A 226,350-nucleotide genomic window follows, 5' to 3' on the forward strand; every position below is an offset into this window, starting at 1 on the left:
AAGGGTGCGCTTCATAAGAATCTCCCTGGTCTGTCGTGAGGCGTCACTCGCGCCCCAACCGTCAGTAAAGGAACGGTTCGTAAGTTATCTGAGGATTGGCTGGGAAGGGTGGTAATCATGCGGTGCTCTTGATCCACCTGTCCGACCGCACATCCGGAGCGTTCTAGACGAGAGCTAGATAACCGATGCATAACTGCTGATGGGTCGCCCTTTACCGGTGATCCTGACTTCTGGTCGCGTGGATCGTTCCGGCCCACCAATGTGACGCAAATCACATCAGCCGGACGAAACCAGATCGGCCCCGCGACCCGTCGAAGATGCCTCTCCGATGGACCTGCCGGCCGGCCCGTACCGCCTCCGGGCCGGATCGTGCGGCGGCGGAAGTTCCAGGGAAAAGGAGAAGGCCCGGCCAGGGGGCCGGGCCTTTCCGTCGTGCTGGGGGCCGGATCAGACCCGTAGGGGCCGGATCAGGCCGGGATAGCCGGATCGGACTGTGCCGTCAGATCAGACGATCTTGCCGGACCACAGCGAGGCGGCCGACTTGTAGACGCCGTACAGCTCACCGTCGAAGTACGGCGAGATGCTGGTGTCGATGCGGTTGTTCTTGTCGGTGTCGGAGACGCCGATGGTCACACCGTTCAGGTAGCCGAGGCGGCGCGAGCTCTTGTACTGCAGCAGCCACGACGACCCGATCGAGCCCTCACCGGTGAAGGAGGACTTGACGCCGACGAGCTCCTCGCCCTTGATCGCGGAGGCCTGGGCGGCGAAGGTCTTGCCGTAGCTCCACTTGAGGGTCTGGCCGCTGAAGCTGTGGTTGCCGTCCGGGTGCGACCCGCTCGGGTAGCCGAAGACGAAGACGTTCTTGCCGAGCTTCTGGTTGTAGGCCAGGCCCTGCCCGCCGACGTTGTCGCCGAGGCGGCCGACGTCCTTGAGGCCGACGCCGAAGACCTTGGCGGTGACCTTGTAGTCCAGGTCGTAGCTGCCCCAGAAGGTCCGCTTGAAGTACTTGTACGTCGCGGTGGGGGTGGCCGTGGGGGTGGGGGTCGCCGACGGCGACGGGCTCGGCGACGGGGTCTCCGAGACGAGAGCCTCGGGGGCCTCGACCTTCGTCCGGAAGAAGAGGGCCTTCTTGTCCGGGCTGTAGTAGAAGTCCTGGTTGCTGTTGTACTGCCCGGCGGTCAGCTCGTCCGTCTTCACACCGGTGCGCGGGTCCCACGGCCCGTCGCCCTTCAGGTCCTTGCCCTTGTTGGCGGCCTGGAAGGCGTCCGCGGTGATCGAGAACACGTCGGACTCGGGGGTGCCGACCGGGACCAGGTGGTCCGGGTCGCCGACCGAGTTGACCTCGATCTTCGACCAGGCCGTGGTCTTGTCGTTCTCGATGCGGGCCTTGTCCTTGTAGGCCTGCCACTTGTGCTCCCACACCTTGGAGTAGGAGCCGAAGCCGGCGCCGGTGGGCAGCACGCCGTTGTACACGGTGACGAACGCGTAGTCGCGGTCGCCGTCCTCGTAGACGTCGAAGTCGTAGTGGGTGAAGGCCTGCTTGCCCACGTAGATGCCCCAGGGCGTCTTGCCCTGGTAGTAACCGGGCACGAAGACCCACTTGTCGAGGGTCTCGCGGTTGCTCTCGGTGTCGTAGACGCAGTGACCCGCGGTCGCCACCAGGTTGTGGTACGAGGACTGCACGGAGGTGGCGGTGCACCAGTGCGGCCGGTGGTCGGCGCCGATGAAGAACACCTTGCCCAGCGTCTTGGGCAGGTTCACGTTCTTCGACTTGGCGGTGCTCTTCTTCTCGTCGCCGATCGCGGGCACGACGCCCGGCTTGGTGTCGGCCGACGGGCCGCCGGTCGAGACGTGCTTGGCGACGACCTTGGTCTCCACGTCGTACGGCGTGGCGTTGACGAGGTTCGCGTAGTGCTCCGCGAACCAGAACGTCGCGATCTCCTTGGCCGCGAACGGCGTGTTGGCCAGGATGACGGACGGAACGGTGTCGGAGGCGTGAGCCGGGGCGGCGACGGCCGCGGAGGCCAGGAGGCCGGCCGCGACGCCACCCAGAGCGAGCGAGCGCTTCAAGAGGATCTCCCTGGTCTGTCGTGAGGCGTCACTTGCGCCCCAAGCGTCAGTAAAGGAACGGGAGCAAGTTATCTGAGAAAAAGCTGGGAAAGTGGGCGATTCGGGCTGCCTGTCCGGGATCGTGGAACCCGCCGCTTGACTGGCGTGACGCAGGTCAGTGCTGTATGCGGCACGTTTACGCTGATCATGAACCTGAAGGCGAGCTTGACAGGCACGTGGCAGGTGGATCGGTCTATCCGCGACTGTGAGCGAAATCACATATCGCCCACGAAACCGGAGGTCGCCGCCGTCACGTCCGAGAATGCCGCGTTAGGACCCGGTCTCCCAGGGAACGGGCTACTGCACTCCGCTGTCGGAGGCGTCAAAGGGAACGAGAAGCGTGCGCAGCAGGCCCGCGAGGGCCTGCTGTTCATGCTGTTCCAGGCCGCCGAGCAGCTCCCGCTCACGCCGCAGCAGGTCGGCGAAGGCGGCGTCCACCCGGTGCAGCCCCGCCGGAGTGAGCCGCACGAGGACGCCGCGGCGGTCCTCCGGATCGGGACGGCGGGTGACCAGCCCGGACGCGGCGAGGCGGTCGATGCGGTTCGTCATCGTCCCGGACGTAACCAGCGTGGCGCGCAGCAGCGCCCCCGGGCTCAGCTCGTACGGGTCGCCGGCCCGGCGCAGCGCGGTCAGCACGTCGAACTCCCACGACTCGACGCCGTGGTCGGCGAAGGCGGCGCGGCGCTCGCGTTCCAGATGCCGGCTCAGGCGGGACACCCGGCTCAGCACCTCGAGGGGCGTCACGTCCAGGTCGGGACGCTCCTGCCGCCATGCCGCGACCAGCCGGTCCACCTCGTCCTCGACGGGCCGTGAGAAGGTCATGCGCCCGAGTGTAGCTCTCTTGACATCGAGATATCCGGGGCGATATCGATATCTCGACATCAAGATAAATCGGAGGCAGTGGATGACCCGCGACATCTGGGACCCGGACGTCTACGAGCGGTACGCCGGGGAGCGCGCCCGCCCCTTCTTCGAGTTGCTCGCCAGGGTCGACGCCCGCGACCCCGCGTACGTCGTCGACCTCGGCTGCGGCACCGGCGAGCTCACCGCGGCGCTGTGCCGCCGCTGGCCCGGCGCGACCGTGCACGGCGTCGACTCCTCGCCCGCCATGATCGCGAAGGCGCCGCCCGGTCCGACCTTCGAGGTGGCGGACGTGCGCGACTGGCGACCGTCGGCGACGGTCGACGTCCTCGTCTCCAACGCCCTTCTCCAGTGGGTGCCCGAGCACCGGGACCTGCTCGCCCGCTGGGTCGCCGGGCTGGCCGAGGGCGGCTGGCTGGCCTTCCAGGTGCCGGGGAACTTCGACGCCCCCAGCCACGCCGCCGTCCGGGAGCTGTGCCGGACGACCTGGCGCGAGGAGCTGGGCGACGTGCCGAGGGAGGCCCCGGTGGGGGACCCGGAGGAGTACCTCGATCTGCTCGCCGGGCTCGGCTGCTCGGTCGACGCCTGGGAGACCACGTACGTCCACGTGCTGCCGGGCGAGGACGCGGTGCTGAACTGGGTGCGCGGAACGGCGCTGCGGCCGCTGCTCGACCGCCTGCCGCCCGGGCGCCGAGACGACTTCCTCGCCGACTGCGCCCGCGTGCTGGGCGAGGCCTATCCCCGCCGGCCGTACGGCACGCCGTTCCCGTTCCGGAGGATCTTCGTCGTGGCCCACCGCTGACCCCGCATCCCAATCTGGACAAAAGGGACGATCGGTACCGGTATTTGTTTACCTTCGAGTGGCACTATGGCCATGAATAGGTACATAACCGTTCAGATTGGGGTGCTCGTGCCGATCGAAATCGAGGACAAGTTCGACGTGCCGGCCGAGTTCGCGGTGCCCGACATGAGCGGCGTCCGGGGCTGCGCCTCGGTGTCCCGCACGCTCAGCCACCAGCTGGTCGCCACCTACTTCGACACTCCCGACCTGCGGCTCGCCGCCCGGGGTGTCACGCTGCGCAGGCGCCGCGGCGGGGACGACGCGGGATGGCACCTGAAGCTGCCGAAGGCCAAGGGCGCCCGCCAGGAGATCCACCACCCGCTGACCCGCAGCGCGAAGGTCGTGCCGCCCGAGCTCGCCCAGCTCGTGCTCGCCTACACGCGCGGCGCGCCGCTGGGGCCGGTGGCGCAGCTGGAGACCCGCCGCGGCCTGGTCCGGCTGTTCGGCCCGGAGGAGGCGGTCCTCGCGGAGATCGCCGACGACCGGGTCAAGGGCACGGTGTTCGGCGCCGAGCCCGTGGTGCGGCGCTGGAGGGAGGTGGAGGCCGAGCTCAAGGAGGGCGACCAGGAGCTGCTCAAGCGGGTCGCCAAGCGGCTGCGCAAGGCCGGCGCGACGCCGGCGGGCGCGAGCAGCAAGCTCGCGCGCCTGCTCGGGGACATCCCGGTCCGGCCCCTGGCGCGGCCCGAGCCCGGCTCGGCCGGCGAGGTCGTGGTCGCCTACCTGCGGGACCAGGTGAACGCGCTGACGGCCCGTGACCCGCGGGTGCGCCTGGCCGAGGAGGACGCCGTCCACCAGGCCCGCGTCGCCTCCCGCCGCCTCCGCAGCGCGCTCAAGGCGTTCAAGAAGATCGTCCCTGACACCGATCAGGTGCAGGGCGAGCTCAAGTGGCTGGGCGAGGTGCTGGGGGAGGCGCGCGACCTGGAGGTGATCCGGGACCGCTTCGCCCGCCGCCTCGACGCGCTCGACCCGTCGCTCGTCGTCGGCGAGGTGCGCCGACGGCTCGGCGAGGACCTCCTGGCCCGGGAGCAGGAGGCGTACGGCCGGATCCGGGAGGCGCTCAGCGGCGAGCGCTACTTCGCGCTGCTGGACGCCCTCGACGCGCTCGTGGCCGACCCGCCGCTGACCCCGCTGGCGGCCAAGGACGCCGCCAAGACGCTCGGCACGATCACCGACAAGGGGTGGGCGCGCGTCGTGCGGTTCTACGAGGAGGCGCAGCGCGTCGAGGACCCCGCGGAGCGCGAGACCGCGATGCACGAGGTGCGCAAGGCCGCCAAGCGGGCCCGCTACACGGCGGAGGTCGTCGGCGCCTCCGAGGCCGCGAAGCGGGCCGAGACGGTCCAGGAGGTCCTCGGGCGGCACCAGGACGGGGTCGTGGCGCAGGGCATCCTGCTGGAGGAGGCCGCGGCCGCCCGGCGGGCCGGGGAGGACACCTTCACCTACGGCGTCCTCGCCGGCATCGAGCGGTGCGAGGCCGACCGCGCCCACGCCGAGTTCCCCGGCGTCTGGGCCCGCGTCGCCCCGTGACGACCCCGCCGCTCGGGAGCCGCCGGGTCCGGCCTCGCGCCGTGACGATCCGCCGCGCGAAGGCGCCGGGTCCGGCCTCGCACCGTGACGACCCCGCCGCTCGGGAGCCGCCGGGGTCCGGGCCCCCGCCGGCCGGTCAGGTCACGTGGCGTTCGAACGTGACGACCCGGCCGGCGGCCCGGTTCAGGACGGCGAAGCCGCCCTTGGCCAGGGTGGGGTCGCCCAGGCGTCCGCCGTACACGGGTGGGATGAGCGCGGGCAGGACCTTGCCGTGGCTGCACACGACGGCCGCCTCGCCGGAGTCGAACAGCTCGCGGAGCAGCCGGTCGGCCTCGGCCGGGTCGTAGCCGCTCTCCGACAGCGTCTTCTCCTTGCGGATCTCCAGTCCGCTCTCGGCGGCGTACGGCTTGAGCGTCTGCACGCAGCGCTTGCTGTGCGAGCTCACGAGCAGGGCAGGGCGGTAGCCGTCCAGGATCCGCGCCAGCGTCCGCGCCTGGTCCCGCCCGTCCGGGTCGAGGGGGCGGCGGTCGTCGTCGCCCGTCCACTCCTGCCGCGACCCGGCCAGGCCGTGCCGCACGAAGATCAGTGGTGAGGTGGCGAGCGGCAGGGCGGTGAGCGCCCCCAGGACGGCCCTGTCCCACTCGTAGGTCAGCCGCCGCCCGGCCTCCGGCAGGGGGAGCCAGACCAGCTCGTCCACCTCGTCGTTCCCGTCGAGGGCGCCGGGCGCGCCGCCGGCGTGCGCCTCCCCGCAGACGCGGGCGGCCCAGTAGTCGACCCGCTTGATCCGGCCGTCCTTCATGTAGTGGACGGGCGGCAGCGCGCGGCCCAGAACGACCTCCAGGCCCGTCTCCTCGGCCACCTCCCGCAGGGCGGCGGCGATGACGTGCTCGCCCGGCTTGAGCTTGCCCTTCGGGAAGCTCCAGTCGTCGTACCTGGGGCGGTGGACGAGGGCGACCTCGGGCGCGCTCTCGTCGCCCCGCCACACCACGGCCCCGGCGGCCCGGATCATCCCGGCCCCACCGTCGTCGCTCATCGGCATTCCCTCGGGTCGCCCGCTCAGTCCATCGACGACTGGTCGTCCACCGTGCGCCACCGCCGGCTCGCGATCAGGTGGTGCTGCAGGTCCACGTCGCCCCGGTGGCGCAGCCACTTGCCGTCGGAGTTCAGCGTCCACGCGGTGGTGCCCTCTCTCATGGCCAGGTCGAGCAGGTCGGACAGATACTTGCGCTGCTGGGGGCTGGCGACCTTCACCAGCGCCTCCACCCGGCGGTCGAGGTTGCGGCGCATGAGGTCGGCGCTGCCGATCCAGATCTCCGGCCGCCGTCCCCCGCCGAACTCGAACACCCGCGAGTGCTCAAGGAACCGGCCGAGGATGCTGCGCACCCGGATCGTCTCCGACAGGCCGGGGACGCCGGGGCGGAGCGTGCAGATCCCGCGCACCCACAGGTCGATCGGCACACCGGCCTGGGACGCCCGGTAGAGCGCGTCGATGATCGGCTCGTCCACCATCGAGTTCGTCTTGATGCGGATCCGCGCGGGCCGCCCGGCCTTGCGGTGGGCGATCTCCTGCTCGATCCGGGCGAGCAGGCCCGGCCGCAGCGACTCGGGGGCGACCAGCAGCCTGCGGTACTCCGACTGGCGGGAGTAGCCGGTCAGGTGGATGAACAGGTCGGTGACGTCCTCGCCGACCTGCGGGTCGGCCGTGAGCAGGCCGAAGTCCTCGTACTGCCGGGCCGTCTTGGGGTTGTAGTTGCCGGTGCCGATGTGGCAGTAGCGGCGCAGCTCGCCGCCCGCCTCCTGGCGGACCACCATCGCCAGCTTGCAGTGCGTCTTCAGCCCGACCACGCCGTAGACGACGTGGCAGCCGGCCGTCTCCAGCTTGCGCGCCCAGGAGATGTTGGCGTGCTCGTCGAACCTGGCCTTGATCTCGACGACCACCACGACCTGCTTGCCCGCCTCCGCCGCGTCGATCAGGGCGTCCACGATGGGCGAGTCGCCGCTCGTCCGGTAGAGCGTCTGCTTGATCGCCAGCACGTCGGGATCGGCCGCCGCCTCCTCCACGAACCGCTGCACGCTCGTGGAGAACGAGTCGTACGGGTGGTGGACGAGGATGTCCCGCTCACGCAGCACCGCGAACAGGTCGTCCTCCGCGCCGACGGCCTCCGCCGGGACGAACGGCCGGTAGCTGAGCTCGGGCCGGTCGAGGTCGGCGATGGCGTGCAGCCCGGTCAGGTCGAGCGGGCCGGGCAGGCGGTAGATCTCGTTGTCCGCCACCCCCAGCTCCTCCACGAGCAGGTCGAGCACCTGCGGGGTGATGGTGTCCTCGACCTCCAGCCGTACGGGAGGGCCGAAGCGCCGGCGCAGCAGCTCGCGCTCCAGCGCCTTCATGAGGTTCTCGGTGACGTCCTCGTCGATCTCCAGGTCCTCGTTCCTGGTGACCCGGAAGACGTGGTGCTGGACGACCTCCATGCCCTTGAACAGCTCACCCAGATGGGCGGCGATGACGTCCTCCAGCGGGACGAACCGGTCCTTCGACGCGGTGACGAACCGGGGCAGCTGGGAGGGCACCTTCACCCGGGCGAAGACCGTGTGGCGCGTCTCCGGGTTGCGGACCATGACGGCGAGGTTGAGCGACAGGCCCGAGATGTACGGGAAGGGGTGGGCCGGGTCGACCGCCAGCGGGGTCAGGACGGGCCGGATGCGCTCCCGGAACAGCTTGCGCAGCGCGGTGCGCTCGTCGCGCGCGAGGTCGTCCCAGCGGACGATCTCGATGCCGGCCTCGGCCAGCTGCGGGCGGACGTGGTCGTGGAACACGGTCGAGTGGCGAACGGCCAGATCGTCCGCGACCGCGGCGATCCGCGTCAGCGCCTCGCTCGGCTTGAGCCCGCCCGTGGTCCGCAGCAGCAGGCCCGTCGCCATCCGCCTCTTGAGCCCGGCCACGCGCACCCGGAAGAACTCGTCGAGGTTGCTCGCGAAGATGGCCAGGAACCGCACGCGCTCCAGCAGGGGGATCGCGGGGTCCTCGGCCAATTCGAGGACGCGCTCGTTGAAGTGGAGCCAGCTCTCCTCCCGGTTGAGGTAACGGTCCGGGGGAAGAGGGGCCTGCTCGGGGAGAGTGACCTCCTCCGGTTCAGGAGATGGGGAGCTTTGGGCGGACATATAACGAAATATGCCCCAAGTTGTTGAACAGAACGTTAATTTCGCCGCAACGAAATCGTTAGGTGCCTGCGGCGGCGCCGGGTTCGGGCTGGTCAGGGCCCATCCTGTCGGCCGTGCGGGCGAGCCGTGCCTCCTGGGTGCGGAGCCTGTCCCGTTCGCGCTCCTCGCGCTCGCGTAGCTTGGCCTGCTCCTTCTGCTCGCGCTCCCTGGCCTTCTCCTGCTCGCGCCGCAGCTTCTCCTGCTCCCTGAGCTCGCGCTCGCGGGCCTTCTCCTGCTCGCGCTGCTCGCGCTCCCTGGCCTTCTCCTGCTCGCGCCGCAGCTTCTCCTGCTCCCTGAGCTCGCGCTCGCGGGCCTTCTCCAGCTCCTTGAGCTCCCGCTCGGTCGGGCGGGCCGTACGGACCTCTGAGGTGGGGGCGAGGATGCGGCCGCGGGTGGCGGCGGTGAGCGTGGGGTTCGGGTTGAGGCCGGTGAGACCGTTCCAGGACAGGTTGACCAGGTGGGCGGCGACCTCCTCCCGGCGCGGGCGGCGCACGTCGAGCCACCACTGCCCGGTGAGCGCGGTCATCCCGACGAGCATCTGGGCGTACATGGGGGCCAGCTTGGGGTCGTAGCCCCGCTCCTTGAACTCGTCGGCCAGCACGTCCTCGACCTGGCTCGCGATGTCGCTGATGAGGCTGGCGAACGTGCCGGTCCCGGAGGCGGCGTGGGAGTCGCGCACGAGGATGCGGAAGCCCTCGCTGCTCTCCTCGATGTACTGCAGCAGGGCCAGCGCCGCCCGCTCCAGCTTCACGAGGGCGTGCGACGCGGACAGGGCCTGGGTGACGAGGCTCAGCAGGCGCTGCATCTCCCGGTCGATCACGACGGCGTAGATGCCCTCCTTGCCCCCGAAGTGCTCGTACACGACGGGCTTGGACACCTTGGCGCTGGCCGCGATCTCCTCGACCGACGTGCCGTCGAAGCCCTTCTCCGCGAAAAGGGTCCGGCCGATCTGGATCAGCTGCTCGCGGCGCTCCGCGCCGGTCATGCGTCTTCGGGATCGAGAGGACTCGCTCACGGATTCCATCATGACGCGTCCGGGGCCGCCGCCCTGGCTCGGGACGGCGCCGCCGGTGACGGCGCTCATGCGCGCCGGCGCCGGCACGGCGAGGGCGGCGCGCGGCGGGGGAGGGGCGGGCGGGGACGCGGTCAGGGCCGCCGGCGAATGCGCGGCGGCCCAGCCGTCCCCCTCGACGGGGGTGGCGCCGGCGGGATCAGCCAAGTCGCTTCGCCGCCAGCCGCTCGGGGGTGGGCCAGCGCACGTCGGTCGCCCAGCCGGCCTTCTCGAACCAGCGGATCATGCCCGCGCTCAGGTCGATCTGGCCCTTGAGCGCGCCGTGCCGGGCGCAGGTGGGGTCGGAGTGGTGCAGGTTGTGCCAGGACTCGCCGAACGACGGGATGGCGAGCCACCACACGTTGCGGGACTTGTCACGCGACTCGAACACCTCCTCGCCGAAGACGTGGCAGATGGAGTTGATCGACCAGGTGACGTGGTGCAGCAGCCCGATCCGGACCACGGTGCCCCAGAAGAACGCGGTCAGCGCGCCCTGCCACGACCAGGTGATCAGGCCGCCCAGGGCCGCCGGGAGCAGCAGGGAGGTGATCGCCAGCGGCGGGAACCACCGGTGGAGCTTCATGATGTCCGGGTCCTTCAGCAGGTCCGGGGCGTACTTGGACCGGTTGACGCGCTCGACCTCGAAGAGCCAGCCCACGTGCGCGTACAGCAGGCCCTTGCACATCGACTTGAAGCCGGGCCCGAACCGCCACGGGGAGTGCGGGTCGCCCTCCTTGTCGGAGAACTTGTGGTGCTTGCGGTGGGCGGCCACCCAGTCGAGCACCGACATCTCCAGCGAGAGGCTGCCGGCGATGCCGAGGGCGATCTTCAGGGAGCGGTTGGCCTTGAACGACCCGTGGGTGAAGTAGCGGTGGAACCCGACCGTGACGCCCAGGCCGGAGACGACGTAGAACGCGAGGGCGATCGCGACGTCCGTCCAGCCCAGGCCCCATCCCCAGGCGAACGGCACGGCGACGACCAGCGCGAGGATCGGAGTGCCGACGACGATCGCGAAGATGATCAGATCGGCCGTTGACTTGTTCTCCGGCTCGAACTCCGGCTTCGGCTGCGGCGAGGGCCGCTCGGTCAGGACGGTCATGGGCTACCTCACGGTGTGGCGAGATTGTCTGGCTACGCAACCGTAACCTACGCCATCGTAAGTTAGGAATACCTAAGAGCGAATGTGTGGAAGGTGACGCTCCCGGGTGCATCTGGTGGCGAGTCCACGCCTTGCCTTGGGCGCTCGCGATCTGGTATGCGGGCACCGCCCGATGCGGTCCGGTCCCCTGTGGCGTGCCCGTGCCGGCCTCGTCCTAACACGGGCAGGCCCGAAGATCGGGGAATGTGGTGTCCGACCTGATTGGATGAGCGGAACGGGGGGTGGATCTGTATCCTGAGGTCGGAATCCGGCCCCGCCGGAATCCGACAGTTGGCACTAAAAGTTCATCCCGGGTCGTCTAGGGGCAAGACTACAGATTTTGGTTCTGTCAACGGAGGTTCGAATCCTCCCCCGGGAGCGCGTTGAACGGGCTCGGAGCACACCCTCTCCGGTGGTGGGGGCTGGATGGCTCCGGGAGTACGCCGGGTAAGCTCACCTTGTCGAGCGGGTGGACGTGCGGTGCCCGGGTAGTTGCCGTACGGAAACCGAATGTCGACCCGTGTCAGCCGCGACGCCGAGGGAGCCTCAGTCCGTGAGTGTGCCGCGCCCGGCAGCCGTGATCGTCCTCGCCGCCGGCGAGGGCACCCGGATGAAGTCGAAGACCCCCAAAGTCCTCCACGAGATCTGCGGTCTCGCGCTCGTGGACCACATGCTCGCAGCCGCGCGCGGCCTCGACCCCGAGTCGCTGATCGTGGTCGTCGGCCACGCGCGCGAACGGGTCGAGGCGCACCTCGCGGCGTCCGCGCCCGACGCGCGCCCGGTCGTGCAGGAGAAGCAGAACGGCACCGGCCACGCCGTCCGCACGGTCCTGGAGGCCGTCGGCCCGATCGAGGGCACCGTCCTCGTGACGTACGGCGACACGCCGCTGCTGCGCACCGAGACGCTGGCCGCGCTGCTGGCCCGCCACGCCGGCGACGGCAACGCGGTGACGGTCCTGACCGCCCGCGTGCCCGACCCGACCGGGTACGGCCGGATCGTGCGCGACGCCGGCGGCGCGGTGCTGGAGATCGTCGAGGAAAAGGACGCCACGCCCGAGCAGCGGGCGATCACCGAGATGAACTCGGGCGTCTACGCGTTCGACGGCGGCCTGCTGGCCGAGGCCCTCAAGCGGGTCGGCGCGGCCAACGCGCAGGGCGAGCAGTACCTCACCGACGTCCTGGCCATCCTCCGCGAGGACGGCCACCGGGTCGGGGCCCACGTCGCGGCCGACCACGTCGAGGTCGAGGGCGTCAACGACCGCGTCCAGCTCTCCTTCGCCCGCCGGGTCCTCAACCAGCGGATCCTCGAGGCGCACATGCGCGCCGGGGTCACGATCGTCGACCCGGGCAGCACGTGGATCGACGCCGGGGTCGTCCTGGAGCCCGACGCGGTCGTCCACCCCGGCACCCAGCTCAAGGGCGCCACCAGGATCGGCGAGGGGGCCGAGGTCGGCCCGGGCGCCACGCTCACCGACACGGTCGTGGGCGAGGAGGCCGTGGTCCGCAACACGGTGAGCGACGGCGCCGAGATCGGCGCCCGCGCCTCCGTCGGCCCGTTCGCCTACCTGCGCCCCGGCACGGTCCTCGGGGCCGCCGGCAAGATCGGCACCTTCGTCGAGACGAAGAACGCCCGCATCGGCGAGGGGTCGAAGGTGCCCCACCTCACGTACGTCGGGGACGCGACGATCGGGACCGGCTCGAACATCGGGGCCGCCTGCGTCTTCGTGAACTACGACGGCGTCGCCAAGCACCACACGGTCGTGGGCGACCACGTCCGCGTGGGCAGCGACAACATGCTCGTCGCGCCGATCACGATCGGGGACGGCGCGTACACCGCCGCCGGCTCGGTGATCACGTCCGACGTGCCGCCCGGGGCGATGGCGGTCGCCCGGGGCAAGCAGCGCAACATCGAGGGGTGGGTCGTCCGGCGCCGGCCGGGCACCGCCTCCGCCGCGGCCGCCGAGCGGGCGGCCGCCCCACAGCCCGACGGCGCGGACGAGGGTGACCGCGCCGCCGCGGACGAGTAGGACACGCCCCCCATCCCCGAACGGCCCGCGAGGCGGGCCGGGCGAGCAGACAGGAACGAGAACGAGGCGCGGTCCCCGACCGCGTAGCGCCCGAGGGCCAGGCCAGGAGGACACCGTGAGCGACCAGAAGGACCGAGCGAGGGGACACGGGGTGCCGTCCCTCCTCCGGGACGAGGCGACCCGGGACGGAGCGGCCTCGACGGCCCCATACGCCCGACACGCGAGGAGCGCGGCATGAGCGAGCGAGGCGAGCGGACCGGCAGGCACGGCGTGATTCGCGGATGCGACTCCGAGCGGCCGGGCGGGAGGGAGTCATGAGCGGGAAGAAGACCGCGGGCGAGCGGAACCTCATGTTCTTCTCCGGGCGCGCCCACCCGGAGCTGGCCGACGAGGTGGCGGCCAACCTGGCCGTCGAGATCACCCCGACGGCGCTGCGCGACTTCGCCAACGGCGAGATCTACGTGCGCTACCTGGAGTCGGTGCGCGGCTGCGACGCCTTCGTGATGCAGAGCCACACCGCCCCCATCAACAAGTGGATCATGGAGCAGCTCATCATGGTGGACGCCCTCAAGCGGGCCTCCGCCAAGCGGATCACCGTGATCATGCCGTTCTTCGGGTACGCCCGGCAGGACAAGAAGGGCCGCGGGCGCGAGCCGATAACGGCCCGGTTGATGGCGGACATGTTCAAGCAGGCGGGCGCCGACCGGCTCATGTCGATCGACCTGCACACCTCCCAGATCCAGGGCTTCTTCGACGGCCCGGTGGACCACCTGTTCGCGATGCCCGTGCTGATCAACTATCTGCGCGGCAAGCTCGACCCGGCGACGACGACGATCGTCTCCCCCGACACCGGCCGCGTGCGGCTGGCCGAGCGGTGGTCCGACTCGCTCGGCACCCCGGTCGCGTTCATCCACAAGCGGCGCGACCTCGACGTGGCCAACCAGGTGAAGGTGCACGAGGTGGTCGGCAAGGTCAGCGGCCGGACCTGCGTCCTGATCGACGACATGATCGACACCGGCGGCTCGATCTGCAAGGCGGCGGACGCCCTGTACGAGCACGGCGCGACCGACGTGATCGTGGCGGCGACGCACGCGGTCTTCTCCGACCCGGCCGTCGACCGGCTGAAGAACTCCCGCATCTCCGAGGTCGTGGTGACCAACACGCTCCCCATCCCGGAGGAGAAGAGGTTCGACAGCCTCACGGTGATGTCGATCGCCCCGCTGATCGCGCGGGCCATCACTGAGGTCTTCACCGACGGCTCCGTGACCAGCCTCTTCGAGGGCGACAGCTGACGGCCGGCCCCGGGGCGTCCCGCCGCGGCGCCCCGGGCCCGTCCCGGCCTGCCGGGTCCCGTGGGCACGGTAAGGTGGTCAAGTTGCGCTCGTAACGCCTTCCGCTAGGGCGGGTGAGGGGGAGCGCGCCATCCGCAGACGAGTCATCCCTAGGAGATGTGCCGTGTCCGAAGTACGCATCGCCGCCGAGCCCCGCGACCAGTTCGGCAAGGGCGCCGCGCGCAAGATCCGCCGCGCCGACAAGGTCCCCGCCGTCCTGTACGGCCACGGCACCGAGCCCAAGCACCTGACCCTGCCGGGCCACGACCTGCTGCTCGCGCTGCGCACGCCGAACGTGCTCATCCGCCTGCAGGGCGAGGGCATCGACGAGATCGCGCTGCCCAAGGGCGTCCAGCGCGACCCCATCAAGGGCTTCCTCGAGCACGTCGACCTGCTGCTGGTCAAGCGCGGCGAGAAGGTCACGGTCGAGATCCCGGTCACGGTCGCCGGCGACCCGATCGGCAGCGCGATCGTCGAGCAGCAGCTCGTGACGATCGGCGTCGAGACCGAGGCCACCCACATCCCGACCGGCGTCGAGGTGGACGTCGACGGCAAGGACGCCGGTTTCGCGGTGCACGCGAGCGACCTGAAGCTGCCGTCGGGCACGACGCTGTCGGGCGACCCCGAGGCGCTGGTGCTGCAGGTGATCTCCGCCCCGACGGCCGAGCTGCCCGAGGAGGGCGAGGCCGCCGAGGCCGCCCCCGCCGAGGGCGCCGAGGCCGCCGAGTAGGACCCGTTCGTGAGAGAGTCCTCCACAGGACGTCCTGTGGAGGGCTTCTCCATGTGAGGAGACGGTGATGTTTTCCCGCGACGCGTCGTCGCCGGCGGCGGAGCGCTGGCTGGTGGTCGGCCTGGGCAACCCCGGGCCGGAGTACGCCGGGAACCGGCACAACGCCGGGTTCATGGTCGTGGACGAGCTCGCGGCGAGGGCCGGCGGGCGGTTCAAGGCCCACAAGTCCAGGGCTGAGATCGTCGAGGGCCGGCTGGCCGGGGTCCCGGCCGTCCTGGCCAAGCCGTTGTCGTACATGAACCTCTCGGGCGGCCCGGTCAAGGCGCTGGCCGACTTCTACAAGGTCGCCCCCGACCACGTCGTCGTGGTGCACGACGAGCTGGACATCCCGTACGGCGCGCTGCGGGCCAAGGTGGGCGGCGGGGACAACGGCCACAACGGGCTGAAGTCGATCACGAAGTCGCTGGCGACCCGGGACTACCCGCGCATCAGGTTCGGCATCGGCCGGCCGCCCGGGCGGATGGACCCCGCCGCGTTCGTGCTGCGCGACTTCGCCACGGCCGAGCGCAAGGACCTGCCCTTCCTGGTCGACCGGGCCGCCGACATGGTCGAGTCGCTGATGACGGCCGGCCTGGAGGCCACCCAGAACCGCTTCCACGCGGGCGACCTCAACCCGGCGAAGCCGCCCCGCTGACCCCCGCCGTCCCGTCCGCGGGGACGGCCCGGCCGAGGCGGCCGGCGCCGGGCCAGAGCATGAGGTTCTGCAACAGCTCGGCCTGCTCCACGGCGTCGTCCAGCGCGTTGTGCGTGTGCAGGCGGGCCGACCGCACCTCCCGGGGCATCTGCCGCTTGGTCGCCCACGCGACCGGCACCGCGGCCTTCGCGGCGTACAGCGTCTTGATGTCGATGCACCGGGAGTGCCCGAACGGGGACTCCCCGGTGAAGCGCAGGAAGTACCAGTAGATCCACATCCAGTCGTACGCCAGGGGGAACGCCGCCAGCACCGGCAGCGTCTCGCCGCACACCTCCGCCACCCAGGCGGCGGCCGCCGCCATCGCCTCGGCCGGGTCGCGCCCCTCGCGCAGCAGCAGGTCGCGGTCGAGGCCGCTGACCGCGAGCGACTCCGGCACGTACGCGTCGCTGATCGGCCGCAACTCGGCGTAGAAGGTCGCCGACTCGGGATCGACGCGCTCGAACCGCCGTCCCGCCATCCGCCCGGCCACCGTCATCCCGAAGCTGATCATCGAGTACGGCCCCGGGATCGGCCCGTCGGCTTCGATGTCGACGGAAATGTACGTTTCGGCTTTCATGAATCCCCCTGATGCCCCGGGTGGGCGGCCGCTAGCATTCTCTGACGGTCCGTGTTCACACGGTCACGTAAACGGCCATCGGGGGAGGCGTGCGTGCTGGACGGCGAGCTGTCCGCGGTCGTCCCCGGTGAGTCCGGCACCCCGCGGCCGCGCCCCCGGGCGGGCCCGCCCGCCTGGGCGGTCCGGTACCGCCGCCACGCCGTCGTGTCCGACATGCTGTGCGCCCTCCTCGCCGGAGCCGCCGCCGTTGTGGCGCGGCTCGGCGAGGGTACTGCGTCCGCGGCCCCCCGGGTGATCGGGACCGTCGCGCCGCCGCTGGTGTGGGTGGCGTGGCTGGCTCTCGGCGGGGCGTACGCGACAGGGCTCTTCGGGTCGGGTCCGGAGGAGTTCCGGCGGATCGCGCGGTGCTGGGGGGCGCTGTGCGCCGCCGTGGCCCTCGCGGCGTACGCGGCCGGGACGGCGCCGGCCCGCGCCCACGTTCTCGTCGCCCTCCCGCTCGCCGGCGCGATGACCCTCACCGGGCGGCACGTCCTGAGACGGCGGCTGCGCGGCCGGTGGGCGCGCGGAGACGGCTGGCGATGCCGCGTGGTGGCGGTGGGACGGCCGGCCCAGGTGGCCCGGTTGCGCGAGGTGTTACGGCGCGATCCGGGCCAGGGCGTGCGTCTGGTCGCGGCCTGCCTGTCGTCCGGCGGCGACGCCGATCCGGGAGTCGTCCGCGCCGCCCGGGTGGCCGGGGTCCCGGTGCTCGGCGACCTCACCGACGTGCCGCTCGTGGTCGAGCAGACGGGCGCGGACGCGGTCGCCGCGCTCGCCTGCCCCGAGCTGGACGGCCCCGCCCTGCGGCGGCTGGCCTGGCGCCTGGAACGCGGGCGCGCCGGTCTGCTGGTGGCCCCTGCGCTGCTCGACGCGGCCGGGCCGCGAACCGCGCTCAGGCCGGTGGCGGGGCTCTCGCTGCTCCGCGCCGAGCACCCTGAGCTGACTGGGGCCGGACGGCTGCTGAAGGGCGCCGTCGACCGGGTGGCCGCCGGGCTCGCGCTGGCCGTGCTGGCGCCGCTGCTGGCCGCCCTCGCCCTCGCCGTACGGGCGACCAGCCCCGGGCCCGCGCTGGAGCGCCGGCGGCGGGTCGGCAGGGACGGCGCGGAGTTCACGCTCCTCCGGTTCCGGACCACGTGGCGGGAGGCCGACCGGCGCCGCGTCGAGCTGTCGGGCGGGCGCGGCGATCCCGTCTCGATCCGGCGCGACCCCCGGGTCACCCCGCTCGGCGCGCGGCTGCGGCGGCGCTCGCTCGACGAGCTTCCCCAGCTGGTCAACGTCCTGCGGGGCGACCTGTCCCTGGTCGGGCCGCGCCCGCCGCTCCCGGCCGAGGTCGAGCAGTACGGCGACGACGTGCGCAGGCGGCTGGTGGTACGGCCCGGGATGACGGGCCTGTGGCAGCTTGACCGCCGACCCGACCTGTCATGGGAGGAATCGGTACGGTTAGACCTGCGTTATGTCGAGAACTGGTCTCTCATGCTGGATCTGCAGATCCTGTGGAAGACATGGGCTGCGGTGGCACGCGGGACGGGAGCTTACCGAGGATGACGATACGGGACGACCACTCCCTCGCCGGTGACCTGGCGACGGAGGCGGGGGAGCGGCTCCTGGAGCTCCGCGCACGGCACGGCTTCGACGACCAGCGGGCCCTCAAAGACGCCGGCGACCGGTCGTCGCACCGCTTCCTCATGGACGCGCTCGAGCGCCTCCGGCCCAGCGACAGCGTGCTGTCCGAGGAGGCGACCCGCGAGGAGCGGATGGACCCCCGGCGCCTGACGGCCTCCCGGGTCTGGATCGTCGACCCGCTCGACGGCACGCGGGAGTACTCCGAGCCCGGCCGGTCCGACTGGGCCGTGCACGTCGCCCTGTGGCAGGAGGGAGCGCTCATGGCGGGAGCCGTGGCCCTCCCGGCCCAGGGGCGCACGCTCACCACCGCCGAGCCGCCCGTGCTGCCGAAGGCGCCCGCGGCCGGCGAGCCCTTCCGCATCGCGGTCAGCCGCACCCGGCCGCCCGAGTTCGTCCGCGAGCTGGCCGCCCGCCTGGGCGCGGAGCTCGTCCCGATCGGGTCCGCCGGCGCCAAGATCTCCGCCGTGCTCACCGGCCAGGTCGAGGCGTACGTGCACGCGGGGGGCCAGTACGAGTGGGACTCGGCCGCGCCGGTCGCCGTGGCGCTCGCCGCCGGGGCCCACGTCAGCAGGATCGACGGCTCGCCGCCGGCCTACAACCAGGCCGACCCCTCGCTGCCGGATATCCTGGTCTCCCTACCGGATCTGGCGCCAACGATGCTCGCCTGCATCCGTGACCTGCACCGCCAGTCTCCCTAAGAGGAAGCCCAATGCTTCAGCGTGACTACACCACGTCACAGCTCGACGTGCTCGAAGCCGAGGCGATCCACATCATGCGTGAGGTCGCGGCCGAGTTCGAGCGCCCCTGTCTGCTCTTCTCCGGCGGCAAGGACTCCATCGTCATGCTGCGGGTCGCCGAGAAGGCCTTCTGGCCCGCGCCGATCCCGTTCCCGCTCATGCACGTGGACACCGGCCACAACTTCCCCGAAGTCATCGACTTCCGGGACCGCCGCGTCGCCGAGCTGAACGTCCGGCTCGTGGTGGCCTCGGTGCAGGCGTCCATCGACGCCGGCCGGGTGGTGGAGGAGACCGGGCGGCGTGCCTCCCGCAACCGGCTGCAGACCACCACCCTGCTGGACGCGATCGAGGAGCACGAGTTCGACGCGGTGTTCGGCGGCGCCCGCCGCGACGAGGAGAAGGCCCGGGCCAAGGAGCGGGTGTTCTCCTTCCGCGACGACTTCGGCCAGTGGGACCCGAAGAACCAGCGCCCCGAGCTGTGGAACCTGTACAACACCCGCATCCGCAGGGGCGAGCACATCCGGGTCTTCCCGCTGTCCAACTGGACCGAGCTGGACGTGTGGCACTACATCCAGCGGGAGGGCATCGAGATCCCCTCGATCTACTTCGCGCACACGCGGAAGGTCTTCGAACGCGACGGCATGCTGCTGGCCGACTCCGACGTGGTCCAGCGGGGCGACGACGAGCCGACGTACGAGAGCGTCGTCCGCTACCGCACGGTCGGCGACATGACCTGCACGGGCGCGGTCGCCTCCACGGCCAGGACGGTCGAGGAGATCATCGAGGAGATCGCGGTGACCCGCATCACCGAGCGCGGCGCGACCCGCGCCGACGACCGGGCCAGCGAGGCCGCCATGGAGGACCGCAAGAAAGAGGGGTACTTCTGATGCGCGCCTGCCGCGATCAGTCCGGCACGGAAGACCGGCCGCGTCAGATTCAAGGAGTGCTTCTGACGCGCGCCCACCACGATCGGCCCGGCACGGAAGGCCGGCTGCGTGAGGTCCGAGGGCAACTTCTGAGGCGGGGGCGTTGATGGACATCCTTCGTTTCGCCACGGCGGGAAGCGTCGACGACGGCAAGTCCACGCTCATCGGGCGGCTGCTGTTCGACTCCAAGGCGATCTTCGAGGACCAGCTCGAGGCGGTCGAGCGGACCTCGCGCGACCGGGGCACCGAGTACACCGATCTGTCGCTGCTGACCGACGGCCTGCGGGCCGAGCGCGAGCAGGGCATCACGATCGACGTGGCGTACCGCTACTTCGCGACGCCCAAGCGGAAGTTCATCATCGCCGACACCCCCGGGCACATCCAGTACACCCGGAACATGGTGACCGGCGCCTCCACCGCCGACCTCGCCATCATCCTGATCGACGCCCGCAAGGGCGTGCTGGAGCAGTCGCGCCGGCACGCGTTCCTGACGACGCTCCTGCGGGTGCCGCACCTCGTCCTCGCGGTCAACAAGATGGACCTGGTCGACTACTCCGAGGCCCGGTTCGACGAGATCCGCGAGGAGTTCACCGCGTTCGCCTCCAAGCTGAACGCGTCCGACCTCACGTTCATCCCCATCTCGGCCCTGCACGGGGACAACGTGGTCTCCCGGTCGGAGAACATGCCCTGGTATGAGGGCTCGTCGCTGCTCCATCACCTGGAGCACGTGCACATCGCGTCCGACCGCAACCTGGTCGACGTGCGGTTCCCGGTGCAGTACGTGATCCGCCCGCACAGCGCGACCAGCCCCGACCTGCACGACTACCGGGGGTACGCCGGGCAGGTCGCGGGCGGCGTGCTCAAGCCGGGCGACGAGGTCCTCCACCTGCCCTCGGGGCTCACCACCACGATCACCGGAATCGACACCTTCGACGGGCCGGTCGAGGAGGCGTTCCCGCCCATGTCGGTCACGCTCCGGCTGGGCGACGACATCGACATCTCCCGCGGCGACCTGATCTGCCGGCCGCACAACCAGCCGCAGGTGGCCCAGGAGATCGACGCGATGGTGTGCTGGATGGCCGACGGCCTCAAGCTGCAGCCGCGCTCCAAGCTGCTGATCAAGCACACGACGCGTACGGCCCGGGTCCTGGTGCGCGACCTGCACTACCGCCTCGACGTCAACACCCTGCACCGCGACGAGACGGCGACCGCGCTGACCCTCAACGAGATCGGCCGGGTGTCGCTGCGCACGACCCAGCCGCTGTTCGTGGACGACTACGCCAGGAACCGCATGACCGGCGGCTTCATCCTGATCGACGAGGCCACGAACGGCACGGTCGGCGCCGGCATGATCGTCGACGCCCGCTGACGCCCGCCCGCTGACGCCCGTCCCGGGGACCTGCCCGGCCGTCTCGTCGACGGCCGGGTAGATCAGCGGGACGGAGGCGGTCCTCACCCGGCAATGCCTTGGAAGATCACCAGCGTGCCCGCGACCGGCGGCGATAGGTTCCTCGCGTTCGTGCTCGGAACGTCTCGCACTCGGACGGGGAGGGCCTCATGGCCGACCAGCCGGTGATCTTCGTGGGTGGCCTGGGCCGCAGCGGCGCCGTGCTGCTGGAGCGCCTGCTCGGCGAACTGCCCGAGGTGGCGGCGCTCGGCGGGACCGCGCACCTGTGGACCCGCGGGGTGCGGGCCGACGAGCCGTGCGGATGCGGCCGGCCGTTCTCGGCGTGCCCGTTCTGGAGCAGGGTGGGCACGCGGGCGTTCGGGCAGTGGCGGCTCGACCAGGCGGGCTGGGTGCCGCGGCTGCGGGCCCGGGTCGACCGCGTCCGGCGCGTCCCCGCCCTCGCGCTCGGGCTCGTGTTCCGTGAGGCGGAGCTGTCCGAGTACGTGCTGGCCTACTCACGCGTCTACGCGGCGGCGGCCGAGGTGGCCGGCGCCCGCGTCGTCGTCGACTCCAGCCGCCGCGTCTCCCTGGCCTACTGCCTCGCCGCGATCATGGACCTGCGGGTCGTCCACGTGGTGCGCGACCCGCGCGCCCTGGCCGCCGCCCACCGGGCGAGACAAGTGCGGTCGCCCGCCCCCGTTCGCTGGACCCCGGCAAGGACCGCCGTCCACTGGCTGGCGCAGAACCTCGCCTTCGCGGTGCTGCGGCGCAAGGGGGTCCAGGTCGTCCGGGTCCGGTACGAGGACCTGCTCGCCGACCCGGGACGCACGCTCACGCGCCTGGCCCGGCGCCTCGATCTGGGCGACCCCGGGACCGGCGCGGGGCTCGGGGCCGCCCACACCGTCCCGGGCACGCCGCCGCGTCCCGCCGCGCACCGCCGTCCGGGCGCCCTCCCGTTCCACCAGCGGTGGCTGGTGACCGCGCTCACCCTTCCGTTGCTCCGTCCGTACGGCTATCGCCTCCGGTACCGCCCGCCGGCTCCGCCCGCCGAGCCCGAGCCCGTCCTGGCCCCGCTGGCCGTCGCGGCCCACTGAGGCCTGCCGAGGCCCCCGCTGTCGATGTCGCCCGGTCCCCTTCGTCGTCCAGGTGGGGCGTCCACGAGGGACGCCGTACGACGAGGAGGTGCGGGGGATGGCCGAATCGGCCCCTACGGGGCGGGTCGTCCTGCCCGAAGGCCGCGCGCCGGCCGGGACGGGGGTCCTGGCGGCGGCCCGCCGGGCCCGCTGGGCGGTCGTCGCGATCTTCGCGGGCAACGGGTTCGCCATCGCGAGCCTTGCCGTGCGCACGCCGTCGCTCAAGCTCGACATCGGGCTGAGCGAGGGGGGCCTCGGTCTCGCCACGACCCTGTTCGGCGTGGCGGCCGTGGCGTCCATGCAGCTGACCGGAGGTCTGGCCGCCCGGTGGGGGAGCGCGTGGATCGTCCGGGCGGCGGCGGTGGCGCTTCCCGCGGCGCTGGCCGGGGTGGGGCTCGCCGGGGACCTGCCGCACCTGTTCGCGGCCATGGTCGTCCTGGGCGTGGTGCACGGCGTGCTCGACGTCACGATGAACGCCCACGCGGTGACGGTCGAGCGGGCGCTGGGCCGTTCCATCCTGAACGGCTGTCACGCGGCCTGGAGCCTCGGCGCCGTGGCGGGTTCGCTGGCCGGCGGCGCGGCGGCGCAGGCCGGCGTCTCCCGCGCGGCGCACTATCTCTGGCTGGCCGCAGCCTTGGTGCTCATGGCGCTGGCCGTGGGCCGGCGCCTCCTCCCGCCGTCCGCCGACCGCCGGAGCGGGGGCGCGGACGCGGAGCCGGCCGCCGGGACGGCGAGCGCGTCCGATCCCGGAACGGCCTCGCGGCGAGGGCGGCCGGCCCCGGTCCCCGGCGGGCGGAGCGCGCGGAGGGCGGGGGCGTGGCGGACCGGGTGGACCCGCCGCCTGCTCGTGCTCGGCGGCATGGGCGCCGCGGTGCTGACCTGTGAGGCGGCCGTCGCCACCTGGAGCGGGGTGTTCCTGCACGACCGGCTCGGCGCGACGCTGGGCGTGGCCTCTCTGGCCTACATCGCCTTCACGGCCTGCCAGACGTGCGGACGCCTCGTCGGGGACCGGATGGTCGCCCGCCACCCCGCCCCGCGCCTCGTCCGGGCCGGGACGGCGGTCGCGGCCGCGGGCCTCGCGCTCGGGGTCGCCGCCCCGTGGCCCGCTCTCGCAGTCGCCGGGTTCGCCCTCATGGGCCTCGGCCTCGCGACCCCGCTGCCGGTCATCGTCGGTGTCGTGGGCCACATGGGTGCGGAGGGTCCGGGGGCTGCCCTCGTGATGTCCCGGTTCACCACGATGACCTACTCGGGCATCCTGCTCGGCCCGGCGGTCATCGGCTGGGTCGCCCAGGCGGCCGGCCTCACCCGGACGCTGGCCGCCCTGGTCGTCGTCCTCGCCGTGGTGGCCCGCCTGGCCCCCGCCGCCGTCGGGCGGACGCCGGTCAGATGAGGGATTCGAGGTGGTCGACGAGGGGACTGAGCCACTCGGACGGGGGGCCGAGCGGCTCGTGGCCGTCCCGGTAGTGCCGGTCGGCGAGCGTGACCAGGTAGTGGACGGCGGTGCGGCGGGCCTCGGCGGTCGACAGGGCGAAGGGTTCGAGGACCCTCCCTGACTGGGCGAGGCACGCCCTGGCGGCCTGCGGGGGCCGCATCCGCCGCAGGGCGCGGTGGAAGAAGTGGTGCAGGGCGTCGAAGCCGAGCGGCACGCCGCAGCCGAACCGCTCCCAGTCCCACACCAGCAGGCGCCCGTCGGGGGCGGGCGCGATGTTCCACGGCGACAGGTCGCCGTGCCAGTGCCACCCGCGCGGATGGGCCGTCGCCTCCGCTGCCGGGTCGATCGCCGCGTGAAGGCCGATGGCCGCGATCTCCCGTACGGCGGCGTCGAACAGGTCGGCCGGGACCCGCCGGGAGGTCACGGGCAGCGGGGACAGCAGCAGCACGTCGAGGCCGCGCCACACGCCGTGATGCCGGACGACCGGCGGCGTCACGACCTTCAGCGGCAGGCCCGCGAGCATCTCCAGGACCGCGGCCTCGTGCCTGACGAGGGCGCGAGCGCGCTCGGTGTCCCCGACCTTCACGAAACCCAGCAGCGTCGCGTCGCCGTACGCCTCCAGCACCGGCTTGCGGTTGTCCCGGAGGGGGGCGCGCACCCGGACGACGGTCGTGACGGGCCGGCCGAGAACGCCGCTGAGGTAGGTCTCGATGGTGTCGGGGCCGTCGGACACCAGGACCGGGCGGCCGAGGGCGGCGTGCCAGCGGGTACGCGGCACGAGCCGCCGCGGGGCGAGCCGGTGCGGCAGCACGGTCCGGGGGCTGCGCCCGCCGGGCGACGGGTACAGCAGGCGCAGGACGTCGTCCAGGTAGCGCATACGGAGGCGGGCGTCGCTCACGGGGACGCCGTCTTTCCGCCCCGGCGAGGCGCGATCTCCCGCACGGCGACCTCCCGCACGGCCCGCACGTCGATCTTCCGCACGTCGATCTTCCGCACGTCGATCTTCTGCACGTCGATCTTCCGGACGTCGAATGTCCGGGCACCGGTCTCCGGGGCACGGCATTTCCCGGCATCGCCGCGTATTCCGGGAATTCCGTAAAGGGTGCGACCGGGAATGGTCCGTGCGGACGACACGCCTGTGTGCCGATATTTCGGAGATTTCGCGACCGGCCGTGTGAGACGTACAGGCCGGCGCCGTCGCCGTTTCACGCGCGCCACCGAGCACGCGACTCCGATGGCGTACGTCGTCCCACCGCAAGCGGGCGGCTGCCCGGACGGGTGACGGTTGTCTCCCAGGTCCCGGAGGTCGGGCGGCATGCTCATGGAGACGCTCCGCGGGCGTGTGACGGCGGGAAGCGCTGCGCCGGGCGACCCCGCCGGCTCAGCCAGGTAACGAACTATAGGCCCGGCCCGCCTTTCGTCCCCGTGCTATTCGTGATTTTCTCCAGACAATGACACGCCCATAATCTTCTTTCGCCCGACATTTCGGTATAGGTGACATGGGGAAAGCACCCACGATCGTGCCCGCATTGATGGCAAGGTGTGTGCTCATCCATTTCGACGGGCCGATGTAAGGGGGCGCGATGAGGATCATCGCGGGCTTGGCCGTACTGGCGGCGGGGGCCTGCCTGGCGGCGTGCGCGGGGGTTGACGGGGCCGGCCCGACGCCGGGCCCGCCGACCGCCGCGGGGACGACAGGACCCTGTGTGGTGACCGAGAAGCTGATCCCCACGTGCGGGGCGTGGTGGGGGATCGCGCCCGACGTGTTCTCGGGCCGCGCGCCGCTGCGGTCGGTCGAGATGGCCGAACGGCGGATGGGACGCCGGGCCGACATCGTGCACGTGTACCACCACGGCGCGGATCTGTTCCCGACGCCGGAGGAGCGCCTGATCGCGCAGGGACCCCGGCTGCTGCTGGTGAACTGGAAGGTCGCCGTCGACCACACGTGGGCGCAGGTCGCCAAGGGCGCCGTGGACGACCGGATCGACCGGCTGGCCGCCTACATCGCCGGCACGTTCCCCGGCCGCTTCTTCCTTTCGGTCGAGCAGGAGCCGGAGAACGACGTGCGGCCGGGGCGGGGCTACTCCGCGGCCGACTACGCGGCCATGTTCCGCCACGTCGTCACCCGGCTGCGCCAGCAGGGCGTGACGAACGCGGTGACCGTCATGACCTACACGGGCGCGCCCGACTACACGGCCAAGCCGTGGTTCGACAAGCTCTACCCGGGCGACGACGTGGTCGACTGGGTGGCCGTCGACCCGTACGCGGACGGCCGGGGCGGCGACTTCGCCGCGCTGGTGAACCGGACCCGGCCGGGCCGCCCGTCGTGGCCGGGGTTCTACCGCTGGATCCAGAACAGGTTCCCCGCCAAACCGATCATGCTGGCGGAATGGGGCGCCTACGAGCGGCCGGACCGGCCCCGTCTCAAGCGGGACCTGTTCGTCTCCGCCGCCCGGCAGATCGGCGAATTCCCGCAGATCAAGGCCCTCGTGTACTTCGACTCCGCGGTGGCAGGCGGTGGCGACACCCGTTTCGACACCACTCCCGGCGCCACCCGGGCGTTCGGCGCCCTCGGCCGGCTCCACCGCTTCAACGCGACGGCCGTGCCCCCGTCCTGACCCCGGCGGGCGGCCGGGTCAGCGGACCCAGCCGCCGGAGGTGACCAGGGTCAGCACGGCGCCGACCGCGCGCTCGACGCTCATGCCGGTCGTGTCGAGCACGAGGTCGGCGTCGTCCGGCTCCTCGTACGGGTCGGACACCCCGGTGAACTCGGGGATCAGGCCGGCGCGGGCCTTGGCGTACAGGCCCTTGCGGTCGCGGCGCTCGCACTCCTCCAGCGGCGTGGCGACGTGGACCAGCAGGAAGTCCGCGCCGACGTCCTCGACCATGGCGCGCACCTCCTCCCGTGTCGCCGCGTACGGCGCGATGGGGGCGCAGATGGCGAGGCCGCCGTGCCGGGCGACCTCGGCGGCGACGAACCCGATCCGCCGGATGTTGAGGTCGCGGTCCTCGCGGGAGAACGTGAGCCCGGCCGACAGCAGGCGCCGGACCACGTCGCCGTCGAGGTAGGTGACGGTCCGGCCGCCCCGCTCCAGCAGGGCGTCGCGCAGGCCCCGGGCGACGGTCGACTTGCCGGACCCGGACAGGCCGGTGAAGAACACGACGAGGCCGCGGCGATGCGGAGGCCCGGGGATCGTGACCGGCGCGGGCCCCGCGAAGTGCTCGGTCGCGCCGTAGTTGCGCGCGACGTGCTCGCGCAGTTCGAGGTCGATCTCGACGTCCTCGCGGGGCGCGAGCGGCACGGCGACCACGGTCGAGCCGGGCAGCCGGCCGGCCGCCGTGAGCGCGGCCCGCACCACGGACGGCCCGCTCTCCCCGAAGACCAGGGGCATCAGCAGCACGGACGCGTCCAGCTCCTCGGCCGTCGCCGCCACGTCCTCCAGGGCGGCCGAGTCGAGCGGACCCCGCATCGTGACCGCGAGCACCTCGCCGTCCGGCAGCTCCTTGCGAACGTCCTCGGGCGTGCGCCGCAGCCGGGCGAACGGCCCGTACGCCGGGGCGTCGAGCGGCTCCACCGGCCCGGCCGCGTGGTGCCCGTCCCGCTCCACGACGGTCATCACGGCCACGGCGGCGCCCTCGGGGTCCTTCAGGGTGACCTGGTCGCCGGGCTGGATCCCGTCCGGCAGCGCGATCGTGATCGGGTCGGGCCAGGGCGTGCCGTCGGGCAGCCGGCCCTGCTCGACGACGCCGTCCGCCTCCGCCGCGGTGAGGAAGCCGGTGAGCGGCGCGTACGCCCCGGAGAGCAGCAGTTCGAGGTCGGCCAGCTCCCGCGCGTCGGGAGTCCACTCGGTCATGATGTCCGTTCTCGCTCGATTGGTGGTTACGCACCCTACCCGGGCACGGACGCATGCCGCGTGGGCCCGCGGGCGTCTCAAAGCAGACAGTAACCCCGCTCCCGGCCTGCCAGGGGAACACGCGGAAGCCGGGAGCGCGGGTTCCTCCTCACGCCCCGCCGTCAGATCAGGCGGGCGAAGTGGTTCTGGGGGCGGCGGATCACCATGGTGATCTCGTCCTCGACCCCGTTCAGCCGGCCGCGGGACAGGGCGGCGACCGCCCGGCACACGGCGGTCACGAGCCCCGCGTGCGGCCCCCGCCGCGCCGGGCCGCTCACCGCGGAGTAGTCCTCGGCGATCATGAGGCCGCGCATGAGGCAGTACGCCTGGACGCCCTCACGGGAGGCCAGCGGCTCGTAGACGGCGGGCAGCGGGCCGACGGAGCCCGCAGGGGCGAGGCTCCGCCACAGCGCCCGCCGCAGCCAGCCCGGCGTCGCCCGGTCGCAGAAGCCGTACGCCGACCTGCCGTCGCGCATCTTCAGCAGGAGCAGCCCGCCCGGCCGGAGCCCGGCCACGAGCCGGTCGAGCACGAGCTCGGCGTGGTGGACGCGTTCGAGCAGGAACGACACGTAGACCACGTCGAACGAGCGGGGCGGGATCGGCACCAGGCGCAGGTCGCCGAGGTAGGTCGCCTCCAGGTCCTGCCGGGCGCTCGCATGGGCGCGCAGCGGCGGGAGGTCCTCGTCCACCCCTGTGATCCGCGGCTCGTACCGCCCGACGTCCAGGACGCCGCCCCGCCCGCACCCCGCGATCAGGATGTCGAGCCGCCGCCCCAGCTGGTCGGTCCACTGCTCACGGATCCGCTGGCTGAACACGTCGTCCTGGTCAACTGACGACCACCGAACCTCAGACATGCCACCGAGCGTAATGACAACGGGCCGGAGAGTAAGGGATTTGCGGTTCGACATTCCCCCAGGCGCCCGACGGGCGCTCCGGCAGTCCGGCCCGGGGCGGACTCGGAGGGCGGCGCACCGGTGTTCGGGCGTAGCCTTGATACCCCGGCCCGGCTCGGCTCGGGGGTTTTCGCTTGCCGTCGTGGGGCTCTGAAGGCATCAATGTCTCTTTCCGGACTGCTCGACCTTGTCGCCGCCGAACCGCAGCTGTCCGCCGCGCTGGACGCGGCCCGTCAACCGGCCGATCCCGGCGTGGAGCTGGTCGCGCCGCCCGCGCTGCGGCCGTTCGCCGTGGCCGCGCTCGCGCGGGTCAGGCCCGTGCTCGCGATCACCGCGACCGGGCGCGAGGCCGAGGACCTGGCCGCCGCGCTGACCAGCCTGCTGGACGAGAGCTCCGTGGCCGTGTTCCCCGCGTGGGAGACGCTGCCGCACGAGCGGCTCTCGCCGCGCAGCGACACCGTGGGCCAGCGCCTCGCCGTGCTCCGGCGGCTGGCGCACCCGATCGCGGGCGACCTGGCGGCCGGCCCGCTCAAGGTCGTCGTGGCGCCGGTCCGCTCGCTGCTGCAGCCGATCGTGTCCGGCCTCGGCGACCTGGAGCCTGTACGGCTGCGCGCCGGCGACGAGGCGGACCTCGAGGACGTGGTCACCCGGCTGGTCGAGAACGGCTACCACCGGGTCGACATGGTGGAGAAGCGCGGCGAGGTCGCCCTCCGGGGCGGGCTGCTCGACGTGTTCCCCCCGACCGAGGAGCACCCGCTGCGGCTGGAGTTCTGGGGCGACACGATCGAGGAGATCCGCTGGTTCAAGGTCGCCGACCAGCGGTCGCTGGAGGTGGCCCAGGACGGCCTGTTCGCCGCGCCCTGCCGCGAGCTCCTGCTGACCGAGGACGTCCGGCGGCGGGCCCGCGAGCTGGGGGAGGAGCACCCGGCGCTCATGGACGTGCTCGACCAGCTGGCCGAGGGCGTGCCGGTCGAGGGCATGGAGGCGTTCGCCCCGGTGCTCGCCGGGTCGATGGACCTGCTCCTCGACCACCTGCCGGTGCGGTCGGCCGTGTTCGTCTGCGATCCCGAGCGCATCCGCGGGCGGGCCGTCGAGCTCGTCCGCACCAGCCAGGAGTTCATGGAGGCGTCCTGGATCGCCGCCGCTGCGGGCGGGGAGGCGCCGATCGACCTGGAGGCGGCCGCCTTCCGGACGCTGGAGGAGGTCCGCGACCACGCCCGCGAGCTGGGCCAGCCGTGGTGGAGCATCGCCCCCTTCGGCGAGGGCGTAGAGCTGGACGCCCAGGACGTCGAGGCGTACCGGGGGGACACGCAGCGGGCCCTGGCCGACATCAAGGGCTGGCTGGGCTCCGGCCGGTCGGTCGTGCTGCTCAGCGAGGGCCACGGCCCGGCCGAGCGGATGGTCGAGCTGCTCAAGGGGGTCGACGTCGCCGCCAGGCTCGTGCCCTCCCTGGACAAGCCGCCCGGCCGCGACGTCGTGCAGGTCACCACCGGACGCGTCGACCACGGCTTCGTCACCCCCGACGTGGCCGTCCTGACCCATCTCGACCTCGTGGGCCAGAAGGCCTCGACAAAGGACATGCGCCGCCTGCCGTCGCGGCGGCGCAACATGGTCGACCCGCTGCAGCTCAAGGTCGGCGACCACGTGGTGCACGAGCAGCACGGCGTCGGCCGGTACGTCGAGATGGTCCAGCGCACCGTGCAGGGCGCCACCCGGGAGTACCTCGTCATCGAGTACGCCAAGGGTGACCGGCTCTATGTGCCCACCGACCAGCTCGACGAGGTCACCCGGTACGTCGGCGGCGAGGCCCCGACGCTCAACCGGATGGGCGGCGCCGACTGGGCCAAGGCCAAGACCAAGGCCCGCAAGGCCGTACGGGAGATCGCGGGCGAGCTGATCCGGCTCTACTCGGCCCGGATGGCCTCGCCCGGCCACTCCTTCGCCCCCGACAGCCCCTGGCAGCGGGAGATGGAGGACGCCTTCCCGTACGCCGAGACCGGCGACCAGCTGGAGGCGATCGACGAGGTCAAACGCGACATGGAGCGGCCGGTGCCGATGGACCGGCTGATCTGCGGCGACGTCGGCTACGGCAAGACCGAGATCGCCGTGCGGGCCGCCTTCAAGGCCGTCCAGGACGGCAAGCAGGTCGCGGTGCTCGTGCCGACCACGCTGCTCGTGCAGCAGCACCTGTCGACGTTCGGAGAGCGGTTCGCGAGCTTCCCGGTGACGGTCCGGCCGATCTCCCGCTTCCAGACGGACGGCGAGGTCAAGGAGACGCTGGAGGGCCTGCACGGAGGGGCGGTCGACGTGGTCATCGGCACCCACCGGCTGCTGTCGCCGGAGGTCAAGTTCAAGGACCTCGGCCTGATCATCGTGGACGAGGAGCAGCGGTTCGGCGTCGAGCACAAGGAGGCCATGAAGCACCTGCGCACGCAGGTCGACGTGCTGGCCATGTCGGCGACCCCGATCCCCCGCACGCTGGAGATGGGCCTCACCGGCATCCGGGAGATGTCGACGATCCTCACGCCGCCGGAGGAGCGGCACCCGATCCTCACGTTCGTCGGCCCGTACGACGAGAAGCAGATCGCGGCGGCGATCCGGCGCGAGCTGATGCGCGACGGGCAGACGTTCTTCGTGCACAACCGGGTGCGCACGATCGACCGGGTGGCGTCGCGGCTCCACGAGCTGGTCCCCGAGGCGCGGATCGCGGTGGCCCACGGCCAGATGAACGAGACCCAGCTCGAGAAGATCATGGTGGACTTCTGGGAGCGCAACTTCGACGTGCTCGTCTGCACCACGATCGTGGAGTCGGGCCTCGACGTGCCGAACGCGAACACGCTGATCGTGGACCGGGCCGACAACTACGGCCTGTCGCAGCTCCACCAGCTCCGCGGCCGGGTCGGCCGGGGCCGCGAGCGCGGGTACGCCTACTTCCTCTACCCGCCGGAGTCGCCGCTGACGGAGACGGCCCACGAGAGGCTGGCCACGATCGCCCAGCACACCGAGATGGGCGCCGGCATGTACGTCGCCATGAAGGACCTGGAGATCCGCGGCGCCGGCAACATCCTCGGGGCCGAGCAGTCCGGCCACATCGCGGGCGTCGGCTTCGACCTGTACGTCCGGATGATGGCCGAGGCCGTGCAGGAGCAGAAGGCGAAGCTGTCCGGCGAGCCCCGCAGCGAGGAGCGGCCCGACGTCAAGGTGGAGCTGCCGATCAACGCGCACGTGCCGCACGACTACGTGACCTCGGAGCGGCTGCGCCTGGAGGCGTACAAGCGGATCGCCGCGATCGGCGGCGAGGACGACATCGCCGCCGTGCGCGAGGAGCTCGAGGACCGGTACGGCAGGCCCCCGCAGGAGGTGGACAACCTGCTGGAGGTGGCCCGGTTCCGCATCACGGCCAGGAAAGCCGGGCTCACCGACGTCACCCTGCAGGGGCAGCAGGTCAGGTTCGCGCCGGTCTCGCTCAGGGAGTCCCAGCAGGTGCGCCTGCAGCGGCTGTACCCCCGGTCGATCTGGAAGCAGGCCACCGAGGTCCTCCTCGTGCCGGTGCCCAAGACCAAGCCCATCGGCGGGCAGCCGCTGCGCGACCTCGACCTGCTGAAATGGTGCGGGGACCTGGTCGAGGCCATGTTCCTCGAGCCGGTGCGGGTACAGTGACCCGCGAATCGAGATTGCGGGAACGCGGGATTTCGGCACAATTGCCTGGCCGGTGTCGTCGGGAGGATCGTTCGTGAAGTCGTATCGAGTGCGCGTCGCCGTGGCGCTGGCGGCGGCGGGTGTCGCGCTGTGCGCCTGCGGCCCGGTGCAGGCCGGCGCCGCGGCCATCGTGGGCAAGGAGCGCATCACCTCCAGCGATCTCGACAGCGAGATCCGCGCCTTCCGCCAGGAGCTGGCCGCGCACAAGATGTCCGAGGAGCAGCTCGGCCTGTCGTTCCCGCTGCCGCAGATGATCCTGCTGAACATGAGCAACAGCAGGCAGTTCATCCAGCTCGGGGAGCAGAAGGGCATCGCGGTCACCGACCGGGAGATCGACGACGTGGTGGCCGCCCAGGGCGGGCAGGCCCGGTTCGACCAGGTCCTGCTGGCCAACGGCATCCCGCTGTCGGAGGGGCGCAACGCCGTCCGCGCCGTCATCATCCGGCAGAAGCTGGCGCAGCAGGCCGGCGCCGGCACCGACCAGCAGAGCCAGCAGGCGGCCGAGCAGAAGGTCATGCAGGAGGTCGACGCCGCCGTCCCGGTGAAGTTCAGCCCCCGGTACGGCAAGTTCGACCCGCAGCAGGGCTTCGTCGCCGACGACCGGTTCGGAGCCGTCGCCGCACCCGCCCCCGCGGCCCCCGCCGGCTCCTGACCCCCGCGAGGGGCGCGGCAGTGTCATAGGCGGGGCAGGCAGGCAGCGAGGGGCGCGGCCGTGTCTGGACTGAGGAGTGAGGAAGCGAGGGACGAGCTTCCGAACGACGAGGGAAGACGCGGCCTGAAGGGCGCCCCGAGCCGCCGCGCCGGAGGCGCGGCAAGTAAGCACGGTTAGGGTGGGGTCATGCCGCTGATCGTGGTCACCACCTCGCCCCGGGTGGCCCCCGGCCTGCTGGCTCCCGCCGCGTGGCGGGCGCTGTCCGCCGGCCGGGTGCTGACGGGCTCCGTCGGCCACCCCTGCCTGCCGTACCTGGACGAGGCCGGCATCGCGGTCGAGGTCGTCACGCCGGACCCTGCGGCGCTGGCCGCGGAGGCGCGCACGGCCGCCGTGGTGTGGCTGGCCGCGCAGGACGGCGACGAGGACCTCATGCGGGCTTTCGGCCGGGCGGCCCTGGCCCTCGACGAGCCGCCGGTCGTGGAGCTCGTCCCCGGGTCGTACGACCTGCCGGGGGCGCGGCTGCTCGATCTCGTGCAGGTGATGGACCGGCTGCGCCGCGAGTGCCCCTGGGACCGGTCGCAGACCCACGAGTCCCTCGTGCCGTACCTCGTCGAGGAGGCGTACGAGGTGCTTGAGACCATCCACGAGGGCGACTACTCCGCACTCCGGGAGGAGCTGGGCGACCTGCTGCTGCAGGTCATGTTCCACTCGCGGCTCGCGCAGGAGCGCGTCGTCCCCCCGGGGGAGGAGACGGACGGCGAGGACGAGGCCGCAGGTTTCGACATCGACGACGTGGCCGCCGGGATCGTCGACAAGCTGGTGCGCCGCCACCCCCACGTCTTCTCCGACGTGGCCGTCTCCGGCGCGGGCGAGGTCAGCGACAACTGGGAGACGATCAAGGCCGCCGAGCAGGCGGCCAAGGGCGAGACGCGCACCGCGCTCAGCGGGGTGCCGATGGGCCAGCCGGCGCTCTCGCTCGCCGCGCAGCTGCTGCGCCGCGCCGGCCGCGCCGGCGCCCCCGCCGCGCTCGCCGACGACCTCCCGGCCGGCTTCGGCGCGCGTCTGTTCGCGCTCGTACGGCAGGCCCAGGACGAGGGACTGGATCCCGAGGCCGAGCTCCGGTCGGCCGCCCGGGAGTACCGCCGCAGGGTCGAGGAGTGGGAGTCCGCGGCCGTCGAGGGGCTGGGCACGCCGACCACTTCGTGAACCCACGTCCAACACGCCGTGAATCGGCGCCCCCTTCGCCGTACCAGGCAGTAGGGACCGATAGGCTCGGGAGGCAAACCGCCCGCGATTTTGCTAGGAGCGTTCGTGGCTGCCATCGAGGCCGTTACCGCCCGCGAGATCCTCGACTCCCGGGGGAACCCCACGGTCGAGGTCGAGGTCCTGCTGGACGACTACAGCACCGGCCGTGCCGCCGTTCCCAGCGGCGCGTCCACCGGCCAGTTCGAGGCCGTGGAGCTGCGTGACGGCGACAAGAGCCGTTACCTCGGCAAGGGCGTCGAGAAGGCCGTCCTCGGCGTGACCGACGAGATCGCCGACGAGATCATCGGCTTCGACGCCGAGGAGCAGCGGCTCATCGACCAGACGATGATCGACCTGGACGGCACGCCGAACAAGGCCCGTCTCGGCGCCAACGCCATCCTCGGCATCTCCCTGGCCGTCGCCAAGGCCGCCGCCGACAGCGCCGACCTGCCCCTGTTCCGCTACGTCGGCGGGCCGAACGCGCACATCCTGCCCGTGCCGATGATGAACATCCTGAACGGCGGCGCCCACGCCGACACCAACGTGGACATCCAGGAGTTCATGATCGCGCCGATCGGCGCCGAGACGTTCTCCGAGGCCGTGCGCATGGGCGCGGAGACCTACCACACGCTGAAGAGCGTGCTGAAGGAGAAGGGCTACGCCACCGGCCTGGGCGACGAGGGCGGCTTCGCGCCCAACCTGCCGTCGAACCGCGACGCGCTCGACCTGATCCTGGTCGCCATCGAGAAGGCGGGCTACACCCCCGGCCAGGACATCGCGCTCGCGCTCGACGTCGCGGCCAGCGAGTTCCACAACGACGGCGTCTACACGATCGACGGCAAGGGCCTGTCGTCCGCCGAGCTGATCTCCTTCTACGAGGACCTGGTCCGGTCCTACCCGCTCGTCTCGATCGAGGACCCGCTGAACGAGGAGGACTGGGAGGGCTGGAAGGCCATCACCACCTCCCTCGGCGCCAAGGTCCAGCTCGTCGGCGACGACCTGTTCGTGACCAACCCCGAGCGGCTCGGCCGCGGCATCCGGGAGGGCGCGGCCAACGCCCTGCTGGTCAAGGTCAACCAGATCGGCACGCTCTCGGAGACGCTCGACGCGGTCGACCTGGCCCACCGCAGCGGCTACCGCAGCATGATGAGCCACCGCTCCGGCGAGACCGAGGACACCACGATCGCCGACCTCGCCGTGGCGACCAACTGCGGCCAGATCAAGACCGGCGCCCCGGCGCGCTCGGACCGGGTGGCCAAGTACAACCAGCTGCTGCGCATCGAGGAGCTGCTCGACGACGCCGCCCGCTACGCCGGGCGCGCGGCGTTCCCCCGCTTCCAGGGGTAGTACCGAGACGGAACCGCGCAGGGGTGGTGCGAGGCGCTCAGGCGTCGAGCCGTACGAGACCGGGAGGGGTGGGTGTCGTTGGCGAAACGGCCGCAGCTGACCGGGCGGGCGGCGATCCTCGCGGTCGTCGTGTGCGCGATCGCCATGAGCCTCGCCTACCCCGTGCGGGAGTACGTCGCCCAGCGGCGGCAGATCGCCCAGCTGGAGGAGCAGCAGGCCAGAGCCCTGCAGAAGCTCCAGACGCTGGAGGAGCGCCGCCGCCGCCTCGAGGACCCGGAGTACATCAAGCGCCTGGCGAAGGAGCGGCTCCACTACTGCGAGCCGGGCGCCAAGTGCTACGTCGTCCTCGACGAGGGCTCCGGCGCGACCACCGCGCGCGCCGGGGCCGAGCAGCCGGACAAGCCCGCCTGGTACGTCACGCTGTGGAAGTCGGTGGAGGCCGCCGACCAGGGCCGGGGCACCGTGCAGGCCGCCCGTTGACGGCCCCGGTCTCCCGGGCGGTGAGGATGTCGAGGGCGAGGAGTTCGACGGTGGTGGATCAGGCGGACCTGGCGGCCGCGCAGGCACAGCTCGGCCGGCCGCCGCGGGGCGTGCGCGCGGTCGCGCACCGCTGCCCCTGCGGCCTGCCCGACGTGCTGGAGACCGCGCCCCGGCTGCCCGACGGCTCGCCGTTCCCCACGTTGTTCTACCTGACCTGCCCGAAGGCGGCGTCGGCGATCGGGACGCTGGAGTCGTCCGGGCTGATGCGGCGGATGCAGGCCCGCCTGGCGGAGGAGCCGGAGCTGGCCGTGGCGTACCGCGCGGCCCACGCCGACTACGTCGCCCGGCGTGACCGCGCGGCCGACGAGGAGGGGCTGGAGCCGCTGCCCCGCGGCATGCAGACCGCGGGCGGCATGCCCGACCGCGTGAAGTGCCTGCACGCGCTGGTGGCCCACGAGCTCGCCGTGCCGGGCGCCAACCCCCTCGGCAGGGAGGCGCTCGACGCGCTGCCCGACTGGTGGGCCGACGGGCCGTGCGTGCCCGTCGGGGAGACGCCCGTCGACGCGCCCGTCGGCAAGTCCGGCGACGCGTCCGGGGAGGAGCCGGAGGGGAAGCGGGTGGAGGAGCGGTGACGAAGCGCGTCGCGGCCGTCGACTGCGGGACCAACTCGGTCCGCCTGCTCGTCGCGGACGTCTCCGGCGAGAGCCTGTCCGACGTCGAGCGGCGGATGGAGATCGTCCGCCTCGGCCAGGGCGTCGACCGGACCGGCCGGCTCGCCCCCGAGGCCCTGGAGCGCACGTTCACGGCGATGCGCGGCTACGCCAAGCTGATCGAGCAGCACGCCACGGAGGGACGGGTGCCCGTCCGCGTCGTCGCGACCTCCGCCACCAGGGACGCGGCCAACCGCGACGACTTCACGGCCGGCGTCCGTGAGATCTTCGGCGTCGACCCCGAGGTGGCGACCGGCGACGAGGAGGCGCGGCTGTCGTTCACCGGCGCCACCCGCGGCCTCGAGGGCGGGCCGGTCAGCGACGGCGCGCCCTACCTGGTCGTGGACATCGGCGGCGGCTCGACCGAGTTCGTCGTCGGCTCGCGGTCCGTCGAGGGGGCGCTGTCGGTCGACATCGGCTGTGTCCGGCTGACCGAGCGCCACCTGCGCGACGACCCGCCGGGGGAGCGCGCGGTGGAGGCGGCGACCGCCGACATCGAGGCGGCGATGGACCGGGTCGAGGAGACCGTGCCGGTCCGCCGCGCCCGGACGCTCGTGGGCCTGGCCGGCTCGGTCACCACGGTCGCCGGGATCGCGCTCGGCCTGCCGGCGTACGACCCGGCCCGCATCCACCACTCCCGGATCCCGGCCGGACGGGTTCACGAGGTGACGGAGCGGCTGTTGCGGATGACGCACGACGAGCGGGCGGCGATCCCCGTCATGCATCCCGGACGCGTCGACGTCATCGGCGCCGGCGCGCTCATCCTCGACCGCATCGTCCGCCGGTACGGCTTCTCCGACGTCGTGGTCAGCGAACACGACATCCTCGACGGCATCGCCTGGTCACTGGCCTGACCCCCGCGCCGTGTCGGGTGCGGGCCCGATCTTGCCGCTATTGCGCTATGCGTAGTACTGTGCGATGCCGTGGACAGCAGTCAGCTCCTCAAGGGCGTTCTCGACCTCGCCGTCCTCGCGGTGCTCGCCGATCGCGACAGCTACGGCTACGACGTCGTCCGGCGGCTGCGCGAGGCCGGGCTGGAGGACGTCGGAGACGCCTCCGTGTACGGCACGCTCCGGCGGCTCTTCAAGGCCGGGGCCCTCACCTCCTACGTGGTCGCCTCCGACGAGGGGCCGCACCGGAAGTACTACGGCCTGAACGACGTGGGGCGGGCGCAGCTGGCCTCGTCCGCGACGACGTGGGCCGCCTTCGCCGCCACCATGGACGACCTGCTCAAGGAGCTGAGCACGTGACGAACTCCCCGATGACCCCCCGCGAGTACGCCGGCGCCGTCCGGGAGGCGCTCGCCGACCTGCCCGACAGGGAGCGGGAGGAACTGCTGGAGGACCTCGACGACCACCTGTCCGAGGTCGCCGCCGAGCCGGGCCAGTCGCTGGAGGAGCGGCTCGGCTCGCCCGAGGCGTACGCCGCCGAACTGCGGGCCGCCTACGGGGGCAGGCCCGCAGGACACCCGCGCAGGCGGACCGCCCGCGCCCGCGCGAGGACGGCCGCCGCCCTGCGCGCGGCGCACGCGCGGCTGCTCGCGCTGCCGCCGTACCGGCAGGCGGTGGCGTTCGCGCCGGAGCTGCGGCCCGCCTGGTGGGTGCTGCGCGGCTACGCGCTCGCCCTCGCCGTGCTCGGCGTCATCGGCGAGGGCTCGCTGGTGCCGCGCGACCTCGCGGGCTGGGTGTTCACGCTCGTCCTCGTCTGGGCGTCGGTCTGGCTGGCGCGGCGGTCGCGACCGGCCGCGACCCGCTGGGGGAGGGCGGCGGCGGCCGCGGCCAACGTGGTCGCCGCGATCGTCGTGATCGGCGCGCTCGCCGACGTCCCCGGCCGGCCCAGCGAGGCCGACGTGGCGCTCGACGGGGGCGGGCCGCGGTACGCGGTGCGGGTGCAGGACGTCTCGGCCTTCGCGGGGGGAGAGGTGACCAACATCTTCCCCTACGCCGAGGACGGCACCCCGCTCCACGGCGTCCGCCTGTACGACCAGGACGGCAGGCCGATCACGGTCGACCCGGAGCTGTCCGGGCAGTCGCTGGTCGTCCCGTGCGGGGGCGAGCCGCCGCTGCGCAACGCGTTCCCGCTGGACCTGCGGCCGATGGAGATGCCGCCGGGTGACGACGGGCCCGGGGAAGCGGCCTGCGCGACCCCGAGCCCGTCGCCCTCGGTCTCCCCTTCCGCCTCCGCCTCTCCCTCCGCGTCCGGGTCCCCGTCGCCCTCCCCGGGCCGCTGAGCCTCAGCGCGGCCGTACGGGTCAGCGCAGCCGTACGGGAAGGGAGAACAGGCCGCGCATGATGGCGCTCGGCCACCATGGGAGCCCGGCGGCGTCCGACGCGAGCGCCAGGTCCGGGTAGCGCCGCAGCACGGTCCCGATGGCGACCTCGGCCTCGATCTTCGCCAGCGCGGCCCCGATGCAGTAGTGCGGGCCGCGTCCGAAGGCCAGGTGCGGCTCGCCGACGCGGCCCGGGGAGAACGCGTCGGGGTCGGAGAAGGCCGCCGGGTCGCGGTTGGCGGACAGCAGCGACACGAGGACGGGCTCCCCGGGCGCCATCTCCTGGCCGCCGATCACGACCGGCGCGGTGGGGAAGCGCCACGTCGCGTTGCGCACCGGGCCGTCGTACCGCAGCATCTCGTCGATCGCGTCGGGCAGCAGGGCCGGGTCGGCGCGCAGGGCCGCGGCCTGGCCCGGGTGCCGCAGCAGCGCGAGCAGGCCGTTGCCGATCAGTGCGACGGTCGTCTCGTGCCCGGCCGTGAGCAGGAGGAACGCGGTCGAGATCAGCTCGTCGCCGTCGATCTCACCCCCGTTGGACCGGCGGACGAGGTCGGTCAGCAGGTCGTCGCCCGGCCGTGTGCGCTTGAGCGCGACGAGGTCGGCGAGGAACCGCTCCAGGGCGTCCGTCGCCTCAGTGACCTTGTCGATGTCCGAGACGGCCGCCGAGTCGATGACCGAGGCGTGGCGGTGGAACTCCTCCCGGTCCTCCTCGGGGACTCCCAGGAGGTCGCAGATGATCGTGATGGGAAGCGGGTAGGCGAGGGCCGCGATCAGGTCGGCCTCCGGCCCCTCGAGCCGGTCGAGCAGCTCGTCGGTCACCTCCTGGGCCCGCGCCCGCAGCCCCCGCATCCGCCGTGGCGTGAAGGCCGCGCTCGCCAGCCTGCGGAGGCGGGCGTGCTCGGCCCCGTCGGCGTTCAGCATGTGGCTGGCCATCGTCGGGCGATGGTCGAGCGGCAGGCCGAGCCGGGCGGCACGCCACTCGGGGGATCCGGCGGCCGGGTCCTTCGACAGGGCGGGGTGCGTGAGCGCGGCGACGGCGTCCTCGTACCGGGTGACCAGCCAGGCCGAGCAGCCCGGCAGGGGCAGGCGGACGACGGGGGCGTTGCGCCGCAGCCAGTCGTACGCCGGGTAGGGGTCGGCGTCGAAGGAGGGACCGGACAACGGGGGGCAGGAGTCGGTGGACACGGGCCGTACGTACCCACCCCCGGGCCGCCGGAAAGATCTCCCTTCCGGACGGCCGGGGGGCCTGGACCGGGCGCAGGGTGCCCGTGCCCGGGATGCACGTCACGGCGCGGGCACGGCGACGGAGCTGGCACGATCGAGTCATGAGTTCCGTTCCTCCCGGCTCGGGCTGGCCCGAGGACCCGGCCGACCCCGGCACCCCGGTCGCCCACGACGCGCAGGAGGTCGCCAAGCTCGCGGCCGAAAGCCGTACGCCGGCCGAGCTCGCGGCACGGCAGTCGGTGTGCCGGGCCTGCCCGCGCCTGGTCGAGTGGCGGGAGGACGTGGCCGACGTCAAGCGCAGGGCCTTCGCCGCCGAGACCTACTGGGGCCGTCCGATCGCGGGCTGGGGCGACGAGAACCCGCGCACCCTCATCGTCGGGCTCGCCCCGGCCGCCCACGGCGGGAACCGCACCGGCCGGATCTTCACCGGCGACCGCAGCGGCGACTGGTTGTTCGCCTCCCTCCACCGGACCGGGCTCGCGGCCCAGGAGACGAGCGTCCACGCCGGGGACGGGCAGCGGCTCATCGGTGCCCGGATGATGGCCGCCGTCCGGTGCGCGCCGCCCGCCAACAAGCCCACGCCGGAGGAGCGGGACACCTGCTTCCCCTGGCTCGCCCGCGAACTCGCCCTGGTCGCCCACTCGGCCCGCGTCGTCGTGGCCCTGGGCGGCTTCGCCTGGCAGGCGGTGTGGCCGGCGCTGCGGGAGGCGGGCTACGTCCTGCCGCCCCGCCGGCCGCCCTTCGGCCACGGCGTCGAGGTTCCCCTCTCGTACGGCACGGCACGGGTCACCCTGCTCGGCTGCTACCACCCGAGCCAGCAGAACACGTTCACCGGGCGCGTCACGGCCGAGATGCTCGACGCCGTGTTCGCCAGGGCCGTCCAGCTCGCCGGTGAGGACGCGTCCTAGCGGGTCAGGGACGCCGCCGCACAGCCGGCGCGGGGAGCTTGTGAAAGCTTTCACGAGTGTGAAGTGCGTCACGAAGGAAAATCGAGCGAAGTTTCCGGCGCGAAGACCAGGCAAAACCGGCTAAAGGAGAAATTTCCACGAAGTTGCCCCCGAGGGCGATTGGCCCGGATGCCGTCTCGTGACGTAGGCTTGTGAATGCTTTCACAAGCGTCGAGTGAAGGGCATCGTAGTGAACCGCAAGTCGAAGCACATCGTCATCGTCGGCGGTGGATACGTGGGCCTGTACACCGGCCTGCGGCTCCAGCGCACGCTCCGGAGGGAGCTCCGTGACGGGAGCGTGCGGATCACGCTCATCGACCCGCAGTCGTACATGACCTACCAGCCGTTCCTCCCCGAGGCGGCCGCCGGCAACATCTCCCCGCGCCACGTCGTGGCTCCGCTGCGGCGGGTGCTGCCCAAGGTCCGCATCCTCAACGGCAGGGTCGCGAAGGTGCACCACGAGGCCAGGACCCTGACGTTCGAGCCGGCCGTCGGCCACTCCCGCGAGATCGAGTACGACGTCATCGTGATGGCGGCGGGATCGATCTCCCGGACGCTGCCGATCCCGGGCCTCGAGGACGCCGCCATCGGCTTCAAGACGGTCGGCGAGGCCATCGCGCTGCGCAACCGGGTCCTCGCCCTCCTCGACCGCGCCGAGTCGGCCGACGACGAGGAGATCCGCCGCAGGGCGCTCACCTTCGTCGTGGTCGGCGGCGGCTTCGCCGGCATCGAGGCGCTGGCCGAGCTCGAGGACATGACCGAGGACGCGATCAAGTACTACCCGAGCATCGAGAGCAAGGACCTGCGCTGGGTCCTCATCGAGGCCAGCAACCGCATCCTCCCCGAGGTCGGCCCCGAGATGGGCGAATGGACGGCCGAGCAGCTGCGCGAGCGGGGCATCGAGGTCAAGATGGAGACCTTCCTGCAGTCCTGCGAGGGCGGGCAGGTCGTGACCTCCGACGGCGACCGGTTCGAGGCGGCCACGATCGTCTGGACCGCCGGCGTCAAGCCGAGCCCGGTCGTGAACTCGACCGACCTGCCGCTCGACGAGCGTGGCCGGATCAAGACGACGACCCGGCTGACCGTCGCCGGGACCAAGGGCGCGTTCGCCGCCGGCGACATCGCCGGGGTGCCCGACGTGACCAACCCGGGCCAGTACTGCGCGCCCAACGCCCAGCACGCCGTACGGCAGGCCAAGGTGCTGGCCGACAACATCACCGCGTACCTGCGGGGCGAGAAGCTACAGGACTACCGGCACAAGTACGCCGGATCGGTCGCCGGGCTCGGCCTCTACCGCGGCGTCGCGAACGTCTACGGGGTCAAGCTCCGCGGGTTCCCGGCGTGGTTCATGCACAGGACGTATCATCTGTCGCGGGTGCCCACGGTCAACCGCAAGGTCCGGGTGGTGGCCGACTGGACGCTGTCGCTGTTCTTCAAGCGGGAGACGATCTCGCTGGGCGAGATCGAGAACCCGCGCGACGAGTTCCGGGCCGCCGCGGAGAGCGGTCGCAAGCGCTAGTCGTGACCGTGCGGCAGGCGTCCCGCCCTGGGGCGTCCGCCGTGCGGGCGCCCACAGCGCGATGCCGGCTCCCCTTCCGTCGGCGGTGCGGTCCTGTGCGACTGCGACGGAGGGGGACGACATTGGGGCTCTACGCGGTGACGGTGGTCGGCCGGGACCGCCCCGGCGTGGTGGCCGAGGTGACCAGGGCGCTGGCGGACCGCGGCGCCATCGGTGACTCGTCGATGATGCTGCTCAGCGGCTACCTGGCCATGACGCTCGTGATCTCCGCCGGGCTCGCCGCCGACCGTCTGGGGGAGGGGCTGGCGCGTCGCTTCCCCGGCCTCGCCATCGCCGTCGCCGACCTCGTGCGCGCCTCCTCCGCCCTGCCTCGGGCCCCGGAGGAGGCGCCGTCCTCCGCGGAGCGCCTGCCGTACGTCCTCACCCTGCACGGCCCCTCCCGCGGCGACGTCCTGCCCGTGGTGACCGGGCTCCTCTCCGAGGCCGGCTGCGCGATCACATCGATGACCAGCCGGACGAGCGGGGGCCTGCTGGCCGTCGTGGCCGACGTCGACCTGCCCGGCCACGCCGACGTCGCCTCGCTCATGCGCCGCACGGCGGACGCCCTCGACGACTGGCGGATCGCCTTCCGCCCCTCTGAGCCGGCGGTCCTGTGATGGCGGGCGACGGCCGTACCGGCCCGCTGGGGGTGGTCACCGCGCCGCACCCCGCGCTGGTGCGCTCCGCCACCCCCGTCGACCCCCTGGACGACGCGGTCACCGCGGTCGCCGCATGCCTGCTGGCCACCATGCGCGGGCTATCGGGATGCCACGGTCTCGCCGCGCCGCAGCTCGGACTGGGCTGGCGGCTCATGTGCCTGGACGTTTCCGGGAATCCTTCCAGCAGGTCGTGCGCCGGAGAAGTGGTCATCGCCAACCCCGAGGTCGTGGAGGCGGCCCGTTGGGAGGCGGCACGGGAGGGCTGCCTGTCGGTGCCCGGCCTGGTGGCGGAGGTACCCCGCGCGACCCGGGTCACGCTGCGAGGAGTACGGCCCGGTACGGGGGAGCCGCTCACCGTCCACGCCGACGCCTTCGAAGCCCGCTGCGTCCAGCATCTGATCGACCATCTCGACGGCCTTCTGTTCCTCGACCGCGTCGCCGGCGCCCGTGCCGTTCACCCTGCCAGAAAGGGGGGACAAGCCGCTTAAGACGTAACTTGCTTACACCTGAGTGATCCTTGACATATGATCGCGGCGCCCCCGTAGCCCAATGGCAGAGGCAAGCCCCTTAAAAGGGCTGTGATGCGGGTTCGAGTCCCGCCGGGGGCACTGACTCTGTTCTTGTCGAATCGGCCCGTGACCAGGCACTCCCATCGGGCTCACCTGGTGGCGTTCATGGGGTTATATCTTTATAACCCCTTGGGGGTTATAAAGGCCTCATGCCGAAAATCAACGTGTACCTGCCCGACGAGCTGGCCGAGGCCGTGAAGGACGCCGGTCTGCCCGTCTCCGCCATCTGCCAGCGGGCGTTGGAGCAGGCCGTACGCCGGGTCACGGCCATCAGGGAGACGGTGGTGGGGGGTATGGACGTCGACGTCTCGTCCGGGCGGCTCGCCCACTTCACCGCGCGGTCCCGGACGGCCCTTCGCCTGGCCGTCGAACACGCCCGGGCGCGGGACGCGGCGGCCGTCGGCACCGAGCACCTGCTGGCGGGGATCCTGGCCGAGGGCCAGAACCTGGCCCTGCAGGTTCTGCGGGCCATCGACATCGACCCCACCCAGCTGGAGCACGACCTGGGCGGCCCCGCGTCCTCCTCCGGGAGCGGGCAGCCGATCCAGTTCGACAGGCACGCCGCGAACGCGCTCGAGCTGGCGGTCACCGAGGCCCAGGCGTTCGGCCACAACTACATCGGCTGTGAGCACCTGCTGCTCGGCCTGGCCTCCGAGCCGGAGGGGGCGGCCGGGCACCTGCTGCGCTCCCGGGGCGCGGAGCCGAAACTGACCCGCCGGGCGGTCGCGGCCGCGCTCGCCGGCTACGTCCACATGAAGGCGCAGGGCCAGGCCCAGGCCCAGGATCCGGCCGCGCTGGTGGCGGCTGTCGTCCGCAAGGAGGTCCGGCCGCTCGTGGAGCGCATCGAACGGCTGGAGCACCAGCTGGGGGTGGCATCGGAGGCCGAAGGCGGGCCCACGCCGTGAGGCGCGTGCTGCTGCTGGCGACCGGCGACGTGATGGCGTACCCGAGCGGACCCGGCTGCACGGGCCTCGCGACGGGCGCCGACCTGCTGGCCGCGCTCCCGCGGAGGCCGGACGCGGACGTGGTCGTCGAGGACGTACCGGCCGAGCCGTCCTGGGACACCTCGCCCTCGACCATGCTCCGGCTGGCCCGCAGCGCCCGCTCGGCCCTCCTCGACGAGGGGTTCGACGGCGTCGTCGTCACGCACGGCCTGGACACCCTTGAGGAGACGGCGTTCCTGGCCGACCTGCTCGCCGGGCCAGCCGCCCACCTGGGCGGTCTCGTGTTCACGGGGGCCCTGCGCCCGCTCGACGGCCCGGGCGCCCTCGCCGACGCCCTCGCCGCGGCCGCGGACCCCGCCCTGCGCGGCGTGGGCGCCGTCGCCTGCCTGGACGGCGTCCTGCACGCGGCCCGCTGGGTGACGCTGGCCGACGCCGCCGGGGACGGGCCGGCGTTCTCCTCGGCGCCCTTCCCCGAGCTGGGCCGGGTGGCGGACGGCCGGGTGACGACGGCCGCCGCCCCGCCTCCGCGCCCGCCCGACCCACGGGGCGACCCGGAGTCCCAGGTCGCGCTGATCAAGACGTACCCGGAGATGGAGCCCGGGCTCCTGTCCGCCGTCGTCGACGCCGGGGCCCGCGGGATCGTCCTGGAGGGCACCGGCATGGGCAACGTCCCCGTCGGGCTGCTGTCCACGATCGCGGAGCTGACCGAGTGGGACATCCCGGTGGTCGTGGCGTCCCGGGCGCGGACCGGTCCTGCGGGGCTCGGCGACCTCCCGTACGGGCACGGCATGGCCGCGAAGGTCGGCGCGGTCGGGGCGCGCGGGCTGGCGCCGGTGAAGGCTCGGGGCGCCCTGATGGCGGCGCTGGGCGGCGGCGGACGCGAGGCGGTCCGCGACTACTTCGCCCGCCTTTGACCTCAGGCGGTCTTCAGCGGCTGCCTCATGGCCGGCGCCTCGTCCTGCGGCGGGCACCCCTCGAAGGGCAGCCGCAGGACGAACCGTGCGCCGCCGGACGGCGACTCTTCCACCTCGAGCGTCCCGCTGTGCGCGTCCGCGATGTCGCGAGCGATGGCCAGGCCGAGGCCGCTGCCGCCCTGGTCGCGGCTGCGGGCGGCGTCGAGACGCGTGAAGCGTTCGAAGATGCGCTCCCGGTCGGCCTCGGGCACGCCCGCGCCGTCGTCGCTGACGGACAGCTCCGCCATGGAGTCCGAGCGGCGGACGGCGACCTCGACCCCGCGCCGGCCGTGCCGCTGCGCGTTGTCCAGCAGGTTGGTCAGCAGCCTGGCCAGGTGGCCCCGGTAGGCGTTGACCGTGACGCCGTCCTCCAGGCGCAGCCGAACCGGAAGCCGGTCGCAGCGCCGGCGGGTCTCCTGCCTGACGAGGTCGCCGAGGTCGAGCGGCGTCCAGGATTCGGGCTGCAGCGCCCCCACGCGGGCGAGCAGCAGGAGGTCGCCGATGATCCCCTCCAGCCGGTCGACGTCGGACAGGGCGTGTTCGAGCAGGTCGCCGAGGTCGGTCTCCTGCGGGTGAAGCTGGGCCTCCTCCAGCTGGGCGCGCAGACCCGCCAGCGGGGTGCGCAGCTCGTGGGAGGCGTCCGCGGCGAACTGACGCTGCTGGCGCAGCGCGCGCTCGGTGACGCTCTTGGCCTTCTCGATGCGGCCGAGCGTGCCGTTCACCGTACGGGCGAGTTCGGCGACCTCGTCGTGGCCGGACGGCTCCGGCACGCGCTCGCTGAGGTCGTGCACGTTGATGGCGGCGAGCTGGGAGCGGATGCCCTCGACCGGGCGGAGCGTACGCCCGGCGATCTTCCAAGTCCCCCAGGCGGTCAGGACCAGCAGCACGGCGACCTCCGCGATGAAGAAGGAATCGAACACACCTACCGGGTTCAGGCCCGAGACGGGCCGCCCCGCGTACACGACGGGGGAGGACGGTGAGGGCGACAGGCGCACGGCGGCGAGGTGGAGGCACCCGAGTCCGGGAATCCGGCAGGTGCGGACCTCCTTGATCGGGTCCAGGGCGGTCGGCAGGGCGTCGCTCAGGACCGGCAGCCCCCGGGCGGCCGGCGAGGACGCCAGGACCTCCCTGTGGGCGCCGACGACCTGGACGAGGTCGACGCCCGCCACCCGCGGCCGGACGGCGTCGTGGAGCTGACCGGCCCGTACGGCGGCGCCCGTGAGGACCGCCTGCCTCCGGGCGTCCAGCCACAGGGTGCTGGAGAACGTCTGACGGGCGGTCAGCGCCCCGACCAGGCCGGTCGGCGCCAGGAGGATCGCCGCGAGGAGCGTCACGAGCACCGTGAGCCGTCCCTTGATCGACCGCGGTCCCAGCCGGGCCGGGGTCCTGCGTAGCCGCTCGATGAGCGGGCCTTTCACGTGACTCAAGGCCGTCCTCCTCGGGAGGCGGGCGATCGTCCAGGCACATGCGGAGAGTGAGTGACGGCCCTGTCGCTCCCGGGCGCGTGCCGCGCCGCCGATTGACCGCTGTGGATGCGACTGCGATGGCGAGTTCCCGTGACCCGCCTTCATGCTTTCCAGTGGTGCCGCGTGAGGCCACAGCGTCTGAGATGGACGCCTTCTGCCAGGTCACGGCACATGTTTGCGCGTACAGGCCTTACGCTAGCACTAACTGGAATTTCTCAAGTAAAAGAACCATCCCAGTTTGTGCCGCTTTCGGGGACGGTCGCGGGGGCCGCGGCCTGGGGGAACTCGGCACAGGGCCGGGTCGTTGGACGAGACGGCGAGGTGGCGGGCCCCACTTGTGGGAGCGCCGCTCCGCGGGCACCATCCCCACTGAGCCGTGCAAGGGCTGATCGCAAGGTCGCGTCGTGGAGGCAGCGATGGAGAGCAAGAACCCGATATTCAGCCGGCGTGGGCCGGCCGGTCAGCGGGCGTGGACGGGGCCGGAGCCGACGGTGCAGCAGTTGGACGCGATGTACGCCGCCCCGTCGTACGCGCCGCCGACGGCCCGGGCGATGACGATGGACGACGTCGTCGTGCGCGGTTTCCTCACCTTGGGCACGCTCGTGCTCTCGGCCGCCCTGGCGTGGTACTTCAACGTCGGCTGGGGGCTCGCCGCCCCGGCGATGCTGGTGGGCCTGGTCCTCGGGCTGATCGTCTCGTTCCGGCAGAGCACCAACCCGGCGCTCATCCTCGGATACTCGGTCTGCTACGGCGTGGCCATCGGCGTGCTGAGCCACATGTACGAGAACTTCTACAGCGGGATCGTCCTGCAGGCCGTCCTCGGCACGATGGTCGCCTTCGGCGGCACGCTGGCCGTCTACGCGCTCAAGATCTTCCGGCCCACGCCGAAGTTCGCCAAGTTCGTGGTCGCCGCCGGGTTCGCCGCCGTCGGCCTGATGCTGATCAACTGGATCGCGAGCATCTTCGTGAGCGGCGGCCTCGGCCTGCGGGCCGACAGCCCCGTCGGCTGGATCTTCAGCGCCGCCATGATCCTGCTCGGCTGCTTCTTCCTGCTCCTCGACTTCGACGAGATCGAGCGCGGGGTGCGGAGCGGCGTGCCCGAGCGGTACTCCTGGCTGATGGCCTTCGGCCTGACGCTCAGCCTCGTCTGGCTCTACCTGGAGATCCTTCGGTTCATCAGCTACTTCACGAACAACGATTGACCCGAGCCGGCCGGGGGAGCGCTCTTCGTCCTGAAGGGCGCTCTTTTCGGCGTATAGCAGGACAGGACCGCGCACGGCGTAATCTTCGATCAACATCTCGTAACGAATCGATGTCCGCCAGGGGCTTGTCAAGCGCCGACCGGTGATGCACTGTGACACAAAGCAGCCTTTTCCGTGGAGGTGCCCATGTCGTTGAACCACTCACCGGAGACCCAGAACAAGCTGATCGCCCGCGTCCCGTCCATAACCGGGCGCGACCTCCCCGAGTGGTTCGAAGCCATCGACAACGGCCCGTCGTTCCTGCGCTGTGATGAGCGGGCCAACTGGCTCGCCGACGAGCACGGGCTGAGCCACGGCTACGCCGCCGCCATCGTTCTCGAGCACGAGCGGCGCCGCCGCTGGTAGAACGACGGGACGGACGCCGTCCACACGTACGGCCGCGCCCGCACCGGATCGGTGCGGGCGCCTTCTTGTCTGCATGATGGTCACATGGATCTCGACAAGGCGCGTGCGTTCGTCAAGGACAACCACCGCGCGATCATGCTGACCTGGCACCCCGACGGGCGGCCGCAGACCTCTCCGGTGACCGTCGGCCTCGACGCCGAGGGCCACCTGGTGGTGAGCAGCCGCGAAACCGCCGTGAAGACCCGCAACCTCCGTGAGAACCCGCAGGTCGTCCTCACCGTGACGACCGACGCCTTCTTCGGCCCGTGGATCCAGGTCGAGGGGACCGCTCACATCGTCTCGCTCCCCGACGCCATGGAGCACCTGGTCCAGTACTACCGCGACATCAGCGGCGAGCACCCGGACTGGGACGACTACCGGGCCGCCATGGAGAGGGACAAGCGGGTGATCATCCGAATCGAGCCGACCCGGGCCGGCCCCGACCACCACGGCTGACGCGGAGACGACCGCGGGCGGCGAGGGTCCTCCCCGCCCGCGGCCGGCCTCGGGTCAGGACAGCCGCTCCAGGACCATCGCCATGCCCTGGCCGCCGCCCACGCACATGGTCTCCAGCCCGATCGACTTGTCGTGGAAGCGCAGGCCGTTGATCAGCGTGGAGGTGATCCGGGCGCCGGTCATGCCGAACGGGTGCCCGACCGCGATCGCCCCGCCGTTCACGTTGAGGCGGTCGAGGTCGATGCCGAGCTCCTGGTACGACGGGATCACCTGGGCGGCGAACGCCTCGTTGATCTCCACGAGGTCCACGTCGCCGATCGCCATGCCGGCCCGGGACAGCGCCTGGCGGGACGCCTCGACGGGCCCGAGGCCCATGATCTCCGGGGACAGGCCGGTCACGCCGGTCGAGACGATCCTGGCCAGCGGGGTGATCCCCAGCTCGGCCGCCTTGGTGTCGCTCATCACCACGACCGCGGCCGCGCCGTCGTTCAGCGGGCAGCAGTTGCCCGCCGTGACCGTGCCGTCGGGACGGAAGACCGGCTTGAGCTGCGACACGGCCTCGTACGTCGTCCCCGCGCGGGGGCCGTCGTCCTTCGCCACCACCGAGCCGTCGGGCAGCGTCACCGGGGTGATGTCGCTCTCCCAGAAGCCGTTCGCGACGGCCTTCTCCGCGAGGTTCTGCGACCGCACGCCGAACTCGTCCTGCTCGCGGCGCGACACGCCCCTGAGCCCGGCCACGTTCTCGGCCGTCTGGCCCATCGCGATGTAGACGTCGGGCAGCGCGCCGTCCTCGCGCGGGTCGTGCCAGGCCGCCGCCCCGCCCTCGGCCGCCCTGTCGGTGCGCGCCTTGGCGTCGAGGAACAGCGGGTTGGTCGTGTCGGGGAGGGAGTCGGAGTTGCCCTTCACGAACCGGGAGACCGCCTCCACACCGGCCGAGATGAACACGTCGCCCTCGCCCGCCTTGATCGCGTGGAAGGCCATCCGGGTGGTCTGGAGCGACGACGAGCAGTACCGCGTGACGGTCGTCCCCGGCACGCCGTCGAGCCCGAGCAGCACGGACACCACGCGGGCCATGTTGAAGCCCTGCTCGCCCCCGGGCAGGCCGCAGCCGAGCATCAGGTCGTCCACGTCGTTCGGGTCGAGTTGAGGGACCTTCGCCAGCGCGGCCCGGATCATCTGAACGGTCATGTCGTCCGGACGGATCCCGGTGAGCGACCCCTTGAACGCGCGGCCGATGGGCGACCGCGCGGTCGCCACGATGACTGCCTCGGGCATGTGCGTCTCCTGCCTGCTCGTGCCACCCCGCTCAGGGTTTCGGGCGGCCCTCCTCCCGGAGGTTACCCTTCGGTACGCCGCCCGCCACGCCTGGGGGCCGCCGGAACAGAACTTTGTACCACTGCACAGCTCTTCCCGCTCACCATCGGGGCGCTCGCGATCCGCCGTCTTCCTTCGTCGCTCGGGGTCGATCGTTCCTCGCTCCCCGCTCGCTTCTCCGTCCAGACGGCGGCGCGCCCCTCCGGATCGCTCGGGCGTTTCCCGCTCACCGTCGGGACGGCCGGGATCCGCCGTCTTCCTTAGTCCAGACGGCGGCGCGCCCCTCCGGATCGCCCGGGCGAGGAAGGTCAGCCGTACATGCCGGGGGTGGTGGCGGTGCCGTCGTTGAGGGCGTGCAGGGCGCCGCGCTCGTCGCGCCAGATGCGCCAGCCGTTCTGGCTGCCCGTGAACCACGAGGGAGGCGGCGTGGACGAGGTGACCCGCCTGCCCGTGGCCAGGTCGAACTCGCACAGGGCGGCGATCGAGTAGAAGCCGGGGGTCATGCCGCGCAGCGCCAGCGGCTTGGGGTCGGTGACGCAGAAGGACCATCCGCTGGCGCCCTTGACCGGGGTGGGCTCGCCGGTGCTCAGGTCGTAGACCGTGCCGGGGGCGTCGCGCTTGAGGAAGCCGAGCTTGTCCATCCCGGGCGGGAACGCCAGCCACCAGCCCGTGCCGGGCACCTGCGTCGGGGTGATCTGCCCGAGGACCCGCCCGGTCTCGGCGTCGAGCCGGGCGAAGCCGCCGTACTGGCCCTGCTCGTCGACGGGCCGTACGACGGGGGCGAAGGCCGGGTTGCCGCTGGGGTAGACGCGCACGACCGAGGGCCGCATCCAGTCCACCGCTCCATCGGACAGCCGGGCGGAGAACAGCCCGAACGTCGAGGTCTGCTTGGTCTGGGGGTTGGTGTAGGGGGCGACGTACCCGACGAGCTTGTCCCTGGTCGCCCCGAACGCCCAGCCGCCCGACATGTCGACGCCCTCGCCGAGCGCCTGCTCGATGGGGAGCTGCCAGACGACCTTGCCGGTCTTCACGTCGTGGGACTCCAGCACGGGGTGGGAGGCGAGCCGCAGCAGCACGACCCGCGCCGGGTCGGACCACTCGACCTCGGCGATGCCCTGCAGCCGCCACTGGACCTTGCCGTCCTTCGGCCCGAGGACGACGACCCGGGCGCTGGACAGGGCGGTGTTCTCCGACAGGCAGACGTACGGCCCGCAGCGCTGCGGGCCGAACGTCGAGTGGACGGGCCGGGTCCAGATCTGCCGGCCGGTGCGCGCGTCCCGCGCGACCAGCGTGACCTTGTCCTTGCCCTGCGGGGTGGGGTCGAGCGCGACCACCACGGCCTGGCCGCCGCCGGTCTCGACCGTGGCCGGCGCCTGCACGCCCATGCCGGGCAGCCGTCCCGCCATGGTCGCGGCATGGGTCCACAGGGTGCGCCCGGAGGCGAGGTCGAGGGCGACGGTCTCCAGCGTGCCGTCGGCCTTCATCGAAGTGGCGGCCGCGACGCCCGCTCCGACGGTGGCGCGGCTGACGGCGTTCACGTGCGTGTTCTGCCAGGACGGGACGTCCCGGGCGGCGTCGTCGCCGCCACCGGAGCAGCCTGCCAGCGCGCCGGCCGACAGGAAGGCGGTCGCGGCGAACGTCAGGGCGGGTTTCGCGTGAGGCCGGATCATTTCACTCCTACAGGGGGTGATGGCCCGGCCGCGTAAGGTGACCGACTCTAGGCGCTCGGAAGCGGCCCGGGTCTCCGGCGGAGCAGCGCCGCCCATCGTCCATGAGGGCCGACCGCCCGGCCGGCGACGCGGGTCGCGGTGACCTCGGTGCCGGGTTCCTCTACGGCCATGGCCGCCAAAAGGTATTGCGATCCTTCGACGCGCACGGGTTCGGGTTCTGGCCACAACCCCAACGCGGCGCATACAGACGGTAGCACTGCGTACGCGGCTTGTAGGTAACCTCGTGCAGATGGATGAAAACGATCGGGTCCGAACATCTCGGCCGGGTTGGCGTCGAACTCGGGGCCCAGGAGGTCGGCGAACGCCACCGTCCGGCCGCCGGCCTCGACCACCGCGACGGTCTGGGCGGCGGCGAGCTGGCGCGACCACCGCCGGGTGACCCACCGCAGCGGCTGGGCGATCGGGCGGACCGTGCCGAGGTCGGGGCAGGTGCCGACGACCACCTCGGCCCCGGTGTCGCGCAGCCGGCGGACCGCCTTCTGGAGGTGGTGGACGGCGCGGGCGGGCGGGGTGGCCGTGGTGACGTCGTTGGCGCCCACGAAGATCACCGCGATCTCCGGCCGCTCCTCCAGCACCCGCTCGACCTGGTCTCCCAGGTGAACGGACTCCGCGCCGGACCGGCCCACGACGGTCAGCCGTACGGGCCGCTCGGCGACCGCGGCCAGGCCGAGCGCGATGACGACGGCCGGGGTGTCCTGCGGGCGGGTCATGCCCAGGCCGACGGAGGTGGAGTCGCCGAGCACGACCATGCGGAGGGGCTCGCCGGGGTAGGCGCCGTAGACGCCGTCGGACGGGGGGCCGTCGAGTCCGTGGGGCTGGCCGACGATCCTGCGGGCCAGCATCGCCTCCGCCATCAGCAGGCCGTACGTCACCGCGCCGAGCGCGGTCAGCCCGCCGCCGCCCAGAGCGGCGGCGGTGGCGATGCGACGGGCGGCGCGCGCCGCGCCGGTCGTCCAGAACACCCACCCTCCTCGCGTCACGGTACGGTTTGAGAGAAGAAACTAGCCGAGTCCCGGCCACCCCCTCGGGACGGGGCTGTGAGCAGGCTGACAAGCTTCGGCAAACCAAGGTGGTCTTCGCGGTGCGCGTACACGACTCGCTGATCGAGCTGATGGGCAACACCCCGCTCGTGCGGCTGCGCAAGGTGGCGGCGGGCGCGCCCGCCCAGGTGCTGGCCAAGGTGGAGTACTTCAACCCCGGCGGATCGGTGAAGGACCGGATCGCGGTGCGGATGGTCGAGGCCGCGGAGCGGAGCGGGGCGCTCAAGCCCGGCGGGACGATCGTGGAGCCGACGTCCGGCAACACCGGCGTGGGGCTGGCGATCGTCGCCCAGGAGAAGGGCTACCGCTGCCTGTTCGTCTGCCCGGACAAGGTCGCCCAGGACAAGATCTCGGTCCTGCGGGCGTACGGCGCCGAGGTGGTGGTCTGCCCGACCGCCGTGTCCCCCGACCACCCGGACTCGTACTACTCGGTCTCCGACCGGCTGGCCCGGGAGACCCCGAACGCCTGGAAGCCCGACCAGTACTCCAACCCGGAGAACCCGAACAGCCACTACCACTCGACCGGCCCGGAGATCTGGGAGCAGACCGAGGGCCGGGTCACCCACTTCGTGGCCGGCATCGGCACCGGCGGCACGATCAGCGGCACGGGGCGGTACCTCAAGGAGATCTCCGGCAGCCGCGTCAAGATCATCGGCGCCGACCCCGAGGGGTCGGTCTACTCGGGCGGCACCGGCCGTCCGTACCTGGTCGAGGGCGTGGGCGAGGACATCTGGCCGGTCACGTACGACACGGAAATCTGCGACGAGATCATCGCGGTGTCCGACAAGGACTCGTTCGGCATGACCCGCCGGCTGGCTCGCGAGGAGGCGCTGCTGGTCGGCGGCTCGTGCGGCCTGGCCGTCGTCGCGGCCGTCAGGGTGGCCCAGGCCGCCGGGCCGGACGACGTCGTGGTGGTGCTGCTGCCCGACGGCGGCCGCGGCTACCTGTCGAAGATCTTCAACGACGAGTGGATGGCCGACTACGGCTTCCTGACCACCTCAAGCGAGGAGGGCCTGGTCGGGGACGTGCTGCGGCGCAAGACGTCCGGGCTGCCGGAGTTCGTCCACGTGCACCCGCACGAGTCGGTCGGCACCGCCATCTCCATCATGCGGGAGTACAACGTCTCGCAGCTTCCCGTGATGAAGGAGGAGCCGCCGGTCATGGCGGCCGAGGTCGTCGGCTCGATCGTCGAGCGCGACCTGCTGGAGGGCCTTTACCACGGCCGGGTCCGCTCCGACGACCAGATCGGCGGCCACATGTCCGCCCTCCTGCCCATGATCGGGTCGGGCGAGCCGGTGGCCCGCGCCGTCGAGGCGCTGGAGAAGGCCGACGCCGCCGTGGTCCTCGACGACGGCAAGCCGGTCGGCATGGTCACCCGCCAGGACCTCCTCGCGTTCCTGGCGAACCATTAGGGCAATCAGGGCTCTTTGGACATGTCCTGAAAAATCAGGTGATCTTGGGTCGGACGATCTACAACAAATAGGACGCTAGGGGTGCTCGGGCCGCCAGGAGCAGGGGGGACGGGCGACTACGCTCGACCCCATGAACCATGGCTTCGAGACCCTGGCCGTGCACGCCGGCCAGGAGGCAGATCCGCATACGGGCGCGGTCGTGCCCCCCATCTACGCCGTGTCCACGTACAAGCAGGACGGCGTGGGCGGGTTGCGCGCGGGATATGAGTACAGCCGGTCCGCCAACCCCACCAGGACCGCGCTCGAGGAGGCCGTCGCGGCCGTCGAGGGCGGCGCGCGGGGCCTGGCGTTCGCGTCGGGGCTGGCCGCCGAGGACACCCTGCTGCGCGCGGTGTGCCGGCCCGGCGACCACGTGCTGATCCCGGACGACGCGTACGGCGGCACCTACCGGCTGTTCTCCCGCGTCCTGGAGCCGTGGGGCGTGTCGTTCGACCCGGTGCCGCTGGGCGACCTGTCCGCCGTGCGGGCCGCGGTGCGGTCCGGCAGCACCCGGGTGATCTGGGTCGAGACGCCCACCAACCCCCTGCTCAACGTCGCCGACATCGCGGGGCTCGCCCAGATCGCCCACGACGCCGGGGCCCTGCTGGTCGTGGACAACACCTTCGCCTCGCCGTACCTGCAGCAGCCGCTCGCGCTCGGCGCCGACGTGGTGGTCCACTCGACCACCAAGTACGTCGGCGGCCACTCGGACGTAATCGGGGGCGCCCTGGTGGCCCGCTCCGCCGACCTGGGGGAGCGTCTCGCCTACCACCAGAACGCGATCGGGGCCGTCGCCGGGCCGTTCGACGCCTGGCTCACGCTGCGCGGGCTGAAGACGCTGGGCGTCCGCATGGAGCGGCACTGCGACAACGCCGAGCGGGTCGTCGACCTGCTGCTGTCGCACAAGCGGGTGACGCAGGTGCTCTACCCCGGGCTTCCCGACCACCCCGGCCACGAGGTGGCGGCCAAGCAGATGCGGCGCTTCGGCGGCATGGTGTCCTTCCGGGTCGCCGGCGGCGAGGAGGCCGCGGTCGAGGTCTGCAACCGCACCCGGCTCTTCACGCTGGGCGAGTCGCTGGGCGGCGTCGAGTCGCTGATCGAGCACCCGGGCCGCATGACGCACGCCTCGGCCGCCGGGTCCCCGCTGGAGGTCCCCGCCGACCTCGTGCGGCTGTCGGTCGGCATCGAGACGATCGACGACCTGCTGACCGACCTGTCCGAGGCCCTGGGCTGACACCTCGCCGGCCGGCGTACCCGGTCAGCGGCAGGGGCCGGCGACCGGGGTCCCCGCCGCGGCCGCCGGCTCGGGCACGGCCCGCCGGCCGGCCGGCGCCAGCCACCGCTCGCTGAGCAGCACGATGAGCGCCGCGGCGGTCAGCATCGCTCCCGTCGCGGTCAGGTCCCGGGCTCCGGCGCCGTCGAGGACGGCGCCGCCGAGGAGCGAGCCGGTCGCGATGCCGACGTTGAACCCCGAACTGATCCCGGCCGAGGCGAGGTCGGTGCTGCCCGGCGCCACGTGCAGCGTGCGGTTCTGCAGCGAGGTCACCATGGCGCTGAAGCCGATCGACATGACGCACAGCCCCACGACCGCGGCCGGCTTCACCCCGCCCAGGGCGTACAGCGCGGCCAGCGCGCAGGTCACCATGCCCAGCGGGACGAGCAGCGTCCCCCGGGGGTGCCGGTCGAGGAAGGGCCCGACGGCCAGGGTGCCGATCACGCCGGAGATCCCCCCGGCGAGCAGCAGCGGGCTCAGCGCCGCCGGGGCGAACCCGCCGACCTCCAGCAGGAACGGCGTGATGTACGTGTAGGCGGTCAGGAAACCGGTCACCGCGATCAGGGTGGCGACGAGGAGGATCGCGTACCGGCGGCCGTCGGGCTCGGTGCCCCGGCCGGCCTCGTGGCTCCTCACGCGGTCCGCCGGCAGCAGCAGGGCGACGGTGAGGCAGACGGCGAGCCCCACGGCGGCCATGACGGCGAACGAGGTCCGCCAGCCGGCCTGCTGGCCCAGCCACGTGCCGGCGGGGACGCCGACGACGGGCGCGAGCGAGTTGCCGATCGCCAGCCGGGCCACCACCCGTCCCCGCAGGGCCGGGGGGAACAGGTCGGTCGCCGTGGTCGCCACGACCGACCAGAAGAGGGCCTGGGTCAGCGCGATCAGCAGCCGCCCGCCGAGCAGGACGGGGTAGCTCGGCGCGACGGCGCTGAGCAGCGCTCCCGCGGAGAAGACCGCGAGCGTCACGGTGAGCAGCCTGCGGCGCGGCACCCGCCGGGTCAGCCGGGTGAGCGGGAGCGACGCCAGCACCACCACCACGGCGTACCCGGTGACCAGCAGGCCCGTCTCGGACGGCGACCTGTCCAGGTCGGCCGCCATCACCGTGAGCAGCCCGACGGGCAGGAGCTCGGCCGTGACGTACGCGAAGGCCGCCGTGGCGAGGGTGACCAGGGCCCACGTCGCCCGGCGATCCGATCCGAGGCGGTCCATTACAACTCCTTTGCTACCAGTAAAAGTCTCTTAGGTGGTAGCATGGCAAACATGGATGAGACGCACAACTCCGATTTGCGGATCGTCGGCGGTCATCTCGTGCTCGACCTGGTGAACACGGTGGCCCCGCGGACGCCGGACGGGTCCGGCCACCACGAGTACCTGCCCGGGCCGGAGGAGCTGCTGGCCTGGGCGCGGCGGGTGGACGTGCTCGACGAGCGGGAGGCGGGGGAGGTGGCCGCCGCCTGGCGGGCCGCGCCTGACTCGGCCGCTCAGGCGTGGCGGGCCGCCCTGGAGATCCGGGAGGCCGTCTACGCCGTCCTGTCGGCCCGCCTGCCGGCCGCGGCGGACAGCACGCCGTCCGAGGGGGCCGGGACGCCGACTGGAGGGGATGGAACGCTGTCGGCGGCGGGGGACGCGCCGTCCGAGGGAGCCGGGACGTCGCCGGTGGCGGGGCGGGCGCCGGACCCGGGGCCGGCGCTGGAGCGTCTCGCCCTGCGGTGGGCCACGGCCGCCGCGCGGTCGGCGCTCGTCCTGGACGGCCGTCCCGGCCGGGCGGCCCGCCTGGTCGTCGGCACCGCGCCCGCGCTGCTGGTCCCGGACCGTCTCGCGAGCGCGGCCGTGGAGTTCCTGTCCACCGTGGACCTGGATCGCCTCAAGGTATGCCCCGTGGCCGAGGGGGGCTGCGGCTGGCTGTTCCTCGACATCACGCGTAACGGCTCCCGCCGCTGGTGCGCGATGGCGGACTGCGGCGCGCAGGCCAAGTCCCGCCGTCTCACCGAACGGCGCCGGGCGCGGCGTGCTACCGGCGTAACGGCGAACACCGGTAGCTGACCATCTACGAGTTGAAGAAGACCATCAGGAAGAGGATCACCAGCCAGATGAGGGCCGTGATGCCGGCGAGCGCGGCGATCCGGCCCGTCTGCACCTTGGCGTCGTCCTCCCGCGACTCGCTCGACAGGGCGAGGATGGCCGAGCGCTGGTCCCGATCGATGATGACCAGCATGACCGCCGCCACGATGAACAGCGTCATCGAGGCCGACAGGTACGGCTGGGCCAGCGCGCTGCGGCCCAGCAGCAGCCCGAACAGGAACACCCCGAGCGTGAGCAGCCCGAACAGCCGGGTCGAGCGGTTCAGGTAGCGCAGGACGCTGACCTCACCCGCCCGGATGTATCGGGGCGTGACGCTCGTGACCGCGGTCAGCGGCCCGATCGCGAAGATCGCGAAGCCTATGTGCAGCCACAGCAGCAGCTTGTCGGGAAACGACATGCGCCTGAGGCTATCGCCTGAGTGATCGGAACGGCAGCTCCACTCCGTACAGGGCGGGTCACGGACGTGCGTCCCGCCGCGGGAGATCGGCCCGACGGAGACGGCCCGGGGCGCCGTACGCCGCGACGCCGGTCCGTCGTCGCCTCATCGCCTTTCGTGCTCGTTCACCCCGGACTGGCGGCAGACGGGGCACCGGTACTGGGGATTGGTCACGTACCGGCAGGCCGTGTGGTCCACGGACAGTCCGAGCACGCGTCTGGTGGTCCTGCTGAAAGGCCCGGGCGGCTCCCCCGTCACCGACTTCCTGCTCTCCTCATAATGGATGCCGAATACCAGGACGCCGAGAACTCCGATGGCGGCACCTGAGATCACGAACGCAGCGATGAAAACCGCATCGGACATGGCCGGACTCCGTGTGGACGCTCGGGAGCGACTCTCCCGAGGGAAATCTGATGGGAGACGGCGCGCCACACGTGAACCTCTTCGTCCGACCGGGCTGCGGGCGCCGAAATCAATCCTTGTCGCGAAGGGCGCCGTCGTCCGGCGGCCGGACCGCGACGTCCGAGGTGGAGAAGACGCGCAGGACGCTTCGCGTGCCGGCGGTGATGAGGCCGGAGGGTTCGTCGGCGAGCGAACCCCGGCCGTCTTCCAGATGGATTCCCAGCACCACGGCGAAGAACGCCAGGACGACGTTGATTACCAATACAAGTGCCGCGATCACGACGGCGTCATACACGTCACACCCGCCCTCTGTACGGTCCGATTCGGTGTCGAATGTATTCCGCTGTTAATTTGCGCTTTAACGATCAGCGATACTAACCAGTCCTCGAAGTGATCATGGTTGGAATGGTTCTTGTCGTCGTTCTTGTAGTGCAGATACGTCTCCTGATGCTCATGGGTACCAGTGGGCCTTATGCCAGTCATTGGCATGGTTGGAACGGTATGGCAATCTATGTGTACTCGCGTGGGGGTCGCTCGATCCTGCCGAGCGGAAGGGAGTCAGGTGGGATGCCCGAGACGCTCTACCGGCAGGTGGCGGCCGCTCTGCGCGCGCAAATCACCGGCGGAATCCTGCGGCCCGGGGCTCAGCTTCCATCGGAACCCGAACTCGAGAAGACCTTCCGGGTCTCGCGTAACACGGTCCGGCTGGCGCTCGCCTCGCTCGCCAACGAGGGACTCGTCGAAGCGCGTCAAGGCCGCGGGACGTTCGTCCGGGAGCGCACTCCCTTCCTGGTCCTCGCGTCGGCGGAGGAAGGAGCCGCGGACAAGAGCGACAGGGACGCCTTCAACGCCGCCGTGCTGACCGCCGGTCGCAATCCCGATCAGAGCGGCTTCCGGATGGAGGTGCGCACCGCCTCCTCCGAGGTGGCGGCCCGTCTTCAGCTGGACGAGGGCACCTTGGTGGTGGTCCGCAGCCTGCTGCGCCTGATCGACGGTCGTCCGTGGTCGATCCAGGAGTCCTTCTATCCCATGGACATCGCCGAGGGCACGGCTTTGATGTCGCCGGTGGACATCCCGTACGGGACGATTTCGGAGATGGCGCGACGCGGTCACGTCCAGGCCGGCTACCGCGACGAGGTGCTGAGCCGGATGCCGACGCAGACGGAGGCCGTCCAACTGAGCCTGGGGCCCGGAGTCCCGGTGCTGGAGATGTTTCGCATCGCGTACTCGGTGGAGCGCCCGATCCGCCTCACGATGAACGTGTACGCGGGAGACAGCACCCAGTTGGCCTACGAGATCGGTGACGTGTCCGCCTTCCACGTCGACCCCTGAAACCGGGGATGGAGCCTCTGAATGCCGTTCCATGTGCGCCTTGCGGTCGACGAGGACCTCGACACCCTGCTGGCGATGAGACAGGAAATCGCGAACTGGCTGGCGTCACGGGGGAGCGATCAGTGGCAGAATCCGTGGCCCGACGAACGACGACAACGAGGCCGAATTCTCTCCGGAATCGTCAGGCGTGAAACCTGGCTTTTATGTGAGGGCGGCCGGGCGGTCGCGACGATATCTCTGCTCGATTACGACGCGGGAAATCTCTGGACGGGCACCGAGGGGGGCCGGGAGCCGGCGCTGTACGTCCAGCGCCTGATGGTCCGGCCTGGATACATGGGCCTGCGGATCGGGGTCAGGCTGCTGGGCATGGCCTGCGTTCACGCGGTGCAGCGCGATCTCCCCTGGATCCGGTTGGACGCCTGGACGACCAACGTCGAGCTTCACCATTACTATCTGCGACAGCAGTTCCACTTTAAAGGGTACATACCGGACAAAGTTCTTGAAAGGCCGGATCTGGCCGGATATCCCTCCGCGGCCCTCTTCGAGCGAGGAGTCGACACCGGTCGAGCAGGCGGAGGGGAAGCCGTGAGATGCGCCCGGCATGAGGCGAAGAATTTTTCTACCTTGCCGCAAAATGGTTCTACTACTCGGGCCGCCGAGGGTAGCGTAAAAACACCGGCGCTTCAGAGGTAAGTGGTCTGAGGGCGTGGCTCGTATCCCGTACGATGCCGCTGTCTGTTCCTTAAGCGGGGAAACCGCCCCGCTCGGCGCAAGGATGACCATAGATGATTGTCACGCCCGCACCGTACAGCCATGCGTGGCTGCGCCTCCCTGTCGCCTATGTCGCGCAGGTCGCGGAAGCCCTCGGCGCCCGCGTTCTCCAGTGGTGGGACGACCCGTACGACCCTCGCGACGCCACGGTGAGACTGGTGGACGGCGACGCTCTCGTCTGGGACGAGGAGACCGGCTGGCGGCACGGCCGGTTCGTCAGCGGTGAGAAGGGCGTGCGGACCCGGCTCGAAGGCATCCGCTACCTCGGCGGCGGCGTCCTGCCCCGCCCCGCCGACGTCGTCGGGCTCCTCGACGACGCGCGGTACGGCAGCGGCACGCGACTCGTCTACAGGTCCTTCACGGACCTGCACGACGGGTTCGACGCGGACCTCGCCTCGTACGCCGCACTGCCGGTCTGACCTCCAGCGTTCGTCCCCGTCCCCTCGGCGCGGGCCGAGGGGACGCGGACGGTCAGCGGGAGCGGCGGGTGCGCAGGAAGTCGCTGACGACGTACTCGCCGAGACGGTCGGCGCTGGGGGCGAAGACCCGCCCCCCGTTCCGCCGGGCGAGCTCGTCGACGAAGTCCCGCAGGCGGTCGTCGGCGGCCAGCATGAAGACGTTGATCGTCGCCCGCCGCCGGGTCATCTTGTCGACCTCGGCGAGGGTCAGCGCCAGCGTCTCGGCCGACGGCGGCCACTCGAAGCGCGGCACGCCGTTGCGCATCAGGTGCGCGGTCGGCTCGCCGTCGGTCACGACCAGCACGACCGGCTCGAAGTCGGGGTGCCGGTCGAGGTGGCGGCCCGCGATCAGCAGCGCGTGGTGCAGGTTGGTGCCCTGGACCATGTCCCATTCGAGCCCGGCCAGCTCGTCGGCCCGCAGCACCCGGGCGTAGTTCGAGAAGCCGATGATCTGCACCGCGTCCTGGGGGAACTTCGAGGCCACCAGCGCCTGCAGCGCCAGCGCCGTCTGCTTGGCCGCGGCCCACGTGCCGCGCAGGGCCATCGAGTACGACAGGTCGACCAGCAGGCAGACCGCGGCGGCGGACCTGCGCTCGGTCTCCGCCACCTCGAAGTCGTCCACGGTCAGCGTGACGGCGCCGCCGGGCGGCCGCCCGGCCCGCCGGACGCCGTTGACCACCGTCCTGACGACCTCGATCGGCTGCTCGTCGCCGAACCGCCAGGGCCGGCTCGTGCCGGTCAGCTCGCCGGCCGTCCCGGCGTCCCGCTGGTCGTGGTCGCCCCGCCGTCCGGAGTCGAGCGAGGCGAACACCCGCCGAAGAGCGGTCTCCCCGAGACGCCGTACGGCCTTGGGGGTGAGCTCCAGCTTGCCGCGGTTGCGGCGCAGGTACCCCTGGGCCTCCAGCTCCCGCTCGACCTGCCGCAGGGCCTCCAGGTCGTCGACCGCGGAACGGCCGAGGGCGCGCCGGATGGCGTCCTCGTCGATGTCGTCGAGCCGGGCGCCGGGGTAGTCCTGCCGGAGGGCGGTCTCCAGGTCGCTCAGGTCGGCGAGCTCCTGAAGGGCCGAGACGGCGTCGCCCATGCCCATGGGGTCGTCGCCGGACACCCGTTCCGGCGCCCCCCAGGACAGGTCGGGACGGCGGGAGTAGAGCGCGTCGCCGAGGCGGCGCATCTGCTCCGCCAGCCCGGCCTGCTGGAGGGTCTGCTCCATGAGCCCGGCCAGCTCCTCGCGCTGCTCGGGCGTGAGGGACGCCAGCAGCCGCTGGGCCGCGGCGGCGCGCCGCGCGAGCTGGTCGACCAGCTCCTCCAGGTTCTGCGGATTCTCGGGGAACATGTCCCCGTACTTCTGCATGAACTGGTCGAAGTCGTCTTGGGTGTGCTCGCCCCGCGCGTCCCGGTCGAGCATGTCGTTCAGGTCCGTCATCATCTGGCGGACGCGTTCCATGGCGGCCGGGTCGGGGTTGGCCAGCGCGTCCCGCATGCCGCGGAACTGGCTGTCGAGCACCTCCCGGCGTAGCAGGTCCCGCAGCTCCTCGAACGTCTGCCGGGCCGCGGGCGAGCGCCAGTCGTACTCGGACAGCTCCTGGATCGCGCGGGAGGTGTCCGAGGGCAGCGCGTCGAGCGCCGCCTCCCGGAACCGGGCGTCGTCGGAGGGGTCGGGGAACAGCTCGGCCCGCTCCTGACCGATGGCCGTGTCGAGCAGGGCCCGCGCCCGCTCCAGCGTCCCGTCGAGCCGCGTGTTGTCCCGCAGCTCGCGGCGGCGCTGCCGCACCTGGCGCAGCAGGTCCTCCAGGCCGCGCCGCCCGGGGGCGTCCGGCAGCCCCCGCCGCAGCAGGTCGCGCAGCGCGTCGAGCGGGGTCGATCCGGACAGGATCGCGTCGCCCATCTCGTCGAGGGCCGAGCGCACGTCGTACGGCGGGGCCAGCGGATCCGGCCCGTCGTGGTACTCCCGATAGAAGTAGGACACCTCGGTCACCGCTCCCTTCGTGCCCTGCGGACGGGGCGGCCGGCGGTGGTCGGGGGGATCACGTGCGGTACACCGCTCCGCCGGCGACCTCGTCCTTCGACAGCCGGCGCATCAGGTAGAGCCCTTCGAGGGCGAACTCCAGGGCCGCCGCGGCGTGGCCGGGGGACTCGTCGCCCTCGCCCATGCCCAGGCGGGCCATGACCTTGGACAGGCCCTCGACCCGGCCGATCCGGCGCAGCAGCTCGTGGGCCGCGACGAGCTCGCCCGACTCGACCTGGGCGCCCTTGCCGAACCTGTCGAGCAGCGGCGCGAGGTCGGTGCCGCCGAGCGTGCCGCGGAAGGTCTCGGCCGTCGCGCGGCGCAGCAGGTGGGCGAGCACCTCGATCTCCCGGCCCTCCTCGCTGACCTCGAACTCGACCTTGCCGCGCAGCGTGTGGACCACGCCGGGCAGGTCGCACACGCGGGTGACGGGCCGTTCCTCCCCGGTCAGCGCGGCCCGCCGTACGGCGGAGGCGGCGGCCGTCTCGGCGGCGGCGATCGAGAACCGGGCGGACACCCCGGAGCGGGCGTCCACCGCGGTCGACTCCCGGACCAGCCGGGTGAAGCGGGCGATGACCTCCACCAGGTGGTCGGGCAGGTCGGCGCCGAGATCGTCGAGGTCCGCCTCCTGGCGGATCAGGACGAGCTCGTCCTCGATCGACTGGGGGTAGTGGGTGCGGATCTCCGCCCCGAACCGGTCCTTCAGGGGGGTGATGATCCGCCCGCGGTTGGTGTAGTCCTCGGGGTTGGCGCTGGCGATCAGCAGGATGTCGAGCGGGAGCCGCAGGTTGTAGCCGCGGACCTGGATGTCGCGCTCCTCGAGGACGTTCAGCAGCGCGACCTGGATGCGCTCGGCCAGGTCGGGCAGCTCGTTGACGGAGAAGACGCCGCGGTTGGTGCGGGGCACCAGGCCGTAGTGGACCGTCTCGGGGTCGCCGAGCGTCCGGCCTTCCGCGATCTTGATGGGGTCGACGTCGCCGATCAGGTCGCCGACGGAGGTGTCGGGGGTGGCGAGCTTCTCGCCGTACCGGTCGTCGCGGTGCTTCCACGCGATCGGCAGGTCGTCGCCGAACTCGGCGGCGACGCGGCGGCAGCGCACGCAGACCGGCTCGTAGGGGTGGTCGTTGATCTCGCATCCGGCGACGACGGGCGTCCACTCGTCGAGCAGCCCGGTGATCGTGCGGATCAGCCGGGTCTTGCCCTGGCCGCGCTCGCCCAGGAGCACCAGGTCGTGCCCCGCGATGAGGGCCCTTTCCAGGTGGGGCAGCACGGTCTCGTCGAAGCCGACGATGCCGGGGAATCGGGATTCGCCGTCCCGCAGCCGGGAAAGGAGGTTCTCCCGGATCTCGGCCTTGACCGTGCGGTAACGGTGTCCACTCTCGCGCAGTTCACGCAGAGTGCTGGAGGCAGGCGTGGGCGATTTGTGCACGGTGTCGAGACTACGTCCCCGCCGGGGCGTGCGGCATCCCGGTTCCCGCATCCGCGCGGATCCGCCGATTGCGTGCGGGGTCCGTGCGTTGAAGTCCTCCCAGTGGGGAGAATCCGGCAAGGACGATTACTGGTGGCGACAAGAGGAGGCGAGACGATGGCGGTGATCACAAGCCGCTTCGCCGACGGTCTCGCCGTGGGCGCCGACCTGGTGGACGCGGCCGAGGGCGCGATCCGGCGGGCCCTGGCCGGCCTGTCGGGGCCGCCCGACCTGGTGTGCTTCTTCATCTGCGGGGACGACCCCGAGGACGTGAGCCGTGCGGGACGCCGCGCGATGGAGACCGTGCCCGGCGCCCACGTGATCGGCTGCAGCGCGACCGGGGTCATCGGGGACGGCCAGGGCGTCGAGCTCAAGCCCGCCGTCAGCGCCTGGGCGGCCTCGCTCGGCGGCGCCAGGGTGACCACGTTCGCCCTGGAGACGCTGCGGACCGAGGACCGGTTCGTGGTCGTCGGCCTCCCGGAGCGGGAGCCGGACGACCAGGTCGCGATCATGCTGGCCGACCCCTACAGCTTCCCCACCGACGCCTTCATCGAGCACTCCAGCGAGGTGCTCGACAGCCTGCCGATCGTCGGCGGGCTCGCCAACGGCCTGCAGGGGCGCGGGTCGGTCCGGCTGTTCGCGGACGGCGAGGTCCACGAGGGCGGCGCGATCGGCGCGATCATCGGCGGCCCGGTGCGGGTCGACACGGTCGTGAGCCAGGGATGCCGTCCCATCGGGCCGTCCATGGTGGTCACGGGGGCCGAGGACAACGTGCTGCTGGAGCTCGCCGGTCAGCCGGCGCTGGCCCGGCTGGAGGACATCGTCAGCGCGCTCGACGAGTCCGACCGCGAGCTGGTGGCCTCCGGTTTACAGATCGGCATCGCGATGGACGAGTACGCCGAGCGCCACGAGCGCGGCGACTTCCTGATCCGCGGCGTCGTCGGCATCGACCCCGAGCGCGAGGCGGTGGCGATCGGCGACGTGGTCGAGATCGGCAGGACGGTCCGGTTCCAGGTCAGGGACGCCGAGGCGGCCGACGAGGACCTCTACGAGCTGCTCGACGCCCACATGGAGCGCATCGGGCGGGCCGACGGGGCGCTGCTGTTCTCCTGCAACGGCCGGGGCTCGGCGATGTTCGGCTCGGCCGACCACGACGCGCTCGCCGTGCGCGACACGCTCGGGCCGATCGGCGTGGCCGGGTTCTTCGCGGCCGGCGAGATGGGCCCGGTCGGCGGGCACAACCATGTCCACGGCTTCACGGCGTCCCTCCTCGTCTTCTCCTCCGGCGCCGGCGACCGGCGGGTGGCCGGGTGACGGCGGACGGCCTGACGCTGGCCGTCGACATCGGCGGGACGAAGTTCGCGGTGGGCCTGGTGGGCCCGGACGGGCGGCTGGAGACCTCGGAACGGGCGGCCACCCCGTCCGGCGGCGAGGCGGAGACGCTCTGGAAGACGCTGACGGACCTGCTCGACGGCCTCGGCATGCCGGGGCGCCCCGCGGGGGTGGGCATCGGCTGCGGCGGCCCGATGACCTGGCCCGACGGGGAGGTGTCCCCGCTCAACATGGCGGGCTGGCGCGGCTTCCCGCTGCGGGCGCGGCTGGCCGCGCGCTTCCCCGGCGTGCCGGTCCGCATCCACAACGACGCCGTCTGCCTGGCGGTCGCCGAGCACTGGCGGGGCGCGGGGCGCGGCAGCGCCAACATGCTCGGCATGGTGGTCTCGACCGGGGTCGGCGGCGGCCTGATCCTCGGCGGGCGCCTGATCGACGGCGGCACCGGGAACGCCGGGCACATCGGCCACGTGGTCGTCGACCCCGGCGGCCCCCCGTGCCGGTGCGGCGGCTGCGGCTGCCTGGAGGCGATCGCCCGCGGCCCAGGCCTCGCCGCCTGGGCCGTCGAGCAGGGCTGGTCGCCGGGCCCGGGCCCAGAGGACGACGACGGGCTCTACCAGGAGGCGGGCACCGCCACCGCCCGCAGGCTCGCCGCGGACGCCGCGGCGGGGGACCCGGTCGCCGTCGCGGCGATGAACCGGGCGGGACGGGCGCTCGGGACGGCGATCGCCTCGGCGGTCAACCTGTGCGACCTCGACGTCGTGACGATCGGCGGCGGGCTCTCCCAGGCCGGGCCGCTGCTGTTCGGCCCCCTGGAGGAGGCGCTGCGCGAGCACACGCGGATGGCGTTCGCGAGCCGGGTGAGGGTCGTGCCCGCGTCCCTAGGGCAGGACGCCGGCCTGATCGGCGCGGCCGCGCTCGTCCTCGCCGGCGAGAGCTACTGGTCCGCCCCCTGACGCCCCGGTGATCGCCCACCCCGGCCTGGCCGCCCGTACGGGGGCGATCTAGGGTGAGGGTGACGAAGGGGGATCTTCTGTGAGCATCGGGGCACTCGCCGGGATCGCGCTGGTCGCGCTGGGCATGGTCCTCACGCCCGGGCCGAACATGATCTACCTGGTCTCGCGGTCGATCAGCCAGGGCCGCCGGGCCGGCCTGGTGTCGCTCGGCGGGGTGGCGGCCGGCTTCCTCGTGTACCTGGCGGCCTCCTGCCTCGGGCTGACGGCCGTGTTCGCCCTGGTCCCGGAGGCGTACCTGGCGATCAAGCTCGCCGGCGCGGCGTACCTCCTCCACCTCGCGTGGAAGACCGTGCGCCCGGGCGGGGTGTCGGTCTTCCAGCCGAGGGACCTGCGCCCCGACTCGACCCGCAGGCTGTTCACGATGGGGCTGGTCACCAACGTGCTGAACCCCAAGGCCGCCGTGCTGTACCTGTCGCTGCTGCCGCAGTTCGTCGACCCCGCCGAGGGGCACGTGATGACTCAGAGCTTCGCCCTCGGGACCGTGCAGATCGCGGTCAGCATGCTCGTCAACACGGTGATCGTGCTGACGGCGGCGAGCCTGGCCGCCTTCCTCGGGACCCGGCCGAGCTGGCTGCGGCTCCAGCGGTACGTCATGGGCACGATGCTCGGCGCCTTCGCCGTCAAGCTGGCGGTCGACCGGCCGCCCGCGGTCGTCACGGCCTCGTAGGGCCCGCGCGACGCGCCGGAGGGCCCGCACGGCGCGGCCCCGTGAGGTGGGAGACTGCGGACATGGCTGTCCCACAGGTGACGTACGACGACGTCGTCGCCGCACGCGAGCTGCTGAAGGGTGTGGCGGCGCAGACGCCCGTCGTCCACTCCCGGGTGCTGTCCGAGACCGTCGGCGGCTCGGTCCACCTCAAGTGCGAGAACCTCCAGCGCGCCGGGTCGTTCAAGGTCAGGGGCGCGTACGTGCGTATCGCCCGGCTGAGCGAGGAGGAGCGGTCGCGGGGCGTCGTGGCCGCGAGCGCGGGCAACCACGCCCAGGGCGTGGCGCTGGGCTCGGCGCTGGTCGGCGCCAAGGCCACGGTCTACATGCCGCACGGCGCGCCGCTGCCCAAGGTCGAGGCCACCCGCGCGTACGGCGCGGACGTGGTGTTCGCCGGGCACACGGTCGACGTGGCGCTCCAGGCCGCGCGGGAGCACGCGGACAAGACCGGGGCCGTGTTCATCCACCCCTTCGACCACCCGGACGTGGTGGCCGGGCAGGGGACGGTCGGGCTGGAGATCGTGGAGCAGCTCCCCGACGCGGCCACGATCGTGCTGCCGATCGGCGGCGGCGGGCTGGCGGCGGGCGTCGCCCTGGCGGTGAAGTCCCTGCGGCCCGGCATCCGGGTGGTCGGCGTGCAGGCCGAGCGGGCCGCGGCGTATCCGGAGTCGCTGGCCGCGGGCCACCCCGTGATGGTCGAGCCCGCCTCGACCATGGCCGACGGCATCGCGGTCGGACGGCCGGGGGAGCTGCCGTTCGAGCTGATCCACTACCTGGTGGACAGCGTGGTCACGGTCTCGGAGGAGTCGCTGTCGCGGGCGCTGCTGCTCTGCCTCGAACGGTCGAAGCTGGTCGTGGAGCCCGCGGGGGTGGCCGGCGTGGCCGCGTTGCTGGACCAGCCGCACGCGTTCGAGCCGCCGGTCGTGGCGGTGCTGTCGGGCGGCAACATCGACCCGCTGCTGCTGGCCCGCGTGCTGCGGCACGGGCTCGCCGCGGCCGGCCGCTACCTCGCCTTCCGCATCCGGTTGACCGACCGGCCGGGCGCGCTGGCGGCGCTCCTCGGCCGGCTGGCCGAACTGGGGGCCAACGTCCTCGACGTGGTCCACGAAAGGGTCGGCGCCCGCCTGCAGGTGGAGGAGGCGGAGGTGCTGCTGCAGTTGGAGACCCGCGGCCCGGCGCACTGCGACGAGGTGCTCGGCGCGCTGCGCCGGGACGGCTACAAGCTCTTCTTCTCCTGACCTTCCAGATCAGGGGACGTCGGCCGGGCGGCGCGGCTGGGACAGCCAGGCGTCGAACAGGCCGCCGAGCTTCTTGCCCGACATCTGCTCGGCCAGCGCCACGAACTCGGGCGTGGTGGCGTTGCCGTACTGGTGGTCGGCCGTCCACTTCTTCAGCAGCGCGAAGAACGTGGCGTCCCCGATCGACTTGCGCAGGGCGTGCAGCGTCATGGCGCCGCGGTTGTAGACCGAGGCGTTGAACAGGTCGCCGGGGCGGGCCGTCCCGGGCGGATACGCCCACATGGGGTCGGCGGCGTTCGCGTAGTAGCGGCGGAACTCCGCGTCGGCCGTGTCGCCGCCCTTGTGCTCGGCCCAGAGCCACTCGGCGTACGTGGCGAAGCCCTCGTTCAGCCACAGGTCGCGCCAGCGGGTGATGCTCACGCTGTCGCCGAACCACTGGTGGGCCAGCTCGTGGGCGACGATCCCGGACTCCGGCGGGAACCCTCCGTAGATCGGCTTGGTCTGGTTCTCCAGCGCGTACCCCGCGGCGAAGTCGTCGATCACGCCGCCCGTCGAGGAGAAGGGGTACGGCCCGAAGACGGTGGACCAGTAGTCGGTGATCTCCGCGCTCCGGGTGTACAGGTCGTTCAGCGAGGAGTGGAAGGCCGGGTCGACGGCGGCGTACACCGGCACGCCGGCCGCCGTCTTGCCCGTCCGCACCTCGAACTTCCCGGTCGTCATCGTGGCCAGGTAGGAGGCCATCGGGTGCCGCTCGTGCCACACGAAGGTGGTGCGGCCGCCGTTCGTCACCGGGGCGCCGTCGAGCTCGCCGTTGGCGATGGCCGTCACGCCCTGGGGCACCGTGAGCCGGAAGTCGTAGGTGGCCTTGTCGGCCGGGTGGTCGTTGGACGGGAACCACGTCTTGGCCCCGTTGGGCTCACAGGTGACGAACGACCCGTCCTTGGTGGCGATGAAGCCGTACGTCCCGAGGTCGCGGTCGCCGTGCACGGGGTCGGGCACGCCGGAGTAGTCGACGACGACCTCGAAGGAGGCGCCCTTGCCGATCGCTCGGGACGGGGTGAGGGTCAGCTCGTCGCCCCGGCGGGCGAAGGCGGCCGCCGCGCCGTCGACCGTCACCTTGCCGACCGTGAGGCCGTGCAGGTCGAGGTCGAACGACGACAGCTCCTGCGTGGCGGTCGCCGTGATCGCGGCGCTGCCCGCCAGCCGCTTCGTGGCCGGGTCGTACGACAGGGTGAGCCCGTAGTGCCCGACGTCGTACCCGCCGTTGCCGTCGGTCGGGAAGTCGGGGTCGCCGATCCCCGGCGCGCCGGCGGTCCCGCTCGCGGCGCGCGCGGCGCCCCCCGAGGCGAGGGCGCCGTCAGGCGTGGGCGTCGGCGCGGCGGCCGCGCCCTCGGACGCGGCGCAGGCCGCGCCGGCTCCGAGGAGTACGGCGGAGATCGCGGCGGTCAGGGAAAGCGTGATGGGGTAACGGTTCGCAGACATAGGTCCGTCCACCATACGCGAACAATCTCGCAGGTCAGGGACGTGACAGGGCCGAATGTGTCAGGTGTCGACCACGAGCGTCCCGGCCGCCTTGTCGTGCAGCGCCTGCTTGCGCCGGTCGAACAGGATCCAGGCCAGATTGACCAGGCCGAGACAGCACAGCCAGCCCAGGACGACCTCCACGAGCTGGCGGACCGCGATCCGCCCCGGCCCGGCCGGCTCGCCGTCGTCCCGGGCGACCCGCATGCCGAACAGCGCCTTGCCGAGGGTCCGTCCCCGCCAGAACGACTGGAGCGCCCAGTAGTAGAGGAAGGCGATCACCCCCGCCAGGGCGGCGTGGGTCACCCGGACGCTCGTGAACGACCCCGTGGCGGGGCTCCAGGCCATCCGCCAGCTGCTCCAGGTGAACGGCGCCGAGACGAGCGAGACGATCACACCGTCGGCGATGCCGGCGAACAGGCGGCGCCAGCGGCCGGCCAGCGGCGGGGCCGTCTTCCCCAGCGGGAGGGGAGACCACGGGACCTGCGGCTCGTACGGCCCGCCCGGAGGCGGCGGCGGTGCTCCCATGGCTGGTTGGTCACCACGCCGCCGCCCGGGCAAAGCCGCCGAAGGGCAAAGCCTGTGTGCGGTGTCACAGGGTGCCGCGGCGGGCCTGTTCGCGCTCGATGGCCTCGAACAGGGCCTTGAAGTTGCCCTTGCCGAAGCCGAGGGACCCGTGCCGCTCGATGAGCTCGAAGAACACGGTCGGGCGGTCCACCACGGGCTTGGTGAAGATCTGCAGGAGGTAGCCGTCCTCGTCCCGGTCGACGAGGATGCGCCGGCTCTTGAGCTCCTCGACCGGCACCCGCACCTCGCCGATCCGGGCGCGCAGCGCCGGGTCGTCGTAGTACGAGTCGGGCGTGTCGAGGAACTCGACGCCCGCCTTCCTCATGTGGTCGACGGTGGCGAGGATGTCGTTGGTGGCCAGCGCGATGTGCTGCACGCCCGGGCCGCCGTAGAACTCGAGGTACTCCTCGATCTGCGACTTCTTCTTGCCGACCGCGGGCTCGTTGAGCGGGAACTTCACCTTGCGGGTGCCGTCCGCGACGACCTTGGACATCAGCGCCGAGTACTCGGTCGCGATGTCGTCGCCGATGAACTCCGCCATCTTGGTGAAGCCCATGACCCGCTCGTAGAACTCCACCCACTCGTCCATCTGCTCCACGTTGCCCACGCAGTGGTCGACGGCCTGGAAGAACCGGCCGTTCCGCACGTCGGGGGCCGCGACGATGGGCTCGGCCGCGACGTATCCGGGCAGATAGGGGCCGTTGTAGTTCGACCGGTCGATCAGGGTGTGCCGGGTCTCGCCGTAGGCGGCGATGGCCGCGACCACGATCTTGCCGTGCTCGTCCTCCATGACGTGGGGCTCGGCGAGGCCGCGGGCGCCCTGCTCCAGCGCGTGCCGGTAGGCCGCCTCCACGTCGGGCACGTCGAGTGCCAGGTCGATGACGCCGTCCCCGTGGTCGGCCACGTGCCGGGCGAGCCACGTGCCCGGGCGCACCGAGCCTCTCAGCTCGAACCGGGCCGCGCCCGACGTCAGCACGTACGCCACCTCGTCGGGGCTGCCGGTCTCCGGGCCCCGGTAGGCCGCGAGCCGCATCCCGAAAGCGGTCGAGTAGTAGTGGGCGGCCTGCTTGGCGTTACCCACGGCGAAGACCACCGCATCCATGCCGTGCACCGGAAAGACATCGTTCATATGACAACTCTCAGCCGAGGTGCCCAATTTGTGCAACAGTGAGCTGAATCAGTGGACAATCTGCACAGAGCCTGGTCCGGATGGAAGGAGGACGGTGTGACGATTGATCAGCTCGACGCCCGGCTCATCGCGTTGCTGGCCGCCGAGCCGCGCATCGGGGTCCTCGAGAGCTCGCGGCGGCTGAACGTCGCCAGGGGGACGGTCCAGGCGCGGCTCGACCGGCTGGCCGCCCGCGGCGTGATCACCGGGTACGGCCCGGACGTCGACCCGGGCGCCCTCGGCTTCGACGTCACCGCGTTCGTGACCCTGCAGATCCGGCAGGTGTCCGGGCACGTGCCGGTGGCCGACCAGCTCGCGCTGATCCCCGAGGTCCTGGAGGTCCACACGATCACCGGAGGCGGCGACATGCTCTGCCGGGTGGTCGCCGGCAGCAACGCCGACCTGCAGCGCGTCATCGACCGCATCGTCGACGTCCAGGGCGTCGTGCGCACCTCGTCGGTGATCGCCCTGGACACCCCGGTGCCGTACCGGACGCTGCCGCTCGTCGCCGCCGCGGGCGGCCGGACCGGCGCCTGAGGTTGCCCACCATCGTGGTCCATCGTTTACCGTGGTTGCATCCGCCCAGCTCACGGGCGCAAGCGGACGTATCGGGGGGAAACGGGTGGACAGCGGCGACGAACGCCCCACGGAGCCGGTCATCCCGGCCGTCGAGGAGGGCGCCGCCGGGAAGCCGCGGCGGCGCCGGCGGCTGCCACGGGTCCTGCTTGTCGTCCTCGGCGCGATGATTCTCGGGCTCACCGCGTTCCTCGGCCTCGTGTGGGTGCTCACGCCGATCCCCGACAGCGCCCAGCAGCTCGCCACCGCGCAGGGCTCGGTCATCTACTACCGGGACGGCAGGACCGTCCTCGCCACCGAGGGCGTCAACCGCAAGAACGTGCCGATCTCCGAGGTGCCCAAGAGCGTCCGCGACGCCGTGATCGCCGCCGAGAACCGGACGTTCTACCAGGACCAGGGCGTGTCGCTGTCCGGCACGGCCCGGGCCATGTGGTCCACCATCACCGGGCGGCAGCTCCAGGGCGGGTCCACGATCACCCAGCAGATGGTCCGCAACTACTACAGCGGCCTCGGCCAGGAACGCTCCATTTCGCGCAAGCTCAAAGAGATCATGATCGCGCTGAAGGTGGACGGGTCGAAGCCCAAGGACTGGGTCCTGGAGCGGTACCTCAACACGATCTACTTCGGCCGCGGCGCGTACGGCGTCCAGGCCGCGGCCAAGGCCTACTTCGGCGTGAACGTCGAGGACCTCTCGACGGCCCAGGGCGCCTACCTGGCCGCGGTGATCCAGCAGCCCACCCGGTTCGCCGACCCGAAGGGGGACGACCTGGTGGCCGTCCAGGCCAGGTGGAGGTCGGTCGTCGACGGCATGGTCCAGATCCGGGCGCTCAGCCGGGACGACGCCGAGCGGCTGGCCTTCCCCACGCTCGCCAGACAGAAGGCGCCGCTGTCGCTCGGCGGCCAGAACGGCTACATGCTCGCCCAGGTCCGGGCCGAGCTCAACCGGCTCGGGTACACCGACGAGGACATCAACCAGGGCGGCCTGAAGGTCACCACCACCTTCGACAAGAAGCTGATGGGCCTGGCCCAGCAGGCCGTGAAGTCGGTCCTGCCGGACGGCACGCCCAAGAAGGTGCGCACCGGCCTGGCCGCGGTCGACCCGGCGACCGGCGAGGTCGTGGCCTTCTACGGCGGCCGCTACGAGACCAACCAGTACGACAACGCGTTCTCGGCCAAGGTCCAGGCCGGCTCCACGTTCAAGCCGTACACGCTCGCGGCCGCGCTGGAGGCGGGCTTCGGCCTCGACACCCTGGTGTACGGCAACTCGCCCATCCGCATCGGCAACGCCGACATCCCCAACTCGGGCGGGACGTCGTACGGGCCGGAGATCAACCTCGTCGACGCGACCCGCAACTCGGTGAACACGGCCTTCGTCGACCTGGGGCAGAAGGTCGGGCTCGGCAAGGTGGCCGCCATGGCGGAGGCGGCCGGAATCCCCGCCGATCAGCTCACGCCGCACGAGTCGGCCGCCACCTTCCCGCTCGGCGTCGCCTCCGTCAGCGCGGTCCAGCAGGCCTCGGGCTTCGCGACGTTCGCCGCCCTGGGCGTCCACCACGACGCCCACGTGATCAGGTCGGTGACCGACGCCCGCGGCGTCACCCGGAAGATCACCGCGCCCGCCAGGCGGGCCTTCCGCGAGGAGACGGCGGCCGACGCGACGTACGCCATGGAGCAGGTGGTGCGCGGCGGGACGGGCACCGCGGCCCGCCTGTGGGACCGTCCGGTCGCCGGCAAGACCGGCACCACCGACAAGTCGTCCGCCGTCTGGTTCTCGGGCTTCGTGCCGCAGATGGCCGTCGCCGTGAACATGTTCCGCGACGACAACAAGCCGGTGAGCGTCCCCGGCTACGGCGAGCTGTTCGGCGGGTCGCTGCCCGCGCAGATCTGGAAGGCGTTCATGACCGAGGCCATGGACGGCAAGCCGGTCAAGCAGTTCCCCGACCCGGTCACCTGGGACCCCTACAACTACTGGGACGGCTACTCGGCGGCCCGGCCCGACCAGGTGGGCGGCCAGACGACGTTCCCCGGCCAGGGCGACCCCTCGGCGCCGTACCCCTCGCAGGGCCCCGGCGCCGGGCCCGGCGGCGGCCCGGGCGGCGGGCCGGGTGGCGGCCCGGGTGGCGGGCCGGCGCAGGAGACGCCGCCGGGGAACCCGCCCGGCGACATCGGTCCACCCGACGGCAACGGCCGTACGGGCGACGGCACCGGCCTCGGCGGAGACGGCCGCGGAGACGGTGGTGGAGAGGGCGCCGGCTCCGACGGCGAGCCCCCGCCCACGACCGTCACCCCCGCAGGTTGACCCCCGCCGGACGAGCCGGTCAGCCGGCGAGCTCGGCGCGGAGGGCGGAGACGGTGGTGACCGGGGCCCGGCAGGTGAAGCGGCGGCACACGTAGGCCGCGGGCTCGCCGCCGACTGGCCCGCGCCCCTCCAGCAGCGGCACCACGGCGTCCGATCCGTCGCCGAGCGCGACGACGAGGCCGGGCGCGCCCGACATCAGGGCGGCGCGGTGCAGGGCCGCCGTCCGCGGGTCGTCCTGCGGGCCCACGATCGCGACCTCGGCCGGGCCGCGCAGCGCCGCCGCGGCCACCGCCAGCCCCCACCCGGCGAAGCGGGCGTACTGGCGGGCCAGCGTCGAGACGGCGCCCAGCGCCGCCTCGGCCGCCTCCCGGTGCCGTTCCGACCCGGTCAGGGCCGCGTACGACAGCAGGGCCCCGGCCGCGGCGAACTGGCCGGACGGCGTGGCGTTGTCGGTCGGGTCCTGGGGCCGCTGGAAGAGCCGCTCGCCGTCGTCGGGGACGTCGAAGAACCCGCCCGAGCCGTCGGGGAACCTGGTGAGCACGGTCTCCAGCAGGTCGCCCGCGCGCTCGAACCAGCGGGTCTCGCCGGTCACGCCGTACAGGGCGAGGAACCCCTCGGCGACGTCGGCGTAGTCCTCCAGCACACCGGCGTTGGCGCCCGCCCGGCCGTCCCTGGAGGTGCGCAGCAGCCTGGCCGGTCCGCGGCTCGCGGTGTGCAGGTCGTCGAGCAGCACGGCGGCCGCCCGGGCGGCGTCGACGAGGTCGGGACGCTCGAACAGCGCGCCCGCCTCGGCCAGCGCGGCGACGGCCAGGCCGTTCCAGGCCGCCACGACCTTGTCGTCCCGGCCCGGCCGGGGCCGCCGTTCGCGCGCCTCGGACAACGCCGCCCGCACCCGCGCGAACCGGCCGGGGTCGTCGGGGTCGCGTGGAAGCTGGAGCACCGAGGTGCCGTGCTCGAACGTGCCGGTCACCTCGAACAGCGCCGCCGCCCAGTCGCCGTCCTCCTGGCCGAGGACCTCCCGCAGCTGGTCGGGCGTCCAGACGTAGTAGAGCCCCTCGCCGTGGGAGCCGTCCGGCCCCTCGCTGTCGGCGTCGAGCGCGGAGGCGAAGCCGCCCTCGGGGGTGCGCATCTCGCGGAGCAGCCAGTCGGCCGTCTCCAGCGCCACGCGGCGGGCGAGGACGGACCCGGTCGACCTCCACCAGTGCGCGTAGACCCGCAGCAGCAGCGCGTTGTCGTAGAGCATCTTCTCGAAGTGGGGCACCACCCAGGAGGCGTCCACCGAGTAGCGGGCGAAGCCGCCGCCGAGCTGGTCGTAGATCCCGCCTCTGGCCATGGCCTCCATCGTCGCCTCGGCCAAGGAGAGCGCCTCGGGTGTGCCGTGCCGCAGCAGGAACTCCAGGACCATCGACGGGGGGAACTTCGGCGCCCCGCCGAACCCGCCGCGCCGCCGGTCGAAGGCGCCGGCCAGGTCCCGTACGGCGTGCTCCAGGTCCTCCGCCGACGGCAGGGGACCGGAGGGGACGCCGGTCCGCTCGGTGAGTGCCTCGACCACCTTCGCGCCCTGCCCGACGACGGCGGTCCGCTCGTTCCGCCACGCCTCGGCGACCCCCAGCAGCAGGCGCTGGAAGTGCGCGCGCGGGAAGTAGGTGCCCGTGTAGAACGGGTGGCCGTCGGGGGTGGCGAAGACCGTCATGGGCCAGCCGCCCTGCCCGGTCATCGCCTGGGTGGCGCTCATGTAGACGGCGTCGACGTCCGGCCGCTCCTCGCGGTCGACCTTGACGTTGACGAACAGGTCGTTCATGAGCCGGGCCGTCGCCTCGTCCTCGAACGACTCGTGCGCCATCACGTGACACCAGTGGCAGGCGGAGTAGCCGACGCTGATCAGGAGGGGGACGTCGCGGCGGCGGGCCTCCGCGAACGCCTCATCCCCCCACTGGTGCCAGTCCACCGGGTTGGCGGCGTGCTGCAGGAGATACGGGCTCGTGGCGTCCTTCAGGCGGTTCATCGAGATCCTCTCCCCAGCCGGTGCGATCCCTACCCCGCCCAGTCTGCTCGGGGGATCCCCGCCGGGCGAAATCCGGGGCTGGGGGTTCCGTTACGGCGGCCAGGCACGCAGGTGGGAACCGTGGGGGTGTGTTCGCGCGCGGCCCGGCGTAGGCTCACAGGACGTGGGCGTGGATCTGGACTTCGCGATCAGGCACTCGGGCCGGCCGGCCGTGGCGCTGACCCGGCGTGACGTGGCGCGTGCCCTGCTCGCGGTGCCCACGGGGCAGGCCCTGGTGGCCCTGCCGGACCTGCGCCGCCAGCTTCTGGCGGCCGGAAACCCGCTGTCCGTGACGTTCTGGGAGTCGGCCAAGGCCATCCTGACGAGGATCGAGTCGGGGGTGGCGACGGTCGGCGACGTGCAGCGCTGGCTGGAGTCGAGCGGCACCGAGCCGATCATGCTGACCCGCAGCTACTTCCTGTGGCCGGAGGAGACCGAGCGCGGCCCGGTGGCCACCGAGATGTACGAGCGCCTGGTCGAGTTCCTCGAGGAGCGGCTGGCCGAAGGGGAGATCGACGCGGACGCCCTGGCCGCGGGCGACCCCGACGCCCGGCACGCCTACGAGGACCTCCAGGAGCGCTGGCTCGGCACCCCGCTGCCGGACGGCCGGGTGCCGAACGTGGTGGTCAACGACGAGCAGGACCAGGAGCTCTACGCCGCCTGGGACGAGGAGGAGGCCTTCGCGCTCAGCGAGCTGCGCCGGCTGCTCGACGACCTGCCCGAGCCGCCGTTCCCCGCGGGGGACCTGCGCTCGGCGGCCACCCGGCTGCGCGTCACGCTGACCAGGCCCGGCTACCCGGGGAACGTGCTGCGGGCCTGCGCCGGGCTGGACGAGAACGCGCTGCCCGAGCGCGACGAGGACCTGTGGCTGGCCGTCGCGGCCGGCATCGTGGCGCCGATATCCGACCTCCCCGACGAGGAGGACGCGGCCCGCTTCTTCGACATGGAGGGCGAGCTCTCCCACGAGGACTCGATCCTGGCCTCGCTGTGCGCCATCCACCACGCCGACTGGCTCGCCGCCGTGACGACCCTGGTCCGGTACGGCCCGGGGGTGCTCGCCTCGCCCGAGCGGATCGCCCGGTTCATCGCCGACTCCGAGGACGTGGACGTCGAGCCCGACGAGCCGGAGGACCTCGAGGCGACGGAGATGCTCTTCACCGCCGTCACCCCGCTGTGGGCGCACCTCGGCATCGTCAACCGGGCCGAGGTGCTCACCCCGCTCGGCTGGTGGGGCCTGCCCAAGGCCCTGGAGCGCGCCTGGTCGGGCTCGATCCCGCCGGAGTGACCGGGCGGGAGGGTCAGTCGGTGACCTCGGAGCGGTAGTCGTCGCCGACCAGGTCGGCGTACTCCTGGTGCCGCTTGATGTAGGCGGAGACGAACGGGCACAGCGGCGCCACCGTCAGCCCGGCGTCCCGCGCCCCGTCGAGGGCGGTCCGGACCAGCGCGCTGCCCAGCCCCTTGCCCTCGAACTCCTCGCCGATCTCGGTGTGGGTGAACACGATCGTGTCGCCGCGCAGCTTGTACTGCGCGAAGCCGGCGAGCCGGCCGTCGACCGTGATCTCGTACCGCGACCTGCCCGGGTTGTCGGCGACCTCGCTCACGTGTCGGATCCGTTCTCGCTCGGGCGGTCGTCACGCCGGTCGTCGGGCGTCTGGATCTTGGCGAACTGCCTGTTCATCGACTTGAGGAGGAAGAACAGGGCCAGCCCGATCGCCGCGACGATGGCGAACGCGATGACTCCCGGACCATAGCTGGTGTAGTCCACGCCTCCAGCTTATAGCTCGGGTTTCCCGCCCCGTCGTCCCGCTGCGCGCGGCCGGGACGGCGCCTCGCCGTGGGCGCCGTGGCCGCGCTCAGCTCCAGGACTCCCTACGGGCAGGCGGGGGTGACCTCGACGTGGATCCCGGCGAACAGGTCGTCCTCGGGGAGCGTCGTGTCCACGAGCGAGCGCGCGAGGTGGTAGTCCTCGGTCGGCCAGACCTCCTCCTGCACCTCCCGGGGGCAGACGAACCAGAACCCGTCCGGGTCGACCTGGGTGGCGTGGGCGAGCAGCGCCAGGTCGCGGACCTCGAAGTACTCCGCGCACGGGACCCGGGTCGTGACCTCCCACTTCTCCGGGCGGTCCTCCCAGCGCGAGATCCAGTCGGCGTACGGCGAGCCCATGCCGCGCTCGTTCATGGCCTCGTGGAGCGCCTCGAACCGCTCGCGGGTGAAGCCCATGTGGTAGTAGAGCTTGAGCGGCTGCCACGGCTCGCCCGTCCCCGGATAGCGGTCCGGGTCGCCCGCCGCCTCGAAGGCCTCCACCGACACCCGGTTGGTCATGATGTGGTCGGGGTGCGGGTAGCCGCCGTTGTCGTCGTACGTGAGGATCACGTGGGGCCGGAACTCGCGGACGGCGGCCACGAGCGGGGCCGACGCGACCTCGATCGGCTGCAGCGCGAAGCAGCCCTCGGGCAGCGGCTCGTTCTCGTCCTCCGGGAGCCCGGAGTCGACGAACCCGAGGAAGCGCTGATCGACGCCGAGGATCTCCCGCGCCTTCTCCATCTCCTGGCGGCGCACCTCGGCGATGTTCTCCAGGATGTCGGGACGGTCCATCTTGGGGTTGAGGATCGAGCCCCGCTCGCCGCCGGTACAGGTCACCACGAGGACCTCCGCCCCCTCGGCGACGTAACGGGCCATCGTCGCCGCGCCCTTGCTCGACTCGTCGTCAGGGTGCGCGTGCACGGCCATCAGCCTCAACGATGCACTCACGGCTCTCCTCATGTGACTTCCGGCTACCAGAAGAGGTTAGCTTCTAATTGGCCGTGTGCTCCGGAAGCGCCTCGACGGCGACGGGGCCACGACCACGCCCAATCGTCTCGCACAACACCGACAATTCCCGAGGTGATTCCACCATGGCCAGCGACGAGGCCGAACGACGGCCCGGATCTCCCGGCGCGGGCCCCATCCTCGGCACCCCGGACGACTTCGCCGAACGTCCGCCCGGCCGGGGCCGGTTCGTGGCCTACGTCCTCATCGGCCTGGTCGTCGCGCTCATGGCCGGCGGCTGGGGCTACGTCATGCTCGCCGCCCACGGCAACCCGGTGGTCGACGCGGAGGTGGTGGCGTTCGACGCGAGCGCGCCCGGCTCCGCGCAGGTGACCTTCACCGTGCACAAGCCCGCCGACCGCGCGGCGACGTGCCGCGTGCGCGCGGTGGATGACCAGCACATGGAGGTCGGGGGCCGCGACGTCGACATCCCCAAGGGGAGGTCCGACCTCCAGTTCACCGAAAAGCTGAGGACGAGCGCCCAGGCCACGACGGTTCAGGTCGACTACTGCGATCTCGTATAGTGGAATCTTTGGGGAAGCGTTCGAAGGCGTTAACTTGGCAGCCCTTCGAGTCACTTACGGAAACAAGGAGAGCCCGTGGCCGTCTCCCAGAACGACAACGTCACCTGGCTGACGCAAGAGGCGTACGACCGCCTCAAGGAGGAGTACGAGTACCTTTCGGGCCCGGGTCGCACGGACATCGCCAAGAAGATCGAAGCCGCCCGGGAAGAGGGTGACCTGCGGGAGAACGGCGGCTACCACGCCGCCAAGGACGAGCAGGGCAAGATGGAGGCCAGGATCTTCCACCTCCGTCAGATCCTCGACAGCGCGCGCGTGGGCGAGGCCCCCCGCGCCGAGGGCGTCGTCGGTCCCGGCATGACCGTGACGGTCCGCTTCGACGGCGACGACGAGGAGGTCACCTTCCTGCTGGCCTCCCGTGAGGAGAGCGGCGCGCCGATCGACGTGTACTCGCCCAATTCCCCGCTCGGATCCGCCATCAACGGCAAGAAGGTCGGCGAGAAGGCCAGCTACACGCTGCCGAACGGCCGGCAGAACACGGTCGAGATCCTCGAGGCCGTGCCGTACATCGGCAACTGATTCGGCGACACACCCGCGGCCGGAATTCCCGCAATCGATTGCGGGAATTCCGGCCGTGCGGCAATCTCGTCGTGGAACGGACCATTGCCGCGGAAAGGGGTGAGATCGTGCTCGATCGCCGAGCGCGCTTCTCCACCCGTGTCCGCAGGAACCTCGCCAGGGCGCTCTCGGAGACCCGGCAGGACCTCGCCTACCGGCCACGACTGCCTCGCAGGGACCCGGTCCGCAGGGCCGCGGGCCTGCGCCGCGCCGTCCCCCTCATCACCGTGCTGCTGGTCTCCGTGCTCTCGGCCGACGTCCTGATCCTCACCGGGATGGACGAGGCGGCCGGGTCCGACACGGCGGCCGTGCAGATCGGGCGTCGTCCCGGGCACGGGTACGTCGCCGCCGCGCAGCGCGGGGACGCCTCCGGCCGGGGCGGGCCGCGGCCCACGGCGGCGCCGGCCGCGGTCGCGCCGCTGACGCGGCTGATCCGCCCGCACCTGTTCGTCGTGGCCGACCACCCGCTGCCGCCGGACGTGGTCGACAGGGTGAGGCACCAGAAGGGCGTGGCCTCCGCCGAGGTCACCGACGCCGCCGGCGTGCTGGTGGACGGCAAACGGGTGCAGACGATGGGCGTCGACCCCTCGACGTTCCGTGCCTACACCCCCTCGATCACCGCGGCGTCCGACGCCCTGTGGCGCAACATCGCCGACGGCGACATGGCCGTGTCGTTCGAGCTCGGCCACGACGGCGGCGTGAAGCTCGGCTCCACGGTGGACGGCGGCGGGCGCAGGCTGCGCATCGGGGCGTACGCCACAGTGGGCATGGGGTCGATCGCGGCGGTCGTGTCGCATCGGACGGCCATGGCGCTCGGCGTCCCGCAGGGCAACGCGCTCGTCGTCAGCGCGCCCGAGGTCGACTCCGGCAAGCTGCGGTCCGCGCTCCTGTCGATCCTGCCGAAGGGCAGCCAGGTCGCCACGATCAACCCGGTCGTGGTCGCGCCGAAGGGCCGCACGGCCTGGCCCGCGTCGGCGTTCATGGCGCCCCAGCAGCTCCAGACCGCCCTCCAGGCCGCGGTGAGCAAGCTCGGCCGCCCGTACGTGTGGGGCGCCGAGGGCCCGGACAGCTTCGACTGCTCGGGCCTGGTCCAGTGGGCGTACGGGCAGGCGGGGGTGCGGATGCCGCGGGTGGCGGCGCAGCAGTGGGCGGCCGGGCCGCAGATCCCGCTGTCCCAGGCCCAGCCGGGCGACCTGCTGTTCTGGCGCAACGACCCGACCAACCCCGGATACATCTCCCACGTGGCGATCTACTGGGGCAACGGGAAGATGCTGCACGCGCCGCACACCGGCGACGTGGTCCGCATCGCCGACGTCTACACGAAGAACCTCGCGGGCGTGGTCCGGGTGAGCCCCGCCGTCGCCGCCCGCGTCCGCTGACCCGCCGGCGGGTCAGATCGGCAGCCCGGCCTCCAGGTAGCCGAGCGCCTCGTCGAGCAGGTCCGGCAGCGAGATCCTGCCGTCCTGCTCGACCCACGTGAACAGGGCCGGGAGCATGATCCCCATGACCGCCCCGACGAGGGTGCGGACGGCGGGGCTGCGCGGGTCCTTGCCCGAACGCTCGGCGACCGCGCCGGCGAGCATGTCGATCGTGGCGAGCAGGTTCTCCACGGTGCGGGCCCGCAGCGCGGGGACGCTCATAGACAGCTTCATCCGGGTGAGCACCTGGTCGGTCTCGTCCTGCGGAATCAGGCCGAACGCCGAGCGGAACGCGGCGCGGATGGCGGTCAGCGGGGGGAGGTCGGCCGGCTGGGCCTTGATGGCCGCCATCAGCAGGGGGTCGTAGTCGTCCTGGATGACCACGTCCTCCTTGGTCGGGAAGTAGCGGAAGAACGTGCTGGGGGACACCTCGGCGGCGTCGGCGATCTGCTCGATGGTCGTCGCGTCGTACCCCTGCTGGGCGAACAGCCGCAGGGCCTCCTCCTGGATCGTCCGCCGCGTCTTCGCCTTCTTGCGCTCGCGCAGGCTCGTGACAGCGCAGTCGGGTGCGGGGGATGTGCGGTCAGCGCGCTGTGGAGAGCTCATGCCCCGATTCTGCCGCCTTCCGGAGCTGTGCCGTACTCCCCGGTAGGAACGCGGCGACCAGGACGGCGGCGAGCAGCGACACGCCGCCGCACACGAGCAGGACCTGGTCCATCGCGCTCACGAACGCCTCCCGGGCCGTCCGCAGCAGGGCGCCGTCCCCGGTCCGCGCCGCGACGCCGACCGCGGCCGTGATCGAGTCTGCGGCCGCCGCGGGGGCGCCGGACGGGAGCCCGGCCACGTAGACGGCCGACAGCAGGCTGCCCAGCACCGCCACGCCGAGCGTGCCGCCGACCTGCCGCACCGTCTGCAGCGTCGCCGAGCCCGACCCGGTCCGCTCCTCGGGGAGCGCGGCGAGCACGCCGTCCATGGCCGGGACCATGGCGAGGCCGACGCCCGCGCCCAGGACCGCCAGCCATGACGCCGTCAGGCCGTACCCGGATCCCGCGCCCGTGGTCGCGCCCAGGCCGAACCCGGCGGCGAGGACGACCAGCCCGGCGGTCATCACCGCGCGCAGGCCGAGCCGGGCCGTGAGCCGCTCGCCCACGAGCCCTCCGGCCATGAGCCCGGCGACCATGGGGATCACCCGCACTCCGGTGCCGAGCGCGTCGTGGCCGAGGACGGCCTGCAGGTACTGCGGGACGACGAACAGCACGCCCGTCATGCCGAGGCTGACGAACGTCGCCCCGACGGCGCCCCAGGCGAACACCCGGCTGCGGAACAGGCCGAGGTCCGTCATCGCCGGCGACCGCCGGGTCTCCACCACGACGAACGCGATCAGGAGCACCAGGCCCGCGCCGAGCCCGGCCAGCACGGCCGGGTCGCCCCACCCCTGCGACGGGGCCTCGATGATCCCGTACACCAGGGCGGCGAGGCCGCTCACCGACAGCAGGGCGCCGATCAGGTCCAGCCGGGGCGCCGACGGGTCGCGGGACTCGGGCACGGACACGGCCGTGACCAGCATCGCGGCCGCCACGACGGGGATGTTGACGAGGAAGATCGAGCCCCACCAGAAGTGGTCGAGCAGGTAGCCGCCGACGATCGGGCCGAGCGGCAGGCCGAGGGCCATCGCCGCCGTCCAGGCCGCGATCGCCCGGCCCCGCTCCGCAGGCCCGAAGATCACCGGCAGGATCGACGTCGACAGCGGCATGATCAGCGCGCCGCCGGCTCCCATGAGCGCCCGCGCGGCGATCAGCGGGCCGGTGCCGGAGGCGACCATGGCGATCACGGACGCCACGGCGAAGGCCGCGAGCCCGGCCAGCAGCAGCCGCTTCCTGCCGAAGCGGTCGCCGAACGCGCCGGCCGGGAGCATGAGCGCCGCGAACGGGACCATGTACGCGTCCACGATCCACTGCAGGTCGCCGGTTGTCGCGTGGAGGTCCGTCGCGAGCGTGGGGAGGGCGACGTTGAGCACGGTCGCGTCCATGCCGATGACCAGGACGCTGAGCACGAGGGCGCCGAGCGCCCACCATCGAGAAGTGGAAGTAACCATGTTTTGAAAGTAACTCTCAAAACATAGTGACTGTCAATCCTCCCGCCCGTTGCCCGCTGGCCGAAGCGGTGTAATCTTGATTACATGGATGCAGAAGAACAGCTGCGGGGATGGTTCGCCGGCCGCCTCCCCGAGGGCTGGTTCGCCGACCGGCCCGAGATCGTCCTGGACCGCGAGGAGATCACGGTCATCGGCACGCTTCCGCCGCTCACGGTGGCCGAGGGCCTGCCGGACCTGGAACGCGAGGCTGCCGTCGAGGGCTACGTCGAGCGGTTCCGTGAGGAGACCCGCGAGCGCCGGGTGGAGATCGCCAGGGAGGCCGAGCACCGGTTCCGCCGGAAGGTGTCCTGGGGGGTCGTCGCGGGCGGGGAGACAGTGATGTTCACCACTCTCTCCGTCCCGGTGATGACCCGCCTGCGGCAGCCGGAGCGGCAGGTGCTGGACACCCTGGTCGCGGCGGGCGTGGCCCGCAGCCGCAGCGACGCGCTGGCCTGGTGCGTCCGGCTCGTCGGCAAGCACACCGATTCGTGGCTCGCTGACCTGCGCGATGCCCTCCAGCACGTCGACCGCGTACGGGCGGAGGGGCCCGGCCTGGTGGACTGAACCATTCTTGTGAATGGTCTGGACCATTCGCATTGGCCTATACCAATGTGTAAGCCACGGGAGGCGGGTAAGGGAAAGGGGATGTTTCTTCAGAACGGGCCGATGTGGGTAAGCTCCCACGCACTTGACGGTCCCTGCCTGGGCTGATGTCCACCAGGAGGCCGTGAGCGACGAATGTCGCCGAATTAACGGAGTGGAAACTCGGTGGTCTACGCCAATTGGATTCGGCGGCTATTCATCGCTGATGATGACCTGGCCCTGAGAGATTAAGGAGCCGCCCCCGTGTCCGTTTCCGTAGAGGTACCGCTTCCCACCGCACACCGCGATCTGGGCGCCTGGGTGGCGCAGATCGCGGAGCTCACGCAGCCCGACCGGGTCGAATGGTGCGACGGTTCCGAGGCCGAATGGACTCGGCTGACCAACCTGCTCGTCGAGCAGGGCACGTTCAGACGCCTGGTCAAGCGACCCAACAGCTTCTACGCGGCGTCCGACCCGAGCGACGTCGCCCGCGTGGAGGACCGCACGTTCATCTGCTCGGAGCGGGAGGAGGACGCCGGTCCGACCAACAACTGGATCGCGCCCGGCGAGATGCGCCGGACGTTCTCCACCCTGTTCCGGGGGTGCATGCGCGGCCGCACGATGTACGTCGTGCCCTTCTGCATGGGCCCCCTCGGCGGCACGATCTCCCAGCTCGGGGTGGAGATCACCGACTCGCCGTACGTCGTCGTGTCGATGCGGATCATGACGCGGATGGGCGAGGAGGCGCTGCGCCTGATCGAGGAGCGGGGCGACTTCGTCAGGGCCGTCCACTCCGTGGGCGCGCCGCTCGAGCCCGGCCAGGCGGACGTCCCCTGGCCGTGCAGCCGGACGAAGTACATCAGCCACTTCCCCGAGACCCGCGAGATCTGGTCGTACGGGTCGGGGTACGGCGGCAACGCGCTGCTGGGGAAGAAGTGCTACGCCCTGCGGATCGCCAGCGTCATGGCGCGCGACGAGGGCTGGCTGGCCGAGCACATGCTGATCCTGAAGCTCACGCCTCCCCAGGGGGAGCCGCGGTACGTGGCGGCGGCCTTCCCGTCGGCGTGCGGCAAGACCAACCTCGCCATGCTCCGGCCCACGATCCCCGGCTGGAAGGTGGAGACGATCGGCGACGACATCGCCTGGATGCGGTTCGGCCAGGACGGCCGCCTGTACGCGATCAACCCGGAGGCCGGGTTCTTCGGCGTCGCCCCCGGGACGGGCGCCTCGACCAACGCCAACGCGATCGAGACGCTCTGGGGCAACAGCATCTTCACGAACGTCGCGCTGACGGACGACGGCGACGTGTGGTGGGAGGGCCTCACCGACGAGCCGCCCGCCCACCTGACCGACTGGAAGGGCCGCTCGTGGACGCCGGAGTCCGGTGAGCCCGCCGCCCACCCGAACGCCCGGTTCACCACGCCGGCCGAGCAGTGCCCGACGATCGCGCCGGAGTGGCAGGACCCGGCGGGCGTGCCGATCTCGGCCATCCTGTTCGGCGGCCGCAGGGCCACCGCCGTGCCCCTCGTCACCGAGTCGCTGAGCTGGCAGCACGGCGTCTTCCTGGGGGCCAATGTGGCGTCCGAGAAGACGGCCGCCGCCGAGGGCAGGGTCGGCGAGCTGCGCCGCGACCCGTTCGCCATGCTGCCGTTCTGCGGCTACAACATGGGCGACTACTTCGCCCACTGGATCGAGGTCGGCAGGTCGGCCGATCCGGAGAAGCTGCCGCGGATCTACTACGTCAACTGGTTCCGCAAGGGCGCGGACGGCCGCTTCCTGTGGCCCGGGTTCGGCGAGAACAGCCGCGTGCTCAAGTGGATCGTCGAGCGGCTCAACGGGACGGCGGAGGCCGTGCCGTCGCCGATCGGCAACCTGCCCGCGTCGATCGACACCGAGGGCCTCGACATCGCGCCCGAGGACATGGAGCTCCTGCTCGGCGTCGACCCCGAGGTGTGGCGCGAGGAGGCCGCGCTGATCCCGCCCCACTTCGAGGCCTTCGGGGACCACATGCCGAAGGAGCTGTGGGACGAGTACCACGCCCTCGTGAACCGCCTCGGCTGACGCGCCTCGCCCACGGCCCGCGCGTCCCACCGAGGCGCGCGGGCCGTTGCGGTCCTATCCGGGTTCCGGTTGGAATCAGGTCGTAACGCTCGCGCGCGACCGGTCATGTGGTGAGTCGGAAGCCCCCAAGCGAAAGGGAACGCATGGGCCCGCCCGACGACCCCCGGAAGCGGTTCGAAGAGATCTACATGGCCTACTACCCGGCGCTGATGGCCTACGTACGGCGGCGCGTGGACGCGCCCGACGACGCCGCCGACGCCCTGGCGGAGACCTTCCTCACGGCCTGGCGCCGGATCGACCAGATGCCCCCCGGGCAGGAGGCCCGCCTGTGGCTGTACGGCGTCGCCCGCAAGGTGCTCGCGGGCGGCCGCCGGAACGCCAGACGCCAGGAAGGTCTCGCCGTACGGCTCCGCGCCGAGCTGGCGACCTGGACCGCGCCGCCCCCCGATCCGGAGCTCGACGCCGTACGGCAGGCGTTCGGGCGGTTGAAGGACGACGACAGGGAGCTGCTGTCGCTCGTGGGCTGGGAGGGCCTGAGCGCCTCCCAGGCCGCGACGGTGCTCGGGTGCTCCCCGGGAACCGCCCGGATCCGCCTGCACCGCGCCAGGAAGCGCCTCGCGAGGGAACTCGGCGCCGGCGGCCTCGACCTGTCCCGATACGGATCACGCGCCGCGGCGCTGGGAGGAGGACGATCGTGAAGGCTGACATCGACGGGCTGGTGGCGCGGATCGCCCCCGACCCCGGGCCGGGGATGACCCCCGGAGGGCGTGAGCTGCTCGACGAGATCACGGCGGTCCGGCCGGAGCCCGTCGCCGGGACGTCCCCCTGGCGGCGACTGCGGGTGGCCCTGCCGGTCACGGCGGTGCTCGCGGCCGTCGTCCTGGCCGTGACCTGGGCGCTCCCCGGCGACTCCCGCTCCCTCGGCCTCGGCGCCGGCCCGGCCGCGGCCCTGGACGTCACGACGAAGGGCGGCTACTACCTGGTCACGGTCGAGGACATGTACGCCGACCCGGCGCGGTACCAGGCCCAGCTCCGCCACCTCGGACTCGACATCACGCTCGAGCTCGTGCCGGCGACGCCGGCCATGTGGGGCACGGCCGTGGGTCCCGGCCCGATCGGCGGGGGAATCACGACCATCGAGGGAACCGGGGACTGCCTGCGGCGTGACCCGTGCACGATCGGGCTGAAGGTCCCCAGGGACTTCCGTGGACAGGCCACCATCAGGCTCGCGCGCAAGGCGCGTCCCGGGGAGAAGTACGTGCTCATCGCTCCCATCGACGCCCCCGGCGAGCCGCTGCACTGCACGGGGTACGCCGGGAGGACCGTCGACGAGGTGCGGGCACTGCTCCGGGTGCGTGGTGTGACGAACGTCCGATTCGCCACGGCGGAGGGCGCCCGGGAGCAGGTGCCGGGCTCGTGGATCGCGCACGACGGCGTCATGTCGGCGCCCGACGCGGCGCTCCTGCTGGTCGGCCCCACACAGGACCGTCCGGACGCCCCGGGCCCCGTCTCGTCGCCCGACCCCTGCCGGCCTTCCTGACCCCCGCCGCGCCGCGAGCACGGCCATCGCGGGAGGGGGCTGCGGCACGGGCACCGGGGCCTCGTGAACCGCTTCGGCCGACGCGCCTCGCGCACCGCCCGCGCCCCCTTCAGGGCGCGGGCCGTGGGCGCGCGGAGGCCGCCGTGGGAACGTGCCACCCGCGAGGAACCTTCGCCGCGGGGGCTTCGTCTACCGAGTAGACGGGGCGCGAGCCGTACGAGACCGGCCGGCAGCGGGGCGCCCCCCTCCTTCCCCCCAGGAGGGCGGACATGGAGTTCGTGCTTCTCCTCGCCGCGCTGGCCGCGGCCGCGCTCGTCGGATCGGCCGCGTCGGCGCTGCGCCGCGAGCACCGCAGGATCCGTTCGGTGACGGCCGTCGGCCGGGGCGATCTCGACCACTACGAGCTGGCGTACCTCGCGGGCGGCCCGCGCCGGACCGTCAACACGGCCATCGCCGCCCTGGCCGCCCGGGACTGGATCCGCGTCTCGCGCGGCGGGCGGGTCACCGCCGTCGCCGGGGCGTCCCCGGTCACGCCCCACCCCGTCGAGCAGGCCGTCCTCGACCTGGCCGCCGTCCCAGGAGGACGTACGGCCGGGGAGATCCGTCACGAGATCGGAGACGGGGTCGCGGTGGCCGGGCTGAAGAACCGCCTCATCGGGCAGGGTTTCCTGCTCCCCGACGGCTCCCTGCAGGGACCCCGGCGGCTCGTCGCGCGGCTGGGCGCCCTCGTGGCGCTCTGCTTCGCCGTCGAGGCCGCCCTGCTCGTGGTCCCGGCCACCGGCGTCGTCCCGTGGAGCCCGGTGTCCGTGGGGGCGGTGCTGGTCGCCGCCGTCGCCGGGGTGTACGGCCTGCGCACCCGGGCGCGCCACCTCAGGTCGCTGCGCAGCCCGCTGACCGGGCCCGGCGCGGACGTGCTCCAGCGGGCCCGGATCCGGCAGCCGCGGGCCGCCGTCGCCGCGACCGGCGGGGACGACGCCGCCTTCGCCGGCTTGACCGGAGCCGTGGCGCTGTACGGCCTCGGCGAGTATGGCGACCAGGGCGTGGCCGCCGAGATCGCCAGGGAGGAGATCCGGCGGCACGGCGAGCAGGTGGCGTGCGCCTCCGGCTCCTGCGGCGGCGGACCGCCGGCCGGAAACGGCTCGGGGGACTCCGCCTCGCATTCGGGAGACTGGGGCTGGGACTCCGGCGGGCACTCGGGAGGCCACTCCGGCGGGCACTCGGGTGGGCACTCCTGCGGCTCGGGCGGGCACTCCGGCGGCCACTCGTGCGGGTCGAGCGGCTGCGGGTCGAGCGGATGTGGTTCGAGCGGGTGCGGCGGCGGAGGTTGCGGAGGCGGCGGTGGGTGATCTCGGTGTGGGGATCGGATGGCGGCCGGAGATCGACCTCACGGTTGAGCGGCTCGACGGGATCGGCTTCGTCGAGGTGATCGCAGAGAACGTCGAGCCGGCGCGGCTGCCGGAGTCGCTGGCCGTGCTGCGCGGGCGCGGCGTCCCCGTGGTCCCGCACGGCGTGGGTCTCGGGGTCGGCGGCGCCGACCGGCCGGACCCTGACCGGCTCGGGCACCTCGCGGCCTGCGCCGGGGCGCTCGGGTCGACGATCGTGAGCGAGCACCTGGCGTTCGTGCGGGGCGGCGGCATGGAGGCGGGCCACCTGCTGCCCGTGCCCCGCACCCGCGACGCGCTGTCGGTGATCGTGGAGAACGTCCGGATCGCGCAGGAGTCGCTCCCGGTGCCGCTCGCGCTGGAGAACGTCGCGGCGCTGTTCGGCTGGCCGGACGACGAGCTGACCGAGGCCCAGTTCCTGGGGGAGCTGGTCGAGCGCACCGGCGTGAAGCTGCTGGTCGACGTGGCCAACCTGTACACCAACGAGGTCAACCTCGGCCTGGACGCGCGGGCCGCCCTCGACGCGCTCCCGGTCGACGAGGTGGCGTACGTGCACGTGGCGGGCGGCCACGGCCACGGCGGGATCTGGCACGACACCCACACGGCCTCGCCGCCGCGGGAGGTGCTCGACCTGCTGACCGAGCTGTGCGGGCGGACGTCGCCGCCGGGGGTGCTGCTCGAGTGGGACGACGCGTACCCGAGCGACGCGGTCCTCGCGGGCGAGCTGGGCCGGATCCGGGGAGCGATGTCGCGTGCCTGAGCGAACCGGAGACGACGCCCGCGCCTCGCTCGCGGCGGGCCAGGCGCAGCTGCTGGCCGCCCTCGTCGCCGGCGGCCCGGTGCCCGAGGGCTTCGACGCCGAGCGGGTGCGCGTGCAGGCGCGGAGCCTGGTGGCCAAGCGGAGCGGCTCGGTGGCCCGGGTCGCGCCCGCCCTGGCCAGGCGGCTCGGCGCCGAGTTCGGGCGCCTGTTCGCCGAGTACGCCGCCACCCGCCCCAAACCGGGGGAAGGCTCCCGCGCCGACGCCGCAGCGTTCGCCGACTGGCTGGCCGCGCGCGACGCGGGCGGCATCTAGAGGGCTTCCTGCAAGGCCCGGGGGGCGTTCCGCGAGGCCGGCCGGGCGCCCATTTCGGGCCGGCCGCAACCGGCGGCTCTCCGTGAGCCGGGGAAGGGGCGAATCCACCCGCGATCAACCGTGGCTTTTCCCTCCGGACGCCTCCGCGAGGGCCGGGCACGCCGTCAGGACCGCGATAATTGGCTGATCGAGCTCAACCGGTCGCGAGGAAGAGGACTGCATGGGCGTGCGCGATCTCGTGTACAAGCTGTACGAGCGCCGGCTCGAGCGGACGATGTCCTCCGACCAGATCCCCCGGCACGTCGGGGTCATCGTCGACGGCAACCGCCGTTGGGCGCGCGCGATGGGCCTGCGCGACGTGAGCCGCGGCCACCAGAAGGGCGCCGACAAGATCTCCGAGCTGCTCGTGTGGTGCCGCGAGGCCGGGGTCGAATACGTGACGCTGTGGCTGCTCTCCACCGACAACCTGGCCAGGGACAAGGCCGAGCTGGAGCCGTTGCTGCAGGTCATCGAGGGGCTCGTGCAGGACCTGGTCGACCAGGGCTGGCATGTGAAACCAATGGGATCGCTCGATCTCCTGCCCGATCACACGGCTCGTGTCCTCAAACACGCCAAAGAAACCACATCGCATCGTCCCGGCCTGATTGTGAACGTTGCGGTTGGGTATGGAGGAAGGCGTGAGATCGCTGATGCGGTGCGCTCCCTCCTCCAGGAGCACGCCAGCAAGGGCGCGAGCATCGAGGACCTCGTGGAGGTCCTCGACGTGGAGCACATCGCGGAGCATCTCTACACGCGCGGCCTGCCCGATCCGGACCTCGTCATCCGGACCTCGGGAGAGCAGCGGCTCTCCGGCTTCCTGCTCTGGCAGAGCGCCCACTCCGAGTTCTACTTCTGCGAGGCCTACTGGCCTGACTTCCGCAGGGTGGACTTCTTGCGGGCGCTCCGCTCGTACGCCGCGCGTCACCGCCGGTACGGCTCCTGACACGGTTCGCGAACAGCCCCTTTCGGTCATCGTTCACCTATTGGGCCTGAGGGATTCGTTACGTACCGTGGTAAGTGAGCGGCCATCGAGCCGATCGATGGCTCTTACCTCGGGAGAGGGCCCGCCCTTGCGTCACCGTCGTGCGAGGAGGGCCGGAACCCCGGCCCGCTTCGGCAGGTCACGGGCCCGGTCCGTTCACCACCAGTCAAGGCAGGGCGCCGTCCTCAGGCGCCCGGGGGAGAACGCGTGGCAGTGTCCTCGAGCAACCCGTCCGCATCCCGCACCTACGTTCTGGACACCTCGGTCCTGCTTGCCGACCCGGCGGCGATGAGCCGCTTCGACGAGCACGAGGTCGTCATCCCGATCGTGGTCGTCACCGAGTTGGAGGCCAAGCGCCACCACCCCGAGCTGGGGTACTTCGCGCGCGAGGCCCTGCGATTCCTCGACGACCTGCGGGTGCGGTACGGACGGCTGGACGACCCGATGCCGATCGGCGACGGGACCGTCCGGGTCGAGCTCAACCATAGTGATCCGTCGGTCCTCCCAGCGGGCTTCCGGCTGGGCGACAACGACACCCGCATCCTGACCGTCGCGCAGAACCTCGCCGCCGAGGGCCGTGACGTGGTGCTGGTGTCGAAGGACCTCCCGATGCGCGTCAAGGCCGCCGCGATCGGGCTGAGCGCGGAGGAGTACCGCGCCGGCATGGTCGTCGAGTCCGGCTGGACCGGCATGGCGGAGCTTCAGGTGACCACAGAGGACATGGAGGCGCTCTTCGAGGGCGGCACGGCCGAGCTGGACGAGGCCCGCGACCTGCCCTGCCACACGGGCCTGCGGCTGCTGTCGGCCCGCGGCTCCGCGCTGGGCCGCGTCATGCCGGACAAGTCCGTACGGCTGGTCCGCGGCGACCGCGAGGTCTTCGGCCTGCACGGCCGGTCGGCCGAGCAGCGGATCGCCCTCGACCTGCTGATGGACCCCGACGTCGGCATCGTCTCGATGGGCGGCCGCGCCGGCACCGGCAAGTCGGCCCTCGCGCTGTGCGCCGGCCTCGAGGCCGTCCTGGAGCGCCGCCAGCACCGCAAGATCATCGTCTTCCGGCCCCTGTACGCCGTGGGCGGCCAGGAGCTCGGCTACCTGCCGGGCACGGAGAACGACAAGATGGGCCCGTGGGCCCAGGCGGTCTACGACACGCTGGGCGCGGTGACCACTCCCGAGGTCATCGAGGAGGTCATCGACCGCGGCATGCTGGAGGTGCTCCCGCTGACGCACATCCGGGGCCGCTCGCTCCACGACGCGTTCGTGATCGTGGACGAGGCGCAGTCGCTGGAGCGCGGGGTGCTGCTCACCGTGCTGTCCCGGATCGGGGCCAACTCCCGGGTCGTCCTCACACACGACATCGCCCAGCGCGACAACCTGCGGGTGGGCCGCCATGACGGCGTGGTCGCCGTGGTGGAGAAGCTCAAGGGCCACCCGCTGTTCGCGCACATCACGCTGACCAGGTCCGAGCGGTCGCCGATCGCCGCCCTGGTGACCGAGATGCTGGAGGACATCACCATCTGATCCCTCACGGGGGCAGATGGCCGTCCTTGGGAGCCAGATCCCAGTACTCCCGGCAGGTGTGGATCTTCAGGGGTCCCGTCCTGTCGGGAGTCAACTGGGCGATCTCGACGGCCCACACCTCGGGGCGCAGCCGCGCCGTGCAGGTGACCTGGGCCATCGCCAGCCGGGAGACCCGCCAGCCGCTCACGAACAGCCGCATGCGTAGGCTGAGCGTGTTGTCGGGGTCGTTGCGGCTGCCCGCGTCGGGGGCGTACCTGACGAGCTGGATCTGCGCCGGGGTGAGCCCGGCCAGGGCCGTGGTGAGCCCGCTGCCGGGCCGGGCCCTCGCCTTGAACAGCGCCGACATGATGTCGTTGACGTGCGGCGAGCGGGCCGCCACCGTGATCGGCTCCAGCCGGCCGTCCCGCACGAGGTAGATCCGCACCAGCGCCGGCGTGCCGGTGATGACCGGCGCCGGGCCCATGTCCACCACTCCGGTCGGCTCGACCCCGCAGGCCGCGGCCACGACCACCAGCAGCGCCGCCACCGCCGCCCGCAGCCGCGTCCTCAGAAGGGCCGCCCGCCGAGCCCCCGCGACCTTCCGCCGTCCGGCGGCAGGGGCCGTCCGGCGAGCCCCCGCGTCCTTCGGCCGTCCGGCGGCGGGGGCCGTCCCCCGCGAGCCCCCCGCCACGGGCACCCGTCCTCCTCGCGGGCCCCCCGCGCCGCCGCCGGTCACGGGCGGGGGATCCAGAGGCGGAAGAGCGTGCCCGGGTCGCATCGCTCGACGGTGATGCCGCCGCCGTGCAGTTCGGCGTTGGCCTTGGCGATGGCCAGGCCGAGCCCGCTGCCGACGCTCCGCGCGCGGTCCGAGCCTGCCTTGAAGAAGCGGTCGAAGACGTGGGGGAGCGCGTGGTCGGGGATGCCGGTCCCGTGGTCGCGGACGATCACCTCCAGGCCCGTACGGTCCTGCCGGGCGCCCACCAGGACGGGCGGGGCGCCGTGGTTGAGGGCGTTGCCGACCAGGTTGGCCACGATGACGTCGAACCGCCGCGCGTCCAGGGAGAACGTGAGCCCGACGGGCACGGTGAGCTTGACCCGGTCGGCCCAGCCCCGCACCTCCAGGCAGTCGGCCAGGGTGTCTCCCACGTCCACCGTCTCGCGGCGCAGCACGGCGGCCCCGGCGTCGAACCGGCTGATCTCGATGAGGTGCTCGACCAGCACCCTGAGCCGGTCGATCTCGCGGACCACGATGCGCACGGCCTCGCCCGCGTCGTCCGGCAGGTCCTTCGCGTCCTCGGAGAGCATGTCGGTGACCGCCGTCATCGCGGTCAGCGGCGTGCGCAGCTCGTGGGAGACGTCCGCCACGAACCGGCGCGACATCGACTCCAGCGTGCGCAGCTCGGAGACCGTGTTCTCCAGCGCCGCCGCCGTCTCGTTGAAGGTCGCCGTGAGCGCGGCCAGCTCGTCGCGTCCCCGTACGGGCAGCCGGACGTGCAGGTCGCCGGTGCCGAGCGCGCGGGCGGCCGCGCCGAGGCGGCGCACGGGAAGCAGCACGCTGCGGGCCGACAGCAGGGCCACGGTCAGCGCGATCGTGAGCGTGATCCCCCCGGCCTGGGCGAGGGCGGTCAGCAGCCGCAGCAGCACGCCCTCCTCCTCGTGCAGCGGGAGGAACACGTACGCCGTGAGGCCGGTGGGCCGGGCGACGCCGTCCTGGTTGGCCCGCTGGATTTGGGTGGCCACGAGCAGCCAGGGCTCGTCCCGCAGCCGGAGCCGCTGGTAGACGAGCCGCCGGGCCGACTGCCACCGGAGCTGGTCGGGGACGTCCGACATCGTGAAGCGGGCGCCGGGACTGCTGCGCCGGTGGTCGCCGTACGTGACGATGATCACCCGCTCGGGGGCCTCCAGCGCGCTCACGAGGCTGCCCAGGTCCTCGTCGGTGACGGTCGAGTCGCTCGGCCACACGACGTCGCTGACCCCGACGGGCAGCGTGATCTTCGACAGCGTGTCGCGGACGTCGGCGACCTCGCTGCGCTCGGTGCGGTCGAGCAGCTCGCGGCGGACGAGCTGGTATCCCAGCCCGGCCACCATGGCCGAGGCGGTCACCGCCACCAGCGTGAAGGTGATCACCAGCCGGGCGCGGAGCCCGGTGGGCAGCCCCCTCATCATGGCGGGCTGAAGCGGTACCCGAAGCCGCGCACGGTGTGAATGTAGACGGGGTCGGCCGGCACCGGCTCGATCTTGGCCCGGATCCGCTGGACGCAGGCGTCCACGAGGCGGGAGTCTGCCACGTGGGTGTGGTCCCAGACGGCCCGCAGGAGGTAGCGCCGGTTGAGCACCTGGCCGGGGTGGCGGACCAGCTCCAGCAGCAGCCGCAGCTCGGTCGGGGTCAGGTGGATCTCCCGGCCGGCCAGGCTCACCTTCAGCGCGCCGCGGTCGATGACCAGGTCGCCGAAGGTCACCCGGTCGGCCGAGGCAGACTCCAGGCGGCGCAGGACGGCCCGGATGCGGGCGTCGAGGACGCGCGGCTCGACCGGCTTGACCACGTAGTCGTCCGCGCCGGCCTCCAGCCCCACGACCACGTCGAGGTCGTCGCCGCGGGCGGTCAGCAGGATGATCGGCAGTGAGTCGAGCTTGCGGATGCGGCGGCAGACCTCCACGCCGTCGATGCCGGGGAGCATGACGTCGAGGATCACGATCTCCGGGCGGCGCGCCCGGATGTGGTCGAGGGCCTCCTCGCCCGTGCCGTAGGCGGTCACCGAGTGCCCCTGCCGGGTGAGCGCGAGCTCGAGCCCGGTGCGGACCGAGGGGTCGTCTTCGACCAGGAGGATGCCTGCCACCCGGTCATTATGGGTCGTACATGTCCATTTCCCCTATTGGTCACAAGACCGTGACACCACGAACACGCCATTCGGACGAACGTGGAGCACGATGGATGGACCCCCTATGGCCGCCTCTCATAGGTCAGGTGTGAGCAAAGTCACAATGTCGGATAAGTCCAAGTGACCGGCCGGTTGGTCAAGAAATCCCCAACCGTCTCCCTCGTTTGGGTTGCGCACCACCCCCCAACTCAGGGCAAGCTCATAGGCCGTGAGCCCTGGTCAGCAGCTGAAGGATCGTACGTCCTCGTCCCGTTCGCGTAACCGTCGCGGTAACGACCGGCGGTCGTCGAGCCCGGGCTGGCTGACCCCCAAGCGCGTCGCCGTCATCGGACTGACCGTGGCCGTCCTCGCCGGAGGCACCGCCTACGTGGTGCGGACCGCGATCGACAACGCCAACGCGCCGCGGACGCCGATCGAGCTGCCGAGCCTGCTGGCGCTCGACCCCAACGCGCCGAACCCCGACGAGGACGCGCTGAAGGAGCACGCCGTGCAGGCGCTCCGGGAGGCCAGGCTCAAGGCCGTGCGCGACCACCGCAAGGTCCTCGACCCGGTGAAGATCGCGCCCAAGGCGCCCGGAGGCGCCGGGTTCAGCCCGGCCGCCTTCCCGCCCGGCTCCACCCCCGACCCGGGCAGCAACAAGGCGGTCGGCAAGGAGATGGCCGAGTCCCGCGGGTGGGGCGGCGAGTGGGGCTGCCTGGAGAAGCTCTGGGACCGGGAAAGCCACTGGAACGAGCGGGCCATGAACCGCTACAGCGGCGCCTACGGCATCCCGCAGGCCCTTCCCGGCAGCAAGATGGCCAGCGCCGGCTCCGACTGGCAGACCAACCCGGCGACGCAGATCAAGTGGGGTCTCGGCTACATCGCCGGGCGGTACAAGACGCCGTGCGGCGCCTGGGCGCACTCGCAGGCCACCGGCTGGTACTGATCGGGCGGGCGGCCGGGTCGAAAGTCTGGTCAGCTTTGTTCGACCTTTCGGCAAGTGCGGCCGGTCGCCGGGGGTCCTCAATGCACCCTTGGCCGCATGGGTGTGAAGGTCAGCGTGGTTATGCCCGTGTCCAACCCCGGGCTCACCAACGAGGCGTTCGGCGCGTGCGTGCGCTCGGTGCTGGAGCAGTCGCTGCCGCAGGAGGAGTACGAGGTCGTCTTCGCCGACGACGGCTCCACTGACGGGACCCGCAGGAGGCTGGACGCCATCGCCGGGCACCGGCGGAACGTCCGCGTCCTGCATCTGGACCACACCGGGTCGGCGGCCCGCGGCCGCAACGTCGGCGTGTCGGTCGCCCGGGGCGAGTACGTCTACCTGCTCAACCAGTACGACAGGCTGGAGCCGTGGGCCCTGGAGCGGATGTACGCGATGGCCGTGGACGCCGACGCGGACGTGCTGGTCGGGCGGCTGGCCGACGGGGGCCCGCCCCAGGCGGCCTTCGCGGAGAACCGCGACCGCGCCGACATCGTGCGCGACCACCTCCTCGGCGTGGCGACGCCCCACCAGCTGTACAGCCGGGAGTTCCTGGAGGCACACCAGCTCAGGTTCGCCGACCGGCCGCTGTCGGAGGCGGCCTTCGTGACCAAGGCGTACCTCGCCGCGAAGGTCGTCGCCGTGCTCGGGGACGAGATCTGCTGCCACCTCGGACCGGCCGAGGAGGAGTGGCCCGACGGGGAGGCGCTGTTCGACGGCCTCAGCGCCGTCTTCGACGTGGTGGAGGCCTACACCGAGCCCGGCGGCCAGCGCGACCGCGTGCTGGCCCACTGGTACCGCGTCCTCGGCCTGCGCCGCCTCGGGGGCGCGCGGTTCCTCGCGGCCTCGCCCGAGGACCGGGCCGTGCTGTTCTCGTTCCTGCGGAGGCTGACGCTCGACCGCTTCCCCGAGGACCTGGACGTCCACCTGCCGGTGCACCTGCGGGCCCGGGCGGCGCTGCTGCGCCAGGACCGCCCCGAGACGCTCGTGGGGCTCGCCCAGGCCTCGCACGGCACGCGCGTGAGCGCGGAGCTGCGGGACGTGCGCTGGGACCAGGGGGTGCTCGCCCTCGACCTCGGCGTGGAGGTCCTGGCGGGCGACGGGAGCCCCCTGTGGCTCACGGCCGAGGGCGACCGCCTGCTGTGGAACCCGCCCGCCCCGATGTCCCTGCCGCGTGAGTCGGCCGACGTGACGGACGCCGTGGCGAGGTCCAGGATCGACGTGTACGTCCGCGAGACGGAGACGGGCGTCATGTACGCGCTGCCGGTGACCACGACCGTGGACCGGGCCGTGGTGGGCGGGCAGGTGCGCGTCTGGGCGACCGGGCGGGCCCGCCTCGACGCGTCCACGGCGGCGCTGGGCCGCCCGCTGCCCTCCGGCCTGTGGGAAATCCATGTGCGGATGCGGGGCGTCCATCCCGGACGCACCCGTCTCGCGCGGCCCGGCGTGCCGACGAACTGCGCGGGCGCGCTGTCGGACGCCCCCCGCCGCCTCGTCGTGCCCTGCTGGTCGGAGCGCGGCGAGTTCGGGGTGTGCGTCGAGCCGAGGTCGTTCTCGGAGTCGGTGGCGCTGGTCTCGTCGCAGGCCACCGTGGCCCACCAGGAAGGGCACGTCTTCGTGGTCGTGCCCGTGCCGTACGTGCCGCCGAGCGGCGGGCCGGCGGCCGAGCTGGTGCTGCGCGAGGAGGAGGGCCGCGGCCGGACCATGGTGGTGCCGGCGCTGATCGAGCCGGGCGTCCCCGGCCGGGTGGCGGGCCAGCTCGTCGCCCGCGTGCCGGTCAGCAGGATCGGCGGGGAGGAGTGCCTCGGCCCGGGCTCCTGGCGGCCGGGCCTGCGGGTCGACCAGAAGGACGTGGACCTGCTGTTCGGCCTCGTCGTGGGCCGGGGCGGGCAGGCCAGGGTCATGCCGGCCGGCGCCCGGCCCGCGCCGTCCAGGCTCAGGAGGCTCGCCGTCCGCGTGCTCGGCGACCGCCGATCCGCGCGGGCCGCCCGGGTCGTGCGCGCCCGCCGCCGGGTCTGAGAGACGTCGCCCGCCGTGCGGCCGCCACCGGGTGCCGGCGGCGGCCGCACGGAGACGTCAGGAGGCGGCGTCCGCCAGGTGGGCGAGCAGGGCCTCGCGGAACTCGGCCGGCTTCTCCACGTGGGGGCTGTGGCCGCAGCCGGAGACGACCACCTCCCGGTAGGCGCCGTACCGCTCCAGCGCCGCCCGGGTCTGGGTGACCATGGGCTGGGCGGGGGTGCCGTCCCAGCCGGGGACGGCGCCGATGGCGCCCAGGTGGGCGAGGTCGAACAGCGACGTGTCCGACACGATCACGTCGTCGGCGCCCCTGATCCACAGGATCGGCGGGCGGGAGGCGATCTCGTGCAGGTCGTCGATGCGGAAGTTGGTCGGCGCGAGCGTGTTCAGCACGCCCCGCTTGCCCGGCGCCAGCCCCGGCCAGGCGTCGGACGGCGCCGAGTCGCCGGGGTAGTGGTCGTCCCCGATCCGCGTGGTCAGCATCGACTCGACGAACGCGTCCTCCTCGTCGCCGAAGCCGGCGCCCGGGACGACGTACGCGGTCCGTAGCACGGTGCGCGGCGAGACGGGGGAGTCGGCCGACCGGTCGCCGGCCCGCAGCGCCGCGACGAAGTCGGGGCTGGCCGCGCCGCCGCCGGACCCCGTGCCGTCGGCGTGGGTGAGCGTGCCGTCCGCGCCCTGCGTGCCGCCGAAGCCGTACGGCGAGACGGGGTTGACCAGCGTGAGGCTCCTCACCCGCTCGGGACGGTCGCGCAGGGCCTGCATGACCACGCCGCCGCCGAGGCTCCAGCCGACCAGGTGGGCCGGCCCGATCACGTCGAGCAGGCCGAGGACGTCGTCGGAGTAGTCGCGCACCCCGCGGCTCGCGTCGACGGGCGCGGGGTCGGAGTCGCCGAACCCGCGCAGGTCGACCGCGTACGGCCGGTACCGGTCGGCGACGGCGAGCATGGTCGAGCGCCAGAACGCGCTGGACGAGACGTTGCCGTGGACGAACAGCACCGGGTCGCCCGACGAGCCGGGGACCGACAGGACGTTGAGGGTCAGGCGGGGCGTTCCGACACGTTCCGCGGAGATGGACGGGGTCATGGTGCGGCTCCAAGCGAGCAGGTGTTGTCGAGGTCGCCCGAGGCCGGGCGGGGCACGGTCGTGCTGGAGGGCGGGGGCGTCCCCGTCCCGATCCACGCCTCCAGGGCCGTGAAGGCGCTCCGGAAGCAGGGCAGCAGCGGCCGCAGCTTGTCAGGGTACGACGGGTAGAGCCCGTCGACGTGGTTGCCGCCCTCGATCCGGTAGTAGCGGAACAGCGGGCTCCGGTGCCGGTCGGCGATCATCTTGGCGTAGACGTCGGAGTCCTGGCCGATGGGCAGCAGGGTGTCGAGCGTGCCGTGGACGGTGATCAGCGGGCGCTTGATCTTCCCGGTGAGCGACACCCGCGCCACCGCCTGCCGTACGGCCTTCGGCCGGGAGGCGTAGTCGTAGTCGGTGTCGCAGGCGGGGGTGCCGGAGGCGCAGAACGGCGTGCCGGCCTGGGCGTCCCCGTCGAAGGACGGGTCGAACTCCTCGCGGTAGATCCGCTGGGTGAGGTCCCAGTAGTACTGGTAGTGGAACGGCCACAGGAACGACGTCTCAGGGGCGAAGCCGGCGGCCGCCATGCCCGCGGCGTCGCCCTTGGGGTAGGCCCGCAGCGCGGGCGGCAGGAACGTCAGCAGGTTGGGGCCGGTGGCCGTCCACAGCACGCCCTCCCAGTCGACGCCGCCGTCGAACAGGTCGGGCCGGTTCTCCAGCTGCCACCGGACCAGGTAGCCGCCGTTGGACTGGCCGGCCGCGACGGTCCGCTTGGGCGCCCGTCCGTAGCGCTGCCGCACCACGGACTTCGCGGCCGCGGCGAGCTCGCTGACCCGCCGGTTCCACTCGGCCACGGCGTCGCCCGGGCGGGTCCCGTCCGTGTAGAACGTCGTGCCGCTGTTGCCCTTGTCGGTCGCGGCGTACGCGTAGCCCTTGGCCAGCGCCCAGTCGGAGATCGTGAAGTCGTTGGCGTAGGTCTCCCGGTTGCCGGGGGACCCGGCCACCACCAGGCCGCCGTTCCACTTCTCGGGCAGGCGGATCACGAACTGCGAGTCGTGGTTCCAGCCGTGGTTGGTGTCGCCGGTCGAGGTGTCGGGGAAGTAGCCGTCGATCTGCACGCCCGGCACGCCGCTCGGGTTCACCGCGCCGGGGGCGTTGAGCCCCGACCAGTCGGCCTGGTCGGTGTGGCCGGAGACCAGTGTGCCCTTGGTGGTGAGGTCGTCGAGGCAGGCGACCACCTGCCGCTCCGCGCCGGGGACCGTGATCGAGGGGCAGGACGCCGCCGCGGCCGCGGTGGTCGTCACGGCCGGGAGGCCGGCGGCCGCGATCAGGACGGCCGCGGCCAGGCCGCGCAGGCGCGGGGAGGCGCCCCCGGGACGCGGCGCCATCAGGCCTCCTTCGGGGTGCGGGCGGCGGCCACCTGGACCTCGCCGGACGTGGGCGCGATGGCGGTCAGGTCGCGATCGCGGGTCTCCCTCGCCACGAACACCGCGATCAGCGTGAGCACGGCGGCCGCGGCCACGTACACGGAGATCGGCAGGCCCGAGTCGTACGAGCCGAGCAGGGCGACCGCGATGATCGGGGCGAGCGCGCCGGCGACGATCGAGGCGAGCTGGTAGCCGATCGACACGCCGGAGTAGCGCATCCGGGTGGCGAACAGCTCGGAGAAGAACGCCGCCTGCGGGCCGTACATGGCGCCGTGGAACAGCAGGCCGACGGTGACGGCCAGCACCACGAGCCCGAACGACTTGGTGTCGATCAGCGGGAAGAACGCGAACGCCCACAGGCCGGTGCCGGCGGCGCCGATGAGGTACACCGGACGGCGGCCGAGCCGGTCGGACAGCGCGCCCCACAGCGGGATCGTGACGAAGTGGACGGCCGAGGCGATGAGCACCGCGTTGAGCACGGTGCCCTTGGGCAGGCCCGCCGCCTCGGTGCCGTACACCAGGACGAACGCGGTGATGACGTAGTAGGAGATGTTCTCCGCGAGGCGGGCGCCGATCGCGATGAGCACGTCCTGCCAGTGGTGGCGCAGCACGCCGAGGATGGGGGCCTTCGGCGCGGCCTCCTGCTTGGTCAGGGCCTCCTGGAACACCGGCGACTCGGTCACGGTGAGCCGGATCCACAGGCCGATCAGCACGAGCACGCCGGACAGCAGGAACGCGACCCGCCAGCCCCAGGAGAGGAAGGCGTCGTCCGACTGGACGGCGGCCAGCAGCGCCAGCACGCCGGTGGCGATCAGGTTGCCGCCGGGGGCGCCGGCCTGCGGCCACGACGCCCAGAAGCCGCGGTTGCGGGGGTCGCCGTGCTCCGAGACCAGCAGCACGGCGCCGCCCCACTCGCCGCCGAGCGCGAAGCCCTGCACCAGCCGCAGCAGGGTCAGCAGCAGGGGCGCGCTCACGCCGAGCGAGGCGTACGTCGGGAGGCAGCCGATGAGGAAGGTCGCGCCGCCCATCATCAGCAGGCTGACCACGAGCAGCCGCTTGCGGCCGAGCCGGTCGCCGTAGTGGCCGAAGACCAGCCCCCCGAGCGGCCGGGCCACGAAGCCGATGGCGTAGGTGAGGAAGGCGAGGAGCGTGCCGGTGAGCGCGTCCTCGGTGGGGAAGAAGAGCTTGTTGAAGACGAGGGCGGCGGCGGAGCCGTACAGGAAGAAGTCGTACCACTCGATGGTGGTGCCGACGAGGCTGGCCCCGACGACCTTGCCGATACGGGCGGGTGGGGTGTTTGCCATGGGAACTCCTCGCATGGGGGGTTCCGCCACGGTACGCAGTGACGCGGATCACTCCTATGGGGTGTCCACACACACCTCAGGCCTGTGGCATGTGGGTCCGCAGGCGGTGCAGCCGCAGGGCGAGCTGGATCTCCAGGGCCCGTTCGGGCTCCTGCCAGTCGCCGCCGAGGAGCTGCCCCACCCGGTCGAGCCGCTGGGTGACCGTGTTCACGTGGATGTGGAGCGCCTCGGCCGTCCGGGACAGCGACCCGCCGCATCCGAAGTAGGCGGCCAGCGTCTTGACCAGGGCCGTCCCGCGGCGGGCGTCGTAGTCGAGCACCGGGCCGAGCGCCGCGTCGAGGAATCCGGAGACCTCGCGCCGCTCGCCGATCAGCAGGCCGACGAAGCCCAGCTCCTCGGCGCTCGCCCCGTCGCCCGTACGGCCGAGGGCGGCCAGCGCGTCGGCGCAGCGGTGGGCCTCCCGGTAGGCGGCGGCCACCGACGGGCCTGGCCCGCCCGAGACGGCGGCCCCGGCGGTCGCGGGACGGCCCAGCGAGGCGCTCAGCTCGGCGGCGACCCGGCGGGCCGCCATCCCCGGCTTGTCACCGGGCAGCAGCAGCACGACCTCGTCGCCCCGCGCCGCGGCCAGGCCGTGGGCCAGCGTGGCCTGCGACGACGCCCAGAACGCGGCCCGCTCCCGCTGCCCCTCGTGCCGGGCGACGACGAGCACATGGGGGGCGTGCAGGTCGATGCCGAGCCGGCGGGCCCGGTCGTGCAGGCCGTCGAGCTCCGGCCGGGAGATGAGGTCGTCGAGCAGCTCGCCGCGCACCCGGCCCTCGGCCTCGGCCACGCTCCTGCGGAACAGCAGCAGCAGCGCGGTGACAAGGGCGGCCCGCTCCAGGATGCGCTGGTCGGTGTCGGAGACGGTGTGGTCGGTCCGCAGGACCAGCGTGCACAGGGGCGCGGCCCCCACGTCGACCGAGGCGACGTACGCGTCCCCCCGCTTGACCGTGCGGCCGAGGGCCCGGGACGACTGGGCGGCGTCGAACACCCCGGCGTCCAGGTCGCCGCTCTGGCCCACCAGCGGGGCGCCCTCGTCGTCGAGGACCGTCAGGCTGCCGCCGAGCACCTCGGTCACGACCGCGGCCACGTCCTCCACGCCGCCGCCGCGCAGCACGAGCCCGGTCATCCGGTCGTGGGCGTCCGCGGCCCGCTCGATCGCCTCGCTGTGCGCGCTGATGACCGTGTTCGCCTCGCTGAGCTCGGCCAGCGCGGCCCGGGTCTCCTGGAGCAGGCGGGCCGTGTCGATGGCCACCGCGGCGTGCGCGGCGAGCGAGCACAGCAGCGCGACCTCCTCCTGCGCGAACGGCCGGGCGCTGCGGTTGGCCGCGAACAGCACGCCGATCACCTGGGTGCCCAGGCGCAGCGGCACGCCGAGGATCGCGACGAGGCCCTCCTCGGCGACGGCCTCGTCGATCGTGGTGGTGTGGCGGAAGCGGGGGTCGGCGAAGTAGTCGGCCGTGTTGTACGGCGTGCCCGTCTGGGCCACCAGGCCGCCGAGGCCGGCTCCCATGGCCAGCCGCAGCCGCCGGAAGTGCGCCGATATCGAACCGTCGGTCACCCGCATGAACGTGTCCCCGCGCTCGGGGTCGTTCAGCGTCATGTACGCGATGTCGGTGGCGAGCAGCTGCCGGGCCCGCCGGACGATGGCCTCAAGGACCGCGTCGAGGTCGCGCAGCCCGGCCAGGTCGCTCGCGGTGTCGAACAGCGCCGACAGCTCGGCCTCGCGCCGGGCCCGGCGGCGCAGCATGCCCCTCACCCGGAGCGCGGCGACCTTCGCCTGCTCCAGCTCCTCCAGCGTCGCGGCGTCCGCCCCGGCGGCCCTGGCCTGCAGGATCGGGCCCTCGAACTCCACGGCCGAGGCCTCCCGCGCCAGGAGTTCGAGGTACACGTTCATGTCAGCGGGCGCTCCAGCCTCCGTCGATCGGGATCGACACCCCGGTGATGAACGAGCCCTGCGGGCCGCACAGGTACGCCACCACCTCGGCGACCTCGGCGGGCTCGATGAGCCGCTTGATGGCCGCGCGGGCCAGCATGATCTGCTCCACGACCTCGTCGGGGCCGATGTCGTGGGCCTGGGCCTGGTCGGCGATCTGGTTCTCGACCAGGGGCGTGCGCACGTACGCCGGGTTGACGCAGGTGGAGGTCACGCCGTGGGGCGCCCCCTCCAGCGCGATGACCTTGGACAGGCCCTCCAGCGCGTGCTTGGCCGTCACGTACGCCGCCTTGTACGGCGAGGCCCGCAGGCCGTGCACCGACGAGATGTTGACGATCCGGCCCCACCCCCGCTCGTACATGCCCGGCAGGACGGCCCTGGCCAGCAGGAACGGCGCCTCGACCATCACCCGCAGGATCTTCGCGAAGATCTCCGGGGGGAACTCCTCGATCGGCGCGACGTGCTGGAAGCCGGCGTTGTTCACCACGATGTCGGCGGTCAGCCGGGTGTCGGGCGACGGCGGGAGCTGCCCCCGCCAGGCCACCAGGAACTCCGGATCGGACAGGTCGACGGCCACGGGGGTACCGCCGATCTCCGCGGCCACCGCGGCGGCGGCCTCGGCGTTGATGTCGGCGACCACGACGTGCGCGCCGTCGGCGGCCAGGCGGCGGGCGCACGCCCGTCCGATGCCGCTGCCCGCGCCCGTCACCACGGCCGTCCGCCCTTCAAGGCTCATGACGCCTCACCATAGGAACCGCGACCCGTCCGGCACATGGCGGCGGCCGACATAGATCTCCGCACGGCTATGTGGGGCGGGTCATGGACAGGACGTCGAGGATCTCGTCGAGTTGCTCCTCGGTCAGCGTGCCGTCGGCCACGTGGCCCCTCTCGATGACGACCTGCCGGATCGTCTTGCGCTCCCGGAGCGCCTGCTTCGCGATCGTGGCGGCCTCCTCGTAGCCGACGTACCGGTTGAGCGGCGTCACGATCGACGGGGACGACTCCGCGTACTCCCGCAGCCGTTCGACGTTGGCGGTGATCCCGCGGACGCACCGGTCGGCCAGCAGCCGCGAGACGCCGGCCAGCAGCCGGATCGACTCCAGCAGGTTGCGGGCGATCACCGGCAGCATGACGTTGAGCTCGAACGTCCCCGACGCCCCGGCCATCGTGATCGTCGCGTCGTTGCCGACCACCTGGGCGGCCACCATCGTCACGGCCTCCGGGATCACCGGGTTGACCTTGCCCGGCATGATCGACGATCCCGGCTGCAGGTCCGGCAGGTTGATCTCGCCCAGCCCGGTCCGCGGGCCCGACCCCATCCAGCGGAGATCGTTGGCGATCTTGTTGAGCGACACCGCGACGACCTTCAGCACGCCCGACAGCTCGACCAGCGCGTCCCGCGCGCCCTGCGCCTCGAAGTGGTCGCGGGCCTCGGTGAACGGCAGGCCGGTCAGGCGGCTCAGCTCGGCGATGACGTCGCCCGCCCAGGCGAGGTCGGGGACGTTGACCCCGGTGCCCACGGCCGTGCCGCCCAGCGGCAGCTCGGCCACCCGGGGGAGCGCCGCCTGCAGCCGCTCGATCCCCAGCTCGATCTGCGTGGAGTAGCCGCCGAACTCCTGGCCCAGCGTGACCGGGGTGGCGTCCATGAGGTGGGTCCTGCCCGACTTGACCACGTCGGCGAACTCGGTCGCCTTCTCCTCGAGCGCGGTGGCCAGGTGCTCCAGCGCGGGGGTCAGGTCGTGCGCCACGGCGTGCGTCGCGGCCACGTGGATCGAGGACGGGAACACGTCGTTGGAGGACTGGGCCGCGTTGACGTGGTCGTTCGGGTGCACCGGCCGTCCCAGCCGCTCCTGCGCGAGCGTCGCGACGACCTCGTTCATGTTCATGTTGGAGGAGGTGCCGGAGCCGGTCTGGAACACGTCGACGGGGAACTCGCCGTTCCACCGTCCCTCGGCCACCTCGGCCGCCGCGTCCTGCACGGCGTCGGCCAGGTCCTTGTCGATGACGCCCCGATCGGCGTTGACCTTCGCGCAGGCCGCCTTGATCCGGGCGAGCGCGGCGATGTGCGCGGGTTCGAGGCCGCGGCCCGACACGGGGAAGTTCTCCACCGCCCGCTGGGTCTGCGCACGCCACTTGGCGCGGGCCGGCACCCGCACCTCGCCCATGGAGTCGTGCTCGATGCGGAAATCGTCCATGGACCCAGTCCTATCAAGAACTCCCGGCGAGATCGCGCCTGCCCGGCGTGAACGACGCCAGCACGGCGTCCCGCTGGCCCGCCCTCGCCGTCCAGTCGGCGTCCGGGACCACCCAGTAGATCGCGTACGGCGCGCCGCCCGGCGCCGCCACCCAGCGCGAGACGGCGTGCATCGGGGTGCCGCCCGAGACGTAGGTGAACTCCCAGTCCACGGCCTCCGCCCCCGCGTACGGCGAGGGCTGCACCCGGCCGAGCGCGACGAGCGTGTACGACGCGTACGTGGCGCGGTCCGCCGCGCTCCGGACCGCCGCCAGGAGGTCCTTGGCGGGGCGGGTGCCCACCGTCACCCGGACGTAGCGGGGGTCGCCGGACGCCCGGAACACGATGTCCTGACCGCGGAGCGAGGCCTTGAGCGGGCTCGGCACGTCGATCGTGAAGCCCTTGGCGTCCTGGTGGCGGCGCAGGCCCGCGGCCGGGGTGGCGCCGGCGCCGGCGGCCGCCCTCGCCGACGGGATGCCGGGCAGGCTGACGCTGACGACGGGCTCGGTCCGGTTCGCGGCGGAGGTCCCGGCCGCGCCGAAGGCCGCCATCGCGAGGACGACGAGCACGAGGAAGCCAGCGAGCGCGATCCCCATCAGCACCAGCACCCGCACGCGGCCGGCCGTGTCGGGCGGCGCCGGGGTCTGCATGGCGAACAGGTCGGTGCCGAGACCGCCCGGGCTGCCCGCCTCCTGACGGGGGGACGGCCGGAGGGAGCCGCCGGCCGGCATCGGGGCCGCGACCACCTCGCCACCGGGGCCGGGGAGCGGTTCGGGGCCGGCAAGCGCGGCGGCCCGGACGTCGGCCTCGGCCCGCAGGCCCGGGATCAGGTCCACGGAGGAGTCGGCCGACCCGTCCTCGAAGCCGGGGACGGCCTCGGCCGCCGTGCTCGTGAGCGGCGCACGTACGGGACGGTCCCATGGCTCCGCGTCGAGGTCGGCGTCGTGGGGGTGGTCGTGGACGGCGTCGCCGGGCTCGTCGGGGTCCTCCGGAGCGTTCCGCCCGTCGCGTTGGGCGGCGGCCCCTGCTCCGGCGTCGTGATCGCCGCCGGTCGGACCGTCCCCGGCCTCGTCCTCGATCTCCGGGGCGCCGCGGTCGGCGGCCTCGTGCTCGGCCTCGCCTGCGGCCCCGGTCTGGAGGGCGGTCCGGCCGGGGGCCGCGGCGGCGGGGTCGGCTGCTGTCGCGGGGGCCGGTCGGGCGTCCGTGTCCGGCGGGGCCGCGGCGAAGGCGCCGGCACCGCGCACGGCGGCGTCGGGACGGGAGGACGACGGGACGTCCCCGAACGCGCCGAGGGAGCGCCTGCGCGGCCCGGCCTCCGGCTTCGCCCCGGGTTCTGCGGCCGGAGACGACCCCGCGTCGTCACCGGCATCCCCCTGCTCGCCGGCCTGCCCGGGCTCCCGTTCGGCCGTCGGCGCGGGCCGGTCGGCGAGCGGGAGGGCGGCGGGCAGGTCGGTCACCCGCCGGGTCTCGCCCGCCGCGTCGTTGGTCGTGTCGCCGGTCATGTCGCCGTTCGCGGGCCTCGACGGCAGCCGGCCCGGCACGGTCGTCGTCCCCTCGGACTCGGCGTCGGCTTCCGGCACCCCGGGGGCGGTCTCCGGGGCGGCGCCGTTCCGCCCGGCGCCGGTCGCCCCGGACGCGGGAGGGGACGGGGTCCTGCCGCCGGGGGCGGGACGGCCGGGAGCGGCTTTCCCGCCGGGAACGCCGGGACGGGCAGACGGAGGCGGGATCCGCAGGCCGCCCTTCGGGCGGATGATGACCATGGTGCGGTCGGCGTCCTCCTCTCGCCAGGCGTCGCCGTCCTCGTCGAGGTCGGCCACCGGCAGCGCGGAGCCCCCGCCGTCGTCCCCGCGGTCGTCGCCGTCCTCCCGTGCCGTACGGGCCGGGGCCGCGGCCGCGTCCACGGCCGGGACGGCAGTGGGGACCGCGCCCGCAGGGGTGTCGGCGACGATCCGCAGCATGGCGGCCGCCTTCTCCGGCGTGAGCCGGGTCCGGTGGTCCTTGTCCAGCAGCCGTTCGAGCACGGGCCGCAGCGGACCGGCCTGGGTGGGCGGGTCGGCCGTCTCGGTCATGAGCGCCGCGAGGGTCTCCCCGACCGTGGCGCGCTCGTACGCGGGACGCCCCTCGACCGCGAAGTACAGCGTCGCGCCGAGCGACCACAGGTCGGACTCGGGGCCCGTGTGCTCCCCGCGCGCCCGCTCCGGAGCGGTGTAGCCGGGCGACCCGATCACCATGCCGGTCTGCGTGAGCGCGCTGTCGCCCAGGGCCTTGGCGATGCCGAAGTCGGTCAGCACCACCCGGCCGGTCTCGGTCACCAGCACGTTGCTGGGCTTCACGTCGCGGTGCAGGATGCCCTGGGCGTGCGCGGCGCGCAGCGCGCCGAGCAGCTCGCAGCCGATCTCGGCGACGAGCCGGGGCGGGAGGGGGCCCTCCTCGTCGATCACCTGCTCCAGCGAACGGCCCTCGACCAGCTCCATGATGATCCACGGGCTGCCGTCGGACTCGACGACGTCGTGGATCGTGGCGACCGAGGGATGGCTGACCCGGGCGGCCATGCGCCCCTCGCGGACCATGCGTTCGCGCAGCTCGCGCCGCTGGGCGGGGTTCAGCGACGGATCATGCCGGATCTCCTTCACGGCCACCTCGCGCCCGAGGGAGCGGTCGAAGGCCCGCCATACGGTGCCCATCGTGCCCCGGCCGATGCGGGTGCGCAGCTCGTAGCGGTCCGCGAGCAGCCGCGGTTGCTGTTCCGGCATGAGAAGAAGATAGCGATTCTGGGTTGAGAGTCGCTTTCCTGTTACTTGAGAAAAAACTTCGGCCAGTAGCGCCGGGGGAGCACCAGCATGACGACCTTGGCCAGCCGCCGCATGACGGGCGTGCGGGCGACCTGGTGGAAGGCGGGCTCGGAGGGCTTGCGGTGCAGTCCCTCGGCTGGCCGCCGCCGCTGCGAGGGCACGCTCATCTCACGCGGCGCCCGGATGTCGTGCCCGACCTGCCGGTGCGGGCCCGAGTGGGTGACCGGCCCGCCGTACGCGTTCTGCCCGTACGGGTGCCCCGCCTGGCCGTACAGGTGCTGCATGCCGTACGGCGCCTGGCTGTGCGGGCCCGAGTCCCGGGGATGCGGGGTGACCTTGGGCGTGGGCCGCGACTCGGCGCGGTGCTGGCCCCGGTGCGACGGCTTGCGGCTGGGCAGCGGGACGACGGGCGGCGGCGAGGGCCGGGCGGGCCGGTGCGGCACGGGCGGCACGTCCTCCGCGGTCCCCCCGGCGGCGATCCGGGCCAGGAAGAGCGCCGCGCGCACCCCGTCGAGCCGGGCGGCGGGGTCGATCTGCAGCAGCCCGCGCAGGACCGGCGCGAGCGGGCCCGCCTTGTCCATCGGGATCGGCGCCCCGCTGGTCAGCGCCGCCAGCGCGGCGGCGGCCGTGCGGCGGCCGTGCAGGCCGCGTCCCTCGACGGCGGTGTAGAGGGTCGCGCCGAGCGACCAGAGGTCGGCGGCCGGGCTCGCCTTGTCGCCCAGCACCCGCTCGGGCGCGATGTAGCCGGCCGAGCCGAGCACGATGCCGGCCTGGGTGATCGAGACGTCGCCCTCCAGGGCGGCCAGCCCGAAGTCGGTCAGGACGGCCCTGTCCTCGGTCACCAGCACGTTGCTGGGCTTCACGTCGCGGTGGAGGATGCCCTTGGCGTGGACGGCACGCAGCGCGCCGAGCACCTGACGGCCGATCTCGGCCACCCGGCGGGGTTCGAGCGGCCCCTCCTGCTTGATGAGCTCCTCGAGGGACCGGGCCTTGAGGAGCTCCATCACGATCCAGGGCCGCTCGTCCTCGGTGATGACGTCGAACACCGTGATGACCGACGGATGGGCGACCATGGCGGTCGCCCGGCCCTCGCGCTCGGTCCTGGCGCACAGCTCCGCCCGCAGCTCCTCGTCGAGGACCAGGGGGAGGCGCACCTCCTTGACAGCCACGTAGCGGTCGAGAAGCTCGTCGCGGGCGCGCCAAACGGTGCCCATCCCGCCGCGGCCGACCGGCTCCACAAGCCGGTAGCGCGCGGCTAGCAGGTATCCGGACGGCGCACGCATGGGTGGCAGCTTACCGATTTGTGTCGAGCGACCTGTAGAGACCATGCCGGGAAATTGTTGAGATCTTCTGTCAAATCTCCTGACAACCCGGACGCAGGTTCAGCGGCGGCCAATGGTAAGGACGGGGCCGGTGGTGTCCTGGAAGAAGTCGTTCCCCTTGTCGTCGACGACGATGAACGCCGGGAAGTCCACCACCTCGATCTTCCAGACGGCCTCCATGCCGAGCTCGGGGTACTCCAGCACCTCGACCTTCTTGATGCAGTCCTGGGCGAGGCGGGCGGCCGGGCCGCCGATGGAGCCGAGGTAGAAGCCGCCGTGCGTCTGGCACGCCTCGGTCACCTGCTTGGACCGGTTGCCCTTGGCCAGCATGACCATCGAGCCCCCGGCGGCCTGGAAGCGTTCGACGTAGGAGTCCATGCGGCCGGCCGTGGTCGGCCCGAACGAGCCGGAGGCGTACCCCTCGGGCGTCTTGGCGGGCCCGGCGTAGTAGACCGCGTGGTCCTTGAGGTACTGCGGCATCTCGCCGCCGTCGTCGAGCAGCTCGGCGATCTTCGCGTGGGCGATGTCGCGGGCCACGACGAGCGGCCCGGTGAGCGAGAGCCGGGTCTTGACCGGGTACTTCGTGAGCTCGGCGAGGATCTCCCGCATCGGCCGGTTGAGGTCCACGCTCACCACGTCGCCGGACAGGTGCTCGTCGGTGGTGTCGGGCAGGAACCGCGCCGGGTCGGTCTCCAGCCGCTCCAGGAAGACGCCCTCGGGGGTGATCTTCGCCAGGGCCTGCCGGTCGGCGCTGCAGCTGACGGCGATGGCCACCGGGCACGAGGCGCCGTGCCGGGGCAGCCGGATCACCCGCACGTCGTGGCAGAAGTACTTGCCGCCGAACTGCGCGCCGATCCCGAGCCTCTGGGTCAGCTCGAAGACCTTCTTCTCCATCTCCAGGTCACGGAAGCCGTGGCCGCTCGTGGAGCCCTCGGTGGGAATCGAGTCGAGGTAGCGGGCCGAGGCGTACTTGGCCGTCTTCAGCGCGAACTCGGCGCTGGTGCCGCCCACCACGACCGCCAGATGGTACGGCGGGCAGGCGGCCGTGCCGAGCGAGCGGATCTTCTCCTCCAGGAAGGCGAGCATCCGCTTCTCGTTCAGGACGGCCTTGGTCTCCTGGTAGAGGAACGACTTGTTGGCCGAGCCGCCGCCCTTGGCCATGAACAGGAACTTGTACTCGTCCGGGTGGCCGTTGGGGTCCTCGGCGTACAGCTCGATCTGCGCCGGCAGGTTGGAGCCGGTGTTCTTCTCGTCCCACATGGTCAGCGGGGCCATCTGCGAGTAGCGCAGGTTGAGCCGCGTGTAGGCGTCGTACACGCCCCGGCTGACGTGCTCGGCGTCGCGCCCGTCGGTCAGCACGTGCCGCCCGCGCTTGCCCATGACGATGGCCGTGCCGGTGTCCTGGCACATCGGCAGCACGCCGCCGGCCGAGATGCTCGCGTTCTTCAGCAGGTCGAGGGCGACGAATCGGTCGTTGCCGCTCGACTCCGGGTCTTCGACGATCTTGCGGAGCTGGGCGAGGTGGGAGGAGCGCAGGTAGTGGGAGATGTCGCGGATCGCCGTCTCGGTCAGCAGCCGCAGGGCCTCCGGGTCGACCTCCAGGAACCGCCGCCCGGCCGCCTCGACCACGCGCACCCCCTCGGAGGTGATCAGGCGGTACTCGGTCTCGTCCGCCCCCAGCGGCAGCAGGTCGGTGTAGTCGAACTCCGGCATCGTCCTCGGTCCTTCGTGCGTCTGCCTCATGGTCAGCTGGCCCGCTCCGCGGTCCTCCCAAAGCGTACGGCTCTCCGGGTGCGATACCGGTCCCTCCCCCTTTCACCCATTTAGACGGGATTTATAACCGCATATGCCCACAAAGAGGGAGGATTAGGGCGAGCGGCATATGGAGGAGGACTCATGGATGGCGGAGTCCTGGTGATGATCTTCTTCGGTGTGGCCATCTTCGTCGCCCTGGCGATCTCGCTGGTCATGATCGTGCTGCGTCAGGTGCGCGACGACGAGATCCGGTGGTGGTCCCGCTAGCGGCGCGCGCCGGGGGCGCGGACAGGCCGAGCAGGATCCCGGCGATGACGATCACCGCCCCGGCGACGTCGGCGGCGGACGGGACGCCGCGTCCCAGGACGGCGGCCGTGGCCATCGCGCCCACGGGGATCATCCCGGCGAACAGCCCCGCCCGGTCGGGGCCGAGCCGCGGCAGCGACCGGTACCAGAGGAAGAACGCCACCACGGTCACCACAACGGTCACGTAGCCCAGGCTGAGCGCCTCGGCGGCGGTCGGCGCGCGCAGCATCCCCGTCCCGTCCGTCACGGCACCCATGGCGAGCAGGAACGGCACCGCCACCGCCGCGGCCCTTGCCGACAGCCGGATCGGCCCGAGCGCCGGAAGCAGCGGCAGCGCGAGCAGCGAGAAGCACACCTCGCAGGCCAGCGCGCCGAGCGACCAGGCGAGCCCGGCCAGGTTGCCGCTGCCGAGCCCGGTGGCGAGCGTGGCCCCGGCCACGACCACCAGCGCGGCGGCCACGAGGCGCGCGGAGGGCGCCCTTCTTGTGCCGCCCGAGGTCAGCGGACCGAGGACGGCGAGGGCGAGCGGCACGGTCCCGAGCACGATCCCCACCAGGGACGGCCCCGAGGCGCGCGTCCCTTCGATCACGCACACGTTGAAGATCACGAGCCCGGTCAGCGACAGCGCGGCGAGCAGCGTCCATCCGCGCGCGCCGAGCCGTACGGGGGGCCGGCCGCGGTCCGCGGCGCGGGCCACGACGGACAGGATCACGGCGGCGGCCGCGTACCGGACGGCCTGGCCGCCGTAGAGGGGGTAGTCCGTGATCACGCCGGAGACCGCCGCCAGCGTCCCGACCAGGAACATGGCCGTCGCGGCCCCCGCGACATGGCTCGGCCGTCCGGCCACGGGTGGTGAGGTGAGGGTGTCTGTCGTCATGCGATGAGATCGTAGGAAGCCATTGGTTCCCGGAACCGGTCCAATCCGGTGCACGTATCGTGGTCCAATGGCGGACCTCCACCTCGTGATCGACCGGACCGGCGGCGGGCTCGCCGCGCAGATCGCCCGTGAGCTCAGGGAGGCGATCCGCTCCGGGCGGCTCGCCCCGGGCAGCAGGCTGCCCGCCAGCCGCGACCTGGCCCGTGATCTCGGGGTCTCGCGGGGCGTCGTGGTCGAGGCGTACGAGCAGCTCGTGGCCGAGGGCTTCCTGGAGGCCAGGACCGGCGCCGGCACCCGCGTGGCCGCCGTCGCGCCCCGCGCCCCGGCCGAGCCCCCGTCTCCGCCGGAGGCCGAGGTGGACGCCGAGCCGGACGCCGAGCCGGACGGCGAGCGGCAGGAGCCCTGCGGGCCGTACTACGGGCACCGGCCCACCTCGCCAGACCTGGGCGCCTTCCCCCGGCAGGCGTGGCTCGCGGCGGTCCGCCACGTGCTGACGGCGCTGCCGAACGACGCGCTCGACTACGGCGACCCCGGCGGCGTGCCCGACCTGCGCGCGGAGCTGGCCGCCTACCTCGGCAGGGTACGGGCGGCCGCGGCCCGGCCCGAGGACATCGTGGTCGTCACGGGCGTCGCGCAGGGGCTCAGCCTGGCCGTCCACACGCTGTCGGCGGCCCGGGGGCGGCGGCTCGTCCTGGCGGTGGAGGACCCGACCAGCGTGCGCCAGCTTCCGCTGCTCCAGAGGGCCGGTGCCGAGGTGGTGCCCGTGCCGGTCGACCGCGAGGGCATCGTGGTCGCGGCGCTCGCGCGGACCCGGGCGGAGGCGGTGCTCGTGACCCCGGCCCACCAGTACCCGACGGGCGTCGTGCTGTCGCCGCGCCGCCGGGCCGAGCTGATCGCCTGGGCGGCGGACACCGGCGCGTTCGTGCTGGAGGACGACTACGACGCCGAGTTCCGCTTCGACCGCGACCCGGTCGGCTGCCTCCAGGGCCTCGCCCCCGGCCGCGTGCTGCTGTCCGGCAGCGTGAGCAAGGCGCTCGCCCCCGGCCTGAGGCTCGGCTGGGTCGTCGCGCCGCGTGCCCTGGCGGCCGACGTGCGGCGGGCCCGTGGAGAGTTCGACCTCGGGTCCCCGGTGATCGACCAGTACGCCCTGGCCCACCTGATCAGGACCGGAGGGCACGACCGGCACCTGCGCCGGATGCGCCGGGAGTACCGCGACCGCAGGGACGCGCTCGTCCTCGCGCTGGCCGAGCACCTGCCCTGGATCGAGGCGCACGGCATCTCGGCCGGGCTCCACCTCTACGCCGAGTACGTCCCGGGGCCCGACGTGAACGCCCTGGTCATGGCCGCGCAGGCGGCCGGGCTGGCCGCGGAGCCGGTGGCACCTGTGCTCGGGACCGCACCCCCGCCCGACGGTGCCGATCGCGCCCGTCCCCGAGCCGGACGGGCGGCACTCGTCATCGGCTTCGCCCGTCTTCCCGCCCGCCGGATCGCCCAGGCCGTCCGGGAGCTGGCGTCCATGATAGATCGTCAGAATGTCAGGACAAAGTATTGACTCTTTGCTCGCCCCGCACCTACAACTTAAGGAGCCGTGCCGTAGTCGTGGAGTCCAGGAGGGCGTCGTGCGTGTCGGTGTGCTGGGTCTCGGCCGGATAGGCGCCTTCCACGCGGCGACGCTGGCGGGGCTCGCCCGCGAGGGCCTGGTGGACGGCCTGGTCGTCGGCGACGCGGACGGCGGGCGCGCCGAGGAGGTCGCCGGGCGCCTCGGCGTCGCGGTGGGCGACCCCTTCGAGGCCGACGCCTTGGTGATCGCGACTCCGACCTCCACGCACGCCGCGCTGCTGGTCGAGGCCTGCCGGCGGAGGCTGCCGGTCTTCTGCGAGAAGCCGGCCGCGCCGACCCCCCGGGAGACCCTGGAGGTGCGCGAGGCGGCCGAGCGGGCCGGGAGCGTGGTCCACATCGGGTTCCAGCGGCGGTTCGACGCGGGCTACGCGGCCGCCCGCTCGGCGCTGCGCGCCGGTGAGATCGGCCGCCTCGACCGCGTCCACCTGATCACCGCGGACCCCCGGCCGCCGGCCCCCGGGTACATCCCGCTGTCCGGCGGGATCTTCCGCGACTGCCACATCCACGACTTCGACATCCTCCGCTGGGTGACCGGCCGGGAGGCCGACAGCGTGTACGCCACGGGTGCCAACCGGGGTGAGGCGTTCTTCGCCGAGGCCGGCGACGTCGACAACAGCGCCGCCCTGCTGACCATGGACGACGGCACGCTGGTGACCCTGCAGGGCTCCCGCTACAACGGCAACGGCTACGACGTGCGGATGGAGCTGGCCGGCAGCCGCGCGACCTGGGCCGTGGGCCTCGACGCCCGCGTCCCGCTGCATTCGGCCGACGGGCCCGGCGCCGGCGGTGAGCCGTGGCCGGACTTCCAGGCCCGTTTCGAGCCGGCGTACGTCCGGGAGATGGCCGCCTTCCTGGAGGCGGCGCGGGGCGAGCGAGAGAGCCCCTGCACCGTGGACGACGCGCTGGCCGCCCTCTACATCGCCGAGGCCGCCGACCTCTCCCGCAGGGAGGGCCGGGCGGTCCGCCTCACGGAGGTGACGAAGTGAAGATCGCCGGAGCGCCCATCTCGTGGGGCGTGTGCGAGGTCCCCGGCTGGGGACACCAGCTCGGCCGCGACCGCGTCCTCGCGGAGATGCGCGACCTCGGGCTGACCGCCACCGAGCTGGGCCCGGACGGTTTCCTACCGCCCGATCCCGAGGAGCGGCGCGCGCTGCTCGGCGGGTACGGAATGCGGGCCGTGGGCGGGTTCGTCCCCGTCGTCCTGCACGACCCCGCACGGGACCCGCTCGCCGGGCTGCGGCCGCGGCTGGAGTCCTTCCGCGAGGGCGGGATCGAGGTGATGGTCCTGGCCGCGGCCACCGGTCTCGACGGCTACGACGAGCGGCCGGTCCTCGGCCCGGCCGGCTGGGAGGCCCTGCTCGGCGCCCTCGACCGCGTGCTCAAGGAGGCGGCCGACGCCGGCGGCCCGCTCATCACCCTGCACCCCCACGTGGGCACCATGGTCGAGACCCGCGAGGAGGTGCGGCGGGTGCTCGACGGCTGCGCCGTGCCGCTGTGCCTCGACACCGGACACCTGCTGATCGGCGGCACCGACCCGCTGGACGTCGTGCGGGAGGCCCCGGAGCGGGTGGCGCACGTCCACCTCAAGGACGTGGACGCCGGGCTGGCCGGGCAGGTCGGGGACGGCAGGCTGACCTACACCGAGGCCGTGGCGAAGGGGATCTACCGGCCGCTCGGGACCGGGGACGTGGACGTGGCGGCCGTCGTCCGCGGCCTCGGCATGGCCGGGTACGACGGGTGGTATGTCATGGAGCAGGACGTCGTCCTCGACCGCGACCCCGAGCCGGGGGAGGGGCCGATCCGCGACGTGAGAGCCGGCATGGACTTCCTCGAGGGCCTCACATGACCGAGGTGCTGACGATCGGCCGGATCGGGGTGGACGTCTACCCCCTGCAGGTGGGGGTGTCGCTCCGGGAGGTCGAGACGTTCGGCAAGTATCTCGGCGGCAGCCCGGCCAACGTGGCCGTGGCCGCGGCCAGGCACGGGCGTTCGGCGGCGGTGATCACGCGGACCGGCGCCGATCCGTTCGGGGAGTTCCTGCACGACGCGCTGGCCTCCTACCGCGTGGACGACCGCTACGTGACGGCCGTCGAGGGCCTGCCGACCCCCGTGACGTTCTGCGAGATACGGCCGCCCGAGGACTTCCCGATCTTCTTCTACCGCTACCCCAAGGCTCCCGACCTGGAGATCCGTCCGGAGGAGCTGGACCTGCCCGCGGTCGCAGGGGCGGGCCTGTTCTGGGCGACGGTCACCGGGCTGTCCCAGGAGCCGTCTAGGTCGGCCCACTTCGCGGCGTGGCGGGCCCGCGGCCGCCGCCCGCTCACCGTCCTCGACCTCGACTACCGGCCCATGCTGTGGCCCGACCCCGCCGACGCCCCCGCCCTCGTACGGCGGGCCCTGGAGCACGTGACCGTCGCCGTGGGGAACCTCGACGAGGTGGAGGTCGCCACCGGGACGCGGGAGCCGTACGACGCGGGGAAGGCCCTGCTGGACGCCGGGCTCGACCTGGCGGTCGTGAAGCAGGGCTCGAACGGCGTGCTGGGCATGACGAGGGACGAGACCGTGACCGTGCCCCCCCAGCAGGTCGAGGTCGTGAACGGCCTGGGCGCGGGCGACGCGTTCGGCGGCGCGCTGTGCCACGCGCTGCTGGCCGGCTGGCCGCTGGAGCGGACGCTGCGCTTCGCCAACGCCGCGGGCGCGATCGTGGCCGGGCGGCTCGCCTGCGCCCCGGCGATGCCCACCACCGAGGAGGTCGAGGCGATGCTGGCGGGGGACGCGCATGCGTGACGAGGACTACCGGCGGCTGCTGAACGACCGCGCCCGCCATCCCGAGCGCATCGCGGAGGCGGCGGCCGAGCGGCGGCGCAGGCCGCTGCTCGAGGACCGCGACCAGCTCATGATCATCGCGGCCGACCACCCGGCGCGCGGCGCGCTCGGCGTGTCCGGGCGGCCGATGGCCATGGCGAGCCGGGTCGACATGCTCGACCGGCTCCTGGTCGCCCTGTCGCGGCCCGGCGTCGACGGGGTGCTCGCCACGCCCGACGTGATGGAGGACCTGCTGCTGCTCGGGGCGCTGCACGACAAGGTCGTGATCGGCTCGATGAACCGGGGCGGCGTCCAGGGGGCGGTGTTCGAGTTCGACGACCGGTTCACGGCGTACGACACCGAGGCGATCGTCGCGATGCGGCTCGACGGCGGAAAGATGCTGTGCCGGATCGGGCTGGAGGACGACCGGACGGCCGGGACGCTGGAAAGCTGCGCCCGCGCCGTCACCGAGCTGGCCAGGCACGGGCTGACCGCCATGGTCGAGCCGTTCTGGTCCCGCAGGTCCGGCGGGGCGGTGACCCACGACCTGTCGGCCGACGCCATGATCCACGCCATCCACGTGGGCCAGGCCCTCGGGGCCTCCTCGGCCCGCACCTGGCTGAAGATCCCCGTCATCGACGACATGGAGCGGGTGATGGAGGCGACCACGCTGCCGACGCTGCTGCTCGGGGGCGACCCGAGCGGGGCGCCCGAGGAGGTCTACGCCTCGTGGGGCAAGGCGCTGCGCCTTCCCGGGGTGCGCGGGCTGGTCGTGGGCCGGGCCCTGCTGTACCCGCCGGGCGACGACGTGGCGGCCGCCGTCGACACGGTCGCCGGGCTGCTGGAAGGGGCGGGGCGATGAGCCACATCCCGTTCGGGACGGCCGCGGCCGGCCCCTGGGCCGTCCAGGTCACCCCCGAGTCGGCCGCCTGGACGTACTGCGGCCTGCGGATCGCGGACCTCGATGACGAGCCGGTCGAGTTCGCCACCGGCACGGAGGAGATGCTGGTCCTGCCGCTGTCCGGCTCGTGCGAGGTGGTGGCCGACGGGCTGCGGATGACGCTCCACGGGCGGGAGTCGGTGTTCCACGGGCCGTCCGATTTCGCCTACCTGCCCATCCGGACGTCCGTGCGGCTGTCCGGGCGGGGGCGGGTCGCACTGCCGGCCGCCCGGGCGACGCGGCGCCTGCCGGTCCGGTACGGCCCGGCCGCCGACGTGCCGGTGGAGATCCGGGGGGCGGGGCAGTCGACCCGGCAGGTGAACAACTTCTGCTCGCCGGAGGCGTTCGACTGCGACAGGCTGGTCGCCGTCGAGGTCCTCACGCCCGGCGGCAACTGGTCGTCGTACCCTCCGCACAAGCACGACACGCTCCGCGAGGGCGAGGCCGTGCTTGAGGAGATCTACTACTTCGAGGGCGGCCCCGGCTACCAGCGGGTGTACGGCGGGCACGACGTGCTGGCCGAGGTGGCGGCCGGAGACGTGGTGCTGGTGCCGCGCGGCTACCACGGCCCGTCGATGGCCGCCCCCGGCTACGACCTCTACTACCTCAACGTGCTGGCCGGTCCGGCCGAGAAGCGGACCATGGCCTTCTGCGACGACCCCCGGCACGCGTGGATCCGGTCGTCGTGGAGTGGCCAGCCGATCGACCCCAGGGTCCCGTTCGGGCGAGGTGAGAACTGATGCGGCTCACGGTGGCACAGGCGCTGGTGCGCTTCCTGTCCCGGCAGCGGACCGAGCGCGACGGCGTGGAGCGCCGGCTCGTCCAGGGCTGCCTGGGCATCTTCGGGCACGGGAACGTCGCCGGGATCGGGCAGGCCCTGGCGTCCGAGGGGGCGGGCACCGGGTCCGCCCTGCCGTACTACCTCGCCCGCAACGAGCAGGCGATGGTCCACACGGCGGTCGGGTACGCCCGCCAGGCCAACCGGCTGTCCGCGTTCGCCTGCACGAGCTCGATCGGGCCCGGCGCGACCAACATGGTCACCGGGGCGGCGCTCGCCACGATCAACCGGCTGCCGGTGCTGCTGCTGCCCGGCGACATCTTCGCCACCAGGGTCGCCTCGCCGGTCCTGCAGGAGCTGGAGGACCCCCGGTCGTACGACGCCAGCGTCAACGACTGCCTGAAGCCGGTCAGCCGCTTCTGGGACCGGATCAACCGGCCCGAGCAGCTCCCGTCGGCGCTGCTGGCCGCGATGCGCGTGCTCACCGACCCGGCCGACACCGGCGCGGTGACGCTGGCTCTGCCGCAGGACGTCCAGACCGAGGCGTACGACTGGCCGGAAGAGCTGTTCGCCGAGCGGGTCTGGCACATCGGCCGCCCGGTGCCCGAGCCGGCCGCGCTCGCCCGGGCCGTCCGGGCGATCGAGCGGTCGCGGCGGCCGCTGATCGTCGCGGGCGGCGGGGTCAGGTACAGCGAGGCCTGGGAGGAGTTGCGCGGCTTCGCCGAGCGGTACGGCGTCCCGGTGGGGGAGACCCAGGCCGGCAAGGGCGCCCTGCCGCACGACCATCCCCTGGCCGTGGGGGCCGTCGGGCACACGGGGACGGCGGCCGCCAACGCGCTCGCGCGGGAGGCCGACCTGGTGATCGGGATCGGCACGCGGTACAGCGACTTCACCACCGCCTCCCGGACCCTCTTCGGGGCGGCCGACGCGTTCGTCAACGTCAACGTGGCGGCCTTCGACGCGTACAAGCACGCGGCCGTCCCGGTCGTGGCCGACGCGCGGGCGGCGATCGAGGCGCTGGAGGAGGCCCTGCGGGAGCGGTGGCGGGCTGACGACGACTGGACAGAGCGGGCCGCCCGGCTGGCCGGCGACTGGCGGGGCGTGGTGACCGGGGCGTACGCCGGGGAGGCCCTCACCCAGCCGGTCGTGCTGGGGATCGTCAACGAGGCCGCCCTCGCGGCCGCCGGCGGCTCGGTCGTGGTCAACGCCGCCGGGTCGATGCCGGGCGACCTGCACAAGCTGTGGCGGGCGCCCGACCCCGAGGCCTACCACGTGGAGTACGGCTACTCCTGCATGGGCTACGAGATCGCAGGCGGTCTCGGCGTGAAGCTCGCGGCGCCGGAGCGCGAGGTGTTCGTGCTGGTCGGCGACGGGTCGTACCTCATGATGGCCCAGGAGATCGCGACCGCCGTCCAGGAGGGCGTGAAGCTCACGATCGTCCTGGTGGACAACCAGGGGTTCGCCTCGATCGGCAACCTGTCGGAGGCGGTCGGGGCGCGGCGGCTCGGCACGGCCTACCGGCTGCGCGGCGGCTCCGGCGACCTCGACGGGGACAGGCTGCCGGTGGACCTCGCGGCGAACGCGGCCAGCCTCGGCGCCGACGTGCTCCGGGCGACCGGCCCCGGCTCGCTGCGCGCCGCCCTCGCCAAGGCCGTCGAGGCCACCCGGACGACGGTCGTGTACGTGGAGACCGTGCCCGGCGGGGCGCCCGACTCAGGCGCCTGGTGGGACGTGCCGGTGGCCGAGGAGGGCGTGCCGGAGATCCGCGAGCGCTACGAGGAGGCCAAGCGGGCCCAGCGGCCGTACCTCTGACCGCCCCGGCCTCGTCGCGGGCGGCTCAGGGCGCCGCGGGGGCGGGGGAGGCCGAGGCGGAAGCCGTACGGGGCTCGAAGCCCCGGGCGAGCAGGATGATCACGGCGGAGAGTACGAGCGGCGCCGCGAACGCCACCCGGTACGTGGACGTTCCGGCGATCACGCCGACCAGGGCGGCGCCGAGAACGAACCCGACATAGTTGAACATGTTGACCCGAGCGATGGCGACGCCGGTGCCCGCGGGGTCGAGCCGCCCCGCCGCGGAGAACGACTGCGGGGCGACCACGGACAGGCCCACCCCCGTCAGGGCGAAGCCGGCGATGGCCAGGGGCACGCCGGGGGCGGCGACGATCGCGACGAAGCCCAGCGTGGCGACGGCGCCCCCGGCGCGGACGATCGCGGCCGGGCCGTACCGGCGGACCGCGAAGTCGCCGCCCACCCGGATGAGGAACGTGGTGGCCTGGTAGGCCCCCAGCGCCAGCGGCACGACCGCCGGAGAGCCGTGCATGATCTTGTCCATGAAGACGGACCCGTAGTTGGAGATCGACGAGTCCCCCACGTACAGGAACGCCATGGCGAGGCACAGCGGGATGATCGGCCGCCACGGGAACCGCGGAGCCGCGGCGGCGGAGGCCGTCGCGGCGCCGTCCTCCTCGCCGACGTGCTCCTCGACCGGCCGGTAGAGACCGGCGGAGGCGGCCAGCGAGATGACGACGGCCGGAACCAGCGCGATCACGAACGTCGTGGGCAGGGCGAGCCCCAGCCCGGCGGCCGTGGACGCCCACAGGGCGCCGATCACGGCGGCGGCGCTCCACAGCGCGTGGAACCCGGTCAACACCGGCCGTCCGTACCGGCGCTCGACCGCGACCCCCTGCATGTTCATGCCCGCGTCGACCCCGCCCAGGGCGAGGCCGAACAGCACGTTGGACGCCACCAGGGACGGCACGTTCGGGGCGAGACCGGCCAGGACGACGGCCGCGCAGGCGAGCGGCTGCACCAGCCGCAGCACCCGGCGGCTGCCGAACCGCGAGGCGAGCGTCCCCGCGAGCACGCTCCCCACACCCGCGATCACGGGCACGACCAGCAGCAGGACGGTGAGCTCGTCGTCGGACAGGCCGTGCTTCTTCTGCAGCGCCGCGACCTGGGACAGCAGCGTGGCGAACGTGAGGCCCTGCACGAAGAACACGGCGAAGGTGGCGAGCCGCGCCTGCCGGTCGCGAGGAATGGGCACCGCGGCCTCCAAAACATGAGGAGGGTTCAATTTCGCGTCAGACTAGGAGGCGGCACCCCCGAGGTCAATGGGTGCGCGCACGGCGGGCGACGGGATGCGGGACCCCGCGGCGGGTGACTACGTATGTGCGCCGGTCAGGTAGGGCCCCACGGTTTTCCCCGTTTTGGCGAGAAGGCCCGCCACGGAGGCTGGTATTCAGGCGCCGGGGTCCCTCGGCAGTGAGGGGAACGGGCCGGCGTCCACTTCTCGCCGTGCACTAGGAAGCGCCGATGAACAGCATAGTGAAACGGATGGAACACGCCGAGCGTGTCGCCGAGCGCGCGCTCGGGCATCAGCGGCAGTTCGCCGCGGACGCGTCCCATGAGCTGCTCACGCCCATCGCCGGCATACGCGCGCAACTGGAGGTCGCCCGTCTCTACCCGGACGACGTGTCCGAGGCGATCGAGGGGGCACTGCGGGCCACCAGCAGGCTGGAGGCGATCGTCGCCGACCTCCTGCTGCTCGCCGGGATCGGCGCCGCGACCCTGGCCGAGAGCGAGGAGATCGATCTCGGTCAGCTCGTCGCCGCGGAGCTGGGCCGCCGGCCCGGCCGCCGCCCGACCCGGCTCCACCTCACCTCGAGGGTGATCGTCGGAGGGCTGCGGCCGCTGCTGTCCCGCATGGTGACGTGCCTGCTCGACAACGCCGAACGGCACGCCGCCACCTCCGTCCACGTCGAGGTGCGCAGGGAGGGCGAGCGGGCCGTGCTCGCGGTCACGAACGACGGGGAGGCGATCCCCGAGGCGGAGCGCGAGCGGGTCTTCGACCGGTTCTACCGCAGGGACGCGGCCAGGAGCAGGAGCAACGGCGGCCCCGGACTCGGGCTCGCCATCGCCCGGGAGGTCGCCGAGGCCCACGGAGGCCGCATCGCCGTCCAGGACGCCGAGCCCGGGAGCCGCTTCGTCGTCAGCCTTCCCCTCGCGCCCTCCGGCGAGGTCGTCGTCTCGTTCGCACGGAGGGCCCCGGTGATCAGGTCGCGCGCCGCGTCGTCCGGGCAGGGTCCCACGCCTCCGCCCGGTGTCGCGGCGCGCGGCCGCTTCACCGAGCGCGGCGAGGCCGCCGCGGGATGTCGTCGTGATCCCGCCTGTGCCCCCCGGCGGCCTTCCGCGCGGTCACCCATGCCGCGATCTGCGTGCGGGAGCTGAAGCCGAGCTTTGTCAGGATGTGCTCGACGTGGCCCTCGGTGGTGCGCTGCGCGATCACCAGCGCGGAGGAGATCTCCTTGTTGCTGAAACCCTGGGAGATCAGTTCCGCGATCTCCCGCTCCCGCCCGGTCAGCGGCGACGGCTCGGGCCCGGCCCGCTCCCCACGCCCCGGGCGATCCTCCCCGAGCCTCTCGTCCGGCTCCGCGCCCGGCGCCTCGTCCGGCCGCGATCCGAGCGCCTCGGCGACGGCGTCGTCGAGCGTCAGGCGCTCGCCCTGCCGCAGGGCCCGGTCGAAGGCCCGCTCGCCCATCCTCTCGCGCAGGGCGATCACGCACCGTTCGTGGGACTGCGAATAGCTCGCCACCCGCTGCGTCGACACCCCCGCCGCCCGGCACAGCTCCTCGGCCACGCCGAGCATGCGTGCCGCGGAGGCGTCGCGGCGCCCGGTCTCGAAGATCCAGCCGAGCACCTCGAAGGTGGTGGCGAGCGCGAGCCGGTCGTCGAAGTCCCGGCCGACCACCAGGCTCTCCCTGGCCAGGCCCGTCGCCCTCTCCGCGTCCCCGCGCTGCCAGGCGTGGACGGCGACCACCGTCAGCACCCAGGACCTGATCCAGCTGTCCCCGCCGCTTTCGGCAAGGGCTAGGCTCCGCTCGAACAGCCGCCGCTCCCGGTCCTCCTCGCCGAGGCTGCCTGCCGTGGCCGCGAGCGTCAGCAGGCCGACGAGGGCGGCCAGACCGTCCCCGGCCGCGGTGTGCCCGGCCACGGCCTCCTCCAGCAGGACGGCCGCCCGCGCGTAGTCGCCGTGCTGGTGGGCGGCGATGCCGGAGACCAGCGAGCCCAGGGCCAGGCCCTTCGCGTGGCCCAGCTTCTCCGCCAGCGCGAGGCCCTCGCCGACGAGAAGCTCGGCCACGGCGGTGTCGCCCTGCATGAACGCCAGCTGCGCGTCCGCGCACAGCGCCTCGGCCCGTACGGCGGTGGGCTCCGGGGCCGACTTCAGCAGCAGGTCGAACCAGTGGCGTCCCTCGCTGTAGAACGCGTTGGGCAGCCAGTAGGTCTCGTACAGCAGGGCCGCCATGAGCAGCCCCACGTCGGCCTCGCCCCGCTCGTGCAGGCAGAACTCCAGGGCGCCGCGCAGGTGCGCCTGCTCCAGCCGCAGCCGGGCGAACCACCCGGCCTGGGCCGGGCCGAACCACTCGCCGGCCGCCCGCTCCAGCAGTGCCAGATAATGGTCGCGGTGGCGGCGCGCCAGCGACCGCCGCTCGTCGGGGCCGTCGAGCCGCAGCCGGCCGAACTCCCGCAGCGTCTCCAGCATGCGGTAGCGGACCTCGCCGTGATGCTCCTCGCGCAGCAGCAGCGACTTGTCCAGCAGCGCGTCGATCAGGTCGAGGACGTCCTCCGGCTCCACGTCGCCGCAGACGCAGACGTCCTCCACGGCCTCGAGGTCGAAGTGGCCGGGGAAGACCGACATGCGGCTCCACAGCGTCCGCTCCGGCGGCGACAGCAGCTGGTAGCTCCAGTCGACCAGCGCGTGCAGGGTCCGCTGGCGCGGCGCGACCGTACGGCTCCCGCTCGTCAGGCAGGCGTACCGGTCGGTGAGGCGCTCGACCAGCGTGCCGACCGACAGCGCCCGCAGCCGGACCGCCGCGAGCTCGATCGCCAGGGGGATCCCGTCCAGCCGCCGGCACAGCTCGACCACGTCCGCCGTGGTGTCCGGGGTGAGGCGGAAGCCGGGCACCACGGCGGACGCCCGCTCCACGAAGAGGCACACCCCGTCGTACAGCTCCAGCGCCCTGCCCGTGAGCGGCCGGCCGGGCTCGGGCAGCGCGAGCGGCGCCACCCGCATCTGGTGCTCGCCGATGATCCCGAGGGACTGCCGGCTGGTCGCCAGGATGCGCAGGTCGGGCACACCCCGCAGGAGGCGGTTCGCGAACGACGCGCAGGCATCGCGCAGGTGCTCGCAGTTGTCGAGGACGAGCAGGGTCCGCTGCCCGGTGAGCACCCTGGCCAGCGCGTCGACCGGGTTGATCTCGGACTGCACCCCCAGGGTGGCCGCGACCGTCTCGGCCACCAGGGCCGGGTCGTCGAGGGCGGTCAGGTCCACCAGCCAGACGGCGTCGAACGCCCGGTGCTGCTCGGCGGCCGCCCGCAGCGCGAGCCGGGTCTTGCCGACGCCGCCCACTCCCGTGAGGGTCACCAGACGCGAGACCGACAGCAACCGGCGGATCTCGGCCAGCTCACGCCTGCGGCCCACGAAGCTGGTCAGGTCGGCCGGAAGGTTGCCGATCTGACGGACCAGCGCCGCCGGAATGGCCACATTTCCACGCTAGGCGGAGACGAAGCGCCAGGTCAAACCTGGCGACCTTGGTCCGGCGGCCGCGTCCCGCCGGCGAGTGCCCGCCCTCGTGCGGGACCGTACGGGGCCGGGGTCGGCGCGTTCCGGGCGTGACCCGCGGCCGGGGCCGGGGAACCGCCCGTCCGGGCGGGCGGCGCGAACACCGTTCAGCGCTTACTCTCGATGTGTGAGCAGCGAGTCGTCAGCGAACAAGTGGATCTCCGCATTCCTCACGCCGCGGGTCCAGGACGGCACCGATCCGTCGCTGCTCCGGGCGTCCGACGCCGACCGGGAGCGCGTGCTCGCCGTCCTCGCCGAGGCGGTCACGGACGGACGGCTCACCCCGCTCGAACACGAGGAGCGCGTCGACCAGGCGTGCGCCGCCCGGACGCTGGGCGAGCTGGCCGCGCTCACGGCCGACCTGCTGCCCCCGGAGAGCCAGCCGTTCCGTGTCGACAACCGGCCGGTGACCGCCTTCTTCCGGTCCGAGAGCCGTACGGGCCGGTGGGTGGTGCCGTCCCAGGTGCCCGTCACCTCGCTGGGCGGCAAGGTCACGATGGACCTGTGCGAGGCGCTGCTCCAGTCGCGCCGGGTGGTCGTCCAGCTCGCCGTCATGGCCGGCACGGTCACGCTCGTCGTCCCCGAGGGCGTCCGCATCGTCACGGCGCCCTCCGCCCGGGTCCGCACCGTCAGGAACGAGGTGCGGCTCCCGCCGGGCGCGACCGGCCACGCGCCGGACGCGCCCGTGATCGAGCTGGCCGGGTTCGTGGTCGGCGGCAAGGTCGTCGCCCGGTCGCCGAAGCGGCCGCGGCGTGGACTGTTCCGCCGCGGCTGATCCCCGGGTCCGGGGCTTTCCCGGCGGCGGGCTTACACGGCGGTTGGGCTCGGACGGCGGTTGGGCTCAGACGGCGGTGTCGAAGTTGATCGCGCTGTAGGCGCCGAGCTTCCAGAGCTGGTGCTCGCTCTCGATCTTCCGGATGGTCCCGGAACGACCCCGCATGACCAGCGAGTGCGTGACGGCCGCGCCGCCCTGGAAGCGCACGCCGTACATGAGCTCGCCGTCGGTGATCCCCGTGGCGGCGAAGAACACGTCGTCGGAGCGGACGAGGTCGTCGGTGGTGAGCACCCGGCCGAGGTCGAGCCCGGCGTCGAGCGCGCGGGCGCGCTCGTCCTCGTCGCGGGGCCAGAGCCTGCCCTGGATGACGCCGTCCATGCACTTCATCGCGCAGGCCGCGACGATGCCCTCCGGCGTGCCGCCGATGCCGAGCATCAGATCCACGCCGGTGCCGGGGCGGGCCGCCATGATCGCGCCGGCCACGTCGCCGTCCGTGATGAACCGGATCCGGGCGCCGGTCTCCCTGATCTCCTTCACGATCCGCTCGTGCCGGGGCCGGTCGAGGATGACCACCGTCACGTCGGACGGCTTGGCGCCCTTGGCCCTGGCCACGGCCCTGATGTTGTCCGCGACCGGGGCGTCGATGTTCACGTGCTCGGCGGCCTGCCGGCCGGTCACCAGCTTCTCCATGTAGAAGACCGCCGACGGGTCGTACATCGAGCCCCGCTCGCTCACCGCGATCACCGACACCGCGTTGTTCATGCCAAGCGCGCACAGACGGGTGCCGTCGATCGGGTCCACGGCCACGTCGCACTCCGGACCGGTGCCGTCGCCGACCTCCTCGCCGTTGTACAGCATCGGCGCGTTGTCCTTCTCGCCCTCGCCGATCACCACCACTCCCTGCATGGAGACGGTGTTGATCAGCTGGCGCATGGCGTTGACGGCCGCGCCGTCCGCCCCGTTCTTGTCGCCGCGGCCCACCCAGCGGGCCGCGGCCATCGCCGCCGCCTCCGTCACCCTCACGAGCTCGAGAGCCAGATTCCGGTCGGGCGCGTGTTCCCCCGTGGCCAGCGCGGCCGGCACGTGATCAGACATCGATCCCCTTAGCTGGAAGGTTCCCGTTCCTCACTGATCGTAGTTGTCCGGGCGCTTCTTGTCCGATTGGTCTGTACCTGTCCCCGCTGGTGGGGGCCCATTTGGCCCGTGACGCCCCAGGACGGGCAGGCCGGGGATATCGTCGCGGCATGAGCAGCGACACCGAGCGAACGGTTACAGCGCGCACGTCGGACCGCGGCGCGGCCACGCGTGGGGCGCTCCTCGACGCGGCGAAGGAGACCTTCGTCACGAGCGGATTCGCCGAGGCGGGCGTCACGGAGGTCGTGGCGCGGGCCGGCGCCAGTGTCGGCAGCCTCTACCATCACTTCTCCGGCAAGGCCGACCTCTACCTCACCCTCTTCGAGGAGTTCCAGAAGCGGCAGACCCAGCGGACCCGGCAGGCCGTCCAGGACGCGCGGGCCGCCGGCGAGACCGACCCGATGCCGCAGTTCCTCGCCGCCGCCCGCGCCTACCTGGACGGATGCCTCGCCGAACGCGATCTCGCGGCGCTGTTCCTGCGCGGTGACGCGCCCCCCGGCTTCGAGGTCATCATGCGGGACCGGCTGCGGCAGTGGGCCAGGCGGACCGCGGCCCTTTTCGAGCACGAGGACGCCCTGGTCGTCGTGGTCACCGGCGCCCTCGCGGCCGTCGTCCAGGAGGTGACGCTCTCGGACGACCCCGAGGCCGCCCGCCGCATGGCCGAGGAGGCGCTCGCCATCATCGGCCGGATCCACCGGACCTGACGGCGCCTTTCCACCCCGGCCGCCGACGACCCCCTGAGCCGAGGCCGGCCGCGCTCGCCGCGCCGTACGTTGTCCACAGGCGGTGGAGGCCGAGTCGGGGACCGGCCCTTCCGGCCGGTAGTCTCATGATCGTGAGTCGGTTCACCCAGGGCTTTCTCGGCTACGCGTTCGCGCTGTTCGTGGTCCTCGCCGGTGTGGGGCTCTTCCTGCTCGTCACCCCGCAGGACCGCACAGAGCACATCCCGCGGGTGGACTACTCGATCGACCAGGTCAACGCCGCGCGCAGCGCGCCGTACGAGGTCGTCGCCCCGCGCCAGGTGCCGGCCGACTGGGTGCCGAACAGCTCGACGCTGACCCAGGACGGCGGGGTGACGTGGCGGCTCGGCTTCGCCACCGCGAAGCGGGAGCACGCGATGGTGGCGCAGAGCGACGAGCGGCCGCCGGGCGCGTTCGCGAACCGCATGGCCAACACCGAGACGGCCAGTGGCAGCCTCCGGATCGGCGCGGTCACCTGGCAGGAGCGCGTCCGCCCCGACAAGAACCAGCGGTCGCTGGTGCGGGTCCTCCCCGACCACACGGTCGTCGTCACCGGCACCGCCGGCTGGGACGAGCTCAGCGCGCTCGCGGCCAGCCTGTCCCCGCAGGCCAAGCCCGCCGCCACGCCCTCCGGCTGACCTCCGCCTGACCTCCGCCTGACCTCGGGGGCCCGCATGCCTCGATCGCGCGACGGGGAGTCGTCTCTCAGAAGGGGGCCTCGTCGGAGCCGGCCGCCTGGGGCTCCTGACGCTGGGCCATCGCGGCCGCCAGCTTGGCCCGGGCGCCCTGCAGCCACTCCTCGCAGACGGCGGCCAGCCGCTCGCCCCGCTCCCACAGCTCGATCGACTGCTCCAGCGTGAGCCCGCCGGTCTCCAGCCGCCGGACCACCTCGGTCAGCTCCTCGCGAGCCTGCTCGTACGACGGCGCCTGCTTCTCCTCAGCCACGACCCCCACCCTAGAGGTCGCCCCCGACAGTCGCGTCCATCGGCGTGATGTCGACGACACCTGTCCGTTTTGGGCATATAAGTAGTGATTTGAACGTTTTAACCACGTACCAATCCCATGACCGACAGATGAACCGGGGGGTCATCTCTATGTGCGGCATAACCGGCTGGGTGGACTACGGACGCGACCTCTGGCAGGAGCGGGGGACCGTGCAGGCCATGACCGACACGATGGCGTGCCGCGGACCGGACGCCGAGGGCACGTGGATCGACCGGAACGTCGCGTTCGGCCACCGCCGGCTGGCCATCATCGACATCGAGGGCGGACGCCAGCCGATGCTCGCGGAGGCCGACGGCCGCCTCGTCGCCGCGCTCACCTACAGCGGCGAGGTCTACAACTTCCGCGAGCTCAGGGCGGAGCTCACCCAGCGGGGACACCGGTTCCGCACGCAGAGCGACACCGAGGTCGTCCTCGAGGCGTACCTGGAGTGGGGCGAGGACTTCGCCGACCGGCTCAACGGCATGTACGCCTTCGGCATCTGGGACGCCCGCACCGAGGAGCTCCTCCTCGTCCGCGACCGGATGGGCATCAAGCCCCTGTACTACCACCCGACCTCGAACGGCGTCCTGTTCGGCTCCGAGCCCAAGGCCATCCTGGCCAACCCGCTCGTCGAGCGCGTCGTCGACGCCGACGGCCTCCGCGAGATCCTCTCGTTCGTCAAGACACCGGAGAACGCCGTCTTCCGCGGCATGTACGAGGTCCGTCCCGGCCAGATCGTGAAGGTGCGCCGCGAGGGCCTGAGCAAGCGCCGCTACTGGAAGCTGGAGTCCCACGAGCACACGGACGACCTGGGCACGACCGTGCGGACGATCCGCGACCTGCTCGACGACATCGTGGCCCGGCAGCTCATCTCCGACGTGCCGCTGTGCACGCTGCTGTCCGGCGGCCTCGACTCCAGCGCCGTCACCGCGCTCGCCGCCCGCGCCCTGGAGGGCCAGGGCAGGGTCCGGTCGTTCTCGGTGGACTTCGCCGGCTACGCCGAGAACTTCCAGCCCGACGACACCCGCGACACGCCCGACACCCCCTACGTCCACGACGTGGTCCGCCACGTGGGGTCCGAGCACACGGACATCGTGCTCGACTCGGCCGACCTGATGGACGCGGGCGTCCGGCGGGCCGTCCTGCGGGCCCGCGACCTGCCGCTCGGCATCGGCGACATGGACACCTCGCTCTACCTGCTGTTCAAGGCCATCCGCAGGCACTCCACGGTGGCGCTGTCGGGCGAGTCGGCGGACGAGGTCTTCGGCGGCTACCGCTGGTTCCACGACCCGGAGGCCGTCCACGGCGACACCTTCCCGTGGCTCGCCGTCCCCGGCGTCACCGGCCTGACGACGCGCGGCGAGTTCCTGGAGGAGCACCTGCTGCGCAAGCTGGACATCCCGGCGTACCGCGCCGACAGCTACCAGCGGGCGCTCGCCGAGGTGCCGCGCCTGCCGGGCGAGACCGGGCTGGAACGGCGGATGAGGGAGATCAGCTACCTCCACCTCACCCGGTTCGTCCAGATCCTGCTCGACCGGAAGGACCGGATGAGCATGGCCGTCGGCCTCGAGGTCCGCGTGCCGTTCTGCGACCACCGCCTGGTCGAGTACGTCTTCAACGCCCCGTGGGCCATGAAGACGTTCGACGGCCACGAGAAGAGCCTGCTGCGCGCCGCCGCGGCCGACGTGCTGCCGCGCTCAGTCGTCGAACGGCGCAAGGTGCCCTACCCCTCCACGCAGGACCCGGCGTACGAGCGGGCACTGCGGGGGGAGGTGACCCGGCTGCTGGACGGCGGCGACTTCGCCGCGGCCGCCCTCGTGGACGCGGGCAAGGTGCGGGACATGCTCGACCAGCCCATCGGCGCCGTGAGCTTCCAGGGCGCCCGGACCTCGCTGGAGGGCCTGCTCCAGCTCAACGCCTGGCTGGAGAACTACGGCGCCCGCGTCTCCATCTGATCGCCGCGCCGCCCGAGGCCCGGCCCCGCGCCGGGCCTCCGGCATGCGTCAGAGGGGCAGTGTGCCGGAGCCGGGGTTCCGGCATGGCGGTGTGCCGGAGCCGGGTTTCCGGCATGCGTCAGAGGGGCGGTTCGCCGGGGAGGGCCGTCACGCCGAGGCGATCGTCGGAGAAGCGGATGGTCAGCTCGTCGCCGGGCTTGACGTCGGCCGCGAGCCGGACGACCTCCCCGGAGGGCCGCTGCGCGATGGCGTAGCCGCGCTCCAGCGTGGCGGCGGGCGAGAGCGCCACGAGCCGGGCACGCAGGTGCTCCAGCGAGTCGGACGAACGGTCGAGGGACGCGGTCAGGCACCTGCGGGACCGGTCGCGCAGGGCGTCGATCTGCTCGGCCCGCCGGTCGAGCTCGCGCACCGGGTCGGCCAGGGACGGCCGAGACCGCACCGACTCCAGCCAGGACAGCTCGCGCTCGACCCAGCCGCGCACGACCCGGCGGCCCCGGTCCCTGAGCTGATGGACGAGGGCCAGTTGCTCGCCCACGTCGGGGACGACCTTCTTGGCCGCGTCGGTCGGGGTCGAGGCCCGCACGTCGGCGACAAGGTCGAGCAGCGGAGTGTCCTGCTCGTGGCCGATCGCGCTGACCACGGGCGTGCGGCAGGCCGCGACCGCCCGGACCAGCGCCTCGTCGGAGAACGGCAGCAGGTCCTCCAGGGAGCCGCCGCCCCTGGCGACGATGATGACGTCCACCTCGCGGTCGGCGTCGAGCCTGCGCAGCGCCTCGGTCACCTCGCCCACGGCGTACGGTCCCTGGACGGCCACCTGCTCCACCTTGAACCGGACGGCCGGCCAGCGGCGGCGTGAGTTCTCCAGCACATCGCGCTCTGCGGCCGAGTCACGCCCGCAGATCAGCCCGATCGTGCCCGGCAGGAACGGCAGCCGCCTCTTGCGGTCGACGTTGAACAGGCCCTCGGCGGCCATCACCTGCCGGAGCCGTTCGAGCCGGGCCAGCAGCTCGCCCACGCCGACAGGCCGTATCTCCAGCGCGGTGAACGCGAACGACCCCTTGTTGACCCAGAAGTCCGGCTTGACGTGCATGACCACGCGCGCGCCGTCCACCGGGCGGGGCACGCTCGCCTCGTAGACGCCGCGCGAGCAGGTGATCCGGGCCGACACGTTGGCCACCGGGTCGCGCAGGGTGAGGAAGACCGTGCCGCCGCGCGCGGTCAGCTCGGTGATCTGCCCCTCCACCCAGACGGTGCCCAATTTGCCGATCCACTGGGCCACCATCTGGAGCACCGACCGGATCGGCAGCGGCGCCTCAGGGGACGTCTTCGCGCTCACAGGCCCTCCTCGCCGGCGGGCGGCGTGGCGCCCGCCGCCCGCTCGCCGTCCCGCATCCGCAGGTTAGCCGTCGCCGCCGACATTCCGCGGGGCGGTCGAGGTCAGGACTCGCTCCGCAGCTTCGACAGCCGGTTCTGGAACAGGCGGACGACCTCGGGCCGGTTGGCGTTCGCCTGCTCGTAGTCGAGCAGGTCGTGCACCTGCTCCATGGACTTGCCGCGCAGCCGCGCGCGCAGCGAGGCCACGGTCAGGTCCGCGTAGCCCGGCATCGGCTCGCCCTGCCCGTTCGCGCCCGAGGCGGACGGCGTGGCGGCGCCCGTGTCCGTCACCGGTCCCTCGGCGGCCGTCCCCGCGGACGGTCCGGCGGCGGGGGCCGTGCCGGTGACGTCGTCCGCGGCGGCCGCCTTGGCCCGGCTCCTCGACGGCGTGGCCGAGGCGCCCTTCGCGGCGCCGCTCCGGCTGCGCGTCGTCTTGGCGGGCGTGGCCGTGGTCTCCGCGTCCTTCGCTCCGGTGGTGGCGGCGTCGGCGCCCGTGCCCTCCGCGGCCGTCGTGGCGGCCTTCGCGCGGGTCGTGCGCGCGGCCGTGCCGCGGCCGGCGGTGCTCCTCGTCCGCTTCGCGCCACTCTCAGCGGCGGTCGCGGGGGTTCCGGAGGTCTCGGAAGAGATCTCGGCAGCGGTCTCGCCCGCGGCGGGGGTCGCCTCGGCGGGCGTGGCGGCGGCAGAGGTGGAGGCGGCGGCGGTGGTCCCGCGCGCCCTGCTCGTCCGCGTCGTGCGGGTGGCGCGCGCCGGCTTGGCCGGCGTCTCCGCGGGCGTCTCCTTCGCGGCCGGCTCGGCCTGGCGGTCCAGGACCGCGGCGACGGCCGGCGGCTCGGCCTCGACCGGTACGGCGGGCAGGTCGAGCTTCTCCGTCTCGGCCGGGGCCGCGACCTCGGCCTCCTCCGCGCTTTCGGGCTTCTCCGCGACCTCGGCCTTCTCCGCGGGCGCGGTGACGGCGGCGGCCTCCGCGACGTCGGACGGCGCGGGAGCCGGGGCCTCCTCGGCCTTCGCGGCCGGAGCCTCCTCGGCCTTCGCCGACGGGCGGGGCGCGAAGATGACGGGTTCCCGGCGCTCGGCGCGCGGCTCGGCGGCCTCCTCCCGGCTCTCCTCCTCCCGCTCCTCGCCGCCCGAGAGGCGCTTGATGGACGAGCGGACCCGGTCGCCGAGCAGCAGCGCCTGCCCGACCCCGTTCAGCGCCGTCTGGAACACGAAGACAGGCAGGTCCTTGGCCTTCTCCCGTAGCTGGTCGCGGTTTTCCAAGGCGTCGCGCAGTGGCTTCGTAATGGCTCTAAGGACGGACATGACAGCTCCCGGGGAGATCTGTTCTCAGACATCCAGTCTCGCAAGACCGGGGTCAAGAGGCAGGTGGCGTTCCCCATAGCATAGGAACATGGACGAGCACACCCAGACGCATCGCCGTGTCCTGGTCGCCAAGCCGCGCGGTTACTGCGCGGGAGTGGACCGCGCCGTCGAGACGGTCGAGCGCGCGCTGGACCGGTACGGCGCGCCCGTCTACGTGCGCAAGCAGATCGTGCACAACACCCACGTGGTGAAGGGGCTGGAGGCCCGCGGCGCGATCTTCGTCGACGAGACCGAGCAGGTGCCCGAGGGCGCCATCGTGATCTTCTCGGCGCACGGCGTGGCCCCGAGCGTCCACGAGGAGGCGGCCGCCCGGGGGCTCAGGACGATCGACGCGACCTGTCCGCTGGTGACGAAGGTGCACAACGAGGCCAAGCGGTTCGCGGCCAAGGACTACGACATCCTGCTGATCGGCCACGAGGGCCACGAGGAGGTCGAGGGCACCGCGGGTGAGGCCCCGGCGCACATCCAGCTCGTGGACGGCCTCGAGGGCGTCGACGGCGTCACCGTGCGCGACCCGGACAAGGTCGTCTGGCTCTCCCAGACCACGCTGTCGGTCGACGAGACCACCGAGACCGTCGCCCGGCTGCGCACCCGCTTCCCCAACCTGATCGACCCGCCGAGCGACGACATCTGCTACGCCACCTCCAACCGTCAGACGGCCGTCAAGCAGATCGCGGCCGAGTCAGAGCTCGTCATCGTCGTCGGCTCGACCAACTCCTCCAACTCCAAGCGGCTGGTGGAGGTGGCCAAGGACTACGGCGCCGACGACGCCCACCTCGTCGACGACGCCTCGCACCTTCGCGACGAGTGGCTGGAGGGCGTGACGACGGTCGGCCTGACCAGCGGCGCCTCGGTGCCCGAGGAGCTGGTGGACGGCGTCCTGCGGGCGCTCGCCGAGCGTGGCTTCACCGACGTCCAGGAGGTCGAGTCGGTCAAGGAGAGCATGCGCTTCGCGCTGCCCCACGAGCTGCGCCGCGACCTGCGCACCGCCGGCTCCGCCTGAGCCCACGAACCCCGGGCGGGCCGGTCGGCGGCCGTGGTCACTCGTCCGCGGTCGTGCCGTACACGCGGGGCTCGAAGTAGCCCTCGGGCTCGGGGTCGAAGCCGGACCGGCGGGCCCGCCGTCCCCGTGACGCGGGCGCGGCGGCGGCCGGGACGGGAGCGTCCCCCCGGGTGTCCTGCCGCAGCTCGCGGATGTTGTCCGGCAGCCCCCGGAACCAGCCGGCGGCCAGCGCCAGCGCCGACCCGGCGAACAGCCACGGCGCGCCGGACGACAGCGCCGTGAACAGCCCCAGCCCCAGGGTCTGCACCATCGAGCCGGACCCCAGCGACCGTACGGCCTCCACGAGCAGGGTGGCGGCGAAGAAGACCAGCGGGGGCGTGACCACCAGCGGGAGCAGGTCCCGCGGCTGCACGAGCAGGACCGCCGCGAGGCATCCGGCGACGAACGCCGGGCCGGGGAGGCGGAGCAGCTGCCCCAGCAGCGTGACGGCGAAGAGCAGGACGATAGCTCCCCGGGCGGTCAGCCTGATCTGTGCTCGATCCGCGCCTGTCATCGAGCCCCCTTACGACAAGTCTCGCGTCAATTTACCGTTCTGACGATGGCCAGGAGGGGGGCTTACCTGCTCTTCACCTTCGAGTTCGGGCATCGCGACCTGCCGGGGGACCTCCTCGACGGGGTCCGGCCCGTCGAGGGGGTCGTCCACGAACCCGAGGTCGTTCATCTTGCGCGCGCTGACCAGCACGCGGCTCTCCAGCGAGCCGACCGTCTGGTTGTACGCGGCGACGGCCCGGGACAGGGCCTTGCCCAGGCCGTCCATGTGGCGTCCTAGGCCGCCGAGCCGTTCGTACAGCTCCTTGCCGAGGTCGAAGACGGCCTTGGCGTTCTCGCTGAGGGCGGCCTGCTGCCAGGCGTACCCGGCGGTGCGGAGCATCGTGATCAGCGTCGTCGGCGTGGCGATGTGGACGCGACGGCGCATGGCGTACTCCAGCAGTCCGGGGTCGCGCTCCAGAGCCGGGGCGAGGAACGCCTCGCCGGGGATGAAGAGCACGACGAACTCGGGCGACGGGCTGAACGCCTGCCAGTACGCCTTGGCCGCCAGCCGGTCGACGTGCTCGCGCAGGTGCCGGGCGTGCGCGTCGAGCCGGGCCGACCCGTAGTCGGGGTCGCCCGCCTCCGCCGCCTCCAGGTACGCGGCCAGCGACACCTTCGAGTCGACGACGATGTTCTTGCCGCCGGTCAGCCGTACCACCATGTCGGGGCGGACCAGGCCGTCGCGGGTGAACGCGGTCGTCTGCTCGTCGAAGTCGCAGTAGCGGGCCATGCCGGCGATCTCGGCCACGCGGCGCAGCTGGAGCTCCCCCCAGCGCCCGCGGGCCTCGGGCCGCTGCAGGGCCCGTACGAGGGCCGCCGTCTGGCCCTTGAGCTGCTCCGAGCTTTGCCGGACGAACTCCATCTGCTTGCTCAGCTCGGCGCGGGCGGCGCGGGCGCCGGACTCGCTCTCCCTGAGCTGGGCCTCGACCTTCGCCAGCGTCTCCCTGAGCGGGGTGACCAGGTTCTCGACGGCCTGCCTGCGCTGCTCCAGGTCGCCCGCGGCCTCGGCCCGGGTGGTGTTGAGCCGGTTCTCGGCGAGTTCGAGGAAGCGGAGGTTGTTGACGTCGAGGGCGTGCGCGGAGATGGCCTGGAACCGCTCCGACAGCTGGTTCTCCATGTAGGCGACCTTCTCCTCGGCCGCCCGCGCCCTCGCCTCGGCCTCCGCCACGCGGACGGCGGACCGCGCCGCGTCGCTCGCCGTACGGGTCCGGGCCAGGGCGAAACCGATCACGATCCCGGCGGCGAGACCCACGGCGAGCCACAGGGCGAGGGCCATCACATCCACGCTCCGGATCATTTCAGGCATTCCCCGCGTGCAGGGGGAGGCGCGCTCATCGGGGGACGTGCGCCGAGCCGCCCGCCGATGTCCCTTACACCCGCCCGGGCCCGTAAACTCGGCCTACGTGAGCCTGAGCATCGGCATCGTCGGCCTGCCCAACGTGGGCAAGTCCACGCTTTTCAACGCCCTGACCAAGAGCGGGAACGCGCTTGCCGCGAACTACCCGTTCGCCACGATCGAGCCGAACGTGGGCATCGTCGGCGTGCCGGACGCGCGGCTGGCGGCGCTCGCGGAGATCTACGGCTCGGCCCGCGTCCTCCCCGCGAAGGTGGAGTTCGTCGACATCGCCGGCCTGGTCAAGGGGGCGTCCGAGGGCCAGGGCCGGGGCAACCAGTTCCTCGCCAACATCCGGGAGACCGACGCGATCTGCCAGGTCATCCGGGTCTTCTCCGACCCCGACGTGACCCACGTCGACGGCGCCGTCTCGCCCGAGCGCGACATCGAGACGATCAACACCGAGCTGATCCTGGCCGACCTCCAGACGATCGAGAAGGCGCTGCCGCGCCTGCAGAAGGAGTCCAGGAACAACAAGGACCGCAAGGTCCTCCTGGAGGCCGCCGAGGCCGCCGCGAAGCTGCTCGACACCGGCACGACCCTGTACGCCGGCGCCAAGGGGGCCGGGATCGACCCCGCCGACCTGCGCGAGCTGCACCTGCTCACGGCCAAGCCGTTCCTGTACGTCTTCAACCTCGACGCCGACGAGCTGGTCGACACCGAGCTGCGCGCGAAGCTGTCGGCGCTCGTCGCGCCCGCCGAGGCCGTGTTCCTCGACGCGAAGATCGAGTCGGAGCTGGTCGAGCTGCCCGACGACGAGGCGCTCGAACTGCTGCAGTCGGTCGGCCAGGAGGAGTCCGGGCTGTCGCAGCTCGCCCGGGTCGGGTTCGAGACGCTCGGCCTGCAGACGTACCTCACGGCGGGCCCGAAGGAGACCCGCGCCTGGACGATCCGCAAGGGCGCGACCGCGCCCGAGGCCGCCGGCGTCATCCACACCGACTTCCAGCGCGGCTTCATCAAGGCCGAGGTCATCTCGTACGACGACCTCATCGAGGCCGGCTCGGTCGCCGCCGCGCGCGCCGTCGGCAAGGCGCGGATCGAGGGCAAGGACTACGTCATGCGCGACGGCGACGTGGTCGAGTTCCGCTTCAACGTCTGAATCAGCGCTGTCCGCCCTGCTCATGCCTCCGGGACCTCGTTCGGGGGCACATCTGGGGTGATCAGACGAGCCACGGCATCGAAGTGCTCGAAGTGCTCGATTTAGCCCCAGCGGCCAGCGTCGTAGGCATGGCGCCGGCGATGGGACAGGGCTGTCGTTCACTGCCCGAGAGGGCGGTAGCGGAGGTGTACGACGCCGTTTCGGAATCGGCGCTCACCGAGGAGTTCGAGGTCGGCGCGTATGCCGGTCGGCAGCCCTGGCTTGCCCCCGCCGACGACAACGGGCCAGATGAACAGTTGGCACTCGTCGACCAGGCCGGCCTGGAAAGCCTGCGTCGCGAGGTTGGCACCTCCTACGGTGAGATCGCTGCTGGCCGTGGCCTTCAGTTCGTGTACTGCGGCGGGGTCGAAATGGCGTTCAAGTCGGGTGTCGGCGGTTGACACCGCGGCGAGGGTCGTGGAGTACACGACCTTGTTCGCCGCCTGCCAGGCGCTCGCGAAGTCGGCCATGAGGTCGGACTGCGCGGCCAGAGCGGCGTTGGTTTCCCAGACGGCCATCGCCTCGTACAGGCGCCGTCCGTAGAGAAACGTGCCCACAGACCGCAGGAGGTCCGTGGTGAACGCGAATACCTCGTCGTCGGGTGGGAACCAGTCGAAGGCGCCGCGTTCGTCCTCGATGTAGCCGTCAAGCGACACGTTCGTCACGTAAATCAGCTTTGCCATGCCTCAACCTCTCGATGATTAGCTGCAACAGCCTGGACATTCATCAGCGTGGCGTCCAGCTTGGTGAACGCTTGGCGCCAACCCTCCTCGCTGGGGTGCGCCAGGTGTTCGGGGAGCCACTGGCGGATCTCCAGTCGCGTCCGTCCGTCAGCCTCGTCGTAGAACTCGACCCGCAGTCTCGTCTCGAACGGCTCGATGTCCTCCGGCAGCCGGCCACTGACGTGCATGACGCCTTCGAGTAGTTCGCCATCGGCGACCTCGGTGAGGTCGACGTGGATGTGCACGCGAATGCCGGGGTCGGCTGCATTGACCTCTGTCCACCGTTGATAGCCGCCGGGGCGCACGTCGAACTCAATCTCATCGCGGGGCAGTGAGTTGCCGATCGGGCCCCACCACGCCGCCAGGTGGTCGGGATCGGTGAAGGCCCGGTAGACGAGCTCCCGCGGCGCGTCGAACACACGCGAGATGACAAGCTGCGAAGTTTCGCTTTTCATTGGAGCTCCTTGGGGTCGTCGTCCATCTGGTCCGTTGCCCGTCCGGCGGCCTGCACCGCGGCGAGGTGGGCATCGAGGCGGGTGAGGGACGAGTCCCAGAACCGCCGGTAGCGCTCGATCCAGTCGGCCGCCTCACGCAGCGGGGCAGCCTCGAGGCGGCTCGCGCGCCACTTGCCCGACCGCGACCGCGAGATGAGCGCGGCGCGCTCGAGCACCTTCAGATGCCGTGACACCGCCGGCATCGAGATCGACAGAGGAGCGGTGAGCTCGGTGACCGTGGCGTCGCGTTCGGCCAACTCGGCGATGATCGCCCGTCGAGTCGGGTCGGCGAGCGCCGAGAACACCGCGCTGAGCTGATCGGTGCCAGCCATCGGAAGCCCCCTTCACTTAACGGATGTGTTAAGCGTATTGAAACGCGACTGATGTCGTCAACGGATGAGTCGCCGGGCAGGCTCGGTCCTGCCACCAACGCTGACGTGCTGCCGAACAACCTGCGGCAACACGGCGTCCGGTCTTCAAGGCGGCCCGAAGCCGGGCCGCACGCGCCGCCGTCACGGCAACGCCGCCGCCTCCCGCTGGCGCTCCCGGCGGCCGGCTAAAACCACGCCGAACGGCTGGCGCGGACGAGTCGAGGAGGGCCGCCGCGCGACAGTACAGCTTCGTTCACGGGGCGGCGGGCTGAGCTGGAACAGCCGCCCGTGCGGCACGGCGCGTGGTGGTGCCTCCGGCGGGGGCGCTCCGGCTCCGGGATGGCCTCGAACACAGGTGCGAGTGGTGGGGTGGCTGGGGTGGGTTCCCATCCCGCCTGCCATCGACCCAGGCAAGCCTGGCAGCCCGCCTCCTCCGCCGCAAGCCCGGCTGTGACCGTTGGCGTCCAAGCACCGTGGAAGGCGCACAGGCGAAGGGAGAGACACGTCAAGCCGGACTTGCACCTCCGTCGCTGGCCCGCCTGCCGCTTCGCGGTCGGGTCGATGGCAGACGGGATGGACGGGCAAGGTGTGGCGTGTACGCCTACCAAGGTTGCGGTGAACGGCTGCGCCGAGCGAGGCACGACCTCGGCCAGCGTCCGGTTCGACCGGAGACCAAGCGCGCGATCACCAGCAACTGCCTTTCAGCGGTCGACCTCGCTCGATGGGCGCAGCGCGGTCAGGAGGCTTTCGAGCTGGCCCCATGCCCGTGCGCTGGCAATGTGATCGATGTAATCGCGAGACTCGACGATGAGCCCGTCGCGAATACGGAGAACGAAGACACAGGGCACGGTGAACGCCTCTCCTGTCTCCTCCACGTGCCCCTGGTAAGCGAACTCGGCCACGATCACCTCCGGATCAGCGGTGTCGTGGATGATGATGTCGACCGGCTTACGGTTCAGCGTCCGGGCAAATGGCGGCGGCGCGGTGAAGTGCTCGTGCAGTTCGCTACGGCTCAGCAGCGGCGGCGGGTTGAGCGGGTGAAACGGGTGGGTGACATGGGTCTGTTCGGCATAGAGGTCGGCCAAATTTTCGTATGGCCCTTCGCAGACCCCATTCACCAGGCGGAGAAACACGTCACGCGGGCTACTGTGACCATCGCCGCCGTCCGGATCAACTCGGGAATCCATGGACCTCACCTTATCGATCTCCACTTCGACAGCCACCCGCACCGGCACGCCGCCCGCTCTGCTGGGCTGGGGCACGTATGGGGCACAAGACACCGTGAAACGTCAGCAACGAACGACCACCAACGTGAGACCCAGAAGGCCGCCCGATCAGCGCAACGAGCTCGACCGCCCAGGTCGGCGGAATGGCGGTCAGAGTTCCGCTTCAACGTCTGATTGCGGTTCATCGTCTCCTGGATGGATGTGGCCGCGCGGGGCGTTGCCAGGAGGCTTCGATGCAGCTGAACAGCGTTGCCGGGCGGGTTCAGCGGCCCTACGGTGATCGGGTGATGATCCGAGGCGCCGAGGACGGCGACTGGCCGGCGATCTACCCGTTCTTCAGCGAGATCGTCGCGGCGGGGCATTCGTACGCCTACCCCGAGGATCTCTCCCTTGAGCAGGCTCGGGGGCTGTGGATGGAAGCTCCTCCGGGGCGCACCGTCGTCGCGGTGGACGGTTCGACCGTTCTCGGCAGCGCCAAGATGGGCCCCAATCGCCCCGGGCGAGGAGCTCATGTCGCGACGGCCAGTTTCATGGTCCATCCGGCGCACTCCGGCCGTGGTGTCGGTCGCGCTCTTGGCGAGCACGTCATCGACTGGGCGCGTGGCGCCGGGTACCGAAGCATCCAGTTCAACGCGGTGGTCGAGACCAACGAGGTGGCCGTGCGATTATGGCGCTCGCTGGGCTTCCACGTGCTGGCCACCGTCCCGGAGGCGTTCGACCATCCGGAGCACGGTCTGGTCGGGCTGCATGTGATGTTCCTGGATCTGAAGGGTTCGGCGCAGCCGCCCGCAGGGCCGTCACACCGGTCCGCGCGGTGACGTTGATCGGCGCCGGAATCTGGACGTCTGAACCGGCGCCATCCGCCCTGCTCATGCCTTTGAGTCAGCAGTCACGCTGACCTCTCGCAGATGGCACACCGCTCGGCGGGCCGCCCCGGGGTCAGCCCTTGATCATCCAAGGTTGCCGTCTGGATTGTGCGGTCGTCTAAGATCCTTTCCGTGATGGGCCGATGATCACCAATCGGCCTTAGTGCCTGATATCAGCCGTGCGGCCGATATCGAGACGAGGGGACCTTGATGAGCGACTTAGGACGCCGGATCCGTCGCAGCACCCTGGCACTGCTGCTGACGGCATCCTGCGTCGTCGGGGGGACCACGGCGCTGTCGGCGCCGGCCCAGGCGGCCAACGGGTGCAGCGGCAGCCGGATCGAGCACATCCCGATGTACGACGAGAAGTACGGCACCCTGACGGCGTACCTGGACGTCTACTACGACAGCTCCACGGGCAACAACTGCGCCGCCACGGTCGCGACCGGTGAGGGGTACGGCACCCTCAAGGGCATGTACGTATTGCTGGTGAAGTGCTCGCAGACCACGCCCGACAGGACCTCCTGCACCAACATCGGCTCCAAGCGTGATCCGGCGTCATCCGGCACCTACGGCGATTACTACTACTACGCCGGCCCGGTGACGGTGTACTCGCCGAACAACTGCATCTTCGCGGAGGGTGGCATCGAGACGTATTACGCCTACAGCAGCCAGAGAACGCACTCGTATGCGTCGACCAGGGTAAGCACCGGTTATCAGGCATCGCACTGCTGACGGTGACCACCCGCTCGCGGTGCGATTCCGGCCATGTCGCAAGATGGCGATCGAAGCTCCGCTACGACGTCTGAACCCGTCCGCCTTTGGGTTCCCGGCGTGGGGCACGCGACGTGTCCGCCCCCGCCGACGCGTGAACGGAGGAGGGGCCGCTCGTCCGAGCGGCCCCTCCGTTGCCCGCCGATGAGCGGCTAGGCTTCAGGTTGGCAGTTCACCCGTGCTCTGCTGTGGCGGGCGCGGCCTCGGGAGGGTGTTCCAGCACCCTCTCGGGGGCCCGTCCGAGCCGGACGGCGCCTACTCGCAGAAGACGCGCACGCGGGCATCGGGCTGGTCGACCTCCACGGTCATCTCGTCGAGGTGCTCCACCAAAGCCTCGAGCTGTTCGGGCTTGAGCTGCGTCAGATCGAGCGGCACGCCCGACTTCATCAGCTCGGCGTTGGCCTTGCCCAGCGCCTGCGGCGGGATCAGGGCCGCCAGCCGCACGCCGGCCCGCAGCAACTGCAGCGGCACCCGCACGTTGACCCGCGTCGGCTCGTCGTCCTCGATGGCGTCCACCACGACTCGCAGATACTTCGCCTTGCCCTTCGGCCGGGCGTCGGGACCCGGCGCCGCCGTCGGCTGGTCCCGTTCGAGCGCGGCGATGAGCTGCTCCGCCTCCTCCGCGCTGATCTTGCCCTCGGCCAGCATGTCGAGGATGTCCTTGCGTTGTTCGTTCATCGGAACCTCTCCTATCGGATGGATACGAGCACAGCCGTACGGCCCTGCTCGAGGTCGAACCGGGTGCCGGGCAACGCGGCGACGAGGCGCCAGCCGGTGGCCAGCGCCCGCACCACGCTGACGTGGTACACGAGGCACGCCACGGCCCCCACCAGTACGGCCAGGACCACGACCGGCAAGAACACGAGCACCACGGGGAGCACAGGGACCCAGATCCGGATGGGACGACCGTCCGGGCGCCTGACCCGTACCGTCAGCGACTGCGGCATCACGACCGGCCCTCCAATTCGGCCAACGCCTGCTGTGCGGTGATCTCGCCACGCCGCAACCGATCGACGATGTCGGCGCGCGACGGCGCCGGATCGGTCTCGACGAAGTCGAGCATCCGCGTGATCCTGTTCAGCCGTGACTTGATCGTTGGATAGCTCACCCCGAAGATCCGCTCCATCTCCTTGATGGAGCCGTGGCACCGCACGAACGCCGTGACGAAGACCTGATCCTCGACGTTGAGCTGAGCCAGTTGCGGCAGCTCGAACTCGCCCTCGATCGCCACGCCGCTCCCTGCCAGGCGCACCCGCTCGACGACGAACGGCTGGCCCCGGGTCAGGTTCGTGAGTTCCTGCCAGTCCATCGCCTGCTCTGTCATATCTAAAGTTCTACGCCGACTATCCTCAACTTTCAAGATGTCGATCTTAACTTTCTTGAGGTACACCTCTTCGTTGGTCCATCCAGTGCAGATCATCCCATTTTGGGGTAGTTGTCCGATTGGGGTGCCGATCAAAGAGGACGAATGCTTCCGATGACCGATGTGCTCGTCGTGGGCGCCGGTCCCACCGGTCTGCTGGCCGCCGGTGACCTGGCCGCCGCCGATGTCTCCTGCACGGTGCTGGAGAGGCGCAAGGGCGAGTCGAACCTCAGCAGGGCGGCCGGCGTGCACGCCCGCACACTGGAGGAGCTCGACGCCCGAGGGCTGGCGGACGAGCTCGTGGAATCGGGCCTGCCCGTCGACAAGCTGGTCGTGTTCGGGCGCGCGAGACTCGACCTGTCCGGGCTGCCGACCCGGTTTCCGTACATGCTCGCCGTGCCGCAGTACCGGACCGAGGCGCTGCTCGAAAGCCGGGCACGGCGGCTCGACGCCCAGATCGTGCCCGGTGCGGAGGTGGTCGGGCTGAGGCAGGACGCCGATGGGGTCGATCTGGACGTGCGCACGCGGGAGGGGGAGGCCCGCACGTACCGGGCGCGCTACGTCGTCGCCGCCGACGGCGTGCACAGCAGGGTGCGGCAGCTTCTCGGCCTGTCCTTCCCGGGCCGCTCCGCCGTCCGTTCGGTCATGCTGTGCGACGTGCGACTGGCGGATCCGCCACCCGACCTGCTGATGGCGGACGCCGTCGAGGACGGCCTCGCCTTCGTGCTGCCGTTCGGCGACGGCTGGTACCGGGTGATCGTCTGGGATCGGCGGAACCCCCTGCCGGACACGGCCCCCGTCGAACTCGGCGAGATCCGCGACGTCACCCGGCGGGTGCTCGGCACCGACTTCGGCATGCACGACCCCCGCTGGATCTCCCGGTTCAGCAGCGACGAGCGTCAGGTGCCGCACTACCGGGCCGGCAGGGTGTTCCTCGCGGGCGACGCCGCGCACGTCCACTCCCCGGCCGGCGGCCTCGGTATGAACACGGGCCTCCAGGACGCGGCCAATCTCGGCTGGAAGCTCGCCGCCGTCATCAGGAACGGGGCGCCGGCGAGCCTGCTGGACACCTATGACGCCGAACGCCGCCCGGCGGGAAGGAAGGCGCTGCGCACCAGCGGCATGCTGCTGCGGGCCGCGCTCGCCAGGCCGCGCACGCCCGGCGCCGTCCGCCGCGCGGCCCTACGTATGGCGCCGCGCATCCCCCCGCTGGCCGGGCGGATGGCAAGATCGCTCTCCGGCATCGGCCTCGCCTATCCGGCGCCGCGCGGCTCCCACCCCCTCACCGGCAGGCGCGCTCCCGACCTACCGCTGGCCGGTCCCGGTCGCCCGACCCTGTACCAGGCGCTGCGTACGAGACGCCTGGTCCTGGTCACGCCTCCGGACGTCTGGCTGCCCGTCTCGCTCATCGCGGCGTGGCGCGATCGCGTCGACGTGGCCGCCGCGGGCGGCAGGACGCGGCGGCTGGTGCTGGTCCGGCCCGACGGATATGTCGCATGGGCGGCCGACTGCGCCGATCCCGGCGTGCCCACGGACGAACTCCGGGCGGCGCTGGCCGCGTGGTGCGGTCCGCCGCTGGCGGCCGTCCCCCTGTAGGACCGTCAGGGGCTCGGGAACAGCGGCGTCCGAGCCCGGCCCAGGCGCGACCTGCCGGCTGGGAACGTCGCAGCGGCGGGCCTCCATCCCTGACCGCGGCGACCGGCCGTCACTCGAAGAACGCCAGAGCGCGCTCGGCGACGGCCGGGGCGGCCTTCCGTTCTGAGGGGGCGAAGTGGTCGAGGCCGTCCAGCGTCTCGAGTACGGCGTGGGGAAGGGTGTCGCGGAGCGCGGCGGCCTCCTCCGGGCGCACGCGCGATCGGCCGCCGCGCAGGAGCAGCACCGGGGCGGCGACGTCGGCGAACTCGCCGATCCTGCCGTGCTGGGCGGCGATCTGCTCGTGCTCGGCCAGGTTGCTCTCCAGCAGCGGCCGCATCCGCTGCCAGGCCGGTCCGCGGAACACCAGTCGCAGCACCGTCCGCAGGTACCAGTGCGGCAGCTTGGCCATGAAGGGCGGCGCACCGCCCGAACCGCGGATGAAGTGGACCATCGCGCCGTAGGGATCGCCGGCGGCCAGCCGTTCCCGGTACGAGGTCATCCACGCGGTGGGGACGGGGGCGTACGGCACTCCGGGCTCGTACACCGCGACCCGGTCGAACAGCGGGAACGAGCGCGCGGCCGCGAGGATGACGAGCCCGCCGTAGCTGTGCCCGAACGCCAGCCGCGCGCCGGTCTCCGCCTGGACGGCGAGAAGGTCCTCCACCTCCTTCTCCAGCGAGTACCGCGGTCCCTGAGGGCCGCTGTCGCCGCGTCCCCGCCGGTCGACGACGTGCACCGTGAACGAGCGGGCCAGTGTGGAGGCCAGGGGGAGATAGTCGTCCGAGGTCCGCAGCGTTCCGCCAAGCACGATCAGAGCCGGTCCGGAGCCCGTCGTCCGATAGCCGATAGGCGTGCCGTCCGCCGAGTGGACCGTTCGCGGCCGTGACGGCGGGGCCGAGACGTTCTCGCTCATCTGCCCGCCTCCTGCTCCAGCCGGTCGAACGTCGACAGCAGGCGCGCGGTGTGCTCGGCGTACTCGTCGTACGGCACGCCGCTGCGGGCGACGACCGCGGCCAGCCGGTCTTCGAGGCTCTGCTGGATGGTGGCGACGAGCCGCTTCCCCTCGTCGGTGAGGCTCAGCCGCCGGCGATTGCCGCCCGCCGGGTCCGGCTGGACGTCGAGAAGCCCGTCGGCGGCGAGGACGGCGGTCATGCGGCTCACCGACGGCTCGGTCACGCCGAGGTACTCGGCGAGGGTCCGCTGTGTCGAGGCCCCCAGCTCTCCCACCATGGTCAGCGCCACGAAGCGGCTGTACGACACGTTGTGCTCCGTCCGGAGGATCCGGTCGGCCGCCCGGTCGAGCCGCGCGGTGAGCACGTGCAGGTTCAGACTCAGGTTGCGTTCCATGGGACTAACTTAACATGCTAAGTTAGCGGAGGCAAGTTACCTGGGACGGAGTGGGATCATGTGTGGGCGACCGAATGCCTCTCCCGCGTGCAAGCGGCCGCAAAGTCCTCAGGCGTGTTCCCAGCCCCTGGCCTGCTGTGGGTCAGATCCTCCAAGGTCAGCGGGCACGCTTGCCTCAAAGCGTCTGGACGCGCCCGGTGGGCGCGGCTGAGGATCGAGCTAAGGCCGTTCGGCGCAATGCCACCGAATAAGTCCTCTTTCTGGCAATCCCGCCATTTCTCACCGTTATCCCGGCGTGCGTACGGAGGATTTCCCGGCCGCGAAGGAACCAGGGAAAACACCTGGTGGCCTGCCTGTCCAGCCCTATCCGGGCACACGACGGGCACAAGGAGGGACAATGCACCGGAAAACCAGACAGCTGGCTCTGGCGGCCGTCGTCGCCTCGACACTGACGGCCGGCGGCGCCGCGCTGCTGAGCGGTTCCGCGCTCGCCCAGGCCGGACCGGCCGTGTCGGGGCTCGCCCTCCAGGAGACGTACTCCGGCGGCGGGGTAGGGGAGACGTCGTTCACGACATACGCACGGCCGGTTCTGGCGGCCGAGACCGTGACCCTGTCGGCCCCGGAGGTCTCCGCCGCCGCGCTCGCCGCGCCGGAGATGTCCGTCGCCATGATGCCGGAGGTGACCACCACGGTCACCATGCCGCAGGTGGGCGCACCGGCCGCCCTGGCTCCCGCGATCACCCAGTCGACGGCCCTCGCGATCGGCGCGGCGTTCCCGTCGTCACTCCGGCAGTTCTCCGAGGCGTCCAGCCTGTACGGCCGGTTGCCGGGCTTCTCGCCGCGCGGCGCGTCGTTCGAGAGCGAGGCGTTCACGCCGGGCGACCTGCCCGCGGCGGCGGGCGAGCAGCAGCAGCGCATCGCCGAGATGGCGAGCAGCGCCCAGCAGAGCATCAGCGAGGCGGCCGCGGAGGCGCAGCAGCGGATCGCGGAGATGGCGCGGGACGCGCAGGACCGGATCGCGAGCGAGGTCCGGCAGCAGTCGGCGCAGGGGGAGTCCGGGTCGGCGTCCGGCGAAGCGGGTTCGTCGTCCGAATCGAGCGGGTCGGGCTCGTCGTCGGCCTGCGGCGAGTCGGGTTCCAGCGCGTCAGGTTCCAGCGCGTCAGGTTCGTCGGACTCGGGTTCCAGCGAGTCGGCGAACGATTCGGGCTCGTCGGACTCGGGCTCGTCGGACTCGGGCTCGTCGGACTCGGGCTCGTCGGACTCGGGTTCGAGCGCGTCGGGTTCGAGCGCGTCAGATCTGTCGGACTCGGGTCTCTCGGCGATTTCCGGGTAGCGCGGGCGGCCAGGCGGACGTCACCGCCGGCGACCCTCTCGGCCTCGCACCATCCACCCGGTGCGGGGCCGTCCGCATGCCGCCGGCGGCACGCCTGCCGGTCGGCGGACACCGATGCCCGGCGCGCCTGGGGCCTCTCTCCTATGCGCCGGTCCCCCTCACCCGTCGTACTCGCGAATGCGCGCCGCGTCCTCACCTCGGGCGATGGCACGTGAACGAGCGCCGGCCTCGATATGTCTGTGAGCTGCGGGGAAACCAATACCTGGCGGTTAGGTAATCGATGTCCCCGCTGACCAGGCGTAACGTGCTTTTCCGCAGACTGGATAGGTGTGGGACGTCTCATCGGGATGTAGACCCGGTTTGCTCGGTCACGGCGATGCTTGCACCATGGGCGTGGCTTACCTGGAAGAATTGGCGTGACCGCTAGGGTGAATACTTCAATGCGGCTAACCGGATCGAGAGTAAGACGACACCGCGCCAGCCGGGGGGATCGGCGCGAGCGGAGGCGTGATGGCTCGCAGGTCAACCGTCCAGCAGGATCCGCGGATCGCTGGCGACCCCGAGTCGTACCCTCTGGAAGACCTTGATCAGGTGAGTGCCGCACGGGGAGTCCCCTCCCGGCGCGGAGGCTGGAGCGGCGGCGGGGGCCGCTGGCTCGTGTGGGCCGGCCGCGCGATCCTCTGGGCGCTGATCATCGTGATCGTCGTGAACGGCGTGCGCGCGCCCATCGAGCGGATGACGGCGACCGACCAGGCGTCCCAGGCGCCCACCGAGCCGACCGGCTCCATCTTCCCCGTCACCCAGGCCGCCGCCTTCGCGAACCAGTTCGCCGCCGTCTACCTCAACTACGACGCCGCGAACCCGCAGCAGAGGGCCGAGCGGCTCAAGGCGTTCCTGCCCGATGGGGCCGACGACCAGTTCGGCTGGAACGGCTACGGCCGGATGTCGGCGGGGGCCTTCCAGTTCGCGGGGATCAACGTGATCGACGTCCACAGCGCCCGCGTCACCGTGACGTACCAGTCCGGCGGGAGCCGTGGCCTGCTGTCCGTCCCGGTCTACTACGACAGCGGGAAGTTCGTCGTGTCGGCGCAACCGGCCCTGCTGCCCGCCCCGGGCCCGGCCGGTCTGCCCCAGCTGGCCGATCCCGACCGCGACTCGGCCACTGAGGCGGAGCTGCGCCCCCAGCTGGAGGGCTTCTTCAAGGCGTACGCGGCGGGCAACCAGGTGGACCTCCAGCGGTACGTCGCCAACGGCGTGACCGTCGACGGCTTCAACGGGGAGTTCACGCTCGCGGAGCTCAAGGACGTCGTCGTGCCGCCCGGAGACGCCGACAGCAGGGAGGTCACCGCCGTCGTGGTGTGGGCCGTGAGCTCGGGCGACGTGGCCGCCGTGGCCACCCCGTCGGCCGACCCGGTGTCGCAGCCGGCCGGGCTGGAGCAGGCCTACCAGCTCACGATGGAGAAGCAGGGCGGCAAGTGGTTCGTCAGGGACGTGCAGGGTGCGAATCGGTCCGTGGGGTAGCGCATGCCCGATCATGACATCGCTGATCCATACCCCCGGGAGGGCGAGAGTTGATTCTGAAGACCGTTGTGGACCACGTCCTTGATCTGGCCACGCCGTCGTCGCCCGCGCCGGCGACCGGCATCAACACCGAGGGCCTGGCGGACTTCCTGCGCCGGTTCTTCGCCCCGCTCTTCCTCGCCGTCGTCTCCGTCGTGGCCATCTTCTTCCTCTTCACCCGCGAGATCACCAGGTTCGTGCAGTTCATCATCCTGGCCATCGCGATCGGCGTGATCTTCTACGTTCCCAACATCATCGAGGTGACGGCGAGGGCCATCGCGGGCGCGCTCGGGATCAAGTGATCGGGCGGAGAGGAGGTCGGGGTGGATCTGCCCACATATACAAATATCTGGCGAATTGAGAAGCGGCTCTACAAGCTGTACGACCTACGGCTGCCCATGCCGCTTCCAGTCGTCTGGATCGGTGTGTTCGTGGGCGTGCTCGTCCCGTGGTGCTTCTTCCTCTACCTGATCGGGCTGCCGCTCGAAGCGCCGTGGCACGTCGTCTACCTCGTCCCCCCGGGCGTTCTCACCTGGCTGTCCACCCGGCCCGTGATCGAGAGCAAGCGCCTCACCGAGCTCCTGCAGTCGCAGGTGCGCTACATGACCGAGCCGCGCACCTGGTGCCGGATGGCGCCGTCCGGTGAGCCCGACGAGATCACCGTCGTCGCCCGGGTCTGGCGTGCCGCGCCCCTCGCCGAGGGCGAGGGCGTCCGCGTGCCGCGCAAGGCCCGGCGGAAGGCCGCGTCGAAGGCCGGCCAGGTGCGCATCACCCCGGGGACCGCGCCCGTGCGGGGCAGGCGCGCCGCCAAGCAGCCCCGCTTCCCCGAACGGGCGCTGCCCAGCCGCCTGGCGTCCCCCGCCGAGGCCGAGTCGGTCGCGGAGACCCCGTCCCGGGTGGTCCGTCCCGTCGTGGCCGCCGCGGCGGCCGCCGCCGCGCCCGTCGCCGACAGCACGGTGCCGGGTGCCACGACCTCCCGGGGTACGGCCACGGCGGCCGGCGAGCGCGTCTTCTCCCTGGCCGAGCCGGCGGGCGTGCCCCGCGCCGGCTCGACGGAAACCGGACGCCCGCTGCGCGACGGGGGCCGCCCGTCCGCCCGGACGTCCCCGTCCGCGCCGTCCCCGGTCACCGGCTGGTCCCCGGCCGAGCCGGCGGCCGAGCCTGCCTTCGGCACACCGCCCCGCTCCCTGCCTCGTGGTGTCTCCGCCGAACCCGATCCTGAGTCGTTCCCCAGGCCCCGCCCCGAGCCCGACGCCGGGCCGTCCGACGCCGCTCCAGCGGCGGCGTCCCGTACGCCTGACGCCTCCCCGGCCGTGGAGACGCCGGCCCCCGTGCCGCCCATCGGCACCGAGGCGCTGCGCCGCTTGCGCCGGCTGGCCGCCTCGGCCGAGTCCCGGGTCCCGCCGCCCCCGGTGGACCGCCCCGGCCCCCGTGTCGTACGGCCGGAGGAGCCGCGTCCGTCCCTGGCCGGAGGCCCGCTTACCGAGGAGTCACACGCCGACGAGGCGGTGCACACGGAGGAGCCCCAGGCGCCCGCCGCCGAGCCGGCGCCGGTCGCTGAGCCGGCCGCGCCCACTGGCGAAGAGGTGCGCGCGGACGAGTCGTCCGCCGCAGACGACCGCGACCGTTCGGGCGACCCCCCTGTCTCCGCACACGCCGAGCCCGCCGAGCAGGGTGAGCCCGCCGAGGCGCACGACATCGGCCGGGATGCCGATGCTTCCGAGGCCGGCCGGGACGGCGACCACAGGGCCGACCGCGTGGAGGAGGCGCACGAGCCCGAACGCGAGGCCGTTCACGCGGACGAAGCGCACGGCACCGGCACCGGCACCGGCACCGGCGCCGAGCGGCCGGACGCGGGCGGCGTCGCGGGCGACCCGTGGCAGGCGGCCCGCGAACTGCACCGGAAGGGCCGGCCGCCGCGACCGACCGGCACGCAGGCCTCCGCCGCGGAGCGGCGACCGGCCCCCACGCAAGAGAGCTCGGGGAGCGGCGCGGGCACGGCGACTCCCGGTGGTACCGGCATCGCCGCTGGCGGTACGACCCCCAGGGTCACGGGGATCACGGCGGGACCGGCCGCCGTCACGCCGTTCCCGGCGGACCGATGGCGTGAGCGGCGCGAGACCATGACGCCGCAGGACGACCGGCCGCGGCGCGATCCGTTCACCGGGCCCCGCCCGGGAGCGGGCGGCGTCTCGATCCGGGCGGTGCCCTCCGGGCCGCCGGCGGGCCGTCCCGCCGGCCCGGCCAGCCCCGCGGTCCCTCCGGCCCCCAAGACCCCCGGCGAGGAGCACCCCCGGGTGCGCCGGGTGGAGTCGGTCGTGGGCCGCGACCCCTCCGGCGGCTGGCGCCGGCTCGCCCAGGTCGTCGTGGGCGGCAGCCGTACGGACGGCATGGAGGTCGACGAGGCGCGCGCCCGCACGCCGCTCACGGCGAGCAGGCGGATCATGGTCCTCGGCTGCACCGGCGGCGCCGGGCAGACGACGACGGCGCTGATGCTGGGGCACACGCTCGCCCGCTATCGCGAGGACCGGGTGCTGGCGCTCGACGCGAGCACCGGCGACGACACGCTGACGACGAGGATCGCCGCCGAGTCGCCGGAGACGCTGAGCTCGCTGCTCGAAGGCGTGGAGGACGTGACCGGCTACCTCGGCATGCGGGCGTACACGACGCGGTGCGAGTCGGGGCTCGAGGTCGTCGGCGCGGACACCGACGACCGGGCGGCCCAGCGGCTCGCGGACCGGTCGTCCCTGCCCGACTGGCGCAGGACGCTGGCCGCGCTCGACCGGCACTACCGGCTCACCGTGATCGACCCGGCCGCCGCGCTGGCGGCCCGGCTGCTGTCGTACGCCGACCAGCTCGTCCTCGTCGCCCCGGCCAGTGAGGACGCTCCGGACGCGGTCGCGATGACGTACGAGTGGCTGGACGGGCACGGCTGCTCCGACCTGCGGCGCAGGGCCGTGATGGTGATCAACGGGGTGAGCCGGCGCAGCCTGCCGGACGTGGAGCAGGCGGAGGCCGTGGCGAGCGGCCGGTGCCGGGCGATCGTGCGCGTCCCCTGGGAGGACGAGCTGGCCCCCGGGCGGCCCGGACCGGTCGACGTCAATCACCTCCGGGCCGGCGGCCGCAGGGCGTACGTTGCCCTTGCGGGAGTGATCGTGAGCGGCCTGGCGGCGATCCAGGCCAAGCAGGAGGTGGCCAGATGAGCGCCGAGCCTCGCTGGCCCGACGGGCGGGCGCCGGGCCGGGCGTCATCCCTCCTCCGATCGGGGAAGCTGGTGAGCGTCAGATGAGCAGGGCGCGCAGTCGCCTGGCGGTGCGGTACTTCGACGACCGGGTCCTCCTCACGGACGCGGCGGCCTGGGCCTACTTCCGGCTGCCGACGGTGAGCTACGAGTTCCTCACCCCCGAGGAGCGCGAGGCGCTGGCCACCAACATCACGATCGCGCTGGCGGCCATCCGGATGGCGGACGCCGAGGTGCACCTGCGCATCGCGCACCGGGCCTACCCGGCGGCGGAGTGGGCCATGGCGCTCAACACCACCTCCGACGAGGGCCCGGGCTGGCGGGAGTACCTGGAGGAGATGTACCGCCACGTCTGGGCAAAGGACTTCTGGAACAAGGAGGTCTACCTCGGCGTGCGGCTCGGGCCGCGGGGCGCCCAGCTCGGGACCGGCGTGCTGGCCCAGTTGTTCGGCTTCTACCAGCGCAGCGAGAAGGCGCTCGGCATCGAGGACGACCACGTCCCCGACCGGGAGATCGCCCGCTGGACCGAGGCGGCCGAGCGCCTGGGCCGGGCCCTGGCGTCCAGCGCGCTGTACGCCCGCCACGCCACCTCCCCGGAGATCGCGTGGCTGTTCCAGCACGCCGCCTCCGGCGGGCTCGGCGAGCCGGCGCCCTCGGCGACCCCGCGCAGGAGATGGGGGAGGGGCGAGATCGAGGCCCTGGTCGAGGGCCAGATCCACAACGGCAGGTCGCTGCTGCGGATCGAGCAGCCGTCGGGCGACTCCTACACCGCCCACCTGTCGTTCGCCCGGTTCCCCGACCTGATGCCGTTCCCGGACGGCGAGCCGTGGCTGCACTTCGCCGACCAGCTGCCGTTCCCGGTCGAGGTGTCGAGCCGGATGCGGCTGATCCCGCCCGTGCGGGCGAGCAAGGACGTCGCCCGCAAGCTCGCGCACGCGCGCGACATGGACATCCACATCCGCGAGGCCGGGGCGGAGGCGCCGCTCGCGCTGGCCGAGCAGATCGACGCCGCCCGCATGCTGGAGCACGGCATCACTAAGGAGCGGCTCCCGTTCGTGTACGGCTGGCACCGGCTGAGTGTGAGCGCGCCGACCGAGGAGATCTGCGTCCAGCGGGTCGAGGCCGTCGTCGAGCACTACCGCGACCTCGGCATCGACGTGGTGAACTCCACAGGCGACCAGTTCTCGCTGTTCTGCGAGGCCCTGCCGGGGGAGCGGCTGCGGGTCAACGCGTACGCCCAGCGGCAGCCGCTCCGCACGATCGCGGGCGGCATGGCGACCGCGACCGTGGAGCTCGGCGACCGGGTGGACGAGTCGAACGCCGGCTGGATCGGGCCGTACATCGGGGAGACCCTGGGGCGGGCCCGCAGCATCGTGCACTTCGACCCCCTGGTGGCGGCGACGCGGAACCGGCCGACCGCCATCGCCGTCACCGGCGAGCCGGGCGGCGGTAAGACCACGCTGGCGCTGCTGCTGATCTACCAGATGGCCCTGCGCGGCGTCACGGTCGCGGTCATCGACCCCAAGGGCGACGCCGAGTCGCTCGTCCAGCTCCTCCAGCGCCGCGGGCGGCGGGCCCGGGTCATCCCGCTGGGGGCGGCCGCGCCCGGCCTGCTCGACCCGTTCTCCTTCGGCGACGACATCGCGGCGAAGAAGACGATGGCGACCGAGACCTTGCGGCTGCTGCTTCCCCGCATGTCGGAGGAGCGCGAGTCGGCCATGATCCAGGCCGTGGCGGCCGTCTCGAACGAGCCCGACCCCTCGCTCGGCAAGGTCGTCGACCACCTGGAGCAGTCGGCCGACCCGGCGTCGAAGAACCTGGGGGCGGTGCTCCGGTCGATGTCCGAGATGCACCTGGCCCGGCTGTGCTTCGACCCCTCCGGCGGCGAGCAGATCGACACCGAGGGCTGGACCACGGTGTTCACGCTGGGCGGGCTCACGCTGCCCGACGTGACGACGGTCCGGGACGACTACTCCTACGAGCAGCGGCTCTCGGTCGCCCTGCTCTACCTGGTGTCCCAGTTCGCGCGGCGCCTGATGAACGGGCTCGACCGGCGCACGCCGAAGGCGATCTTCCTGGACGAGGCGTGGGCGATCACCTCCACCCCCGAGGGCGCCAAGCTCGTGCCGGAGGTCTCCCGCATGGGCCGCTCCCGCAACACGGCGCTGGTGCTGGTGTCCCAGAACGCCGGAGACCTGCTCAACGAGCAGGTGACGAACTGCCTGTCGTCGGTGTTCGCGTTCCGCTCGACCGAGCGCGTGGAGGTCGAGCACGTGATGGAGCTTCTCGGGGTCGACCCCTCCGAGGAGCACAAGGCCGCGCTGCGCTCCCTCGGCAACGGGGAGTGCCTGTTCCGAGATCTGGACGGCCGGGCCGGCCGTATCGGGGTGGACCTGATCTCGGAGGAGCTGCTGCGATGGCTCGACACCAATCCGACCCACGACAGGCCGGGCGAGAACGGGCATGATCTTCTTGACGGGGGCTCCAGTCGGTCGGGGGTCGCGCAGGAGGTGCGGTCGTGAGCGTGCGCAGGAGCGTTCCCGCCCAGAAGGGTCCCGAGGACCCGGGGCGGAGGGCCGGCCGGCCGTGGCGTGGGAGCGTTCCGGAGCGCCCCGGCGCGACGCGGCGGGTCCGGCGCCTCCACAGCGCGGCGGCGGACGGCGACCGGCCGCCCTCCCGGCCGCGGCGCGGGCGGTTACGGCGCCGGGTGGCTTTGCTGCTCGTGGCCTTCGCCGCGTTCGTCACGTTGCCTCTGGTCTTCCCGACGGGTTCGGCGAGCGCCGTCGGCCCCTGTGACCTGTCGTCCGACCTCGCCCCCGAGATGGTGGGAGGCGGCGTCGACGGGCTCGTCCAGCCTCCGCCCCCGGACGGCTCGACGGCCGCCGCGGGCACCACCCCCGGGGCCGGCGCCGCCGCCGCCGGCGCGGCCCCCAAGGAGCCCCCCACCAACTACGACCGGTACGGCATGGCCGGTCAGTTCTGGCACACGTACGGCCTGGGCTGCTCCGACGTGACGGCCGTCCTGGGCAACGCGTGGGCCAACACCGTCTTCTCCTGGGCGAAGGCCGTCGACAGGCTGACGATCAGCACCTACCAGGCCGCCGCCACCGAGGGGCCGATCCAGCCCATCAAGGACGTGGCCGACAAGGTCGTCACCAACCTCGCCGACGCCATGTACTGGCCGTACCTGCGGCCGATCGTCATCCTGGGCGCCATCTGGCTGGCCTGGTTCGGGCTGATCCGCAAGCGGGCCACGACGACCACCGAGGGCGTCATCTGGATGGTGCTCGCGGTCACGGTCGCGATCTGGTTCTTCAGCCGTCCCGGCGACTTCACCGGCCTCGGCAAGACCGTGACCGACAAGACCGGCGAGGTCGTCAACTCGGCGTTCGCCGGGCTGCCCGGCGCGGGTGGCGCGTCCTGCCTGCCCGCCAAGGGTGACACGAACGCGCAGGTCACGGCCGGCGGGTACGGCAGGCAGGGCACGGCGGGCGTGGACCAGAACGCCGACGCCCTCTGGTCGACGCTGGTGTGCAAGCCGTGGCTGATGGGCGAGTTCGGCACGGCGGACGCGGGCGCCCCCGTCGTCCGCGACTTCGGCGCGAAGCTGCTGAACCTCCAGGCCATCGATCGCGACGAGCAGGCCGGCGGGCAGATGCCGAGCGGCGACAGCCACCAGAAGCAGTTCGAGGAACAGATCGCCAAGCCGCTGGAGAACACCCCGATCTTCTTCCTCCTCCAGGGCAAGGACTGGACGAGCCGCCTCGGCATCGCGATCGGCGCGTTCATCGCGGCCATGGTGGCCGGGCTGCTCATCTTCCTGGTGGCCGTGTCGCTGCTGGTGCTCAAGGTCGGGTTCCTGCTGCTGCTGATGCTGGGACCGGTCTTCCTGCTCATCGGCGTGCATCCCGGCTCGGGACGGATCATCGCGATGCGCTGGGTGGAGATGCTGGTCGGCACCCTGCTGCGCCAGGCCGTCCTGGCCCTCGTGCTCGGCATCCTCGTGTACGGCTACGCCCTGATCATCTCGACGGCGCTGCCGTGGGGCATGCAGATCCTGTTCATGGCGCTGCTGACCATCGCCGTGTTCTTCTACCGGCGGCCGTTCCAGCATCTGTTCGCCTCGATGGACGGGCACACGCTCACCACGCGCATGCTGGGCGATGCCGCGTCCGCGCCGACCCTGTCCCGGGCGGCCAACGCGCTGCCTCCGGTCGCCGCGGCCCGTGCGGGCCGGTGGGGCCTGCGCAAGGCGGAGCCGGTGCTCGGCGCCGCAGCCATGGCCGCGTCGGCCGGGACGGCGGCCGCCGCCGCGACGTCGGTGGCCCAGGGACGGGTCCGGGGCGAGGAGGGCGTGCCCGCGACGGCGGGCGCGACCGGCGGGCGGGCGGGGGCGCAGCCCGTGCCGCTGGAGACCGACGCGCAGTCGGCGGGCCGTCGCAAGGCCGGCGTCGCCGCCCCGCGCCCGGGGTCGGCGCCCCCGCTCAACCTCTCCGGCGTGCGGCCGGCGGGCTCGGGCCGGCCCGGCTCGTCCGTCCGGCTTCCCTCGCCGGCGGCGCGGGGCACGGGCACGGCGCCCGAGGCGTCCTCGCCCGCGGCCCGCGTCCCGGGAACCGCGTCCGGCACGGCCTCCGGCGCGCCCGCCGCCACCGGCGCGGGCCGGGTCGCGTCCGGTACGGCCTCGGGCGGCGGCTGGTTCAGCGGCAGGTCGGGCGGCTGGGCGTCCCGCCCGTCCGGGGGCTCGGGCTCCGGGGGCGGCTCCGGCGGCCTGTTCGGCGGAGGCTCCCGGCAGGGCGGATCGCGGCAGAGCGGTTCCCGGCAGGGCGGCGGGTCCCGAGGCTCGTCCGGCGGGTTCTTCGGCGGCCGTTCCTCGTCCGGTTCGTCGGGCTCGTCGGGCTCCTCCGGGGGCGGCATCTTCGGCGGCTCGTCGCGCCGGCAGGAGAGCGGCCGGTCCCGGCCGGCGCCGCCCCGTGACGGCGGTTCGTCCTCCAGCCGGCCGCGGTCGGCCGAGGCGCCCCCTCTGTGGCTGCCGAGCCGCGGGGGGAACGGAGCCTCCGACGCCTCCGGTCCCTTCTGGGCCCGGCCGTCCGACCGCGACGGCGACTGACGGCGGGTCGAGACACGGGATGAGGCACGGATGACGACCAGCCCGAGCCGCGACCGCGGGAAAGCGCTCGCCTTCGCCGCCGCCGTCCTGGTGCTGGCGGCCGTCGGCGTGTACCTGACGATGAGCCCGCCCTCCGGCGACGACGGCGGCGGGCAGCGGGAGCAGTCGCTCGGCGCCGCCGCGCCGACGGCCGCCGCGACGACCCCGGCGGCGGCGCCCAGCCAGGTGGCGACGACCCCCGGCACGTTCGACGTCTACGCCTATCTGCCGCTGTCGCGGGAGGAGCTCGGCGCCGCCGCCGATCTCGCCCGGCGCTTCACCGCGTCGTACGGGACCTTCCAGTACGGCGAGGACCCGGCGGCCTTCGCGAACCGGCTCAAGGCGTTCGCGACCGTGGAGTTCGGCGCGCAGCTCACCCGGGCGATGACCGACCCGGCGCTGGTGAGCCAGAACAAGGCCGACCAGGTCGTCTCCCGGGGCACGGCCAAGGTCCGGACGATCCGGGACGTCACCGCCAACCAGGTCGTCCTCGTCGTCGACGCCCTGCGGCACGTGACCGACCGGACCGGCGAGAAGGACCAGGACGACCAGTACGCCGTGACGGTCGTCAAGGTGGGCGCCGACTGGCGGGTGTACGACATGGAGCCGGCGGACGCGGGACAGGACGGGGACAGCAACCCGTGACCGCGCCGCCGCGATCGACCGTCGAGGTGTTCCGGCGGGGCGGGCTGCGCCGGCTCGCCTCGGGCGGGCGGTCGTGGCGTGCCATCGCCGTCGCCCTCGCGCTGATCGTCCCGATGACGCTGTTCGGCTCGATCATCCTCATGACCCCCTCGCCGTCCGTCCTCCTGGGCGGCCGCAACGCCGAGGACTGCGCCGAGGCGGCCACCGGGACCGACGTCTCCGCGACCGCCCAGACCGACATCCCGCGGGACTACCTGGAGCTGTACAAGAAGTTCGGCAGGCAGATCGGCGTCCAGTGGAACGTGCTCGCGGCGATCGGCAAGCGGGAGACCGACCACGGCCGCTCCTCGCTGCCGGGGGTGAGCAGCGGCACCAACTACGCGGGCGCGGCCGGGCCCATGCAGTTCCTCGTCAGCACGTGGGGCGGCAAGACCAGGATCAAGATCGGGCCGGACGTGAACGGATACGCCTCGGACGGCGACGGCGACGGGTACGGCGACATCTACGACCCCGCCGACGCGATCCTCGGCGCGGCCAGGATGCTCAAGCGCAACGGCGCTCCCGACGACCTCAAGCGGGCCATCTTCGTCTACAACCGGGCCACCTGGTACGTCGACCAGGTCCTGGAGATCGCCCGGCGGTACGCCGCCAACGGCCAGATCCAACTCCCGCCCGAGGCCGACCCCGCGTGCGACTCCTCCTACGTCGCCTCGGCCCCCGATGACGTGGTGCGCACGATCCTCGAGTACGCCCTGGCCCAGCGCGGCAAGCCGTACCGGTGGGGCGGGACGGGACCGGACGCCTTCGACTGCTCCGGGATCATCTACATGGCCTACCGGAACGCCGGGCTGTCCATCCCGCGGACGACGTTCGGCCAGTGGCCGTTCGGGGTCCGCGTCCAGCCGGGCAGCGAGCAGCCGGGAGACCTGGTGTTCTTCAACGCGGGTCCCGGGACGTCGAAGGACCATCCGGGCCACGTCGGCATGGTGGTCTCGCCGGGCAAGATGATCGAGGCGCGGTGCACGCTGTGCGGGCCCATCAAGGTCACGACGTACGGCGACCGGCCCAACATCGTCGGCTTCACCCGGCCGCTGGAGAACGAGGACGTCGTCGAGCAGCTCAAACGGGCTCTAACGTAGTCGCTCATGGAGGCCATGCACAGGCTCGTCGTGGGGGCGGCGATCGTGGACGGCGGACGGCTGCTGGCCGCGCAGCGGGCCGAGCCGCCGGCCCTGCGCGGCGGGTGGGAGTTCCCCGGCGGCAAGGTGGACCCGGGCGAGAGCGAGCACGAGGCGCTGGTGCGCGAGTGCCAGGAGGAGCTGGGCGTCCAGGTCGTCGTGGGCCGTCAGGTCGGCGGCGACTGGCCGCTCGGGAACGGCTACCTGATGCGGGTGTGGCTCGCCTCGATCGAATCGGGCGTCCCCGCGCCGCTGGAGCACCTGGCGCTGCGCTGGCTGGCCGCGCACGAGCTGTACGACGTGGACTGGCTGCCCGCCGACCTCCCGATCGTCGCGACGGTCGAGAAGCTGCTGTGGGGCGGGGCCTGACAGCCTTTCCGACTCGGGCATCGTCAACCACTGCGGCAGAAGACACCGATACGTACCCAAGATCGGACTTTGCTGTTAGTTTACGGAACTAGAATCGGCGGTGACCCTGGCGGCCCCGGCGGCGATGGAGGCAAGCGGTGACAGGACGCGCACAGCTGAGAGCGGCGTCCTCGGCTGCAGCCTCACTGGCGATCACGGCCGTGGCCGTGGTGATCCTCGCCCCGATCGTGGGCCCGCAGCGCGCGGGCGCCGACCCGGTCAACCCCTGTGACCCCACCCAGGGGCAGAACTGCGACCCGGTGGTGACCGTGACCGTCACCACGACGCCCGGGCCGACCGGCGACCCCGTGGTGACGAAGACGGTGACCGTCACGCCGACGCCCACCCACGCCGTCACGCACAAGCCGGCGACGACCAGCGCCGCGCCGCCGCCCGCCAGCACGGTCGAGCAGCCGCCCGCGACGTTCCCGACGACGCAGGCCGTCGTCCCGAACGTCACGGACACCGGCACCACGCCGACCCCGGACGCCGGCGGCGTCACGCTCGCCCCTGCGACGCCCGACGTCACGCCCACGCCGTCGCCCGCCGTGTCGTTCGAGGAGCCCGAGCCGCAGACGGTGCCGGTCGAGATCCGCAACGCCACCCCGCAGTACGACAAGGTGACGCTGAGCCACCGGCTCGCGATCCCCGCCGCCGTCCTGGTGCTGGTGGCGCTGCTCGCCTGGCTGATCTTCGAGGGCCGGCTGCGCCGGATGGCCCATGCGGCGGCCGTGCGCAAGGCCGGGCCGCGCTCGGCCAGGACCGGCCGCGGCGACGACCTCGCCGGATACCCCGCAGGCCCCGGGTACGCGCCGATGGTCGGCTTCGTCCCGGTCCAGCCGTACGCGATGGGGTATCCGCAGCAGCCGTACGGGTACCCGGCCCCCTACGGCTACGCGACGCCGTACCCGCCGCAGGGCTACCCGTACATGGACCCGGCGCAGATGGGCGCCCAGGCGCCCGTTCAGCCCGAGGGCGCGGTCCAGCCGCAGTGGCCGGCCGACCCCTGGGGGGCCGCGGTGGGCGAGCCGCAGCCGGGCCCCTGGACCGACGCCACGGCCCGCCCGGCGGCTGCTCCGGCTCCGGAGCGGACCGCGCAGTATCCCCTCCCCGGCGAACCGCCCGCCGACCGCTAGGTCAGGTCTGGTCGTCTTCGGGGCGGACCGGCGCCGGTTGGACCGACGGCTCGCTCTGTGCCGGCGCCGCGGGACCGGTGGTGACCTCTTTCACCGCTTCGCGCAGTCGTTCGTAGTCGACGCCGAGGTTGATCAGGACATCGTGCGCGACGCCCTCGCCGACCGTGAGCAGGCCGAGGGCCAGGTGCTCGCCGCCGACCGTCGTCTGGTTCATCAGCAGCGCCTCGCGCAGAGCGTGCTGTAGCGCGCGCAGCGCCGGCCGGGTGAACGGCGTCTCGTCCGGCAGCGGCTCGCCGTGCGGCGCGCCGACCCGTCCGTCCACGGCGCCGCGGATCGTCGCCGTGTCGGCGCCGCAGCGGGCCAGCGCCTGTGCCGTCGGCTGATCCGGTTGCCCGGCCAGCCCGAGCAGCAGGTGCTCGGTGCCCAGGTAGGTCTTGCGCCGGGCGCGGGCGGCCTCGCGGGCGAGCGTGACGGCCGTCTTCAGGTCGTCGCTCGCCCGGTCCCAAAATCCGTCCTGGCCGCGTCTGCGCATGCCCGCGTCACTGGGAATGAACCGCTTCTGCACCGCCTGACGGCTGACCCCCAGCCGGGTGCCGATCTCGGCCCACGACACGCCGTCGCGGCGGGCCTCGTCGACGTAGTAGCCGATCAGGTTCTCGCCGAGCTCGCCGAGGCGGTTCGCCAGGCCGACCGCGAGCGTGAGCCGGTCCAGGGCGGGTCCGTCGGCCAAGCTGGAGCGGACCTGCGCGATCAGGGACTCGAGGGTGGGAGCCGAAGGCATCATGCGCGCAACCGTAGGTTGCCATCATGGCTATGTCAACCAATAGTTGCATCCCTCGTGAGGGCAACCGCAAGAAGCGTCCGACAACCCGGGCTGCCGCTCCGCGAGGGGCGCAGGGCCCCTGGAACGCCGAAGGCGCCGGCGGGGGGACCCCCGCCGGCGCCTCCAGGGCACCAGGTCAGCTCGAACGCTTGAAGATCTTGGAGCCGAGCCAGACCAGCGGGTCGTACTTCCGGTCGACCACGCGCTCCTTCATCGGGATCAGCGCGTTGTCAGTGATCTTGATGTGCTCGGGGCAGACCTCGGTGCAGCACTTGGTGATGTTGCAGTACCCGAGGCCGTGGTCCTCCTGTGCGGACTCCTTGCGCTCCAGCACGTCGTACGGGTGCATGTCGAGCTCGGCGATCCGCATGAGGAAGCGCGGGCCGGCGAAGGCCTGCTTGTTCTCCTCGTGATCGCGGATCACGTGGCAGACGTTCTGGCACATGAAGCACTCGATGCACTTGCGGAACTCCTGGGACCGCTCGACGTCGACCTGCTGCATGCGGTACTCGCCGGGCTTGACGTCGCTCGGCGGCGTGAACGACGGGATCTCCCGTGCCTTCTGGTAGTTGAAGGACACGTCGGTCACGAGGTCCTTGATGACGGGGAACGTCCGCATCGGGGTGACCGTGATCGTCTCGGTCTCCTCGAAGGTGGACATCCGGGTCATGCAGCCGAGCCTCGGCCGGCCGTTGATCTCCATCGAGCACGAGCCGCACTTGCCGGCCTTGCAGTTCCAGCGGACCGCGAGGTCGGGAGCCTGGGTGGCCTGCAGGCGGTGGATGACGTCGAGGACGACCTCCCCCTCGTTCACCTCGACCGTGAAGTCCTCCAGACGGCCCTCGCCGCCCTCGCCGCGCCAGATGCGGAACTTCGCCTTGTATCCCATCACGACTCCTTGACCGCGGCGTCGTACTCCGCCAGTTCGTCCTCGGTGAGGTACTTCTCCAGCTCGGAGCGCTCGAACAGGGAGATCAGGTCGCCGCGCATGCTCGGCTGGACCTTCTCCTCGATCCGCACGCCCGACTCGTCCGGGGTCAGCGACACGAGCAGCAGCTTCCTGCGCCACTCGGGTGACATGCCGGGGTAGTCGTCACGGGTGTGGCCGCCGCGGCTCTCCTCACGCAGCAGCGCGGCCTTCGCCACGGCCTCGCTCACGATCAGCATGTTGCGCAGGTCGATGGCGAGGTGCCAGCCGGGGTTGTAGATCCGGCTGCCCGCCGCTGCGGTGTTCTTGGCCCGCTCCTTGAGCTTCTCGATGACCTCGAGGGCCTCCCTGATCTCCTCCGCCTTACGGATGATGCCGACCAGGTCGTTCATCGTCCGCTGCAGCTCGTGGTGGACCTCGTACGGGTTCTCGCCGCCGGTCCGCTCCAGCGGCAGGATCGCCTCGGCCCTCGCCTCCTCGACGCCGGTCACGGTCGGCCGCTTGGGCAGCCCGTCCACGTACGCCGCGGCTCCGGCGCCGGCCCGGCGGCCGAACACGAGCAGGTCGGACAGCGAGTTGCCGCCGAGGCGGTTGGAGCCGTGCATGCCGCCGGAGACCTCGCCGGCCGCGAACAGGCCGGGGACGGAGGCCGCGCCGGTGTCGGCGTCCACCTCGACGCCGCCCATGATGTAGTGGCAGGTGGGGCCGACCTGCATGGGCTCCCGGGTGATGTCGACGTCGGCCAGCTCCTTGAACTGGTGGTGCATCGACGGCAGCCGCCGGGTGATCTCCGCGGCCGGCAGGCGGGTCGAGACGTCCAGGAAGACGCCGCCCTGGGGTGACCCGCGCCCGGCCTTCACCTCGGCATTGATCGCCCTGGCCACCTCGTCACGCGGCAGCAGCTCCGGCGGACGGCGGTTGTTGGCCTGGTCGTCGTACCAGCGGTCCGCCTCCTCCTCGGTCGTGGCGTACTTGTCCTTGAACACGTCCGGGATGTAGTCGAACATGAAGCGCCGGCCCTCGGAGTTCCGCAGGACGCCGCCGTCGCCGCGGACCGATTCGGTGACGAGAATGCCGCGCACCGACGGGGGCCAGACCATGCCCGTCGGGTGGAACTGGATGAACTCCATGTTGATCAGCTTGGCGCCGGCGAGCAGGGCCAGCGCGTGACCGTCGCCGGTGTACTCCCAGGAGTTCGACGTGACGACGTACGACTTGCCGATGCCGCCGGTGGCCAGCACCACAGCGGGGGCGTCGAAGACAATGAAGTCGCCCGTCTCGCGCCAGTAGCCGAGTGCGCCTGCGATGGCGTCGCCATCCTTGAGCAGCCGCGTGACCGTGCACTCGGCGAAGACCTTGATGTACGCCTCGGGGTCGCCGTGCAGCTTCTCGTCCTCCTGCTGCAGGGCGACGACGCGCTGCTGGAGGGTGCGGATCAGCTCCAGGCCGGTGCGGTCGCCGACGTGCGCGAGGCGCGGGTACTCGTGGCCGCCGAAGTTCCGCTGGCTGATCTTGCCGTCCTTGGTGCGGTCGAACAGCGCGCCCCACGCCTCCAGCTCCCAGACGCGGTCCGGCGCCTCCTTGGCGTGCAGCTCCGCCATCCGCCAGTTGTTGAGGAACTTGCCGCCGCGCATGGTGTCGCGGAAGTGCACCATCCAGTTGTCGTCGGAGTTGACGTTCCCCATCGCGGCGGCGGCGCCGCCCTCGGCCATGACCGTGTGGGCCTTGCCGAAGAGCGACTTGCAGACGATCGCCGTGCGCTTGCCCTGCTGCCGCGCCTCGATCGCCGCGCGGAGCCCCGCTCCGCCGGCTCCGATGACGACGACGTCGTATTCGTGACGCTCCACTTGAAGATCCTTAAGCGAACGGGAAGGTGATGACGCCCTTGGCGACCAGCCGGACGTACAGGTCGGCGATCATGACCGAGAACATCGAGGCCCACGCCAGCGGCTGGTGCTTGGCGTTGAGCTTGGACACGAACGTCCAGGCCCGGTAGCGCAACGGGTGCCTGGAGAAGTGGTTGAGGCGGCCGGCCGTGATGTGGCGGCAGGAGTGGCACGACAGCGTGTACGTCATGATCAGTACCGCGTTGGCGATCAGGATCCAGGTCCCGAGCCCGCCGGGCTTGTGCACCAGGGCGAGGATCGCGTCGTACGTCAGGATCGCGCCGATGACCAGGGCGCCGTAGAAGAAGTATCGGTGGATGTTCTGCAGGATGAGCGGCAGGCGGCTCTCACCCGTGTACTTCCCGTGCGGCTCGGCCACGGCGCAGGCCGGAGGCGACAGCCAGAACGAGCGGTAGTACGACTTGCGGTAGTAGTAGCACGTAAGTCGGAAACCACCCGGAAGGCCGAGGATCAGCAGGCCGGGCGGCAGCCCGTACCAGTCGCCGAACGGCGCCAGCCCGAGGAAACGCGCCCCTGGGGGACACGAGGTCGCCAGGCAGGGCGACGAGAAGGGCGCGATGTACGGATCGACGAAGTAACTCTTGTCGAAGATCGCCCAAAATCCGTAAATCAGGAATGACATGAGTCCGGCGAACGTCAGCGCCGGAGCCAGCCACCATCGGTCGGTGCGAAGTGTGCGCACCCTCAGCTGTGCGCGTTGTTTCCTTACCGGGCTCTCGGCCGTTGTCTGGGTCATCGGAGACCTTCCACCCTCACTGACTCCGCGCACGCCGGAGCGCTCGCGCCGAACTGCTGTGGCCGTGCGCGTATTGGTGGGGGCAACATTACGACGAGCACATCACGAACTGTGAGGAGGGTCACTCCTCCCCACTGTGATTCCCGTCACGTCCCCGTCGGTTTCACCGCGGTTGCGAAGAACGTGCGGATCTGCCGTGCCGCGCAGGTGAACGCCCGTGGTCATCCGGGTTCCGTGACGTACGCGTCGGCGTGCAGTTGTATTTACGCAGGATATCTCGCTCGCTCTTCGGGCGGGCGCGCCCCGGCGCGGCGCGCTCACCCGGCGTCGCCGGCGGCGGGCAGCGTCCAGCGGAAGGTGGCGCCGGGCCCGGCCGCCGTGTCGAGCCAGATCCGGCCACCGTGATACTCGACGATCTTCCGGCACAGCGACAGCCCGATGCCCGTGCCCGGGTGGACGTCCCTAGGGTGGAGGCGCTGGAAGATCAGGAAGATCCGCTCGGCGTGCTTCGGGTCGATCCCGATGCCGTTGTCGGAGCAGGAGAACTCCCACATCTCGCCGTCGCGCCGCACTCCGACGTGGACCCGTGGAGGCTCCTGCGAGCGGAACTTCACGGCGTTGCCGACGAGGTTCTGGAAGACCTGGGTCAGCAGCGACGCGTTGCCGACGACCATGGGCATCGGATCGTGCGTGACCTCGGCCCCGGCCTCGGTCAGCAGCGTGTCGAGGTTGCGCAGCGCGCCGCGCAGCGCCACGCCGGAGTCCGTCGGCACCCGCTCGCCCCCGGTGCGGCCCACCCGGGACAAGTCGAGCAGGTCTTCGATGAGCTCCTGCATCCGGGTGGCGCCGTCGACGGCGAACGCCATGTACTGCCGGGCCCGGTCGTCGAGCCGGTCCCCGTAGCGCTGGTCGAGCAGGCGGGTGAAGCTCGCGACCTTGCGCAGCGGCTCCTGCAGGTCGTGGCTGGCGACGTAGGCGAACTGCTCCAGCTCGGCGTTGGACCGCCGGAGCTCCTCGGCCTGCTCGGCGAGCCGCCGGCGGGCCTCGGACGCCGCCCGCCACTCCGCCATGATGCGCCGCCGCATGCCGTCCACGTGGCCGGACAGCTCCCACAGCTCGGCGGGGCGCTCGACCCCCAGCTCGTGGTCGAAGTCGCCCGCGGCGACGGCCCGCACCTGCCGGGTGAGCCGGGCCACCGGGATCGTCACCGCGCGGCGCACGATCACGGTGCAGCCGGCGACGGCCAGCACCAGCGCGCCGATCAGCACCCACACGGAGGTGTAGATGGTGTCCCAGCCCGCGCGGAGCCGCCGGCTGCCGAGGTCGTGGAGGGCGTCGAGCCTGGCCTGCCGGGCCGCGAGCGCGGCCCGGACCTCCGCGAAGCGGGTGACGTTGACGGTGGCCAGCTCGCGGGTGAGCGCGCCGGTGCCCGCCGTCGGTACCGCGGCCACCACCTTCTCCGTGTAGTCGTGCCGCCAGGCGGCGGTGGCCGCGGACAGGCGCTCCAGCTCGCGCCGCTCCTGGTCCGGCTCCGGGAGCCGCGGCGTCAGCGCCAGGATCGCCGCCGTCGCGGCCTGCTCGTCGGCCACGCCACGCCGGTACTCGTCCAGGTACTGCCGCTCGTTGGTGAGCCCGTACGCCCGGACCGCGCTGCCCTGGGCCTGCAGGGCGGTGGTGATCCTCAGCGTCTGCAGGGCGGCCGGGTCGATCACGTCGACAACGGTGTCCCGCGCCGTCAGGGTCTGGCCGAGCGCCATCAGGATCGCGGTCACGGCCACGGCCACGACGAGGGCGACGGCCGTGCCGGCGAGCAGGAACCACCGGCCGACCGGCAGCGCGGACCGGCCCGGCGGGGGCGCCAGCGGGGGGAGCGGCTCCATCCCCGTGACGCTCACCGCCCGGCTCGCCCTCCTGCAGGCCCGTCCTGCGCCGGGGCCGTCTGGGGGAGGACGCCGGCCGCGGCACCCCGGCCGCGCGCGACGAGGACGGCCGCCACGTCGTCGTGCACCGCGTCGCCGAGGCTCGCGATGATCCGGTCGAGGTCGATGCCCTCGTGGGCCCTGATGAGGTTCAGCAGGCCCTCGGTGCCGAGCAGGTCGCGGCCGTCCCCGACGGTGGCTTCGATCAGCCCGTCCGTGTAGAGCAGCAGCGACCAGCGCTCGCCCAGCGGGACGTCGAGCGACGTCCACTCGACGTCGGGGAAGATGCCGAGCGGCGGGCCGGACGGCATGTCGGTGACCACGTCGATCACGCCGTCGCGCAGCAGCAGCGGCGGCGGGTGGCCGATCACGTGCATCCGGGCCCGGTCCAGCTCGGGGGCGATGGTCGCGGTGCACATCGTCGTGAAGATCTCCGGCGACTTCCGCTCGTGCCGCAGCAGCGTGTCGAGCGTGCGCAGCACGTCGTTGCCCGTCTGTCCGGCGAGCACGAGCGTGCGCCAGGCGATCCGCAGGGCCGTGCCGAGGGCGGCCTCGTCGGGCCCGTGCCCGCACACGTCGCCGATCACGACGTGGACCGCGCCGTCCGGCGTCTGGACGGTGTCCCAGAAGTCGCCCGCCAGCAGCCCGCCCGTACGGCCCGGCAGATAGCGGGACTGGTGGTGCAGCAGCCGCGGGTCGATCAGCGGGACCGGGAGCAGGCCCCGCTCCAGCCGGGCGTTCTCCCCCCGGACGATGCGCTCCTCCAGCAGGTCGCGCATCGCCAGGTCGGCCCGCTTGCGCTCGATCGCGTAGCGGATGGCGCGGATCAGCAGCCGGGCGTCCACGTCCTGCTTGACGAGGAAGTCCTGCGCGCCCGCGGCCACCGCGTCGACGCCGATGGGGGCGTCGGCGAGGCCGGTGAGCACGAGCACCGCCGTGTCCGGCGCCATCGCGAGCACCTGCTCCAGGGCCTCCAGCCCCGACGCGTCGGGCAGCGACAGGTCCACCAGCACGCACCGGACGTCGTCGGTGAGACGGGCCCGGCCCTCCGCGAGCGAGCGGGCCCAGGTGATCTTCGGCGGCCTCTCGGCGCCCGCCAGCAGCTCCTCGACGAGGAACGCGTCGCCGGCGTCGTCCTCGATGAGCAGCAGGGACAGCTGGTCGGGCAGGTCAGGTGAGGCCGGGGTCACGGACGCCTCTCGCCGGAGTAGAAGGTGCGGGTCGCTGACAAAGCTACCGTCAGGTGGGGGCGGTCCACAGGACTACGAGGAGGCCAGCGCCTCGACGCCCGGGGGGAGGGTCCCGTCCGCGGCCGCCTCGGTGAGGTACGACAGCAGGGTGGCCCGGAACGCCTGCGCCGCCCTCGTGGGCTCGACGTCCTTGCGGTGGGCGAGCGCCACGGTCCGGCGCAGCCCCGGCAGCAGCGGCGTCCCCATGAGGCCGGGGCGGCTCTCCAGCACCATCGACGGGACCACGGCGATCCCGAGCCCGGCCTCGACGAACCGCAGCACCGCATCCATCTCACCGCCCTCCACCGCGAACCGCGGCTCGAACCCCGCCTGCCGGCAGGCCGCCAGCGTCGCCTCGCGGACGTCGTACCCCCGCCGGAACATGACGAGGGGCCGCCCGCGCAGCTCCTCTATCCGCATGTACGGTCGCCGGCCGCGATCGGACGCCGAGGCGACCACGAGGTTCTCGCTGAGGATCTCCTCGGTGACGAGAGAGGGGTCGGTGCTCTGCAGCGGGAGGATGATGAGCGCCAGGTCGAGCTGGCCCCGGGCCAGGTCGCGCACCAGGTCGCGCGAGCCGCCCTCCTCGACGCGCAGCTCCACGCCCGGGTAGTCGCGATGGAAGAGGGCCAGGGCGTCGGCGAGCAGGCCCGCGCACAGCGACGGCGTCGCCCCCAGCCGCACCCGGCCCCTGCGCAGCCCGGCCAGCTCGGCGACCTCGCGCCGGGCCGTCTCGGCGTCGGCCAGCATCCGGCGGGCGAGGGGGAGCAGGGCCTCCCCTGCGGGGGTGAGCGTCACGTTGCCCCGGGCCCGGCTGAACAGCGGGGCGCCGAGCTCGGTCTCCAGGGCCCTGATCTGCTTGCTGAGCGAGGGCTGGGCCACCCGCGCCCGCTCGGCCGCCTGGGTGAAGTGCCGGGTCTCGGCGACGGCGACGAAGTACGCGAGTTGCTGGAGCTGCACGTCTTCACAGCCTACGGCCATGGTCTCCGGTCCCCGGGGACCGGGCCGGAGGATGTGAGATTCCTCGCACGGCGCCGGCCGCGGACGCGGCGGGAGCCGTACGGCGCAGAGGGCATAGCCCCCGGCTATCGAAACCAGAACCGTCATGACTTGGACGCCTGAAATCGGCGAACCTAGCGTGAGCAGACGTGACAGCCACTGTTGACCACTCCGTCGAGCGAGGGCTGGCGACCACGAAGGTGTCCCCGCCCCCCGCATCGCACAAGCCCGCAGCGCGCCCGCCGAAGTCGTCCGGCCCGCGGCGTCCCCGGCCGTCCGGGCTCCGGGGCCTGTCCGCCTCCTCCAACGGCAAGAAGGCCGTCATGGCGGTCACCGGCGCCGTACTCGTGCTCTTCCTCGTCGCCCACATGCTGGGCAACCTCAAGATCTTCCTGGGTGCCGACTCGTTCAACCACTACGCCGAGTGGCTGCGCACCATGGGCTCCCCGGCCCTGCCGAACCGCACGCTGCTGACGATCACGGAGATCGTGCTGACCCTGGCGGTGGTGCTGCACATGTGGTCGGCCGTGTCGCTCGCGCGCCGCGCGGCCAAGGCGCGGCCCGTCAAGTACGCCGCCCGCCGCAGGTCGCAGGCGTCCGGCTACGCCACCCACACCATGCGGTACGGCGGCGTGATCATCCTGCTGTTCGTGATCTGGCACCTGCTGGACATGACGTTCGGCGTGGTCAACCCCGAGGGCGGCGACGCCACGCCGTACGCGCGGATGGTCGCCGGGTTCCAGCCCTCGCGCTGGTGGGTGACGCTGTTCTACCTGGTGGCGATGGTGATGGTCGGCTTCCACCTGCGGCACGGGCTGTGGAGCGCGTTCCAGACGCTGGGCCTGGCCCGCCGCTACCGGGCGCTCAAGGCCGGCGCCGGCGCGGTCGCGGCCGTGCTCGTGGTCGGCTTCCTCGCCGCGCCCGTCGCCGTGATGATCGGAGTGGTCAAGTGAAGTACACCGTTGGCGAGCCCATCCGCGACGCCAAGGCTCCCGGCGGGCCCATCGAGGACCGCTGGGACACCCGGCGGTTCCAGGCCAAGCTGGTCAACCCGGCCAACAAGCGCAAGCTGACCGTCATCGTGGTGGGCACCGGCCTCGCGGGCGGCTCGGCCGCCGCCACCCTCGGCGAGCTGGGCTATCAGGTCAAGTCGTTCTGCTACCAGGACTCGCCCCGCCGGGCCCACTCCATCGCGGCCCAGGGCGGCATCAACGCCGCGAAGAACTACCGCGGCGACGGCGACAGCGTCTACCGGCTCTTCTACGACACCGTGAAGGGCGGCGACTTCCGCGCCCGCGAGTCGAACGTCTACCGGCTCGCCCAGGTCAGCGTGAACATCATCGACCAGGCCGTGGCCCAGGGCGTGCCGTTCGCCCGCGAGTACGGCGGCCTGCTCGACACCCGCTCGTTCGGCGGCGCCCAGGTGTCCCGGACGTTCTACGCCCGCGGCCAGACGGGCCAGCAGCTTCTCCTGGGGGCCTACCAGGCCCTGGAGCGGCAGATCGCGGCCGGCACGGTCGAGATGCACACCCGCCACGAGATGCTCGAACTCGTCGTCAGCGGCGGGCGGGCCCGCGGAGTCGTGGTCCGCGACATGGTCACCGGTGAGATCGAGACCCACCTGGCCGACGCGGTCGTGCTCGCCACCGGCGGGTACGGCAACGTGTTCTTCCTGTCCACGAACGCCAAGGGCTGCAACACCACGGCCATCTGGCGGGCGCACAGGAAGGGCGCCTACTTCGGCAACCCCTGCTTCACCCAGATCCACCCGACCTGCATCCCCGTCAGCGGGGAGTACCAGTCGAAGCTGACGCTGATGTCGGAGTCGCTGCGCAACGACGGCCGCGTCTGGGTGCCGCTCCGCAAGGGCGACGACCGGGCCCCCGGCGACATCCCCGAGGACGAGCGCGACTACTACCTGGAGCGGATCTACCCCGCCTTCGGCAACCTCGTCCCCCGCGACATCGCCAGCCGCGCCGCGAAGAACGTCTGCGACGAGGGCCGCGGCGTCGGCCCCGGCGGGCTCGGGGTCTACCTCGACTTCGCCGACGCCATCGCCCGCCTCGGCCGCGACGCCGTGGAGAAGAAGTACGGCAACCTCTTCGAGATGTACGAGCGCATCACCGGCGAGAACCCGTACGAGGTGCCGATGCGCATCTACCCGGCCGTCCACTACACGATGGGCGGGCTCTGGGTTGATTACGACCTCCAGTCGACCATCCCCGGCCTGTTCGTCATCGGGGAGGCCAACTTCTCCGACCACGGCGCCAACCGGCTCGGCGCGTCCGCGCTGATGCAGGGCCTCGCGGACGGCTACTTCGTGCTGCCGACCACGCTCGGCGACTACCTCGCCGGCGCCGGGACCTTCGGGCCCGTCGACGACGCCGACGTGGCCGAGGCCCGGCAGGCCGTCACCGACAGGATCGAGCGGCTGCTGTCCGTCAACGGCACCCGTACGGCGGACTCCTACCACCGCGAGCTCGGCCGCATCATGTGGGACTACTGCGGCATGGAGCGGACCGAGGAGTCGCTGCGCAAGGCGCTGGAGCGGATCCCCGAGCTGCGCGAGGAGTTCTGGCGCAACGTCAAGGTGCCCGGCGACACCGAGGGGCTCAACCAGGCACTGGAGCGGGCCGGCCGGGTGGCCGACTTCTTCGACCTGGCCGAGCTCATGTGCGTCGACGCCCTGCACCGCACGGAGTCCTGCGGCGGCCACTTCCGGGCCGAGTCGCAGGACGAGGACGGCGAGGCGCTGCGCGACGACGAGAACTTCGCCTACGTCGCCGCCTGGGAGTGGACCCCGCAGGGCCCGGTCCTGCACAAGGAAGAGCTCGAGTACGAGTACGTGAAGATGAGCCAGCGGAGCTACAAGTGAACCTCACCCTGAAGATCTGGCGCCAGAACGGCCCCGCCGATCGGGGGCGGATGGTGACCTACCGGGTCGAGGACGTCTCTCCGGACATGTCGTTCCTGGAGATGCTCGACGTCCTCAACGAGCGGCTGATCCTGGAGGGCGACGAGCCGGTCGCGTTCGACCACGACTGCCGCGAGGGCATCTGCGGCATGTGCGGCATGGTCATCAACGGCGTGGCCCACGGCGAGCAGCGCGCGACCACGACCTGCCAGCTGCACATGCGGCACTTCGAGGACGGCGCCACGATCACCATCGAGCCCTGGCGGGCCGCGCCGTTCCCCGTCGTGAAGGACCTGGTGGTGGACCGGTCGTCGTTCGACCGGATCATCCAGGCCGGCGGCTTCGTGTCGGTGCCGGCCGGGTCGGCCCCCGACGCCCACGCCGTGCCGGTGCCGAAGAAGGACGCGGACGCGGCCTTCGACGCCGCGACCTGCATCGGCTGCGGCGCGTGCGTGGCCGCCTGCCCGAACGGCTCGGCCTCGCTGTTCACCGCCGCCAAGATCACCCACCTCGGGCTGCTGCCCCAGGGCCAGCCGGAGCGGGCCTCCCGGGCGCGGGCGATGGTCGAGCAGATGGACGCCGAGGGCTTCGGCGGCTGCACGAACACCGGCGAGTGCACGGCGGTCTGCCCCAAGGGCATCCCCCTCGACACCATCGCGCGGATGAACGCCGACTACCTTAAGGCCGCCTCGAAGTAGGGGCGCCGCCTTCGGTGAGGGCGTCCGGCGGGCCGCCGGACGCCCTCCGCTCATGTCGCCGCCGAGCTCCCATGGGCGCCTCTTAGCGTAAATAAGCCTTTCGTTCCAGCTGTGCGCAACATAATCAGCCCTCCTCCCGGGTAACGTGTCCGTTGTGTCGGGGTGACACGCCTGCCCTGAATCCGCAGGCGAGGGAGTGAGCATGCCGTCGGTGTCCGGTCCTCGGTCAACACTCAGCGTCGCGTCCGCGGCGGAGCGCGACGCGGTCGTCGTCCGCCTTGCGGGCGACCTGGACGCGGGTACCGTCCACGTCCTGCGCGAGGAGCTGAAGCGCGTCTGGGACAACCCGCCGCCGGTCCTCGTGCTGGAGGTCGGCGAGGTCGCGTTCTGCGACTCCCGCGGGCTGAGCGAGCTCATCGCCGCGCTGCAGCGGGGGCAGGCGACGAACGTCCGCCTCGCGCTGGCGGGAGTGCAGGGCGTCCTCGCCCGGGTGCTGACGATCACCGGGCTCCGCAAGGTCTTCGAGCAGTACGGCACGGTGGCCGATGCGCTCGACGGCACCTCGACGCCCGACGCCGGGGGACAGGGCGGCGACCACCGCGGCGACCATTTCGGCGGCCTGTTCGAGACGGCGGGCGACCGCTAGCGGCGGGCTATCGGGCGGGATCCACGCCGGCCCGGGCGGCGGTCCAGAAGGGGTCGCGGCCGATGAAACCCAGCAGCCTGGCCTGCGCCCCGGCGTCCTCCGGCACCTCGACCCGCGGGCCGTACTGCCCGGATGAGCGGATGACCTCCTCCAGCTGCTCCATCCCGGCCAGCAACTCCGCGCAGAGGTCCGGGTCCAGCCGGTCGTCCTGGCCGGTGGAGCGGGCGAGGTCCCAGGTGTGCATGAACACGTCCGTCGTGTAGAAGCGGTCGATCGCCTGGTCCAGCGGCACGGTGCCGATGTGGGGGTTGACCAGGACCCGGTCCGCGGCCGCCGGGTCGTCCAGCAGCGCCTGCACGGCCTCGCAGTGGACGCGCCACGCGCCGGCCGGGTCCACGTCCACCGGCGGTCCAGCCGGCAGGTCGACGGCCGCGCCGGAGGAGAGGAACCCGGGCAGCCACTCGGTCAGATGCCGCACGACGTCGCGGGCGGTCCACCCGGCGACCGGGGACGGCGCGTCCCAGGACCGGGTTCCCCGGACCCGGTCGGTGAACAGGCCGCCGACCTGGCGGTGCCGCTCCGCGGGATGCTCAGACAGCGCCATCGGCGATCATCCGCTCGAGCTTGGCGTACCCCTCGTTGACGCCGCCCTCCATGCCGCTCGCCAGCCAGGCGTCGCGCGACTCGAAGCTGTCGACCAGCGACTGCGTACGCAGGCGGGCGCGGCCGTCTCCGAGGTCGTCGAACCACAGCGTCTCCAGCGCGACGCCGTCCGGCTCGCCCTCGAAGGTGAAGGTCTGCACGATGCGGTCCGGGCGCACCTCGTGGAAGCAGCCGTGGAAGGCGAACTCCACGCCGTCGTGCACCGAGACGAACCTCCAGCTGCCGCCCGTGCGGGCGTCCCAGTGCTCGATCCGCGTGTCCCCGGCGTCGGGGCCGATCCATCGCGCGAACAGCACGGGATCGGTGTGCGCGCGGAACAGCTGCTCCCGCGTCGCGGCGAACTCGCGGGTGATGCGGACGATCGGCACATCGCGGTCAGCCTCGATGGTCGTCTCCGTGGTTCGGGTCATGATCTGCTCCATCCCTGTCGTCGTTCATCGCCGCCAGGACGGCGTCGAGGCGGCGGTACCGCTGCTCGGCCCGGCGCCGGTACCGCTCGATCCAGGCGTCCATCAGGTCGAACACCTCGGTTTCCAGGTGCACCGGCCGGGGCTGCGGCCCCTCCCGCCGGCTCACGAGCCCGGCGTTCTCGAGCACCCGCAGGTGCTTGTAGACGGCCTGCAGCGTCATCCCGTACGGCTCGGCGAGCTGACCGACCGTCGCGTCTCCCTCGGCGAGCCGGGCCAGCATGTCGCGGCGGGTGGGGTCGGCGAGGGCGGAGAAGACCAGGGACAGCGTGTCGGCGGTCATCACTCCTCGCTTTCAACCCTTCGGTTGAAACGATGGTACGCCTGAGGGAAGGGTCAGACAACCATCGGGTTGAAAGTCCTTAGGACGGGCTGGGGGTGGTGTCAGTTCGGTGCGTCGGCCGCGACCGCTTCCGCGACCGTGTCGTACAGGGGGAACGCCGCGTGCAGCCCGGTGACGGTGAGGATCCGGCGGAAGACCCCCCGCACCCCGGCCAGCCGCATGTACCCGCCGGCGCGGGTGGCGCGGTCGGCGTACTCCAGCAGCATCCGCAGGCCCATCGAGTCACAGAAGGTCAGCTCGGTCGCGTCGACGATCAGCCTGACCCGCTCCTCCAGCAGGAGCTTGCCGAGCGCCGCCCGCAGGCCGTCGGCGGAGATGACGTCAAGCTCGCCGACCAGGGTGACGACCGTGTAGGCCGCCTCCCGCCCGACCCTGACGTCAAGCTTCGTGGTCATCTGTGTCCTCGTCCCGAAGATCTACAGAGAAGTTACACCCCTAAGTACCGCGCGAGGCGGTGGGGAGGCAACCTTCGTGACGATGCGGTGGCACACCTGTGGCCTGGCCGTACATCGCGGCCACGCGGCGTGCTCGTTCGTGACGCCGGGTCCGCGCCGCGGGCGGCCGGTTCCCGCCGCCGTACGGGGGTCTAGTGGTGCCCGCCGCGGCGGCCGTGCCGGGAGAGCCAGGTGTTCGCGTCGATCAGGCAGCGCTCGACCTTCTTCCGGCAGAAGCCCGCCTGCGTGTCGGTCTGGCCGCTGATGCTGATGGCGAGGTTCTCGTCGCCGCGGAGGATGGCGGGGCTGTTCACGACGGCGAAGCCCATGTTCCCGAAGGCCTTCCCCGCGTTGACGTTCGTCGCGCCGCCGTCCCCGCCCCCGCGCGCCGGGACGGCGTGGCCGGGCGGCGCCGCGCGCCCCGCGACCGCGGCCTGTGCGAGTGGCGCCGCGCGCCCGGAGACCGCGGCCTGCGCGGCCTGTGCGGGCGGCGCGGCCTGTGCGGGCGGCGCGGCATGTGTGGGTGACGTGGCGTGTGCGGTGGCGGGGACGGCGGCCCACGCCGCCGCGGTCAGGGCGACCACCGCCCGGCGTCGCCCGTTCCGAGCACCGCCGCGACGGCCGTCGGGCCGATCTGTCATGGATTCGCCTCTTCCCGCCCTACGGCCCGGAGACGACCGCGTGCACCGGGACGACACCTCGATACCCGCCCGGCCGGTGCGACTCCCTCCTCCCGATCATCTCTTTACCCGCGCCGGGACCCGGGCCGAGGTCGTCGCGTCACCCGAGCCCGGCGCGGACCTCGGTGCGCAGACCGGCGAGGTCGAGGCCCGCGTCGGTCATCACGCGCACGCCCAGCCCCTCGCCCTCCCTGATCAGGCCGAGCAGGATGTGGCCGTCCCGGATGTCCTTGCTCCCCAGCGCCAGCGCCTCCCGCAGGGACAGCTCCAGGACCTTCTTGGCCCGGGGCGTGAGCGGGATCCTGCGCGGCCCGACGAGGACGCCCCGCTCCTCGCGCCCGGGACGGCGGTCGAGCGCGCCCGGGCCGAAGGCCGCCTCGACCTTCTCCCGCACCGCCGCGAGGTCGATCCCGATCGACTCCAGCGCGTCGGCGTCGATGTCGCCGGTCGGATGGGTGCCCAGGATGCGGACGACGGCGGCGTACGCGCGCTCGTGGTCGAGGCCGTGCCCCCCGAGGAGCCGGGCCGACAGCGACTCGGGCTGTCCCAGCAGGCCGAGGAGCAGGTGCTCGGTGCCCAGATGGTCGTGCCGCAGCCGCCGCGCGTTCTCCTGCCCCAGGACAAGGACCTTCCTGGCGGTCTCCGTGAACCGTTCGAACATCGTTACTTCTCCCGCCTCAGCAGTCCTCGTCCACCCGCGTACTTCTTGTGCACCGCCTGCCGGGACACCCCGAGCAGCAGCGCGATGTCCTGCCAGGACCATCCCGCGTCGCGCGCGTTCTCCACCTGAAGTGCTTCGAGCCGCTCCACCAGCACCCGCAGGGCCCGCACGGCCCGCAGGCCGATGGCGGGGTCGCGGCTGCCGGCGTCGCTGGCCAGCTGCGCCGTGTCGTTCATGCTGTAAACCTAGGTTGACGTGGCAGAGATGTCAACCCAGATTGACAGGGCCGTAGCATGGAAAACCGTTTGCCCCGTGACCTGGGATCTTGCGAGCCTGGAATGACCATGTACTCCTTGCCTGCCGGCGATCCCGGCACTCCCGACACCCGCGGTCCCCTCCGGTACCTGTGGTGGGTGGCGCGCGTCCAGGGGCGCCGGCTGGTGATCGGCATCGCCTTCGCCATCGTCTGGTGGCTGGGCCAGGCCCTCGTGCCCGCGGCCCTGGGCAAGGGCATCGACGCGCTCGCCGCGAGGGACGTCGGGCTGCTGGCCCGCTGGTCGGCCGTCGTGCTGGGGCTCGGCGTGCTCCAGGCCGCGGCCGGAACGTTCCGGCACCGGTTCGCGGTCCTCACCTGGCTGTCGGCCGCCTACCGGACCGTGCAGGTGACGGTCCGCCATGCGACCCGGCTGGGCGCGACCCTGCCCAAACGCCTGTCGACCGGCGAGGTGGTGAGCGTCGGCAACTCCGACATCGCCCACGTCGGCAACGCGATGGAGATCCTTCTCCGGGGGATCGGCGCGATCGTCGCGATCGCGACGGTGACGGTGATCCTGATCGCCACCTCGCTCCCGCTGGGGCTCACCGTGCTCGTCGGCGTGCCGGTCATGGCGGCGGCCGTCGGCCCGCTCCTGCGGCCGCTGCACCGCCGGCAGCACGTGCAGCGCGACCTCCAGGGCGACCTCGCGACGCGCGCGGCCGACATCGTGGCCGGCCTGCGGGTGCTGCGCGGCATCGGCGGCGAGCAGGTCTTCGCCGCGCGGTACCGCGAGGAGTCGCAGCGCGTCCGGCACGCGGGCGTGCGGGTGGCGGCCGTGGAGTCGGCGCTGGAGGGCGCCCAGATCCTGCTGCCCGGCGTGCTCGTCGGCTGCGTCACGTGGCTGGGCGCGCACTTCGCCCTCGACGGGCGGATCAGCGCAGGCCAGCTGGTGGCCTTCTACGGCTACGCGGTCTTCCTGATCGCGCCGCTGCGGACGCTGACCGAGGCCGCCGACAAGGTGACCAAGGGGCACGTCGCCGCCCGGCGCGTCTGCCGGATCCTGGCGCTGGAGCCCGAGATCGCCGGCGGGTCCGCCGTCCTCCCTGACGGCGTGCTGGAGCACGGCGTCCTGCGGGACGGCGGGTCCGGCGTCGCCGTGCGGCCCGGCAGGCTCACCGCGCTGGCCGCCGCGACCCCGGAGGAGGCGATCGCGATCGCCGACCGCCTCGGCCGGTACGCGCCGGGCGAGGTGACGCTGGACGGCGTCCCGCTCGCGGACCTGCCCGTCGCCGAGGTCCGCAGGCACGTCCTGGTGGCCGACAACGCCGCCCGGCTGTTCACCGGACGCCTGCGCGACGAGCTGGACGTCCGGGGCGCGGCCACCGACGGCGATGTCCGCCAGGCCCTGTACGCGGCCTGCGCCGAGGACATCGTCCAGGCCCTGCCCGAGGGACTGGACGCGCACGTGGCCGAGTCGGGCCGGGAGTTCTCCGGCGGCCAGCAGCAGCGGCTGCGGCTGGCACGGGCGCTGCTCGCCGACCCGGAGATCCTGATCCTGGTCGAGCCGACCAGCGCCGTCGACGCGCACACCGAGGCGCGCGTCGCGGAGCGGCTGGGCAAGGCCCGCGCCGGGCGCACCACCCTGGTCTGCACGACGAGCCCGCTCGTCCTCGACCGGGCCGACCTCGTCCTGTACGTCGAGGACGGCCGCGTGCGGGCCGAGGGCACCCACCGGGAGCTGCTCGCGGCGGAGCCTGGATACCGATCGACCGTCACCCGAGGGGAGGCCTGAGATGGCCCGCGAGATCCTGCCGGTCGCCGACCGGGCGCAGGTGCGCGCCTACGCGCGGCGGCTGACGCTGAAGTACCCGCGTGAGCTCGCCGCCGCGCTGGTGCTGCACGCGCTCGCTGCGGTCGCGGGCCTGGCCGCCCCTCGGCTGCTCGGCGAGCTGGTGCAGTCGGTGGCCGACGGGACGGCCGACACGGGCGTGGACGTCATCGCGCTGGCGATCGTCGCGTTCGTGGTGCTCCAGGCGGTCCTGATCAGGTTCGCCGTCTACGCCTCGTCGCGCCTGGGCGAGAAGGTCCTCGCCGAGCTGCGGGAGGACTTCGTCGACCAGGTGCTCGCGCTGCCGCTGTCCACGGTCGAGCGGGCCGGCTCGGGCGACCTGATCACCCGTACCTCCCGCGACGTGGACGCCCTGTCGCGAACGGTGCGGCACGCTGTGCCCGAGACGATGATCGCCGTGGTGGCCGGGGCGTTCGGGGTGGGCGCGGTGCTCCTGGTCGGCCCGATCATGGCCCTGCCCTCGCTGGCGGCCGTTCCGCTGCTGTGGATCTCCACCAAGTGGTACCTCGGCCGGGCCAGGGACGGCTACCTGCGGGAGAACGCGGCGTACGCGGAGATGACCGAGGGGCTGGCCGAGACCGTCGAGGGCGCGCGGACCGTCGAGGCCCTCGGGCTGGAGCGCCGCCGCCGTGAGCGGACCGACCGGGACATCGCCGGGTCGTTCGCGGCCGAGCGCTACACGCTGGGCCTGCGGATGGTGTGGTTCCCCGTGGTTGAGCTCGGCTACGTGGTGCCGGTCGTGGCGACCCTGCTGCTCGGCGGCCTCTTCTACACCCGCGGCTGGGTGTCACTCGCCCAGGTCACCGCCGCCACCCTGTACGTCCAGCAGCTCATCGACCCGCTCGACCGCCTGCTGTCGTGGATCGACGAGCTGCAGGTCGGCGGGGCGTCCATGGCCCGGCTGCTGGGTGTGGCGAACGTGCCCGAGGACCGGGCGCCCGGCGGCCGCCGCCCCGAGGGCGAGGAACTGCGGGCGGACCGCGTCCGGTACGCCTACCGGGAGGGCCGCGACGTGCTGCACGGCATCGACCTCGACGTCCGTGCGGGGGAGCGGCTGGCTATGGTCGGCCCGTCCGGCGCCGGCAAGTCGACGCTGGGACGCCTGCTCGCGGGCATCCACGGTCCGCGCAGCGGCTCGGTCACGGTCGGCGGCGTCCCGCTCGTCGAGCTGCCGCTGGGCGAGCTGCGCGGCCACGTGGCGCTGGTGACCCAGGAGCACCACGTGTTCCGGGGCACGCTCCGGGACAACCTGCTCATCGCCCGGCCGGAGGCCGGAGACGAACAGGTGCGCCGCGCGCTGGAGGCCGTGGACGCCTGGGAGTGGGTGGCGTCCCTCGACGAGGGGCTGGACACCGTGGTCGGGTCGGGCGGCACGACCGTCTCCCCGGCCCACGCGCAGCAGATCGCGCTCGCCCGGCTCGTGCTGGCCGACCCGCACACGCTGGTGCTCGACGAGGCGACCTCGCTGATCGACCCGCGGGAGGCCCGCCACCTGGAGCGGTCGCTGGCCGCCGTCCTGGAGGGCCGGACCGTGATCGCGATCGCCCACCGCCTGTACACGGCGCACGACGCCGACCGGGTGGCGGTGGTGGAGGACGGCCGCATCAGCGAGCTGGGCTCCCACGACGAGCTGGTCGCGGCCAGGGGCGCGTACGCGGCCCTGTGGGACAGCTGGCACGGCACGTCCGGCTGACGAGAGATGACCCGCCGCGGGGCGGGCAGAGGAGCCGAGGGGATCGGGTGGGTCCACACCCGATCCCCTCTCCTCGCCGGATCAGATCTGCAGGGACTTCCTGAGGAAGTCGAGCTGGAGCAGCAGCAGGTTCTCCGCGACGACCTCCTGCGGCGTCATGTGGGTGACCCCGGACAGCGGGAGCACGGTGTGCGCGCGGCCCGCCGCGAGCAGGGCGGACGACAGCCGCAGCGTGTGGGCCGCCACCACGTTGTCGTCGGCCAGGCCGTGGACGAGCATGAGCGGCCGCTCCAGCTTCTCCGCGTCGCCCAGCAGCGAGGACGCCTCGTAGTGGCCCTCGTCCGGGTGGCCCAGGTAGCGCTCGGTGTAGCAGGTGTCGTAGAGCCGCCAGTCGGTGACCGGGGCCCCGGCGACGGCCGCGTGGAACACGTCCGGTCGGCGCAGCACGGCCAGCGCCGCCAGGTAGCCGCCGAACGACCAGCCGCGGATGGCCACCTTGGTCAGGTCGAGGTCGTCGGGGTACTGCGCGGCCACGCCCTGGAGGGCGTCCACCTGGTCCTCCAGTGAGAGCGTGAAGTCGTGGAGCATCTCCCGCTCGAAGGCCGGCCCGCGCCCGGGCGTCCCCCGGCCGTCGGCCACGACGACGGCGAAGCCCTGCTCCGCCCACCACTGGGACTCCAGGAACATGCGCCGCGCCTGGAGGACCCGCTGCGCGTGCGGGCCGCCGTACGGGTCCATGAGGACGGGCAGCCGCGCCGAGCCGGGCACGTGCCAGGACGGCAGCAATACGGCGGTGGACAGCCCGCGCGCGCCGGCCCGCATGAGGGACACCCGCGGCTCCAGGCCGGGACGCTCGGCCGCCGACCGGATGGCCGCCGTCGTGCCGCCGGGGCGTACGACGGTGACCGACGTGCCCTCGATGTCGAGGCTCTGCCGCGCGACGACGGTCACGCCCCCCGACAGCCGTCCCGCGTGGACGCCCGGCTCGGTGGTCACCGGGGACAGCGAGCCGGCGGCGTACGTCCACAGGTGGATCTCGGTCGGCTCGGCGGCGGCCTGGAAGAGCACGGTGTCGCCGTCGACGTCGAGCACGGCGCGGACCTGCAGCGAGGGGGGTGTGACGGGCTCGGAGCCGACCACGAGCCGGCGGCCTCCGCCGGAGTCGGCCACCCAGACGAGGGTCCCGTCGGACAGGCGGGCCGGCACGCCGGGGACGATGTCGATCCAGGCCGGGTCGATGTCCTCGCGGACGAGCGACGTCTCCCCGGTGGCGGGGTCGGCGGCCAGCAGGCGCATCGAGCGCTGGTCGCGGGAGAGCGTGACGAGGGCGAGGCCGTGGGCGTCCCACAGGGCCGTGGCCAGGTACTCCTGCTCGTACGGCACGGCCACCCGCGAGCCGTCCAGCCCGATCACGAAGAGCGTGACCTCGGCGTTGGCCGTCCCGGCGGCCGGGTAGCGCTGCGGCGTCGCCGGGCGCGCGGGGTTGGCCGGGTCGGCGATGTGCCACAGCGCGACCGGCGACTCGTCCACCCGGGCCACCAGCAGCCGGTCGCCCGAGGGAGACCACCAGTAGCCGCGCATCCGGTCCATCTCCTCTGCGGCGATGAACTCGGCCAGGCCGTAGGAGATCTGGTCGCCCTCCGGGGCGGCGAGCACCGTGTCCGCCTCGCTCGCGAGGTCGAGGACGTGCAGGGCGCCCCCGGTGACGTACGCGACCCGGGAGCCGGCGGGGTCGAGGCGGGGGTCGATCACCGGGCCCGCGGCGGGCAGGCGGCGGACCCGGCCCTCGCCGGCGAGATCGGCCAGGTACAGCTCGCCGGACAGCGCGAAGACGGCCAGCCGGGCCTCGCGGTCGGTGGCGTAGGCCACCACGCCGCCCGCGGCCTCCCGCATCCGCTCACGGCGCGCCCGCTCCTCCGGCGGCAGGTCCTCGTCGGCCGGGCCGAGCCCGAGCGGGTCGACGACGATCCGTTCCGCGCCCGTGGCGACGTCGAGCTCCCACAGGCAGGTGACGGGGTCGGTGCCGGACCTGGTCCTCAGGAAGATCGCGCGGCCGCCGTCCGGAGAGATCGTGAATCCGCGGGGCACCCCGAGGGTGAACCGCCGCGTCCTCGCCTGCATCCGTGGGAAACTCTCAGTCATAGCCCCTCATACTGCCAGCTCGGGGGCCCCGTCGGCGGGGCCGATCGGCCGGACCGGCCCATGACCTAGGCTCGGATCCATGACGGACCGTCGTTTGCTGCTCGTGCACGCCCACCCCGACGACGAGTCGATCGGCACCGGGGCGACCATGGCGAAGTATGTGGCCGAGGGCGCCCACGTCACCCTGGTGACCTGCACCCTCGGCGAGGAGGGGGAGATCATCCCGCAGGAGCTCGCGCACCGCGCCGCGGACCGCGACGACACCCTCGGGCAGTACCGGATCGGCGAGCTGGCCGCCGCGTGCAAGGCGCTCGGCGTGACCGACCACCGCTTCCTCGGGGGCGCCGGCCGGTGGCGCGACTCCGGCATGATGGGCGTCGCCTCGAACGACAACCCCGGCTGCTTCTGGCGGGCCGACCTCGAGGAGGCCGCCGACGAGCTCGTGAAGATCATCCGGGAGGTGCGGCCGCAGGTCCTGGTCACCTACGACGAGAACGGCTTCTACGGCCACCCCGACCACATCCAGGCCCACCGGGTGGCCCGGCTGGCCTTCCAGCGCGCCGCCGACCCGACCCTGCCCGGCGGCGAGCCCTGGCGGATCGCCAAGTTCTACCACACGGCCGTTCCGAGGTCGGTGATGAAGCGGGCGGCCGAGGCGATGCGCGAGGCCGCCGTGGAGTTCTGGGCGCCGGACGACGTCGACGACATGCCGTTCGGGTGCGCGGACGAGGACGTCACCACCGAGATCGACGCCCGGCCGTACGTGGAGGCGAAGCTCGACGCGATGCGCGCGCACGCCTCGCAGATCGCGGTGGACGCGCCGTGGTTCGCGCTGTCGAACAACATCGGGCAGCAGGCCTTCGGCGTCGAGCACTACATCCTGCGCGCGGGCGTGCCCGGCCCGCCTGGAATCGGCGCGCCGTACGAGGCGGGCGGCCTTGGCGAGCCGCACAACCGGGAGACCGATCTGTTCGCGGGCATCGGCTAGGGTCGGCCGCATGACCGAGGAGACGCCCGGACGCGAGGCCGGACCCGGCACGCCGGCCGGCGGTCCCGTGCCCGCCGACGGTCACCCGCAGCCCGGCCCGTACGACGGGGGCGCCGCGTGGCCGGCCGGGCCTCACGGTCAGGGTCCCGCCGCGCCGGCCGGTTGGGCGACGCCTGGCCGGCCGGGGTCTGACGGTCAGGGTCCCGCCGGTCCGTACGGCCCGTTCGGGCCGCCGGCGGGGGCGTACGGCCAGACCGCCGCGGGTGACGAGGCCATGAGCGGACCGCTGGCGGGGGCCCTCACGGGCGCCGTCTACGGCGTGCTGTTCCTCCTCGGGCTGGTCCTCGGCGTGGTCGGCGGGTTCGAGCACGCCTGGTACGTCGGCGAGATCCCGGGGGCCGCGATCGTGTGGCTGGCGGCGCTGTTCGCCGTGCCGTACGCGACGGGCCGGCTGATGGGCGGCAAGCTGGCCGCGCTGATGCCCGCCGCCGGGTGGCTCGTCAGCTCCTTCCTGCTCGCCACCCCGCAGGCCGCGGGCGACCTCGTCATCGCGGGCGACACCTCCGGGTTCGTCTACCTGTACGGCGGGGCCGTGGCCGTCGCGGCCGCCGTCGTCGTCACCCGGTCCAAGGGGTCCTGGCTCCTGCGGTCGTACGGCAGATCCTGAGGCGCGGTGCTTGCGGCTCCGGTGGGCCGCGCGGATGCTGGGGGCATGCGGCGTGTGCACCGGGTCCGGCAGGTGGTGAACTACGTCAACCTCTCCACGCCCCTCGGGCTGTGCATCGCCCGGATCGGCGGGGCCACGACCCGGAGGGGGGAGCGGGGCCTCGTCTACGCCCACGGCTACCGCATCCCGTTCCCGATCGCCGGGGCGTTCACGGTCGGGAACGTGATCCTCACCAAGCACGAGGACGGCTATCTCGAGGGAAGGCTCCTCGACCACGAGTCCCGGCACGCCACGCAGTACGCCGCCTGCGTCGGCCTGCCCATGCTCCTCCTCTACGTGGCCGCCTCGGCGCTGTCGCTCGCCATCTGCGGCCACCCCGCGTCCTGGAACCTGTTCGAGCGCCTGGCGAACCTCGACGACGGCGGCTACCCCAGGGTCATGCCCTGGTGGAGTAGGTCCCAAGGATGAGCGGAATCCGCCGGTCGTAGGAGGAATATTCCGCTCCCCGTGGGGATCATGGACTGCTGAAGGGAGGGTCCATGTCGCAGACGATCCAACCGGAGAGCCCCGAGACCCCGCAGGTCCCCCTCGCTCCCGTTCCCGCCGCCGCTGCCGCCACCACCGCCGTCCCCGTCGCCCCCGTCGTCCGGCCCCCGGGTCCCCGCCGGTGGCCGTCGAGCTTCGCCGATCGCCTGACCTGCCCGCTGCCGGACTTCCGCGAGGTCCTCAGCGTCATGTGGCACGGGGGGTTCCGCACCGACGTCGGCGACGCCGACCAGATCCCGGTGCGCCGGTCGGGGCTGCCCCGGGCCGCCGCCACCGACACCGTCGTCACCTGGGTCGGGCACGCCACGTACGTCCTGCGGATCGGCGGCCTGACCGTCCTCACCGACCCCGTGTGGTCGCGCAAGATCCCTGGAGTCCGGCAGCGGCTCACCCCTCCCGGCGTCGCCTGGTCCGACCTGCCGGCGATCGACGCCGTGGTCATCAGCCACAACCACTACGACCACCTCGACGCGCCGACGATCCGGCGGCTGCCCAGGGACACGGCCGTCTTCGTCCCGGCCCGGCTGGCTCCCTGGTTCACCCGGCGCGGCTTCCGGAACGTCACCGAACTCGACTGGTGGGAGTCGGCCCGCCTCGGCGAGGTGTCCTTCGACTTCGTCCCGGCCCACCACTGGAGCCGCCGCACGCCGTGGGACACCTGCCGCACCCTGTGGGGGGGCTGGGTCCTCACGTCGCCCCGGCACCGGGTCTACTTCGCCGGCGACACGGCGTACGGGGAGCGGTTCGCCCAGATCGGCGAGCGGTACCCGGGCATCGACCTCGCCCTCATGCCCGTGGGCGCGTACGAGCCCAGGTGGTTCATGAAGGTCTCCCACGTCGACCCGGCCCAGGCCGTCCAGGGGTTCCTCGACGTCGGGGCCCGGCGGATGGCGACCATGCACTGGGGCACGTTCGTCCTGTCCGGCGAGCCGCTCCTCGGGCCGGTCGCGGAGACGCGCGAGGCGTGGGCGTCCCACGGCCTCGACCCCGCCGACCTGTGGGACCTCGCCGTCGGCGAGAGCCGTACGCTCCCCTGAGCCTCACGCCGGCGGCGCACAGGGGGACTCAGGGAAGGGGAACCGGGTCGACAGCTGGAGGTTCCACACCCGGAACAAGGTGCGGGGCGCGGCCGGCAGGCAGTCGTCCGCGGAGTAGGCGCCCAGGTAGCGCCAGTCGCCGCGTCCCGGCCTCGTCCAGGCGTGACTGGGGAGGCCGGTGCTGACGACGTAGTAGGCGTCGGCCGGCTCGGTCTCCCCGTAGACGACGCCGTAGTAGAGCGTGCCGTGGACGGCGGCGGTGAGCGCGGCGGGCCCGGCCCCGGCACGGCGCGCCGCCTCGGCGAGCCTGTTCCGGGTGGCCTCGCCGAGCTTGAGGGGCCAGGCCGTGCCGGCCGGCAGGCGCTCCTCGTACCCCTCGTCCTCCTCGTCCATGGAGGCGCCCTCCTGCCGCGGCTGTGATGAGGGGACGGGCGCCGCCACCGCGGACGGCACAGACGGCGCGGACGGCGCGGCCGTGTCTCCGGACGGCGCGGCCGTGAGCACGAGAACCAGGGCCACGACGACCGCGGCGGCTCCGGCCGTCGCCGCAATGGCGACGGCCACGGGGGTGATCGGCTGTCCTCGCATGCGCGACTTGTAGCACGCGGCGTCCGGTGATGGAACCGTGCGGGTCCGCGAAAGCCGGCGGGCGGCGTCCTGCCACAATTCCGGCATGAGCTTCGCGACGGCCGACCTCTTCGACGCCCACGGCGACGCGCTGGGCAGTTGCACCACGCAGTTCCGCCCGTACGGCTCCCGCGCCCGCTTCTGCGGCCCGGTCGCGACCGTCCGCTGCCTGGAGGACAACGCGCTGGTCAAGCAGGTGCTCGGGACGCCGGGGGAGGGGCGGGTCCTGGTGGTCGACGGGGGCGGGTCGCTGCGCACCGCGCTGATGGGCGACGTGATCGCCTCGTCCGCGGTCGCGAACGGCTGGGCCGGAGTGATCGTCAACGGCGCCGTGCGCGACACGGTCGCCCTGGCCGGGTTGGATCTCGGGATCAAGGCGCTGGGGTCGAACCCCCGCAGGAGCGCCAAGACGGGCCTCGGGGAGGTCGACGTGCCCGTGACGTTCGGCGACGTCACGTTCCGGCCCGGGCAGTGGGTCTACAGCGACGAGGACGGCGTCGTCGTCAGCGACGAGCGCCTCCCCGTCTGACCTCCGCCGGCGTGCCGAGGATCGTCGCCCGTTCCCGACATCCCGAGGGCCTCCGCGAGGCTCCCCACCCGTGAGCCGCCGCGGGGGGCGCCGGTCGCCGGCTCAGGGGACGCGGACGACGGTCTTGCCCCGGCTCGTGCCGTCGGCGAGGCGGTGGACGGCAGTCTCCACGTCGGCCAGGTCGTACTCGGCCGTGACGTCCACCCGCACCCGGCTCTCGGCGACGGCGCGGATCGCCTCGCGGACGGAGGCGGCGAGCCGCTCGGGGTGGGTGGCGGCGAGCAGGTTCCCGTTGTACGTCACCAGCGACGTGCCCCTCATGAGCAGGTCGTTGGCCGACGCCGTCACCGGCTCGTAGCTCGCGAGGTTGCCGTACGCCACGAGCCGGCCGTGCGGCGCGAGCCTGTCCAGGCCGGCCTGCCTGACCGGGCCGCCCACCGGGTCGAGGATGACGTCGAACTCCTCGTCCAGCTCGGGGAGGTCCGCGCGGAGCAGCACCTCGTCGTAGCCGAACCCTTTCGCGTAGGCCGTCCGATCGGCGTCGCCCGCCACACCCACGACCCTCGCCGCGCCCGCGAGCCGGGCGAACTGCACCGCCAGCGTTCCGACGCCGCCCGCCGCGGCGTGGACGAGGACGCTCTCGCCGGGCCGGACGCGGCCGGCGGTCGCCACCAGGTCGTAGGCCGCCGGCGCGGTCCACCCGAGGGCGGCCGCCGTCCGGAGGTCCAGCCCGCCGGCCGCCGTCGCCAGGGCCGCGGGCGCCACCACCACCTCGGCGTACGCGCCGGACGAGGTCAGCGCGAGGACCTCCTCGCCCACGCGGGCGCTGTCCACCCCCTCGCCCACCGCGACGACGCGCCCGGCGGCCTCGAACCCGGGGACGAACGGGCGGGGCACGGCGAAGTGGCCGTCGCGGACGAGCACGTCACCCCACTGGACACCGGCGTAGGCGACCCGGACGGCCACCTCTCCCGGGCCCGGCGCGGGCTCCTCGACCTCGGTGAGCCGGAACCGGTCCTGCGCGTCGAGCACGACGGCCTTCATTTACAGCCTCCTGAGCTGAATCAGTATCCTGATACAGGTGAAGGTATAGATATCAGGTACCTGAGTCAACTCAGGATGCTGTTGATAGGAGGGATGATGGCCGAGGTACCGGTGGAGGAGTACCTGTGCAGCCGGATCAGGCGGGCCGAGCAGGCGCTGATGGCCCACCACGAGGCCGTCCTGCGCGGTCACGGGCTCACGATGACGCAGTACACCGTGCTCCTCACGCTCTCGCGTGAGGGCGGCATGTCCGGTGCCCAGGTGGCCAGGGCGTGCGGAGTCACCCAGCAGACGATGGCCACCGTGCTCACCGGGCTGCAGACCAGGGGACTGGTCGCGCGCGAGCCGTCTGCCGTGCACGCCAAGGTCCTCGTCGCCACCCTGACGGACGAGGGCCGCGAGCTGCTCGACCGCGCCTACCGGGAGGTCATCGTCCTGGAACGGGCGCTCACCGGCGCGTTCACGCCGGAGGAGCACTCATCGCTGTGCGACCTGCTGGAACGCGCGACGGGAGTGCTGATCCGACAGACCCGGCAGTCCGAGGCCGCCTCCTGAACGACGGCTCAGAGGGTCCAGACCTGGCCGTCCGGGGTGTCGGCGACGGCGACGCCGAGCCCGGACAGCTCCTCCCTGAGCCGGTCGGAGGCGGCCCAGTCGGCGGCGGCCCGGGCCCGCTCCCGCTGCAGGAGCAGGTCGGCGGCCCCCGGCGGCAGCACCGGCACCTTCCCGATCTCGGACGACAGGTCGAGGCCGAGGACGTGGTCGAAGTGGAGGAACGTCTCGAACCGCGAGCCCGGCTCCACCGACTCGTCCCGTTCGAGGTCGCGCAGCAGCCGCAGCGCCAGCGGGACGTCGAGGTCGTCGTCGAGGGCCTGCTCGACCGGCCGCGCCCTGTCGGGGTCGATGGGCCGGCTGGGGGACTCGGCCCACTGGGCCACCCGCCGCCGCCACCGGCGCAGCGTCCGGTCGGCCGCGCGCAGCGTGTCCCAGGTCAGGTTCATCTGCTGCCGGTGGCGGTGCTCCAGCAGCGCCAGCCGTACGGCGAGGGGGTCGAGGCCCTCGGCCGCGACGTCGGACAGCAGCACCACGTTGCCCGTCGACTTGGCCATCTTGCGGCCGTCGAACAGCAGGTGCTCGTTGTGCGCCCAGCGGGAGACGACCTCGTGCCCGGTGGCGGCGTCCGACTGGGCCCGCTCGTCCTCGTGGTGCGGGAAGCGCAGGTCGATGCCGCCGGTGTGCAGCTCGAACCGGTCGCCGAGGTAGCGCAGCGACATGGCCGAGCACTCGATGTGCCAGCCGGGGAAGCCCCGCCCCCAGGGGGAGTCCCAGGTCAGCTCGCCCTCGCCGGGCTTCCACAGCGCCCAGTCGGCGTGGAACCGCTTGCGCTCGTCCACCGCGTCGATCCGGTGGGCCGGCTTCAGCTGGTCGAGCCGGTTGCCCGAGATCTCGCCGTACGAGGGGAAGGAGGCGGCGTCGAAGAAGACGGCCCCGCCGGGCGCCTCGTACGCGTGCCCCCGCTCGATCAGCCGCGCGATGAGCTCGATCATCAGGTCGAGCGTCTCGCTCGCCCGCGGCGTGTGCTCGGGCCTGCGGATGTTGAGCGCGAGCGTGTCGCGGAAGAACGCGTCCTCGTAGTGCCTGGCCACCTCCAGCGGGGACCGTCCCTCGCGCCGGGCCTGCGCGAGCACCTTGTCCTCGCCGTCGTCGGCGTCGTCCGTCAGGTGGCCGACATCGGTGATGTTCTGGCAGGCGATCACCCGCAGCCCGCGCCGCTCGGCCACCCGGCGGACCAGGTCCGCGAACACGTACGCCCGGAGGTTCCCGACGTGGGCGGGCCGGTAGACGGTCGGCCCGCAGGTGTACATCCGCAGGACGCGGGCGCCCTGCGGGACGACGGGTTCGGTGCGCCTGGTCCGGGTGTCGTGGAGCCGCAGCATGACACGAGCCTATGCGGTGGCGTCCCGAGGGTCAGGAGAGGAACTGGAGGATCTCGCGGTCGCCCCGGTCCCGCAGCCGGTCGAGCACCTCCTCGCGGGAGGCGCCCTCGGGCAGGCCGATGCGGGCGCCGATGAGGCGGAGCCCCTCGGCCTCGGACGCCACCGGGGCCGTGTACCCGATCAGGTACAGCGCCCGGTTGAGCGGCGGCAGCCCGGCGGCTGCGGCCGGCAGGAAGCGGGTCAGCAGCTCCCCGCCGTCGGAGACCGTTAGGAAGACGTGGTCGCCCTCGGCGGCGTTGTACTCCGCCAGCACCCCCCGGATCGACCCGATCGTCGGCTGGTTGTGCCAGCTGATCACCACCTCGCCCGACGCCGTGGAGGCCGTGAGCTGCCCGCCCGGCGCCATCCCGAGGTGCGCGGCGAACCCGGTCGGCAGCGGCGAGCCCGAGCCGCGCAGGTGCTCGGCGTTGACGTCCACCCGGTGCCACCAGCGCCCGTCGCGGCTGCGGAAGCAGCGGCGGGTCGTCGACACGTCGCGCCGCGGCTGGTACGCCTCGGCCTGGTCGGGGGCCGCCACGCGGATCCAGCCGCGCTGGGTCCGCTCGAACCCCGGCCCCCCGGCGTACGCCCGGATGGAGCTCTCGCTCACCTCGTAGCGGGAGGTGAGGCTGTCGACGATCGTGCTCACCGACGCCTCGCCGCCGGCCCGTTCGATCTCCCGGCCGATCATCTCCCGGATGCCCAGGTACTCATCGCCGCCCCAGCGCCGCAGGCCGTACTTGTTGCGGTCGAGCCGGATGAACCGCTCGTCCGAGGCGAGCTGGTTGCGGATGCCGACGATGCTGTAGTCCTCGCCGATGCCGGCCTGGATCTCCTCCGGCGTACGGGGGGACCCGGCGACGGCCAGCACGGCCTCGGCCTTGTCGTTGACGCTGCGCGGCCAGGGCACGACGTGGCCCTCCAGCACCCGCAGGTGGGGGACGGCGGTCAGCCAGCGCTCGGCCACGTCCTCCCGGATCCCGAGCTGGGCGACCATGGACACGGCCTCGTCGAGGGGCCGGGGCCCGTCGGAGAACAGCTGCCGGGTCTTCTCCCTCAGCTCGTCGGCGCCTCCGGCGACCAGCCACCCGTCCACCTGCTCGTACCCGGTGAGCAGCGTGCGGACGAACCGCCAGGCGGGGATGGCGAGCGTGGTCAGCTCGGTGCGGTGCCAGGGCACGGCCGCCGCCAGGTCGTCGGCCGGCGCGGCCGAGCCGAGCCGGGTGCGCAGCCATGCGAGGTGGGCGGTCAGCGGGGCCGCCTGGGGGCCGTTCATCCAGCCCAGGACGTGGTCGCGCAGGTCGCGTTCGATCTGCCGGATCCGCTCCCGGGTCACCGAGAACCGCTGGGCCAGCTCGTCGAGCGTCGCCCGCTGCGCGGCCTGGCCCGGCTGCCGGCTGGAGTCGAAGTAGAGCCGGTCCCTGGCGATCGCCCGCTGCCTGTCGTCGAGCCTGGCGAAGATCTCGTCGATGACCTCGGGGAGCGGCCGCTCGGGCAGCGCCGGGGGGACCGGCGCGGCCGCCGACTCCTCGTCGGGGTCGGTGGCCAGCAGCTTGTCGATGACAGCGGTGAACAGGGCGTGGACCGCCTCGCGCGGGCCGGGCGTCTGCAGGCTCTCGTGCGGGTCGGTGAACCTGAGCAGCGGCAGGATGTCCCCGAGGATCAGGTGGGACCAGCAGGCCGTCGTCAGGTCGGCGAGCCGGGAGGCGACCTGGGCCGTCCCCACCGCCGCGCAGGCCCGGTCCAGGGGGAGTGCCTGCCACCACGCGTCGGGGAGACCGGGGTCGCTCGCGATCGGCTCTACCTGGCTGGGCGCCGTCCAGCGCAGCGGAGGCACGATGTCGCTAAGGCTCAGGTTCAATGCAGGTCCAACCGGCAAGGGGAATATATCCGCAGTTCAGACTAGGGGATCAGGAAGGCAGGAAGGGACTGGCGCGACCGGAATAGGACACGTAGAGCAGCTCTCCCGCTCGTGTGCACGCCACGTAGAGCAGCCCCCGTTCCCGTTGCAGATCGTGCGCCCGGGCCGTGGGGTCCTCCGTGGCCGGGGTCAGCGCGTCGGGCGCCGGCACGATTCCGTCAGCCACGCCTATCACGGCCACGCGGCGGAATTCCAGACCCTTCATGCCGTGAAGTGGGGTCACTTTGACCATGATGCCCGCTTCGCGTAGTGCGGTACGTGCGGTTTTCACGAGGTCTGCGGTGCGGGCGGTGACGGCGATCTCAGCCGTGGGGACGCCGTCCTCGACCCACTCGGACACGTGGGAGACGAGCCCGGCGAGCTCCGCCTCCGGCGTGACGTACTCCCGGACCATCGGGCGGGGGCCGTGGCCCACGGCGCGGTAGCCGTACATCTCGGCGTTGCCGGGGACGAGGCCGTCGGCAGGGCCGCCGCCGCGCAGCCGCACCCCCCACGTCAGGATCTCCTGCGGCAGCCGGTAGGAGATCCTCAGGTGGAAGCGGCGGGCCGGGATGCCGACGTCCGCGAGAGCCACCCGGGTGTCGAACATCCGCTGGTGCGGGTCGCCGACCACGAACAGGTCGTTGGCCGCGACCGGGACGGCGGCGCGCAGCAGCCGCCACTGCGCCGGATGCAGGTCCTGCGCCTCGTCCACCACGATGTGCCGGTACGGCCGGCTCCCGGGCGCCTCCTCGCCCAGCAGGTCGCCGACCGACCGGCCGAGCAGGTCGGCGGCCTCGGAGGCGAGCTGCAGCAGCGTACGGCGGCCCGTCTCCCGCAGCCTTCCGACGACGTGCTGGACGGCCTCCCACACCACCAGGCGGGCGTCGGCGTCCAGCTCCACGCTCCGCCCCGGGCGGGCCGCGTCCCGGTACTCGTCGAACGTCCGCAGGTTCTGCGCGAGGATGACCTGCTCCCACTCGCGCAGCAGGAACGCCGTGCCGAACCGGCCGATGGCCGCCTCCTGCCACAGCTCGGCCAGCTCCGCCGCGCCCACCAGCGCGGGGGCGCGGCCCTCGGCCTCGGCCACGATGCGGTGGGCGATGCGGTCCACGTTGCCCACCTCGACGCGCTTGCGGACCACCTCGTCGTTCACGATCATGTCGAGCCGCGCCGACAGCTCGGTCGCGAGCCCCTGGGAGAACGTCACCAGCAGCACCGGCCCGCCCGCCGCGCGCGCGAGCCCGGCCGCCCGGTGCAGCGCCACGATCGTCTTCCCGGTCCCCGCGCCGCCGGTCACCAGCACCGGGCTGTCGTAGTGCGGCCAGTTGGCGTACGTGTGCTGCGGCGGGTGCAGGAACGTGCACCAGTGGGGCGTCGTGAGGATGCGGTCGAGCTCGTGCTGGCCCTCCGCGAAGGCCGCCTGGCCCGGACTGCGCCGCAGCGCCTCGGCCAGGTCCTCCGGGTCGACCTCGTCGAGGGGGAAGGCCCGGCACGCGTCCAGGTCCCGCCAGGCCGCCGCGAGCGAGCCGCCCCGCGCGAGCGCAGCCAGCGGCGCGTACTGGCTCTCCGGCAGCAACGGCTCCACCGCCGTCAGATGGCTCTCCGACGTCATCATGCGCAGCAGCGGCAGCAGCCGCGCGTCGATCCCGAGGTGCAGGAGCTCGGTGTCGCAGAACCCGTCGAACAGCCGCCGGTCGGAGCTCTCGGCCGCCCGGTAGAGCGCGGGCTCGATCCGTTCGAGCGCCTCGGCGTCCCAGCACTCGACGACCCCGATGGCCGTGTTCACGCCGAACCGGTGCCGTTGGGCGTACGACCACGCCTCCGCGTCGGGCAGCACCGTCAGCAGCCAGTAGACGTCGTTCTGCCGGACGACCACGCCGCGGTGCCGGTCGGCCAGCCGCAGCGTCGCCACCCGGTGGTCGCGGCTGTTGCGCACCCGCTCCGGGTGCGGCGCCGACGGGGAGTTGCGCAGGAACCGGCGTACCGCGACGACGACGTCCCGGCGGACCGGCCGGGCCAGTGCGCCGAGGTCCCGGGTGAACTCCGGGGCGATCGCGAGCCGGGGCACCCGACTATCCCATCAGGGACAGCAGGTCGCGGTCCCCGCGTTCTCGTAACCGGGTGAGGAGCTCGGCCCTGCCGGCCGGCCCGCTGAGCCCGATCCTCGTCGCGATGACCCGGACGGCCTGGTCCTGGGTGCCTCCGGGGGCCGTGTAGCCGACCAGGCGCAGCGCGCGGCTCGTGTCGTCGCCGCCGGCCGCGGCCGGCAGGTGCCTGACCCGCAGCATCCCCTCCTCCGAGAGGGTGAGGAAGATGTGGCTGCCCTCCTCCGCCGCCACCTCGCCGAGGATCCGCTGCAGCGAGCCCAGCGCCGGGCGCGCGTGCCACGCCACCGCGACCTCTCCCGCGGCGCTCCGGACCGTACGGCTGTCGCCCGGGTGGAGCCCCACGTACGCGGCGAATCCTGTCGGGAGCGGGACCTCCCCGCCGTCGAGGTGGTCCGCCGTCACGTCCACGCGCAACCACCAGCGGCCGTCGGGCTGCCGGAAGCAGCGGCGGGTGAGGCTCACGTCCTTGAGCTGACCCTGGGGGCGTTCCGGGGCGCCGGGCGCGGCCCCGAACCGGCGCCGTTGGCCGGAGGCCGCCGGCGACGCCGCGGGCCCGGGCCCGGCCGCTCCCCGCTCCCCGGACGCTCCGGATGCCGCGGACACCCCGGAGGCCGCTGACGCACCGGGAGCGACGGGCACGCCGGACGCCGCGGGGACGGCGGGGGCGAAGGGCTCACGCGCGGAGACGGGCTCGCGGGAGGGGAAGGGCTGTCGCGAGGAGAGGGGACGTGGGGGCGGCGTGAAGGCCGAGGGCGCTGCCGGAGCTGGGGACGGCGGGTGCACGCCGTTCGCGCCGCCCGGCGCGCCGAGGTGCGGCACGCTCTCCAGCCACTCCTGGGCGGCCTCGGGCCGGACGCCGAGCGACGCCACGAGCTCCCGCGCCCGGGAGACGGTCGGCGTCCGCTCCTCGGCCTCGAACAGCGTCCGCGTCCGGCTCCGCAGGTCGTCCACGTCGCCGGACACCAGCCAGTCGCCCTGCAGCCGGTGATCGGGCAGGGTCGCGAGCACGACCTGCCAGGCGGGCACCTCGAGGGAGCGCAGATCGTGGCGGTGCCAGTCCGCCGCGTCGAGGAGGCTCGCCCTGGGCGCCGCCGCTCCGAGCGTCGCCGTGAGCCACGTGAGATGCGCCACGTACGGCTCGGCCTCGGGGGTGGCGAGCCAGGCGACGACCCGGGCGCGCAGGGCGGTCTCGACGGTCTCCAGCACCGCCGGGGTGACGCCGAGCAGCTTGGCGAGCGCCTCCACGGGTGTCGGGGTGTCGGAGAAGACCCGGTTCTGGGCCACCATCCAGGTCTGGTCGTCCAGGTCGGCGAAGGCCGCGTCGAGCAGTGCCGGGAAGTCGTACCCCACAGGCTGCTCCGGGACGGTCTCCGGCCCCGGCGCCCCGCCGAGGTCGTCCTCCTCACCGAGCTCGTCGTCGGCGTCCCGCTCGTCCCCGTCGCGGTCGTCGCCTTCCCCCGGCTCGTCGTGGTCCTCGGCGACGTCCTGGTCGTCCGCGTCGTCGCCGTCATCGAGCCGGTCGTCGGCGTCGCGCTCGCCGGCGTCGTCAGCCTCGCCGGGCTCGTCGGCGGCGTCCTGCTGGTCCGCGTCGTGGCCCTCGCCCAGGTGGTGGTCGGCGTCGCGCTCGTCCGCGTCGTCGTCGTCACCGAGTCGGTGGTCAGCCTCGCCGAGCTCGTCGGCGGCGACCTGCTGGTCCGCGTGGTGGCCCTCGCCGAGTCGGTGGTCGGCGATGTCCCGCTCGCTCGCGTGGTCAGCCTCGCCGAGCTCGCCTGCGGCGACCTGGTGGTCCGCGGCGTCGCTCTGACCGGGCTCGTCGTGGTCCACCGGGGCCCGGCCGTCCCCGGCACTGGGGCCGCTCCGCTCGGCCGTGACCCGAGCGTCGTGCCCGTCCACGCCGGCGTGCGCGCCCGCGTCCTGCCCGTCGTGCGCCTCCACGGCGGCGGGCGCCGAGACGAGCGGGGCGGCGACGGAGGCGATGCGGGCGGCGGCCGTGTGCCCCACGGGTGGGACGGCCGGCTCGTCCCGGTGCACGGGCGAGGGCGACAGCCGTACGAACACGGCCGTGAAGAGGGCGGTGAGGACGGGGCGCGCCCTGATGAACGGCTGGTCGGCGAGCTCGCGCCCGGAGAGGGCGAGCAGGCCGGGCCAGGAGCCGGCGCGGTCGAGGGCGATCGCCACCTGGGGGTCGTCGGCCTCGTCCGGGTCGAGCACGTGGAGCGCGGGTAAGACGTCGCCCACGGCGGCGGCGGGCCAGTGCTCCAGCGCGAGGTCGGTCAGCAGCTCGCCGAGGCCCTCGGGCTCCAGCACCGCCAGGACCCGGTGCACGGGCAGGCTCCGCCACCAGGCGTCCGGCAGGCCGGGCCGGCCGGTCAGGAGTGCGATGCGGGCGGCGTCACTCCAGCGCAGCGGTGGCACGAGGTCACTCAGGCAGAAGTTCATGCGCTCCCCATCACTCCAAAAGACCAGACCATAGTCTGGCAAATCACCCAGCGGTGGCGAGAGTTTCCTCAGTGACGCACGGCGGCGAACCGCAGGCGGACGTAGTCGGCCATCCAGCCCGACTCGCGGCGCAGCGCGGGTGCGGCCAGCTCGTTGACGCGGCGCAGCAGCGGCTCCACGGTCGCCGGGGGCACCCGGTCGAGCAGCGTGCCGGCGAACATCCGCACCCAGTCGGCCGCGCCGTTCGGACACTCGTCGAGTGGCGTGGGACGGTCGAAGTACTCCAGCAACCGGACCGTGAAGCCGCCCTGTTCGAGCCGGTAGGCGTACTGGGCGGGAGTCGGGAAGTACCAGGGCAGCTCGGGCTCGCGCAGGCCGTGCTCCCGCCACGCGGTGAGCATGGCCGAGGTCAGCGCGGCGCAGTTGCCCGCCCCGCCGAGCTCGGCGACGAACCGGCCGCCCGGGCGCAGCGCCATGCGGACGCAGGCGATCACGGCGTCCGGGTCGCGGCTCATCCAGTGCAACGCGGCGTTGGAGAACACGGCGTCGTACGGCTGGGCCACGGTGAAGTCGTGCCCGTCGCCGACCGTGAAGTCCAGCCCGGGGTGCTGCGCGATGGCGGTCTCGATCATGGCGTGGGAGCCGTCGATCCCCAGGACCTGGGCGCCGCGGGCCGCGATGTCGGCCGTGAGCACGCCGGTGCCGCAGCCGAGGTCGAGCACGCGCTCACCCGGCTGAGGGTCGAGCAGCTCCAGGAGCGGCGCCCCCTGCGCCGAGACGTACCCGAAGGAGCTGTCGTAGGCGCGGGCGTTCCACCTCGTGAGACCAGGGGTTTCGTACCGCAAGATCGGCTCGCATTCTGACACATCGGGACCGGTGCCGTGTTGCCGCAATCTCAGGCCGACTGCTGGGATTGCAGGGGTATCGACACACTTTACGGCTTCGGGTGCCTCCGCGAGGTGTGTGGTGCCCGGGAGGTCCGCGCCGGGAGGTCGTGCCCGGGAGGTCCGTCAGCCCACGCTCTGCGCCCAGTGCGCCTTGAGGTACGCCTTGGCCTGGTCCTGCTCGGGAATCGTGAGGACCACCGGGGTGCCGGTCGCCGGAGGGAGCTTCTCCGCGGCGTCCCCGTCGAGGCTGCCCCGCATCTCCATGGCCTCCATGCGGGCCGGCCGGGCGAACGCCTTGAGATAGAGGTTCTGGCCCTCGTCCGAGAGCAGGAACTCCTCCCAGAGCCGGGCCGCCGCCGGGTGCGGGGCGCGGGCGCTGACCGCCTGGACGTAGTAGGAGGCGAGCACGGCGTCCTTGGGGATCGTGACGCGCCAGGTGGCGTCGCCGTTCTTGGCGACGGCCGCCCGGGCCGCGTTCATGTAGTCCCAGTCGACGACGGCGGTGGCCCGGTCGGGCTGGCCGAGCATGCCGGCCTTCTTGAGCCGGGCGAACAGGTCCACGCCCCGGGCCGCGTCCGCCCGGCCGCCGCTGATCGAGGCCGCCATCACGCCGCTGAACGCCGAGGCCACCCGCAGCGGGTCGCCGGGCAGCGCGACGAGCGCGCCCGGGCGCTGGAGGGCGCCGTACGACGCGGGCGCCGGGATCTTGCGCGGGTCGTAGCCGATGGACATGTAGCCGCCGTACGCGGCGTACCAGCGGCCCTTGTTGTCCTTGAGGTCGTCGGGGACGTCGGCCCAGCCCTTCACCTTGTACGGCGCGAAGCTCGCGGCGTTGGCGACGGCGACGTCCATGGACAGGTCGAACACGTCGGGCGCGTCCGCGCCGCCCTGCTTCTGCTTCGCCAGGTCGATCTCCTGCCTGCTGCCGGCCTCGGGGGCCAGCGAGACGACCTTGATGCCGTACTTGTCGGAGAACCGGTCGATGATCTCGCCGTACCCGACCCAGGTGCGGGGCAGGCCGACCACGTTGAGCACGCCCTCCTTGCGGGCGGTGTCGACCAGCCTGTCCATCGTGCCGAAGCCGGCGTGCAGGCTCGTGGCCCTGGGGTTGAGGGGCGGGAGCGGCTCGTCCGGGGCGCGTTCCGAGGAGCAGGCGGCGGCCGCCGAGACGAGCAGCGCGACTACAGCACAGGCACGTATGGTCACGCGCCGTATATTCGGCGCCGCGCGGCCCAGGGTCGAGGAGGCACGCGGGGACATTACCGATCTACGGCGGAAGGCTCAGCGGGAGGGCACGACCTTGGCCGCGACCAGCGTCTCCTCGGGGATCTCGACGGCCGTCCCGTCGCGTCTGCGGACGACGAGCACGCCGCCGTCCCAGGACTCCAACACGCCGACGGCGTCCCGGAAGCCGCCGGGCACACGCCGTCTCGTGGTGACCCGTCGTCCCACGTCCTGCGGGGTGACGGCGACCACGAGCCGCGCTCCGAGATGAGGGCTCACGAGGATTGCCCCCCTCCTGTTCCGGCTAGTCGGCGGGCACCGCAATACTAGGGCGTAGCAACCGCGGTCGAGTCGTGCAACCCAGAAGGAGCCCGAGGTGACGTACGTCATCGCGCAGCCTTGCGTGGACGTCCTGGACAAGGCGTGCATCGAGGAGTGCCCCGTCGATTGCATCTACGAGGGCGAACGCATGCTCTACATCCACCCCGACGAGTGCGTGGACTGCGGCGCTTGCGAGCCGGTCTGCCCGGTAGAGGCGATCTTCTACGAGGACGACCTTCCCGAGCAGTGGAAGGACTTCTACAAGGCCAACGTCGACTTCTTCGAGGACCTCGGTTCCCCCGGCGGCGCCTCGAAGGTCGGAAAGATCAACAAGGACCACCCCGTGGTGGCGGCGCTCCCGCCGCAGGGCGAGGAGCACTGAGCGAGCGGGCGGTCGGGCGACCTCGCGCCGCGTGAGCCCGCGCGAGGGGTCCGGCCCGTCGAACTGGGCGCTCCCCGAGCGCCCGTCACGACTGGGGGATTTCTTGATCGCGTTGCCGGACTTCCCGTGGGATCGGCTCGCGCCGTACCAGGACCTGGCGCGGGAGCATCCCGGCGGGATCGTCGACCTGTCGGTGGGCACGCCCGTCGACCCGGTGCCCGAGGTCGCCAGGACCGCCCTCGCCGGGGCCGCCGACAGCCCCGGCTACCCGCTGACGTACGGCACCCCGCGGCTGCGTGAGGCGGCCGCAGGCTGGCTGCGCCGGCGGCACGGCGTCACGGTCGACCCGGCCGACGTCCTGCCGACCATCGGCTCGAAGGAGCTCGTGGCCTGGCTGCCGACGCTGCTCGGGGTGGGGCCCGGCGAGCGGGTCGTGTTCCCCGAGCTGGCCTACCCGACGTACGACGTGGGCGCCCGGCTGGCCGGGGCGGAGCCGTACGCCGCTGACGGCCTGCTCGCGCTCGGTCCCGAGAGGGTGCCGCTCGTGTGGGTCAATTCGCCGTCCAACCCCACCGGCAAGGTCCTGCCGGCCGAGCACCTGCGCAAGGTCGTGGCGTGGGCGCGCGAGCGGGGCGCGGTGGTGGCCTCCGACGAGTGCTACATCGAGCTGGGCTGGGAGGACCAGCCCGTCTCCGTCCTCCACCCCGACGTCTGCGGCGGCTCGTACGAGGGACTGCTGGCGGTCCACTCGCTGTCGAAGCGGTCGAACCTCGCGGGCTACCGCGCCGGGTTCGTCGCCGGGGACCCCCGGCTCGTAGGGCGCCTGCTGGAGGTGCGCAAGCACGCGGGGATGATGATGCCTGCCCCGGTCCAGGCGGCGGTGGCCGCCGTGCTGGACGACGACCGCCACGCCGACGAGCAGCGGGAGCGGTACGCCCGGCGCAGGGCCGTGCTGCGCCCCGCGCTGGAGGACGCCGGCTGGCGCGTCGAGCACTCGGCCGCCGGGCTCTACCTCTGGGCGACCAACGGCGGCGACTGCTGGGACCAGGTCCGCGCGCTCGCGGAGCGGGGGATCCTGGTGGCTCCCGGCGACTTCTACGGCCAGGCCGGCCGCACGCACGTCAGGGTCGCGATCACGGCCACCGACGAGCGCGTGGACGCCGCCGTCGACCGCCTCCGCGCCACCTGAGCCCCGCCTGACGCCGCGGCCCGGCCACCGGCCGGGCCGCGCGTGCTGTGTGGCGCCCGCGGAGGAGGCGTTCACACGGGGGGATGTCCCGACCGGCGATCTCGCCGATGCGGGCGTGCCGCGCCTCCAGTAGGATCGCGCGCCATGACGACAGCGATCGTGCTCGTGCTGAGCCTGGCCACGATCGTCGTCGTGCTTGGCGCCTTCGTCATCACGGCGCGTCAGGGCCGGGTCCCCGCTCCCTTCCCGCAGCCTCCTGAGGAGGAGCCGCGGCGGGCTTCGCCCGCCGTCTCGCCCGGCGACCCCGACTACTTCGACCCGAGGACCATCAAGGTCGGCGACACCGTGTACGTCGAGTCCGCGCGCTACCGGGCCATCGGCGCGCTCTACGCCACGATGCAGGGCGAGCAGTGGACGGAGTACCTCCTGGACGAGGGCGCGCGGAGCTACCGCTGGCTGTCGGTCGAGGAACGGCCCAGGCCCGGCGGGGGCGACGCCCGGCACCTGGAGGTCCTGCTGTGGACCGACGTGCCCACGCAGGGCATGGTCCCGGCCAAGCACATGCTGATCGTGGACGGCATGGAGTTCCACCCCGTGGAGCGCGGCACCGCGGCGTTCCGTTCTGAGGGCGTGACTGGGCTCCCCGAGCGCGGCCTGCTCGACTTCGCCGACTACCGCGCGGCGGACGGGCGGCTGCTGTCGTTCCAGCGGGTCCAGGGCGGCCAGTGGGAGGCGTCGTACGCCCGCCCGCTGACGCCCGGCACGATCCGCGTGGAGCGTCTTCCCTGATCGGCCGGGTAGGTTCTCGTACGTGAATCGGCGCCTCTCCAGAACAGCCCTGACCATCGTGGTCATCGTCGTCCTGCTGACCGCCGCCATCTTCTACGGGGCCTACCACCTTCTGAAGAAGACGCAGCCTTTCGCTCTTGGCGAACACTGCCTGATCAGGACACCCGCCGGCTCGCTCGACCTGGACATCGACCAGGCCGAGGTGGCCGCCACCATCGCCGCCGTCGCCGCCCGGCGCGGGCTGCCCGAGCGGGCGCTGCAGATCGCCTACATCACCGCCATCCAGGAGTCCAAGCTCGCCAACCTCCCGTACGGCGACCGCGACTCGGTGGGGGTGTTCCAGCAGCGCCCCTCCCAGGGCTGGGGGACGGTCGAGCAGCTGCAGGACCCGGTCTACGCGACCCGGAAGTTCTTCGCGGCGCTGGAGAAGGTCAAGCACTACCGGACCATGCCGCTGCACGAGGCGGCCCAGGCGGTGCAGCGCTCGGCCGACGGCTCCGCGTACGCCGAGCACGAGCCGTCGGCGAAGATCCTTTCGGCGGCGTTCACCGGCCGCGTCCCCAAGGCCGTCCACTGCTGGTACCCGCCGCCGTCCAAGCCGCCGAAGCCGCAGGCCGAGGCGGCGCGCAAACAGCTCGTCCGGGCCCTGGGGACCGACGCCATGGCCAAGCGCGGCTGGCTGGTCGCCGCCTGGTACGTGACCCACGCCCAGAAGTACGGCCTGCGGCAGGTGAGCTACGACGGGGTGTCGTGGACGGCCGCCTCCGGGCATGACGGCTGGCTCAAGGACACCAAGGCCGACCACGCGGTCGAGGTGGCCTGACACCCTCTCCCCGGCGGCCGTCGCCCGCCGTGAACTAGGGTCAGGGGTCATGCGGCTTGACCTTGCCCAGGACGTGGGCGCGCTGACGGCGCAACTCGTGGACATCGAGTCGGTGAGCGGGCACGAGAAGGCGATCGCCGACGCGATCGAGGAGGCGCTCGTCCCGCTGGAGCACCTCACCGTGCGACGGGTGGGCGAGAACATCGTGGCGCGCACCGAGCTCGGGCGAGCCGAGCGCGTGGTGATCGCCGGGCACCTCGACACCGTGCCCGTGGCCGGCAACCTGCCGAGCCGGGTCGAGGACGGCGTACTCTACGGATGCGGCACGTCCGACATGAAGAGCGGGCTCGCGGTGCAGCTCAAGCTGTGCCTGCTCGACCGGCCCAACCGCGACCTCACCTTCGTGTTCTACGACTGCGAGGAGGTCGAGGCCGAGCGCAACGGGCTGCTGCGGCTCACCCGCGAGCACCCCGACTGGCTGACCGGCGACTTCGCGGTCGTGATGGAGCCCACGAACGGGCTGGTCGAGGGCGGCTGCCAGGGCACGCTCCGGGCGGAGATCGTGGCGCGGGGGGCGCGGGCGCACAGCGCGCGGTCGTGGGAGGGCGTCAACGCCATCCACGGCATCCGGCCGATCCTCGAGGTCCTGTCCGGCTACGAGGCCCGGCGGCCGGTGGTGGACGGGCTCGAGTACCACGAGGGCCTGAACGCCGTCGCCGTCCGGGGCGGGGTCGCGGGCAACGTCATCCCCGACGAGTGCGTGGTGACGGTCAACTACCGCTTCGCCCCCGACCTCACCCTCGAGCAGGCCTTCGACCACGTGAAGGAGCTGTTCGACGGCTTCGAGGTCCGGTTGGCCGACGGCGCCCCCGGCGCCCGGCCCGGCCTCACCCACCCGGTGGCGGCGGCGTTCGCGGCGGCGATCGGCGGCACCCCGCAGGCCAAGCTCGGCTGGACCGACGTGGCCCGGTTCTCCGCGCTCGGCGTCCCGGCCGTCAACTGCGGCCCCGGCAATCCCGACATCGCCCACACCCAGGGCGAGAACGTCAGCCTGGACAAGATCGTCGACAGCGAGCGCCGGCTCACGGCCTGGCTGACCTCCTGAGACGCCCGGCACAAAAGAAAGTGGCTTTCCTCGCCGGCCATTTGGCGGGGAAAGCCACTTTCGTCCCGAGCAGCACCCTCATCGCTTAGACGCAGCCTCGTCGAATCCCGGTTCCCCCTCTCCACTTTTAATTTCAAGATTGTTCGCCGGGCTCGACTAGCGTGTGGCCATGAACCACCAACGTCCCGAACGCCGCCAGGGCTCCTCCGTCGTCCGCGGCGACCTCGTCCCCGACTCGACGTACGACCAGCGGCTCCTCGACCGCAAGGGACCCACGCACTGGCTCCACGAGGACCCCTGGCGCGTGCTGCGCATCCAGTCGGAGTTCGTCGAGGGGTTCGGCGCCCTCGCCGAGCTTCCCCCGGCGGTCACCGTCTTCGGCTCGGCGCGGACGGGGGCCGACACCGCCGACTACGAGCTCGGCGTCCGCGTGGGCGCGGCCCTGGCCAAGGCCGGGTACGCCGTGATCACCGGCGGCGGGCCCGGTCTGATGGAGGCGGCCAACCGGGGGGCGCTGGAGGCGGGCGGCGTCTCCGTGGGCCTCGGCATCGAGCTGCCCCACGAGCAGCGGCTCAACGACTACGTCGACCTCGGCGTCGAGTTCCGCTACTTCTTCGTGCGCAAGACGATGTTCGTGAAGTACGCGTACGGGTTCGTCGCCCTGCCCGGCGGCTTCGGCACGCTCGACGAGCTGTTCGAGGCGCTGACGCTGGTCCAGACCCGGAAGGTCACGTCGTTCCCGGTGATCCTCATGGGCACCGAGTTCTGGTCGCCGCTGATCGGCTGGCTCCGCGACACGCTCCAGCGGACCGGCAAGATCTCTCCGCAGGACCTCGACCTCGTCTCCCTCACCGACGACCCCGACGAGGCCGTCCGCATGATCGTCGAAGCCGACCGGCGCCGGTCCGACGGCGGCTCCCGCGGTAAGTAGGGTGGCGGCGTGTTCATCTGCGTCTTCTGCTCCTCCAGCAACAAGATCGACCCCAAGTACGTCGCGCTCGCCGGCGAGGTGGGCGGCCGGCTCGCCGCGCGCGGCCACCATCTGGTGAGCGGCGGCGCGATCGTCTCCTGCATGGGAGAGGTCGCCCGGGCCGTACGGCGCGGGGGCGGCCGCACCGTCGGCGTCATCCCCCAGGCCCTCGTGGACATCGAGATCGCCGACACCGACTCAGACGAGCTGATCGTCACGGCGGACATGCGCGAGCGCAAGGGCGTGATGGACGCCCGCTCCGACGCCTTCCTCGTCCTGCCCGGCGGCATCGGCACGCTGGAGGAGCTGTTCGAGATCTGGACCAGCCGGGTGCTGGGGCTGCACGAGCGGCCGCTCGTCGTCCTCGATCCCTGGGGGCTGTACGCGCCGCTGCGCGCGCTCGTGGACGGGATGTACGAGCAGGGCTTCACCCGGCCCAACGTCTTCGACGCGATCTCGTGGGCGACCGACGTCGAGGAGGCCCTCGACCTGCTGGAGAAGCCCGTCCCGCACCTGCGCCCCACCGGCGAGGAGATCGGCGAGTCCTGACCCCGGACGTCTCGCCCCGGGCGCCCGCCTCCCCACCCCCGCCCGGACCCGCCGACGAGGGCGGCGGTCAGGCCAGGCCGCGCCGGGTGAGCGCCGGGGGACGCCGCCCGAGCAGGCACTCGGTCATGTCGAGCGCCTGCCGCACGGAACGGGCCGTGCCGGCGGCCGTACGGAAGACGGCGGCGCCGGCCCAGGCGAAGGCGGCCGCCGCGGCCACCGCCTCGGTCTCGTCGTCCGGCAGCGTCACGACCACCGTCCGCCCCTCGCGGGCCAGCGCGGACGCCTCGGGCAGCGAGGACGCCTCCGCCCAGCCCGGCTCCGCGGGGTCGCCCGGGCCGATCACAACGGTCATGCCTTCCATGCTCGCACGCATACGACTTGTGGCACGATTCGTATGTGCTGGTCGTACTCATCGTCGCCGGGCTCGCCGTGGTCGCCTGCGTGGTGATGGTCTCCCTGGGGCACGGCGGCGAGATGGCGGAGTTCCCTCCCGACGTGCCGCCGCTCGACCTGCCGGCGGCGGGTCAGCTCACCGCCGCCGACCTGATCGCGCTGCAACTGCCGATCAGTGTGGTGGGCTACAACACCCAGATGGTCGACGAGACCCTGCACCGGGTGTCGACCGCGCTGAGCGAGCGCGACACCCGCATCGCCGTGCTGGAGCAGCGCGTCGCCGAACTGCTGGCGGGCCGCCTGCAGGCCCGCCAGGAGGCGTACGCCCGCCCGGCCGACCCCCCGCGTACCGAACATCAGCCCGAGATCCCCTCCCAGGCCGCCAACGGCTGGGAGGCCGAGCGGGCCGACGCGGAGGAGACGTGGTGACACAGACACCGGAGATCATGGTGGACGGGCTCGTGCGCTGCGGCTGGGCCGGCGCGACGCCCGACTACGTGGCCTATCACGACGACGAGTGGGGCCGCCCGGTGCGCGGCGACGACCTGGTCTACGAGCGGATCACGCTGGAGGCGTTCCAGTCGGGCCTGTCCTGGCTGACGATCCTGCGCAAGCGCGACAACTTCCGGGCCGCCTTCGCCGGGTTCTCCATCCCCGCCGTCGCCGCGTACGGCGAGGCGGACGTCGAGCGCCTCATGGCCGACGCCGGCATCGTCCGCAACCGCGCCAAGATCGAGGCGGCGGTGGCGAACGCCCGCGCGGCGCTCGAGGTGCCGGGCGGGCTGTCGGAGCTGGTGTGGAAGCACGCCGAGGAGCCGGCGGCCGGACCCACGACGCTGGGCGACATCCCGGCCCAGACCCCGGGCTCGAAGGCCCTCGCGAAGGAGCTGCGTCGGCACGGCTTCCGGTTCGTCGGCCCCACCACGGCCTACGCGCTCATGCAGGCGATCGGCCTGGTGAACGACCACGTGGCCGACTGCTGGGTCCGCGAGACCGTCGCCGGCCTGCGCGCCGCCACCCGCTGAGGCCGGGCTCGGCGCGACCGCGCGGACCGGTCAGCGGTCCCAGACCAAGGCCCGCTCGGCGACCGCGCGGACCGTGGCGAGGCCGCTCGGCGACCGCGCGGACCGTGGCCAGGCCCGCTCGGCGACCGCGCGGACCGGTCAGCGGCCCTCGAAGCGCGGACGCTCCTTGTTCAGGAACGCCTTCGTCGCGGCGGCGTGGTCGGCGGTCCTCGCGCACTCGTCCTGCAGCTCCGCCTCCCGCTCCAGGGCGTCGGGGAGCGACCGCGACGCGGCGTGGTCCAGCGCCCGCTTGGTCGCGCCGTACGCCACGGTCGGGCCCTGCGCCAGCCGTACGGCGAGCTCCCGGGCGGCCTCCGCGAGCCGGTCGGCGGGGACGACCCGGGTGGCCAGCCCGAGCTCGGCGGCCCGGGCGGCGTCCACGACGTCGCCGAGCAGCAGCAGCTCGCGCGCCCGCGCCGGCCCCACCAGCCGCTGGAGCGTCCAGGACGCGCCCGAGTCGGGCGCCAGGCCGATGCCGGAGAACGCCATGGAGAACTTCGCGTTCTCCGCGAGGATCCGGAAGTCGCAGGCGAACGCCAGCGAGGCGCCCGCGCCGGCGGCGACCCCGTTGACGGCCGCCACGACCGGCTTGTCCATCGTCGTCACAGACAGGACGATCGGGTTGTAGTGCGCGCGGACGGTCCCAGCGAGGCCGCGGCCCGCCTCCAGGTTGTCGGCGTGCTCGCGCAGGTCCTGCCCTGCGCAGAAGGCGCGGCCCGCCCCGGTGAGCAGCACGGCCCGCACGGCCCGGTCGCCGGCGGCCCGGCGCAGCGCCCCGAGCAGGTCCTCCTTCATGGAGACGGTCAGGGAGTTCATCGCGTCGGGGCGGTTCAGGGTGATCGTGGCGACGGCCTCGTCGACGTCGTAGATCACGCTCATCTCAGGCGGCTCCATCCAGGTTGTGGTCGACGAACGCGGCGGCGGCCGGGAGCAGCCGGGCGGCCTCCTCCTCGAAGAAGGCGCGGGCCTTGTCGCCCGGCCATCCCGGCGGCAGCAGCTCCGCCGGCAGCCCCGGGTCGCGGAACAGGAAGTTGCGCCAGCCGTGCACCAACTTGCTGCGCACGGCGAAGACCCGGTCGTCCGAGGCCCGCGCCGGCAGCGACCCGACCAGGTCGACCGCGCTGGCCAGCCAATCCTCGTACGCCCTGGCGATGCCGTCCAGGTCCCACGCCCGGGCGAGCAGCGCGCGCGGGTCGCCCTCGAACGACGCCTCGAACCGGTGGGCCGCCAGGCGCAGGGCGTCGAGCTCCGGCGAGGGCCGGGGGCCGATCCAGGTCGTCTCCGACAGCGGCGCGTACCCGAGGAACGCCAGGTCGGCACGCAGGCGCTCCCGTCGCGCCCGATCCCTGACGGGCTCCACGACGAGCACGTGCCACCGGCCCGACCAGGGGCCGCCGCCCATGCCGTACACCCGGGCGGCCGCCTCGTCCAGGCGGCGCTCGCATTTCGGCGTGACCGCGTACCCGGGCCCCTGCGGGAGCCGTACGGGGTCGAGCCAGCCCTGCCTGACCATGCGGGAGATCGCGGTCCGGACCGCGGGCGCCGCGATGTCGAGCGGAGCGAGCAGCCGGACGAGGGCGGCCACCGACGCGCGGCCGCCGCGGGTGCGCAGGTGGTCCCCGTAAAGATCGAAAAGCGCGGCTCGGGCGTTCATCACCACCAGTGTGGGGTCATGGCGGCTCTGCCCACAATGCGCGATCAGCCCCCATTGATCCACTGAACGGAGCCAGGACGTTACCTTTTTGAGCTCGGAGGCGGGATAATAAGACATCACAGAAACGTGAATACGCCGGTTACCCTCCGGGGCGGCCGACAACGCGGGAAGGGATACACGCATGGCGGCGATGAAGCCGCGGACCGGTGACGGTCCGCTGGAGGTCACCAAGGAAGGACGGGGCATCGTCATGCGGGTCCCCCTCGAGGGTGGCGGCCGACTCGTCGTGGAGCTCTCGGCGGACGAGGCCAGCGCCCTCGGCGACGCGCTGAAGAAGGTCGTGGGCTGAAGCCCGCGACCTGTTCGTTTCCATGTCCGGCCCTGGCGACGGGCGTCTCCCTCGCCGGGGCCGCTCTGTTGGAGGTAGACGTGCCCATCGAGACCACGACGTCGCTCGCCGAGCGGCCCGCCGGCGAGCCTGAGCTGCTGGCCGTGCCCTTCGGGCCGGACCTCGCGCCCGCCGTCGAGCTGCCCGTCCCCGCGGCGGCCCTGCTGGCCCATTACGAGGCCAAGGGCGAGCCCGGCGAGATCGTCGAGGTCCCCGTCCCGCGCGGTGACGGCGTCGGCCGGATCCTGCTGTACGGCACGGGTGACGGCACGGCTCGCGCGCTGCGCCGGGCGGGCGCGTCGGTGGCGCGCAAGGCCAGAGGCCGGGCCTCGGTGACGGTCACGGTCCCCGGGGAAGGAGAGGTCGCCGCTCTCGCCGAGGGCGCGCTGCTCGCCACGTACACGTTCACCATCGGCAAGGGCGGCTCCTCGCCGGTGAGAGAGATCGTCTTCGCGGGCGGCGACGAGCGGGCCCTGCGGCGCGGCGAGGCCATCGCACGGGCCACCGCCCTGGCCCGCGACCTCGTCAACACCCCGTCGTCGGTCAAGACCCCCGCCTGGCTCGCCGACCAGGCCAAGATCGTCGCTGCCGACTCGGGCCTGGACGCCCGCGTCTGGGAGGGGGAGCAGCTCGCCGAGTTCGGCGGCATCCGGGCCGTCGGCCAGGGCTCGATCAGCCCGCCCCGCCTCGTCCGGCTCTCGTACGCCCCGCGGGACGCGCGGCGCCACGTCGTGCTGGTCGGCAAGGGGATCACGTTCGACACCGGCGGCCTGTCGCTCAAGCCCACCGAGGGCATGAAGGCGATGAAGACCGACATGGCCGGCGGCGCCGCGATCATCGCCGCGATGAGCGCACTGGCCGCGTTCGAGGCGCCCGTCCGCGTCACCGGCCTGGTGGCCTGCGCGGAGAACGCCATCTCCGGCTCGGCCCAGCGGCCCAGCGACGTCATCCGGCAGTACGGCGGCCGCACGGTCGAGGTGCTGAACACCGACGCCGAGGGACGGCTCGTGCTGGCCGACGCGCTCGCCTACGCCGACGCGGAGCTCGAGCCGGACGTCCTGATCGACGTGGCCACGCTCACCGGGGCGGCGAAGGTGGCCCTCGGCGTGAACCTCGGCGCGCTGTACGCGACCGACGAGCCGCTGGCGGACGCGCTGCTCGCGGCCGGGGAGGTCAGCGGCGACCGGCTCTGGCGGATGCCGCTGGTCGACGACTACCGCGACATGCTCGACTCCGACGTGGCCGACCTGGCCAACGTCGACAGGAAGATGTCCGGCTCGGCGGGCTCGGTGGCGGCGGCCCTGTTCCTCAGGGAGTTCACCGGCGGGCGTCCGTGGGCCCACCTCGACATCGCCGGCCCGGCCCGCGCCGGGTCCGACGACGCCGAGATCACCAAGGGCGGCACGGGCTTCGGCGTCCGGCTGCTGCTGAGCTACCTCGCCGGCTGAGCCACCTCGCCGACTGATTCACCTGGCCGGCTGAGCTACCTGGCCGGCGCCGTCCCCGCGGTGCTCAGGCGAGCCTGACGGCGGCGAGCAGGCCGTCGCCGAGGGGGAGCAGCAGCGGGCGCAGCCGCTCGTCGTTCCTGACCAGCTTGCCCAGCTCGCGCACGGCCACCGTGTCCGGGTCGCGCTGCGTCGGGTCGGCCACCTGGTCGTGGTGCAGGGCGTCGGCGAAGGCCACCACCCCGCCGACGCGCAGCAGCCGCACCGACTCGGTCAGGTAGTCGATGTACTCCTGCTTGGCGGCGTGGCAGAAGACGAGGTCGTACCCGCCGTCGGCGAGGCGGGGGAGCACGTCGAGGGCGCGGCCCCCGATCAGGCGGATCCTGCTGCCGGAGAACCCGGCCTCCGCGAAGGTCTGCCGCGCCATCCGCTGGTGCTCGGGCTCGACGTCCACACTCGTCAGCGTTCCGTCCGGGCGCATCCCCCGCAGCAGCCACAGGCCGGAGACGCCGCAGCCGGTGCCGACCTCGACCACCGAGCGGGCGTTGACCACGGTCGTGAGGAAGCAGAGCGCCGCCCCGCATCCGGGCAGGATCGGGCGTGCCCCGACCTCGATGCCACGCCGGCGCGCGGACCGCAGGATGTCGTCCTCCGGGACGAACTCCTCCGCGTACTCCAGGCTGGCCGGTGTCGCCATCGGCCTCTCCCTCCCCTGCTTCATCTTGGACGCAGCCTAGGGGAGTCGGCCCGGAACGGGAACTCACGCCACAACGGGGACGTTGCACGCTTTGAACGGTCTTTGTTCAAAGGCCGCTCTGCCCGCGGTGCGCAGGAAGGGGCGAAACCAGGCACTATGGCTGTAGCGACGATCCTGCAGAGAGGAATGCCGGTGGACGAACACGACCACCAGGCGGAGACTTCGGTGTCCGGCTGGACGCCTCCCACCTGGGAGGAGGTCGTCCGAACGCATTCCGCGCGGGTCTACCGGCTGGCGTACCGCCTGACCGGCAACGTGCACGACGCAGAGGACCTCACGCAGGAGGTCTTCGTCCGCGTCTTCCGGTCCCTGTCCAGCTACACGCCGGGCACCTTCGAGGGCTGGTTGCACCGCATCACGACGAACCTCTTCCTCGACATGGCGCGCCGCAGGCAGCGCATCCGTTTCGAAGGGCTGGCGGACGACGCCGCCGAGCGGCTGCACGGCCGGGAGCCGTCACCCGCCCAGGCCTACGACGACGCGCACCTGGAGCCCGACATCCAGGCCGCGCTCGACTCGCTGGCGCCCGAGTTCCGGGCCGCGGTCGTGCTGTGCGACATCGAGGGGCTGTCCTACGAGGAGATCGCCGCCACTCTCGGCGTGAAGCTCGGGACCGTGCGCAGCCGCATCCACCGCGGCCGCGCCCAGCTGCGGGAGGCGCTCGACCACCGGGCGCCCGCGGCGAACCGGAACAACGATCAAACCCCCCCTTCGATCAGCAGGGAGGGACTATGAGCCACCTCGGCGAGCGCGTCTCCGCGCTCATCGACGGCGAACTGGGCCACAACGACAGAGAACGCGCCCTCGCCCACCTGACCTTCTGCGCGGACTGCCGCGCCGAGGTCGACGCGTTGCGCGCGCTCAAGAGCCGACTGCGCTCGATGGACCCGCCGGCCATGCCGGCCGACCTCACGATGTCGCTGCTGCGCATGTCGGAGCCGGGAGGGCCGCTGCCGCCACGGATGCGGCCCTTTCCCGACCATCCGGCGTACGGCTCCGGGGGTCTTCCCGGCATGCACGTGGGCGGGCCCGTGGACAACCGGCCCCGGCGCCGTGACGCCGGATCCTCCGGCCCCGGACGGCCCGGCCGAGCCCGGCGCGCGGGATACGTCGCGGTCGGCGTGGCGTCCGCCGCCGTCGCGATCAGCACCATGTTCCTGGTGGGCGGCGGCTCCGCCCCGCAGACCCCCACACGGGGGGAGATGTTCGTGCCTCCGGTGCACAACCAGGCGCCGCTGGTGAGGTTGTCGCCGACTCCGTCACGGAGTGTGACGCCGACCCTTGCCCACTGACGGGCCACGACGTCATACGATCGGTCCCTGAAGCCGTCGGGGGCGCGTTCGGCGTCGCAGGGCGGCCGCCAGCGGATGTCGCCGTGCGCGAGGAGTGACTGCCCCGATGACCGACCACACGCGCTCGCACGACGCGTCGGACCGGCCCGAGCCCTCTCCCGGTGCCGAGGAACCCCGCTGGGGTCCTCTCGGCGGGCCGCCCGAGCCCCCGCCGCCCCCGCCGCCCCTGCCCGGCCCGTACGGGATGGGCCCTGAGTGGGCGCCGCCGCCCGCGCCCGCCCAGCCGCCGCAGCGGGGCCTCAACCTGGCTCTGTTCGCGGCGCTCGCGGTCGTCATCGCCCTGGTCGCGGGCGGCGTCGCGAGCTGGGGGACGTTCCTGCTGACGCGGTCGCCGTCGGGCACCGACCCGGGCTACTCGCTGGCCACGCCGTCCGCCGCTCCTACGGGCCGCGCCCCCGACTCGGTCGCCGGGGTGGCCGCGAAGGTGCTGCCGAGCGTGGTGTCGCTGGAGGTCAAAGGCAACGGAGAGGCCGGCACCGGCTCCGGCTTCGTCATCAAGGGCGGCTACGTCGTCACCAACAACCACGTGGTCGCCGTCGCCGCTCAGGGCGGCGAGATCCACATCCGCTTCGCCGACCGCAGCTCGCTCGGCGCGCGGATCGTCGGCCGCGACCCCAACTCGGACATCGCGGTGGTGAAGCCCGACGGGCCGATCAGGGCGCCGGAGCTCCCCCTCGGGAACTCGGACGGCGTCGTGGTGGGAGACCCGGTCATCGCGATCGGGTCGCCGCTCGGCCTGATGGGCACCGTCACCACGGGCATCATCAGCTCGCTGAACCGCCCGGTCGAGGCCGGAGGCTCCACCGGCTCCGACTACGCCCTCATCAACGCCATCCAGACGGACGCGGCGATCAACCCCGGCAACTCGGGCGGTCCGCTCGTGAACGCCGCCGGAGAGGTCATCGGGGTCAACTCGGCCATCGCGACGCTGGGCGGCAGCGCGGGCTTCGGCCAGCAGACCGGCAGCATCGGCCTCGGGTTCGCGATCCCGGTCAACCAGGTCCGCCGGATCGCCCAGGAGCTGATCACCTCGGGGACGGCCAGGACCTCGCGGATCGGGATCAGCATCGACCAGAGTTACCAGGGCCAGGGCGTGCGCATCGCCACGCAGGCCACGGGCGGGGCGACCCCGGTCACGCCGGGAGGCCCGGCCGACCAGGCGGGCCTGCGGCCGGGCGACGTCATCCTGGAGGTGGACGGCCGGCCCGTGGGCGACAGCCGGGAGCTGATCGTGAGCATCCGCAGCCGGGCCCCCGGCGACCGGGTGGCGATCAAGTTCCAGCACGACGGTGAGGTCAGGACGGCGACCGTGACGGTCGGCGCGGCCCCCGTCCCCTCCGCCGGTCCGTCCTGAGCAGGCGGCCATCGGCCGTCCTCATCGCCGATACGGGGCATTAGGCTGAAACCAGCTCGTCTTGCAGAAGGAGATCACCGTGTTCGGACTGGGCTGGCCGGAGCTACTGGCGCTCGTGGTGATCGCTCTGCTCGTGTTCGGCCCGGACAAGCTGCCTCAGGCCGCGTCCCAGGCCGGCCGTACGCTGCGGCAGCTGCGGCAGATGGCCAACAACGCGAAGGCCGACCTCCAGGCCAACCTGGGCCCGGAGTTCTCCAACTTCGACCCGGCCGACCTCAACCCGAAGACGTTCGTGCGCAAGCACCTGCTCGACGATCTTGAGAACGACTGGAACGGCACGCCCGCCGTTCCCGAGGTGGTCTCCCCGACGCCGGAGCTCGGCGTCGGGGAGATCCCGCCGTACGACAACGAGGCGACCTGATCCGGCCCCCGGCCGGGATCAGTGCTTGACCGGGGAGATGTCCAGCTTGAGGCCCTTGAGGCTGGTGGACTTCTTGCTCAGCGAGCCCGCGATCCGGCGCAGCTCGGTCGCGGCCGGGGAGTCGGGGTCGGTGAGGACGAGGGGCTTGCCCTCGTCGCCGCCCTCGCGCAGCCGCAGGTCGATCGGCACCTGACCGAGCAGCGGGACGCGGGCGCCGAGCGTGCGGGTCAGCGCGTCGGCCACGGTCTGGCCGCCGCCCTCGCCGAACACCGGGATCCGCTCGTCGCAGTGCGGGCAGGGCAGCCACGCCATGTTCTCGATGACGCCGGCGATCTGCTGGTGGGTCTGCGCGGCGATCGAGCCGGCCCGCTCGGCCACCTCGGCGGCCGCCTGCTGCGGGGTGGTCACCACGAGGATCTCGGCCGTGGGCATCCGCTGGGCCACCGAGATCGCGATGTCGCCGGTGCCCGGGGGCAGGTCCATGAGCAGGACGTCGAGGTCGCCCCAGTAGACGTCGGTGAGGAACTGGTAGAGCGCCCGGTCGAGCATGGGGCCGCGCCAGACGACCGGGGTGTTGCCCTCCGGCTTGAACATGCCGACCGAGATGACCTTGATGTCATGCGCCACCGGCGGCATGATCATGTCCTCGACCTTGGTGGGGCGGTCGCTCACGCCGAGCATGCGAGGCACCGAGTGGCCGTAGATGTCCGCGTCGACGACGCCGACCTTGAGCCCCGAGGACGCCATCGCGGCGGCCAGGTTCACGGTGACCGACGACTTGCCGACACCGCCCTTGCCGCTGGCGACCGCGAACACGCGCGTCAGCGAGCCGGGCTTGGCGAAGGGGATCTCCTTCTCCGGCCCGCGGTCGCCGCGCAGCTTGGTCTGCAGGTTCTTGCGCTGCTCGGTGCTCATGACGTCCATGTCCACCTGGACGCGGGCCACGCCGTCGATCCGGGACACCGCGGTCGTGACGTCCCGCGTGATGGTGTCGCGCATGGGGCAGCCGGCGACGGTGAGATACACGCCAACGCGCACCACCCCGTCGGGGGAGATGTCGACGCTCTTGACCATGTCGAGCTCGGTGATCGGCCGGCGGATCTCGGGATCGTTGACCGTCGCGAGCGCAGCCATGACCAGTTCTGGGGATGGTGCCATGAATCCATGCTATGGACTCAGGCGGTGTTGTCAGTACACCGACCCCGGGTATCAGGTCAGACCGGACGCCCCGTCAGGTCGTCGTGCAGGCGCTGGAGCTCCGACCTGATGTAATCCCTCGTCGCCACCTCGCCCAGGGCCAGCCGCAGGCTCGCGATCTCCCGCGTCAGGTACTCGATCTCCGCCTGGTTCCGCTCGGCCGTCATGCGGTCCTGTTCGTACTGCACACGATCCCGGTCGGCCTGCCGGTTCTGCGCCAGCAGGATCAGCGGAGCCGCGTACGACGCCTGGAGCGAGAGCATCAGCGTCAGGAAGATGAACGGGTAGGGGTCGAACTTGTACGGCGCGAACGTGTTCCACAGCAGCCACATCCCGACGACGACCGTCATGTAGACGATGAACCGGGCGGTGCCGAGGAACCGGGCGATGCGCTCCGACAGCCGCCCGAACGCCTCGGGGTCGTAGTACGGCCGCAGGCGTGGGGTCAGCTCGCGCGGCTGGTCGAGTCGCTCTGTCACTGTCGCTCCCGCCAGTCCTCCGGCAGCATGTGGTCGAGGACGTCGTCCACGGTCACGGCGCCCAGCAGGCGCCCGATCTCGTCGACGACGGGGATCGCGACCAGGTTGTACGTCGCGAGGTAGGAGGCCACCTCGGTGACGGTCAGCTCCGGCCTGATCGGGTCCACCGTGTTGTCTATCACGCTGCCGAGCAGCGTCGACGGCGGCTCCCTGAGCAGCCGCTGGAAATGCGCCACCCCGAGGTAGCGGCCGGTCGGCGTCTCGTTGGGTGGGCGGGTCACGTACACCATGGCGGCGATCGCCGGAAGCTGCTCCTGCTGGCGGATGTGCGCGAGCGCCTCGGCGACCGTCGAGGTCGGCGGGAGGACGACGGGCTCGGTGGTCATCATGCCACCGGCCGTGAACTCGCCGTAGCTCAGCAGCCGCCGGACCGGCTCGGCCTCCTCGGGCACCATGAGCCGCAGCAGCCCCTCGGCCTGCTCCGCGGGAAGATCCTGCAGCAGGTCGGCGGCGTCGTCCGGGCTCATCTCCTCCAGGACGTCGGCCGCCCGCTCCCGGTGGAGCCGGCTCAGCACGAGGACCTGGTCGCGGTCGGGCAGCTCCTCCAGGACGTCGGCCAGCCGGTCGTCGTCGAGCGCGGCGGCCACCTCGGCCATCCGCTTGCTGGGCAGCTCGTGCAGCATGTTGGCCAGGTCGGCCGGGCGCAGCGCCTCGAACGCCGCGAGGAGGTTGGCCGCCCCCTGGTCCTTCTGGATCACCTCGAAGCCGCCGACCTCGTCCCAGTCCACGATCAGCGTCTCGCCCCTGCGGCGGGTTCCGCGCCGTACGGCGACCTTCGTGACCAGCCACTCGGACGGCCGCGGCTGCTCCATCGCGAGGTCCTGGACGGTGACCGGGTCGCCCTTGTACTCCACGCCGAGGTCGAGGAGCTCCCCGATGGCGAGGGTCTCGGCGTCCCTGCGCTCGAAGCGGCGCATGTTGAGCTTGCCCGTGAAGATCACCGCGCGGGCCTCGATGCTGGTGATCCTGGTGATCGGCAGGAAGACGCGGCGGCGCGGCTGCACCTCCACCACGAACCCGTGGACCCGGGGCGGCAGCGGGCCGCGCAGCGAGACAACGACGTCCCGGATCCGGCCGATCTGGTCGCCGGCCGGGTCGAACACCGCGAGCCCCGCCAGGCGCGCCACGAAGATCCGATCCACCCTGCCAGGGTACGCAAGCCGCCCGCACGGACGCCGGGGGGATGCGGCGGAGGCGTCCATTGTGACAGGATCAAAGCACGTTATGGGTGATTACATGGGCGGGTGACATGAGGGCGGTCAGCCTGGGGATCGCGGCGGTCTCGGCGTTGTGCTTCGGCTTCTCCGGGCCGATGGCCAAGTTCCTGGGGGCGGCGGGGCTCACGCCGCTGGAGGCGGTCTGGGTCAGGATGGCGGGCGCCGGAGTCGTCCTGCTCCTGGTGCTCGCCGCCGTCCGGCCGAAGGCCCTGCGCATTCCCCGCGACCGCCTGCTGTTCTTCGCCGCCTACGCCGTGGTCGCCGTGGCCGCCGTCCAGTGCCTGTTCTTCCTGGCCATCACCCGGCTGCCGGTCGGGGTGGCGCTGCTCATCGAGTACACCTCGCCGGTGATGGTCGCGCTGTGGGTGCGGTTCGTCCGGCATGTACGGCTGCCGCGCTCGGCCTACCTGGGGGCGATCGTCGCCGTGGCCGGCCTCGCGGTCGTCGTCGAGGTCTGGGACGGTCTGCGCCTGGACGCCGTCGGACTACTGCTGGCCCTGGTCGCCTCCGCGTGCTGCGCCGGATATTTCCTGATGAGCGATTCCTTCGGTGACGACGTGGACACGCTCGGCCTGGTCGGCTGGGGGATGCTCGGCGCGGCCGTGGCCCTCGTGCCGGTGTCGCGCCCCTGGGACATCCCCTGGTCCGCCTTCGCCGGGAGCGCGAGCGTCGGCGGCCACTCCCTGCCCGTGGCCGGGGCCGCCGCCTGGCTGGTCCTGATCGCGACGGTCGTGGCGTACGTCACCGGGGTCACCGCGGTCCGGCGCCTGTCGGCCGCGGTGGGCGCGACCGTGGCGTCCATGGAGGTCATCGCGGGGGCGGTGATCGCCTGGGTGCTCGCGGGCGAGCGTCTCGGCCCGGCCCAGATCGTTGGCGGCGCGGTCGTGCTCGGCGGGGCCCTGCTCGCCCAGTCGGCGACCGTGCGGCTGCCGGCCGCCCACGACCCGGCGACCGCCGTCGAGGCCGCCCGCGTGTGAGGACGGTACGAGAGCCCGGATGCGGGGTCTCATTCCCGCCGGTCCGGCGCGCCGCGCCTCGGCAGACTCGTATCCGTGAACCGCGCATTCGACGGGATCGTCGACCGCTACGTCCTGGCCAGCGATGAGTTCGAGCGGAGGCTGCGGGAGGTGCGGCCCGGGCAGTGGTCCGGGCCCACGCCCTGCACTGGCTGGACCGTGCGCCATCTCGTGAACCACATGGCCGGGGGCAATCTCAACTACGTGCGTCTGCTGCGGGGCGGCACGAAGGAGGAGTTCCTGCGGCAGCGCGACGCCGACGTCCTGGGTGACGACCCGGTGGGCGCCTACACGCGTTCGGTGAGGGAGTGCGCCCGGGCGTTCGCCGGGGCGGGCGCCCTGGAGCGCGTGCTCGACTACCCGTTGGGGCAGGTGACCGGTGGGCAGGCGCTCGCCGTGCGGACCGCGGACAGCGTCATCCACACCTGGGACCTCGCCCGGGCCCTCGGGGTGGACGACGCCCTGGATCCCGGTCTGGTCGCGTGGGTCGACGACAACCTCGCCGAGATCTACGCCGGTCTGTCCGAGACTCCCGTCGACCTCCACACGACACACCGGTTCTTCGCCGCCCCCGACGGGACGCCCGGCCCCGGCGCGTCGCGGCAGGATCGGCTGCTGCACGTCATGGGGCGGCGTCCCTGACCGCGCCGCGACCGTTCAGGGCCGCTTTATAAATCCCGGCCGGCAGCGGGGCGGCGTGAGCCAGGCGACCGTGGCGCTGCCGGTCAGGACCCGCTGTCCGGGTCCGAGTCCGGGCGCGGCCTGAGCCGGACGACCGTGGCGTGCTCGGCCCAGCGGGCGGGCAGACCGGCGGCGTCGGGCGCGTTGAGACGGTCCTTCGCCAGGGCCGCCACCGCGTCGGCGGCGGCCGCCTGGTCGACGACCTCGACCGAGGCGGGGAAGCGGACGAGCCGCGAGCCGTTGTCCTTGCTCCGCAGCGTGACCTCGACCTCGGCCGACTCGGCGAGGCCGGGCAGCGACTGCTCGCCGCCGCCCGTCACCACGTAGATCGCGCCGTCGTGCCACACGTGCCACGCCAGCCGCGCCCCTGAGGGCAGCGCGAGCCACAGCACGCCCGACTTCTTCGCGCCCTCTTCGATGACCGCGATGCTCACGCCCCCAGCCTCTCACGCCGGGGTACGGATTACCTGTTGGCGAGACGCCAGGCCGCGGGCAGGAGACCGGCGGCGACGGCGATCTTCAGCAGGTCGCCCACGACGAACTTCCCTGCGCCCTCGACCAGGGCGGTGCCGAGGTCCATGCCCGTCACGGCGACCAGGACCGGCAGGCCGAAGGCGTAGATGACCAGGTTGCCGAGGATCATCGTGCCGACCGTGCGGGCCACCGTGCGGTCGCCGCCGTGCTGGGCGAGCCACCCCACCAGCGCCGCGGCGGCCACGAAGCCGACGACGTACCCGAACGTCGCGCCGCCGAAACCGTGCGAGCCGTGGGCGAACCACGGCACGCCGGCCACACCGGCGATCATGTAAACAGCCATGCTGAGGGCCGCGCGGTTCAGGCCGAGCGCGGCGCCGACGAGCACGACGGCGAGCGTCTGCCCGGTGACCGGGACGGGGGAGCCCGGCACGGGGACGCTGATCTGGGCCGCCAGGCCGGTCAGGGCCGCGCCGCCGAGGACGAGGGCGGCGTCGCGGAGCCGGACGCCCAGCGCGCCGGAGGCGGCCGGGAACGCGGGGACGAAATCGGAAAGAACGGCGGGGCGGGCCCCCGTGGCGGCGTTGACCATCGGTCACTCCTTGATGAGACGTTCGTGACCTCCGACCGGTCGGGGCACGGAGGATCTTTGCCTTCGTGCCCATTCTTCGGCTTCTGCGGGCAAAGCCCTACGGGCCCCGCGCCAAGAACGATTCGCTGGATTTGTAGGAGAGCCACAGCGGCACGAGGCCCGTACGCGAGGAGCGGGAGGAGATCCGGCCGCTCCCGGCGGCCGGGTTGTGGCACTCCTACCAAGACCGGTTCCGGCACTACCACCAACGACGAGTCCGGCGCTGCCCCGAAGGACACACGCCCGACGGCCCGGTGCGCCGCGATCCCGGCGGGCCTCGCTAGGGTGTGGCCATGCGCGCTCGACGATCGTGCCTGGCGGTGCCCGGCAGCAACCCCCGCTTCCTCGAGAAGGCGCAGGGGATCGCCGCCGACGAGGTGTTCCTCGACCTGGAGGACTCCGTGGCCCCCGGCGCCAAGGAGGAGGCCCGCCGCAACGTCGTGGGCGCCCTCCGCGAGGGCGACTGGACGGGCAGAACCGTCGTCGTCCGGGTCAACGACCTGACCACGCAGTGGACCTACCGCGACGTGATCGACGTGGTGGAGGGCGCGGGCGACCGACTCGACTGCCTCATGCTGCCGAAGGTCCAGGACGCCGCGCACGTGGTCTGGCTCGACACCCTGCTCGGCCAGATCGAGCGGGCGAACGGCCTCCCCGAGGGCCGGATCGGCATCGAGGCGCAGATCGAGAACGCCCGGGGGCTCGTCAACGCCGACGACATCGCCGCCTCCTCGCCGCGGCTGGAGACGCTGGTCTTCGGGCCGGCCGACTTCATGGCGTCGATCGGCATGCGGACGCTCGTGGTCGGGCGGCAGCCGCCCGGGTACGACGAGGGCGACGCCTACCACTACATCCTCATGCGCATCCTCATGGCCGCGCGGGCGCACGACCTCCAGGCGATCGACGGGCCGTACCTGCAGATCCGCGATCTGGACGGCTTCCGGGCGGTCGCCCGCCGCGCCGCCGCCCTGGGCTTCGACGGCAAGTGGGTGCTCCACCCGACGCAGGTGGAGACGGCCAACGAGGTGTTCTCGCCGTCCCAGGAGGACTACGACCACGCCGAGCTGATCCTGGACGCGTACGAGTACTACACGACGGTCGAGAAGCGGGGCGCGGTCATGCTCGGCGACGAGATGATCGACGAGGCGTCCCGGAAGATGGCGCTGGTGGTGGCGGCCAAGGGCCGGGCCGCCGGGCTGAGGCGCACCGGCGTCTTCACGCCGTGACGGCCGGCCCGGCCGTCAGAACCGCACGCCGAGCGTGGTGAAGAACCAGAACGACGAGGTCAGCCAGAGGCCGGCGAGCGCGGTGAAGACCAGGCCGCCGAGGACCGGCAGCGTCCACCCCGGCAGCCCCCGCTTGGGCAGCGCGAGCATCTTGGCCGTGAACACCCCGTAGAAGAAGCAGCCGAGCGCCGAGTGGACGAGCACGCGGGGCGCGTCGTACTGGGCGCCCAGCGAGTAGAGGCAGTGGAACGCCACCGGGACCGTCAGCACGAAGGCGAGGCGGCCGGACCAGCGGTGCAGCGGCGCCACCCACGAGCCGGTGACCGTGATCCTGCCCCACAGCGCCATGGCCGACAGCACCTGGACGACCGCCAGCAGCGCGGCCCCCGTCGTCAGCCAGGCCTTCATGGCGAGCGGTCCGGAGAAGCCGGCCAGGCCGACGGCGAAGCCGGTGGGGGCGTGGGCCCTGCCGTACACGCCGAGGGCGACGGCGACGAGCCCGCCGGCGAGGAGGGGGACGAGAAGCGGCGCGGCTCCGCGCGCCGGGGCGACCTGTGTGTGCGTCATGGGAGGCTCCTGCTGAGGTGATCGGGACGGGGGTCGTGGGGTGGGGCGCCGCCGTAGCGGCCGGGCTCCGGGGACGAGAGGTCAGGGCGCGAGGTCGTCGAGGAACGCGTCGGGCTCCTGCGGGCGCAGGGGGACGCCGTAGTAGTCGACGGGGGAGCCGGGCGTGAAGGCGGGCGCGGGCTCGCCGCTGCCGCCGATGCCCACGCGACCGACCTCCTGGCCGCTGGGCAGCACGATCCAGCCGCCGACGATCCTCGCGCCGCGGACGACGGCCGTCGCCCGGTAGAGCCCGGACGGCTTCCTGACGAGCGGGGCGACGAACCGCCACGTGGCGTCGCCGAACTGGATCTTTCCCTGGGCCCTGCCCTTGCCGAGGGCGGCCGTGATCAGGGAGTGCCGGCCCTTGAGGACGACCGTGTCGTCCGCGGCGGTCCCCTTCAGCCAGGATTCGATGCGGCCGTCGCAGAAGTACGCCACGGCCCGGCCGTCGCGTACGGCGATGGCGACGAGGCCGCCGTTCCCCTGGGCGACGCCGGCGTAGTCGGCCTTCTTCGGCGTGGTGTCCACGGCCGCGGGCTCGGTCTGCGCGGGCTCGGTCTGCGTGGAATCGGTCTGCGTGGAATCGGTCTGCGTGGAATCGGTCTGCGTGGAATCGGTCTGCTGTGGCGAGGCCGTCTGCCCGGGGGTGGTGGTGACCTCCACGGGAGGGGCGGTGGCCTGCGCGTCCACCTGGCGGAGGGCGGGCGCGGCCGTCACGCTGGCCGCTGCCAGGCCGGCCGCGAGCACGGCGCCCGCGGCGAGGGTGAAGAAGGGTCCTGAGCGGCTCATGTCATGCTCCTGGTCGATCTACCTGGTGTTTCCTCCTGCCGAGTGAACCCGGGCGCGGGCCGCCTGTCTGTGAACTTCTACGCAAAGGAGCAGGCCCGTCGAAAGGCGTCCCCGGGCGGGCGCGAACAATGGAGACATGAGCGAACCTCAGCCGGACCCGGCGGCCTCACACCCGGCCGGCCCGTCGCGGGACGAGCCCGCCGACGGCGGGGCCGGAACCGGTGCGCCTCACGAGGACCGGCCCGGCACGCCGCCGGCCGCCGGGCCGTACGCCGAGGGACCGTACGGGCGGCAGCCCGTCCCCGGTGGGGGACGGCCTCCCGAGCCGCAGTGGCCGGCCGGGCAGCCCATGGAGGGGCAGGGGCCGTGGGCGGGGCAGCCGTTCCCGCCGTATCAGTGGCAGCCGCGCGCCGCGTGGGCCGTGCCGCCTCCGGCGGGGACCCGCTACGACCGGCTGGCCCGGACGGCCGCGCACCGCTGGTGGCGGCCCGTCGTGGGCACGCTCGTGATCGTCGCCGCGTTCCTGGTCGTGTCGATCGGCGTGGGGCTGGTGGCCGCGCTGGTGTCGCTGCTGCTCGGCGCGCAGATGGCGATGGGCGGCGACCGGATCTTCGCCGATCCCGTCCTGGACCTCGGCGTCCACCTCGGGGTGATCGCCCTCGCGATCCCGCTGGTCTTCGGCGCGGCCTGGGCGGTCCAGCGGCGGCTGCCGGGGTCGCTGTCGTCGGTCGCCCTGCGCTTCCGGTGGAGATGGCTGGGGACATGCCTCGTCGTCGCCCTGGTCGCGGTCGTGCTCGGCCAGCTCGTGGAGGGGGCGACGCTGGAGGCCACCGGCGAGGACCCGGGCTATCGGTGGGCCGGGTGGGAGGCGTTCCTCCCTCCGATGATCGTCATCCTCGTGCTCGTGCCGTTCCAGGCGGCCGCCGAGGAGTACGCGTTCCGGGGGTGGATCCTCCAGTCCTTCGGCGCGTACCTGCGCAATCCCTGGCCGGGCATCCTGCTGGGGTCGGTGGCCTTCGCCGCCCTGCACGGGTACACCGACTGGGGCATCGCCTACGTCTTCGGGTTCGGCATCCTGATGGGCTGGCTCGCGATCCTCACGGGCGGGCTGGAGGCCCCGATCGCGCTGCACGCGACGAACAACGTGGTGGCGTTCGGAGTCGTCGCCGCCTCCGGGGACATGGGCGGGGCGCTCCAGCAGGGGTCGCTGCCGTGGCAGTCGCTGACCGGGACGCTGGTGCAGTTCGCCGTGTACGGCATTGCAATCGTCGTTATCGCCCGTAAGAGGGCAATTCAGACACTCTCCCGATAAATCTGACTAGAGAGGTCTGGTTCCGGGCGCGTTCCCGTGTTGCTCTGGATTGGTGATGGGGTATCACAATGATCGCGTCCGCTTTGCCGTACCGATGGTGGAACGGTCCGGATTAGCCCCCTTGGGTAGGAGGTACTGAGCGTGGCCTCGGGCCCCCACGAGCGCGACCGGCGGCATGCCGCCGACGACCAGAGCACCTCACGCGCAGAGGAGTCCCAGCAGCACCCGGCGTCCCCTCCGACGCTTCACCACTCGCCCCCCGGCCCCTCTCCCTGGGCCCTGCCCCCGTTCGCCGCCCCCG

General features: G+C 72.6%; 213 protein-coding genes and 2 tRNA genes (1 of these 215 only partly in view). 120 read left to right on the forward strand and 95 right to left on the reverse strand.

Annotation, left to right across the window (positions count from 1 at the left end):
• Positions 1-504 precede the first annotated feature (504 nt).
• Together Mco01_RS16820 and Mco01_RS16825 are read right to left on the reverse strand one after the other, a co-directional pair.
• Positions 505-2,070: a trypsin-like serine peptidase gene (locus Mco01_RS16820; RefSeq protein WP_204057840.1), complete on the reverse strand. Its 1,566-nt coding sequence runs from the start codon at positions 2,068-2,070 to the stop codon at positions 505-507.
• A 336-nt stretch (positions 2,071-2,406) separates the two neighbouring features.
• Entirely contained in the window at positions 2,407-2,931 is a 525-nt protein-coding gene (locus Mco01_RS16825; RefSeq protein WP_204057841.1) for a MarR family winged helix-turn-helix transcriptional regulator, read from the reverse strand.
• A gap of 82 nt (positions 2,932-3,013) precedes the next feature.
• Here Mco01_RS16825 and Mco01_RS16830 point away from each other — a divergent pair, with 82 nt between their 5' ends.
• Positions 3,014-3,772: a trans-aconitate 2-methyltransferase gene (locus Mco01_RS16830; protein WP_239103668.1), complete on the forward strand. Its 759-nt coding sequence runs from the start codon at positions 3,014-3,016 to the stop codon at positions 3,770-3,772.
• 108 nt (positions 3,773-3,880) lie between these two features.
• Positions 3,881-5,335: a CYTH and CHAD domain-containing protein gene (locus Mco01_RS16835; protein ID WP_204057842.1), complete on the forward strand. Its 1,455-nt coding sequence runs from the start codon at positions 3,881-3,883 to the stop codon at positions 5,333-5,335.
• Between the two features lie 136 nt (positions 5,336-5,471).
• On the opposite strand, the gene Mco01_RS16840 is transcribed toward Mco01_RS16835, so the two are convergent.
• Genes Mco01_RS16840 through Mco01_RS16855 form a run of 4 tightly spaced genes read right to left on the reverse strand, consistent with a single transcriptional unit; the run spans position 5,472 to position 10,683 of the window.
• Positions 5,472-6,368, reverse strand: coding sequence for an NUDIX hydrolase (locus tag Mco01_RS16840; protein WP_239103669.1), 897 nt, complete (start codon positions 6,366-6,368; stop codon positions 5,472-5,474).
• Between the two features lie 23 nt (positions 6,369-6,391).
• Positions 6,392-8,494: an RNA degradosome polyphosphate kinase gene (locus tag Mco01_RS16845; RefSeq protein WP_204057843.1), complete on the reverse strand. Its 2,103-nt coding sequence runs from the start codon at positions 8,492-8,494 to the stop codon at positions 6,392-6,394.
• A 58-nt stretch (positions 8,495-8,552) separates the two neighbouring features.
• Positions 8,553-9,752, reverse strand: a complete 1,200-nt coding sequence (locus tag Mco01_RS16850) for a TetR/AcrR family transcriptional regulator (RefSeq protein ID WP_239103670.1) — start codon at positions 9,750-9,752, stop codon at positions 8,553-8,555.
• On the reverse strand, positions 9,745-10,683 hold the full coding sequence (locus tag Mco01_RS16855) for an acyl-CoA desaturase (RefSeq protein WP_204057844.1): 939 nt from the start codon (positions 10,681-10,683) through the stop codon (positions 9,745-9,747). Before Mco01_RS16855 ends, Mco01_RS16850 begins: the two co-directional genes overlap by 8 nt.
• Positions 10,684-11,030: 347 nt before the next feature.
• On the opposite strand from Mco01_RS16855, the gene Mco01_RS16860 reads away from it, so the two are divergent.
• The 5 genes from Mco01_RS16860 to pth all read left to right on the forward strand — a co-directional run bounded on the left by Mco01_RS16860 (position 11,031) and on the right by pth (position 15,503).
• Positions 11,031-11,101, forward strand: a tRNA-Gln gene (locus Mco01_RS16860).
• Between the two features lie 174 nt (positions 11,102-11,275).
• On the forward strand, positions 11,276-12,748 hold the full coding sequence (glmU, locus tag Mco01_RS16865) for a bifunctional UDP-N-acetylglucosamine diphosphorylase/glucosamine-1-phosphate N-acetyltransferase GlmU (RefSeq protein ID WP_204057845.1): 1,473 nt from the start codon (positions 11,276-11,278) through the stop codon (positions 12,746-12,748).
• A 314-nt stretch (positions 12,749-13,062) separates the two neighbouring features.
• A complete protein-coding gene (locus Mco01_RS16870) occupies positions 13,063-14,040 on the forward strand; it encodes a ribose-phosphate diphosphokinase (protein ID WP_204057846.1) in 978 nt (325 codons plus the stop codon).
• A 163-nt stretch (positions 14,041-14,203) separates the two neighbouring features.
• Positions 14,204-14,809: a 50S ribosomal protein L25/general stress protein Ctc gene (locus Mco01_RS16875; protein WP_204057847.1), complete on the forward strand. Its 606-nt coding sequence runs from the start codon at positions 14,204-14,206 to the stop codon at positions 14,807-14,809.
• 67 nt (positions 14,810-14,876) lie between these two features.
• A complete protein-coding gene (gene pth / locus Mco01_RS16880; RefSeq protein WP_204057848.1) occupies positions 14,877-15,503 on the forward strand; it encodes an aminoacyl-tRNA hydrolase in 627 nt (208 codons plus the stop codon).
• Here pth and Mco01_RS16885 read toward each other — a convergent pair.
• The gene (locus Mco01_RS16885) at positions 15,478-16,119 is read right to left on the reverse strand and encodes an exonuclease (protein ID WP_204057849.1); all 642 of its coding nucleotides are present in this window, start codon (positions 16,117-16,119) and stop codon (positions 15,478-15,480) included. The two genes, pth and Mco01_RS16885, sit on opposite strands and share 26 nt — an antisense overlap.
• Before the next feature lie 93 nt (positions 16,120-16,212).
• On the opposite strand from Mco01_RS16885, the gene Mco01_RS16890 reads away from it, so the two are divergent.
• From Mco01_RS16890 to Mco01_RS16915, 6 genes are all read left to right on the forward strand, one after another.
• Positions 16,213-17,700, forward strand: coding sequence for an exopolysaccharide biosynthesis polyprenyl glycosylphosphotransferase (locus Mco01_RS16890; RefSeq protein ID WP_239103671.1), 1,488 nt, complete (start codon positions 16,213-16,215; stop codon positions 17,698-17,700).
• The gene (locus tag Mco01_RS16895) at positions 17,697-18,476 is read left to right on the forward strand and encodes a 3'(2'),5'-bisphosphate nucleotidase CysQ (RefSeq protein ID WP_204057850.1); all 780 of its coding nucleotides are present in this window, start codon (positions 17,697-17,699) and stop codon (positions 18,474-18,476) included. The genes Mco01_RS16890 and Mco01_RS16895 overlap by 4 nt, the downstream gene beginning before the upstream one ends.
• Before the next feature lie 11 nt (positions 18,477-18,487).
• Positions 18,488-19,402 carry a sulfate adenylyltransferase subunit CysD gene (gene cysD, locus Mco01_RS16900; RefSeq protein ID WP_204057851.1) on the forward strand — a complete coding sequence of 305 codons (915 nt, stop codon included), beginning with the start codon at positions 18,488-18,490 and terminating at the stop codon, positions 19,400-19,402.
• A gap of 145 nt (positions 19,403-19,547) precedes the next feature.
• Entirely contained in the window at positions 19,548-20,810 is a 1,263-nt protein-coding gene (cysN, locus tag Mco01_RS16905; protein ID WP_204057852.1) for a sulfate adenylyltransferase subunit CysN, read from the forward strand.
• Between the two features lie 188 nt (positions 20,811-20,998).
• On the forward strand, positions 20,999-21,922 hold the full coding sequence (locus Mco01_RS16910; RefSeq protein WP_204057853.1) for a sulfotransferase: 924 nt from the start codon (positions 20,999-21,001) through the stop codon (positions 21,920-21,922).
• Positions 21,923-21,974: 52 nt separating this feature from the next.
• Positions 21,975-23,351, forward strand: coding sequence for an MFS transporter (locus Mco01_RS16915; protein ID WP_204057854.1), 1,377 nt, complete (start codon positions 21,975-21,977; stop codon positions 23,349-23,351).
• Here the strand turns inward: Mco01_RS16915 and Mco01_RS16920 are convergent.
• Complete coding sequence (locus tag Mco01_RS16920; RefSeq protein WP_204057855.1) at positions 23,344-24,291, reverse strand: hypothetical protein; 948 nt, start codon at positions 24,289-24,291, stop codon at positions 23,344-23,346. The two genes, Mco01_RS16915 and Mco01_RS16920, sit on opposite strands and share 8 nt — an antisense overlap.
• An 811-nt stretch (positions 24,292-25,102) precedes the next feature.
• Between Mco01_RS16920 and Mco01_RS16925 the strand changes: the two genes are divergently transcribed.
• On the forward strand, positions 25,103-26,011 hold the full coding sequence (locus Mco01_RS16925; protein WP_204057856.1) for a glycoside hydrolase family 26 protein: 909 nt from the start codon (positions 25,103-25,105) through the stop codon (positions 26,009-26,011).
• Between the two features lie 18 nt (positions 26,012-26,029).
• Here the strand turns inward: Mco01_RS16925 and cysC are convergent, their stop codons facing one another.
• Positions 26,030-27,247 (reverse strand): adenylyl-sulfate kinase, encoded by a 1,218-nt coding sequence (cysC, locus tag Mco01_RS16930; RefSeq protein WP_204057857.1) that lies wholly within the window; start codon positions 27,245-27,247, stop codon positions 26,030-26,032.
• A gap of 161 nt (positions 27,248-27,408) precedes the next feature.
• Positions 27,409-28,140, reverse strand: a complete 732-nt coding sequence (locus Mco01_RS16935; RefSeq protein ID WP_036332471.1) for a methyltransferase domain-containing protein — start codon at positions 28,138-28,140, stop codon at positions 27,409-27,411.
• Between the two features lie 201 nt (positions 28,141-28,341).
• Between Mco01_RS16935 and mfd the strand changes: the two genes are divergently transcribed.
• The 9 genes from mfd to Mco01_RS16980 all read left to right on the forward strand — a co-directional run bounded on the left by mfd (position 28,342) and on the right by Mco01_RS16980 (position 38,542).
• A complete protein-coding gene (gene mfd, locus Mco01_RS16940) occupies positions 28,342-31,839 on the forward strand; it encodes a transcription-repair coupling factor (protein ID WP_204057858.1) in 3,498 nt (1,165 codons plus the stop codon).
• Positions 31,840-31,912: 73 nt separating this feature from the next.
• Positions 31,913-32,530 carry a SurA N-terminal domain-containing protein gene (locus tag Mco01_RS16945; RefSeq protein WP_198167593.1) on the forward strand — a complete coding sequence of 206 codons (618 nt, stop codon included), beginning with the start codon at positions 31,913-31,915 and terminating at the stop codon, positions 32,528-32,530.
• Between the two features lie 186 nt (positions 32,531-32,716).
• On the forward strand, positions 32,717-33,736 hold the full coding sequence (locus Mco01_RS16950) for a nucleoside triphosphate pyrophosphohydrolase (RefSeq protein ID WP_204057859.1): 1,020 nt from the start codon (positions 32,717-32,719) through the stop codon (positions 33,734-33,736).
• 105 nt (positions 33,737-33,841) lie between these two features.
• The gene (gene eno, locus Mco01_RS16955) at positions 33,842-35,122 is read left to right on the forward strand and encodes a phosphopyruvate hydratase (RefSeq protein ID WP_036332466.1); all 1,281 of its coding nucleotides are present in this window, start codon (positions 33,842-33,844) and stop codon (positions 35,120-35,122) included.
• 72 nt (positions 35,123-35,194) lie between these two features.
• The gene (locus Mco01_RS16960) at positions 35,195-35,602 is read left to right on the forward strand and encodes an FtsB family cell division protein (protein ID WP_239103672.1); all 408 of its coding nucleotides are present in this window, start codon (positions 35,195-35,197) and stop codon (positions 35,600-35,602) included.
• 26 nt (positions 35,603-35,628) lie between these two features.
• Entirely contained in the window at positions 35,629-36,234 is a 606-nt protein-coding gene (locus Mco01_RS16965; RefSeq protein WP_204057860.1) for a DUF501 domain-containing protein, read from the forward strand.
• Positions 36,231-37,166, forward strand: coding sequence for a Ppx/GppA phosphatase family protein (locus Mco01_RS16970; protein WP_204057861.1), 936 nt, complete (start codon positions 36,231-36,233; stop codon positions 37,164-37,166). The genes Mco01_RS16965 and Mco01_RS16970 overlap by 4 nt, the downstream gene beginning before the upstream one ends.
• 69 nt (positions 37,167-37,235) lie before the next feature.
• Positions 37,236-37,562: a PadR family transcriptional regulator gene (locus Mco01_RS16975; RefSeq protein WP_036332462.1), complete on the forward strand. Its 327-nt coding sequence runs from the start codon at positions 37,236-37,238 to the stop codon at positions 37,560-37,562.
• On the forward strand, positions 37,559-38,542 hold the full coding sequence (locus tag Mco01_RS16980; RefSeq protein ID WP_204057862.1) for an HAAS signaling domain-containing protein: 984 nt from the start codon (positions 37,559-37,561) through the stop codon (positions 38,540-38,542). The genes Mco01_RS16975 and Mco01_RS16980 overlap by 4 nt, the downstream gene beginning before the upstream one ends.
• 21 nt (positions 38,543-38,563) lie before the next feature.
• Here the strand turns inward: Mco01_RS16980 and Mco01_RS16985 are convergent, their stop codons facing one another.
• Positions 38,564-39,766, reverse strand: a complete 1,203-nt coding sequence (locus Mco01_RS16985; protein ID WP_204057863.1) for a cytochrome P450 family protein — start codon at positions 39,764-39,766, stop codon at positions 38,564-38,566.
• A 140-nt stretch (positions 39,767-39,906) separates the two neighbouring features.
• Between Mco01_RS16985 and Mco01_RS16990 the strand changes: the two genes are divergently transcribed.
• From Mco01_RS16990 to Mco01_RS17020, 7 genes are all read left to right on the forward strand, one after another.
• Positions 39,907-40,713: a uracil-DNA glycosylase gene (locus Mco01_RS16990; RefSeq protein ID WP_204057864.1), complete on the forward strand. Its 807-nt coding sequence runs from the start codon at positions 39,907-39,909 to the stop codon at positions 40,711-40,713.
• Positions 40,714-40,936: 223 nt separating this feature from the next.
• Positions 40,937-42,271, forward strand: coding sequence for an NAD(P)/FAD-dependent oxidoreductase (locus Mco01_RS16995; RefSeq protein ID WP_239103714.1), 1,335 nt, complete (start codon positions 40,937-40,939; stop codon positions 42,269-42,271).
• 95 nt (positions 42,272-42,366) lie between these two features.
• Positions 42,367-42,927: an ACT domain-containing protein gene (locus Mco01_RS17000; RefSeq protein WP_204057865.1), complete on the forward strand. Its 561-nt coding sequence runs from the start codon at positions 42,367-42,369 to the stop codon at positions 42,925-42,927.
• Entirely contained in the window at positions 42,927-43,457 is a 531-nt protein-coding gene (locus tag Mco01_RS17005; protein WP_204057866.1) for a peptide deformylase, read from the forward strand. Before Mco01_RS17000 ends, Mco01_RS17005 begins: the two co-directional genes overlap by 1 nt.
• A gap of 47 nt (positions 43,458-43,504) precedes the next feature.
• Positions 43,505-43,577: transfer RNA gene (locus Mco01_RS17010), tRNA-Leu, on the forward strand.
• Between the two features lie 110 nt (positions 43,578-43,687).
• Positions 43,688-44,443: a Clp protease N-terminal domain-containing protein gene (locus tag Mco01_RS17015; protein WP_204057867.1), complete on the forward strand. Its 756-nt coding sequence runs from the start codon at positions 43,688-43,690 to the stop codon at positions 44,441-44,443.
• Positions 44,440-45,396 (forward strand): asparaginase domain-containing protein, encoded by a 957-nt coding sequence (locus Mco01_RS17020; protein WP_239103673.1) that lies wholly within the window; start codon positions 44,440-44,442, stop codon positions 45,394-45,396. The genes Mco01_RS17015 and Mco01_RS17020 overlap by 4 nt, the downstream gene beginning before the upstream one ends.
• A gap of 2 nt (positions 45,397-45,398) precedes the next feature.
• Here the strand turns inward: Mco01_RS17020 and Mco01_RS17025 are convergent, their stop codons facing one another.
• Positions 45,399-46,853, reverse strand: coding sequence for a sensor histidine kinase (locus Mco01_RS17025; protein WP_239103715.1), 1,455 nt, complete (start codon positions 46,851-46,853; stop codon positions 45,399-45,401).
• A 464-nt stretch (positions 46,854-47,317) separates the two neighbouring features.
• On the opposite strand from Mco01_RS17025, the gene Mco01_RS17030 reads away from it, so the two are divergent.
• The 3 genes from Mco01_RS17030 (at position 47,318) to Mco01_RS17040 (ending at position 49,003) form a co-directional block, all read left to right on the forward strand.
• Positions 47,318-48,103: a Bax inhibitor-1/YccA family protein gene (locus Mco01_RS17030; protein WP_204057869.1), complete on the forward strand. Its 786-nt coding sequence runs from the start codon at positions 47,318-47,320 to the stop codon at positions 48,101-48,103.
• 186 nt (positions 48,104-48,289) lie between these two features.
• Entirely contained in the window at positions 48,290-48,508 is a 219-nt protein-coding gene (locus tag Mco01_RS17035) for a DUF4287 domain-containing protein (RefSeq protein ID WP_036332443.1), read from the forward strand.
• 84 nt (positions 48,509-48,592) lie between these two features.
• Entirely contained in the window at positions 48,593-49,003 is a 411-nt protein-coding gene (locus Mco01_RS17040) for a PPOX class F420-dependent oxidoreductase (protein ID WP_204057870.1), read from the forward strand.
• A gap of 54 nt (positions 49,004-49,057) precedes the next feature.
• Here Mco01_RS17040 and Mco01_RS17045 read toward each other — a convergent pair whose 3' ends face one another.
• The 3 genes from Mco01_RS17045 to Mco01_RS17055 all read right to left on the reverse strand — a co-directional run bounded on the left by Mco01_RS17045 (position 49,058) and on the right by Mco01_RS17055 (position 53,009).
• Positions 49,058-50,278 (reverse strand): acetyl-CoA C-acetyltransferase, encoded by a 1,221-nt coding sequence (locus Mco01_RS17045; protein ID WP_204057871.1) that lies wholly within the window; start codon positions 50,276-50,278, stop codon positions 49,058-49,060.
• 347 nt (positions 50,279-50,625) lie between these two features.
• The gene (locus Mco01_RS17050) at positions 50,626-51,987 is read right to left on the reverse strand and encodes an outer membrane protein assembly factor BamB family protein (protein ID WP_204057872.1); all 1,362 of its coding nucleotides are present in this window, start codon (positions 51,985-51,987) and stop codon (positions 50,626-50,628) included.
• A gap of 47 nt (positions 51,988-52,034) precedes the next feature.
• A complete protein-coding gene (locus tag Mco01_RS17055) occupies positions 52,035-53,009 on the reverse strand; it encodes an SGNH/GDSL hydrolase family protein (protein ID WP_239103674.1) in 975 nt (324 codons plus the stop codon).
• Between the two features lie 119 nt (positions 53,010-53,128).
• On the opposite strand from Mco01_RS17055, the gene Mco01_RS17060 reads away from it, so the two are divergent.
• Entirely contained in the window at positions 53,129-54,499 is a 1,371-nt protein-coding gene (locus Mco01_RS17060; RefSeq protein WP_204057873.1) for a cystathionine beta-synthase, read from the forward strand.
• A 130-nt stretch (positions 54,500-54,629) separates the two neighbouring features.
• Positions 54,630-55,772, forward strand: a complete 1,143-nt coding sequence (locus Mco01_RS17065; protein ID WP_204057874.1) for a cystathionine gamma-synthase — start codon at positions 54,630-54,632, stop codon at positions 55,770-55,772.
• Between the two features lie 24 nt (positions 55,773-55,796).
• Here the strand turns inward: Mco01_RS17065 and Mco01_RS17070 are convergent, their stop codons facing one another.
• Positions 55,797-57,020, reverse strand: a complete 1,224-nt coding sequence (locus Mco01_RS17070; protein WP_204057875.1) for an MFS transporter — start codon at positions 57,018-57,020, stop codon at positions 55,797-55,799.
• 51 nt (positions 57,021-57,071) lie between these two features.
• Between Mco01_RS17070 and Mco01_RS17075 the strand changes: the two genes are divergently transcribed.
• Positions 57,072-57,854 (forward strand): CGNR zinc finger domain-containing protein, encoded by a 783-nt coding sequence (locus Mco01_RS17075; protein ID WP_204057876.1) that lies wholly within the window; start codon positions 57,072-57,074, stop codon positions 57,852-57,854.
• Between the two features lie 4 nt (positions 57,855-57,858).
• Here the strand turns inward: Mco01_RS17075 and Mco01_RS17080 are convergent, their stop codons facing one another.
• From Mco01_RS17080 to Mco01_RS17090, 3 genes are all read right to left on the reverse strand, one after another.
• Positions 57,859-58,290 (reverse strand): hypothetical protein, encoded by a 432-nt coding sequence (locus Mco01_RS17080; RefSeq protein WP_204057877.1) that lies wholly within the window; start codon positions 58,288-58,290, stop codon positions 57,859-57,861.
• A gap of 144 nt (positions 58,291-58,434) precedes the next feature.
• The gene (locus tag Mco01_RS17085) at positions 58,435-58,692 is read right to left on the reverse strand and encodes a hypothetical protein (RefSeq protein ID WP_204057878.1); all 258 of its coding nucleotides are present in this window, start codon (positions 58,690-58,692) and stop codon (positions 58,435-58,437) included.
• A gap of 109 nt (positions 58,693-58,801) precedes the next feature.
• The gene (locus Mco01_RS17090; protein WP_204057879.1) at positions 58,802-59,026 is read right to left on the reverse strand and encodes a hypothetical protein; all 225 of its coding nucleotides are present in this window, start codon (positions 59,024-59,026) and stop codon (positions 58,802-58,804) included.
• Positions 59,027-59,136: 110 nt separating this feature from the next.
• Here Mco01_RS17090 and Mco01_RS17095 point away from each other — a divergent pair, with 110 nt between their 5' ends.
• The 3 genes from Mco01_RS17095 to Mco01_RS17105 all read left to right on the forward strand — a co-directional run bounded on the left by Mco01_RS17095 (position 59,137) and on the right by Mco01_RS17105 (position 61,253).
• Complete coding sequence (locus Mco01_RS17095) at positions 59,137-60,063, forward strand: GntR family transcriptional regulator (protein ID WP_204057880.1); 927 nt, start codon at positions 59,137-59,139, stop codon at positions 60,061-60,063.
• A gap of 21 nt (positions 60,064-60,084) precedes the next feature.
• Complete coding sequence (locus Mco01_RS17100; protein WP_204057881.1) at positions 60,085-60,756, forward strand: GNAT family N-acetyltransferase; 672 nt, start codon at positions 60,085-60,087, stop codon at positions 60,754-60,756.
• Positions 60,757-60,848: 92 nt separating this feature from the next.
• On the forward strand, positions 60,849-61,253 hold the full coding sequence (locus Mco01_RS17105) for a DUF6292 family protein (RefSeq protein ID WP_204057882.1): 405 nt from the start codon (positions 60,849-60,851) through the stop codon (positions 61,251-61,253).
• Between the two features lie 52 nt (positions 61,254-61,305).
• On the opposite strand, the gene Mco01_RS17110 is transcribed toward Mco01_RS17105, so the two are convergent.
• Complete coding sequence (locus tag Mco01_RS17110) at positions 61,306-63,258, reverse strand: vWA domain-containing protein (protein ID WP_036332895.1); 1,953 nt, start codon at positions 63,256-63,258, stop codon at positions 61,306-61,308.
• Between the two features lie 58 nt (positions 63,259-63,316).
• Positions 63,317-64,726, reverse strand: a complete 1,410-nt coding sequence (locus Mco01_RS17115) for a sigma 54-interacting transcriptional regulator (protein WP_239103675.1) — start codon at positions 64,724-64,726, stop codon at positions 63,317-63,319.
• A gap of 156 nt (positions 64,727-64,882) precedes the next feature.
• On the opposite strand from Mco01_RS17115, the gene Mco01_RS17120 reads away from it, so the two are divergent.
• From Mco01_RS17120 to ilvA, 4 genes are all read left to right on the forward strand, one after another.
• On the forward strand, positions 64,883-66,079 hold the full coding sequence (locus Mco01_RS17120; RefSeq protein WP_036332416.1) for an FIST signal transduction protein: 1,197 nt from the start codon (positions 64,883-64,885) through the stop codon (positions 66,077-66,079).
• A complete protein-coding gene (locus Mco01_RS17125) occupies positions 66,076-67,050 on the forward strand; it encodes an ROK family protein (protein ID WP_239103676.1) in 975 nt (324 codons plus the stop codon). The genes Mco01_RS17120 and Mco01_RS17125 overlap by 4 nt, the downstream gene beginning before the upstream one ends.
• 79 nt (positions 67,051-67,129) lie before the next feature.
• Positions 67,130-67,777, forward strand: a complete 648-nt coding sequence (locus tag Mco01_RS17130) for a LysE family translocator (RefSeq protein ID WP_239103677.1) — start codon at positions 67,130-67,132, stop codon at positions 67,775-67,777.
• Positions 67,778-67,839: 62 nt separating this feature from the next.
• Positions 67,840-69,054, forward strand: coding sequence for a threonine ammonia-lyase (ilvA, locus tag Mco01_RS17135; RefSeq protein WP_204057884.1), 1,215 nt, complete (start codon positions 67,840-67,842; stop codon positions 69,052-69,054).
• Positions 69,055-69,063: 9 nt separating this feature from the next.
• Here ilvA and Mco01_RS17140 read toward each other — a convergent pair whose 3' ends face one another.
• The 3 genes from Mco01_RS17140 to hppD all read right to left on the reverse strand — a co-directional run bounded on the left by Mco01_RS17140 (position 69,064) and on the right by hppD (position 72,271).
• Positions 69,064-70,536, reverse strand: coding sequence for a M1 family metallopeptidase (locus Mco01_RS17140; RefSeq protein WP_204057885.1), 1,473 nt, complete (start codon positions 70,534-70,536; stop codon positions 69,064-69,066).
• Positions 70,537-70,596: 60 nt separating this feature from the next.
• Positions 70,597-71,103 carry an RDD family protein gene (locus Mco01_RS17145; protein WP_204057886.1) on the reverse strand — a complete coding sequence of 169 codons (507 nt, stop codon included), beginning with the start codon at positions 71,101-71,103 and terminating at the stop codon, positions 70,597-70,599.
• 64 nt (positions 71,104-71,167) lie between these two features.
• Positions 71,168-72,271 (reverse strand): 4-hydroxyphenylpyruvate dioxygenase, encoded by a 1,104-nt coding sequence (gene hppD, locus Mco01_RS17150; protein WP_204057887.1) that lies wholly within the window; start codon positions 72,269-72,271, stop codon positions 71,168-71,170.
• A gap of 96 nt (positions 72,272-72,367) precedes the next feature.
• Between hppD and Mco01_RS17155 the strand changes: the two genes are divergently transcribed.
• Together Mco01_RS17155 and Mco01_RS17160 are read left to right on the forward strand one after the other, a co-directional pair.
• On the forward strand, positions 72,368-72,847 hold the full coding sequence (locus Mco01_RS17155; RefSeq protein ID WP_036332404.1) for an Lrp/AsnC family transcriptional regulator: 480 nt from the start codon (positions 72,368-72,370) through the stop codon (positions 72,845-72,847).
• An 85-nt stretch (positions 72,848-72,932) separates the two neighbouring features.
• Entirely contained in the window at positions 72,933-75,185 is a 2,253-nt protein-coding gene (locus tag Mco01_RS17160; RefSeq protein ID WP_239103678.1) for a transglycosylase domain-containing protein, read from the forward strand.
• Positions 75,186-75,204: 19 nt separating this feature from the next.
• On the opposite strand, the gene Mco01_RS17165 is transcribed toward Mco01_RS17160, so the two are convergent.
• On the reverse strand, positions 75,205-77,190 hold the full coding sequence (locus tag Mco01_RS17165) for a thioredoxin domain-containing protein (RefSeq protein WP_204057888.1): 1,986 nt from the start codon (positions 77,188-77,190) through the stop codon (positions 75,205-75,207).
• Between the two features lie 163 nt (positions 77,191-77,353).
• Here Mco01_RS17165 and Mco01_RS17170 point away from each other — a divergent pair, with 163 nt between their 5' ends.
• Complete coding sequence (locus tag Mco01_RS17170) at positions 77,354-78,514, forward strand: hypothetical protein (RefSeq protein WP_239103679.1); 1,161 nt, start codon at positions 77,354-77,356, stop codon at positions 78,512-78,514.
• A 13-nt stretch (positions 78,515-78,527) separates the two neighbouring features.
• Here Mco01_RS17170 and Mco01_RS17175 read toward each other — a convergent pair whose 3' ends face one another.
• The 3 genes from Mco01_RS17175 to mca form a co-directional block, all read right to left on the reverse strand.
• A complete protein-coding gene (locus Mco01_RS17175) occupies positions 78,528-78,830 on the reverse strand; it encodes a GNAT family N-acetyltransferase (RefSeq protein ID WP_204057889.1) in 303 nt (100 codons plus the stop codon).
• The gene (locus Mco01_RS17180; protein WP_204057890.1) at positions 78,827-78,994 is read right to left on the reverse strand and encodes a hypothetical protein; all 168 of its coding nucleotides are present in this window, start codon (positions 78,992-78,994) and stop codon (positions 78,827-78,829) included. Before Mco01_RS17180 ends, Mco01_RS17175 begins: the two co-directional genes overlap by 4 nt.
• 104 nt (positions 78,995-79,098) lie before the next feature.
• Positions 79,099-79,980: a mycothiol conjugate amidase Mca gene (gene mca, locus Mco01_RS17185; protein ID WP_239103680.1), complete on the reverse strand. Its 882-nt coding sequence runs from the start codon at positions 79,978-79,980 to the stop codon at positions 79,099-79,101.
• A 143-nt stretch (positions 79,981-80,123) separates the two neighbouring features.
• Between mca and Mco01_RS17190 the strand changes: the two genes are divergently transcribed.
• The 3 genes from Mco01_RS17190 (at position 80,124) to Mco01_RS17200 (ending at position 82,555) form a co-directional block, all read left to right on the forward strand.
• Positions 80,124-80,561 (forward strand): DUF4307 domain-containing protein, encoded by a 438-nt coding sequence (locus Mco01_RS17190; RefSeq protein WP_204057891.1) that lies wholly within the window; start codon positions 80,124-80,126, stop codon positions 80,559-80,561.
• A gap of 75 nt (positions 80,562-80,636) precedes the next feature.
• Entirely contained in the window at positions 80,637-81,137 is a 501-nt protein-coding gene (gene greA, locus Mco01_RS17195) for a transcription elongation factor GreA (protein ID WP_036332395.1), read from the forward strand.
• A 107-nt stretch (positions 81,138-81,244) separates the two neighbouring features.
• Complete coding sequence (locus Mco01_RS17200) at positions 81,245-82,555, forward strand: C40 family peptidase (protein WP_239103681.1); 1,311 nt, start codon at positions 81,245-81,247, stop codon at positions 82,553-82,555.
• A 12-nt stretch (positions 82,556-82,567) separates the two neighbouring features.
• On the opposite strand, the gene Mco01_RS17205 is transcribed toward Mco01_RS17200, so the two are convergent.
• A complete protein-coding gene (locus tag Mco01_RS17205) occupies positions 82,568-83,200 on the reverse strand; it encodes an acyl-CoA-like ligand-binding transcription factor (RefSeq protein ID WP_204057893.1) in 633 nt (210 codons plus the stop codon).
• Complete coding sequence (locus Mco01_RS17210) at positions 83,178-84,689, reverse strand: DHA2 family efflux MFS transporter permease subunit (protein ID WP_204057894.1); 1,512 nt, start codon at positions 84,687-84,689, stop codon at positions 83,178-83,180. The genes Mco01_RS17205 and Mco01_RS17210 overlap by 23 nt, the downstream gene beginning before the upstream one ends.
• Positions 84,690-84,773: 84 nt before the next feature.
• Between Mco01_RS17210 and abmR the strand changes: the two genes are divergently transcribed.
• The 9 genes from abmR to phoH2 all read left to right on the forward strand — a co-directional run bounded on the left by abmR (position 84,774) and on the right by phoH2 (position 93,905).
• Entirely contained in the window at positions 84,774-85,292 is a 519-nt protein-coding gene (gene abmR, locus Mco01_RS17215) for an ATP-binding transcription factor AbmR (protein ID WP_204057895.1), read from the forward strand.
• Positions 85,293-85,574: 282 nt separating this feature from the next.
• A complete protein-coding gene (locus tag Mco01_RS17220; RefSeq protein WP_204057896.1) occupies positions 85,575-87,371 on the forward strand; it encodes a phosphoenolpyruvate carboxykinase (GTP) in 1,797 nt (598 codons plus the stop codon).
• Positions 87,372-87,514: 143 nt separating this feature from the next.
• Positions 87,515-88,069 (forward strand): RNA polymerase sigma factor, encoded by a 555-nt coding sequence (locus Mco01_RS17225; RefSeq protein ID WP_204057897.1) that lies wholly within the window; start codon positions 87,515-87,517, stop codon positions 88,067-88,069.
• Positions 88,066-88,911, forward strand: a complete 846-nt coding sequence (locus Mco01_RS17230; protein WP_204057898.1) for a hypothetical protein — start codon at positions 88,066-88,068, stop codon at positions 88,909-88,911. The genes Mco01_RS17225 and Mco01_RS17230 overlap by 4 nt, the downstream gene beginning before the upstream one ends.
• Positions 88,912-89,180: 269 nt before the next feature.
• Positions 89,181-90,257 carry a TIGR04222 domain-containing membrane protein gene (locus Mco01_RS39130; protein WP_239103682.1) on the forward strand — a complete coding sequence of 359 codons (1,077 nt, stop codon included), beginning with the start codon at positions 89,181-89,183 and terminating at the stop codon, positions 90,255-90,257.
• Positions 90,250-91,053 (forward strand): MbnB/TglH/ChrH family RiPP precursor modification enzyme, encoded by an 804-nt coding sequence (locus Mco01_RS17235; RefSeq protein WP_239103683.1) that lies wholly within the window; start codon positions 90,250-90,252, stop codon positions 91,051-91,053. The genes Mco01_RS39130 and Mco01_RS17235 overlap by 8 nt, the downstream gene beginning before the upstream one ends.
• Positions 91,046-91,366, forward strand: coding sequence for an SCO6045 C-terminal-like domain-containing protein (locus Mco01_RS17240; protein ID WP_204057900.1), 321 nt, complete (start codon positions 91,046-91,048; stop codon positions 91,364-91,366). The genes Mco01_RS17235 and Mco01_RS17240 overlap by 8 nt, the downstream gene beginning before the upstream one ends.
• A gap of 220 nt (positions 91,367-91,586) precedes the next feature.
• Entirely contained in the window at positions 91,587-92,348 is a 762-nt protein-coding gene (locus Mco01_RS17245) for an isoprenyl transferase (RefSeq protein ID WP_036332378.1), read from the forward strand.
• Between the two features lie 246 nt (positions 92,349-92,594).
• Positions 92,595-93,905 carry an RNA 5'-3' helicase PhoH2 gene (gene phoH2, locus Mco01_RS17250; RefSeq protein WP_275410515.1) on the forward strand — a complete coding sequence of 437 codons (1,311 nt, stop codon included), beginning with the start codon at positions 92,595-92,597 and terminating at the stop codon, positions 93,903-93,905.
• 4 nt (positions 93,906-93,909) lie between these two features.
• On the opposite strand, the gene Mco01_RS17255 is transcribed toward phoH2, so the two are convergent.
• The 3 genes from Mco01_RS17255 to Mco01_RS17265 are packed head-to-tail and all read right to left on the reverse strand — an operon-like array spanning position 93,910 to position 96,721.
• The gene (locus tag Mco01_RS17255) at positions 93,910-94,581 is read right to left on the reverse strand and encodes a hypothetical protein (protein ID WP_204057901.1); all 672 of its coding nucleotides are present in this window, start codon (positions 94,579-94,581) and stop codon (positions 93,910-93,912) included.
• 35 nt (positions 94,582-94,616) lie between these two features.
• The gene (locus Mco01_RS17260; protein WP_204057902.1) at positions 94,617-96,047 is read right to left on the reverse strand and encodes an ATP-binding protein; all 1,431 of its coding nucleotides are present in this window, start codon (positions 96,045-96,047) and stop codon (positions 94,617-94,619) included.
• Positions 96,047-96,721 (reverse strand): response regulator, encoded by a 675-nt coding sequence (locus Mco01_RS17265; RefSeq protein ID WP_036332370.1) that lies wholly within the window; start codon positions 96,719-96,721, stop codon positions 96,047-96,049. The genes Mco01_RS17260 and Mco01_RS17265 overlap by 1 nt, the downstream gene beginning before the upstream one ends.
• 379 nt (positions 96,722-97,100) lie before the next feature.
• On the opposite strand from Mco01_RS17265, the gene Mco01_RS17270 reads away from it, so the two are divergent.
• Entirely contained in the window at positions 97,101-97,688 is a 588-nt protein-coding gene (locus tag Mco01_RS17270; RefSeq protein ID WP_204057903.1) for an aggregation-promoting factor C-terminal-like domain-containing protein, read from the forward strand.
• A 96-nt stretch (positions 97,689-97,784) separates the two neighbouring features.
• On the forward strand, positions 97,785-99,740 hold the full coding sequence (locus Mco01_RS17275; RefSeq protein ID WP_204057904.1) for a glycosyltransferase family 2 protein: 1,956 nt from the start codon (positions 97,785-97,787) through the stop codon (positions 99,738-99,740).
• Between the two features lie 57 nt (positions 99,741-99,797).
• On the opposite strand, the gene Mco01_RS17280 is transcribed toward Mco01_RS17275, so the two are convergent.
• The 9 genes from Mco01_RS17280 to Mco01_RS17320 form a co-directional block, all read right to left on the reverse strand.
• Complete coding sequence (locus Mco01_RS17280; RefSeq protein WP_204057905.1) at positions 99,798-100,823, reverse strand: alpha/beta fold hydrolase; 1,026 nt, start codon at positions 100,821-100,823, stop codon at positions 99,798-99,800.
• Entirely contained in the window at positions 100,820-102,187 is a 1,368-nt protein-coding gene (locus tag Mco01_RS17285) for a 3-hydroxybutyrate oligomer hydrolase family protein (protein ID WP_204057906.1), read from the reverse strand. The genes Mco01_RS17280 and Mco01_RS17285 overlap by 4 nt, the downstream gene beginning before the upstream one ends.
• Complete coding sequence (locus Mco01_RS17290) at positions 102,187-103,530, reverse strand: MFS transporter (RefSeq protein WP_204057907.1); 1,344 nt, start codon at positions 103,528-103,530, stop codon at positions 102,187-102,189. Before Mco01_RS17290 ends, Mco01_RS17285 begins: the two co-directional genes overlap by 1 nt.
• Before the next feature lie 76 nt (positions 103,531-103,606).
• Complete coding sequence (locus tag Mco01_RS17295) at positions 103,607-105,466, reverse strand: helix-turn-helix domain-containing protein (protein ID WP_204057908.1); 1,860 nt, start codon at positions 105,464-105,466, stop codon at positions 103,607-103,609.
• 1 nt (position 105,467) lies between these two features.
• Positions 105,468-106,241, reverse strand: coding sequence for a 3-hydroxybutyrate dehydrogenase (locus tag Mco01_RS17300; RefSeq protein WP_204057909.1), 774 nt, complete (start codon positions 106,239-106,241; stop codon positions 105,468-105,470).
• A 67-nt stretch (positions 106,242-106,308) separates the two neighbouring features.
• Positions 106,309-107,700, reverse strand: a complete 1,392-nt coding sequence (locus Mco01_RS17305) for a class II fumarate hydratase (RefSeq protein ID WP_204057910.1) — start codon at positions 107,698-107,700, stop codon at positions 106,309-106,311.
• A 13-nt stretch (positions 107,701-107,713) separates the two neighbouring features.
• Complete coding sequence (locus tag Mco01_RS39135; protein ID WP_239103685.1) at positions 107,714-110,491, reverse strand: serine/threonine-protein kinase; 2,778 nt, start codon at positions 110,489-110,491, stop codon at positions 107,714-107,716.
• Between the two features lie 41 nt (positions 110,492-110,532).
• A complete protein-coding gene (locus tag Mco01_RS17315; RefSeq protein WP_239103686.1) occupies positions 110,533-111,813 on the reverse strand; it encodes a serine/threonine-protein kinase in 1,281 nt (426 codons plus the stop codon).
• A 99-nt stretch (positions 111,814-111,912) separates the two neighbouring features.
• Complete coding sequence (locus tag Mco01_RS17320) at positions 111,913-113,565, reverse strand: fumarate hydratase (RefSeq protein WP_204057911.1); 1,653 nt, start codon at positions 113,563-113,565, stop codon at positions 111,913-111,915.
• Positions 113,566-113,748: 183 nt separating this feature from the next.
• Between Mco01_RS17320 and Mco01_RS39800 the strand changes: the two genes are divergently transcribed.
• Positions 113,749-113,874, forward strand: a complete 126-nt coding sequence (locus Mco01_RS39800; RefSeq protein WP_275410516.1) for a hypothetical protein — start codon at positions 113,749-113,751, stop codon at positions 113,872-113,874.
• Here Mco01_RS39800 and Mco01_RS17325 read toward each other — a convergent pair.
• A complete protein-coding gene (locus Mco01_RS17325) occupies positions 113,819-114,790 on the reverse strand; it encodes a DMT family transporter (protein WP_204057912.1) in 972 nt (323 codons plus the stop codon). The two genes, Mco01_RS39800 and Mco01_RS17325, sit on opposite strands and share 56 nt — an antisense overlap.
• Before the next feature lie 67 nt (positions 114,791-114,857).
• On the opposite strand from Mco01_RS17325, the gene pdxR reads away from it, so the two are divergent.
• The 7 genes from pdxR to iolD all read left to right on the forward strand — a co-directional run bounded on the left by pdxR (position 114,858) and on the right by iolD (position 122,745).
• Positions 114,858-116,342 carry a MocR-like pyridoxine biosynthesis transcription factor PdxR gene (pdxR, locus tag Mco01_RS17330; RefSeq protein WP_204057913.1) on the forward strand — a complete coding sequence of 495 codons (1,485 nt, stop codon included), beginning with the start codon at positions 114,858-114,860 and terminating at the stop codon, positions 116,340-116,342.
• A gap of 67 nt (positions 116,343-116,409) precedes the next feature.
• Positions 116,410-117,396 carry a Gfo/Idh/MocA family protein gene (locus Mco01_RS17335; RefSeq protein WP_204057914.1) on the forward strand — a complete coding sequence of 329 codons (987 nt, stop codon included), beginning with the start codon at positions 116,410-116,412 and terminating at the stop codon, positions 117,394-117,396.
• Complete coding sequence (locus Mco01_RS17340) at positions 117,393-118,256, forward strand: TIM barrel protein (RefSeq protein WP_204057915.1); 864 nt, start codon at positions 117,393-117,395, stop codon at positions 118,254-118,256. The genes Mco01_RS17335 and Mco01_RS17340 overlap by 4 nt, the downstream gene beginning before the upstream one ends.
• Positions 118,253-119,197, forward strand: coding sequence for a 5-dehydro-2-deoxygluconokinase (gene iolC / locus Mco01_RS17345; protein WP_036332344.1), 945 nt, complete (start codon positions 118,253-118,255; stop codon positions 119,195-119,197). Before Mco01_RS17340 ends, iolC begins: the two co-directional genes overlap by 4 nt.
• Positions 119,190-120,077 carry a class I fructose-bisphosphate aldolase gene (locus Mco01_RS17350; protein WP_204057916.1) on the forward strand — a complete coding sequence of 296 codons (888 nt, stop codon included), beginning with the start codon at positions 119,190-119,192 and terminating at the stop codon, positions 120,075-120,077. Before iolC ends, Mco01_RS17350 begins: the two co-directional genes overlap by 8 nt.
• Positions 120,074-120,895, forward strand: a complete 822-nt coding sequence (iolB, locus tag Mco01_RS17355; RefSeq protein ID WP_204057917.1) for a 5-deoxy-glucuronate isomerase — start codon at positions 120,074-120,076, stop codon at positions 120,893-120,895. The genes Mco01_RS17350 and iolB overlap by 4 nt, the downstream gene beginning before the upstream one ends.
• Entirely contained in the window at positions 120,895-122,745 is a 1,851-nt protein-coding gene (gene iolD, locus Mco01_RS17360; protein ID WP_204057918.1) for a 3D-(3,5/4)-trihydroxycyclohexane-1,2-dione acylhydrolase (decyclizing), read from the forward strand. Before iolB ends, iolD begins: the two co-directional genes overlap by 1 nt.
• A gap of 25 nt (positions 122,746-122,770) precedes the next feature.
• Here the strand turns inward: iolD and Mco01_RS17365 are convergent, their stop codons facing one another.
• Positions 122,771-123,976 carry an MFS transporter gene (locus Mco01_RS17365; protein ID WP_204057919.1) on the reverse strand — a complete coding sequence of 402 codons (1,206 nt, stop codon included), beginning with the start codon at positions 123,974-123,976 and terminating at the stop codon, positions 122,771-122,773.
• A gap of 290 nt (positions 123,977-124,266) precedes the next feature.
• Between Mco01_RS17365 and Mco01_RS17370 the strand changes: the two genes are divergently transcribed.
• Complete coding sequence (locus Mco01_RS17370; RefSeq protein WP_204057920.1) at positions 124,267-125,160, forward strand: sensor histidine kinase; 894 nt, start codon at positions 124,267-124,269, stop codon at positions 125,158-125,160.
• On the opposite strand, the gene Mco01_RS17375 is transcribed toward Mco01_RS17370, so the two are convergent.
• Positions 125,054-127,474 (reverse strand): ATP-binding protein, encoded by a 2,421-nt coding sequence (locus tag Mco01_RS17375; protein WP_239103687.1) that lies wholly within the window; start codon positions 127,472-127,474, stop codon positions 125,054-125,056. The genes Mco01_RS17370 and Mco01_RS17375 overlap by 107 nt on opposite strands.
• 205 nt (positions 127,475-127,679) lie before the next feature.
• Between Mco01_RS17375 and Mco01_RS17380 the strand changes: the two genes are divergently transcribed.
• Positions 127,680-128,327 carry a DUF1707 SHOCT-like domain-containing protein gene (locus Mco01_RS17380; RefSeq protein ID WP_239103688.1) on the forward strand — a complete coding sequence of 216 codons (648 nt, stop codon included), beginning with the start codon at positions 127,680-127,682 and terminating at the stop codon, positions 128,325-128,327.
• A 66-nt stretch (positions 128,328-128,393) separates the two neighbouring features.
• Here Mco01_RS17380 and glpX read toward each other — a convergent pair whose 3' ends face one another.
• Complete coding sequence (glpX, locus tag Mco01_RS17385) at positions 128,394-129,422, reverse strand: class II fructose-bisphosphatase (RefSeq protein WP_204057921.1); 1,029 nt, start codon at positions 129,420-129,422, stop codon at positions 128,394-128,396.
• Between the two features lie 149 nt (positions 129,423-129,571).
• Between glpX and Mco01_RS17390 the strand changes: the two genes are divergently transcribed.
• Positions 129,572-130,165, forward strand: coding sequence for a TetR/AcrR family transcriptional regulator (locus Mco01_RS17390; protein WP_204057922.1), 594 nt, complete (start codon positions 129,572-129,574; stop codon positions 130,163-130,165).
• Positions 130,166-130,296: 131 nt separating this feature from the next.
• Positions 130,297-130,839, forward strand: a complete 543-nt coding sequence (locus tag Mco01_RS17395) for a DUF4245 domain-containing protein (RefSeq protein WP_204057923.1) — start codon at positions 130,297-130,299, stop codon at positions 130,837-130,839.
• 67 nt (positions 130,840-130,906) lie between these two features.
• On the opposite strand, the gene Mco01_RS17400 is transcribed toward Mco01_RS17395, so the two are convergent.
• On the reverse strand, positions 130,907-131,146 hold the full coding sequence (locus Mco01_RS17400; RefSeq protein WP_036332331.1) for an exodeoxyribonuclease VII small subunit: 240 nt from the start codon (positions 131,144-131,146) through the stop codon (positions 130,907-130,909).
• Between the two features lie 149 nt (positions 131,147-131,295).
• On the opposite strand from Mco01_RS17400, the gene asnB reads away from it, so the two are divergent.
• On the forward strand, positions 131,296-133,140 hold the full coding sequence (gene asnB / locus Mco01_RS17405) for an asparagine synthase (glutamine-hydrolyzing) (RefSeq protein WP_204057924.1): 1,845 nt from the start codon (positions 131,296-131,298) through the stop codon (positions 133,138-133,140).
• Positions 133,141-133,258: 118 nt separating this feature from the next.
• On the opposite strand, the gene xseA is transcribed toward asnB, so the two are convergent.
• Both xseA and Mco01_RS17415 read right to left on the reverse strand, forming a co-directional pair.
• Positions 133,259-134,476, reverse strand: coding sequence for an exodeoxyribonuclease VII large subunit (gene xseA, locus Mco01_RS17410; RefSeq protein ID WP_204057925.1), 1,218 nt, complete (start codon positions 134,474-134,476; stop codon positions 133,259-133,261).
• Positions 134,477-134,577: 101 nt separating this feature from the next.
• Positions 134,578-135,813, reverse strand: a complete 1,236-nt coding sequence (locus Mco01_RS17415) for a DUF8129 domain-containing protein (protein WP_204057926.1) — start codon at positions 135,811-135,813, stop codon at positions 134,578-134,580.
• A gap of 88 nt (positions 135,814-135,901) precedes the next feature.
• On the opposite strand from Mco01_RS17415, the gene Mco01_RS17420 reads away from it, so the two are divergent.
• The gene (locus Mco01_RS17420) at positions 135,902-136,876 is read left to right on the forward strand and encodes a 4-hydroxy-3-methylbut-2-enyl diphosphate reductase (protein WP_204057927.1); all 975 of its coding nucleotides are present in this window, start codon (positions 135,902-135,904) and stop codon (positions 136,874-136,876) included.
• Positions 136,877-136,913: 37 nt separating this feature from the next.
• Here the strand turns inward: Mco01_RS17420 and Mco01_RS17425 are convergent, their stop codons facing one another.
• Complete coding sequence (locus tag Mco01_RS17425; protein WP_204057928.1) at positions 136,914-137,429, reverse strand: DUF6542 domain-containing protein; 516 nt, start codon at positions 137,427-137,429, stop codon at positions 136,914-136,916.
• Between the two features lie 9 nt (positions 137,430-137,438).
• Positions 137,439-138,743, reverse strand: coding sequence for a DNA recombination protein RmuC (locus Mco01_RS17430; protein WP_239103717.1), 1,305 nt, complete (start codon positions 138,741-138,743; stop codon positions 137,439-137,441).
• 127 nt (positions 138,744-138,870) lie between these two features.
• Between Mco01_RS17430 and ychF the strand changes: the two genes are divergently transcribed.
• Positions 138,871-139,959 carry a redox-regulated ATPase YchF gene (gene ychF / locus Mco01_RS17435; protein WP_204057930.1) on the forward strand — a complete coding sequence of 363 codons (1,089 nt, stop codon included), beginning with the start codon at positions 138,871-138,873 and terminating at the stop codon, positions 139,957-139,959.
• Positions 139,960-140,117: 158 nt separating this feature from the next.
• Here ychF and Mco01_RS17440 read toward each other — a convergent pair whose 3' ends face one another.
• From Mco01_RS17440 to Mco01_RS17455, 4 genes are all read right to left on the reverse strand, one after another.
• On the reverse strand, positions 140,118-140,681 hold the full coding sequence (locus tag Mco01_RS17440; RefSeq protein WP_204057931.1) for a dihydrofolate reductase family protein: 564 nt from the start codon (positions 140,679-140,681) through the stop codon (positions 140,118-140,120).
• Positions 140,669-141,175: an SRPBCC family protein gene (locus Mco01_RS17445; protein ID WP_204057932.1), complete on the reverse strand. Its 507-nt coding sequence runs from the start codon at positions 141,173-141,175 to the stop codon at positions 140,669-140,671. Before Mco01_RS17445 ends, Mco01_RS17440 begins: the two co-directional genes overlap by 13 nt.
• Entirely contained in the window at positions 141,172-141,546 is a 375-nt protein-coding gene (locus tag Mco01_RS17450) for an ArsR/SmtB family transcription factor (protein WP_204057933.1), read from the reverse strand. The genes Mco01_RS17445 and Mco01_RS17450 overlap by 4 nt, the downstream gene beginning before the upstream one ends.
• 740 nt (positions 141,547-142,286) lie before the next feature.
• Positions 142,287-142,772, reverse strand: coding sequence for a nuclear transport factor 2 family protein (locus Mco01_RS17455; RefSeq protein WP_204057934.1), 486 nt, complete (start codon positions 142,770-142,772; stop codon positions 142,287-142,289).
• Positions 142,773-143,044: 272 nt separating this feature from the next.
• Here Mco01_RS17455 and Mco01_RS17460 point away from each other — a divergent pair, with 272 nt between their 5' ends.
• Positions 143,045-143,629, forward strand: coding sequence for a GNAT family N-acetyltransferase (locus tag Mco01_RS17460; RefSeq protein ID WP_239103689.1), 585 nt, complete (start codon positions 143,045-143,047; stop codon positions 143,627-143,629).
• Positions 143,630-143,887: 258 nt separating this feature from the next.
• Positions 143,888-144,412: a hypothetical protein gene (locus Mco01_RS17465; protein ID WP_204057935.1), complete on the forward strand. Its 525-nt coding sequence runs from the start codon at positions 143,888-143,890 to the stop codon at positions 144,410-144,412.
• Positions 144,413-144,706: 294 nt separating this feature from the next.
• Here Mco01_RS17465 and Mco01_RS17470 read toward each other — a convergent pair whose 3' ends face one another.
• The 3 genes from Mco01_RS17470 to Mco01_RS17480 all read right to left on the reverse strand — a co-directional run bounded on the left by Mco01_RS17470 (position 144,707) and on the right by Mco01_RS17480 (position 145,775).
• On the reverse strand, positions 144,707-145,129 hold the full coding sequence (locus tag Mco01_RS17470; protein WP_204057936.1) for an SHOCT-like domain-containing protein: 423 nt from the start codon (positions 145,127-145,129) through the stop codon (positions 144,707-144,709).
• An 11-nt stretch (positions 145,130-145,140) separates the two neighbouring features.
• Positions 145,141-145,320, reverse strand: a complete 180-nt coding sequence (locus tag Mco01_RS17475; protein ID WP_204057937.1) for a hypothetical protein — start codon at positions 145,318-145,320, stop codon at positions 145,141-145,143.
• Positions 145,321-145,397: 77 nt separating this feature from the next.
• Positions 145,398-145,775: a DUF2089 domain-containing protein gene (locus tag Mco01_RS17480; protein ID WP_204057938.1), complete on the reverse strand. Its 378-nt coding sequence runs from the start codon at positions 145,773-145,775 to the stop codon at positions 145,398-145,400.
• A 153-nt stretch (positions 145,776-145,928) separates the two neighbouring features.
• Between Mco01_RS17480 and Mco01_RS17485 the strand changes: the two genes are divergently transcribed.
• Positions 145,929-147,410 (forward strand): FAD-dependent monooxygenase, encoded by a 1,482-nt coding sequence (locus Mco01_RS17485; protein ID WP_204057939.1) that lies wholly within the window; start codon positions 145,929-145,931, stop codon positions 147,408-147,410.
• Between the two features lie 109 nt (positions 147,411-147,519).
• Here the strand turns inward: Mco01_RS17485 and Mco01_RS17490 are convergent, their stop codons facing one another.
• Positions 147,520-148,362, reverse strand: coding sequence for an alpha/beta fold hydrolase (locus Mco01_RS17490; protein ID WP_204057940.1), 843 nt, complete (start codon positions 148,360-148,362; stop codon positions 147,520-147,522).
• Positions 148,359-148,796 (reverse strand): MarR family winged helix-turn-helix transcriptional regulator, encoded by a 438-nt coding sequence (locus Mco01_RS17495; RefSeq protein ID WP_204057941.1) that lies wholly within the window; start codon positions 148,794-148,796, stop codon positions 148,359-148,361. Before Mco01_RS17495 ends, Mco01_RS17490 begins: the two co-directional genes overlap by 4 nt.
• A 397-nt stretch (positions 148,797-149,193) precedes the next feature.
• Here Mco01_RS17495 and Mco01_RS17500 point away from each other — a divergent pair, with 397 nt between their 5' ends.
• The 10 genes from Mco01_RS17500 to Mco01_RS17545 all read left to right on the forward strand — a co-directional run bounded on the left by Mco01_RS17500 (position 149,194) and on the right by Mco01_RS17545 (position 163,443).
• On the forward strand, positions 149,194-150,129 hold the full coding sequence (locus tag Mco01_RS17500; RefSeq protein WP_204057942.1) for a hypothetical protein: 936 nt from the start codon (positions 149,194-149,196) through the stop codon (positions 150,127-150,129).
• A gap of 591 nt (positions 150,130-150,720) precedes the next feature.
• Positions 150,721-151,650 carry a conjugal transfer protein gene (locus Mco01_RS17505; RefSeq protein WP_232326782.1) on the forward strand — a complete coding sequence of 310 codons (930 nt, stop codon included), beginning with the start codon at positions 150,721-150,723 and terminating at the stop codon, positions 151,648-151,650.
• Positions 151,651-151,700: 50 nt separating this feature from the next.
• Positions 151,701-151,991: a hypothetical protein gene (locus Mco01_RS17510; protein ID WP_372444862.1), complete on the forward strand. Its 291-nt coding sequence runs from the start codon at positions 151,701-151,703 to the stop codon at positions 151,989-151,991.
• A gap of 21 nt (positions 151,992-152,012) precedes the next feature.
• Entirely contained in the window at positions 152,013-154,892 is a 2,880-nt protein-coding gene (locus Mco01_RS17515; protein ID WP_204057943.1) for a conjugal transfer protein, read from the forward strand.
• An 82-nt stretch (positions 154,893-154,974) separates the two neighbouring features.
• Positions 154,975-157,452, forward strand: coding sequence for an ATP-binding protein (locus Mco01_RS17520; RefSeq protein ID WP_204057944.1), 2,478 nt, complete (start codon positions 154,975-154,977; stop codon positions 157,450-157,452).
• Complete coding sequence (locus tag Mco01_RS17525) at positions 157,449-160,037, forward strand: type IV secretion system protein (protein WP_239103690.1); 2,589 nt, start codon at positions 157,449-157,451, stop codon at positions 160,035-160,037. Before Mco01_RS17520 ends, Mco01_RS17525 begins: the two co-directional genes overlap by 4 nt.
• A gap of 30 nt (positions 160,038-160,067) precedes the next feature.
• A complete protein-coding gene (locus tag Mco01_RS17530; protein ID WP_204057945.1) occupies positions 160,068-160,721 on the forward strand; it encodes a hypothetical protein in 654 nt (217 codons plus the stop codon).
• Entirely contained in the window at positions 160,718-161,860 is a 1,143-nt protein-coding gene (locus Mco01_RS17535; protein WP_239103691.1) for a C40 family peptidase, read from the forward strand. The genes Mco01_RS17530 and Mco01_RS17535 overlap by 4 nt, the downstream gene beginning before the upstream one ends.
• Before the next feature lie 15 nt (positions 161,861-161,875).
• On the forward strand, positions 161,876-162,268 hold the full coding sequence (locus tag Mco01_RS17540; protein ID WP_372444868.1) for a (deoxy)nucleoside triphosphate pyrophosphohydrolase: 393 nt from the start codon (positions 161,876-161,878) through the stop codon (positions 162,266-162,268).
• 137 nt (positions 162,269-162,405) lie between these two features.
• A complete protein-coding gene (locus Mco01_RS17545; protein WP_204057947.1) occupies positions 162,406-163,443 on the forward strand; it encodes a hypothetical protein in 1,038 nt (345 codons plus the stop codon).
• Between the two features lies 1 nt (position 163,444).
• Here the strand turns inward: Mco01_RS17545 and Mco01_RS17550 are convergent, their stop codons facing one another.
• The 7 genes from Mco01_RS17550 to Mco01_RS17580 all read right to left on the reverse strand — a co-directional run bounded on the left by Mco01_RS17550 (position 163,445) and on the right by Mco01_RS17580 (position 171,945).
• Complete coding sequence (locus Mco01_RS17550) at positions 163,445-164,227, reverse strand: Clp protease N-terminal domain-containing protein (RefSeq protein WP_204057948.1); 783 nt, start codon at positions 164,225-164,227, stop codon at positions 163,445-163,447.
• 175 nt (positions 164,228-164,402) lie between these two features.
• Positions 164,403-165,155: a succinate dehydrogenase/fumarate reductase iron-sulfur subunit gene (locus tag Mco01_RS17555; protein WP_204057949.1), complete on the reverse strand. Its 753-nt coding sequence runs from the start codon at positions 165,153-165,155 to the stop codon at positions 164,403-164,405.
• On the reverse strand, positions 165,155-167,041 hold the full coding sequence (locus tag Mco01_RS17560; RefSeq protein ID WP_204057950.1) for a fumarate reductase/succinate dehydrogenase flavoprotein subunit: 1,887 nt from the start codon (positions 167,039-167,041) through the stop codon (positions 165,155-165,157). The genes Mco01_RS17555 and Mco01_RS17560 overlap by 1 nt, the downstream gene beginning before the upstream one ends.
• A 10-nt stretch (positions 167,042-167,051) precedes the next feature.
• Positions 167,052-167,837: a succinate dehydrogenase subunit SdhC gene (sdhC, locus tag Mco01_RS17565; RefSeq protein WP_051459068.1), complete on the reverse strand. Its 786-nt coding sequence runs from the start codon at positions 167,835-167,837 to the stop codon at positions 167,052-167,054.
• 317 nt (positions 167,838-168,154) lie between these two features.
• Entirely contained in the window at positions 168,155-169,717 is a 1,563-nt protein-coding gene (locus Mco01_RS17570) for a sensor histidine kinase (RefSeq protein ID WP_204057951.1), read from the reverse strand.
• A gap of 11 nt (positions 169,718-169,728) precedes the next feature.
• Positions 169,729-170,946, reverse strand: a complete 1,218-nt coding sequence (locus Mco01_RS17575; RefSeq protein WP_204057952.1) for a PP2C family protein-serine/threonine phosphatase — start codon at positions 170,944-170,946, stop codon at positions 169,729-169,731.
• A 72-nt stretch (positions 170,947-171,018) separates the two neighbouring features.
• The gene (locus Mco01_RS17580; protein ID WP_204057953.1) at positions 171,019-171,945 is read right to left on the reverse strand and encodes a LysR family transcriptional regulator; all 927 of its coding nucleotides are present in this window, start codon (positions 171,943-171,945) and stop codon (positions 171,019-171,021) included.
• Positions 171,946-172,133: 188 nt separating this feature from the next.
• On the opposite strand from Mco01_RS17580, the gene Mco01_RS17585 reads away from it, so the two are divergent.
• The 4 genes from Mco01_RS17585 (at position 172,134) to Mco01_RS17600 (ending at position 176,242) form a co-directional block, all read left to right on the forward strand.
• Positions 172,134-172,937, forward strand: coding sequence for a succinate dehydrogenase cytochrome b subunit (locus Mco01_RS17585; protein WP_204057954.1), 804 nt, complete (start codon positions 172,134-172,136; stop codon positions 172,935-172,937).
• On the forward strand, positions 172,934-174,859 hold the full coding sequence (locus Mco01_RS17590; protein WP_204057955.1) for a fumarate reductase/succinate dehydrogenase flavoprotein subunit: 1,926 nt from the start codon (positions 172,934-172,936) through the stop codon (positions 174,857-174,859). Before Mco01_RS17585 ends, Mco01_RS17590 begins: the two co-directional genes overlap by 4 nt.
• Complete coding sequence (locus tag Mco01_RS17595) at positions 174,856-175,596, forward strand: succinate dehydrogenase/fumarate reductase iron-sulfur subunit (protein ID WP_204057956.1); 741 nt, start codon at positions 174,856-174,858, stop codon at positions 175,594-175,596. The genes Mco01_RS17590 and Mco01_RS17595 overlap by 4 nt, the downstream gene beginning before the upstream one ends.
• Before the next feature lie 211 nt (positions 175,597-175,807).
• Positions 175,808-176,242, forward strand: coding sequence for an STAS domain-containing protein (locus Mco01_RS17600; RefSeq protein ID WP_239103692.1), 435 nt, complete (start codon positions 175,808-175,810; stop codon positions 176,240-176,242).
• A 7-nt stretch (positions 176,243-176,249) separates the two neighbouring features.
• On the opposite strand, the gene Mco01_RS17605 is transcribed toward Mco01_RS17600, so the two are convergent.
• The 7 genes from Mco01_RS17605 to Mco01_RS17635 form a co-directional block, all read right to left on the reverse strand.
• Positions 176,250-176,846: a TIGR03086 family metal-binding protein gene (locus Mco01_RS17605; protein WP_204057958.1), complete on the reverse strand. Its 597-nt coding sequence runs from the start codon at positions 176,844-176,846 to the stop codon at positions 176,250-176,252.
• Complete coding sequence (locus tag Mco01_RS17610) at positions 176,833-177,315, reverse strand: SRPBCC family protein (RefSeq protein WP_204057959.1); 483 nt, start codon at positions 177,313-177,315, stop codon at positions 176,833-176,835. Before Mco01_RS17610 ends, Mco01_RS17605 begins: the two co-directional genes overlap by 14 nt.
• Entirely contained in the window at positions 177,281-177,655 is a 375-nt protein-coding gene (locus Mco01_RS17615; RefSeq protein ID WP_204057960.1) for an ArsR/SmtB family transcription factor, read from the reverse strand. Before Mco01_RS17615 ends, Mco01_RS17610 begins: the two co-directional genes overlap by 35 nt.
• A gap of 101 nt (positions 177,656-177,756) precedes the next feature.
• Entirely contained in the window at positions 177,757-178,110 is a 354-nt protein-coding gene (locus tag Mco01_RS17620) for an STAS domain-containing protein (RefSeq protein ID WP_204057961.1), read from the reverse strand.
• Between the two features lie 191 nt (positions 178,111-178,301).
• Positions 178,302-178,790: a hypothetical protein gene (locus Mco01_RS17625; RefSeq protein WP_204057962.1), complete on the reverse strand. Its 489-nt coding sequence runs from the start codon at positions 178,788-178,790 to the stop codon at positions 178,302-178,304.
• Between the two features lie 139 nt (positions 178,791-178,929).
• Positions 178,930-179,490, reverse strand: coding sequence for a Clp protease N-terminal domain-containing protein (locus tag Mco01_RS17630; RefSeq protein ID WP_239103693.1), 561 nt, complete (start codon positions 179,488-179,490; stop codon positions 178,930-178,932).
• Between the two features lie 2 nt (positions 179,491-179,492).
• Positions 179,493-179,726, reverse strand: coding sequence for a DNA-directed RNA polymerase sigma-70 factor (locus Mco01_RS17635; protein ID WP_036332284.1), 234 nt, complete (start codon positions 179,724-179,726; stop codon positions 179,493-179,495).
• A 108-nt stretch (positions 179,727-179,834) separates the two neighbouring features.
• Here Mco01_RS17635 and Mco01_RS17640 point away from each other — a divergent pair, with 108 nt between their 5' ends.
• Positions 179,835-181,538 (forward strand): ABC transporter ATP-binding protein, encoded by a 1,704-nt coding sequence (locus Mco01_RS17640; protein ID WP_204057963.1) that lies wholly within the window; start codon positions 179,835-179,837, stop codon positions 181,536-181,538.
• A gap of 1 nt (position 181,539) precedes the next feature.
• Entirely contained in the window at positions 181,540-183,288 is a 1,749-nt protein-coding gene (locus tag Mco01_RS17645) for an ABC transporter ATP-binding protein (RefSeq protein ID WP_204057964.1), read from the forward strand.
• An 81-nt stretch (positions 183,289-183,369) separates the two neighbouring features.
• Here the strand turns inward: Mco01_RS17645 and Mco01_RS17650 are convergent, their stop codons facing one another.
• Complete coding sequence (locus Mco01_RS17650; protein WP_204057965.1) at positions 183,370-185,430, reverse strand: prolyl oligopeptidase family serine peptidase; 2,061 nt, start codon at positions 185,428-185,430, stop codon at positions 183,370-183,372.
• 79 nt (positions 185,431-185,509) lie between these two features.
• Here Mco01_RS17650 and mshB point away from each other — a divergent pair, with 79 nt between their 5' ends.
• The 4 genes from mshB (at position 185,510) to Mco01_RS17670 (ending at position 188,668) form a co-directional block, all read left to right on the forward strand.
• Positions 185,510-186,418 carry an N-acetyl-1-D-myo-inositol-2-amino-2-deoxy-alpha-D-glucopyranoside deacetylase gene (mshB, locus tag Mco01_RS17655; protein ID WP_036332280.1) on the forward strand — a complete coding sequence of 303 codons (909 nt, stop codon included), beginning with the start codon at positions 185,510-185,512 and terminating at the stop codon, positions 186,416-186,418.
• A gap of 10 nt (positions 186,419-186,428) precedes the next feature.
• The gene (locus tag Mco01_RS17660; protein ID WP_204057966.1) at positions 186,429-187,085 is read left to right on the forward strand and encodes a DUF6113 family protein; all 657 of its coding nucleotides are present in this window, start codon (positions 186,429-186,431) and stop codon (positions 187,083-187,085) included.
• Between the two features lie 45 nt (positions 187,086-187,130).
• Positions 187,131-187,553 (forward strand): hypothetical protein, encoded by a 423-nt coding sequence (locus Mco01_RS17665; protein WP_204057967.1) that lies wholly within the window; start codon positions 187,131-187,133, stop codon positions 187,551-187,553.
• Positions 187,554-187,624: 71 nt separating this feature from the next.
• Positions 187,625-188,668 carry an MBL fold metallo-hydrolase gene (locus Mco01_RS17670; RefSeq protein WP_204057968.1) on the forward strand — a complete coding sequence of 348 codons (1,044 nt, stop codon included), beginning with the start codon at positions 187,625-187,627 and terminating at the stop codon, positions 188,666-188,668.
• 3 nt (positions 188,669-188,671) lie between these two features.
• Here Mco01_RS17670 and Mco01_RS17675 read toward each other — a convergent pair whose 3' ends face one another.
• Complete coding sequence (locus tag Mco01_RS17675; protein WP_204057969.1) at positions 188,672-189,256, reverse strand: hypothetical protein; 585 nt, start codon at positions 189,254-189,256, stop codon at positions 188,672-188,674.
• A gap of 85 nt (positions 189,257-189,341) precedes the next feature.
• On the opposite strand from Mco01_RS17675, the gene rraA reads away from it, so the two are divergent.
• Complete coding sequence (gene rraA, locus Mco01_RS17680) at positions 189,342-189,824, forward strand: ribonuclease E activity regulator RraA (protein WP_036332276.1); 483 nt, start codon at positions 189,342-189,344, stop codon at positions 189,822-189,824.
• A 102-nt stretch (positions 189,825-189,926) separates the two neighbouring features.
• Here rraA and Mco01_RS17685 read toward each other — a convergent pair whose 3' ends face one another.
• The gene (locus Mco01_RS17685; RefSeq protein ID WP_204057970.1) at positions 189,927-190,868 is read right to left on the reverse strand and encodes a quinone oxidoreductase family protein; all 942 of its coding nucleotides are present in this window, start codon (positions 190,866-190,868) and stop codon (positions 189,927-189,929) included.
• A gap of 96 nt (positions 190,869-190,964) precedes the next feature.
• Here Mco01_RS17685 and Mco01_RS17690 point away from each other — a divergent pair, with 96 nt between their 5' ends.
• Positions 190,965-191,423, forward strand: a complete 459-nt coding sequence (locus Mco01_RS17690; RefSeq protein WP_239103694.1) for a MarR family winged helix-turn-helix transcriptional regulator — start codon at positions 190,965-190,967, stop codon at positions 191,421-191,423.
• A gap of 8 nt (positions 191,424-191,431) precedes the next feature.
• Here Mco01_RS17690 and cysS read toward each other — a convergent pair whose 3' ends face one another.
• The 7 genes from cysS to Mco01_RS17725 form a co-directional block, all read right to left on the reverse strand.
• The gene (cysS, locus tag Mco01_RS17695; RefSeq protein ID WP_204057972.1) at positions 191,432-192,805 is read right to left on the reverse strand and encodes a cysteine--tRNA ligase; all 1,374 of its coding nucleotides are present in this window, start codon (positions 192,803-192,805) and stop codon (positions 191,432-191,434) included.
• Positions 192,806-192,836: 31 nt separating this feature from the next.
• A complete protein-coding gene (locus Mco01_RS17700; RefSeq protein WP_204057973.1) occupies positions 192,837-194,705 on the reverse strand; it encodes a sigma factor-like helix-turn-helix DNA-binding protein in 1,869 nt (622 codons plus the stop codon).
• A 49-nt stretch (positions 194,706-194,754) separates the two neighbouring features.
• Positions 194,755-196,815 (reverse strand): UvrD-helicase domain-containing protein, encoded by a 2,061-nt coding sequence (locus tag Mco01_RS17705; protein ID WP_204057974.1) that lies wholly within the window; start codon positions 196,813-196,815, stop codon positions 194,755-194,757.
• Between the two features lie 4 nt (positions 196,816-196,819).
• Complete coding sequence (locus tag Mco01_RS17710) at positions 196,820-199,294, reverse strand: hypothetical protein (RefSeq protein ID WP_204057975.1); 2,475 nt, start codon at positions 199,292-199,294, stop codon at positions 196,820-196,822.
• 68 nt (positions 199,295-199,362) lie between these two features.
• Positions 199,363-200,139, reverse strand: coding sequence for a class I SAM-dependent methyltransferase (locus Mco01_RS17715; RefSeq protein ID WP_204057976.1), 777 nt, complete (start codon positions 200,137-200,139; stop codon positions 199,363-199,365).
• 165 nt (positions 200,140-200,304) lie between these two features.
• The gene (locus tag Mco01_RS17720) at positions 200,305-201,387 is read right to left on the reverse strand and encodes an ABC transporter substrate-binding protein (RefSeq protein WP_204057977.1); all 1,083 of its coding nucleotides are present in this window, start codon (positions 201,385-201,387) and stop codon (positions 200,305-200,307) included.
• Between the two features lie 75 nt (positions 201,388-201,462).
• Positions 201,463-201,684: a putative acetyltransferase gene (locus Mco01_RS17725; protein ID WP_204057978.1), complete on the reverse strand. Its 222-nt coding sequence runs from the start codon at positions 201,682-201,684 to the stop codon at positions 201,463-201,465.
• Positions 201,685-201,781: 97 nt separating this feature from the next.
• Here Mco01_RS17725 and fdxA point away from each other — a divergent pair, with 97 nt between their 5' ends.
• From fdxA to Mco01_RS17760, 7 genes are all read left to right on the forward strand, one after another.
• Entirely contained in the window at positions 201,782-202,108 is a 327-nt protein-coding gene (fdxA, locus tag Mco01_RS17730; RefSeq protein WP_036332267.1) for a ferredoxin, read from the forward strand.
• 103 nt (positions 202,109-202,211) lie between these two features.
• Entirely contained in the window at positions 202,212-203,297 is a 1,086-nt protein-coding gene (gene dapC, locus Mco01_RS17735) for a succinyldiaminopimelate transaminase (protein ID WP_204057979.1), read from the forward strand.
• A gap of 144 nt (positions 203,298-203,441) precedes the next feature.
• Entirely contained in the window at positions 203,442-204,086 is a 645-nt protein-coding gene (locus tag Mco01_RS17740; protein WP_204057980.1) for a DUF4178 domain-containing protein, read from the forward strand.
• A 22-nt stretch (positions 204,087-204,108) separates the two neighbouring features.
• Entirely contained in the window at positions 204,109-204,909 is an 801-nt protein-coding gene (locus tag Mco01_RS17745) for a hypothetical protein (protein ID WP_239103695.1), read from the forward strand.
• A 49-nt stretch (positions 204,910-204,958) separates the two neighbouring features.
• The gene (gene dapE / locus Mco01_RS17750; RefSeq protein ID WP_204057981.1) at positions 204,959-206,014 is read left to right on the forward strand and encodes a succinyl-diaminopimelate desuccinylase; all 1,056 of its coding nucleotides are present in this window, start codon (positions 204,959-204,961) and stop codon (positions 206,012-206,014) included.
• 169 nt (positions 206,015-206,183) lie between these two features.
• Complete coding sequence (locus Mco01_RS17755) at positions 206,184-206,945, forward strand: LOG family protein (RefSeq protein WP_204057982.1); 762 nt, start codon at positions 206,184-206,186, stop codon at positions 206,943-206,945.
• A 9-nt stretch (positions 206,946-206,954) separates the two neighbouring features.
• Positions 206,955-207,533 carry an LOG family protein gene (locus tag Mco01_RS17760; protein ID WP_204057983.1) on the forward strand — a complete coding sequence of 193 codons (579 nt, stop codon included), beginning with the start codon at positions 206,955-206,957 and terminating at the stop codon, positions 207,531-207,533.
• Between the two features lie 67 nt (positions 207,534-207,600).
• Here the strand turns inward: Mco01_RS17760 and Mco01_RS17765 are convergent, their stop codons facing one another.
• Entirely contained in the window at positions 207,601-207,885 is a 285-nt protein-coding gene (locus tag Mco01_RS17765; protein ID WP_051459064.1) for a hypothetical protein, read from the reverse strand.
• Positions 207,886-207,929: 44 nt separating this feature from the next.
• Between Mco01_RS17765 and Mco01_RS17770 the strand changes: the two genes are divergently transcribed.
• Positions 207,930-208,355 carry a hypothetical protein gene (locus Mco01_RS17770; protein WP_051459063.1) on the forward strand — a complete coding sequence of 142 codons (426 nt, stop codon included), beginning with the start codon at positions 207,930-207,932 and terminating at the stop codon, positions 208,353-208,355.
• Between the two features lie 17 nt (positions 208,356-208,372).
• Entirely contained in the window at positions 208,373-208,951 is a 579-nt protein-coding gene (locus tag Mco01_RS17775) for a DNA-3-methyladenine glycosylase I (protein ID WP_204058079.1), read from the forward strand.
• Positions 208,952-209,089: 138 nt separating this feature from the next.
• Here Mco01_RS17775 and Mco01_RS17780 read toward each other — a convergent pair whose 3' ends face one another.
• Both Mco01_RS17780 and Mco01_RS17785 read right to left on the reverse strand, forming a co-directional pair.
• Positions 209,090-209,869 (reverse strand): enoyl-CoA hydratase-related protein, encoded by a 780-nt coding sequence (locus Mco01_RS17780; RefSeq protein WP_239103696.1) that lies wholly within the window; start codon positions 209,867-209,869, stop codon positions 209,090-209,092.
• 1 nt (position 209,870) lies between these two features.
• On the reverse strand, positions 209,871-210,644 hold the full coding sequence (locus tag Mco01_RS17785; protein ID WP_204057985.1) for a PaaX family transcriptional regulator: 774 nt from the start codon (positions 210,642-210,644) through the stop codon (positions 209,871-209,873).
• Between the two features lie 181 nt (positions 210,645-210,825).
• Here Mco01_RS17785 and Mco01_RS17790 point away from each other — a divergent pair, with 181 nt between their 5' ends.
• Complete coding sequence (locus Mco01_RS17790) at positions 210,826-210,993, forward strand: DUF3117 domain-containing protein (RefSeq protein WP_076433904.1); 168 nt, start codon at positions 210,826-210,828, stop codon at positions 210,991-210,993.
• A gap of 80 nt (positions 210,994-211,073) precedes the next feature.
• Positions 211,074-212,480, forward strand: a complete 1,407-nt coding sequence (locus tag Mco01_RS17795; RefSeq protein WP_239103697.1) for a leucyl aminopeptidase — start codon at positions 211,074-211,076, stop codon at positions 212,478-212,480.
• Between the two features lie 64 nt (positions 212,481-212,544).
• Here Mco01_RS17795 and Mco01_RS17800 read toward each other — a convergent pair whose 3' ends face one another.
• Positions 212,545-213,174, reverse strand: a complete 630-nt coding sequence (locus Mco01_RS17800; RefSeq protein ID WP_204057987.1) for an O-methyltransferase — start codon at positions 213,172-213,174, stop codon at positions 212,545-212,547.
• Positions 213,175-213,360: 186 nt separating this feature from the next.
• Between Mco01_RS17800 and sigE the strand changes: the two genes are divergently transcribed.
• From sigE to Mco01_RS17820, 4 genes are all read left to right on the forward strand, one after another.
• Positions 213,361-213,969, forward strand: coding sequence for an RNA polymerase sigma factor SigE (gene sigE / locus Mco01_RS17805; RefSeq protein WP_051459060.1), 609 nt, complete (start codon positions 213,361-213,363; stop codon positions 213,967-213,969).
• The gene (locus Mco01_RS17810; protein ID WP_036332257.1) at positions 213,966-214,526 is read left to right on the forward strand and encodes an anti-sigma factor family protein; all 561 of its coding nucleotides are present in this window, start codon (positions 213,966-213,968) and stop codon (positions 214,524-214,526) included. Before sigE ends, Mco01_RS17810 begins: the two co-directional genes overlap by 4 nt.
• A 106-nt stretch (positions 214,527-214,632) precedes the next feature.
• Entirely contained in the window at positions 214,633-215,940 is a 1,308-nt protein-coding gene (locus Mco01_RS17815) for a S1C family serine protease (protein ID WP_239103698.1), read from the forward strand.
• 79 nt (positions 215,941-216,019) lie between these two features.
• Complete coding sequence (locus Mco01_RS17820; protein ID WP_204057988.1) at positions 216,020-216,361, forward strand: sec-independent translocase; 342 nt, start codon at positions 216,020-216,022, stop codon at positions 216,359-216,361.
• Between the two features lie 18 nt (positions 216,362-216,379).
• Here the strand turns inward: Mco01_RS17820 and Mco01_RS17825 are convergent, their stop codons facing one another.
• The 3 genes from Mco01_RS17825 to Mco01_RS17835 are packed head-to-tail and all read right to left on the reverse strand — an operon-like array spanning position 216,380 to position 219,239.
• The gene (locus Mco01_RS17825; protein ID WP_204057989.1) at positions 216,380-217,519 is read right to left on the reverse strand and encodes an Mrp/NBP35 family ATP-binding protein; all 1,140 of its coding nucleotides are present in this window, start codon (positions 217,517-217,519) and stop codon (positions 216,380-216,382) included.
• 56 nt (positions 217,520-217,575) lie between these two features.
• Positions 217,576-218,037, reverse strand: coding sequence for a DUF1003 domain-containing protein (locus tag Mco01_RS17830; RefSeq protein WP_204057990.1), 462 nt, complete (start codon positions 218,035-218,037; stop codon positions 217,576-217,578).
• Positions 218,034-219,239 (reverse strand): magnesium transporter MgtE N-terminal domain-containing protein, encoded by a 1,206-nt coding sequence (locus tag Mco01_RS17835; RefSeq protein WP_239103699.1) that lies wholly within the window; start codon positions 219,237-219,239, stop codon positions 218,034-218,036. The genes Mco01_RS17830 and Mco01_RS17835 overlap by 4 nt, the downstream gene beginning before the upstream one ends.
• Before the next feature lie 107 nt (positions 219,240-219,346).
• Here Mco01_RS17835 and Mco01_RS17840 point away from each other — a divergent pair, with 107 nt between their 5' ends.
• Together Mco01_RS17840 and Mco01_RS17845 are read left to right on the forward strand one after the other, a co-directional pair.
• On the forward strand, positions 219,347-220,291 hold the full coding sequence (locus Mco01_RS17840; RefSeq protein ID WP_204057992.1) for an EamA family transporter: 945 nt from the start codon (positions 219,347-219,349) through the stop codon (positions 220,289-220,291).
• Positions 220,292-220,366: 75 nt separating this feature from the next.
• On the forward strand, positions 220,367-220,972 hold the full coding sequence (locus Mco01_RS17845; RefSeq protein WP_204057993.1) for a TIGR03086 family metal-binding protein: 606 nt from the start codon (positions 220,367-220,369) through the stop codon (positions 220,970-220,972).
• Positions 220,973-221,055: 83 nt separating this feature from the next.
• Here Mco01_RS17845 and Mco01_RS17850 read toward each other — a convergent pair whose 3' ends face one another.
• Positions 221,056-221,445, reverse strand: coding sequence for a hypothetical protein (locus Mco01_RS17850; RefSeq protein ID WP_239103700.1), 390 nt, complete (start codon positions 221,443-221,445; stop codon positions 221,056-221,058).
• A gap of 29 nt (positions 221,446-221,474) precedes the next feature.
• Positions 221,475-222,077 (reverse strand): biotin transporter BioY, encoded by a 603-nt coding sequence (locus Mco01_RS17855; protein ID WP_204057994.1) that lies wholly within the window; start codon positions 222,075-222,077, stop codon positions 221,475-221,477.
• Positions 222,078-222,409: 332 nt separating this feature from the next.
• Here Mco01_RS17855 and Mco01_RS17860 point away from each other — a divergent pair, with 332 nt between their 5' ends.
• Complete coding sequence (locus Mco01_RS17860) at positions 222,410-223,342, forward strand: HpcH/HpaI aldolase/citrate lyase family protein (protein WP_204057995.1); 933 nt, start codon at positions 222,410-222,412, stop codon at positions 223,340-223,342.
• A gap of 15 nt (positions 223,343-223,357) precedes the next feature.
• On the opposite strand, the gene Mco01_RS17865 is transcribed toward Mco01_RS17860, so the two are convergent.
• Together Mco01_RS17865 and Mco01_RS17870 are read right to left on the reverse strand one after the other, a co-directional pair.
• Positions 223,358-223,909, reverse strand: a complete 552-nt coding sequence (locus Mco01_RS17865; protein ID WP_204057996.1) for a DUF6529 family protein — start codon at positions 223,907-223,909, stop codon at positions 223,358-223,360.
• 81 nt (positions 223,910-223,990) lie between these two features.
• Positions 223,991-224,737: a hypothetical protein gene (locus Mco01_RS17870; protein ID WP_204057997.1), complete on the reverse strand. Its 747-nt coding sequence runs from the start codon at positions 224,735-224,737 to the stop codon at positions 223,991-223,993.
• 136 nt (positions 224,738-224,873) lie between these two features.
• Between Mco01_RS17870 and Mco01_RS17875 the strand changes: the two genes are divergently transcribed.
• Together Mco01_RS17875 and Mco01_RS17880 are read left to right on the forward strand one after the other, a co-directional pair.
• Positions 224,874-226,049 (forward strand): CPBP family intramembrane glutamic endopeptidase, encoded by a 1,176-nt coding sequence (locus Mco01_RS17875; protein ID WP_204057998.1) that lies wholly within the window; start codon positions 224,874-224,876, stop codon positions 226,047-226,049.
• A gap of 141 nt (positions 226,050-226,190) precedes the next feature.
• Positions 226,191-226,350: the start of a WD40/YVTN/BNR-like repeat-containing protein gene (locus Mco01_RS17880; protein ID WP_204057999.1), read on the forward strand. 3,317 nt of this gene lie beyond the right edge of the window; only the first 160 of its 3,477 coding nucleotides appear in the window; the start codon lies at positions 226,191-226,193; the stop codon falls past the right edge of the window.

Origin of the sequence: Microbispora corallina, from assembly GCF_016863035.1 — a bacterium.
GTDB lineage: Bacteria > Actinomycetota > Actinomycetes > Streptosporangiales > Streptosporangiaceae > Microbispora > Microbispora corallina.

Excerpts from the sequence above, each read along its gene's own strand:
- Mco01_RS16825 (WP_204057841.1), bottom strand. The coding sequence starts at position 2,931 with ATGACCTTCTCACGGCCCGTCGAGGACGAGGTGGACCGGCTGGTCGCG.
- Mco01_RS16830 (WP_239103668.1), top strand. The coding sequence starts at position 3,014 with ATGACCCGCGACATCTGGGACCCGGACGTCTACGAGCGGTACGCCGGG.
- Mco01_RS16840 (WP_239103669.1), bottom strand. The coding sequence starts at position 6,368 with ATGAGCGACGACGGTGGGGCCGGGATGATCCGGGCCGCCGGGGCCGTG.
- Mco01_RS16845 (WP_204057843.1), bottom strand. The coding sequence starts at position 8,494 with ATGTCCGCCCAAAGCTCCCCATCTCCTGAACCGGAGGAGGTCACTCTC.
- Mco01_RS16855 (WP_204057844.1), bottom strand. The coding sequence starts at position 10,683 with ATGACCGTCCTGACCGAGCGGCCCTCGCCGCAGCCGAAGCCGGAGTTC.
- Mco01_RS16870 (WP_204057846.1), top strand. The coding sequence starts at position 13,063 with ATGAGCGGGAAGAAGACCGCGGGCGAGCGGAACCTCATGTTCTTCTCC.
- pth (WP_204057848.1), top strand. The coding sequence starts at position 14,877 with ATGTTTTCCCGCGACGCGTCGTCGCCGGCGGCGGAGCGCTGGCTGGTG.
- Mco01_RS16885 (WP_204057849.1), bottom strand. The coding sequence starts at position 16,119 with ATGAAAGCCGAAACGTACATTTCCGTCGACATCGAAGCCGACGGGCCG.
- Mco01_RS16895 (WP_204057850.1), top strand. The coding sequence starts at position 17,697 with ATGACGATACGGGACGACCACTCCCTCGCCGGTGACCTGGCGACGGAG.
- cysD (WP_204057851.1), top strand. The coding sequence starts at position 18,488 with ATGCTTCAGCGTGACTACACCACGTCACAGCTCGACGTGCTCGAAGCC.
- cysN (WP_204057852.1), top strand. The coding sequence starts at position 19,548 with ATGGACATCCTTCGTTTCGCCACGGCGGGAAGCGTCGACGACGGCAAG.
- Mco01_RS16910 (WP_204057853.1), top strand. The coding sequence starts at position 20,999 with ATGGCCGACCAGCCGGTGATCTTCGTGGGTGGCCTGGGCCGCAGCGGC.
- cysC (WP_204057857.1), bottom strand. The coding sequence starts at position 27,247 with ATGACCGAGTGGACTCCCGACGCGCGGGAGCTGGCCGACCTCGAACTG.
- Mco01_RS16935 (WP_036332471.1), bottom strand. The coding sequence starts at position 28,140 with ATGTCTGAGGTTCGGTGGTCGTCAGTTGACCAGGACGACGTGTTCAGC.
- mfd (WP_204057858.1), top strand. The coding sequence starts at position 28,342 with ATGTCTCTTTCCGGACTGCTCGACCTTGTCGCCGCCGAACCGCAGCTG.
- Mco01_RS16950 (WP_204057859.1), top strand. The coding sequence starts at position 32,717 with ATGCCGCTGATCGTGGTCACCACCTCGCCCCGGGTGGCCCCCGGCCTG.
- Mco01_RS16965 (WP_204057860.1), top strand. The coding sequence starts at position 35,629 with ATGTCGAGGGCGAGGAGTTCGACGGTGGTGGATCAGGCGGACCTGGCG.
- Mco01_RS16990 (WP_204057864.1), top strand. The coding sequence starts at position 39,907 with ATGAGTTCCGTTCCTCCCGGCTCGGGCTGGCCCGAGGACCCGGCCGAC.
- Mco01_RS17005 (WP_204057866.1), top strand. The coding sequence starts at position 42,927 with ATGGCGGGCGACGGCCGTACCGGCCCGCTGGGGGTGGTCACCGCGCCG.
- Mco01_RS17015 (WP_204057867.1), top strand. The coding sequence starts at position 43,688 with ATGCCGAAAATCAACGTGTACCTGCCCGACGAGCTGGCCGAGGCCGTG.
- Mco01_RS17030 (WP_204057869.1), top strand. The coding sequence starts at position 47,318 with ATGGAGAGCAAGAACCCGATATTCAGCCGGCGTGGGCCGGCCGGTCAG.
- Mco01_RS17035 (WP_036332443.1), top strand. The coding sequence starts at position 48,290 with ATGTCGTTGAACCACTCACCGGAGACCCAGAACAAGCTGATCGCCCGC.
- Mco01_RS17040 (WP_204057870.1), top strand. The coding sequence starts at position 48,593 with ATGGATCTCGACAAGGCGCGTGCGTTCGTCAAGGACAACCACCGCGCG.
- Mco01_RS17045 (WP_204057871.1), bottom strand. The coding sequence starts at position 50,278 with ATGCCCGAGGCAGTCATCGTGGCGACCGCGCGGTCGCCCATCGGCCGC.
- Mco01_RS17050 (WP_204057872.1), bottom strand. The coding sequence starts at position 51,987 with ATGATCCGGCCTCACGCGAAACCCGCCCTGACGTTCGCCGCGACCGCC.
- Mco01_RS17065 (WP_204057874.1), top strand. The coding sequence starts at position 54,630 with ATGAACCATGGCTTCGAGACCCTGGCCGTGCACGCCGGCCAGGAGGCA.
- Mco01_RS17070 (WP_204057875.1), bottom strand. The coding sequence starts at position 57,020 with ATGGACCGCCTCGGATCGGATCGCCGGGCGACGTGGGCCCTGGTCACC.
- Mco01_RS17075 (WP_204057876.1), top strand. The coding sequence starts at position 57,072 with ATGGATGAGACGCACAACTCCGATTTGCGGATCGTCGGCGGTCATCTC.
- Mco01_RS17080 (WP_204057877.1), bottom strand. The coding sequence starts at position 58,290 with ATGTCGTTTCCCGACAAGCTGCTGCTGTGGCTGCACATAGGCTTCGCG.
- Mco01_RS17085 (WP_204057878.1), bottom strand. The coding sequence starts at position 58,692 with ATGTCCGATGCGGTTTTCATCGCTGCGTTCGTGATCTCAGGTGCCGCC.
- Mco01_RS17095 (WP_204057880.1), top strand. The coding sequence starts at position 59,137 with ATGGTTCTTGTCGTCGTTCTTGTAGTGCAGATACGTCTCCTGATGCTC.
- Mco01_RS17100 (WP_204057881.1), top strand. The coding sequence starts at position 60,085 with ATGCCGTTCCATGTGCGCCTTGCGGTCGACGAGGACCTCGACACCCTG.
- Mco01_RS17105 (WP_204057882.1), top strand. The coding sequence starts at position 60,849 with ATGATTGTCACGCCCGCACCGTACAGCCATGCGTGGCTGCGCCTCCCT.
- Mco01_RS17120 (WP_036332416.1), top strand. The coding sequence starts at position 64,883 with ATGGCGGTGATCACAAGCCGCTTCGCCGACGGTCTCGCCGTGGGCGCC.
- ilvA (WP_204057884.1), top strand. The coding sequence starts at position 67,840 with ATGGCTGTCCCACAGGTGACGTACGACGACGTCGTCGCCGCACGCGAG.
- Mco01_RS17140 (WP_204057885.1), bottom strand. The coding sequence starts at position 70,536 with ATGTCTGCGAACCGTTACCCCATCACGCTTTCCCTGACCGCCGCGATC.
- Mco01_RS17145 (WP_204057886.1), bottom strand. The coding sequence starts at position 71,103 with ATGGGAGCACCGCCGCCGCCTCCGGGCGGGCCGTACGAGCCGCAGGTC.
- hppD (WP_204057887.1), bottom strand. The coding sequence starts at position 72,271 with ATGAACGATGTCTTTCCGGTGCACGGCATGGATGCGGTGGTCTTCGCC.
- Mco01_RS17165 (WP_204057888.1), bottom strand. The coding sequence starts at position 77,190 with ATGAACCGCCTGAAGGACGCCACGAGCCCGTATCTCCTGCAGCACGCC.
- Mco01_RS17190 (WP_204057891.1), top strand. The coding sequence starts at position 80,124 with ATGGCCAGCGACGAGGCCGAACGACGGCCCGGATCTCCCGGCGCGGGC.
- Mco01_RS17205 (WP_204057893.1), bottom strand. The coding sequence starts at position 83,200 with ATGAGCTCTCCACAGCGCGCTGACCGCACATCCCCCGCACCCGACTGC.
- Mco01_RS17210 (WP_204057894.1), bottom strand. The coding sequence starts at position 84,689 with ATGGTTACTTCCACTTCTCGATGGTGGGCGCTCGGCGCCCTCGTGCTC.
- abmR (WP_204057895.1), top strand. The coding sequence starts at position 84,774 with ATGGATGCAGAAGAACAGCTGCGGGGATGGTTCGCCGGCCGCCTCCCC.
- Mco01_RS17225 (WP_204057897.1), top strand. The coding sequence starts at position 87,515 with ATGGGCCCGCCCGACGACCCCCGGAAGCGGTTCGAAGAGATCTACATG.
- Mco01_RS39130 (WP_239103682.1), top strand. The coding sequence starts at position 89,181 with ATGGAGTTCGTGCTTCTCCTCGCCGCGCTGGCCGCGGCCGCGCTCGTC.
- Mco01_RS17245 (WP_036332378.1), top strand. The coding sequence starts at position 91,587 with ATGGGCGTGCGCGATCTCGTGTACAAGCTGTACGAGCGCCGGCTCGAG.
- Mco01_RS17260 (WP_204057902.1), bottom strand. The coding sequence starts at position 96,047 with ATGAGGGGGCTGCCCACCGGGCTCCGCGCCCGGCTGGTGATCACCTTC.
- Mco01_RS17275 (WP_204057904.1), top strand. The coding sequence starts at position 97,785 with ATGGGTGTGAAGGTCAGCGTGGTTATGCCCGTGTCCAACCCCGGGCTC.
- Mco01_RS17280 (WP_204057905.1), bottom strand. The coding sequence starts at position 100,823 with ATGACCCCGTCCATCTCCGCGGAACGTGTCGGAACGCCCCGCCTGACC.
- Mco01_RS17285 (WP_204057906.1), bottom strand. The coding sequence starts at position 102,187 with ATGGCGCCGCGTCCCGGGGGCGCCTCCCCGCGCCTGCGCGGCCTGGCC.
- Mco01_RS17290 (WP_204057907.1), bottom strand. The coding sequence starts at position 103,530 with ATGGCAAACACCCCACCCGCCCGTATCGGCAAGGTCGTCGGGGCCAGC.
- Mco01_RS17295 (WP_204057908.1), bottom strand. The coding sequence starts at position 105,466 with ATGAACGTGTACCTCGAACTCCTGGCGCGGGAGGCCTCGGCCGTGGAG.
- Mco01_RS17300 (WP_204057909.1), bottom strand. The coding sequence starts at position 106,241 with ATGAGCCTTGAAGGGCGGACGGCCGTGGTGACGGGCGCGGGCAGCGGC.
- Mco01_RS17305 (WP_204057910.1), bottom strand. The coding sequence starts at position 107,700 with ATGGACGATTTCCGCATCGAGCACGACTCCATGGGCGAGGTGCGGGTG.
- Mco01_RS39135 (WP_239103685.1), bottom strand. The coding sequence starts at position 110,491 with ATGCCGGAACAGCAACCGCGGCTGCTCGCGGACCGCTACGAGCTGCGC.
- Mco01_RS17315 (WP_239103686.1), bottom strand. The coding sequence starts at position 111,813 with ATGCGTGCGCCGTCCGGATACCTGCTAGCCGCGCGCTACCGGCTTGTG.
- Mco01_RS17320 (WP_204057911.1), bottom strand. The coding sequence starts at position 113,565 with ATGCCGGAGTTCGACTACACCGACCTGCTGCCGCTGGGGGCGGACGAG.
- Mco01_RS39800 (WP_275410516.1), top strand. The coding sequence starts at position 113,749 with ATGGATGGCGGAGTCCTGGTGATGATCTTCTTCGGTGTGGCCATCTTC.
- Mco01_RS17325 (WP_204057912.1), bottom strand. The coding sequence starts at position 114,790 with ATGACGACAGACACCCTCACCTCACCACCCGTGGCCGGACGGCCGAGC.
- pdxR (WP_204057913.1), top strand. The coding sequence starts at position 114,858 with ATGGCGGACCTCCACCTCGTGATCGACCGGACCGGCGGCGGGCTCGCC.
- iolC (WP_036332344.1), top strand. The coding sequence starts at position 118,253 with ATGACCGAGGTGCTGACGATCGGCCGGATCGGGGTGGACGTCTACCCC.
- Mco01_RS17350 (WP_204057916.1), top strand. The coding sequence starts at position 119,190 with ATGCGTGACGAGGACTACCGGCGGCTGCTGAACGACCGCGCCCGCCAT.
- iolB (WP_204057917.1), top strand. The coding sequence starts at position 120,074 with ATGAGCCACATCCCGTTCGGGACGGCCGCGGCCGGCCCCTGGGCCGTC.
- iolD (WP_204057918.1), top strand. The coding sequence starts at position 120,895 with ATGCGGCTCACGGTGGCACAGGCGCTGGTGCGCTTCCTGTCCCGGCAG.
- Mco01_RS17370 (WP_204057920.1), top strand. The coding sequence starts at position 124,267 with ATGGAACACGCCGAGCGTGTCGCCGAGCGCGCGCTCGGGCATCAGCGG.
- glpX (WP_204057921.1), bottom strand. The coding sequence starts at position 129,422 with ATGTCTGATCACGTGCCGGCCGCGCTGGCCACGGGGGAACACGCGCCC.
- Mco01_RS17390 (WP_204057922.1), top strand. The coding sequence starts at position 129,572 with ATGAGCAGCGACACCGAGCGAACGGTTACAGCGCGCACGTCGGACCGC.
- asnB (WP_204057924.1), top strand. The coding sequence starts at position 131,296 with ATGTGCGGCATAACCGGCTGGGTGGACTACGGACGCGACCTCTGGCAG.
- Mco01_RS17415 (WP_204057926.1), bottom strand. The coding sequence starts at position 135,813 with ATGTCCGTCCTTAGAGCCATTACGAAGCCACTGCGCGACGCCTTGGAA.
- Mco01_RS17420 (WP_204057927.1), top strand. The coding sequence starts at position 135,902 with ATGGACGAGCACACCCAGACGCATCGCCGTGTCCTGGTCGCCAAGCCG.
- Mco01_RS17425 (WP_204057928.1), bottom strand. The coding sequence starts at position 137,429 with ATGACAGGCGCGGATCGAGCACAGATCAGGCTGACCGCCCGGGGAGCT.
- Mco01_RS17430 (WP_239103717.1), bottom strand. The coding sequence starts at position 138,743 with ATGGCCCTCGCCCTGTGGCTCGCCGTGGGTCTCGCCGCCGGGATCGTG.
- Mco01_RS17440 (WP_204057931.1), bottom strand. The coding sequence starts at position 140,681 with ATGGCAAAGCTGATTTACGTGACGAACGTGTCGCTTGACGGCTACATC.
- Mco01_RS17445 (WP_204057932.1), bottom strand. The coding sequence starts at position 141,175 with ATGAAAAGCGAAACTTCGCAGCTTGTCATCTCGCGTGTGTTCGACGCG.
- Mco01_RS17450 (WP_204057933.1), bottom strand. The coding sequence starts at position 141,546 with ATGGCTGGCACCGATCAGCTCAGCGCGGTGTTCTCGGCGCTCGCCGAC.
- Mco01_RS17455 (WP_204057934.1), bottom strand. The coding sequence starts at position 142,772 with ATGGATTCCCGAGTTGATCCGGACGGCGGCGATGGTCACAGTAGCCCG.
- Mco01_RS17460 (WP_239103689.1), top strand. The coding sequence starts at position 143,045 with ATGCAGCTGAACAGCGTTGCCGGGCGGGTTCAGCGGCCCTACGGTGAT.
- Mco01_RS17465 (WP_204057935.1), top strand. The coding sequence starts at position 143,888 with ATGAGCGACTTAGGACGCCGGATCCGTCGCAGCACCCTGGCACTGCTG.
- Mco01_RS17470 (WP_204057936.1), bottom strand. The coding sequence starts at position 145,129 with ATGAACGAACAACGCAAGGACATCCTCGACATGCTGGCCGAGGGCAAG.
- Mco01_RS17480 (WP_204057938.1), bottom strand. The coding sequence starts at position 145,775 with ATGACAGAGCAGGCGATGGACTGGCAGGAACTCACGAACCTGACCCGG.
- Mco01_RS17485 (WP_204057939.1), top strand. The coding sequence starts at position 145,929 with ATGACCGATGTGCTCGTCGTGGGCGCCGGTCCCACCGGTCTGCTGGCC.
- Mco01_RS17490 (WP_204057940.1), bottom strand. The coding sequence starts at position 148,362 with ATGAGCGAGAACGTCTCGGCCCCGCCGTCACGGCCGCGAACGGTCCAC.
- Mco01_RS17495 (WP_204057941.1), bottom strand. The coding sequence starts at position 148,796 with ATGGAACGCAACCTGAGTCTGAACCTGCACGTGCTCACCGCGCGGCTC.
- Mco01_RS17500 (WP_204057942.1), top strand. The coding sequence starts at position 149,194 with ATGCACCGGAAAACCAGACAGCTGGCTCTGGCGGCCGTCGTCGCCTCG.
- Mco01_RS17520 (WP_204057944.1), top strand. The coding sequence starts at position 154,975 with ATGAGCAGGGCGCGCAGTCGCCTGGCGGTGCGGTACTTCGACGACCGG.
- Mco01_RS17530 (WP_204057945.1), top strand. The coding sequence starts at position 160,068 with ATGACGACCAGCCCGAGCCGCGACCGCGGGAAAGCGCTCGCCTTCGCC.
- Mco01_RS17540 (WP_372444868.1), top strand. The coding sequence starts at position 161,876 with ATGCACAGGCTCGTCGTGGGGGCGGCGATCGTGGACGGCGGACGGCTG.
- Mco01_RS17550 (WP_204057948.1), bottom strand. The coding sequence starts at position 164,227 with ATGATGCCTTCGGCTCCCACCCTCGAGTCCCTGATCGCGCAGGTCCGC.
- Mco01_RS17555 (WP_204057949.1), bottom strand. The coding sequence starts at position 165,155 with ATGGGATACAAGGCGAAGTTCCGCATCTGGCGCGGCGAGGGCGGCGAG.
- sdhC (WP_051459068.1), bottom strand. The coding sequence starts at position 167,837 with ATGACCCAGACAACGGCCGAGAGCCCGGTAAGGAAACAACGCGCACAG.
- Mco01_RS17570 (WP_204057951.1), bottom strand. The coding sequence starts at position 169,717 with ATGGAGCCGCTCCCCCCGCTGGCGCCCCCGCCGGGCCGGTCCGCGCTG.
- Mco01_RS17605 (WP_204057958.1), bottom strand. The coding sequence starts at position 176,846 with ATGGCGCTGTCTGAGCATCCCGCGGAGCGGCACCGCCAGGTCGGCGGC.
- Mco01_RS17610 (WP_204057959.1), bottom strand. The coding sequence starts at position 177,315 with ATGACCCGAACCACGGAGACGACCATCGAGGCTGACCGCGATGTGCCG.
- Mco01_RS17615 (WP_204057960.1), bottom strand. The coding sequence starts at position 177,655 with ATGACCGCCGACACGCTGTCCCTGGTCTTCTCCGCCCTCGCCGACCCC.
- Mco01_RS17620 (WP_204057961.1), bottom strand. The coding sequence starts at position 178,110 with ATGACCACGAAGCTTGACGTCAGGGTCGGGCGGGAGGCGGCCTACACG.
- Mco01_RS17625 (WP_204057962.1), bottom strand. The coding sequence starts at position 178,790 with ATGACAGATCGGCCCGACGGCCGTCGCGGCGGTGCTCGGAACGGGCGA.
- Mco01_RS17630 (WP_239103693.1), bottom strand. The coding sequence starts at position 179,490 with ATGTTCGAACGGTTCACGGAGACCGCCAGGAAGGTCCTTGTCCTGGGG.
- Mco01_RS17635 (WP_036332284.1), bottom strand. The coding sequence starts at position 179,726 with ATGAACGACACGGCGCAGCTGGCCAGCGACGCCGGCAGCCGCGACCCC.
- Mco01_RS17640 (WP_204057963.1), top strand. The coding sequence starts at position 179,835 with ATGTACTCCTTGCCTGCCGGCGATCCCGGCACTCCCGACACCCGCGGT.
- Mco01_RS17645 (WP_204057964.1), top strand. The coding sequence starts at position 181,540 with ATGGCCCGCGAGATCCTGCCGGTCGCCGACCGGGCGCAGGTGCGCGCC.
- Mco01_RS17650 (WP_204057965.1), bottom strand. The coding sequence starts at position 185,430 with ATGACTGAGAGTTTCCCACGGATGCAGGCGAGGACGCGGCGGTTCACC.
- mshB (WP_036332280.1), top strand. The coding sequence starts at position 185,510 with ATGACGGACCGTCGTTTGCTGCTCGTGCACGCCCACCCCGACGACGAG.
- Mco01_RS17660 (WP_204057966.1), top strand. The coding sequence starts at position 186,429 with ATGACCGAGGAGACGCCCGGACGCGAGGCCGGACCCGGCACGCCGGCC.
- Mco01_RS17665 (WP_204057967.1), top strand. The coding sequence starts at position 187,131 with ATGCGGCGTGTGCACCGGGTCCGGCAGGTGGTGAACTACGTCAACCTC.
- Mco01_RS17670 (WP_204057968.1), top strand. The coding sequence starts at position 187,625 with ATGTCGCAGACGATCCAACCGGAGAGCCCCGAGACCCCGCAGGTCCCC.
- Mco01_RS17675 (WP_204057969.1), bottom strand. The coding sequence starts at position 189,256 with ATGCGAGGACAGCCGATCACCCCCGTGGCCGTCGCCATTGCGGCGACG.
- rraA (WP_036332276.1), top strand. The coding sequence starts at position 189,342 with ATGAGCTTCGCGACGGCCGACCTCTTCGACGCCCACGGCGACGCGCTG.
- Mco01_RS17685 (WP_204057970.1), bottom strand. The coding sequence starts at position 190,868 with ATGAAGGCCGTCGTGCTCGACGCGCAGGACCGGTTCCGGCTCACCGAG.
- Mco01_RS17690 (WP_239103694.1), top strand. The coding sequence starts at position 190,965 with ATGGCCGAGGTACCGGTGGAGGAGTACCTGTGCAGCCGGATCAGGCGG.
- cysS (WP_204057972.1), bottom strand. The coding sequence starts at position 192,805 with ATGCTGCGGCTCCACGACACCCGGACCAGGCGCACCGAACCCGTCGTC.
- Mco01_RS17710 (WP_204057975.1), bottom strand. The coding sequence starts at position 199,294 with ATGAACTTCTGCCTGAGTGACCTCGTGCCACCGCTGCGCTGGAGTGAC.
- Mco01_RS17740 (WP_204057980.1), top strand. The coding sequence starts at position 203,442 with ATGACGACAGCGATCGTGCTCGTGCTGAGCCTGGCCACGATCGTCGTC.
- dapE (WP_204057981.1), top strand. The coding sequence starts at position 204,959 with ATGCGGCTTGACCTTGCCCAGGACGTGGGCGCGCTGACGGCGCAACTC.
- Mco01_RS17755 (WP_204057982.1), top strand. The coding sequence starts at position 206,184 with ATGAACCACCAACGTCCCGAACGCCGCCAGGGCTCCTCCGTCGTCCGC.
- Mco01_RS17765 (WP_051459064.1), bottom strand. The coding sequence starts at position 207,885 with ATGACCGTTGTGATCGGCCCGGGCGACCCCGCGGAGCCGGGCTGGGCG.
- Mco01_RS17775 (WP_204058079.1), top strand. The coding sequence starts at position 208,373 with ATGGTGGACGGGCTCGTGCGCTGCGGCTGGGCCGGCGCGACGCCCGAC.
- Mco01_RS17780 (WP_239103696.1), bottom strand. The coding sequence starts at position 209,869 with ATGAGCGTGATCTACGACGTCGACGAGGCCGTCGCCACGATCACCCTG.
- Mco01_RS17785 (WP_204057985.1), bottom strand. The coding sequence starts at position 210,644 with ATGAACGCCCGAGCCGCGCTTTTCGATCTTTACGGGGACCACCTGCGC.
- Mco01_RS17790 (WP_076433904.1), top strand. The coding sequence starts at position 210,826 with ATGGCGGCGATGAAGCCGCGGACCGGTGACGGTCCGCTGGAGGTCACC.
- Mco01_RS17800 (WP_204057987.1), bottom strand. The coding sequence starts at position 213,174 with ATGGCGACACCGGCCAGCCTGGAGTACGCGGAGGAGTTCGTCCCGGAG.
- sigE (WP_051459060.1), top strand. The coding sequence starts at position 213,361 with ATGCCGGTGGACGAACACGACCACCAGGCGGAGACTTCGGTGTCCGGC.
- Mco01_RS17810 (WP_036332257.1), top strand. The coding sequence starts at position 213,966 with ATGAGCCACCTCGGCGAGCGCGTCTCCGCGCTCATCGACGGCGAACTG.
- Mco01_RS17815 (WP_239103698.1), top strand. The coding sequence starts at position 214,633 with ATGACCGACCACACGCGCTCGCACGACGCGTCGGACCGGCCCGAGCCC.
- Mco01_RS17825 (WP_204057989.1), bottom strand. The coding sequence starts at position 217,519 with ATGGCACCATCCCCAGAACTGGTCATGGCTGCGCTCGCGACGGTCAAC.
- Mco01_RS17840 (WP_204057992.1), top strand. The coding sequence starts at position 219,347 with ATGAGGGCGGTCAGCCTGGGGATCGCGGCGGTCTCGGCGTTGTGCTTC.
- Mco01_RS17855 (WP_204057994.1), bottom strand. The coding sequence starts at position 222,077 with ATGGTCAACGCCGCCACGGGGGCCCGCCCCGCCGTTCTTTCCGATTTC.
- Mco01_RS17860 (WP_204057995.1), top strand. The coding sequence starts at position 222,410 with ATGCGCGCTCGACGATCGTGCCTGGCGGTGCCCGGCAGCAACCCCCGC.
- Mco01_RS17865 (WP_204057996.1), bottom strand. The coding sequence starts at position 223,909 with ATGACGCACACACAGGTCGCCCCGGCGCGCGGAGCCGCGCCGCTTCTC.
- Mco01_RS17870 (WP_204057997.1), bottom strand. The coding sequence starts at position 224,737 with ATGAGCCGCTCAGGACCCTTCTTCACCCTCGCCGCGGGCGCCGTGCTC.
- Mco01_RS17875 (WP_204057998.1), top strand. The coding sequence starts at position 224,874 with ATGAGCGAACCTCAGCCGGACCCGGCGGCCTCACACCCGGCCGGCCCG.